At 65.8% G+C, this 225276-nt stretch carries 217 protein-coding genes, 2 pseudogenes and 1 riboswitch (1 of these 220 cut by a window edge); of the genes and pseudogenes, 101 read left to right on the top strand and 118 right to left on the bottom strand.

Translation table 11 applies throughout. From position 1 onward, the window contains the following. Window positions 1-80: 80 nt before the first annotated feature. Together ACFO0G_RS03895 and ACFO0G_RS03900 are read right to left on the bottom strand one after the other, a co-directional pair. Window positions 81-236 carry a hypothetical protein gene (locus tag ACFO0G_RS03895; RefSeq protein WP_376976497.1) on the bottom strand — a complete coding sequence of 52 codons (156 nt, stop codon included), beginning with the start codon at window positions 234-236 and terminating at the stop codon, window positions 81-83. A gap of 44 nt (window positions 237-280) precedes the next feature. Continuing rightward, window positions 281-2458, bottom strand: a complete 2178-nt coding sequence (locus ACFO0G_RS03900; protein ID WP_376976498.1) for an acyltransferase family protein — start codon at window positions 2456-2458, stop codon at window positions 281-283. A 675-nt stretch (window positions 2459-3133) separates the two neighbouring features. On the opposite strand from ACFO0G_RS03900, the gene ACFO0G_RS03905 reads away from it, so the two are divergent. Together ACFO0G_RS03905 and ACFO0G_RS03910 are read left to right on the top strand one after the other, a co-directional pair. After that, on the top strand, window positions 3134-4315 hold the full coding sequence (locus ACFO0G_RS03905) for an acyltransferase family protein (protein WP_376976499.1): 1182 nt from the start codon (window positions 3134-3136) through the stop codon (window positions 4313-4315). Between the two features lie 218 nt (window positions 4316-4533). Next, a complete protein-coding gene (locus ACFO0G_RS03910) occupies window positions 4534-6006 on the top strand; it encodes an O-antigen ligase family protein (protein WP_376976500.1) in 1473 nt (490 codons plus the stop codon). 356 nt (window positions 6007-6362) lie between these two features. Here the strand turns inward: ACFO0G_RS03910 and ACFO0G_RS03915 are convergent, their stop codons facing one another. The 4 genes from ACFO0G_RS03915 to ACFO0G_RS03930 all read right to left on the bottom strand — a co-directional run bounded on the left by ACFO0G_RS03915 (window position 6363) and on the right by ACFO0G_RS03930 (window position 12303). Next, window positions 6363-7565, bottom strand: coding sequence for an acyltransferase family protein (locus ACFO0G_RS03915; RefSeq protein ID WP_376976661.1), 1203 nt, complete (start codon window positions 7563-7565; stop codon window positions 6363-6365). Between the two features lie 32 nt (window positions 7566-7597). Next, on the bottom strand, window positions 7598-8857 hold the full coding sequence (locus tag ACFO0G_RS03920) for a MinD/ParA family ATP-binding protein (RefSeq protein WP_376976501.1): 1260 nt from the start codon (window positions 8855-8857) through the stop codon (window positions 7598-7600). 884 nt (window positions 8858-9741) lie between these two features. Beyond that, window positions 9742-10569, bottom strand: a complete 828-nt coding sequence (locus tag ACFO0G_RS03925; RefSeq protein ID WP_376976502.1) for an MBL fold metallo-hydrolase — start codon at window positions 10567-10569, stop codon at window positions 9742-9744. A gap of 231 nt (window positions 10570-10800) precedes the next feature. Beyond that, entirely contained in the window at window positions 10801-12303 is a 1503-nt protein-coding gene (locus ACFO0G_RS03930; protein ID WP_376976503.1) for a tyrosine-protein kinase domain-containing protein, read from the bottom strand. Window positions 12304-13070: 767 nt separating this feature from the next. Here ACFO0G_RS03930 and ACFO0G_RS03935 point away from each other — a divergent pair. The 11 genes from ACFO0G_RS03935 (at window position 13071) to rfbA (ending at window position 25340) form a co-directional block, all read left to right on the top strand. Further along, window positions 13071-13958 carry an MATE family efflux transporter gene (locus ACFO0G_RS03935; RefSeq protein ID WP_376976504.1) on the top strand — a complete coding sequence of 296 codons (888 nt, stop codon included), beginning with the start codon at window positions 13071-13073 and terminating at the stop codon, window positions 13956-13958. A 27-nt stretch (window positions 13959-13985) separates the two neighbouring features. Then, a complete protein-coding gene (locus ACFO0G_RS03940; protein WP_376976505.1) occupies window positions 13986-15107 on the top strand; it encodes a glycosyltransferase in 1122 nt (373 codons plus the stop codon). After that, the gene (locus tag ACFO0G_RS03945; protein ID WP_376976506.1) at window positions 15104-16069 is read left to right on the top strand and encodes a glycosyltransferase family protein; all 966 of its coding nucleotides are present in this window, start codon (window positions 15104-15106) and stop codon (window positions 16067-16069) included. Before ACFO0G_RS03940 ends, ACFO0G_RS03945 begins: the two co-directional genes overlap by 4 nt. Beyond that, window positions 16059-16928 (top strand): glycosyltransferase family 2 protein, encoded by an 870-nt coding sequence (locus tag ACFO0G_RS03950; protein ID WP_376976507.1) that lies wholly within the window; start codon window positions 16059-16061, stop codon window positions 16926-16928. Before ACFO0G_RS03945 ends, ACFO0G_RS03950 begins: the two co-directional genes overlap by 11 nt. Next, a complete protein-coding gene (locus ACFO0G_RS03955) occupies window positions 16925-18055 on the top strand; it encodes a glycosyltransferase family 4 protein (RefSeq protein ID WP_376976508.1) in 1131 nt (376 codons plus the stop codon). Before ACFO0G_RS03950 ends, ACFO0G_RS03955 begins: the two co-directional genes overlap by 4 nt. A gap of 130 nt (window positions 18056-18185) precedes the next feature. Beyond that, window positions 18186-19637: a sugar transferase gene (locus tag ACFO0G_RS03960; protein ID WP_376976509.1), complete on the top strand. Its 1452-nt coding sequence runs from the start codon at window positions 18186-18188 to the stop codon at window positions 19635-19637. Window positions 19638-19699: 62 nt separating this feature from the next. Beyond that, entirely contained in the window at window positions 19700-21013 is a 1314-nt protein-coding gene (locus tag ACFO0G_RS03965) for a UDP-glucose dehydrogenase family protein (RefSeq protein ID WP_376976510.1), read from the top strand. A 131-nt stretch (window positions 21014-21144) separates the two neighbouring features. Then, entirely contained in the window at window positions 21145-22890 is a 1746-nt protein-coding gene (locus tag ACFO0G_RS03970; RefSeq protein ID WP_376976662.1) for a DUF4012 domain-containing protein, read from the top strand. Window positions 22891-23072: 182 nt separating this feature from the next. Next, on the top strand, window positions 23073-23684 hold the full coding sequence (locus tag ACFO0G_RS03975) for an LPXTG cell wall anchor domain-containing protein (RefSeq protein WP_376976511.1): 612 nt from the start codon (window positions 23073-23075) through the stop codon (window positions 23682-23684). A gap of 293 nt (window positions 23685-23977) precedes the next feature. Further along, complete coding sequence (locus tag ACFO0G_RS03980; protein ID WP_376976512.1) at window positions 23978-24385, top strand: VanZ family protein; 408 nt, start codon at window positions 23978-23980, stop codon at window positions 24383-24385. A 46-nt stretch (window positions 24386-24431) separates the two neighbouring features. After that, window positions 24432-25340 carry a glucose-1-phosphate thymidylyltransferase RfbA gene (gene rfbA / locus ACFO0G_RS03985; protein ID WP_376976513.1) on the top strand — a complete coding sequence of 303 codons (909 nt, stop codon included), beginning with the start codon at window positions 24432-24434 and terminating at the stop codon, window positions 25338-25340. Window positions 25341-25410: 70 nt separating this feature from the next. On the opposite strand, the gene galU is transcribed toward rfbA, so the two are convergent. The 14 genes from galU to ACFO0G_RS04055 form a co-directional block, all read right to left on the bottom strand. Next, window positions 25411-26301 carry a UTP--glucose-1-phosphate uridylyltransferase GalU gene (gene galU, locus ACFO0G_RS03990; protein WP_376976514.1) on the bottom strand — a complete coding sequence of 297 codons (891 nt, stop codon included), beginning with the start codon at window positions 26299-26301 and terminating at the stop codon, window positions 25411-25413. A gap of 83 nt (window positions 26302-26384) precedes the next feature. After that, on the bottom strand, window positions 26385-27275 hold the full coding sequence (locus tag ACFO0G_RS03995) for a nucleotidyltransferase family protein (protein ID WP_376976515.1): 891 nt from the start codon (window positions 27273-27275) through the stop codon (window positions 26385-26387). Window positions 27276-27291: 16 nt separating this feature from the next. Beyond that, window positions 27292-28854: a tyrosine-protein kinase domain-containing protein gene (locus ACFO0G_RS04000; RefSeq protein WP_376976516.1), complete on the bottom strand. Its 1563-nt coding sequence runs from the start codon at window positions 28852-28854 to the stop codon at window positions 27292-27294. Window positions 28855-28942: 88 nt separating this feature from the next. After that, the gene (locus ACFO0G_RS04005) at window positions 28943-29941 is read right to left on the bottom strand and encodes a hypothetical protein (RefSeq protein WP_376976517.1); all 999 of its coding nucleotides are present in this window, start codon (window positions 29939-29941) and stop codon (window positions 28943-28945) included. Between the two features lie 214 nt (window positions 29942-30155). Beyond that, the gene (locus ACFO0G_RS04010) at window positions 30156-30437 is read right to left on the bottom strand and encodes a PqqD family protein (protein WP_376976518.1); all 282 of its coding nucleotides are present in this window, start codon (window positions 30435-30437) and stop codon (window positions 30156-30158) included. A gap of 9 nt (window positions 30438-30446) precedes the next feature. After that, window positions 30447-31013 carry a jacalin family lectin gene (locus tag ACFO0G_RS04015; protein WP_376976519.1) on the bottom strand — a complete coding sequence of 189 codons (567 nt, stop codon included), beginning with the start codon at window positions 31011-31013 and terminating at the stop codon, window positions 30447-30449. 176 nt (window positions 31014-31189) lie between these two features. Next, window positions 31190-31981 (bottom strand): enoyl-CoA hydratase/isomerase family protein, encoded by a 792-nt coding sequence (locus tag ACFO0G_RS04020; protein WP_376976520.1) that lies wholly within the window; start codon window positions 31979-31981, stop codon window positions 31190-31192. A 25-nt stretch (window positions 31982-32006) separates the two neighbouring features. Then, window positions 32007-33233 carry a 1,2-phenylacetyl-CoA epoxidase subunit PaaE gene (gene paaE, locus ACFO0G_RS04025; RefSeq protein WP_376976521.1) on the bottom strand — a complete coding sequence of 409 codons (1227 nt, stop codon included), beginning with the start codon at window positions 33231-33233 and terminating at the stop codon, window positions 32007-32009. 9 nt (window positions 33234-33242) lie between these two features. After that, window positions 33243-33782, bottom strand: a complete 540-nt coding sequence (paaD, locus tag ACFO0G_RS04030) for a 1,2-phenylacetyl-CoA epoxidase subunit PaaD (protein ID WP_376976663.1) — start codon at window positions 33780-33782, stop codon at window positions 33243-33245. An 11-nt stretch (window positions 33783-33793) separates the two neighbouring features. Beyond that, window positions 33794-34720 carry a 1,2-phenylacetyl-CoA epoxidase subunit PaaC gene (paaC, locus tag ACFO0G_RS04035; RefSeq protein WP_376976522.1) on the bottom strand — a complete coding sequence of 309 codons (927 nt, stop codon included), beginning with the start codon at window positions 34718-34720 and terminating at the stop codon, window positions 33794-33796. After that, the gene (paaB, locus tag ACFO0G_RS04040; protein WP_286398637.1) at window positions 34717-35142 is read right to left on the bottom strand and encodes a 1,2-phenylacetyl-CoA epoxidase subunit PaaB; all 426 of its coding nucleotides are present in this window, start codon (window positions 35140-35142) and stop codon (window positions 34717-34719) included. The genes paaC and paaB overlap by 4 nt, the downstream gene beginning before the upstream one ends. Further along, entirely contained in the window at window positions 35139-36134 is a 996-nt protein-coding gene (gene paaA / locus ACFO0G_RS04045) for a 1,2-phenylacetyl-CoA epoxidase subunit PaaA (RefSeq protein ID WP_376976523.1), read from the bottom strand. The genes paaB and paaA overlap by 4 nt, the downstream gene beginning before the upstream one ends. A gap of 564 nt (window positions 36135-36698) precedes the next feature. After that, on the bottom strand, window positions 36699-37004 hold the full coding sequence (locus ACFO0G_RS04050; protein ID WP_376976524.1) for a hypothetical protein: 306 nt from the start codon (window positions 37002-37004) through the stop codon (window positions 36699-36701). A 284-nt stretch (window positions 37005-37288) separates the two neighbouring features. Further along, on the bottom strand, window positions 37289-37525 hold the full coding sequence (locus tag ACFO0G_RS04055) for a hypothetical protein (protein WP_286398642.1): 237 nt from the start codon (window positions 37523-37525) through the stop codon (window positions 37289-37291). Window positions 37526-37914: 389 nt separating this feature from the next. Between ACFO0G_RS04055 and ACFO0G_RS04060 the strand changes: the two genes are divergently transcribed. The 5 genes and pseudogenes from ACFO0G_RS04060 to ACFO0G_RS04080 all read left to right on the top strand — a co-directional run bounded on the left by ACFO0G_RS04060 (window position 37915) and on the right by ACFO0G_RS04080 (window position 41075). Then, window positions 37915-38676 carry a phosphatase PAP2 family protein gene (locus tag ACFO0G_RS04060; RefSeq protein WP_376976525.1) on the top strand — a complete coding sequence of 254 codons (762 nt, stop codon included), beginning with the start codon at window positions 37915-37917 and terminating at the stop codon, window positions 38674-38676. 8 nt (window positions 38677-38684) lie between these two features. Next, window positions 38685-39377 (top strand): DedA family protein, encoded by a 693-nt coding sequence (locus ACFO0G_RS04065; RefSeq protein WP_376976526.1) that lies wholly within the window; start codon window positions 38685-38687, stop codon window positions 39375-39377. A 5-nt stretch (window positions 39378-39382) separates the two neighbouring features. Beyond that, a complete protein-coding gene (locus ACFO0G_RS04070) occupies window positions 39383-40066 on the top strand; it encodes a response regulator transcription factor (RefSeq protein ID WP_376976527.1) in 684 nt (227 codons plus the stop codon). A gap of 236 nt (window positions 40067-40302) precedes the next feature. Next, window positions 40303-40788 (top strand): annotated as a pseudogene (locus ACFO0G_RS04075) (sensor histidine kinase); the annotation flags it as partial. A gap of 74 nt (window positions 40789-40862) precedes the next feature. Further along, entirely contained in the window at window positions 40863-41075 is a 213-nt protein-coding gene (locus ACFO0G_RS04080; protein WP_376976664.1) for an ATP-binding protein, read from the top strand. 192 nt (window positions 41076-41267) lie between these two features. On the opposite strand, the gene ACFO0G_RS04085 is transcribed toward ACFO0G_RS04080, so the two are convergent. Then, window positions 41268-42275: an MIP/aquaporin family protein gene (locus tag ACFO0G_RS04085; protein ID WP_376976528.1), complete on the bottom strand. Its 1008-nt coding sequence runs from the start codon at window positions 42273-42275 to the stop codon at window positions 41268-41270. A 257-nt stretch (window positions 42276-42532) separates the two neighbouring features. Here ACFO0G_RS04085 and ACFO0G_RS04090 point away from each other — a divergent pair, with 257 nt between their 5' ends. Both ACFO0G_RS04090 and ACFO0G_RS04095 read left to right on the top strand, forming a co-directional pair. Further along, window positions 42533-42916 (top strand): hypothetical protein, encoded by a 384-nt coding sequence (locus ACFO0G_RS04090; RefSeq protein WP_376976529.1) that lies wholly within the window; start codon window positions 42533-42535, stop codon window positions 42914-42916. Between the two features lie 307 nt (window positions 42917-43223). Continuing rightward, on the top strand, window positions 43224-44198 hold the full coding sequence (locus tag ACFO0G_RS04095; RefSeq protein WP_376976530.1) for a hypothetical protein: 975 nt from the start codon (window positions 43224-43226) through the stop codon (window positions 44196-44198). Window positions 44199-44237: 39 nt separating this feature from the next. On the opposite strand, the gene ACFO0G_RS04100 is transcribed toward ACFO0G_RS04095, so the two are convergent. Next, window positions 44238-44513 carry a hypothetical protein gene (locus tag ACFO0G_RS04100; RefSeq protein WP_376976531.1) on the bottom strand — a complete coding sequence of 92 codons (276 nt, stop codon included), beginning with the start codon at window positions 44511-44513 and terminating at the stop codon, window positions 44238-44240. A gap of 265 nt (window positions 44514-44778) precedes the next feature. Here ACFO0G_RS04100 and ACFO0G_RS04105 point away from each other — a divergent pair, with 265 nt between their 5' ends. The 3 genes from ACFO0G_RS04105 (at window position 44779) to ACFO0G_RS04115 (ending at window position 47451) form a co-directional block, all read left to right on the top strand. Beyond that, window positions 44779-45990, top strand: coding sequence for an alcohol dehydrogenase catalytic domain-containing protein (locus ACFO0G_RS04105; protein WP_376976532.1), 1212 nt, complete (start codon window positions 44779-44781; stop codon window positions 45988-45990). 181 nt (window positions 45991-46171) lie between these two features. After that, complete coding sequence (locus tag ACFO0G_RS04110; protein ID WP_376976533.1) at window positions 46172-46792, top strand: metalloregulator ArsR/SmtB family transcription factor; 621 nt, start codon at window positions 46172-46174, stop codon at window positions 46790-46792. Between the two features lie 293 nt (window positions 46793-47085). After that, window positions 47086-47451 carry a DUF7793 family protein gene (locus ACFO0G_RS04115; RefSeq protein WP_376976534.1) on the top strand — a complete coding sequence of 122 codons (366 nt, stop codon included), beginning with the start codon at window positions 47086-47088 and terminating at the stop codon, window positions 47449-47451. Between the two features lie 150 nt (window positions 47452-47601). Here the strand turns inward: ACFO0G_RS04115 and ACFO0G_RS04120 are convergent, their stop codons facing one another. Continuing rightward, on the bottom strand, window positions 47602-48483 hold the full coding sequence (locus ACFO0G_RS04120; protein WP_376976535.1) for a helix-turn-helix transcriptional regulator: 882 nt from the start codon (window positions 48481-48483) through the stop codon (window positions 47602-47604). A gap of 85 nt (window positions 48484-48568) precedes the next feature. Here ACFO0G_RS04120 and ACFO0G_RS04125 point away from each other — a divergent pair, with 85 nt between their 5' ends. From ACFO0G_RS04125 to ACFO0G_RS04135, 3 genes are read left to right on the top strand one after another with little or no spacing between them, the layout of a single operon-like run. Further along, window positions 48569-49450: an aldo/keto reductase gene (locus ACFO0G_RS04125; protein ID WP_376976536.1), complete on the top strand. Its 882-nt coding sequence runs from the start codon at window positions 48569-48571 to the stop codon at window positions 49448-49450. Window positions 49451-49459: 9 nt separating this feature from the next. Beyond that, window positions 49460-50488, top strand: coding sequence for an aldo/keto reductase (locus ACFO0G_RS04130; RefSeq protein ID WP_376976537.1), 1029 nt, complete (start codon window positions 49460-49462; stop codon window positions 50486-50488). 34 nt (window positions 50489-50522) lie between these two features. Continuing rightward, window positions 50523-51353, top strand: a complete 831-nt coding sequence (locus ACFO0G_RS04135; protein ID WP_376976538.1) for an oxidoreductase — start codon at window positions 50523-50525, stop codon at window positions 51351-51353. Window positions 51354-51449: 96 nt separating this feature from the next. Here ACFO0G_RS04135 and ACFO0G_RS04140 read toward each other — a convergent pair whose 3' ends face one another. Then, window positions 51450-54350 (bottom strand): alkaline phosphatase family protein, encoded by a 2901-nt coding sequence (locus tag ACFO0G_RS04140; protein ID WP_376976539.1) that lies wholly within the window; start codon window positions 54348-54350, stop codon window positions 51450-51452. Between the two features lie 187 nt (window positions 54351-54537). Between ACFO0G_RS04140 and ACFO0G_RS04145 the strand changes: the two genes are divergently transcribed. Both ACFO0G_RS04145 and ACFO0G_RS04150 read left to right on the top strand, forming a co-directional pair. Continuing rightward, entirely contained in the window at window positions 54538-56208 is a 1671-nt protein-coding gene (locus tag ACFO0G_RS04145; protein WP_376976540.1) for a phosphodiester glycosidase family protein, read from the top strand. A 161-nt stretch (window positions 56209-56369) separates the two neighbouring features. Next, window positions 56370-56546 carry a hypothetical protein gene (locus ACFO0G_RS04150; protein ID WP_286398671.1) on the top strand — a complete coding sequence of 59 codons (177 nt, stop codon included), beginning with the start codon at window positions 56370-56372 and terminating at the stop codon, window positions 56544-56546. Between the two features lie 21 nt (window positions 56547-56567). On the opposite strand, the gene ACFO0G_RS04155 is transcribed toward ACFO0G_RS04150, so the two are convergent. Continuing rightward, entirely contained in the window at window positions 56568-56966 is a 399-nt protein-coding gene (locus ACFO0G_RS04155; RefSeq protein ID WP_376976541.1) for a DUF4259 domain-containing protein, read from the bottom strand. A gap of 203 nt (window positions 56967-57169) precedes the next feature. Between ACFO0G_RS04155 and ACFO0G_RS04160 the strand changes: the two genes are divergently transcribed. Further along, on the top strand, window positions 57170-57589 hold the full coding sequence (locus ACFO0G_RS04160; protein ID WP_376976542.1) for a hypothetical protein: 420 nt from the start codon (window positions 57170-57172) through the stop codon (window positions 57587-57589). Between the two features lie 111 nt (window positions 57590-57700). Here ACFO0G_RS04160 and ACFO0G_RS04165 read toward each other — a convergent pair whose 3' ends face one another. The 4 genes from ACFO0G_RS04165 to ACFO0G_RS04180 are packed head-to-tail and all read right to left on the bottom strand — an operon-like array spanning window position 57701 to window position 60537. Continuing rightward, window positions 57701-59068 (bottom strand): FAD-dependent oxidoreductase, encoded by a 1368-nt coding sequence (locus ACFO0G_RS04165; protein ID WP_376976543.1) that lies wholly within the window; start codon window positions 59066-59068, stop codon window positions 57701-57703. A 13-nt stretch (window positions 59069-59081) separates the two neighbouring features. Then, entirely contained in the window at window positions 59082-59492 is a 411-nt protein-coding gene (locus tag ACFO0G_RS04170) for an arsenate reductase ArsC (RefSeq protein ID WP_376976544.1), read from the bottom strand. Continuing rightward, window positions 59489-60190 (bottom strand): aquaporin, encoded by a 702-nt coding sequence (locus tag ACFO0G_RS04175; RefSeq protein ID WP_376976545.1) that lies wholly within the window; start codon window positions 60188-60190, stop codon window positions 59489-59491. Before ACFO0G_RS04175 ends, ACFO0G_RS04170 begins: the two co-directional genes overlap by 4 nt. Then, window positions 60187-60537 carry an ArsR/SmtB family transcription factor gene (locus ACFO0G_RS04180; protein ID WP_142135147.1) on the bottom strand — a complete coding sequence of 117 codons (351 nt, stop codon included), beginning with the start codon at window positions 60535-60537 and terminating at the stop codon, window positions 60187-60189. Before ACFO0G_RS04180 ends, ACFO0G_RS04175 begins: the two co-directional genes overlap by 4 nt. Window positions 60538-60681: 144 nt before the next feature. Here ACFO0G_RS04180 and map point away from each other — a divergent pair, with 144 nt between their 5' ends. Then, a complete protein-coding gene (gene map, locus ACFO0G_RS04185; protein WP_376976546.1) occupies window positions 60682-61455 on the top strand; it encodes a type I methionyl aminopeptidase in 774 nt (257 codons plus the stop codon). 45 nt (window positions 61456-61500) lie between these two features. Here the strand turns inward: map and ACFO0G_RS04190 are convergent, their stop codons facing one another. Beyond that, window positions 61501-61869 (bottom strand): hypothetical protein, encoded by a 369-nt coding sequence (locus tag ACFO0G_RS04190; protein ID WP_376976547.1) that lies wholly within the window; start codon window positions 61867-61869, stop codon window positions 61501-61503. An 82-nt stretch (window positions 61870-61951) separates the two neighbouring features. Next, a complete protein-coding gene (locus tag ACFO0G_RS04195; protein ID WP_376976548.1) occupies window positions 61952-62470 on the bottom strand; it encodes a GNAT family N-acetyltransferase in 519 nt (172 codons plus the stop codon). Window positions 62471-62618: 148 nt separating this feature from the next. On the opposite strand from ACFO0G_RS04195, the gene ACFO0G_RS04200 reads away from it, so the two are divergent. Beyond that, on the top strand, window positions 62619-63002 hold the full coding sequence (locus tag ACFO0G_RS04200; RefSeq protein WP_376976549.1) for a hypothetical protein: 384 nt from the start codon (window positions 62619-62621) through the stop codon (window positions 63000-63002). On the opposite strand, the gene ACFO0G_RS04205 is transcribed toward ACFO0G_RS04200, so the two are convergent. Next, on the bottom strand, window positions 62971-64947 hold the full coding sequence (locus ACFO0G_RS04205; RefSeq protein WP_376976550.1) for an APC family permease: 1977 nt from the start codon (window positions 64945-64947) through the stop codon (window positions 62971-62973). The two genes, ACFO0G_RS04200 and ACFO0G_RS04205, sit on opposite strands and share 32 nt — an antisense overlap. 208 nt (window positions 64948-65155) lie before the next feature. Between ACFO0G_RS04205 and ACFO0G_RS04210 the strand changes: the two genes are divergently transcribed. Both ACFO0G_RS04210 and ACFO0G_RS04215 read left to right on the top strand, forming a co-directional pair. Beyond that, window positions 65156-65902: an ABC transporter permease gene (locus ACFO0G_RS04210; protein ID WP_376976551.1), complete on the top strand. Its 747-nt coding sequence runs from the start codon at window positions 65156-65158 to the stop codon at window positions 65900-65902. 81 nt (window positions 65903-65983) lie between these two features. Next, on the top strand, window positions 65984-67195 hold the full coding sequence (locus tag ACFO0G_RS04215) for a sensor histidine kinase (protein ID WP_286404570.1): 1212 nt from the start codon (window positions 65984-65986) through the stop codon (window positions 67193-67195). 54 nt (window positions 67196-67249) lie between these two features. Here ACFO0G_RS04215 and ACFO0G_RS04220 read toward each other — a convergent pair whose 3' ends face one another. Together ACFO0G_RS04220 and ACFO0G_RS04225 are read right to left on the bottom strand one after the other, a co-directional pair. Continuing rightward, window positions 67250-68863 (bottom strand): alkaline phosphatase family protein, encoded by a 1614-nt coding sequence (locus ACFO0G_RS04220; protein ID WP_376976552.1) that lies wholly within the window; start codon window positions 68861-68863, stop codon window positions 67250-67252. A 407-nt stretch (window positions 68864-69270) separates the two neighbouring features. Then, on the bottom strand, window positions 69271-69816 hold the full coding sequence (locus ACFO0G_RS04225; RefSeq protein WP_286398699.1) for a YceI family protein: 546 nt from the start codon (window positions 69814-69816) through the stop codon (window positions 69271-69273). Window positions 69817-69959: 143 nt separating this feature from the next. Here ACFO0G_RS04225 and ACFO0G_RS04230 point away from each other — a divergent pair, with 143 nt between their 5' ends. Further along, entirely contained in the window at window positions 69960-70388 is a 429-nt protein-coding gene (locus ACFO0G_RS04230) for a hypothetical protein (protein ID WP_376976553.1), read from the top strand. A 41-nt stretch (window positions 70389-70429) separates the two neighbouring features. Further along, window positions 70430-71155, top strand: coding sequence for a CDP-alcohol phosphatidyltransferase family protein (locus ACFO0G_RS04235; protein ID WP_376976554.1), 726 nt, complete (start codon window positions 70430-70432; stop codon window positions 71153-71155). A 27-nt stretch (window positions 71156-71182) separates the two neighbouring features. Here ACFO0G_RS04235 and ACFO0G_RS04240 read toward each other — a convergent pair whose 3' ends face one another. The 8 genes from ACFO0G_RS04240 to ACFO0G_RS04275 all read right to left on the bottom strand — a co-directional run bounded on the left by ACFO0G_RS04240 (window position 71183) and on the right by ACFO0G_RS04275 (window position 76084). Beyond that, window positions 71183-71551, bottom strand: coding sequence for a fluoride efflux transporter FluC (locus tag ACFO0G_RS04240; protein WP_376976665.1), 369 nt, complete (start codon window positions 71549-71551; stop codon window positions 71183-71185). Between the two features lie 5 nt (window positions 71552-71556). After that, window positions 71557-72159 (bottom strand): fluoride efflux transporter FluC, encoded by a 603-nt coding sequence (locus ACFO0G_RS04245; protein WP_376976555.1) that lies wholly within the window; start codon window positions 72157-72159, stop codon window positions 71557-71559. After that, window positions 72156-72644, bottom strand: coding sequence for a universal stress protein (locus ACFO0G_RS04250; RefSeq protein WP_376976556.1), 489 nt, complete (start codon window positions 72642-72644; stop codon window positions 72156-72158). The genes ACFO0G_RS04245 and ACFO0G_RS04250 overlap by 4 nt, the downstream gene beginning before the upstream one ends. Before the next feature lie 124 nt (window positions 72645-72768). Continuing rightward, window positions 72769-72859: riboswitch (Fluoride riboswitch) on the bottom strand. Window positions 72860-72931: 72 nt separating this feature from the next. After that, complete coding sequence (locus tag ACFO0G_RS04255; protein ID WP_376976557.1) at window positions 72932-73756, bottom strand: alpha/beta fold hydrolase; 825 nt, start codon at window positions 73754-73756, stop codon at window positions 72932-72934. 52 nt (window positions 73757-73808) lie between these two features. After that, window positions 73809-74480, bottom strand: a complete 672-nt coding sequence (locus tag ACFO0G_RS04260; RefSeq protein ID WP_376976558.1) for a haloacid dehalogenase type II — start codon at window positions 74478-74480, stop codon at window positions 73809-73811. Between the two features lie 49 nt (window positions 74481-74529). Further along, complete coding sequence (locus tag ACFO0G_RS04265) at window positions 74530-75138, bottom strand: flavodoxin family protein (RefSeq protein ID WP_376976666.1); 609 nt, start codon at window positions 75136-75138, stop codon at window positions 74530-74532. A gap of 227 nt (window positions 75139-75365) precedes the next feature. Further along, window positions 75366-75782 (bottom strand): DUF302 domain-containing protein, encoded by a 417-nt coding sequence (locus ACFO0G_RS04270; RefSeq protein ID WP_286398716.1) that lies wholly within the window; start codon window positions 75780-75782, stop codon window positions 75366-75368. A gap of 44 nt (window positions 75783-75826) precedes the next feature. Continuing rightward, complete coding sequence (locus ACFO0G_RS04275; protein WP_043452296.1) at window positions 75827-76084, bottom strand: metal-sensitive transcriptional regulator; 258 nt, start codon at window positions 76082-76084, stop codon at window positions 75827-75829. A 124-nt stretch (window positions 76085-76208) separates the two neighbouring features. On the opposite strand from ACFO0G_RS04275, the gene ACFO0G_RS04280 reads away from it, so the two are divergent. The 8 genes from ACFO0G_RS04280 to ACFO0G_RS04315 all read left to right on the top strand — a co-directional run bounded on the left by ACFO0G_RS04280 (window position 76209) and on the right by ACFO0G_RS04315 (window position 82036). Next, complete coding sequence (locus ACFO0G_RS04280) at window positions 76209-76826, top strand: rhodanese-like domain-containing protein (protein ID WP_376976559.1); 618 nt, start codon at window positions 76209-76211, stop codon at window positions 76824-76826. Then, entirely contained in the window at window positions 76823-77581 is a 759-nt protein-coding gene (locus ACFO0G_RS04285; protein ID WP_376976560.1) for a sulfite exporter TauE/SafE family protein, read from the top strand. The genes ACFO0G_RS04280 and ACFO0G_RS04285 overlap by 4 nt, the downstream gene beginning before the upstream one ends. Window positions 77582-77603: 22 nt before the next feature. After that, window positions 77604-77945 carry a rhodanese-like domain-containing protein gene (locus tag ACFO0G_RS04290; RefSeq protein WP_286398726.1) on the top strand — a complete coding sequence of 114 codons (342 nt, stop codon included), beginning with the start codon at window positions 77604-77606 and terminating at the stop codon, window positions 77943-77945. A gap of 47 nt (window positions 77946-77992) precedes the next feature. Continuing rightward, entirely contained in the window at window positions 77993-78289 is a 297-nt protein-coding gene (locus ACFO0G_RS04295; protein ID WP_286398729.1) for a rhodanese-like domain-containing protein, read from the top strand. 51 nt (window positions 78290-78340) lie between these two features. Beyond that, window positions 78341-78703 carry a thioredoxin gene (gene trxA, locus ACFO0G_RS04300; protein WP_286398732.1) on the top strand — a complete coding sequence of 121 codons (363 nt, stop codon included), beginning with the start codon at window positions 78341-78343 and terminating at the stop codon, window positions 78701-78703. A gap of 4 nt (window positions 78704-78707) precedes the next feature. Continuing rightward, window positions 78708-79112, top strand: coding sequence for a rhodanese-like domain-containing protein (locus tag ACFO0G_RS04305; protein WP_376976561.1), 405 nt, complete (start codon window positions 78708-78710; stop codon window positions 79110-79112). Window positions 79113-79211: 99 nt separating this feature from the next. Next, the gene (locus ACFO0G_RS04310; RefSeq protein WP_376976562.1) at window positions 79212-80612 is read left to right on the top strand and encodes an MBL fold metallo-hydrolase; all 1401 of its coding nucleotides are present in this window, start codon (window positions 79212-79214) and stop codon (window positions 80610-80612) included. A 146-nt stretch (window positions 80613-80758) separates the two neighbouring features. Next, window positions 80759-82036, top strand: a complete 1278-nt coding sequence (locus tag ACFO0G_RS04315) for an MFS transporter (RefSeq protein WP_376976563.1) — start codon at window positions 80759-80761, stop codon at window positions 82034-82036. Window positions 82037-82044: 8 nt separating this feature from the next. On the opposite strand, the gene ACFO0G_RS04320 is transcribed toward ACFO0G_RS04315, so the two are convergent. From ACFO0G_RS04320 to ACFO0G_RS04370, 11 genes are all read right to left on the bottom strand, one after another. Then, the gene (locus tag ACFO0G_RS04320; protein ID WP_376976564.1) at window positions 82045-82773 is read right to left on the bottom strand and encodes a GAF and ANTAR domain-containing protein; all 729 of its coding nucleotides are present in this window, start codon (window positions 82771-82773) and stop codon (window positions 82045-82047) included. A 71-nt stretch (window positions 82774-82844) separates the two neighbouring features. Continuing rightward, window positions 82845-83897, bottom strand: a complete 1053-nt coding sequence (locus ACFO0G_RS04325) for an alpha/beta fold hydrolase (RefSeq protein ID WP_376976565.1) — start codon at window positions 83895-83897, stop codon at window positions 82845-82847. Next, a complete protein-coding gene (locus ACFO0G_RS04330; RefSeq protein ID WP_376976566.1) occupies window positions 83863-84105 on the bottom strand; it encodes an acyl carrier protein in 243 nt (80 codons plus the stop codon). The genes ACFO0G_RS04325 and ACFO0G_RS04330 overlap by 35 nt, the downstream gene beginning before the upstream one ends. 22 nt (window positions 84106-84127) lie before the next feature. Further along, window positions 84128-85612, bottom strand: a complete 1485-nt coding sequence (locus ACFO0G_RS04335) for a 2-oxo acid dehydrogenase subunit E2 (protein ID WP_376976567.1) — start codon at window positions 85610-85612, stop codon at window positions 84128-84130. After that, window positions 85605-86597: an alpha-ketoacid dehydrogenase subunit beta gene (locus ACFO0G_RS04340; RefSeq protein ID WP_286398752.1), complete on the bottom strand. Its 993-nt coding sequence runs from the start codon at window positions 86595-86597 to the stop codon at window positions 85605-85607. The genes ACFO0G_RS04335 and ACFO0G_RS04340 overlap by 8 nt, the downstream gene beginning before the upstream one ends. Then, window positions 86594-87649, bottom strand: coding sequence for a pyruvate dehydrogenase (acetyl-transferring) E1 component subunit alpha (gene pdhA / locus ACFO0G_RS04345; protein ID WP_286398754.1), 1056 nt, complete (start codon window positions 87647-87649; stop codon window positions 86594-86596). The genes ACFO0G_RS04340 and pdhA overlap by 4 nt, the downstream gene beginning before the upstream one ends. Further along, on the bottom strand, window positions 87646-89481 hold the full coding sequence (gene acsA / locus ACFO0G_RS04350) for an acetate--CoA ligase (protein WP_286398757.1): 1836 nt from the start codon (window positions 89479-89481) through the stop codon (window positions 87646-87648). Before acsA ends, pdhA begins: the two co-directional genes overlap by 4 nt. A 15-nt stretch (window positions 89482-89496) precedes the next feature. Then, complete coding sequence (locus ACFO0G_RS04355) at window positions 89497-90828, bottom strand: erythromycin esterase family protein (protein WP_286398760.1); 1332 nt, start codon at window positions 90826-90828, stop codon at window positions 89497-89499. Further along, the gene (locus ACFO0G_RS04360) at window positions 90818-92164 is read right to left on the bottom strand and encodes a phosphoribosyltransferase (protein WP_286398762.1); all 1347 of its coding nucleotides are present in this window, start codon (window positions 92162-92164) and stop codon (window positions 90818-90820) included. Before ACFO0G_RS04360 ends, ACFO0G_RS04355 begins: the two co-directional genes overlap by 11 nt. A 5-nt stretch (window positions 92165-92169) precedes the next feature. Beyond that, window positions 92170-92517: a CU044_2847 family protein gene (locus tag ACFO0G_RS04365; protein ID WP_286398764.1), complete on the bottom strand. Its 348-nt coding sequence runs from the start codon at window positions 92515-92517 to the stop codon at window positions 92170-92172. A gap of 15 nt (window positions 92518-92532) precedes the next feature. Continuing rightward, window positions 92533-92889, bottom strand: coding sequence for an SPW repeat domain-containing protein (locus ACFO0G_RS04370; RefSeq protein WP_142132795.1), 357 nt, complete (start codon window positions 92887-92889; stop codon window positions 92533-92535). A 254-nt stretch (window positions 92890-93143) separates the two neighbouring features. On the opposite strand from ACFO0G_RS04370, the gene ACFO0G_RS04375 reads away from it, so the two are divergent. Together ACFO0G_RS04375 and ACFO0G_RS04380 are read left to right on the top strand one after the other, a co-directional pair. Then, complete coding sequence (locus tag ACFO0G_RS04375; protein WP_286398771.1) at window positions 93144-94361, top strand: alkaline phosphatase family protein; 1218 nt, start codon at window positions 93144-93146, stop codon at window positions 94359-94361. A gap of 1 nt (window position 94362) precedes the next feature. Next, entirely contained in the window at window positions 94363-96066 is a 1704-nt protein-coding gene (locus ACFO0G_RS04380) for an alkaline phosphatase family protein (RefSeq protein WP_376976568.1), read from the top strand. An 18-nt stretch (window positions 96067-96084) separates the two neighbouring features. Here the strand turns inward: ACFO0G_RS04380 and ACFO0G_RS04385 are convergent, their stop codons facing one another. Beyond that, entirely contained in the window at window positions 96085-97230 is a 1146-nt protein-coding gene (locus ACFO0G_RS04385) for a carboxylate-amine ligase (protein WP_376976569.1), read from the bottom strand. Next, on the bottom strand, window positions 97211-98737 hold the full coding sequence (locus ACFO0G_RS04390) for a M20/M25/M40 family metallo-hydrolase (RefSeq protein WP_376976570.1): 1527 nt from the start codon (window positions 98735-98737) through the stop codon (window positions 97211-97213). Before ACFO0G_RS04390 ends, ACFO0G_RS04385 begins: the two co-directional genes overlap by 20 nt. 379 nt (window positions 98738-99116) lie before the next feature. Between ACFO0G_RS04390 and ACFO0G_RS04395 the strand changes: the two genes are divergently transcribed. From ACFO0G_RS04395 to ACFO0G_RS04410, 4 genes are all read left to right on the top strand, one after another. Beyond that, window positions 99117-99374 (top strand): hypothetical protein, encoded by a 258-nt coding sequence (locus ACFO0G_RS04395; protein ID WP_376976571.1) that lies wholly within the window; start codon window positions 99117-99119, stop codon window positions 99372-99374. Then, window positions 99374-99604: a hypothetical protein gene (locus ACFO0G_RS04400; RefSeq protein ID WP_286398786.1), complete on the top strand. Its 231-nt coding sequence runs from the start codon at window positions 99374-99376 to the stop codon at window positions 99602-99604. The genes ACFO0G_RS04395 and ACFO0G_RS04400 overlap by 1 nt, the downstream gene beginning before the upstream one ends. Before the next feature lie 176 nt (window positions 99605-99780). Beyond that, window positions 99781-100500, top strand: a complete 720-nt coding sequence (locus ACFO0G_RS04405; RefSeq protein WP_286398787.1) for a VIT1/CCC1 transporter family protein — start codon at window positions 99781-99783, stop codon at window positions 100498-100500. Beyond that, a complete protein-coding gene (locus ACFO0G_RS04410; RefSeq protein WP_376976572.1) occupies window positions 100500-100985 on the top strand; it encodes a hypothetical protein in 486 nt (161 codons plus the stop codon). Before ACFO0G_RS04405 ends, ACFO0G_RS04410 begins: the two co-directional genes overlap by 1 nt. Window positions 100986-101031: 46 nt before the next feature. Here the strand turns inward: ACFO0G_RS04410 and ACFO0G_RS04415 are convergent, their stop codons facing one another. Continuing rightward, window positions 101032-101190 carry a hypothetical protein gene (locus ACFO0G_RS04415; protein ID WP_376976573.1) on the bottom strand — a complete coding sequence of 53 codons (159 nt, stop codon included), beginning with the start codon at window positions 101188-101190 and terminating at the stop codon, window positions 101032-101034. Window positions 101191-101294: 104 nt separating this feature from the next. On the opposite strand from ACFO0G_RS04415, the gene ctaC reads away from it, so the two are divergent. The 6 genes from ctaC to ACFO0G_RS04445 all read left to right on the top strand — a co-directional run bounded on the left by ctaC (window position 101295) and on the right by ACFO0G_RS04445 (window position 108706). Further along, the gene (ctaC, locus tag ACFO0G_RS04420) at window positions 101295-102182 is read left to right on the top strand and encodes an aa3-type cytochrome oxidase subunit II (protein WP_376976574.1); all 888 of its coding nucleotides are present in this window, start codon (window positions 101295-101297) and stop codon (window positions 102180-102182) included. Window positions 102183-102196: 14 nt separating this feature from the next. Continuing rightward, window positions 102197-103951: an aa3-type cytochrome oxidase subunit I gene (gene ctaD, locus ACFO0G_RS04425; protein WP_376976575.1), complete on the top strand. Its 1755-nt coding sequence runs from the start codon at window positions 102197-102199 to the stop codon at window positions 103949-103951. A 581-nt stretch (window positions 103952-104532) separates the two neighbouring features. Next, window positions 104533-105585 carry an iron ABC transporter substrate-binding protein gene (locus ACFO0G_RS04430; protein WP_376976576.1) on the top strand — a complete coding sequence of 351 codons (1053 nt, stop codon included), beginning with the start codon at window positions 104533-104535 and terminating at the stop codon, window positions 105583-105585. A 4-nt stretch (window positions 105586-105589) separates the two neighbouring features. Beyond that, window positions 105590-107179 carry an ABC transporter permease gene (locus ACFO0G_RS04435; RefSeq protein ID WP_286398795.1) on the top strand — a complete coding sequence of 530 codons (1590 nt, stop codon included), beginning with the start codon at window positions 105590-105592 and terminating at the stop codon, window positions 107177-107179. Beyond that, window positions 107176-108333, top strand: a complete 1158-nt coding sequence (locus ACFO0G_RS04440) for an ABC transporter ATP-binding protein (RefSeq protein WP_376976577.1) — start codon at window positions 107176-107178, stop codon at window positions 108331-108333. Before ACFO0G_RS04435 ends, ACFO0G_RS04440 begins: the two co-directional genes overlap by 4 nt. A 109-nt stretch (window positions 108334-108442) precedes the next feature. Next, window positions 108443-108706, top strand: a complete 264-nt coding sequence (locus tag ACFO0G_RS04445) for a hypothetical protein (RefSeq protein WP_376976578.1) — start codon at window positions 108443-108445, stop codon at window positions 108704-108706. A 16-nt stretch (window positions 108707-108722) separates the two neighbouring features. Here ACFO0G_RS04445 and nhaA read toward each other — a convergent pair whose 3' ends face one another. Continuing rightward, on the bottom strand, window positions 108723-110075 hold the full coding sequence (gene nhaA / locus ACFO0G_RS04450; RefSeq protein WP_286398799.1) for a Na+/H+ antiporter NhaA: 1353 nt from the start codon (window positions 110073-110075) through the stop codon (window positions 108723-108725). A gap of 232 nt (window positions 110076-110307) precedes the next feature. On the opposite strand from nhaA, the gene ACFO0G_RS04455 reads away from it, so the two are divergent. The 3 genes from ACFO0G_RS04455 to ACFO0G_RS04465 are packed head-to-tail and all read left to right on the top strand — an operon-like array spanning window position 110308 to window position 112478. Beyond that, window positions 110308-111081, top strand: a complete 774-nt coding sequence (locus tag ACFO0G_RS04455; protein ID WP_286398802.1) for a CHRD domain-containing protein — start codon at window positions 110308-110310, stop codon at window positions 111079-111081. A 17-nt stretch (window positions 111082-111098) separates the two neighbouring features. Beyond that, window positions 111099-111803 (top strand): sortase domain-containing protein, encoded by a 705-nt coding sequence (locus tag ACFO0G_RS04460; RefSeq protein WP_286398805.1) that lies wholly within the window; start codon window positions 111099-111101, stop codon window positions 111801-111803. Between the two features lie 51 nt (window positions 111804-111854). Beyond that, on the top strand, window positions 111855-112478 hold the full coding sequence (locus ACFO0G_RS04465; protein WP_286398807.1) for a hypothetical protein: 624 nt from the start codon (window positions 111855-111857) through the stop codon (window positions 112476-112478). On the opposite strand, the gene ACFO0G_RS04470 is transcribed toward ACFO0G_RS04465, so the two are convergent. Further along, window positions 112475-113155 carry a PAS and ANTAR domain-containing protein gene (locus ACFO0G_RS04470; RefSeq protein WP_286398809.1) on the bottom strand — a complete coding sequence of 227 codons (681 nt, stop codon included), beginning with the start codon at window positions 113153-113155 and terminating at the stop codon, window positions 112475-112477. The genes ACFO0G_RS04465 and ACFO0G_RS04470 overlap by 4 nt on opposite strands. A 269-nt stretch (window positions 113156-113424) precedes the next feature. Here ACFO0G_RS04470 and ACFO0G_RS04475 point away from each other — a divergent pair, with 269 nt between their 5' ends. The 9 genes from ACFO0G_RS04475 (at window position 113425) to ACFO0G_RS04515 (ending at window position 123184) form a co-directional block, all read left to right on the top strand. Further along, entirely contained in the window at window positions 113425-113772 is a 348-nt protein-coding gene (locus tag ACFO0G_RS04475; RefSeq protein WP_286398812.1) for a heavy-metal-associated domain-containing protein, read from the top strand. A 101-nt stretch (window positions 113773-113873) separates the two neighbouring features. Continuing rightward, complete coding sequence (locus tag ACFO0G_RS04480) at window positions 113874-116033, top strand: heavy metal translocating P-type ATPase (protein ID WP_286404578.1); 2160 nt, start codon at window positions 113874-113876, stop codon at window positions 116031-116033. Window positions 116034-116080: 47 nt separating this feature from the next. Next, window positions 116081-116542, top strand: a complete 462-nt coding sequence (locus ACFO0G_RS04485; protein WP_286398814.1) for a hypothetical protein — start codon at window positions 116081-116083, stop codon at window positions 116540-116542. A gap of 56 nt (window positions 116543-116598) precedes the next feature. Further along, a complete protein-coding gene (locus ACFO0G_RS04490; RefSeq protein ID WP_376976579.1) occupies window positions 116599-117231 on the top strand; it encodes a DUF305 domain-containing protein in 633 nt (210 codons plus the stop codon). A gap of 148 nt (window positions 117232-117379) precedes the next feature. Next, on the top strand, window positions 117380-118048 hold the full coding sequence (locus ACFO0G_RS04495; RefSeq protein ID WP_286398820.1) for an arsenate reductase/protein-tyrosine-phosphatase family protein: 669 nt from the start codon (window positions 117380-117382) through the stop codon (window positions 118046-118048). Between the two features lie 141 nt (window positions 118049-118189). Then, window positions 118190-119338 (top strand): LCP family protein, encoded by a 1149-nt coding sequence (locus ACFO0G_RS04500; protein WP_286398822.1) that lies wholly within the window; start codon window positions 118190-118192, stop codon window positions 119336-119338. 188 nt (window positions 119339-119526) lie between these two features. Next, window positions 119527-121218, top strand: coding sequence for an alkaline phosphatase D family protein (locus ACFO0G_RS04505; protein ID WP_286398824.1), 1692 nt, complete (start codon window positions 119527-119529; stop codon window positions 121216-121218). Between the two features lie 240 nt (window positions 121219-121458). After that, window positions 121459-122265: a histidine phosphatase family protein gene (locus ACFO0G_RS04510; protein WP_376976580.1), complete on the top strand. Its 807-nt coding sequence runs from the start codon at window positions 121459-121461 to the stop codon at window positions 122263-122265. Further along, window positions 122249-123184, top strand: coding sequence for an NAD(P)H-hydrate dehydratase (locus ACFO0G_RS04515; RefSeq protein ID WP_376976581.1), 936 nt, complete (start codon window positions 122249-122251; stop codon window positions 123182-123184). Before ACFO0G_RS04510 ends, ACFO0G_RS04515 begins: the two co-directional genes overlap by 17 nt. Window positions 123185-123402: 218 nt before the next feature. Here ACFO0G_RS04515 and ACFO0G_RS04520 read toward each other — a convergent pair whose 3' ends face one another. The 4 genes from ACFO0G_RS04520 to ACFO0G_RS04535 all read right to left on the bottom strand — a co-directional run bounded on the left by ACFO0G_RS04520 (window position 123403) and on the right by ACFO0G_RS04535 (window position 126643). Next, window positions 123403-123825 carry an Hsp20/alpha crystallin family protein gene (locus ACFO0G_RS04520; protein WP_376976582.1) on the bottom strand — a complete coding sequence of 141 codons (423 nt, stop codon included), beginning with the start codon at window positions 123823-123825 and terminating at the stop codon, window positions 123403-123405. Between the two features lie 248 nt (window positions 123826-124073). Then, entirely contained in the window at window positions 124074-124265 is a 192-nt protein-coding gene (locus tag ACFO0G_RS04525) for a hypothetical protein (RefSeq protein WP_286398834.1), read from the bottom strand. Between the two features lie 184 nt (window positions 124266-124449). After that, window positions 124450-126069: an FAD-dependent monooxygenase gene (locus ACFO0G_RS04530; protein ID WP_376976583.1), complete on the bottom strand. Its 1620-nt coding sequence runs from the start codon at window positions 126067-126069 to the stop codon at window positions 124450-124452. A 13-nt stretch (window positions 126070-126082) separates the two neighbouring features. Further along, window positions 126083-126643: a hypothetical protein gene (locus tag ACFO0G_RS04535; RefSeq protein WP_376976584.1), complete on the bottom strand. Its 561-nt coding sequence runs from the start codon at window positions 126641-126643 to the stop codon at window positions 126083-126085. Window positions 126644-126800: 157 nt separating this feature from the next. Here ACFO0G_RS04535 and ACFO0G_RS04540 point away from each other — a divergent pair, with 157 nt between their 5' ends. From ACFO0G_RS04540 to ACFO0G_RS04550, 3 genes are all read left to right on the top strand, one after another. Next, window positions 126801-129017 carry a S9 family peptidase gene (locus ACFO0G_RS04540; protein WP_376976585.1) on the top strand — a complete coding sequence of 739 codons (2217 nt, stop codon included), beginning with the start codon at window positions 126801-126803 and terminating at the stop codon, window positions 129015-129017. An 87-nt stretch (window positions 129018-129104) separates the two neighbouring features. Further along, on the top strand, window positions 129105-129311 hold the full coding sequence (locus ACFO0G_RS04545) for a hypervirulence associated TUDOR domain-containing protein (protein ID WP_286398846.1): 207 nt from the start codon (window positions 129105-129107) through the stop codon (window positions 129309-129311). Between the two features lie 4 nt (window positions 129312-129315). Then, window positions 129316-130512 (top strand): NAD(P)/FAD-dependent oxidoreductase, encoded by a 1197-nt coding sequence (locus tag ACFO0G_RS04550; protein WP_376976586.1) that lies wholly within the window; start codon window positions 129316-129318, stop codon window positions 130510-130512. Window positions 130513-130514: 2 nt separating this feature from the next. Here the strand turns inward: ACFO0G_RS04550 and ACFO0G_RS04555 are convergent, their stop codons facing one another. From ACFO0G_RS04555 to ACFO0G_RS04565, 3 genes are read right to left on the bottom strand one after another with little or no spacing between them, the layout of a single operon-like run. Further along, the gene (locus ACFO0G_RS04555) at window positions 130515-131075 is read right to left on the bottom strand and encodes a GNAT family N-acetyltransferase (protein WP_376976587.1); all 561 of its coding nucleotides are present in this window, start codon (window positions 131073-131075) and stop codon (window positions 130515-130517) included. 20 nt (window positions 131076-131095) lie between these two features. After that, window positions 131096-132256, bottom strand: a complete 1161-nt coding sequence (locus ACFO0G_RS04560) for an acetate kinase (RefSeq protein ID WP_376976588.1) — start codon at window positions 132254-132256, stop codon at window positions 131096-131098. 54 nt (window positions 132257-132310) lie between these two features. Further along, window positions 132311-132667, bottom strand: coding sequence for a VOC family protein (locus tag ACFO0G_RS04565; RefSeq protein WP_376976589.1), 357 nt, complete (start codon window positions 132665-132667; stop codon window positions 132311-132313). A gap of 342 nt (window positions 132668-133009) precedes the next feature. Here ACFO0G_RS04565 and ACFO0G_RS04570 point away from each other — a divergent pair, with 342 nt between their 5' ends. After that, window positions 133010-133300 (top strand): hypothetical protein, encoded by a 291-nt coding sequence (locus tag ACFO0G_RS04570; RefSeq protein WP_376976590.1) that lies wholly within the window; start codon window positions 133010-133012, stop codon window positions 133298-133300. 70 nt (window positions 133301-133370) lie between these two features. On the opposite strand, the gene pta is transcribed toward ACFO0G_RS04570, so the two are convergent. Beyond that, a complete protein-coding gene (gene pta / locus ACFO0G_RS04575) occupies window positions 133371-135497 on the bottom strand; it encodes a phosphate acetyltransferase (protein WP_376976591.1) in 2127 nt (708 codons plus the stop codon). A gap of 267 nt (window positions 135498-135764) precedes the next feature. Between pta and ACFO0G_RS04580 the strand changes: the two genes are divergently transcribed. The 4 genes from ACFO0G_RS04580 to ACFO0G_RS04595 all read left to right on the top strand — a co-directional run bounded on the left by ACFO0G_RS04580 (window position 135765) and on the right by ACFO0G_RS04595 (window position 138750). Beyond that, window positions 135765-136235: a hotdog fold thioesterase gene (locus ACFO0G_RS04580; protein WP_286398865.1), complete on the top strand. Its 471-nt coding sequence runs from the start codon at window positions 135765-135767 to the stop codon at window positions 136233-136235. A 7-nt stretch (window positions 136236-136242) separates the two neighbouring features. Continuing rightward, the gene (gene paaK / locus ACFO0G_RS04585; protein ID WP_286398868.1) at window positions 136243-137622 is read left to right on the top strand and encodes a phenylacetate--CoA ligase PaaK; all 1380 of its coding nucleotides are present in this window, start codon (window positions 136243-136245) and stop codon (window positions 137620-137622) included. 61 nt (window positions 137623-137683) lie between these two features. Beyond that, window positions 137684-138340, top strand: coding sequence for a TetR/AcrR family transcriptional regulator (locus tag ACFO0G_RS04590; RefSeq protein ID WP_286398870.1), 657 nt, complete (start codon window positions 137684-137686; stop codon window positions 138338-138340). Between the two features lie 104 nt (window positions 138341-138444). Then, window positions 138445-138750: a hypothetical protein gene (locus ACFO0G_RS04595; protein ID WP_286398873.1), complete on the top strand. Its 306-nt coding sequence runs from the start codon at window positions 138445-138447 to the stop codon at window positions 138748-138750. Window positions 138751-138832: 82 nt separating this feature from the next. On the opposite strand, the gene ACFO0G_RS04600 is transcribed toward ACFO0G_RS04595, so the two are convergent. Beyond that, window positions 138833-139228 (bottom strand): VOC family protein, encoded by a 396-nt coding sequence (locus tag ACFO0G_RS04600; protein ID WP_376976592.1) that lies wholly within the window; start codon window positions 139226-139228, stop codon window positions 138833-138835. 185 nt (window positions 139229-139413) lie between these two features. Continuing rightward, a complete protein-coding gene (gene paaZ, locus ACFO0G_RS04605; RefSeq protein WP_376976593.1) occupies window positions 139414-141525 on the bottom strand; it encodes a phenylacetic acid degradation bifunctional protein PaaZ in 2112 nt (703 codons plus the stop codon). A gap of 143 nt (window positions 141526-141668) precedes the next feature. Here paaZ and ACFO0G_RS04610 point away from each other — a divergent pair, with 143 nt between their 5' ends. Both ACFO0G_RS04610 and ACFO0G_RS04615 read left to right on the top strand, forming a co-directional pair. Then, entirely contained in the window at window positions 141669-142112 is a 444-nt protein-coding gene (locus tag ACFO0G_RS04610) for a PaaI family thioesterase (protein ID WP_286398879.1), read from the top strand. Window positions 142113-142214: 102 nt separating this feature from the next. Then, window positions 142215-142925, top strand: a complete 711-nt coding sequence (locus ACFO0G_RS04615; RefSeq protein ID WP_376976594.1) for a DUF4397 domain-containing protein — start codon at window positions 142215-142217, stop codon at window positions 142923-142925. A gap of 60 nt (window positions 142926-142985) precedes the next feature. Here ACFO0G_RS04615 and ACFO0G_RS04620 read toward each other — a convergent pair whose 3' ends face one another. After that, the gene (locus ACFO0G_RS04620) at window positions 142986-145187 is read right to left on the bottom strand and encodes a S1 family peptidase (RefSeq protein WP_376976595.1); all 2202 of its coding nucleotides are present in this window, start codon (window positions 145185-145187) and stop codon (window positions 142986-142988) included. Continuing rightward, window positions 145184-145882: a tyrosine-protein phosphatase gene (locus tag ACFO0G_RS04625; RefSeq protein ID WP_376976596.1), complete on the bottom strand. Its 699-nt coding sequence runs from the start codon at window positions 145880-145882 to the stop codon at window positions 145184-145186. Before ACFO0G_RS04625 ends, ACFO0G_RS04620 begins: the two co-directional genes overlap by 4 nt. 181 nt (window positions 145883-146063) lie before the next feature. Between ACFO0G_RS04625 and ACFO0G_RS04630 the strand changes: the two genes are divergently transcribed. Further along, window positions 146064-146900 carry an SGNH/GDSL hydrolase family protein gene (locus ACFO0G_RS04630; RefSeq protein ID WP_376976597.1) on the top strand — a complete coding sequence of 279 codons (837 nt, stop codon included), beginning with the start codon at window positions 146064-146066 and terminating at the stop codon, window positions 146898-146900. Here ACFO0G_RS04630 and ACFO0G_RS04635 read toward each other — a convergent pair. Further along, window positions 146897-147517, bottom strand: a complete 621-nt coding sequence (locus tag ACFO0G_RS04635) for a GNAT family N-acetyltransferase (protein ID WP_376976598.1) — start codon at window positions 147515-147517, stop codon at window positions 146897-146899. The two genes, ACFO0G_RS04630 and ACFO0G_RS04635, sit on opposite strands and share 4 nt — an antisense overlap. A gap of 73 nt (window positions 147518-147590) precedes the next feature. Between ACFO0G_RS04635 and ACFO0G_RS04640 the strand changes: the two genes are divergently transcribed. After that, complete coding sequence (locus ACFO0G_RS04640) at window positions 147591-147824, top strand: DUF6480 family protein (RefSeq protein ID WP_286398893.1); 234 nt, start codon at window positions 147591-147593, stop codon at window positions 147822-147824. 19 nt (window positions 147825-147843) lie between these two features. On the opposite strand, the gene ACFO0G_RS04645 is transcribed toward ACFO0G_RS04640, so the two are convergent. The 4 genes from ACFO0G_RS04645 to ACFO0G_RS04660 form a co-directional block, all read right to left on the bottom strand. Beyond that, window positions 147844-148719 carry a 3-hydroxyacyl-CoA dehydrogenase family protein gene (locus tag ACFO0G_RS04645; protein WP_376976667.1) on the bottom strand — a complete coding sequence of 292 codons (876 nt, stop codon included), beginning with the start codon at window positions 148717-148719 and terminating at the stop codon, window positions 147844-147846. Between the two features lie 19 nt (window positions 148720-148738). Further along, window positions 148739-149542, bottom strand: a complete 804-nt coding sequence (locus ACFO0G_RS04650; RefSeq protein WP_286398896.1) for an enoyl-CoA hydratase/isomerase family protein — start codon at window positions 149540-149542, stop codon at window positions 148739-148741. Then, complete coding sequence (locus ACFO0G_RS04655) at window positions 149542-150768, bottom strand: thiolase family protein (RefSeq protein ID WP_376976599.1); 1227 nt, start codon at window positions 150766-150768, stop codon at window positions 149542-149544. Before ACFO0G_RS04655 ends, ACFO0G_RS04650 begins: the two co-directional genes overlap by 1 nt. A gap of 118 nt (window positions 150769-150886) precedes the next feature. Further along, complete coding sequence (locus tag ACFO0G_RS04660) at window positions 150887-151561, bottom strand: pentapeptide repeat-containing protein (protein ID WP_286398902.1); 675 nt, start codon at window positions 151559-151561, stop codon at window positions 150887-150889. Between the two features lie 128 nt (window positions 151562-151689). Between ACFO0G_RS04660 and ACFO0G_RS04665 the strand changes: the two genes are divergently transcribed. Continuing rightward, a complete protein-coding gene (locus ACFO0G_RS04665) occupies window positions 151690-151866 on the top strand; it encodes a CsbD family protein (protein WP_142132746.1) in 177 nt (58 codons plus the stop codon). Window positions 151867-151956: 90 nt separating this feature from the next. Here ACFO0G_RS04665 and ACFO0G_RS04670 read toward each other — a convergent pair whose 3' ends face one another. After that, entirely contained in the window at window positions 151957-153027 is a 1071-nt protein-coding gene (locus tag ACFO0G_RS04670) for a DNA polymerase IV (protein WP_465251107.1), read from the bottom strand. Window positions 153028-153074: 47 nt separating this feature from the next. Here ACFO0G_RS04670 and ACFO0G_RS04675 point away from each other — a divergent pair, with 47 nt between their 5' ends. Beyond that, window positions 153075-153815, top strand: a complete 741-nt coding sequence (locus ACFO0G_RS04675; protein WP_376976600.1) for a dienelactone hydrolase family protein — start codon at window positions 153075-153077, stop codon at window positions 153813-153815. Window positions 153816-153938: 123 nt separating this feature from the next. On the opposite strand, the gene ACFO0G_RS04680 is transcribed toward ACFO0G_RS04675, so the two are convergent. Next, window positions 153939-155399, bottom strand: a complete 1461-nt coding sequence (locus tag ACFO0G_RS04680; protein WP_376976601.1) for an amino acid permease — start codon at window positions 155397-155399, stop codon at window positions 153939-153941. 207 nt (window positions 155400-155606) lie between these two features. Between ACFO0G_RS04680 and ACFO0G_RS04685 the strand changes: the two genes are divergently transcribed. The 5 genes from ACFO0G_RS04685 (at window position 155607) to ACFO0G_RS04705 (ending at window position 160034) form a co-directional block, all read left to right on the top strand. Then, complete coding sequence (locus tag ACFO0G_RS04685; RefSeq protein ID WP_376976602.1) at window positions 155607-156368, top strand: CPBP family intramembrane glutamic endopeptidase; 762 nt, start codon at window positions 155607-155609, stop codon at window positions 156366-156368. 52 nt (window positions 156369-156420) lie between these two features. Next, window positions 156421-156861, top strand: a complete 441-nt coding sequence (locus ACFO0G_RS04690) for a VOC family protein (RefSeq protein ID WP_376976603.1) — start codon at window positions 156421-156423, stop codon at window positions 156859-156861. A 22-nt stretch (window positions 156862-156883) separates the two neighbouring features. Continuing rightward, on the top strand, window positions 156884-157837 hold the full coding sequence (locus ACFO0G_RS04695) for a 1,4-dihydroxy-2-naphthoyl-CoA synthase (RefSeq protein WP_286398913.1): 954 nt from the start codon (window positions 156884-156886) through the stop codon (window positions 157835-157837). A 12-nt stretch (window positions 157838-157849) separates the two neighbouring features. Continuing rightward, window positions 157850-159076, top strand: a complete 1227-nt coding sequence (locus ACFO0G_RS04700) for an AMP-binding protein (protein WP_376976604.1) — start codon at window positions 157850-157852, stop codon at window positions 159074-159076. Window positions 159077-159152: 76 nt separating this feature from the next. Continuing rightward, on the top strand, window positions 159153-160034 hold the full coding sequence (locus tag ACFO0G_RS04705; RefSeq protein ID WP_236799501.1) for a 1,4-dihydroxy-2-naphthoate polyprenyltransferase: 882 nt from the start codon (window positions 159153-159155) through the stop codon (window positions 160032-160034). Here the strand turns inward: ACFO0G_RS04705 and ACFO0G_RS04710 are convergent. Beyond that, window positions 160031-160339 (bottom strand): DUF4229 domain-containing protein, encoded by a 309-nt coding sequence (locus tag ACFO0G_RS04710; RefSeq protein ID WP_376976605.1) that lies wholly within the window; start codon window positions 160337-160339, stop codon window positions 160031-160033. The genes ACFO0G_RS04705 and ACFO0G_RS04710 overlap by 4 nt on opposite strands. Window positions 160340-160401: 62 nt before the next feature. Here ACFO0G_RS04710 and ACFO0G_RS04715 point away from each other — a divergent pair, with 62 nt between their 5' ends. Then, on the top strand, window positions 160402-160791 hold the full coding sequence (locus ACFO0G_RS04715) for a PLD nuclease N-terminal domain-containing protein (RefSeq protein ID WP_286398920.1): 390 nt from the start codon (window positions 160402-160404) through the stop codon (window positions 160789-160791). A 50-nt stretch (window positions 160792-160841) separates the two neighbouring features. Next, window positions 160842-161372 carry a hypothetical protein gene (locus ACFO0G_RS04720; RefSeq protein ID WP_286398921.1) on the top strand — a complete coding sequence of 177 codons (531 nt, stop codon included), beginning with the start codon at window positions 160842-160844 and terminating at the stop codon, window positions 161370-161372. 14 nt (window positions 161373-161386) lie between these two features. Here ACFO0G_RS04720 and ACFO0G_RS04725 read toward each other — a convergent pair whose 3' ends face one another. From ACFO0G_RS04725 to ACFO0G_RS04770, 10 genes are all read right to left on the bottom strand, one after another. Next, complete coding sequence (locus ACFO0G_RS04725) at window positions 161387-162880, bottom strand: dynamin family protein (protein WP_286398923.1); 1494 nt, start codon at window positions 162878-162880, stop codon at window positions 161387-161389. Next, on the bottom strand, window positions 162877-164793 hold the full coding sequence (locus ACFO0G_RS04730; RefSeq protein ID WP_286398925.1) for a dynamin family protein: 1917 nt from the start codon (window positions 164791-164793) through the stop codon (window positions 162877-162879). Before ACFO0G_RS04730 ends, ACFO0G_RS04725 begins: the two co-directional genes overlap by 4 nt. A gap of 122 nt (window positions 164794-164915) precedes the next feature. Further along, window positions 164916-166052 carry an IniB N-terminal domain-containing protein gene (locus tag ACFO0G_RS04735; protein WP_286398927.1) on the bottom strand — a complete coding sequence of 379 codons (1137 nt, stop codon included), beginning with the start codon at window positions 166050-166052 and terminating at the stop codon, window positions 164916-164918. A 164-nt stretch (window positions 166053-166216) separates the two neighbouring features. Next, window positions 166217-168298 carry a LuxR C-terminal-related transcriptional regulator gene (locus ACFO0G_RS04740; RefSeq protein ID WP_376976606.1) on the bottom strand — a complete coding sequence of 694 codons (2082 nt, stop codon included), beginning with the start codon at window positions 168296-168298 and terminating at the stop codon, window positions 166217-166219. Between the two features lies 1 nt (window position 168299). Further along, complete coding sequence (locus tag ACFO0G_RS04745) at window positions 168300-170480, bottom strand: Hsp70 family protein (RefSeq protein ID WP_376976669.1); 2181 nt, start codon at window positions 170478-170480, stop codon at window positions 168300-168302. Window positions 170481-170667: 187 nt separating this feature from the next. Then, window positions 170668-171753 (bottom strand): c-type cytochrome biogenesis protein CcsB, encoded by a 1086-nt coding sequence (gene ccsB / locus ACFO0G_RS04750; RefSeq protein ID WP_286398931.1) that lies wholly within the window; start codon window positions 171751-171753, stop codon window positions 170668-170670. After that, window positions 171753-173540 (bottom strand): cytochrome c biogenesis protein ResB, encoded by a 1788-nt coding sequence (gene resB / locus ACFO0G_RS04755; protein WP_376976607.1) that lies wholly within the window; start codon window positions 173538-173540, stop codon window positions 171753-171755. Before resB ends, ccsB begins: the two co-directional genes overlap by 1 nt. Next, window positions 173540-174295 (bottom strand): cytochrome c biogenesis CcdA family protein, encoded by a 756-nt coding sequence (locus ACFO0G_RS04760; RefSeq protein WP_142132727.1) that lies wholly within the window; start codon window positions 174293-174295, stop codon window positions 173540-173542. Before ACFO0G_RS04760 ends, resB begins: the two co-directional genes overlap by 1 nt. 17 nt (window positions 174296-174312) lie before the next feature. Continuing rightward, window positions 174313-174873 carry a TlpA family protein disulfide reductase gene (locus ACFO0G_RS04765; RefSeq protein ID WP_376976670.1) on the bottom strand — a complete coding sequence of 187 codons (561 nt, stop codon included), beginning with the start codon at window positions 174871-174873 and terminating at the stop codon, window positions 174313-174315. Window positions 174874-174926: 53 nt separating this feature from the next. Continuing rightward, window positions 174927-175607 carry a histidine phosphatase family protein gene (locus tag ACFO0G_RS04770; protein ID WP_286398937.1) on the bottom strand — a complete coding sequence of 227 codons (681 nt, stop codon included), beginning with the start codon at window positions 175605-175607 and terminating at the stop codon, window positions 174927-174929. A gap of 203 nt (window positions 175608-175810) precedes the next feature. On the opposite strand from ACFO0G_RS04770, the gene ACFO0G_RS04775 reads away from it, so the two are divergent. Both ACFO0G_RS04775 and ACFO0G_RS04780 read left to right on the top strand, forming a co-directional pair. After that, window positions 175811-176359: a YceI family protein gene (locus tag ACFO0G_RS04775; protein ID WP_376976608.1), complete on the top strand. Its 549-nt coding sequence runs from the start codon at window positions 175811-175813 to the stop codon at window positions 176357-176359. A gap of 205 nt (window positions 176360-176564) precedes the next feature. Beyond that, on the top strand, window positions 176565-177416 hold the full coding sequence (locus ACFO0G_RS04780; RefSeq protein WP_376976609.1) for an ABC transporter permease family protein: 852 nt from the start codon (window positions 176565-176567) through the stop codon (window positions 177414-177416). 74 nt (window positions 177417-177490) lie between these two features. Here the strand turns inward: ACFO0G_RS04780 and ACFO0G_RS04785 are convergent, their stop codons facing one another. Beyond that, the gene (locus tag ACFO0G_RS04785; RefSeq protein ID WP_286398945.1) at window positions 177491-178195 is read right to left on the bottom strand and encodes a redox-sensing transcriptional repressor Rex; all 705 of its coding nucleotides are present in this window, start codon (window positions 178193-178195) and stop codon (window positions 177491-177493) included. Window positions 178196-178205: 10 nt separating this feature from the next. Further along, window positions 178206-178460 (bottom strand): glutaredoxin family protein, encoded by a 255-nt coding sequence (locus ACFO0G_RS04790; protein WP_286398947.1) that lies wholly within the window; start codon window positions 178458-178460, stop codon window positions 178206-178208. 78 nt (window positions 178461-178538) lie between these two features. Between ACFO0G_RS04790 and ACFO0G_RS04795 the strand changes: the two genes are divergently transcribed. Further along, complete coding sequence (locus tag ACFO0G_RS04795) at window positions 178539-179357, top strand: HAD family hydrolase (protein WP_286398949.1); 819 nt, start codon at window positions 178539-178541, stop codon at window positions 179355-179357. A gap of 78 nt (window positions 179358-179435) precedes the next feature. On the opposite strand, the gene ACFO0G_RS04800 is transcribed toward ACFO0G_RS04795, so the two are convergent. The 9 genes from ACFO0G_RS04800 to ACFO0G_RS04840 form a co-directional block, all read right to left on the bottom strand. Next, window positions 179436-179534 carry a 30S ribosomal protein bS22 gene (locus tag ACFO0G_RS04800; protein WP_003792170.1) on the bottom strand — a complete coding sequence of 33 codons (99 nt, stop codon included), beginning with the start codon at window positions 179532-179534 and terminating at the stop codon, window positions 179436-179438. Between the two features lie 151 nt (window positions 179535-179685). Next, the gene (locus tag ACFO0G_RS04805; protein ID WP_043452394.1) at window positions 179686-179898 is read right to left on the bottom strand and encodes a helix-turn-helix domain-containing protein; all 213 of its coding nucleotides are present in this window, start codon (window positions 179896-179898) and stop codon (window positions 179686-179688) included. Window positions 179899-180052: 154 nt separating this feature from the next. Further along, on the bottom strand, window positions 180053-181174 hold the full coding sequence (locus ACFO0G_RS04810; protein ID WP_286398955.1) for a 3-deoxy-7-phosphoheptulonate synthase: 1122 nt from the start codon (window positions 181172-181174) through the stop codon (window positions 180053-180055). A gap of 236 nt (window positions 181175-181410) precedes the next feature. Beyond that, the gene (locus tag ACFO0G_RS04815; protein WP_286398957.1) at window positions 181411-182736 is read right to left on the bottom strand and encodes a glycoside-pentoside-hexuronide (GPH):cation symporter; all 1326 of its coding nucleotides are present in this window, start codon (window positions 182734-182736) and stop codon (window positions 181411-181413) included. 49 nt (window positions 182737-182785) lie between these two features. Next, a complete protein-coding gene (locus ACFO0G_RS04820) occupies window positions 182786-183805 on the bottom strand; it encodes an acetylxylan esterase (RefSeq protein ID WP_376976610.1) in 1020 nt (339 codons plus the stop codon). A gap of 72 nt (window positions 183806-183877) precedes the next feature. Beyond that, complete coding sequence (locus ACFO0G_RS04825) at window positions 183878-185374, bottom strand: rhamnulokinase (protein ID WP_286398962.1); 1497 nt, start codon at window positions 185372-185374, stop codon at window positions 183878-183880. Further along, the gene (locus ACFO0G_RS04830; RefSeq protein WP_286398963.1) at window positions 185371-187407 is read right to left on the bottom strand and encodes a bifunctional aldolase/short-chain dehydrogenase; all 2037 of its coding nucleotides are present in this window, start codon (window positions 187405-187407) and stop codon (window positions 185371-185373) included. The genes ACFO0G_RS04825 and ACFO0G_RS04830 overlap by 4 nt, the downstream gene beginning before the upstream one ends. 8 nt (window positions 187408-187415) lie before the next feature. Then, entirely contained in the window at window positions 187416-188582 is a 1167-nt protein-coding gene (rhaI, locus tag ACFO0G_RS04835; protein WP_376976611.1) for an L-rhamnose isomerase, read from the bottom strand. 85 nt (window positions 188583-188667) lie between these two features. Further along, entirely contained in the window at window positions 188668-189012 is a 345-nt protein-coding gene (locus ACFO0G_RS04840) for an L-rhamnose mutarotase (protein WP_286398967.1), read from the bottom strand. A 152-nt stretch (window positions 189013-189164) separates the two neighbouring features. On the opposite strand from ACFO0G_RS04840, the gene ACFO0G_RS04845 reads away from it, so the two are divergent. Next, complete coding sequence (locus tag ACFO0G_RS04845) at window positions 189165-190202, top strand: LacI family DNA-binding transcriptional regulator (protein ID WP_286398969.1); 1038 nt, start codon at window positions 189165-189167, stop codon at window positions 190200-190202. 27 nt (window positions 190203-190229) lie between these two features. Here ACFO0G_RS04845 and ACFO0G_RS04850 read toward each other — a convergent pair whose 3' ends face one another. After that, window positions 190230-190607 carry a DUF7793 family protein gene (locus ACFO0G_RS04850; RefSeq protein WP_286398970.1) on the bottom strand — a complete coding sequence of 126 codons (378 nt, stop codon included), beginning with the start codon at window positions 190605-190607 and terminating at the stop codon, window positions 190230-190232. Between the two features lie 301 nt (window positions 190608-190908). Between ACFO0G_RS04850 and ACFO0G_RS04855 the strand changes: the two genes are divergently transcribed. Further along, window positions 190909-191475, top strand: a complete 567-nt coding sequence (locus ACFO0G_RS04855; RefSeq protein WP_286398973.1) for an ABC transporter substrate-binding protein — start codon at window positions 190909-190911, stop codon at window positions 191473-191475. Between the two features lie 86 nt (window positions 191476-191561). On the opposite strand, the gene ACFO0G_RS04860 is transcribed toward ACFO0G_RS04855, so the two are convergent. From ACFO0G_RS04860 to ACFO0G_RS04885, 6 genes are all read right to left on the bottom strand, one after another. Further along, on the bottom strand, window positions 191562-192233 hold the full coding sequence (locus ACFO0G_RS04860) for a DUF1961 family protein (protein ID WP_286398975.1): 672 nt from the start codon (window positions 192231-192233) through the stop codon (window positions 191562-191564). After that, window positions 192234-192947, bottom strand: coding sequence for a rhamnogalacturonan acetylesterase (locus ACFO0G_RS04865; protein ID WP_286398978.1), 714 nt, complete (start codon window positions 192945-192947; stop codon window positions 192234-192236). 23 nt (window positions 192948-192970) lie between these two features. Next, on the bottom strand, window positions 192971-193843 hold the full coding sequence (locus ACFO0G_RS04870) for a carbohydrate ABC transporter permease (protein ID WP_142132709.1): 873 nt from the start codon (window positions 193841-193843) through the stop codon (window positions 192971-192973). Continuing rightward, window positions 193843-194817, bottom strand: a complete 975-nt coding sequence (locus ACFO0G_RS04875; protein ID WP_286398982.1) for an ABC transporter permease — start codon at window positions 194815-194817, stop codon at window positions 193843-193845. The genes ACFO0G_RS04870 and ACFO0G_RS04875 overlap by 1 nt, the downstream gene beginning before the upstream one ends. Further along, the gene (locus ACFO0G_RS04880) at window positions 194818-196350 is read right to left on the bottom strand and encodes an extracellular solute-binding protein (protein WP_286398985.1); all 1533 of its coding nucleotides are present in this window, start codon (window positions 196348-196350) and stop codon (window positions 194818-194820) included. A gap of 122 nt (window positions 196351-196472) precedes the next feature. Next, complete coding sequence (locus ACFO0G_RS04885; RefSeq protein WP_286398987.1) at window positions 196473-197138, bottom strand: YesL family protein; 666 nt, start codon at window positions 197136-197138, stop codon at window positions 196473-196475. Between the two features lie 254 nt (window positions 197139-197392). Here ACFO0G_RS04885 and ACFO0G_RS04890 point away from each other — a divergent pair, with 254 nt between their 5' ends. Together ACFO0G_RS04890 and ACFO0G_RS04895 are read left to right on the top strand one after the other, a co-directional pair. Beyond that, on the top strand, window positions 197393-198592 hold the full coding sequence (locus tag ACFO0G_RS04890; RefSeq protein ID WP_376976612.1) for a Gfo/Idh/MocA family protein: 1200 nt from the start codon (window positions 197393-197395) through the stop codon (window positions 198590-198592). Next, window positions 198592-201909, top strand: coding sequence for a family 78 glycoside hydrolase catalytic domain (locus ACFO0G_RS04895; RefSeq protein WP_376976613.1), 3318 nt, complete (start codon window positions 198592-198594; stop codon window positions 201907-201909). The genes ACFO0G_RS04890 and ACFO0G_RS04895 overlap by 1 nt, the downstream gene beginning before the upstream one ends. Here ACFO0G_RS04895 and ACFO0G_RS04900 read toward each other — a convergent pair. The 5 genes from ACFO0G_RS04900 to ACFO0G_RS04920 are packed head-to-tail and all read right to left on the bottom strand — an operon-like array spanning window position 201896 to window position 207042. Next, window positions 201896-203170 (bottom strand): MFS transporter, encoded by a 1275-nt coding sequence (locus ACFO0G_RS04900; RefSeq protein WP_376976614.1) that lies wholly within the window; start codon window positions 203168-203170, stop codon window positions 201896-201898. The two genes, ACFO0G_RS04895 and ACFO0G_RS04900, sit on opposite strands and share 14 nt — an antisense overlap. A 2-nt stretch (window positions 203171-203172) precedes the next feature. Continuing rightward, entirely contained in the window at window positions 203173-203817 is a 645-nt protein-coding gene (locus tag ACFO0G_RS04905; protein WP_376976615.1) for a Poxvirus protein I5, read from the bottom strand. A gap of 19 nt (window positions 203818-203836) precedes the next feature. Further along, the gene (locus ACFO0G_RS04910; protein ID WP_376976616.1) at window positions 203837-204751 is read right to left on the bottom strand and encodes a carbohydrate ABC transporter permease; all 915 of its coding nucleotides are present in this window, start codon (window positions 204749-204751) and stop codon (window positions 203837-203839) included. Beyond that, window positions 204748-205701: a carbohydrate ABC transporter permease gene (locus ACFO0G_RS04915; RefSeq protein ID WP_236799547.1), complete on the bottom strand. Its 954-nt coding sequence runs from the start codon at window positions 205699-205701 to the stop codon at window positions 204748-204750. The genes ACFO0G_RS04910 and ACFO0G_RS04915 overlap by 4 nt, the downstream gene beginning before the upstream one ends. 51 nt (window positions 205702-205752) lie before the next feature. Beyond that, the gene (locus ACFO0G_RS04920) at window positions 205753-207042 is read right to left on the bottom strand and encodes an ABC transporter substrate-binding protein (protein ID WP_376976617.1); all 1290 of its coding nucleotides are present in this window, start codon (window positions 207040-207042) and stop codon (window positions 205753-205755) included. Window positions 207043-207216: 174 nt separating this feature from the next. Here ACFO0G_RS04920 and ACFO0G_RS04925 point away from each other — a divergent pair, with 174 nt between their 5' ends. Further along, window positions 207217-209232, top strand: coding sequence for a beta-galactosidase (locus ACFO0G_RS04925; protein ID WP_376976618.1), 2016 nt, complete (start codon window positions 207217-207219; stop codon window positions 209230-209232). A gap of 237 nt (window positions 209233-209469) precedes the next feature. Next, window positions 209470-210978 (top strand): annotated as a pseudogene (locus tag ACFO0G_RS04930) (HNH endonuclease). A 532-nt stretch (window positions 210979-211510) separates the two neighbouring features. Here the strand turns inward: ACFO0G_RS04930 and ACFO0G_RS04935 are convergent. The 3 genes from ACFO0G_RS04935 to ACFO0G_RS04945 form a co-directional block, all read right to left on the bottom strand. Next, window positions 211511-212884 (bottom strand): ABC transporter substrate-binding protein, encoded by a 1374-nt coding sequence (locus ACFO0G_RS04935; protein ID WP_376976619.1) that lies wholly within the window; start codon window positions 212882-212884, stop codon window positions 211511-211513. 239 nt (window positions 212885-213123) lie between these two features. Continuing rightward, complete coding sequence (locus ACFO0G_RS04940; RefSeq protein ID WP_286399010.1) at window positions 213124-214068, bottom strand: carbohydrate ABC transporter permease; 945 nt, start codon at window positions 214066-214068, stop codon at window positions 213124-213126. Then, window positions 214058-215002, bottom strand: a complete 945-nt coding sequence (locus ACFO0G_RS04945) for a carbohydrate ABC transporter permease (RefSeq protein ID WP_286399013.1) — start codon at window positions 215000-215002, stop codon at window positions 214058-214060. Before ACFO0G_RS04945 ends, ACFO0G_RS04940 begins: the two co-directional genes overlap by 11 nt. A 294-nt stretch (window positions 215003-215296) precedes the next feature. Here ACFO0G_RS04945 and ACFO0G_RS04950 point away from each other — a divergent pair, with 294 nt between their 5' ends. From ACFO0G_RS04950 to ACFO0G_RS04965, 4 genes are read left to right on the top strand one after another with little or no spacing between them, the layout of a single operon-like run. Next, window positions 215297-216592, top strand: a complete 1296-nt coding sequence (locus tag ACFO0G_RS04950) for an ABC transporter substrate-binding protein (protein WP_286399016.1) — start codon at window positions 215297-215299, stop codon at window positions 216590-216592. A gap of 45 nt (window positions 216593-216637) precedes the next feature. Next, a complete protein-coding gene (locus ACFO0G_RS04955) occupies window positions 216638-217759 on the top strand; it encodes an acetylesterase (protein WP_376976620.1) in 1122 nt (373 codons plus the stop codon). Between the two features lie 29 nt (window positions 217760-217788). Beyond that, a complete protein-coding gene (locus ACFO0G_RS04960) occupies window positions 217789-219828 on the top strand; it encodes a DUF6807 family protein (protein WP_376976621.1) in 2040 nt (679 codons plus the stop codon). Continuing rightward, window positions 219825-220943, top strand: coding sequence for a M24 family metallopeptidase (locus ACFO0G_RS04965; RefSeq protein WP_286399024.1), 1119 nt, complete (start codon window positions 219825-219827; stop codon window positions 220941-220943). Before ACFO0G_RS04960 ends, ACFO0G_RS04965 begins: the two co-directional genes overlap by 4 nt. Window positions 220944-221007: 64 nt before the next feature. Here the strand turns inward: ACFO0G_RS04965 and ACFO0G_RS04970 are convergent, their stop codons facing one another. The 4 genes in view from ACFO0G_RS04970 to ACFO0G_RS04985 are tightly spaced (at most 41 nt apart) and all read right to left on the bottom strand, a layout consistent with a single transcriptional unit that may run on beyond the window. Then, entirely contained in the window at window positions 221008-222459 is a 1452-nt protein-coding gene (locus ACFO0G_RS04970) for an aldehyde dehydrogenase (NADP(+)) (protein WP_286399027.1), read from the bottom strand. Window positions 222460-222500: 41 nt separating this feature from the next. Continuing rightward, window positions 222501-223607: a mandelate racemase/muconate lactonizing enzyme family protein gene (locus ACFO0G_RS04975; RefSeq protein WP_286399030.1), complete on the bottom strand. Its 1107-nt coding sequence runs from the start codon at window positions 223605-223607 to the stop codon at window positions 222501-222503. Beyond that, window positions 223607-224512 carry a 5-dehydro-4-deoxyglucarate dehydratase gene (locus tag ACFO0G_RS04980; protein ID WP_286399033.1) on the bottom strand — a complete coding sequence of 302 codons (906 nt, stop codon included), beginning with the start codon at window positions 224510-224512 and terminating at the stop codon, window positions 223607-223609. The genes ACFO0G_RS04975 and ACFO0G_RS04980 overlap by 1 nt, the downstream gene beginning before the upstream one ends. Beyond that, on the bottom strand, window positions 224509-225276 hold the 3' portion of the coding sequence (locus tag ACFO0G_RS04985; RefSeq protein ID WP_376976622.1) for an NAD-dependent epimerase/dehydratase family protein. The gene runs 192 nt beyond the window's last position; only the last 768 of its 960 coding nucleotides appear in the window; the start codon falls outside the window, past its right edge; its stop codon occupies window positions 224509-224511. Before ACFO0G_RS04985 ends, ACFO0G_RS04980 begins: the two co-directional genes overlap by 4 nt.

Consider the following 225276-nt stretch of genomic DNA (forward strand, 5'->3'; position numbering starts at 1 on the left):
GTGAAGCAGTTCCGGCACCGACCACGGCAAACTTCGTCGCGGTGCGGATAAGGCGCGCAACCAAAAAGAAGTCCCATAGCCTAGGCAGTGCGCTCGGCATACTCTGAGCCGGACTCGTCGGGCAGAGCAGGGTGCGCGGTGAAAGCCTGCTGCAGATCCGGTGGGTTCAACAAGGCAATCAGGTGGATAGTCGGCGCCGGTTGAAGTTCCAGTGCGAGGATGGTTTCCGTCTCCACAATGCGCCTTGGCGCAAGAATTGCAAAGCGTCAACGGGCGCGTATTACTCAAGTTTCAGCGCGGTTACAATCACTGGACCGAGCGATGCAGAGTATGCCGAAGTTAGATGAAGTCCATCCGCGTAAACGGGAGTCTGTCCGACGAACGAAGGGCACTCGTCGGATTGGGTACAGAACCAATTTTTTGTGTCGATGAACTGCATGGTGTCGTTTCCAAATTCCCGGAGCTTATTGCGACCCACTGACTGCAAGTTCTTGTAGTTATTCGTGACGTTCGTCTTACAGTCTTTAGGTTTGCTAATACGGGTAGCGCAGTCTTTGAGCGAGACACCACCCGGCGGCGGATCGAGAACTACGGTCCTCTTGGCTGCGCCAGACAACGCTTTGAAAGTTTCCCCGTATCCTGTCCCCCACTCACTAAGGAAGGCTGGTCCGTCTGCGCCACTGGCCAGCGTTGGGCTTTGAGAGCTAGTAAGGAAGAGGAGGTCAGGTTTCAGCTCTGCGATCTTGCCCCACGACCACTGCCGAAAAGCAGCGCATTGAGGATGGGGCGACTTGTCTAGCTTCAAAACTGCGACGTTGGCCGCGGGACATTGCTGCATCGTGTAGATCAGAATCTTGTATCCCTTAGGCTCAAGCGCTGCGCGGATGCCAGGGGCATAGCTGATTGCAACTGAGTCACCAAGAATGACGGCAGTCTTTGGCGCATCAGGCGCACCGTAGATGCACCGTTGGGCATTGGCTTGGGGGTCAGGAAGAGCTTTCTGCTCCAGACCTAAACACCCATCCTGCGACCATTCGGGAGCAAGGGTAGTCCGCCCCAACTCGTCCACAGAGGGATGCAAATCAGGCCACTCCGGAGCCCTTGTCGCTGTTCCGATATGGGCAGCCAGGGCGTCCGTCGCAGAAAGGGCCTCTTTTGCGGAGGCGGAAGCCGGAGACGATGGATTGGCGTACGCAAGGGTCTGGAGCTCAGCCTCTCCGGATCTGTTCTTGCTGAGTGCAAGCACGGATGTTCCAGCCGCCGCAAGCGCCAGGACGCAAAGACCGGCGATTTGGGCCTTTACTGGGAACGCTGTCTTGCTCTTTGTTTTGTTCCCTTGCCGGCCCGGCTCTAACCATGTCGACTTACGAATTGGGTCCTCAACAAAGTGGTAAGAAGCAATCGATAGAACAGCCATCATAACGGTGGCCGTGGCCAGGTACACCCAGTCCACCTTGGCAAAGAAGACACGGGCCAGAACGATAACTGGAAAGTGCCAGAGGTATAAGGAATATGAAATGTTCCCGATGTACTGTGCGACAGGGTTTGTTAGGGGCCCAAGATACTTCTGCTGTCCCCCTGTGCCGGCGCCGATCACGAGTGCAGTTGCCAGTACTGGCAAGCCTGCCCAAGGTGCAGGAAACGCTGACTCCGGAGCAATATAGAACACGCTCCACGCGATACCTGCCAGTCCCGCGTATGCGATAAGAGGCCTTAGCCAGGCCGGCATCTTCATGAGCAAGGGCGCCCATAGGGCAAATACCGCGCCGATCCCAAGTTCCCAGGCTCGTGAGAAGGTTGAGAAGTAGGCTACGGTCGGCGCTGAGGCGGTCTCCCACATGGCGAAAACGAAGGATGCCGCGACTACGGCTACCATGCTCGAACCAAGCACGCGCCGAGTCATCGCCGTCATCCATCCTAAACGGCTACCGAGAGCCGCGACAGCAAGTATCAACCATGGCCAAACGATGTAGAACTGCTCTTCGACTGCCAGCGACCAAAAGTGCTGGAGCGGCGACGGGGACGCCGTGGCGTCCATGTAGTCCGTTCCGATCCAGGCGAGGTGCCAGTTCGCGCCGAAGACCAGCGCCCACAGGCCATCAATGGTGATGCTCTGCGACCGCCCAACCGAGTAGACAGCCCAGGACGCCCCAACCGTGGCAGCCAGGACAATGACGGCCACGGGCATGATGCGTCTGACACGACGCCGGTAGAAGTTCGCGAATGAGATGCGCCCCTTTGTCTCCTGCTCGCGGAGCAGCAGCCCAGTGATCAGGAACCCGGAAATTACGAAGAAGATGTCCACTCCGACAAATCCGCCCACGGGATAGCCCAGCAGATGGTCTGTGATCACCGCAAGGACGGCCACGGCGCGGAGGCCCTGCACGTCTGGCCGAAACGCTGACGGCTTCTTCACAGGTTTTTCGGCAGGCCGAACGTCGAGCCAGGTATGAGACATTGATTCCCCCAGTATTGAGACCTGCCCCCGATTGTACCGGGGGAATAAACCCAGTTAATTACCGCCTGAAGTCGCTTGCGTTGTAACGACCTGGCCATCCAAGGCATCGTGGACGCGGAGAGCGCAGCCGTGCCGTAGACGACGGCGCGGACCAGACAGTCTCCAACCTCGGGGCCGGCCGTGACCCCCCGACCGCAAACAAAGATGTCCTGCCGTCAATCGTTGAAGCCCTGGGCGGCCCACCTAGTTTTAACTCGCCACCAGGATCGGAGGAGGCCACGACGTCACAAGCCAGTCACACTCGGCCAAGGCATCCTTCGGCGGCCGCCCGTTCGATTCCGTGCTCACCCCCCGCGGCGAGCTTGCGGTTGACCGGGCCTTCGGGATCCTCCAAGAAGAATTCCAGGCGGGCGCCATGGACTTCTTGGGTTAGCGCCGGTGGCAGGTCTGGACAGCAGCATCTGTGCCGGGCATGCCCAGTTCTGAGCTCCGGCGAGCCTGCTCGTTGGAAGCACGACGGCGGCCAGCGCCGCCACTTTCGCGCGAGGTTCTCGAAGCTGTCCTTACTCGGGCTTTTTGAATTGAGATTATCTCAGGTGGGGATGGAAAATACCCGCCCTTCACCTGCGCTCAACCTAGAGTGGAGATCCAGTCCGCTCGGATAGAATCCCGACCATGGGGAACACTTCGTCCACGCCAGTCCGTCTTCATTCACTCGATGGTCTCAGAGGCGTCGCAGCACTTGTTGTACTCGTGAGCCACATCGCTCTAACGCTTCCAACCTTCGCAGCTGCTATCTATAATTCCGATGTGCGGCTCGAGGCCGGAACATGGGGATGGCTCGCCACATACACGCCGCTTCACCTGCTATGGGCCGGCCATGAAGCAGTCTTCGTGTTCTTCGTGCTCAGTGGATTGGTCCTAACCATTCCAGTCATTAGGCGCGGCGGGTACAGCTGGCGAGAATATTATCCCAAGCGGCTCGTGCGTATCTACGCGCCAGTTGCGGTGGCCGTGTTATTCGGCATTCTGATGGTATTGCTGGTACCGAGGAACGACTCCACCGGCATGGGCGAGTGGCTGCAAGATAGACCTACGAATGTCAGCGTAAGCGGGGTGGTAAAAGACCTCATTCTCGTCACTGGGCCGTCACGTCTAATCAGCCCCCTCTGGTCGCTTCAGTGGGAGATGCTGTTCTCGCTCCTCCTACCGGCGTACGTTCTTTTCGTATCCACGCGGCGAGGAACGGTTTGGGTAAAGGCAGCGTTGATCTTGCTGACGCTTAGCGCTGGCGTTTTGTTGGACAACCAATCCCTTGCGTACATGCCGATGTTCGCTGCGGGTAGCCTGATGGCCACAAAGCTCGACGACCTAAGGGATGCCTGCACGAGAATGAACACCGCGCACTGGTGGCTTGTCGGTGGGATAGCGTCCGTCCTCGCTACTGCCCGGTGGACTCTACCGCTTGTGGTTCCTGGCGATTTTGCCGCGAATATCTCCACCATCCCGGCATTTATCGGTTGTGTGCTCATTGTCGGCATAGCCGCGTTTTGCCCGGATATCCAGGGCTTCTTGCGTTCGCGTGTCGTTCAGTGGCTGGGCCAGATTTCATTCAGTCTGTACCTGACACACGAGCCCATCGTTATCGCCTCGGCGTTCTTCCTTGGACCGAAAAATGCTTTGATGGTCCCCATCGTAGCCATTCCCATTGCCTTCGCTGTGGCCTGGGCCTTCTTTCACCTCATAGAGGCTCGGAGTCATACGTTGTCAAAGAAAGTCGGGCGGATCTTTCGTGGAAAGACTCCTAATCACCGTAGTGCGCATAGCGGGCGAGTAAGTTTGAACCGGGACCACTAGTTATGGCCCGATTATTCTTGGGCTAAGCGCTTCTGTTGTCTCAACAATGCCGCGACAGTTCCGCGGACGTGCCGGCGTCCGGAGGTCTACTTGCACTCCGGAACCTGAGACGAATCTGCGAAGGGCTTCTCCGTTGGCCTTAGGCCCAATATAAGGGCGGCGCTCCTGTATCGTTTACCGAGACCGTGTTGGGGGACGATTACGCGAGGAAACGCCGCATGAAACTAACTACACGAGATGTCGGCGGCGTTAAGAAAACTGGAACAGCCGGCGTTGTATTGCTCATCACCGCGGCCGCCGCGGTGGCAATGGCCTTCATCGACATCCGGTACTCGTTCGGAGCGTTCGCCGCCCTAGCTGTCCTTCTGTTAGTTCGGTGGATTGGACTGCACAGGTTCCTTCCTCAAGGTCCGGTTGGCTGGCTCTACGCTGTCATCATCTTTGTGACCTGCTGGGCGCCAGCACTTGGCATCGTCGGAACCATAGCCAGGTTCGCGCTGGCCGGAGTCGCCGTCCTCGCTCTGGTCCACAGCTTCAGTACACCAGCGCCACGATTACGTGGGCCGGTGAAGCTCGGGATTGCACTACTCCTATTGACGCTCGCGATGAGCACCATCGGCGCAGCATCGACAGGCTATGGATTCGCCCGCCTACTCAATTGGGTGATGTTCATTCCTCTGCTCTGGCTCGCGTTCCGAAAGCCGGACGTAAGGGGTGCCGGATTCGGGCTCGTCGGGACCAGTATCTTCCAGATGATCGGTGTAGGCCTTCAGCTAGCTGGCCTCATGAAGGGAACTTGGGGCGGCCTCCTCACTTCAGGAGCGACCTACAACCCGGAAACCAGCGCTTGGCTCAAGCGCTACACAGGCTTCATCATGAACCCCAACAACCTCGCGCTTGTGCTCACCTGCGCAGTGATCGTCTTGGCAGCCTGCCTATTGGCGCAACTGCCGGGGAAAACAAAAGTCGGGCTGCTGGGGCTTATGGGACTCTTCACTGTAGGCATCGTTCTGACTGGCTCGCGTGGTGGCCTCGTTGCCGTAGCTCTTGGCGTAATCATCCTCTTCCTGGCCGCGGGAAAGCGTGGAATAGCCATTGGAATGAGCGTGGTAAGCCTCGCCGTGATCGCCTACGTGATTACCGGCTCTCGAGAGCTTGACCGCCTCCTGGAGTCGTTCGTTGAGATCGTTTCCGGAACTGATGCCAGCGCGGTGCAGCGAAGCGGAGTCTGGGTGAGTCGACTCCAAACAACCGAGAACGGCAACGTAATCATCGGGTCAGGGTTCGGCGGCTACGCACCCGAGCTTTTCGCGGGCCAGCATGGCTTGGACGTAGACCCCGCCAACGCCCGCCAAGCCACCGTCGACAACAGTTGGATCAAGATCCTGCTCGAATCAGGCGTACTCGGCGTGCTCGGCATGGCCGTGACAATGCTCCCACCGATGTGCAGTGCTCTCTGGAAATCCAAGAGTGACCGACGCCTGTGGGGAATCGCTTCGGGCGCAGTGATCGCTGCCCTGCTTTGGCGGTCATTGTCCGTGGACATGCTGGACCAAAACCCGTGGAATGCCTTTGTTTTCCTCGCCGTCGGCTTCGCCGCAGCCTCCGCGGCCAAGTGTTCCCAGGATGAACTGCACCGCGCCGAACAGCCAGGAATACGGCTTTCTCACTATGTAAAACCCGGCGGCTGATGTCGGCTACTAGGTTCGTGATGGGCAGCAGGTGCCGGACGGTGCGGTCTGCATACGACGAAAGCACGGGACCTTTTCTGGCACCATGAGCAAGCCCTCTGCCGGATTGCCGCCCAGCGGGTTTTGGGCGAAACCCGTCTACCCTAGCTCGTCAGCAGTAGCATAACGAGAACTCCACTGATCTACCCTTACCCAGACGCGAGGCGCCGTATCTAAGGACGTCCCCATGGGAAGGAGAACCAGCAACTTCCACCATCCTGTAGCAAGTACGGCAGCCGCGACTGCAACGACCATGCATATCAGCCGTCGTGATACACCGGGGACCTCGCGTGCAATATCATCCTGTACACGGTCGGCTATTCGGCATGCAGTGGTTTGGGCTTGGCCCCCATCAGACCAAGGAGGCGATCGCGGACACGGCCAGTGTGTCGTTCCGTGACCGACCACAATGGTACGCAACACACGGCGACGAGCGCAGCAACTGCATAGACAGAAACTATGTTGCCTAACGCTCCAAATCCTCCAGTACCGCTAAGCAGCCCAACGATGAACTTCACTAGCGGGAGATGAAAGACGTAAAGCGAGAAGGAGATAAGTCCAAGGCTTGCAATCCGTTTAGCAACAAGACTCCCCCCGCCCCAAGGAGCAACTGCCGTAAGTAAAATCAATGGTGCGCAGGCGACTCCCACTATTAGAAAGCGGAGCCATTCTGGTGGGCTGATCAGGTTGGAAAGGAGCATTCCCGCCACGGTCACGGCCGTGAAGAGGTACAACATGCGGATCCTAGATAACAGGAACCATGCCGGTATGCGCTTTGCCTTCCACCGGGCATGAAGCACGGCGAGGCAAGTACCCAGCAGCCAAGCGGGCATCAACGAGAGTAGCCCTATACCAAATAAGCCAACGGCTCCTGCGGCCACGAGAAGCCCCAGCGCAAGCGCAGCCCACTGCCTGCGGACAATGCCCCACGCAAAGGCTGCGACGGCAGCGAACAGGATATAGAACCAGAACTCGTAAGCCAACGACCACAAGGAATCATTACTACCGTACGGCGAGCAACGGGTCCGTTGGAGGAAAACGACATTGCATGCTGCTGTAACCGCATCTACCGGACCTCCCGCAACTTTGCTCCAAACAGAGGGGAATAGTCGGACGCTCAGAGAATCGACAGCAAACGTCACGAGTATACCGGGAATGAGTACTGTCCACAGCCGCGAGAGTCGCTTAGATAGGTAGATTCGCCAGAGGAACCGGCCCTCACGTAACTCTCGTAACACTTGCCCACCGACAAGGTAGCCACTCAAAACGAAAAAAAGGGCAACCGACTCCTGAGCAAATGACGTGGGTAATAGCAGCAGCTTCTGCCATATGCTCGCGGTCAGGTCAGCCCGTAGGCCTTCCCCGACAAAGTTTCTCGTGTGCCCCAATACAACCAAGAATGCAGCCAAGCCGCGAACGACATCGAGTCCGACGTTTTCTTTGTGCACGGACGCGTTTCCCCCAAATCCGAGCGACCCCCAATGGCTCGCAATGCCCTCGATTCTACCCGGCTCACACATCCTTTTCGACACAGGAAGCGACCATCGAAGACCTACCTGTACCCGTCCACGATCGCAGCAGCGATCTCCTTGTACGCCCGCCGCGTCTCCGGCTTTAAAACGTCCAGAGTCACCAGGTCGCCGTCGGCCACACCGCGGTCATGTGGCACCGCAATTAGTTCACGGCAGATCCCGGCAAGGTGCTCCTCGATGGCGTCCTTATCCACACGAGAGGAGACCTCGTCCTTGTCCGTGATCACCACAATGGCGTTTCGTGCCAGGTCCTCGTACCCGTGGCCGGCCAGCCAGTGCAGGGTGCTGCGGGCACGCTTGGCGCCGGACACGGCGTATCCGGCAGCGATCACCAGGTTGTCGGCTGATTGCAGGATCCCGCTCATGGCGTTGTGTGTCACGCCCGTGCCACAGTCGGTCAACACCACTGAGTAGTAGCTTGAGATGAGCCTGCGGATCCGGCGGTACTCCTCCGCCGTCAGCGAGTCAGAGACCTCCGGGTCCTGCTCCCCCGCAATCAGGTGCAGCCGGCCGGCGTGGTGCATGTATCGGGACAGCGAGGTCAGGGAGTCGATGGAGTCGATATTCTCCAACAGGTCAGAAATGGTCCGCGGCGTGGACTGCTGGTAAATGCCCTCGCCCAGCGCGCGTTCCACGAGGTCGCCGGAGTCCGGATTGGCGTCGATGGCGCACGGTGCGTCCCCGCGGTATTCGGCCAGGGTCAGGCCTACCCCCACCGTAGTAGAGGTCTTGCCAATACCGCCTTTCAGGCTCAGGATCGCGGTGTTGTAGCTCCCCTGGAGCTGCCGGGAAATGCGGCGGGCCAGTTCGTCTTCCTGGCGCTGCTTGGGTCCGGGGCCAAGATTCCATGCACCGCCGGTCAGGTTGTACAGGGCGCCGCGGAAACCGCCGACTGGCCTGGGCTTCTGTTCCTTGACGAACAGCCCCGGCGAGCTGATGAAGTCGGGCATGGGTGCCTCCGCGATCGTGTCGGCCATGGTGGGTCGGCTGCGGCGGAAGGACGGCGTTTCAGCAGGAGCGGCCGGCGGCGGCACGGCAGCTTCAGCAGCCACCTCACCTGAGCTGGAAGCGGCAGAGGGCACTGCGGCGATCGGCGCAGCAGCAGGCCCCGCCGGAGCAGTGGTTGCAGAAGAGGAAGGAGATACCGGCGCAGCGGCAGCCGAAGGTGCGCGTGACGGCTTGGTGGCGTCCGCTGCCGCGGCTGCCTCCGCCCAGGAGCTGCGGCGCATGGCCGGCTTTCCGGCGTCGTTCGGGTTGGAAGGGGGCGTTACGTCGGGCATGGTTCCTGTCCAGGCATCGTGAACTGAGCCGTCGGCACGACGAAGGTCGCGGCGTCGGCGCAGCTGCGGCTGCCCTGCATCTTCTGCTGGGGCGCCTGCAGTCTGATCAGCCGGATCTGGCATGTCTGTCCCCCCGGACGTTTCGGCAAACGGTTCTGCGGCACTGGTTCAATCTGTAAGTCTAGGGGGTCCGGCAGGAGCAGCCGCCCAATCTGCGCTGGTCAGCGGTGAAGGAGTGCGGCGGATACCACGGCCGCAGTGAGCACCAGGAGAACGGCTAGGACGATGTAGCCCATCCACTTGGGACGGCCTTTGTGAGGATTGATATCGACATACGGCATGGTCAGCGGCGGTTACCTCTAGGCCCGGGAGAGGGCGTCGAATGGAGGGGGATTCGTACTGCACGGCGCTTAAGCCGCAGCATCTGGTACGAAACGGCGAAGGGAATCAGCAGGGTGCCCAGCAGCGCACTAAGCGCAAGGGCGTAGTCAGTCAAGGCCACAGCAATCTCCGTTGTTATAAGCATCCTTACTGCTTATGACCTAAGCATGTGACAGAACGATTGACAAGTCACGTCAATAAGCTTGAAAGCTAAAGCTTCAATCCGTGGAGGGTGGACGGGAGCATAGGGGCAGCTTCGGTTTGCTCACAATGTCGTCCGCGTTAAATAACAACGGCCCGGAAAATCGGTTCAGCCCCCGCTAGCCATCAGTACTACGGCAGCGGTGGCTGCGGCGAACACCGCCAGCGCGGTACAAAACAGAACCCGCACCCCCTTAAGCGGCCGTCCCGCCGTCGTACCGAAAGTCGTGAGTTCCCCCCGTAGTTGCCCATGCTCCAAAGGCTGGGCAAATGGCCTCAAGTTTGCTCAAAGCGGACATTTGTTACCGCGCATTCAGGCTGCCGCGCCAGTTCTCCTGTAGTCGCTTGATGAACCAGCGGGACTGCTCCGGCCCGTAAGGCAGGACCGGAATGGCCTTGGTGGCGTCGTTAGGCGTGTCACGGATGGACTGGCGGGCCTGCCGGACAGCCGTGGTCATGGTGTTGGCCATGGTTTTGACAAACTTGTCGCTGCATGGCTCCCCGTGACCTGGAATCAGGAACTCGTAGCGGTGACGCAGCGCCGAGATATGCCGAAGCACGTCCGCCCACTCCTCGGGGTAGGAGTCCTCGAAGGACGGGTGGTTGCCCTGCTCTACCAAATCGCCAACATATAGAGTGGTTGGCGTTCCCACCAGGAGATCGCCGTCGGTATGACCGCGGCCAAGATAAAAAAGGGTTACCGTCAAGTCGCCGAGGTCGACGAGAACCGGTTGGTCCTTGACGATAACGTTGGGCGCGACGAGTTCAACGTCCTTCCCCTCACCCGCCGACATCTCGGGCTCCAGCGTTGCAACGTAACGCCGCTGCAGGTCGCCGCGTTGAGTAATTTCTTTGGCGCAGTTCTGATGTGCCCAGAATTCGGTGACGTCGGCCGCGGCGAACACCGCGTTACCGAAAAAGTGGTCGTAGTGGGCGTGAGTATTGACGATGACGAGTGGCAGGTTTGTCTTCTGCCGGACAGCCTCCAGGATCTCGCGCCCCTGGCGCGGCCCACCCCCGGTGTCGATGACCATGGCGCGTTCGGAGCCGACGACCAGACCGGTGTTTAGAAGCGATCCTTCAGTAACCAGTACGTAGTTGTCCTTGCCGACTTCGCGCCATCTCGACATGTTCTCTTGTACCTCCGGAATGCATTTGAGCGTTCGTGCTTGGTGACTGATTCTACCTGCGGGAGCCATGAAGGAGCGGGGAGACGCAAACGGCTCGCTGGGGAACAGTCTGGAACAGTTCGTTCTCCGCCTGGCAACGGGTAGTCAGACAACTAGGAGACCACAACTACGTTTCGGCTACGTGCCCTAACAAGACGACTTGCGGCCCAAACAAATGTGCCGACCAGATGCTTAAGAACGACCTCGAGGGCCAAAGTAGTGTGGGGACGCCGCCGAATCTTCCTCTCCGAACACGATCTGATTGAAGTCCTTACTCCGCTCGTCTTTTCGAGAAGCGGTACTCGGCGCCAGCCGCTCACTGGCGTGGTCCGCCATACGGTTCGTATTCGAGCTGGAGTAGTAAGAGTAGGTGTAGGAGTCGGGGTCCTTTGCCGGCAGACGGTTCATCACCACGCCCAGGACATCGGCTTCAACCATCTCCAGAGACGTCAAAGACTTTTGGAGATCAGTTGTTTTCACAATTTGACTTCCTACCACGAGCACGACACCTCCAACCCTCTGAGCGAGCACAGCGGCATCGGTCACCGGAAGAAGGGGTGGCGCGTCTATCACGACCGCGTCGTAGTGGTGCTCCAGGGCTTCTATGAGGCTAGTCATTGATGCGGAGCCCAGAAGTTCACTCGGGTTAGGAGGAATTTGCCCGGAAGTGAGGACATGAAGTGTATCCGTCCCCCAGGGCTGCATCATGTCCTCAAGGTTGCCCTGACCAACCAGAAACGTTGTAAGTCCGACGCTGCGGTCTAGCCCCAGGTACTCTCCGACCATGGGACGGCGGAGGTCCGCGTCAACCAGAGCCACCCGCTGCCCCGTCTGAGCGAGTGAAATGGCCAGATTAACTGCGGTGGTGCTTTTTCCTTCACCCGGGAGGGAGGATGTGACTACAAGCGACTTGGAACTGTGGCTCACATGTGCAAACTGGAGATTGGTACGAATTTGTCGGAATGACTCTGCACGGGGGCTTTGCGTCGGCGCTTGTGTCAGGAGAGGCTTCTTCGTGGCATCCGCATCGTATGCAATCCCTCCTAGAACGCTGGCCCCTGTAACCTTGCGGAGGTCCAATTCGCCCCGGATACGGGTATCAACAGCGGAGCGGAGTAAGGCGAACCCCAACCCAATAGCGGCTCCAAGGAGTAGACCCGCAGCAAGGTAGAGAGCCGTATTAGGCGAAGCCGGCGAGGTGGGGGCGGAGGCTGGAGTAACGATCGATAGCCTGACAGGGGACGTCCCGTCCTTGGTGGGACTTTCAAGTCGGTCAACCGCAGAAATAAGACTATTGGCGACCGCTTCAGCTATAGCTGCTGACCGCACTGGAGATGAGTCTGTGACTGAGATGTTCAAAAGAACGGTCGAGCCCTCGACGTTGGCACTAATCTTGTTCGCCAGCGCTGACGGGCCCAAATCCAAGCCCAGTGAGTCTATGACTGGCTGAAGAACGACGGGAGTTTTGGCAGTCTCCACGTAGGAAGCGACTCTAGCTTGGCTGAAAGTATTTCCCTGCTGAAGCTCAAGGACGCTGCCAGAGTTCTGTGTGGCCACGAATAGCTGAGTGCGTGCAGTGTAGGTGGGCGTCGTAAACATAGCAGCAAGCCCGGCCAACAGCAGCCCGACCAGGGTGGCTGTGGCAATTACAAGCCAGTTGCGTCGTAAAAGTCTCAAGTAGTCAACAATTTCCAAAGTTTGAACCTCTCCGATTCATGCCCATGCAACAAAACAACGCCTCGGAGGTAGGCTCCGTGTTCAGCGCAAACCTTGGCCCCCCTTCTAAGGATATCCGCCCCCGGCTCCGCCCCTCGCCAGCGAACCCTTCCTCCCGCGCTATCGACCCCGCTCCACTGCGCAGCTATACGACGGTCTGCTCCGCAGGCGATACCCTGTGACTAGAACTACACAGGTTCGTTTTGCCGCCTAACATGCGTGTGGGGATAATTACCCTGTTATTCCTGAGTTCCTCGCCTTCCCCGCTACTTCTGAATGTGCAAGCGCTGCAGTGGGTAGCCTGAGGATCTCCTAGACGTTGAACCGGGCGTGGTTGGGCAGCATGACGGATTGCAAGACACAGGCGAAAAAAGCCATAGAAGTACTAGCCGCCAGGTTGTAGTTGAAAGGGAGTAGTGCAGCGAACTCGACTGCTTCAGATCCTCGGCTTTGTGATCGTCCCAATGTTGAGCATCGCGAGTCCCTTGCTTGCCATCCCGGCAATAACTTCCCGGTATGGGGCAGCCGGTTGGTCGGCCGTAGCCATCGGGCAATCGGTGGGAGCGTCTCTCGCCGTCATCGTGGAACTTGGGTGGGGACTCACCGGACCACAAAGAGTAGCCAGGCAGAGCAGGAAAGCACGACAACAAACACTCGCAATATCGCTAGGCACCAAGCTTTTGGTCCTAGTACCGTTGGTGGTAATTGCAGCCTGCTCCAGCTTCTTCCTTTCCCCTAGCTTCCGAATGGAAGCGGCCGCAGTTGCAGTAGGAGCAACGGCCTACGGCCTGAACAGCACGTGGTACTTCATCGGCACCGGTTCGTCCATCAAACTTCTTTTTTGTGACGCAGTCCCGAGGCTTCTTTGTGTGGCCGCCTCGGCTTTTCTGATTTTCGCCGGCGGCGCTCTGTTGGTCTACCCGGCTGTGGGAGTCATACTGCCGATAGTCATAAGCACGGTCGTAGTGATTTACATAGAACGCGTTAGCACTCGGCAACTACACGGGTTGAATATGGGACGGCTTGTCAAAACCGTAGCCGCTCAAGGCACGGCTCTGGGAGGGCGTGCCTTAAGTGCTGTATACATGTCGCTTCCTATTACCTTGGTCAGCTTGGTCGCACCTCCCGCCGTGCCGATATTCTCCGCCATAGAACGCCTCCAGAGGATTTACCTCCAAGTACTGGCCGCGGCCCCGAACGTCATGCAGAAGTGGGTGGGCCAATCCAAAGGGTTGCGTAGAAAGTACCGACGCGCAGCCAAGACAGTGACATACAACGCTGTGCTGGGCCTTCTTGCGGGGGCAGGTTTCACTCTCGTTGCCCCAGTCATGTCCACCATCGTTTTTGCGGCTTCGATTCAAATTCCGATGGAATACGCAGCGATATCGGGGGTTTTGATCTTCGTCGTTTGCACGTCTCGCGCCTCAGGCTCTATCGCCCTAGTTGCCGTGGGACAGGTCAGGACAATTCTAATCAGTGCAGCTGTCGGTGCGCTTGTTGGAGTCCCGAGCATCCTCGTGGGAGCTCGTACGTTTGGTGTACCAGGAGCGCTCATAGGAGAAGTATTGGCGGAGGTCATCGTCTTGCTTATCCAACTCAGGGCACTACGGAAACATAGCGCGCCACCGCGTTGAGCGGAATGTGCTGGTAAGTCCAAATCTATGAAAGCAGGTATCACATTGGGCGGTTTGATTGTCCATGAATGGATTGCCCGTTCCGGTGGATCCGAAAACGTACTACAAGCGATGTCTGAAACATTTCCAGCATCAGACATCTACTGTTTGTGGAATGATGCACCGCAACGATTTTCAGGGCGACCCGTAAGAGAATCACTTCTTGCTAAGACACCGCTCCGGAAAAGCAAGGCGACAGCATTGCCCTTCATGCCCGCCGTCTGGCGCAGTGTGTCGCTCGAGTCATACGACTGGACTCTTGTTAGTTCTCACTTGTTTGCGCATCACGTGGGAAAAGCCAAAAACCGTGGTCATGCAAAGATTTTTGCCTATGTCCACACGCCGGCCAGATACATATGGGTACCAGAGCTGGATAAGCGAGGTGAGTCGGCGGCTACGCGTCTTATCTCACCCTTGTTTCAGAAGTTGGACCGAAAGCGCGCTTCAGAAGGCACGGTCTTCGCCGCAAACAGCAATTTCATCAGGCAACGTATTCAAGACACATGGCAACAGGACGCGATCGTCATCTACCCGCCCGTCGCTGTTACAAGACTGCAATCACATCATGACTGGAGTACAGTCCTGAGCGATTCGGAGTCAACCATTCTGTCCGCCCTTCCTGAAGAGTACATTCTGGGCGCCTCACGTTTTGTTGAGTACAAACAGTTGGAAAGCGTGATTACCGCCGGCGAATCGGCGAACTTGCCGGTTGTCCTGGCAGGCGCAGGTCCTGCTGAAGACTTCCTTCGAAAGATGGCGCAGGAAGCCTCCGTGCCAGTGCATTTTGTCATTTCGCCCTCCGATGCGCTCCTATATGCGCTCATACAGCAAGCGCAGGTGTTCGTCTTCCCTCCAGTGGAGGACTTCGGAATCCTGCCAGTTGAGTCGATGGCGCTGGGGACCCCGGTAGTGGTGAACGCTGTAGGCGGCGCCGTTGAGAGCGTCAGCGCCCTCGAAGGTGGAGCCGCGGTGGCGAGGTTCCACGGCAGGGAAATTGCGGAAGCTATACATGCAGCAAGCGGTAAGGATATGAACAAAGCAAAGTCAAGGGCTCAAATTTTTTCCGAGGAGTCATTTAGCAGAAACTTGCAAAATTGGATGAAGGTATGAGCAGGCAACTCGCCAACCTGGCCTGGACTTCGGAGTCCGACTCGGAAGCCCCGCTCTTAGGAATCTCCATCGTCAACTATTTTTCGAGTGAAAGTGTAAGTCGACTTCTCGATTCTCTTCGCTTGTTTGCTGGCGCTAACAAAGTGCTCGTTGTTATTGTTGATAACAGCAATGACAACAATAACTGCGAACCCGATCTCTTGAAGAAATCTGCTAAGGCGGCCACAACGGCGACCTTTCGGGTAGAGGTTCTTCCGGCCGCGAGCAACCTTGGGTATGGTGCCGGCAATAATATGGGCATGCGCTGCTTGATAGATCGAGGTGTGAAGCTCCTCTGGGTACTCAATCCAGATACCGTCGTAAGCGGCTCCGCTTCCCTTTTCCTTGAAGAAATAGCCAGCAGTACCGCGAGTCTGTGGTCCACGTGCACTGTCGAGGATGGTAAAACATCACATGGGTTTGGCTTTATAAATACTTTGACAGGCAAATCTACCAAGCGCGATTGCGAAGTGGCTGCTGTTGGTAAATTTAATATGTCCTACCCTTCTGGCCACTCCATAGTTTTTACTCGTGAGGCATGGGAATCATTGGGCGGTTTCGATGAGGACTACTTTCTCTTCATGGAGGAGGCCGACCTGACACTTAGGTCACTGCATCAGGGCCTGAAGATCGGTAGCCTTCAATGTGTTTCTGTCCATCATAATCAAGGCCTGACTACCGGGAGCACAACCAATCTTGAAACGAAGTCTTTGATTGCCTTTACCGAAGCCACCAAGAGTCGAGTTATTTTTTTCCGAAAGTTTTTTCCTTTGCGGATTCCGCTGCTTCTATTAAGCCGTTATGTATACGCTTTGAAGGTTTATTGTAAGGGCAATGCTGCTGGAGCGAAAGGCATAGTCTCAGGAATCACGAGCGGACTTTTCCGCCAACTCAAGGACAAGGACCGAAGTGTTGGAAAATAGAAACCTGTGTATCTTGATCCTTAACTGGAACTCCCACGACGACGCTATCCGGGCTGCCAAGTTGCTGTCCGGCTCCCCATGGGATGTCTGCATTGTCGACAACGGCTCTGACGATTCATCCGCGGTAACTTCGCTTCGAGACGGTTCCCGCCGTTTGCACGTGCTGGAAACCGGGCAGAACCTGGGGTACGCCGGCGGTATGAATTTTGGCATGCGCTGGGCGCGGGGAGAGGGCTTCAGCCACGTGCTTCTGCTAAACCCGGATACAACGCCATCGGTAGATGTGATCGAGGGCATGCTTCGGGCTGCTGAGGGCTGCGCCGTCGTGGGCACGGCACAAGTAACCGAAGATCACACGCCTTATCTGTCCGCCGCAACCCTACGCGGAAAAAAGGTAGTTCCGTTTCAGTGCCCGACTTCCTGCGGTCGTGGCCACGACGTGGATATTGTTTCCGGCGCGGGCATCATGGTGGAACTGGATGTCGCACATTCCCTTGGCTACATCGATGAGCAATTCTTCCATTACAAGGAAGAGTTTGACTTTTGCTATCGCGTAAGCTCGGCCGGTCATCGGGTCCGGTATCACTGTGGAACACCGCTTATCCATCGCCGAGGTGGGTCCCTCTCGGGCTCTTCGCCTTCTGCTTCGTACTACTCGTACCGGAACGAAATGCTTTTCCTGCAGAAGCACTACGGGCCCTTCGTCGTCTTTTCGTGCCTCGGACTATATAAAAACGCTGTGCTTTCGATGACCCAGCATCCTCGCAATGCCAAGGCAATCCTCCGAGGAATTGCGCATGGAATCAGAGGAGTAACAGGCCCCCTGTTCAACTTGAATGCGAAAGGTCGGGGTAGGTGAAGATACTATTTGCCTCACACAGCGCAGCGCTCGCTGGAGCAGAGCAGAGCCTACTTCACCTCGTTAGGGAAGCAACGGAACGGGGGCATACCGGTACTGTTGTTCTACCCGAACCAGGCCCCCTTGCGGATAGACTAAGGGAAGTTTCGGAGTCTTTTAACGTTCTGATCCTCCCGAATCGACTCTGGATTGGAAGACGGTTCAATGTTGTTGTTGGGGCCGTTCGTTTAATGCAGGCCATCAGTGACGTTCCCCGTTATCTGGCCCATCTGCGTTCCGGTAACTATGCCGCCGTAGTGGTCAATAGCAGTGTGTCGCCAGTCCCTCTCATCGCCGCCCGGCTTGCAAAGGTTCCAGTCCTCCAGATCGTGCGGGAGAGCCTGTTGACCAACCCGATGTTAAAATCGGCTTTGCCTAAATCGATCGTTAAGCGACTTATCCATACTTACTCGTCTTCTGTGATTTGCATATCTCAGTACGTTGCCGCCCAATATTCGTATCCATGTCAAATCGTATACCCGCAGGTCGACAGGCGGTTTTTTGGCACCAATAGCAAGAGACCGCCAATTCAGGATCTTCCACCGTTTCGGGCGGTCATTTGTGGCACCCTCAGCCCGGAGAAAGGACAAGCGGACGCGGTGCGGGCTATTAGCATCGCCCGTAGCCTCGGCACTGATGTAGAACTTGATATCTACGGGGATGGTAGGGCCCAAGACATTCACCAGCTGGAATCTCTCATTGACCATCTCAAGGTTAGGGATTTTGTGAAGCTGAGGGGCTCTACATCCGACATGCTGTCCGTGTACCAAGGAGCAGACGTCGCCGTTGTGTGCTCCCGCAATGAAGGGTTCGGCAAAGTTACCGCCGAAGCAGTTCTGACGGGTCGACCGGTCATCGCCTACGGATTGGGTGGTACGTCAGAAATACTTGAATACGGCGGCGGAATTCTTACCGCGCCGTCACCAAATGACATGGGCGCTGCACTACATCGTGTATTCGCACAACCTGGTCTTCTGGCGAGACTGCAGGACGAGGCGCACGCCAGCCCAATTCGGACCCGGCTATCGAGAAGTGCCCAACTCGTCATTGACTCTGTGGAAGAACTACGTCCCCGTCAAACCCATTGACGGGAAGCAACTCCCTTCGGGCCGTCAGCACCAATGCCTGTACTGATTGCAAGCAGCCTTCCCGGTTTCAAAGCAAAGGGCCCGGACACAGTATGATCCTCAAAGCACGACAATAAAAGGTGGGGGAAAGTTGGGACAGCCCAAGGTTATAAAGGCGTCCTGGCGTCGTAAGTATGCCAGTCGTCTCAAATTCATCGATGCTGGCATCATCGTTTGGGCCGTGACTGGGGCCTACGCTGTCCGGTTCGGGCTCACGGATGATGGCGTGGCCGGCGCCCGCGATGTGGACTACACAACCCTGTCCGTAATTTTGGTCGTTGCTTGGTGGCTGATGCTGGACTTTTGGGGCTCACGGGAGCCTCGGGTGCTTGGCTCAGGCTCTGAGGAATACAAACGCGTCCTGTCGAGCACGCTTTGGCTATTCGGTCTTGTTGCTATCGTGTCGTACGCGCTGCGTATAGACACCGCCCGTGGGTTCGTCGGTCTTGCATTCCCGGCTGGAGTCCTGGGCCTGTTGGCTGGAAGATGGCTGGTCCGGCAGCACTTGAGTATCGAGAGGCGGCACGGAAAGAGCAGTTCCCGCGTCCTGATCATCGGTGGACCGTATTCCGCAGCGCATTTGGTAACTTCTTTGCGTAGCGCCCCCAACGCCGGATATGTGCCCGTTGCGGCTCACTTGCCGGGAGCCACCCAACCTGTCTCTTCCCTGGAACGCCTCGGAGTGCCGATTGCGGGAGTGAGCAAAGACTTCAACTCGATACTGGATACCATCCTGAGAGCTAATGTTGACGCCGTAGCCATCTCGGCTGGAGTTAACCTGCATCCGCAGGATCTTCGGCGGCTGGGGTGGGAACTAGCTGCACGGGATATCGGGATGATTCTCGCTCCAGCCTTGACGGATGTCGCTGGACCGCGCATACACACACAACCAGTTGCTGGGTTGCCGCTCATCCACGTTTCTACCCCAAAGCTAACAGGCGGTAAGAAGGTGGCGAAGCGAGCTTTTGACGTTGCCGTTGCGGGTCTACTCGTTGCTTTGCTTTCTCCGGTGTTCCTGATTCTCGCTCTACTGGTTCGTGTGACGGATCCAGGACCCGTCTTTTATAGACAGGAGCGAATCGGCTTGCGCGGAACAACTTTCTCCATGCTGAAGTTCCGGTCGATGAAGGTGAACGCAGACGCGGAGCTCCAGGCACTTTTGGCTGCCCAAGGATCAAGTGATACTCCTCTATTCAAAATTGAGAACGATCCGCGTATCACCCCTCTTGGTCGGGTTCTACGAAAGTACTCGCTTGATGAGCTTCCTCAACTGCTAAACGTGTTGGGCGGCAGTATGAGCCTTGTCGGTCCCCGTCCTCAGCGTGAAGGAGAAGTAGCGCTTTATGATGATGCAGCTCATCGTCGGTTGTACGTAAGTCCCGGCATGAGCGGTTTGTGGCAAGTGAGTGGACGATCGAATCTCACGTGGGAAGAAAGCATCCGTCTAGATCTGTACTACGTAGAGAACTGGTCGCTGATGGGTGACATCATAATTCTCTTCAAGACGTTCAAGGCAGTTTTTAAGAGCACGGGCGCGGTCTAAGTCGTTCGGTAGGAACGATCGCGCTCAAATTCGCCATTTTTGGCATCGGGGAAGGGCAGTAAATGCGCATTTCGGTCATCGGCTGTGGCTACTTGGGAGCAGTCCATGCTGCTTGCATGGCAAAGCTCGGGCATGAAGTAGTTGGAATTGACTTGGACCATCGGAAGATTTCGGAGCTATCCGCTGCTCGTGCTCCGTTCTTTGAGCCCGGCTTGGAGGAACTCCTGACTGAAGTCCAGGCAACAGGCAGGCTGTCTTTCACCTCAGACATGTCTGCCATCCAAGGGTGCGTAGTTCACTTCATATGCGTTGGAACACCGCAAAAGAAGGGGGAAAACGGCGCAGACCTCACCTATGTTGACTCGGCCCTATCCAGCGCTATGGAGTTCCTTTCTGCAGGAGATGTCGTCGTAGGTAAATCGACTGTTCCAGTAGGAACAGCAGCGCGCCTGTCCCAGCTCCTCGAAGAGGTACAACCCGAGGCCCATCTGATGTGGAATCCGGAGTTCCTTCGTGAAGGACACGCCGTTTCCGACACTCTTCAGCCAGATAGATTCGTGTACGGCGTCAACACAGGATCCGAGGAGCATTATGGCGTGGAAGTCCTCGATGAGGTCTACGCCGTCCCTCTGGGAGCAGGAACACCCCGGCTTGTAACGGACTTGCCCACAGCCGAATTGGTGAAAACTGCTGCCAATTCGTTTCTAGCCACCAAGATTTCGTTCATCAACGCCATGGCTGAATTATGTGATGCTGCAGGTGCCGACGTGACTTTGTTGGCAGACGCCATCGGCATGGACGACAGAATCGGGCGGAAATTCCTTAATGCCGGGATTGGTTTTGGAGGTGGTTGCCTGCCGAAAGACATTCGCGCCTTTATGGCACGAGCGGGCGAACTAGGTGCTGATCAGGCCCTGACTTTTCTTCGGGAAGTCGACGCGATCAACATGCGTCGACGTAGCCGCGTTGTCGAGCTAACCCGGGAACTACTCGACGGCTCGCTGCTAGGCAAGAGGGTGACAGTCCTGGGCGCCGCCTTCAAACCGAACAGTGACGATGTAAGAGACTCGCCAGCTCTGAGCGTCGCTGCTCAACTGCAGTTGCAAGGTGCTGTGGTGACGGTGACTGACCCGGAGGCACTCGACAACGCTTCACGCCGGTTCCCCGAGCTGCATTATGAGAAAGCGACCGACGTGGCGGTTAGGCGAGCCGATGTCCTCCTCCTGCTGACCGAATGGTCGGAGTACCGAGACTTGGAGCCGTACCAAGTAGCGCGGCTGGTTGCGTCTCCTCGAATCTTAGATGGCAGAAATGTCTTGGACGCCAGTAAGTGGCGCGCCGCCGGCTGGACATATCGCGGACTCGGCCGCCCCTGACGATGGGTAATTCATCTCCACAACAAGTCGGTTCGACTGATTCCCGGGAAGTGCGATACCCGAAGCGAAAACAAAGAAATGCGCGGTCGCTTCTGAAAATTGCGTTTCCAATCGTATTTTTTGTGGTTGTCATGATCGCGGCCGTTGTGTGGGTAGGCGTGAAGGCAAACACCATCAAGAGCGCACTTGACTCTGCGGCTGGCCTCGTCCCTCAGCTGAAGCAAGAGATCGTGGCCTCAGACGCGCAGTCGGCGTCGAGTACGGTTATGCAGCTCAGGGAATACACCTCTTCAGCCCGACAGGCTACGGAAGATCCCGTATGGACGCTGGCGTCCGTGGTGCCTTGGATTGGCCCCAACATGAGTGCTGTGTCGGAGGTATCAAGATCAGCGGACGACGTGGCTAGTCTCGGACTCATCCCGCTGGTGAAAGTATACGAATCCCTAAACTGGGATGCTCTTGTCCCTAGCCCGTCAGGGGCGGACATTGAACCGCTGAAGATTGCGGCGCCCAGCGTGGCCTCCTCTGCGTACGCTGTCCGTGCTTCCTCGGACAGACTTGAAAGAATAGACACCACACTCCTGTTGCCGCAGGTAGCGGGCCCGCTCAACCAGGCCATAGATGAGTTGAAACAAGCCAGCTCAGCACTTAGTTCCGCAGCAGACGCGGCGAGCATTGCGCCTGCAATGCTCGGCGCCGAGGGTCCCAAGAACTACCTACTCGTGATTCAGAACAACGCTGAAGCGCGGGCGTCTGGCGGCATCCCCGGAGCCCTGGCAGTTTTGACCCTCGAAGACGGCCGGCTCAGCCTCGGCGCTCAGAGCAGTGCAAGCGATGTTGGCACCTTTACCCCCAGCTTTCCTGTGGACCTCCAACAGCAGCAGATTTATTCCACACGGCTCGGCAAATACATGCAGGACGTGAACCTAACACCTGATTTCCCGACGGCTGCTGGTACCGCCCAAGCGATGTGGGAGAAGAAGACGGGTCAGCGCGTGGACGGAGTCATATCAATCGATCCCGTGGCCCTCAGTTACATACTTCAGGCCACAGGACCCGTCGCCATTAACGGCCCGGAGCTGGCTGTAGTCAAATCTGCAGGCCTCCCCAATGAGCTAACCGGCAGCAACGTTGTGCAGACGTTACTTTCCGACGTTTACGCCAAAATCCAGCAGCCAAAACTGCAGGACGCGTACTTCTCAGGGGTAGCGAAGGAAATCTTTTCCGCCCTTTCGAAAGGAAAAGGAGAAGGCAAAGCTCTAGTTGCTGGTATCACCAGGGGAGCCGAGGAAGGACGAATCCTACTGTGGTCCGCAACTGCCGACCAACAGTCGGTGCTGAGCAAATACAGCATCAGCGGTTCCGTCTCCGGGCCAAGCGTTTCCCCAGCCCAATTCGGCGTGTATTTCAACGACGGTACTGGTGCGAAGATGGATTACTACGTCAAACGGACAGTCCAACTGATTAAGGAATGTCCCGCCGATGGCTATGAGCAAACTACCGTCCGTGTGACTAGTACCAACACAGCACCGCGTGACGCAGCAACATCATTGCCAGCGTATGTGACCGGCGGAGGCGCCTTCGGAGTACCTCCAGGGACCGTGCAAACCAATATCGTGGTGTACGGCCCGGTGCAGGCAACCGTAGAGTCAGCGAAAGTCGATGGACAGCGGACGCCTTTCGCTCCCTATATACATGCAAGCAGGCCCGTAGGCGTTGTCAGCCAACAACTCACCCCCGGAGAAAGCAGATCCGTTGACTTGACCTTCGGAAAAATTGTTCAACACACGGAACCTAACCTTGTTGTCACACCAACCGTCCAGCCTGTGAAGGATGTTATTTTGCCGAACGAAAACGCCACCTGCGGCGACCGGTGACTTGATAAGTGTCCGCTGCGTTAATACTTTGTAAACCGTCTCGATTGAAGTTGGTAGCAACGCGCTTCAGGTGATACCTTCTTTCTTGGGATAACACTATCCGTAGTTCTGCACATGGTCTCGTGCGGAGGGGACATTTCCCCAAATCGGGTATCAAAACACAAACGTCTCCGGGGGGACACATGAAGAAGACTTTCGCTGCACTCGCGCTTGCAGGCTCCATTGCACTTATCGGTTCCGCGCCCGCTATGGCCGCAACGTACCCGGCACTCCCGCCGCAGGCAGCCGTTTCTGACGGCACCGTTGGCCCGGGCGAGACCTTTGTCTTCCGCGGCCAGGGCTTCCTCGCCGGCGAGTCGCTGACCATCACCGTTACGCCCGGCCAGGCTCCGGCTTCGAACGGCGCGGCCCTTGGTACCCGCGCAGTTCCAGCCCGTATCGCCGTGGTTTCCGAGGCCCAGACCCTGAAGACCACTGCTGATGCTCAGGGCGCATTCTCGCTGCCCGTTGCCATCAACGAAGCGGGTACCTACAGCTTGACCGCAAAGGGCGACACGTCCGGCGTCGTGGTTGGCCCTGTCACCGTCACCGTCGCAGCTTCGCTTGCCAACACCGGCGGCAACGTTGCGGGCACCACGGGTGGCGCTCCCCTGGCCAACACCGGGGGCCTGGCCAACACCGGTGCAGACTCCGGACTGGTCCTCTGGACCCTGGTCGGCGCAGGCGCACTGGCTGCGGGCGCGACCTCTGTAGTCGTGGTTCGCCGCCGCGCAAAGGCAGAGACTGCCGCATAGGCTTACCGCTTACTAGCACAACCAAGGTGGGTGCTTCTCCGGAAACGGAGGAGCATCCACCTTTTCGCTTTATGTGGTATCTATATGATCTATGGGGAGACATTGGCGGAAAGAACCACGGGTGTACGAATTTTCCATCCCTCTCCCCCAGCCCCACGTCGTGCGTGTCGCGATTCTTATGCTCCTGGCCGTCGCGGCATTGGGGACTGCCGCGTTCGCGCTTCTACGGACGTCCTGAGGCCCGTTTGAGGCTCTTTGACAATTACCGGCTTTGGCAGCTAGTTCTTGCGGCCATGGCCATACCTCTGGCCTTGATTGCGTTTTGGCCGTCGCCCGTGGACAAGCCAGTGTCAAGACAAATCTCGTGGGTCCTGACTTTCCTTCACCATCATGGCATTCCCAACTGGTTCGACTACGGAACGGTCGAATCGTCCGCCAACGTGGTCATGTTTGTCCCAGTGGGTTTTGCAGCAGCACTCGCGTTTCCATCGAAACACTGGCTGCAAATTGGCGCCTTTGGTCTGCTTGTTTCCGGTTGCATCGAGCTGGGGCAGCTTCTGTTTCTTCACGATCGCTTTGCAGCACTGTCAGACATGGCCACGAATACAACGGGAGCAATGTTGGGTGCCGCTATCGCAAGTTTGCTTAGGGGCAAGTCGATTGCCCGCAGTAAACGGCACGGTCGCTCCACCTTTCCCTGAAATGACCAATTTGGTTCCATTTCCCGTTGTCGAGGAAGATACAAGAATGCGCGGAATTATCCTCGCCGGGGGAACCGGTTCACGTCTTCATCCAATCACCCTGGGCATCAGCAAGCAGCTGGTCCCGGTGTACGACAAACCCATGATTTACTACCCGCTGTCTACCCTGATGCTGGCCGGCATCCGGGACATCCTGATTATCACCACTCCACACGACGCTGATCAGTTTCAGCGGCTTTTGGGCGACGGCAGCCGCTTCGGAGTGAACATCAGCTACACCCAGCAGCCTTCGCCAGACGGCCTCGCCCAGGCCTTTGTCCTCGGTGCCGAGCATATTGGCAACGGCCCAGTGGCCCTTGTCCTTGGCGACAACATTTTCTATGGCCAGGGCATGGGGACCAAGCTCCGGCGCTTCGAGAACATCACCGGCGGAGCTGTTTTCGGATACCGCGTGGCAGACCCCTCCGCCTACGGTGTAGTGGAGTTCAACGAAGATGGAACAGCCATTTCCCTCGAGGAGAAACCTGCCAATCCTAAGAGCCACTATGCGGTGCCCGGCCTGTATTTTTATGACAAGCATGTTGTTGACATAGCGCGCAACCTAAAGCCATCGGCGCGAGGCGAGCTGGAAATTACAGACGTCAACCGCGTCTACCTAGAGCGAGGACAGCTGCATGTCGAGATCCTTCCCCGCGGCACGGCGTGGTTGGATACGGGGACCTTTAATGACCTCAACGACGCATCCGAATTCGTGCGAACTGTGCAGCACCGGCAAGGGCTCTCCATAGGCTGCCCCGAGGAGATAGCCTGGCGCCTGGGCTTCCTTACTGACGACGAACTGCGGGAGCGCGCTGAGCCGCTTGCGAAGAGCGGTTACGGCAAATATCTGCTTGAGCTTTTGGCTGAAGTAGGTACGGTGACCTCCACCGAGCAGATGAAACTCCTAACCCGCTAAGCTCTTACGACCTCCTTAACGAACTTCAGGCCCACCACTAAGTGGTGGGCCTGAAGTGTCGTCGGCTGAGTTAGCCTACAAAGCTCTTCATCCAGGTCTTTAGGTCCTCACCGAACTCCACGCGCTCGGACGCGAGGGTGATGACGGCCTTGAGGTAGCTCAGCTTGTCACCGGTGTCGTAGCGGCGGCCCTTGAAGACAACACCGTACACGCCGGAGCCTTCGCCTTCGCCGGCGGCAAGCGTCTGCAGGGCGTCGGTCAACTGGATCTCGTTGCCGCGGCCCGGCTCGGTGTTCTCCAGGACGCTGAACACGTTGTGGTGCAGCACGTAGCGGCCGATAACCGCGAGGTTGGACGGTGCATCAGCGGCAGCGGGCTTCTCCACCAGACTGTTGACCCGCACGTAGTCCTCGCCGTCCACAGCTGTGACATCAGCACAGCCATATGCGCTGATCTGTGACGGATCAACCTCGATTAGTGCGATCACGGAACCGCCAGTCTTCTGCTGCACTTTCATCATGGTGCCCAGCAGATCCTCTGCCTCGTCGATGAGGTCATCACCCAGTAGCACCGCGAAGGGCTCGTCGCCCACGTGCTGCTGGGCACAGAGCACCGCGTGGCCCAGTCCCTTGGCCTCGCCCTGACGGACATAGTGGATGGGTCCCAAGTTGGAGGCATACTCCACCAGACCCAGCTTGTCTTTGTCCCCCTTGGCTTCAAGGGCGGCTTCCAGTCCAGGCTCGCGGTCGAAGTGGTCCTCCAGCGCGCGCTTGTTGCGGCCGGTAATCATCAGCAGGTCCGAAAGGCCCGCGTCGATCGCTTCCTCTACGACATACTGGATGGCCGGGCGGTCGACCACCGGCAGCATTTCCTTCGGCATTGCCTTGGTGGCGGGCAGGAAGCGTGTTCCCAATCCGGCAGCAGGAATGACGGCTTTGGTAATAGCTTTCCCCTTAGTCATAGCTGAACCTTAACAAATTTGACCGGCGAAACGGCAATCGTAAAAGAAATTCTCGGGCTCCTCAGCCCCGTCGCAGGACCGTATCAGCGCCGGCGGATGTCGCTGACGACGCGCGGGAGCGCCTGCAGAAACCGCGCCCATCTGGCCCGATGCTGCGCAACTCGTCCCAAAAAAGTCATGTCAGCATAGATGTCCTTGCTTAGGAGAACTTCCCTCCGTGGGAAGACGGCTCTCCACACCAGCAGCGGCTTCTCCCCTAGGGGTGCCTGAAGAATAGCCAGAAGACGGGCACTACCGGGTTCCCTTGCAGCAACGCGGTTGCGCCACTCCTTGGAGGGCTCAGGCCATTCCTGAATTGTTCCCTTCGGCAGGGTGTCCGCCAAAAATGGGCGTAGAGCGGCGAGTGAGCCCGTCTCCTCGGCGACGTCAAGGAGGGAAGTAGCGGCCGACCGCTGGCGTATGAGTCCGCTTAGAAACTCAAGCTCCTGCCGACAGGAGGGCGATTCCGGAGACCGAAGGGAGTGCAACGCGAGGATCAGGATTCCGAGCGCTTTTGATGGGACTCGCACCTTCTGTCCCGCCAGGTCAAGACTGTTCGTGTTCACCCACATTGCCTCGAAACAATCGAGGGCCGGCTTCTCCATGCCCGGAAACCGGAAATGGATATCAATGCAGCAGGGCCACATGGCATGGTCAACGGTTACTGAGTGCCTAGGAAACGTCCTGGTGTCGGGGTCTACGGGGCGTTCCCGCCAGCCCCGGTCCTGAAGAGCTTGCAGCAAGGGCCCAAGACCGGAGGGAGGAACGAAGACATCTACGTCTGCGGAGATCCTTGGCTCGCGCAGGCCCTGAAGGACACTGCCGGGCCCTTTTATGAAGAAGGCGCGAATACCAAGGCCCTCGGCAAGCCTGTGAACCATGGCGTGGCCTAGGAGAACCCCTTCGGCCATCTCCAACTGCGCTTTATCGTCCATGTCTGGCACAGGGCGTCTAGACTCTAGCCCGGCGCCCGAAAGGTGCGGCTTCAAGGGCTGTCTCTAGATTTCGGAGATTATCAGCGTTGAGAAATTTCTGCTCGGCCGCAGGCGTGGTGTCGGAGGCGTATGTGCCGTAGTACGAATAGGCGTCTGTCCCGCGGGTGGGCACGTAGTTGAGGACCGCCCCCAGGATTCGACCTTTGACCTTCTCCAGGTTGCCCAGAGACTGTGTCAACTGGTCTTGCGTGGTTCTGCCCGTTCGGATGACCACAATGGCACCGTCCGCAGCCCTTGAGAGCACGGCAGCGTCCGTCACAGGGAGGAGTGGTGGTGCGTCGATCAGGACAATGGCGTCCTTAGCCAAAGTCTCCAGCATGTTCTTCATGGCCCGCGAACCCAGCAGCTCGCTGGGATTTGGTGGTATGCGACCTGATCCAAGGACCGAGAGGTTGGGCAGCGCGCCCCAGGGCTGGAGAACGTCTCCGAGCTCGGCGTTGCCGGTGAGGACGTCTGTGACTCCCGCCCCTGGAACAAGGTTGAAAACGTCCACCAGCGTGGGCCTGCGGAGGTCCCCGTCGACGACAATAACGTTCTCACCAGCGGCGGCCATGGTTACGGCCAAATTCGCGGTGACGGTCGATTTGCCTTCTGCCTGTATCGAGCTTGTGACCACCATGATCCGCGGTGGTTGATCCACATCCAGGAAACTCAGGTTCGTACGCAGCTCGCGCAGAGCCTCGGCCATCGCTCCGCCAGCGTCATGAACTTCCGCTGCGGTTCCCGCATCCAGAACCGTGCTCCTCCCATCCAGACGATGATCGAGTGGAAGGGTGCCGATCGCCGGGACTCCGAAGTGTCGCTCAATCTCACTGGCCTTCCGGATGCGCCGGTCGAGGTGCCTGCGGATCAGTGCGTAAGCGATTCCTAATGCGAGTCCCACGAGGACACCCGATGCCAGATTGAGCTTGACGTTGGGTGAGGTAGGGCTAGTAGGAAGAACGGCCTTGCCCAGCGGAAGCACTCGAACAGCAGTTGCAGTGGGATTTGAAGAAGATGTTTCGCTTGGTGTTGCGGCGCTAGCGGTGCCGACAGCTGGAGCAGTCTCGATCGCTTCCACCTGCGCTGCAAGCCCGTTGACCCAAGCATCAGCCACGCGTTGGGCCGTGGCTGGGTCGGCCGACAGGGCCGTCACTCGGATCTCTGCGGTATCAGTCGGAACCTTTACGCTGATGCTTCCGAGTAGAGCATCCGCACTGGTTTGCAGCCCCAAGGACGCTATGACGCGGTCTGCCACTAGTCTGGACTTTGCCACAGACTCATAGTTCTTCACTTTAGCCTTCGCAAGGCTGTCGCCCGCGAGGGACAGGCTGACGTTGTCCGAGCCGGGCGTCACCACAATGCCACTGGAGTCAGAGGAGTAAATCTTGGGCTGCAAGATGGTCCATCCGGCAGCCGCCAGCGTTGCCAAAAGGGTGAAAGCGACGATGGCCTTCCAATAGGCCCGCACCACGGCCAGGTAGTCGGCTAGGTCCAGGCTGGAGGGCGCCTCCGTAGTGGGCGGGATTATTGCACTCATGACTGATCCTTTACTCACGTTCTCTGCGGGCCTGTCTAGGCCGTCCCTGCAGCCGAGGTATGTATTGATGAAGTTTTCTTTGCGGGCGCTACTCTGGGCCGCATTCCAGAACTGACTTGGCGACGAGCTGCCCTACGGCTCCGGCGACGGCCTCCCGATAACCCTTGGGTTTGCCATGCACGCTGCCGACGTATGTCGCTATTCCGTCCAACCTGGCGGGATTGGCGCAGGCGTCCCAAACTGCGGGTCCTATGCCACTGAGGCGCACTACCTGGTTGTCCAGCATGACCAGAAGGTCGCCGGCGATCGAAACCGCATCCTGTGGAGTGGTGCGTCGGATGCAGCCGGCCGGGATCCGTGCCTGTTGGACGGTTGTTGCTGCTGCCGGCGCCCACTGTGTCTGGGCAGCCGGCTGCAGACGGAACAGAGATCCCAGCGCGGACGGGAGGTCTGCGGATTCGGAATACGTCACCTGCCACGCTCCCCCGACACTTTCGATGAGGCGGCAGAGAGACTGCAGCGGATCCACGACTTCTGCCTGCGAGGAAGACTCCGGGACCAGCGCCAGCACGGCATCTGCCAGCGGTACCCTCTCGAGGACCGGGGCTACAGGCCAGTCACCTTGCACCCGATTCAGGAGCACGATCGACTGGATGTAGGGCAGCGCCGGTGCCGGCTGCAGTCCAAATTCGTCTGGGGATGCCTGACGCTTCGGGCCACCGGCCCCCTGCTTCACGGACAGCGGCTTGGGATATGGAACCACAGAACCGTCCCAGGCGATGGCCACCGTCTCGTCCGTGACATAGCCATAGGTCCTGGCAAGCACGGAGGCTGCGGTGGTTTTTCCCGTTCCCGATTTGGCCACCAGCGCAACCACCGCTCCGGTAGTTGGATGCGCGACCCCGCAGGCGTGGAGCATGGTCAGCTCACCGGCGTTGGCCATAATGGCGGCAATCGTGAGCCGGGATGTGAGGTTCTCAGCCAGTTCCTCGAAGGAGGCAGCCGCGAGCTGGAATGTGCCGTCGCCGTTTCTCGTGGACGTGCAGGCGACCGAGGCCGTGAACGGCTTGCCAGCCTGCGCTTCCACGGGTACAGGCGGCAGCAGAGGCTCGAGGCTGCTGGCGCAGCGAGCCCACGCCGAGCTCATGCTAATCCTCTGCTGCCGCGTGACCGCACTACCCCAACGGACCACAAACTGCTGCCCTAAGACATCGAGGCACAGTAGATCGCTGCCCCTTGCCAACTCCTCGAGTAGGCGCTGCTTCCAGGCCAGCCCTGCGCTTTCCGCTACCGTCATGCCGTTAGTGGGAGACGCCGCGGGCAGACTCGATCAGGCGCTGCGCTTCGAGGCCTGCCAGGAAGCCTTCCACCTGGGCCTGCATTTGTCCTGACTGATCCTCGAAGGTGGACTCAAGCTCAGCGAAGATGTCCTGCTCGCTGCGCTGTCCATCGATCAGGTCCCAGATCACGGCAGCAGTACCCTCAAGGACCACAGGCTGGGTTGCGTCGAGGTGCAACAGTGCGACGCGCGCCCGGGGTTTGGTGCACACTTCTGCGACAAGGCCGCCACGTTTCCAGACCATGGCGCAGTCCTAGTTCAGGGTCAGTTCTGTGGCCAGATCCAAGAGTCCGGTCGGCGACGAAAAGGAAACAGTTAGATTGAACTTCTTGCCGGCACCGGCAGTTTTGCTGCTACCCGTGTAGTAAAAGCCGAGGGAAAACTGTGCAGTTGCCCCATTCGCAACTCCTGCCTGGAGTTCGAAGTTTGCCGTGTATTTTCCTGGCGCCGTAGACGTCGCCGTGAGGGTTCCTCCGGAAAATGAATAGATCCCAACAGAAGGGTCGGCCGTGTTCGCGGAGGAGATGGAAATGGAGCCCTTAATGGCGCCTGAAGCCACGCCGCTTGAGTTCTTCAGATGGAAGCCCGTGGGACCAAGGCCTGAGCGGTATTGGCCAGAGTTGGTGGGCTTATCGAATTGCACGAAGTTCGCTGCTTGGAGGTTTGCGTAGTCAAGCAAAGCCTCATACTTGCCCGGCGAAGCCGAGGCAGGCGGGGCTGCCTCCGTGGTCAAAATGACAGGTACTGACCACGCGACACCCGCGGCGACCCGGCGCCGGCTTATGCCGCCCTTTTCTTCCTTACCGACTTCCTCGTTCAAAACCTCAGACAATTGTGCCCCCAGAGTAGGTTCCGGATGCGGCTGCCTATTTGAGACCGGCAGCGCGCATCGGCCGGTGCGCCCGGCTTCGCCTACTCTTACGAACGCAAATAAAGATTTCTGAAACGGCCTTGCAAGGTTGAATCAAGAATTCTGCAAGGCTTCATAAAGGCGAATTACACCAGCGGAATTCCCTTAAATTTCGGCTCGCGCTTCTCCTGGAATGCCCGGAACCCCTCAGCGTAGTCCTCGGTCTTGCAGAGGCGTGCCTGCTCCTCGTTCTCCGCCTGCATGGCCTGCCACAGGCCCAAACGCTGGTCGCGGATTTGCGCCACCAGCTCCTTCGACGCTACAAACGCACCGGTGGCACCGGCAGCAACCCGCGAGACAATCTCTCGAGTCGACTCCAGCAAAGAATCAGCAGGCATGGCACGGCTGAACATCCCCTGCGCCACGGCCTCGGCGCCCGAGATCAGGTCCGCCGTGTAGATCAGGTCCAGCGTCCGGTGCATGCCCAGCCGCTCGGTGAAGTACCAGTGCCCGCCCGAATCCAGCGTGGCCCCCAGCTTGGCGAACGGTGAACCGAACTTCGCGTTCTCCGCCACGTACACCACGTCCGTGGCCAGCAGCAGCCCCAGCCCCACACCCAGGCACGCGCCTTGGGCCGCAGCAAACGTCGGCGCCGGGAAAGCGGCCATCTTCTTCAGCAGCGGCTCCACCAGCCCGCCCAGGTACGCGGCGGCGTCATCGTTCTCCGGGGTGACCCCGGCGATGTCGCGGCCGGCGCAGAAGGCCCGGCCCTCTCCCCGCAGCAGCAGCGCCCGCACCTCACCGCGTGAGGCGGCGGCAGCAGCGTCGTCGTACGCCTGTGCCAAATCCCGCAGCGCCTGCTCATCCAGCGAGTTCAGCTTGTGCGGCGCGTCCAGCACGACCTCGGCGATGCCGTTGCTGATGGAAAGGGAAATCATTCAGGCTCCTTATTGAAGAAAAGACTTAGACGTCGAAGTCGACCGTGACTTCCTTGCTGGTGGGGTGGCTCTGGCAGGTCAGGACGTAGCCCTTGTCCAGCTCATCCTGCTCCAGCGCATAGTTCTCGTCCATGGCCACGCTGCCGGTCACCACCTTGGCCCGGCACGTGCCGCACACTCCCCCGGCGCACGCGAACGGCACGTCCGGGCGCACCCGCAGCGCCGCGTTCAGGATCGACTCGCGGGCGTGCGTGGGGCTGGCCACCTCGCCCTGCAGGCCGTCCAGCTTGAACGTGATCTTGTACGTCTCCTTGGACTCGTCCACGATCACGGGACGGCCGGCCTGCCCCTCCGGACGGTCCGGCTTGCCGGAGGTGAACAGCTCGAACCGGACGTGCTCCGGCTTCACCCCGCGCTCGGCCAGGGTGTCCCGGCACAGCTGCACCAGCTCGAACGGCCCGCACAGGAACCACTCGTCCACGTCGTCCGCGTGCAGGGCGGTGCCCAGCAGCTGCTGCAGCTTCTCGGCGTCGATCCGGCCGGACAGCAGCGGCGCGATCCGCTGCTCGCGGCTCAGCACGTGGTGGATGGCCAGCCGCTGCGGGTACTTGTCCTTCAGGTCCGCCAGCTCCTCCAGGAACATCACGTCCATGGCGGCCTTGTTGGCGTAGATCAGGTCAAACCGGGTGTCCGGGTTGGCGGCCAGCAGCGTCCGGGCGATGGCGATCACCGGGGTAATGCCGGACCCCGCCGCGATGGCCACGAAGTTCCCCGGCTCCCCCGCGAGCTCTTCAGGGTGGTTCATCGAATTCATGACGTTCTGCTCCACGGCCTGCCCGTCCCGGCCGTGCTTGGACACGAACGCGCCCATGGGGCTCATCACGTCAAGGGTGTCCCCCGCCTTCAGCTCGGCGTTGGCCCACGTGGAGAACAGGCCGCCCAGGTCCTTCTTGATGGCCACGCGGATCTCGCTGGTGCCGTCCGCGAAGCTGCGCGGCTCGGCGCAGATGGAGTAGCTGCGGCGGATTTCCTTCGGCTCGCCGGTCTCGTCCGGCAGCGTGGTGCGCAGGGCCACGTACTGGCCGGGCAGGTAGTCGAACTTGCCGGCGAGCTCTGCCGGCACGTGGAAGCTGACCTCGATGGCATCGTCGGTAAGCCGGCGCACCTCCTTCACCTCAAGGGTGTGGAAGGACGGACGACGGCGGCCGGTCGCCTCAGCCTCTTCGGCGGCGGTCTGGCGGACAACAGTCATGGTGGTTCCTTACAGGACTTTGAAGTAGTCGAACGGTTCCTTGCAGTCCTGGCAGACGTACAGCGCCTTGCAGGACGTGGAACCAAAGCGGGTGAGTTCCCTGGTGTTGAGGCTGTTGCACTGCGGGCACTTGACGGCCAGGCTCAGCCGGATGGGGCCGGAGTGGCCGCCGGCCCGGGAGTTGCCGCTGGGCGGGGCGATGCCGTACTCCTGCAGCTTGGCCTTGCCGGCCTCGGTCATCCAGTCCGTGGTCCACGCCGGGGCCAGGACCAGGTCCACCTGCACGTCCCTATAGCCTTCTTTTTCGAAGGCCTTGTAGAGGTCGTCGCGGATGGCGTCCATGGCCGGGCAGCCCGAGTACGTGGGGGTGATGGTCACCTTCACTTGTCCGGTCTCCGTCACCTGCACGTCCCGCAGGATCCCCAGGTCCGCGATGGTGAGGACGGGAATCTCCGGGTCCACCACGGTGGCCGCGATGTCCCAGGCGCGCTGGCCGCCCGACTGGTGTGCCGGCGTCGTACGCTTTGCCTCAAAGTCGCTGACGTAGATGTCCACGACGGTCACCAGCTTGCCCCGGGATGCTCGCGGGCCAGCACCTGCATCTCCGCGAGGATGTAGCCCAGGTATTCTGAGTGCCGGCCGTACCGTCCGCCGCCCGGGGCTGCGGGCACGTCCGGGACCTCCAGTTCAGCTTCGGTGAGGGCCTCGGCGATGAGGCGGTCAAAGTCTTCCCGCAGGCTGGAAGGCGCGACGGCGGCACCTGACTGGGCGAGCCTTTCGGTCAGGTCGTCGTCCTGGAACAGTTCGTTGACGTACGGCCACATGGTGCGGAGGCCGTGGATCATCCTGGTGCGCGATTCGTCCGTGCCGCCGGCCAGGCGCAGGATCCACTGCGCGCTGTGGTCCCGGTGGTAGTCCACTTCCTTCACGGCCTTGGCGGCGATGGCGGCCAGGGTGGCGTCCGTGGATTCGGTGAGGCGGCGGTACAGCTCGTACTGGTAGTAACTCACCACGAACTGGCGGGCGATGGTGGCCGCGAAGTCGCCGTTGGGCTGCTCGAACAGCTGGACGCTGCGGAACTCGTGTTCGCGGCGGAAGTAGGCCAGGTCATCCTCGGTCTTGGCCGTGCCGTCCTCACTGGGCATCCCGGCGCCGGCGTAGGTGAGGAAGCTGCGGGCGTGGCCCAGCTGGTCCAGGGCGATGTTGCCCAGGGCGATGTCCTCCTCCAGCTCCGGTGCGCGGGAGATCCAGTGGCCCAGGCGCTGGGCGAGGATGAGGGCGTCGTCGCCGAGCCTCAGTGCGTACTCCGCGACATCCTCGGTGGGCTTGGCGAGGCCGGTCTTGACCTCGAGGGCGATGTCCTCCGGGCGGAGGGCGTTGCCGGGCGTGATCCGGGTGGCAGAGGCGTTGGAGTCGCCGCCGGCCACACCCGTGGAGATGTCGCCGTGGCCAGTGGTCTCTGTTGCTTCGGGTGCTTGGGGGCTCACAGGTGCTTCACTCCCTCGCTCTTGGTGTAGTACGTGGCGTGCCGGTAGTCCTTGCCCTGCGGGGACTCGAAGAAGGAGCCCTTGGAGTCGGGGTCGCTGGCGGCGATGGCGTCTGCCGGGACAACCCAGATGGAGACGCCCTCGTTGCGGCGGGTGTAGAGGTCGCGGGCGTTGCGGAGGGCCATGGCGGCGTCCGGGGCGTGCAGGCTGCCGGCGTGGACGTGGCTCAGGCCGCGGCTGGAGCGGACGAAGACCTCCCAGAGGCCCCAGGTGGAGCGGTCGTGGTGATTGACTGCCGGAGCTGCCTGAACGGTAGGGGCCTTGGCTTCGGTGGGCTCAACCACCGGGCTTGCCTTGGGGGCCTCGCGGTTGATCTCGGTGGCCGAGCTGGCCGGGGTTTCGGGGTTGCCGTGCGGGCTCATGCTGCGTGTTCCTTCTGCATCTTTGCTGACTGTTTTGCTGCGTAAGCCGCGGCTGCTTCCCTGACCCAGGCGCCGTCGTCGTGCGCTGCCCTCCGGCGCTCAAGGCGCTGGGCGTTGCAGGGGCCGCGGCCGGCCAGGACTTCCTGGAACTCGTGCCAGTCCAGGGGGCCGTGCTCCCACTTCTTGGTGTCCTCGTTGAAGCGGACCTGGTCATCGGGGAGGGTGAGGCCCAGGACCCGGACCTGCTCCACCATCATTCCGACGAACCGGCTGCGGAGCTCGTCATTGCTGAACCGCTTGATGTTCCAGGCCATGGACTGCTTGGAGTTGGGGGAATCGTCATCCGGCGGGCCGAACATCATCAGGGCCGGCGCGTACCAGCGGTTCACGGCGTCCTGCGCCATCTGCTTCTGCGCTTCGGTTCCGTTGGAGAGCTCGAGGAGGATCTCGAAGCCCTGGCGCTGGTGGAAGGACTCTTCCTTGCAGATGCGGACCATGGCGCGGCCGTAGGGACCGTAGCTCGCCCGGCACAGCGGGACCTGGTTGCAGATGGCTGCGCCGTCCACCAGCCAGCCGATGGCGCCCATGTCCGCCCAGGTGAGGGCCGGGTAGTTGAAGATGCTGGAGTAGCGGGCCTTGCCGGCGATGAGGTCGTCCATCATCTTGTCCCTGGACTGGCCCAGGGTTTCGGCGGCGCTGTAGAGGTAGAGCCCGTGGCCGGCCTCGTCCTGGACCTTGGCCATGAGGATGGCCTTGCGCTTCAGGCTGGGGGCGCGGGTGATCCAGTTTGCCTCCGGCTGCATGCCGATGATTTCCGAGTGTGCGTGCTGGCTGACCTGGCGCAGCAGGGTCTTGCGGTAGGCGGCGGGCATCCAGTCGCGGGGCTCGATCCGCGAGTCCTCGGCGATGATCCGGTCGAAGTGGGCCTGCCCTGCCGCATCTTCTTCCGGGGTTAGCTCAGCCGGCACTGACTGCAAGTTCTGCGCTGCCATGGTTGCTCCTATGCAAAGACCTGATGGGCGGCTCGGAATTATTTACCGACCGTTCGTTCAGGATAAGTTGGCGCGCCGGAACTCGTCAAGCGTGCCGCCCCTTTCAACGCCCGCTCACGTTTGGCAACCTTTCCGCCAACGCGAGCTCACGTCTGGCAACCTTTCCGCCAACGCGAGCTCACGTCTGGCAACCTTTCCCCCAACGCCCGCTCACGTCCTGCGAAACGTGCCATCCGCCGACGTACGTTTCCTGACCCAGCTACAGCCCCTGCACTTTCGACGCGCATATCCATCTCCGCGGCGGATACTCTCCTGCGCACCCCAGATACGCGGTGCGAAAAGGAATCTCCGCAGCGCAAACGCGTGTGCGCGTCGCCAGCACGCCGGGGGCGGAAGGCGCGGGCCGCCGTCGGACGTTTGCTGATCCAACTGCAGCCCCTGCACTTTCGACGCGCATATCCATCTCCGCGGCGGATGCTCCCCTGCGCGTCCCAAATATGGGCTGCGAAAAGGAATCTGCGCAGCGAAAACGGGAGATGCCGTTTTGTCGTGCCGCTACAGGGGTTAGTTGGGCTCTTGGTTACCTGCCGCCGCCGGGCCCTCCCGTCCGCTGGCTGCAGGGCGCTTCCGGAGGTAGTCCCGCAGCAGGGGAAACTCGGTGTGGACGTGTGCATCGAGGTCGGCCGTGAACCGGGGCGTGAAATACAGCCGCAGGAGCGGGTCCAGAACCCTCCCGATCCGCTGCCAGCCAGCAGTGATGGCGTGCCGGATCATCACCCCGTCCGGCGTCGGGGACAGTACCAGGGACAGCCGCGCCGGGAGTGGAATGATTTTGCGGAGCCGCCAAACGATCCGTCGGCCGGGGTCCACCGCTTCCACGGTCCCCCGCAGGCGCAGGCGCCGCGGCCGATGAACTCGTCCATAAGAACCGTGTCCCCCACAGTCCCCGCGGACTGCCCCACCGGGTGCAACTGCAGGTGGGTGCCCGGCCACCACTCCTGGTACCGCTCATCGTTGCAGGACAACATGAAGTCAGTAACCTGCCGCCCCGTCAGCCCCGGCACCTCAACCTCCGATGCGATCACCAGCATCAGTCCACGCCTTGGGACGGTCCGTCAGTCGGGCGGGTTCCGGAAACTAGCCACGGCCAATACTCATTTCTTCCAGGCCCGCCCCGGGGTCTTGGACAATGTGGCGGCCACAGCCAGGGCACCGGCCACCTGCGCCACGCCAAGGATCCGTGTAAGGCCCGGGCGTTGCTTGAACCAGGCCATGAGCGGAGCCCAGGGCCCGAACTCCCACCGTGCGCAATGCTCCACCGGATACAGGGCGGTAAGCACGCCGTCCCCAATCTCCGCCATGACCAGCGACTCCACGACCCGAACGTCCATCAGAATTCCTCCCGCGCCTGGCCCGATCCCTGCTGATCGGACCCCCTGGAAACAGTGTGCGGCGCGCAGCCACGGCAGCTTAGGGCTGAAAGCCCCCAATCGGATCAGCTCCCAATGCACTCAGGACGCGGATAGTCGTGGCCGCGGCGGATGCTCCCCTGCGCGGCCCAAATATGGCGCGCGAAAAGGAATCTGCGCAGCGGAAACGGGCTTGCGCGTCGCCGGCACCCCGCCACCCCGGCACCCCGCGCGCGAAAGGCGCGGACCGCCGTCGTACGCCCTTGCCCCAGCCAGGAACCAGCACTTCTTAAGCCTTTCTTAAAGCCCCTGGAGGAGAGTGGAAGGACGGGCCGAACAGCGGCCTCACGCCACCCCACCCCAAGGAAGAAATGCACGGATCAGCCCACGACGACCGCCTAAACCAGCACACCACGCCCACGGCACCCCCGGCCGTCGGCACCCAGTTCCGGGCACTCCCCCAGCCCCGACACTGGCTGCCGGTGGGCATCGTGCTGTGCGCCGCCGTCGTGGTGCTGGGCCTTACCGTGCAACTGGTCCCCGGCGACACAACCGCAGAACTGGGTGTTGACCAAAACCTCAGCCTGCACCACGTTGCCGTGCTGACCGCGGTGGCAATGGGGATCAACCTGCTGTTCGGCCCGGTGGTGGGCCTGGCGCTCATCGTGGTGGCCGCCCTGGGCATCTGGCTGTTCCGGCGTGACCTGGTGACCGCCGTGGCGTTCGGGCTAACCGCATGCTCGGGCTGGGTGGCGAGCGAAGCCTTCAAGCTCCTATTCGCCCGGCAGCGGCCCAACGCCGCACTGCTGTTCGACCCCCTGGCACCTGAAACCGGATCCAACAGCTTCCCCAGCGGACACGTCAGCTTCGCCGTGGCCCTGGCCTTCGCGCTGTATTTCCTGGCCCGCCGGACCCGCTGGGCCAAGCCGGTTGCCGTGGCCGGCGCCGCCGTGGCACTGATCGTGGCCTGGTCCCGGCTGTACGTGGGGGTCCACTATCCCACCGACGTCGCGGCCTCCTTCTTTGCCGCCAGCGCCGCCGCCGTCCTGCTCGCCGGGCTCTGGAACCGCTTTGCCCCGGCCCTGGTGGAACGCGTTCCGGCCACGGTCCTCCGCCCCTTCAACCGGGCATAAGGAGCAACATGCACAGCGTCCTGATACCTCTGGCAGCGGCCGCGGGTTCTCCCTCCCTGCTGGATCCCGCCGGGCTGCTTGAGGGCTTTGGCCCGGCCGCACTGGGCGTCATCGCCGCGATGGTGTTCATCGAGTCCGGCGTGCTATTCCCCTTCCTGCCCGGCGATTCCCTCCTCTTCACCGCCGGGCTCCTGCACCAGCAGCTGAACCTGGCACTGCCCCTGTTGATCGGCGTGATCACCGCGGCCGCGATCGGCGGCGACCAGGTGGGGTACCTGCTGGGGCGCAAATTCGGCCGCCGCTGGTTCAAGGACGATGCCCGCATCCTCAAAACGGCGCACCTGACCGTTACGGAAGAGTTCTTCCGCCGCCATGGAGGCGCCGCCGTCGTACTGGCCCGTTTTGTGCCCATGGTGCGCACCTTCGCGCCGGTCACCGCCGGAATTGCCCGCTACGAATACAAGGCGTTCACCCTCTGGAACATGGCGGGTGCCCTGGCGTGGGCGACGTCGGTGACCCTCCTGGGCACGTGGCTGGGACACTACGCGATCATCGCCAACAACATCGACGTCATTGCCGTGGTGATGGTCCTGGTCTCCGTGGTGCCGTGGATCGCGGAGTACGTGAAGCGCCGGCGGAAGGCGAAGCTGGCGGCTGCGGACCCTGTTGACGACGGCGTTGAGGCGGCTGCGGAAGAATAGGCGGCATGACGACAGGTGAGGGTCCGGCCCTGCTGCTGGTGGAGGACGATCCCGTCCTGGGTCCGCTGATTGCCGAGCTGCTGGAGCCGGACTTCACGGTGCGGCTCGCGGCGAACGGGCAGGAGGGCCTGCACCTTGGGCTGACGCAGCCGTGGGACGCGATGGTGATAGACCGCGGCCTGCCCGTCATGGACGGCATCAGCGTCATCACGGCCCTGCGGGCCAAGGGCATCGGCACGCCCATCCTGATCCTCACCGCGCTGGGCGACACGGATGAAAAGGTCCGCGGCCTGGACGCGGGTGCCAACGATTACCTGACAAAACCGTTCGACGGCGGCGAGCTGGCTGCTCGCCTGCGCGCACTGACGCGCACGTACGGTCCGCCGGTGGGTCCGGCCGCTGGGCCGGTGAGCATTGGCAGCTGGGAATTCCATCCGGCGTCGCGCGCTGTCCGTTCCCTGTACGGCGATGTGGTGACCTTGACCGCGAAGGAGGCCGAGGTGCTGGCCGCGCTGGCGGCGGAACCGGATCGGGTGTTCACCAGGGATGAGCTGCTCGCCGCGCACTTCCAGGAGACGGACCAGCCCGGCGTCATCGACACCTATGTCCACCACCTGCGCCGCAAGATCGACAGGACCGTGATCCGCACCGTCCACGGCGTGGGCTACCAGATCGGTGAGCCGTCATGACTTCACCCCGTCCGCGCACCTCTGCTGCCGCTTCCGGCGACCCGGACCGGGAGGTCCTGCGCCGCGCGTCCCTGAAGGTAGCACTGCGGATCAGCGCCGGGGTTGCCGCGCTGGTGCTGATCCTCCTGGCCGCCGCCACCGCCTTCCTGATGTACAAGCTGGCGCATCCGGTCCAGCCTGCTTCCGAACCTGGAAGGCCGTACACGTACCTCGACTCCGGGGACCTGATCGAGGGGATGATCCTGGCCGGCCTGGCGGGCATCGTGCTGGCCGGGGTGGTGGGATGGTTGAGCGCGCGCAGCGCCATCCGGCCGCTGGGCGAGGCGCTGGCCCGGCAGCGGCGGTTCGTCCAGGATGCCAGCCACGAACTGCGCACCCCCCTGGCCATCCTGGACACCCGCATCCAGCTGGCGCAGCGGAAAGCCGAACCCGGGTCCGAGCCTGCGCTCGCTCTGGCGAAAATCCGGGAGGACACGTCCACGCTGACCGGGATCGTGAACGAGCTGCTCCTGGCCGCGACCGGTTCCGCTTCCGGGCCGGAGCTTGCGCCTGTGGACGTTGCTTTGGCGGCCGAGTCCGTTGCGGGGAGCCTTCAGGACCTCGCCCGGCAACAGGGCGTCAAGTTAACGTTCGACGGCGGCGGGCCGGCTTTGGTGCGGATCGATCCCAGTTCATTCCGGCGCGCTGTGCTGGCCCTGGCCGACAACGCGCTGGCGCATACCCCGGCCGGCGGGAGCATCAGCATCTCCGCCTTTGTTGAGGGTTCCCGGGCGCTGGTCCGTGTGGCCGACTCGGGATCCGGGATCAGCGGTGTGGACCCGGACCGGATTTTCGACCGCTTTGTCCGCGCCTCCGCGCCTCCGCGCCTGGGGCTTCTACGGGGCGGCGGAGCTTCGGGATCGGGCTGGCCCTGGTCCGCGAGATTGCCTCCGCGGCCGGCGGCACCGTGAAGGTGGCCCGCACCGGCCCGGACGGGACCACGATGGAACTGGCCCTGCCTTTGGCCTGATCCCTGTTGGCATGGCCCGCGCTTTTCCGTTCTCGACGCGGACATGCGCTTTCGACGCGGGTGTTCCCTTTCGCGGCCCATATACGGGTCGCGAAAGGGAATATGCGCATCGGTGGGGAACATGCGTGTCGCCAGCGCGGGCACTCAGGAGGCGCCGCCGTCGTGCTTTCCCTGCCTGTGGCTGGCTGCGCTTCAGGCGGCCCTTCGCTTCGGGGTGGTCCGGGTCTCCGGCACGGAAGTGGCAGCCTCGGTGGCGGGAGGCGTTTCGCCGCCGGCGCGGCCCGGAGGCGTGGATTCCTGCGTCCGTGCGCGGGCGTCGAGGACGTCGCCGATGAACCAGTCGTAGATCAGCACGCCGATCACGCCGCCGACCACCGGGCCGACGATGGGCACCCAGAAGTACCAACTGAACGCCCCGTCCACTGTGCCAGGCAGCGCCGTTTGGCCCCATCCGGCCATCCATGCGAAGAGGCGCGGGCCGAAATCACGGGCGGGGTTGATGGCGTAGCCGGCGTTGGCGCCGAGGGAGATGCCGATGGCGGCCACCGCGAGCCCGATCATGAACGGGCCCAGGTTGGCCTGGACGGCCGTGTTGCGCATGTCGATGATGGCCACGACGAACATCACCAGGAACGCCGTGCCCACGATCTGGTCAACCAGTGGTCCGACGGCGTTTCCGTTGAAGTAGGGCGCCGGGAACGTGGCGAAGATGGAGTAGGTGGCCAGGCCCTTCGCATCGCCCCGGCCCGTGCCCACGGCTTTGTTATAGGCGTCGATGGCGTTGTAGTACAGCAGGTACACCAGCGCCGCGCCGGCGAAAGCCCCCACCACCTGGGCCACGATGTACGGGCCCACTTTGCGCCAAGGGAACTTGCGGCGGACCGCAAAGGCAATCGTCACGGCCGGGTTGATGTGGGCGCCGCTGACGCCGCCGGCCACGTACACGGCCAGCGCCACGGCCAGGGCCCATCCCCAGGCAATGAGCAACCAGTCGCCCGCGGCCATGAAGATGGTGGTGGATGTTTGGGCACGGCCCGATCCGGGCAACGCGGCGACCGCCATGGCCACCACGCCGTCGCCGAACGCGATCAGCACGAACGTGCCCAGGAACTCCGCAAGCAGCTCGCCCCAGGTTCCACCCAATCGCTTGAGCCCGCTGCCATTGCGGACCGCATTTCTCAGTGGAGTGACATCACTCATCGCAGTACCTTCTTTGCGATTTTCTTGGTTTATTGGCCTCACCTCAGGACCAATTGACAACGCGAGTACTTTTATGCTACGCCGAAAGTGTCCCTGGGCAACAGACCGACGGCCCACTCCGCCGGGCGGCACTTCTGACGCCAGCCATGCCGCCCTCCTTCGAGCAGTGGCGGGCTGGATTCCGCCAGGGAAGAGACACCCGGACAGGACCAGGTTGCCGTCACAGGGACGTGGAGTTCGTTCGGAAAGGCAAGACCATGAACGACAACAGCAGCATCGAAAACACCCCCACTCCGGACGAGACGCCCGAGGAACGGGAGCTGCGCGGACGGTACGTCAAGGGCGACTTTGGCAAGGCCGGTGCGCAGCGCGGCCGCCATGCGGAGGATGAAGAAGGCCAGTACGTCGAAGGGGACTACGGCGGGGCGGGCGCTGAAGGCGGACTCCCCGAACCCCTGGGCGACAGGACAGTGGGGGCCGGCCGCTACGTGAAGGCCGACTACGGCGAGGCCGGGCCGGTCCCCGGACGGTCCGCGGCATCCGAAACCGGCCGGTACCCCAAAGGGGACTACGGGAAGGGCGGCAGCGTGGACCCCACGCGCAAGCCGGGTGATGAACCGGACGCACGTGCGGAGCGGTAGCCCCCGACCTGGCCAAAGCGGCCTGCCCGCCTCCACAAGGCGGCAGGCCGGTTTGGTGCGTACCGGCGTCGTACTTTTCTGCCTGAAGCTGGCGCTGCGGGCTGCGTTTCTCGACGCGCGTGTGCTTTTTCGACGCGGAGGCTACTTAACGCGGCCCACATATGGGGTGCGAAGAGGAACGTGCGCAGCGGAAACAGGGATGCGCGTCGCCACGTGGCGGAGGCTCTTGGCACCCGCGCGCCGGCGCTTTTCCACATAGCCGCAGACTTCGCTTCCGGGCAGGGTTCCCACCGGGCACTTTAGATGCATGACCGACCTCCCGCCGTTCCTGCTGTCCCGGGACCGCATCCTCCACGGGCTCAGCGCCAACGATCTGGCCAAGCGCGTCCGGTCCGGTGCCCTGGTGCGGGTCCGGCACGGCGTGTATGTCGACGGGCCCACGTGGCGGGCCATGAAGCCCTGGCAGCAGTACCGCGTCCGGGTGCAGGCCGCCGGTGAAACCTTTGAGAAGCCCACAATTTTCGCCCGGCACTCCTCGGCGAGCGTATGGGACATCCCGATCATCGGGCAGAACCACCCCGTGCAGGCCCTCACGTTGAAGAACGACGGCGGGAGGTCACGTGCCGGAGTCAGCCGCCACTTCGCTGCCCGGGCAGGCCTGAGGGTGGTCAAGCTGGAGGGGCTCCTGGTCACCGACCGCGTCCGGACCGTCCTGGACCTGGCGGCCTTCAACCCCTTCGCCGAAGCCATCGCACCGCTGGATCATGTGCTGCGGCCGGACCCGGCCCGTCAATTGCCTGCCCTGACCAAGGCCGAACTGGAGGCGGGCATCAGTCAGATCTATTCCAGGGCAGCGGCGCGCAGGATCCGCGCCGCTATCGCCTTTGCCGATCCCGCATCTGCTTCAGCGGGCGAGTCCTGGAGCCGCGCCCTGATCCACGTGGCCGGCTTCGAACCCCCGGTCCTCCAGCAGCGCTTCACGGACGCCGCCGGACTGGTGGGGTACTCGGATTTCTTCTGGAAGGACTCGGGGATCGTCGGTGAGTTCGACGGCGAGGAGAAGTACGTCAAACCCGAGTTCCTCAAAGGCAGGACCACATCCGAGGCGGTCCTGGCTGAGAAGAATCGCGAAAACCGGCTCCGGTCTTTGGGATTCCGCGTCGAGCGGTGGGATTGGGCGGACCTCGCTGCGGCCGGAACGCTGGAACGGAAGCTTGCGGCGGCAGGTGTGGCCCGGCGTCGTACGCGTTCCGCTGTTTTCGACGCGCAAAACCTCCCGTGACACGCCCCCTCCACGGCGCGGCACTTATTTGGGTAGCGCTTAGGAATTTGCGCGCCGGGCCGGAACCTGGGCAGCGGTGCGCCGGAGCCGGACCAGCCGCACCGCGTGAAAGGTGATCAACCCGGCACCTACGATCACAGAGACGACGTCATACCACTGCACCGGGCCGTTGAAGAGCCGGTACACCGAGGGCGCCATGACCAGGAGGGCCGCAACGGCACTTGCCAACGACCCGAACACCTTGTCAACGCGTTCGTCCCGTGCCACCCACGCGGCAACCCGTTCGCCGCGGTCATCCTCTGGCTCAACTCCCATGCGTCTGCCCCCTCAGGCGTTGGTCCAACCGAGCCTACTCGGAGATCCGAAATCCACGCCGACATATTCCTTTTCGCGGCCTAAATGCTGGGCGCGAGAAGGAACATGCGCAGCGGAAAAAGGGATGCGCGATCGCTCGGCTGGACGGGCGGCCTCGCCCAACGGAAAAATAGGCAGTAGGCTTACTATCTTGCAGCTTGAGGTATGCAGTGCCCGGTGACCAGAACCCTATTCGGCGGTTTGAACGCGTAAAAGGAGTCCCATCATGAAAGCTCTTGTATGGCACGGCGAAGGCGACATCCGCCTGGACAACGTGGACGATCCCACCATTCTCGACCCTAACGATGCCATTGTGCGCATCACCCGCAGCGCAATTTGCGGCACGGACCTGCACTTCATCCGCGGCACCATGTCCGGCATGAAGGAAGGCACCATCCTGGGGCACGAGGCTGTGGGTGAGGTGACGGCCGTGGGCAAGGCGGTGCGGCGGTTCGCGCCCGGGGACCGCGTTATTGTGTCCTCCACGATGTCCTGCGGCGTGTGCTGGCAGTGCCGCGCCGGGCATACGGCGCAGTGCGACGTTGCCAACCCGAACGGCCCGCAGGCGGGGACCTGCTTCTTCGGCGGCCCCGAGACCACTGGACCAATTAACGGGCTGCAGGCGGAGTACGCGCGGATTCCGTGGGCCTCGAACACCTTGACCCGGCTGCCGGACAACGTCAGCGACGAGCAGGCCATCCTGCTCTCGGACATCTTCCCCACGGCCTGGTTCGGCGCGCAGCTGGCCGGCATCCAGCGCGGCGACACGGTGGCCGTGTACGGCGCGGGCGTTGTGGGGCAGCTGGCGATTGCGTCAGCTTTCCGGCAGGGTGCGTCGCGGGTGTTCGCGGTGGATGGGATCGAGACCCGGCTGGTCCAGGCGCTCGACCAGAACGCAGATGTCATCAACTTCAACAGCGAGGACCCCGTGGAGGCCCTGCAGGAGGCGACGCAGGGCATCGGCGTGGACGCGGTGATCGATGCCGTTGGCGTGGATGCGCAGCGGCCCTGGGCCGGGCCCGCGGCGGCCAAGGGCGAGGAGCAGGCGGAACAGTTCGCGCAGGAAGTGGCCGAGGTTGCCCCTGCCACCAATGTGCAGGGCGATAACTGGGTGCCGGGGAACGCGCCGTCGCAGGTTTCGCAGTGGAGCATCGAGACGGTGCGGAAGTACGGCCGGATCGGGATCATCGGCGTGTACAGCCCGGCGATGATGACGTATCCCATCGGCCAGGCGATGAACAAGAACCTGACCATCCGGATGGGCAACTGCGACCACCGCTCGGTCACGCCGCCGCTGGTGGACCTGGTGGCCTCCGGCGTCTTCGACCCCACCACGTTCATCACCCAGCACGAACCGATCAGCGATGTGGTGGATGCCTACCTGAACTTCGACCGGCGCGAGGAAGGCTGGCTGAAGACGGTGCTGACCACCGCATAGCCTCCCCCTGCATGACCGGCGGCCCGCTCCTTTTGGTGCGGGCCGCCGTCGTACATTCTTGGCTGTCATTTTGGCCGCCCGAACCCGTTGCACTGACGCCCGGTTGCGGGGGACGATCTTAGGCGTCAACACATTGGCGTGTCTCCCTGGCGGGGCCCGGACAAGGCAAGGGTGGGAAACCGTGACGAAACAAGTGCCTGATGCAGACGGGGCACGGCCGTCGATGCTGGCTCTCGCAGAGGTCTTCAAGGCTGTTGCCCATCCGGTAAGGGCGCAGGTTTTGGACCTGCTGTCCCATGGCGAGTCGTCCATCCCGGAACTGTGCGAGGGTACCGGGGAGAAGGCCTCGCACCTGTCGCGCCACCTGGCCCAAATGCGGAGCCAGCGGCTGATCGAATGCCAGCGTTCCGAGGGGAGGCTGATGTACCGGCTGGCCTGCCCCGAGGTGGCGAACCTTCTGGCCGCCGCGCGATCCGTGCTGCAGGCACAGGTGGCGGCCGCCGTGGTCCGGACGCGTTACACGCCGCGTCGGACGTTTGGAACAGTCGCGCCGCAAGCTGCCCCGCGCGCTGCCGCCGCTACGGGCCCGGCAACCTTCTCCGACGAGCAGTTTGCGGAGCTGGAACACACCCTGGCCTCACGCGCAGTGATTGCCGACGCGTGCGAAGCAATAGCTGCGCGATGCGGCTGCACCCTGGACGAGGCTGCAAAGCTGCTCATCATGACGGCACACAAGTCCAACCTCACCCTTCGGGCCGCTGCCGCACGCGAGCTGCAGGACCAGCACGGGCCGCGAGCCTGATTCAGTCAAGGCAACCTGGCCCACCCGGTACTAAGGTCCCTTGACCTCTCCCCGGAGCACGGGCCACACTTCTAGCAGAATTGACGAAAACGTCTATCCGTCAATACACCGTCCGACCACCATGCCGGGGGAAGGCACCAGGAAGCCCGGAGCAATGCTCCCCGATATTGGGGGGTTCCTGGTGCGGAGTGGATGGGGAGGGGCCAAGGCCGTCCCCTTCCCCATCCGCTTCCGGGGCCTGGTTTGCGCTGCCGTGTTGCTGTACGCCGTGAATGAGCAGCAAAGTAGTAGGCATGGAAGACATCACCGGGACCATCGAGCTTTCCGGGGACCTGCTGCACCTGAAGTGGGGGCACGGGGATGTGGTCACGGAGCGCGACGCTGTGGCGCTGATGGAGCGCGCCAGGGCCCTTAGCGGCGGCCGCGCCCTGCCGATGCTGGTGGAAATAACCGGTGTGGAGTGGATTGAGCAGGGAGCCCTGAAGGCCTTCGCCGGTAGGTGGCCCCTGACACGCGCAGCCGTGGTGGGCACCTCCCCCGTGGACCATACCCTCGCCAGCTTCTACACCGGCCGGCACAAACCGGTGCACCCCACCCGGTACTTCACGTCGATGGACGAGGCGATGGCGTGGCTGACGGAGGACCCGGCGCAGCCGTAGGGCGTGCGGGCAGTTTCGACGCGCAAAGCCGCCCGTGACGCGCAGATTCCTATTCGCGGCCCGGATTTAGGCTGCGCAAAGGAATCTGCGGAGCGAAACGGAAGATCCGCCTCGAAAACCGCTCTTCCGCGGCGCAGCGCCGGACGCGGCTCAAGTGCCCTCCTGCACCGGGACCTCGGCAACGGTCCGCTGCGTGGCGGCCCAGCTCGCCAGGACCTTCAGGGCATCCTCGGACGGCGTGCCCGGTTCGGCGGTGTAGATGTTGATCCGCAGTCCAGGATCGGCAGGAAGTTCAAGGGCTTCATAGGTCAGGTCCAGGTCCCCCACCACCGGGTGATGCAGCCGTTTCCGCCCGGTGCGGTGGTACTTCACGTCGTGCCGGGCCCAGCGGACACGGAACTCCTCACTGCGGGTGGAAAGCTCGCCGATCAGGTCCGAGAGGTCCTTGTCGTACGGGTTCCTGCCGGCAGTGGACCGCAGCACCGCAACGATGTCGTCCGCGCTCCGCTCCCAGTCCCGGAAGAACTCCCGCGCCATCGGATTAAGGAACGTGAACCGCGCACTGTTCGGCGGCGTCACCGGCTCCGCCATCATCTCCTGATACAGGGCCCGGCCCAGCTCATTGGAAGCCAGCACATCGCCGCGGTCGTTCCTAACCCAGGCGGGCGCCGTCGTAATCGCGTCGATGACCCGCTGCACGCTGGGACGCACCGTCAAAGGGCTCCGCTTGCGCCGCACCCGCGGCACCGACGTGGCCGCGCGGGCAAGGTCGAAAAGGTGGGCCGTCTCGGCGTCGTCCAGCTGCAAAGCCCGCGCCAACGCCTCCAGCACGCTGTCCGACGCACCCGACAGGTTCCCGCGCTCCAGCCGGATGTAGTAGTCGACGCTCAACCCGGCCAGCATGGCCACTTCCTCGCGGCGGAGCCCCGCCACGCGACGGGTCCCGCCGTACGCGGGCAGCCCGGCCTCCTCCGGAGTGATCCGGGCGCGGCGGGAGGTCAGGAATTTCCGCACGTCATCGCTGTTGGTCATGCCTCCACGGTACGCGTGCCCCAACCCTCGAAGGAGGGACTGACAAGCCCTCCCACAATCGCGGCCACCCACATAGCGTGAAGGCATGGAACTCAAACTCAACAACGGCGTCACCATGCCAGCGCTCGGCCTGGGCGTTTTCCAAAGTCCCCCGGAAGAGACGACGGCGGCCGTCCAGACAGCGCTCGAGGTGGGCTACCGGCACATCGACACCGCCGCCGCGTACGGCAACGAGCGGGAGGTGGGCGAAGGCATCCGGCGCTCCGCCCTGCCGCGCGGAGACGTCTTCATCGAAACGAAGGTGTGGGTCAGCGACTACGGCTACGAGCAGGCACTGCACGCCTGGGACAAGGCCGTGGGCAAGCTGGGCGTGGACCAGCTGGACCTGCTCATCCTGCACCAGCCCGCGCCGGACCGGTTCGAGAAGACCATCGCCGCCTACAAGGCCCTGGAAACCCTGCTCAAGGACGGACGCGTGCGGGCCATCGGCGTCAGCAACTTCATGCCGCACCACCTGCAGCAGCTGCTGGCGGAAACCGACGTGGTCCCGGCCGTCAACCAGATCGAGCTCCACCCGTACTTCCAGCAGCCGGCTGTCCAGACCATTGATGAGGACCACCGCATCCTCACCCAGGCATGGTCGCCCATCGGCGGCATCACCTTCTACCCCGGCTGGGGCGAGAACCGGAAGAACGTCATGCGGGACCCGGTGATTGCCGGCGTCGCGCAGTCCCACGGCAAGACCCCCGCCCAGGTGATGCTGCGCTGGCACCTGCAGCAGGGCCGCTCGGCCATCCCCAAGTCCACCAACCCGAGCCGAATTGCCGAGAACTTCGACGTGTTCGACTTCGAGCTGACCGCCGCCGAGCTCGCTGCCATCGACGCCCTGGAGACCGGCGTCCGCAGCGGCCCGGACCCGGATGTGGCCCGCCCGGAGCGGTTCGCCATGGTCATCCCGGAAGCGTAAGGAGAAGCAATGGAATACCGCCCGCTCGGCCGCACCGGAGTGCAGGTCAGCCCCCTCTGCCTCGGCGCCATGATGTTCGGCCCCTGGGGCAACGACGACCGTGCAGATGCCACCCGCATCATCCACCGCGCCCTGGACGCCGGCATCAACTTCATCGACACCGCGGACGTGTACTCCGGCGGAGCCTCCGAGGAAATTGTTGGTGAGGCAATCGCAGGAAGGCGTGACGACGTCTTCCTGGCCACCAAGTTCTTCATGCCCATGGACCAGAAGGACCCCAACCAGCGCGGCGGCTCCCGGCGCTGGATCATGCGCGAGGTGGAGAACTCGCTGCGCCGGCTGAACACCGACTACATCGATCTCTACCAGGTGCACCGGCCCAGCTCGGACACGGACGTGGAGGAGACCCTGGGCGCGCTCACCGACCTGGTCCGCCAGGGCAAGATCCGCTACATCGGTTCCTCGTCCTACTCCGGCTCCCAGATCGTGGAGGCGCAGTGGGCGTCCCGCGAGCGCAGCCTGGAGCGGTTCGTCACCGAGCAGCCGCCCTACTCCATCCTGGTCCGCGGCATCGAGGAGGACGTCCTTCCCACGGTGCAGCGGCACGGGATGGGCACGCTCACGTACAGCCCGCTGGCCGGCGGCTGGCTTTCGGGCCGGTGGCGGAAGGACTCGGCGTCCCGGCCCACCTCCTCCGCGCGGCCGAGTGCGCGTTTCGACATGTCCCAGCCGGAAAACCAGCGCAAGCTGGACATCGTGGAGGAGCTGGCGCAGGTGGCCGAATGGGCAGGGGTCACGCTCATCGAGATGGCCATCGCGTTCGTGATCAACCACCCCGGCGTCACCTCGGCCATCGTGGGTCCGCGGACCATGGAGCAGTTGGAGTCCTACCTCCCGGCCGCGGACACCGTCCTGGCCCCCGAGGTCCTGGACCGCATCGACCAGCTCGTTGGCCCCGGCGTCACCGTCAACCCCGACGACAACAGCTACGGCGCCCACGAACTGACAGCTAACGCACGACGGCGGCACCGGGCTTAAGCGCAAGGACGTCACCCTACGAAAGGAAATACCAATGGCAACATGGCTCATCACAGGCTGCTCCACCGGACTTGGCCGCGCACTCGCCGAAGCCGTGCTCGCGTCCGGGCACAACGCCGTCGTCACCGCCCGGAACGTCGACGCGGTGCAGGACATCACCGCCGGCTTCCCGGACACCGCGCTCCCCCTGGCCCTCGACGTCACGGACAAGGCTCAAATCGCCGCCGCGGTGAAGCAGGCGGAGGAGAAGTTCGGCAGCATCGACGTGCTGGTAAACAACGCCGGCTACGGCTACCGGGCCGCCGTGGAGGAAGCGGACGACGGCGACATCCGGCGTTTGTTCGACACGAACTTTTTCGGCGCGGTGGACATGGTCAAGGCGGTTTTGCCGGGCATGCGCACCAACAAGGCCGGCTCCATCCTGAACATCTCCTCCATCGGCGCCCGAATCACGCCGCCCGGCTCCGGCTACTACGCAGCCACCAAGGCCGCACTGGAGGGCATGTCCGGATCGCTGCGCCAGGAGTTGAAGCCGCTGGGCATCAACGTCACCGCCATCGAGCCCGGCGGCTTCCGCACCGACTTCGCCGGCCGCTCACTCACGCAGTCCGCTTCGGCGATCGATGACTACGCTGACACCGCCGGCAAGCGCCGCAAGGAACACGACACGGCGCACGGCACCCAGCCCGGCGACCCGGACAAGGCAGCCAGGGCGATCATCGCCGTCGTCGAATCCCCCAACCCGCCGGGACTGCTGGTCCTGGGCACCGACGCGTTCGGCGCTTTCGGCAAGGTGGCGGAGGCCCAGCGGGCGGAACTGGACCAGTGGCAGGAGCTGAGTACCGGCACCGACATCACGGACTGACCGTTTGTGCGACACAAGAGCGGGCTGGGCGATTTCCGCCCAGCCCGCTCTTGTGGATGTCAGCGGCTGGCGCCCGACGTCCCGGTCAACGCCTTATCAGTCGTCCTCGTGGTTGGTTGAACCGGCGGGGATACCGGGCACCTCGTCAGGACCGTAGATCTTCTCGTCGCCCGGGTAGGGGCTCTCCCATTTGTGGGTTTGGTACCAGGTCCAGCGGTTGAACAGGTTGGGGTCCGCGTAGTCTTCCTTCGCGCCGTTGCCTGTCAGGTGCTGCTTTTCGGACCAGTCGTCCCACTTTTCCGCGGTTTCCTTCATCGGGGCAGGGACAGCGGTGGCTTTGGCTGCTGCGTCATTGACTGCTGCGGCCGCAGCTCCGGTCTGGCCCAGGGTGTCCGGGCCGCAGGCGGGGGCGGTCTTGACGCCCTCGGTGAGCGGCACCTGGTTCGAGACCGCGCTGTACGGGGTGAACTCAGCCTTGTTGGTGAATGCGTCGAACATCGGGGTGGCCGCCGCCACCTTCTGGTTCAGCGGCTGTGCACCGAGGATCTGCTCGATGGTACGGACCATGTTGATCTGGGAGTAGAACGTGCTGACCGTCTTACCGTGCACCGCGTACGGGCTGATGACCTGGACGGGGGCGCGGTGGCCGTCGATGTGGTCGGTGCCGTTCTGGCTGTCGTCCTCGGCAATGAAGATTGCGGAGTCCTTCCAGTATTCGGAGTGCGAGATCTCATCGACGATCTTGCCCACGGCCAGGTCGTTGTCGGCAACCTGGGCCTCGGGGTCGGCGGTGCCGCCGGTGTGGTCACTGGAGAGCCACGTCATTTGGAAGTTCTTCGGGCCGTTCTTCTCAAAGTCCTGCTTCCAGGTCTCGTAGCGGTAGATGTCAGGTACCGCGGTGTCGAACGGGGCCGCGTTCGGGTCCGTAATCTCATTGAGGGACGGGATGGCGGAGCTGGCGTGCATCTGCAGTGCCGGGGTGAAGAGCTGGGCCGGGTCACCCCCGGCCATGGTGCCCGTGGCCGCGCAGTAGTACTGCTGCCAGGTGGCCCCTGCAGGCTTGCCTTCCTCGGAGTCGAACTCGCCATAGTTCCTGGCGGTGTTGCCCGCGTCCTTGATCGCGGTCCACAGGAAGCCGGAACGCTGGTGGCCCAGGACATCGTCCTCGGTATCGTAGGAGCGCTTGTACTCCCCGGCGCTGGTCTCGGTGTAGGCCGGGTTATCGCCCTGCATCATCCAGTTGTGGCCCTCGGCCGAGTTGGTGCCAATGTCGTACGTGTTGTCATAAAGGCCGAACTGGCTTGCCAGCGCGTGCTGGTTGGGCGTGACCTTCGCGCCGAACTGGGCAAGCGATGCGTCGCCGTTGCCCTGCTTCATGTCGCCGTACACCTGGTCGTAGGTGCGGTTTTCCTTCACGATCAGGAACACGTGCTTGATGCTCGACGGCTCCCCAATCCGTTTGGGCACGGCGACCGCCGGGATCTTGGCGGCCTCGGCAGCCGTCGCTTCCTTGACCGAGCTGCCATCCCAGCCGTTCTGCTCGAACACAGTCTCGGTGTACTGCTGGATTTGCTCATCGCTGGGGAGGGTGAATTTGGTGAGCGAGGCCGTGGTGGAGTGCGTGCCGTGACCGGTCGCAGCCGTAGTGTTCGGACCCTCGTTGATGGTCACTTCCGGGCCCCGCGCATCGATGCCGCGGATATTGGTGACCACAATCTGGCCGTTCACCGCGGTGACGTTGCCAGGGTAGTAGTCCGTCGGTAGCAGGCCAATGTAGCTGGCAGGGTCCTTCGGGTCCTGCTTGTTGACCTTGTAGACCGCGATCGCGTTGGCGCGGCCGAGCGAGACCAGGAGATGGTCGCCCTGCATGCTGATGCCGGTGGGTTCGTAGCCCACCTGAGACGAGGCCCAGGGCTGGGTGGCGATGATTTGGAGGACCTTGTTGCTGGCAGTGTCCACGACGGAGACGGTGTCGCTGTTGGTGTTCGCCACATACAGGGTGGCCCCGTCCAGGAACATCGCGGTCGGGTGCAGCTGGACGTCGAGGGAGGAAACCGGCGCAGCGGCGTTGGCGGTGTCGATGATGCTAAGGGTGCCGGTCGTGGAGGTGCCGAGGTTGGTATCGGCCGGGACGTCGGTGCCGTAGGAGTTCATGGTCGGCTCACCCGGGAGTGCCTGGCGGCCCCCTTCGTTTGAGACGTAAAGGCGGGTGCCGACGAACTTCAGCTGGCGCGGGGCAATACCGGTGCCGAAGGTCTGCTTGATGGTTCCGGCGGCCGGGTCGATCGCGACGACCGCGTTCTGGCCGTTCACGGCCGCGTACAGGGTCGAGCCGTCGGGGGAGAACGCCATGCCGGCCGTCAGGGCCTGCTTGTCGCCCGCGGTCGGAATGCTGATCTTCGTCCCGGCACCGAGGGAGCCGTCCGGATTGAAGGGGTAGCGGACAATGCCGGTTGCGACGGGCTCAAAGAGGAACTTGCCGTCGGGCGAGAAGACCGGGCCGTCCTGGCCCACCGATCCGTCCGTGATGTGCTGGTATGCCATGTTCGCGTAGCCTGCATTGCCTGCCGCGGCTGCAAAAACTGTGGCCGCCTGGGTGCCGGCCGCGGCGACGGGCTTGTAGGTGGTGAGGTCAAAGACCTGGAGGTCAACCGAGCGGTCCGTGCTGGTGCCAACCAGGTATCGGCCATCGGGGCTGACGGTCGACCCCATGATTTTGCCGAAAGGGGTCATCAGGCGGTCCCCGATGGGTTTGATCACCTGGTTCGAGGCGACCTGCTCCCCCTTGTCGGTCTGGGAACCGACCTGCTGCTGGCCGAAAGGAAGCGTTGAGGCGGTCGCGATGCCAGCGCCGCCGAGAACGGCGAGAGTGCAGCTCGCGGCCACAATTGCCAGCGGCTTGTGGCCGCGCACGAAGGCGGACACATTTCCCAGCCGCGAGGTGCTTTCCTGGTTTTCGGCGACTGATTTACGGACGGTTTTTGAGGGTGTTTTCACACCAGAAAACTTAGGGACCCGAGCTTAAATGCACGTGACGAAATTGGTTATTTCGGGCAACCATTTGGTTATCCCGGGCAACCATTGACCGCCACATGCAACGTGGGATGAACAGTTCCCGAAGGCGGGCTGAACAACGGCGTGTGGGTGCCCCCGCCGGCTCCGCACCGCCCTAGCGTGGGTAACCATGATCAACCCCAATCATCGTCACCATCGCGCGGTTATCACCGCGCTGGCGGTATCCCTCCCTTTTGCCTTCCTGGCCCCGGCCGGCGCCTCCACGGCGGCACCCACCGCTCCTGTCGCGGACCAGCAGGCTGCCGCACCATCGCAGTCCGCCCATCTCGACCTCGGCGCAGCAGACCAGCCCGAGACCCGCACCGTGACCACCCTGGCCCCTGGCCTGACCCGGACCGCCATCAGCCGGGGCACTCCCAACCAGGACTTCTTCTGGACCGCCGAAGTGGCCGTCCCGTCCACATCGCCGGACCCGGATGCTCCTGCGTCCGCCCTCTCCAGCCAGGCGCAGGCCCAACTGGTTGCCGACAAGCTCACCGCGGCCGGCGTTCCTGCACGGGTGGAGCACGTCCAGTCACCCCAGCTGGCCGACGCCGGCGGCGACCTCGGCTACCGGGTACGGGCCGGGAACTTCTCCACCAAGGCCGACGGAACCACCACTGTGGACCGGATCAAGGCGGCGGGCTACAAGTCCTCCGTGATCTACACCGGCTGGGACGGTGACGCCGGCTCCAGCGAGGATGACCGCGGCCCCTGGAACCTGCAGGTGCTCACCATCGATCCGAAGGAATTCCGGGGCAACCTGACCTCCTCGTTCGGCCCGAACCTCGAGGACCGCGAAACCACCAGCTCACTCGCTGCCGCCGCAGGTGCCCTGGCCGCGACGAACGGCGGCTACTTTGTCATGGACCCCGCCGCCGGCGCGCCGGGCGACCCTGCCGGCGCCGCAGTCCACGACGGCAAGGTCCTCAGCGAACCCGTGGGCGACCGGCCCTCCCTGGTCATCGATAAAAACAAGACGTCCGTCCAGCGCCTGCACTGGCACGGCACGGTCACCGGCGCGGGCCAGGCGGGAGAGCTTCCCCTGGACGGAATCAACCGGGTCCCCGGGCTCATCCGCAACTGCGGCGGCACCGACGACACCCCCACCAACCTGCCGCTGCACGACTTCACCTGCACGGACGCGGACGAAATCATCGCCTTCACCCCCGAATACGGCCCCACCACGCCGTCCGGGCCGGGACTCGAAGTCCTCCTGGACGCCCAGGGCACTGTCACCGCGGTCAACCATACCCGCGGCGCCACCGTCCCGGCCGGCGGCCAAACCCTCCAGGCGATTGGAGCGGATGCGGATAAGCTCGCCGCCCTGGCTGCCCCGGGTGCCAAGCTGAAGGTCAACACGGACCTGCTCGACGGGAGCGGCAAGACCCTGCAGCCGCATGCCGGCACGGACGTGGTTAACGGCGGACCGACGCTGGTTGAAAACGGCCAGCTGAACGTCACCGCGAAGCGCGACGGCATGGCCCGCACCAACGACAGCAACAGCTTCTTTTACGGCTGGGTCCACAAGCGCAACCCCCGCACGATCGCCGGTGTGGACGCGCAGGGCCGGACCCTGATCGTCACTGCAGACGGCCGCCAGACCACGTCGCTGGGCCTGAGCATCAAGGAAGCCGCCGACGTTGCCCGTTCCCTGGGAATGGTCAACGCCATCAATCTCGACGGCGGCGGGTCAACCACCATGGCCCAGGGCGGCCAGGTTGTGAACTCGCCGTCCGACGCCACCGGAGAGCGCCCCGTCGGCGACGCCCTCCTCGTTCTCCCTGGCCGCAAGCCCTGAGCGGGCACAGACTTTAGCCAACAAAGCCGCATCCAAGTACTGACAGGCACTACGAGAAGGGCGCGCCCAGCGAACAGGGGCGCGCCTTTTTCGCGTTTCCGCGTCCGGGCGTTGCGGAGTTGCGCCCGGAACTTCCAACGGCACGGTCGTAGGCTTTCGCCATGCACCCCTTGGCTGCGATCGTCCTGGTGATCCTCACCGGGCTTGCCTGGCTGGGCACCACCATCACTTTGCTGGTGTCCCTGGCGAAGGCCCGACGGCAACCGGCTGTCGCCGACGACAGAGTCCAGGGTCCGCAGGGCGGCCCCCAGGATGAGGCAGCGCGGATCCCGCTGTGACCTGCCAGCATCTGGCCGGGCCTACCGCAGGGCGCTTCGCAGCCGCTCCATGAGGTCCTCGAGCGATTCGCGCCATTTGGGTTCCTCGGCGTCCTCCCACAGCTCTGCCAGTTCGGACCTCTCCCCCGCGACCCGTTCGACAGCCTCGAGAGCCATCTCCACGTCCTCGGCGGTGATTGCGGCCGCGTGGGCGGTCACCCAGTCAGTGACGTTCTCCGGCAGTTCCCCCAACGGGTTGCCCTGGCTGGCCGAAGTGACCTCGGCGGCCGCCAGCGCCACCGCCCCGTCCGGCGCTTCGACGTACCTGTCACCCGCCCTCGACAGCGCCTGGCGTACCACCTCCGCTCCGCCGCCGTCGAGCTCGTCGAGCCAGTCCAGCGCGTCGTCGTTTTCAAACGGCAAGTAGCCCCATGCGCCCATCAATCGCCCCTCCCGGTATTCCGGTCATGCACCGGCACTGATATGCCTGACCGTAGTCATCGATCATTCCTGAAGGGACACCTCAGCGGTCAAATGCCCGGGGCCGTTCAGGCCCAAATTCGAGTAGTAAATACTCATGACACGGCGCATGCCCGGTGCGAAAGTGGTTTTTACAGCTTCATCGCGTCGCAAGAGGAAACACCATGGCAGCAAAGAGGCGTCGCTCCGGCACCATCGGGTGTGCACCCTTCCTGGTGCTGATCGTCATAGCCCTCATCATCAAATTCTGGTGGGTCATTCTCATCAGCCTTGGCGTGGTCGCAGTGACGGCGGTGCTGGTCCGCACGGCGAAGGCCCCGGCGCGTCCCGCCCCGATACCCACTCCCAAGCCTCAGCCCGTCAGGGCCCCGCCCCGCCCGGTTGTCAGCGGCGACGACCTCACAGCCCACATGCGGAGCCAAAAACGGGCCGGCCGCGAACGGGACCTGCAGGAATGGGACTACGAGTGGATCCGCCTGGCCCATCCGGGGAAGAGCCTCCGCGAAGTCAATGAGATCGCGAACGCCCATTTTGCCCGCGGCCGTTCCATTGGCATCAACTGGGGCGACCCTTCGGTTTCATAAGTGGACGGCCACTTATCCCCGTTTCCCGGACAAATCCCCGCTCCACGCGTGGGGGAATAGTCCGCGAGGCGGGGATTTTCCGTTTGAACTGCCTCAGGACACAGGCCGCACCTACCCCGAGATGGTTTCGCTGCTCCGGCCGTGCTGGAGGCCCGTGGGGAACCCGAGGGTCACGGAGACCGGTGCCGGGGCGGCGCAGCAGGAGTCGCCAACAGAGTCACCGGAGTCGTCGGGAACGGACGTCGAACAGACGCCGGTTTCCGGCAATTCAAGTTCGACGGCGTCCGCGGCCTCTGTGTCTCCGGCGAGGGCTGCGGCGATGGAGCGGACCTGCTCGTAGCCGGTGGCCATCAGGAAGGTGGGCGCACGCCCGTAGGACTTCATCCCCGCCAGGTAGAAATCCTTCTCCGGCTGCTCAAGGATCCGGGCACCGTGGGCCGGAACCGTACCGCAGCTGTGGAAGTCCGGATCGATCAGCGGGCCGAGGGCTTTGGGGGCGTCCACCGCGGGGTCCAGGTCCAGGCGCAGTTCCGAGAGCATGCCCAGGTCCGGCCGGAAACCGGTGGCAGGAATGACCCGGTCCGCCTCAACGCTACGGCCGTCGGCGGCGTGCACGGTGACGGCGTCACCATACACTTCGAGGGACGCCGTGTGGAAGTTGGTCAGAAGCTGGACTGACCCGCTTTCGACGGCGGTGCGGAGCCTGGCCCCGAGCTGGCCGCGGGCGGGCAGCTGATCGGCGTCGCCGCCGCCGTAGGCACGCGCAGGCGTGGCGGCGCGGATGGCCCACAGGACTTCCGTCCCGGGGTTGGCGCGCGACACCCGGGCCAGGTCGAGGACCATGTTGGCGGCCGAGTGTCCGGAACCGATGACCAGAGTACGGCCGCCGGCGAAACCACCAGCGGCAACGTCCGGCAGCGGCCCGGTGACCAGCCCGGCGGCACGCGCCTCGGCCTCACCCGGAACAGCCAGGCCGGAGGATCCCAGCGGCGCCGGGCTGCTCCAGGTACCGGACGTATCGATCACGGCGCGGGCCAGCACCTCGGTGACCTGGCCGCCGTCGTGCTCTATGCGCAGGAGGAACGGCGCCTGGTCTCGGCCCTGGCTGCGGCCCTTGTCCATGCCCTGCCGGGTGACGGCGACAACGCGGGAGCCGGTCCTGATCCGGTCCTTCAGTTCCGGCGTTGCAGCCAGCGGCTCAAGGTACTCGGACACAATCTGGGAGCCGTACGGCAGCGCGGTGGGCCGGGGCGCTTCCCAGCCGTTGCGTTCCAGCAGCCGGACCGAGGCGGGGTCGAGGTTGTATTTCCAGGTGGAGAACACGCGGACGTGGCCCCATTGCCGGATGGCAGCCCCCACGGCAGGACCGGCCTCGAGGACCAGCGGCTGCAGCCCGCGTTCCAGCAGGTGCGCGGCCGCGGCCAGGCCCACGGGTCCGGCGCCGATCACGGCAACGGGGAGGGACTCCTTGGATGTCATGGCGTCAAACCTTTCAGCTCTGCGCGGGGATCAGGGAGGCGATCAGGGCTTCGACGCGGGTCCTGATCTGGTCGCGGATGGGCCGCACGGACTCCATGCCCTTGCCGGCGGGGTCCTCCAGGACCCAGTCCTCGTAGCGCTTGCCCGGGAAGTAGGGGCACTCGTCACCGCAGCCCATGGTGATCACCACGTCGGAGTCCTGCACGGCCTCGGTGGTGAGGATCTTGGGGATCTCGGCGGACATGTCGATGCCTACCTCGGCCATTGCCTCGACGGCGGCGGGGTTGACGTTCTCCGCCGGCTGCGAGCCGGCGGAGCGGACCTCGATGGCGCCGTCCGAGAGCGACGTGAGGAACGCGGCGGCCATCTGGGAGCGGCCCGCGTTGTGGACACAGACGAACAGGACGGAGGGCTTGCGGCTCATGAGAACACCTTTCGGTCAGCCGTGGCGACGGCAGAAGAAGCGATGGAGGGGTAGAGGAAGCGGACCAGGAAGTACCCCAGCGCACCGCCGAGCAGTTGGGCCAGAATGAAGGCAGGGGCCGACGGCGGCGCGATGCCGGCGAAGGTGTCCGTGACGGTCCGGGCGATGGTCACCGCGGGGTTGGCGAAGCTGGTGGAGCTGGTAAACCAGTACGCGGCGGTGATGTACCCGCCCACGGCGAACGCCACCCGGTCCGCCCGGCCGGACCGGACTGTGCCGAAGATGACCAGCAGCAGCCCCACCGTGGCGATGACTTCGGCCAGCCAGAGCGAGGGGCCGGTGCGTTGGTGCGTGGACCAGGACACCGCGTCCAGGCCGAACATCAGGTTCGCGGCCACGGTGCCGGCCAGTCCGCCCAGGACCTGCCCAACGATCAGGGTCGCGGCCGTCCCGGTATCGATCATGACCAGCGCGCGTTCCACCAGGGTCACCACCGGATTGAACGACGCCGATACCGGCTGCAGTGCCACGATCAGCGCCACCAGCGCGGCACCCGTGGCGAGGCTGTTCTGCAAAAGCTGCAGGCCGGCGTCGTCCGGTGACAGCCTGGACGCCATCACGCCCGAGCCCACCACAGCCATGACCAGGAACGCGGTGCCGATGAATTCTGCGGCGGCGCGGCGGGCCAGGACCGTCACTTGGCCTGCCCGCCGATCAGTGCGGCCAGGTTCTGCAACGCCTCCGTCCGGGCGCGGTAGTAAACCCACACCCCGCGCTTTTCCCGGTCCAGCAAACCCACCTCGTGAAGGATCTTCAGATGGTGGCTGATGGTGGGCTGGGACAACTCGAAGGCGTCGTTCAGGTCGCAGACGCACGCTTCGCCGCCCTCATGCGAGGCAACCATGGACATCAGCCGCAGCCGGACCGGATCGGCCAGCGCCTTCAACAGCGGGGCGATTCCCTCGGCTTCCTGCTCGGACAACGGCTCCCTTGCCAGGGGCGCGCAGCAGGCGACGGCCTGGACGGGGGTCAGTTCCAAAGACATAGACACAGGTAAATATTTACATTCATCTATGTCTTTGGCAATCCACACAAATCCCGCCGCCTTCCTCCCCTCCCTTGCAACGCCCGGAGGAAGGGCAAATAGGATGGCCCCTAGAGCTTTTGGCCGCAGACGAAGGGCGCCGCAATGATCGAGATCCTGAACCCCGCTGAAGTGGCCCGCGCACGGGAGACCGGTGCGCTGGTGGCTGACATCCTGCAGGCCATGAAGAACCGCGCCACCGTGGGCACCAACCTGCTGGACATCGACCAGTGGACCAAGGAGATGATCACCGAGGCCGGGGCCGAGTCCTGTTACGTGGACTACGCGCCGTCGTTCGGCCGCGGGCCCTTCGGCCACTACATCTGCACGGGCGTCAACGATGCCGTGCTGCATGGGCTGCCCCACAACTACGAACTGGCCGACGGCGACCTCCTCACCCTTGACCTCGCCGTCGTCAAGAACGGGGTTGCCGCCGACGCCGCCGTAAGTTTCCTGGTGGGGGACGCGCAGCCGGCAGAGAGCGTGGCGATGATCGAAACCACCGAGCGCGCCCTGGCCGCCGGGATAGCCGCCGCCGGGCCGAATGCCAAGATCGGCGACATCTCCTACGCAATCGGCCGCGTCCTTACCGACGCGGGGTACCCCATCAACACGCAGTTCGGCGGGCACGGCATCGGATCCACCATGCACCAGGACCCGCACGTGCCCAACATGGGCCGGCCCGGCCGCGGTTTCAAGCTCCGGCCCGGGCTGCTGCTGGCGCTGGAGCCGTGGATCATGGCGGACACGGCGGAGCTGGTGACGGACGACGACGGCTGGACGCTCCGCAGCGCCACAGGCTGCCGGACGGCCCACACGGAGCACACCATCGCCATCACGGACGACGGCGCGGAGATCCTGACGCTTCCCTCACGGTAGGTGCGGGGCGGGTTTCCCCGCTGCCGCGGCTGCGTTGGCGGCCCTTCAGTAGAGGTAGACGTCCACCAGCAGGGCGGCCAGCGCGGTAAGGGCCGCCGTCCCTGCCACACTCCGGGCCGCATCGCGCCTGCAGGGCCCCGACATCAGGGCGATGGCTGCGCCGGCGAGGGTGAACACTCCGGTTCCCGTGTCCTGCCAGCTGATAGGGAACGGCGGGAACGGCAGATCATGCGAGAACAGGCCGACCGCTCCGGTCCAATTCAGGATGGAATTCCAGGCCATCGGCATCAGGAGGGCAGCCGCTGCTGCCGTGGCCACAACGCCCGTGCGCCGTTCCCGCCGCACCAGCAGGAGCAGGACCAGCGCCACGAGGGCGGACAGCAGGGCACCCACGAACATCGCCTGCAGGTTCATCCTGGGCCTCTGGGGTTCACTACCCGCATATGTCCAGTCTAGGCACCGGCCGCACGCGCGGACCCGGCGCCGGGAGGTTCTTCTACTCGGTCCCGGCCACGTGGCTGCGGCGTTCCAGGAGCAGCGTGTCCTGCCAGTGGCCCGCCTTGGGGCCGTGGCTGATCCGGGCAATCCGCTCTCGGGTTCCCACCACCCGGAAGCCCAGCTTCCGGTGCAGGGCAAGGCTCGCAATGTTCTCGGGGAAGATGCTCGACTGGATGGTCCAGATGCCTGCGGCTTCCGTCGACTGCACCAGGGCGTTCAGGAGCAGCCGGCCCACGCCGCGGCCCTGTGCATGCGGCGCGACATAAATGGAGTGCTCCACCAGGCCCCGGTACACCTCGCGCGACGAGACCCGGGAAACCGCGGCCCAGCCCAAAACACTCCCCGCATGTTCGGCGACGATCCGGTGCCCGGGCAACCGCACGCCGTCGAACGCTTCCCAGGTGGGCGGCTCGCTCTCAAAGGTCACCTCCCCTGTGGCGATGCCGGCGGCGTAGATCGCGTGGACCGCGTCCCAGTCGTCGGGGCACATGGGGCGGATGGTGACGGGAGTGTCCATGCGTCCCATTATGGTGCCGGGCCGAGCCCCTCCCGACCGCATCGGACGGGCGTCAAGGTTTCGTTAATAAAACGGCCTGCCCGTCCCGGTTGCGGCTTCCGGGTTCTTTGATGGAGTCATAGGCGTTTGGTGAAGGCAGGGAGCGCAGATGCGATGGGATGAAAGCCCTGAGGACCGCCGCAGGGTCAAGTTTGCTGCGACGGCCGGGTCCGTGGAGGGCTACGGCGGCCGCGGGGTGAACGGCCGCGCCCTCCACCCCGCCGGCTACCTGTTCCCCGACCAGAACGGCGAACCGTGGTGGATCATCTTCCAGCCCCTGCCCTCATCCGGCACGCCGGGACACAAAGTTCCCGGCGACATCCTGGCCTGCAACGATTCCTACGGCGACATGGTGCACGTGGTGGTGCTCGCCACCGGCGTGTGGGAGGACGACGCCGAGGCAGCCTTCCGTGCGAATGTCCCGTCCACGTTGGCCGACGCCGTCCGGGTTGCGGCCGCGGTCAGCCGACGTGCACCCACGGGCGCTGGGTAACGTCCGGGACGGCCTCGCGCAGGACTTCCCTGGTCACCGGCGCAATCTCACCCTCGCCGAGGAACAGGAACCGCACCAGGTTGGTGATCGGGTTGCCCTCGGTCCAGCGGAAGTAGATATGCGGCATGAGCCCGGTGACGTCCCGGATGTGCAGCAGGACGGAGGCGATGGTGTTGGGGACCACCGGCCCGTGGACTTCGAGGATGTGGTAGCCGTGCCGGTTCACCCCGCGGACGTGCAGCTCGGTTTCGAAGTCCGACGAATCATCCACCACAACCTCGAGGAACAAGGCGTCGCCGGCCAGTGGGAGGTGGCTGACCTCGATGGCCGACTCGAGTTTGTCCCGGTAGGCCTCTGCGGTCATCCGCAGCGGCTCGTGCGCAATGATCGCGATGGGTCCGTCCAGGGTGCTGGACATGAACTCGAGCGCCTGCTGGTCCAGGTGCACCCGGGTGGCGTGGAGTTCAAAGGAGCGGCGGACCCTGGACAGCAGTGAGATGACAATGATGCCCAGGATGAAGATGGCGGCGATCCGGATGCCCTCGGGCCGTTCGAAGATGTTGGCCACGGTGGTATACGCGAACACCACGGAAATGGCGCCGAAGCCCACGGTGAGGTTCCGCTGCCTGCGCCGGCGCGCGGACAGCGTGACGGCCACGGCGGCGGAGGTCATCAGCACCAGCACACCGGTGGCGTAGGCACCACCCTGGGCATCGACGTCGGCCTTGAAGATGAAGGTGATCAGGAAGCCGACCAGGGTGAAGACGAGCACCAAAGGCCGGACGGCCTTGGCCCAGGCCGGAGCCATGCCGTACCGCGGCAGGTAGCGGGGCACGAGGTTCAGCAGGCCGGCCATCGCCGACGCACCGGCAAACCAGAGGATGGCGATGGTGCTGATGTCATAAACGCTGCCGAACCCCACGCCGAGGTATTCGTGCGCCAGGTAGGCCAGGGCCCGGCCGTTCGCCTGGCCGCCGGGCTGGAATTCCTGTTCCGGAATCAGGACCACCGTGATGAAGCTGGTGGTCAGCAGGAAGGCGCTCATGATCACTGCCGCGGTGGTGAGCATGCGGCGGGTGCCCCGGATGCGGCCGGCCGGGTTCTCCTCGGTGTCGTCCGCTTTGCCCCTTACCTGCGGCATCACGGCGACGCCGGTTTCGAAGCCGGACAGCCCCAGGGCAAGTTTGGGGAACACGAGCAGGGCGATGGCCACGGCCATCACCGGATTTCCGTGCGACACCCAAAGGTTGGTCCACCAGTCCCCCGCGGCTGCCGGATGCGAGAGTACCTGCGCGAACGTAACAGCCACCACAATGGCGTTCAGGCCCAGGTAGAACACCACCAGGACGACGGCGATGCCGATGGCTTCCTTGAACCCGCGCAGGAACACTGCCGCCAGCAAGGCCAGCAGGAAGAGCGTGACGGGAACGTTCTGACCCTGGAGCCACCCGGGAGCCACCGGGTTGCCCAGCAGGTGCGCGGTGGCATCGGCTGCCGAAAGGGTCATGGTGATCATGAAGTCAGTGGCCGCGAACCCGAGGAGCACCAACACCAGGAGCTTGCCGCCCCATCGCGGCAGCAGCCGTTCGAGCATGGCGATGGAGCCTTCACCGCGGGGGCTTTCACCGGCGACCCTGCGGTACACGGGCAGGGCGCCCAGCAGGGTCACCGCCACCAGTACCAGGGTGGCCAGCGGGGAAATGACCCCGGCGGCGAGGGCGGCGATGGCCGGCTGGTAGCCCAGGGTGGAGAAGTAGTCCACACCCGTCAGGCACATGACCTGCCACCAGCTGTGCTTTTTCTCGTGTTGTGTGGGCACGCCGCCCGGTCCGGGGTGGGCTCCCTTGCTGTCCTGGAGCCCGAACAGCAGCCAGCCCTGGAATGCCTTCCTGCCGCGCACGTGGGGCGCGGAAGGATCCGCCGGGGGCCTGCTTAACGTGGTCATGTCTGCCTTTCCGCGCTGCCCTTTGCACCGCGACCACCTGCGAAGCTAGCACCGGCTAAAACGCCCGGAGTGCCAAAACGGCATTTCTTAATGATTCCTTGACGCCGGGTTCACGGCGGCAGCTCCGAAATCCCGAGCAGCGACTCCTAGGGCGCTCCCCGGGGGCCGGCCTCCCGTGGCCGGCCCCGTGCTTCGCTAAGCTGGCGGCATGCCCACCCTCGCCGCGCTGCTGCCCACCCTGGCGGCCATTGCCGTCCTGGCGGCACTCACGGTGGGCATCCTGTGGGGCGCGCGGACGCCGTCGTACCTCTCCCCTGCCCTGGCCATCCTCCGTGGCGCGGCCCAGCTGGCGGTGATCAGCCTGGTGCTGGGCGGCGTCATCACCAACCCGCTGTGGGTGGGGGCGGCCCTGTTGGTCATGTTCAGCGTGGCGTCCGTGACGGCGGCGCGGCGGCTCACCTGGTCTTGGCGGCGCTTTGCCCTGGTGGCTGCCACGATGGCCGCGGGCATCCTGGTGACGGTGACCATCGTGTTTGGAACGGGCGCCATCGAGTTCTCGCCGCGGTATGCGCTGGCGGTGGGCGGAATCGTGATCGGCAACTCCATGACCATCGCCACCCTTGCGGGGCGCCGGTTCTTCGAGGCCGTCCTGGAGCAGTGGGACCAGGTGGAGGGCTGGCTGGCGCTGGGCGCAACGCCCCGGCAGGCCACCCTGATCCAGGCCCGGCAGGCCGTGCACTCGGCCTTGATCCCCTCCACGGACCAGACCAAGACCACAGGGCTTGTCACACTGCCCGGCGCGTTCGTGGGCGCCATCTTCGGCGGCGCCTCGCCCCTGGAGGCGGGCCGGTTCCAGGTGGTGGTGCTGGCGTCCATCATGGCGGCCGGGTCCATCACCGCCGTGGCGCTGATCCGTTCGCTGGGCAACGTGAAGGTGCGGCCCGAGCCGCTGTAAACGGACGCGGTTGCAGGGTGGACGCACGGGTACCGCGATCTGCCATGATGGTGCGATGTGTGCGCAAGGTTCCCGCCTGTGATGGTAAGCGAGCTGGCCAGGGACGCGATCCTGGCCAGGACAGGACTCCCCGTGCCGGGGCCGGACCTGGACATCGCGGTCCCCCTCCCCTCCGAACGCCTGCAGAACCTGGTGGAACTGGCCAGGACGGTCTGCGGGCAGCCGGTGACGGCCATCAACATCATCACCCAGGACCTGCAGTACCAGGTGGCCACTGCCGGCATGGAGCCGTACCTGTGCTCGCGGGAAGATTCGATGTGCGCCGTCGGTTTCCTCAGCGGGACTCCCACCGTGCTGGAGGACGCCTCACTTGATCCCCGCTACAACACCAACCCGTTCGTGGACGGCAGGCGGGGCGAAATCAGGTTCTACGCGTCCATCCCCCTGGTGGCCGAGGACGGCTTTGTCCTGGGCACGCTCTGCGCGGGCGCCCGGGAGACCGGACAGCTGAGCGACCGGCAGCTCAAAGGCCTGGAAATCCTCGCCGCCGAGGTGGTGGACGCCCTGCAGCTGGAACACCGTGCCCGGCAGCTCGCCGACGCCCTGGCCGAGGCCCACCGCAGCAATGCCCTCCTGGCTGAGTTCGCGGGCCGGATCAGCCACGACCTGCGCAACCCCCTGACCTCGGTCCTGGGATTCGTGGAACTGGCCAGGGACGAAGCAGGGGAACTTGATGACCCGGCCATCGCCGGGTACCTGGACACCGTGGCCAGCTCCGGCCAGCGCATGTTGTCCATGGTGAAGGACGTCCTGTCCTACGCCACGATCGGCGGGGACGTCCGGCCAGCCGAGGTGTCCCTGGCGGACCTGGTGCGGGATGTGGTCCAGGACCTGGCCGCCAGCATCGAAGCATATGGCGCCTCGGTGGAGTGCGATGACCTGGCCTTCACCGCGGACGCCGTCCAGATGCGCGTGCTGCTGCAGAACCTGGTCCACAACGCCATCACCTACAGCCGGCCGGGAATCCCGCCGGTCATCCGCGTGACCGGCGGCCGCTCCGAGGACGGGGCAACCCTGCGGGTGGTCGACAACGGCAAGGGCATCAGCGAGGCCGACCGCAAACGCGTCCTCGATCCGCTGGTCCGCCTGTACCGGGAGGATGACCCGCCGGGCACCGGACTGGGCCTGGCCACCGCTGCCCGCATCGCCACCGCGAACGGCGGGCGGCTTGAGATCGGCCCGGTTCCCGGCGCGGGCACCATGGTCACAGTCCACCTGGGCGGGAACAGCTAAGGCACGGCGGGAGCTGGAACGCCTCCCGGCACCGGTTCCTGTACCCATGCGGCGCTAGTACGTGGTGGCGTTGGCCAGGATGTGTGGCGGCAGGGGCGCCTGGTTGAAATCGAAGGCCTTGGTCAGGTCGCCCAGCAGCGGGCTGTTCTCCCGCACGTCTGGCCGCGGGTCGGGACGGCCATCGGTGGCCGGGTCCAGCCGCTGGCCGTGGAGGAAGTCGTCCTCGATGAATTTGAGGTAGGCGTCCTGGCTCAGTGTCTGGTGGTCGATGTAGCCCTGTTTGGCGTACGGACTGATGATCAGGCTTGGCACTCGGAACCCGTAGCCGTTGGCATCCGCCGCCGGTGGTGCCACATGATCGTAGAACCCGCCCCAGTCATCCCAGTTGAGGAAGATGGCGGTGCTGTCCCAGTCGGGACCGCTCATGATGGCGTTGATCAGCCCCGTCACGTAGGCCTGGCCGGCGCTGATCTTTGCCGGTGCATGTTCACTGACCTTGTCCGTGGGAGCGATCCACGTGACGGCGGGCAGCGTACCCTGCCGCGCAGCGTCATAGAAGTTCGTGAGGGGCTGGATATTGCCCAGTTCACCGTCCTGTTTGACGGTGTCGAAGTACAGCAGCGGATTCCACAGGCCGGGGGTCTTCGCGTCCTGTTTGATGGGGGCGCAGGTGGCGGCGTCATTGCGGCAGTCCGGTTCGGTGCCGTTGAATACGTAGTAGGCCCATGGGACGTGCTGCTGGTGAAGCAGGTAGGTCAGGTCCGTCCACGCGTAGTCGGGTTGTTGGAGGTGCTTGGCGGCTTGGGACAGCTGCTGCTTCAGCGCGTCCGGAACATTGGCGGCGTCGACGGCGGCCTGGCAGGCAGGGTAGGTGTCCGTAGGTTTGCAGCTGGTGCTGATGAGCTGGTCCAGTTCTGCGGCCAGCCCGGCACTGACCCCCGCACTTGCCAGGGCTTGCCTGCAGGGGGCAAGGTCCGCGGCTGCCTGGCATTTGCCGATCAGGGTGTTGTTGATGATTTCCGGGTCCGGGCCGGAGTCGGGGTTCTGGAGGGCGTTAGAGCACGACGCCGGGTCCCCGGCTTTGGTGCACTTGGCGGACCATTCGGAAACCAGGTAGAGGTGGGCCGGCAGGCTCCAGGCGGACGCGGCGGCGAACATGTGGTCCTGGAGGGTGAAGTTCCTGGCGTAGTCCCAGTAGTTGGGCAGGTCCCGCTGGTCGTGGTAGCCCATCACGTCGGTTGCGGCGGTCTTGTAGCGGCAGTTGGCCTGCGTGGCCGTGCACCCGGCGAGGCCCTTTTCCGCCTGGGCCACGAACCCGTCCGTGGCCCCGTTGTTGAGGTCGGCCACTTCATCGTTGTGGCTGTGCGGGGCACCGGCGTTGCTGTCATTTGGGTTGTAGAAGGGCTTGACGCAGCCGCCGTGGGCCGGGTCCGGAAGGCATACCGCCGGTTTCCCGTTTTGCATGGGGATGCCGTCCGCGCCGGGGAAGGTGCCAAAGTAGGTGTCGAAGGAGCGGTTCTCCTGGGTGATGATCACTACATGCTTGATTTTGCTGATTCCGGCGGCAGCGCGTTCCTCCGGACCGGCCGTGGACCCGCCTCCCGCCAGGACGTAGGTCAGCAGCATCCCGACCACCAGCCAGGCGGCCGCGGCCGGGAGTCCCCCCACGCCAACCAGCATTGCGGCCAGCGGCCGCCACTTGGAGCCGGTAAGCCTAATCACTGCAGCACGGCCCGCCCGGGATCCTGTTTTCCCTGCTGGTGCGCATGGCGCCCTCCTGTCGTTCCGGCGTTCCGGACGGCGCGCACGCGGCAGATCCGCAGCCGGAAGGGCCTTCAGCGCCGATGGGTGGCTACACCCTCCCACATCGCCGCTTGGCAGTGATGGAAAGCCGGCTGGGAATTTGCCCACAATCAGGGCGGCCGGAGCCACCATCGCCGTGGCCTCGGCGCTGCGCAGGTTCATTACCGCTCCGCGCAAACGATGCCGCTACCGATATTCCGGTAGCGGCATCGTTTGTGCGCATCGAAAGTACTTCAGCGCGTCGAAAATGTATTTGGGGGTCGGGGGTGCTGCTAGCCCTGCTTGACCAGCGCTGCTTCGAGGTTGATCTTCACCTTGTCACTGACCAGCACGCCGCCGGCCTCCAGGGCGGCATTCCAGGTCAGCCCGAACTCCTTGCGGCTGATCTCGGTTTCGGCGGAGAAGCCGGCGCGGGTGGCGCCGAAGGGATCCACGGCGACGCCGGTGAACTCCACCTCAAGTTCGACGGGCCGGGTGACGCCCTTGATGGTGAGGTCCCCGGTCAGGGTGTAGTCCTCGCCGTCGCCTTCGATGGAGGTGCCGCGGAATGTCATTTCCGGGTACTGCTCCACGTCGAAGAAGTCGGCCCCGCGCACATGTCCGTCACGGTTGGCGTCGCCGGAGTCGAAGCTGGCGGTGGAGACCGTGGCGTGCACGGACGAGTCTGCCAGGGATTCACCCACGCGAGCCTCCGCCGACGCCTCGGTGAAGCGGCCCCGGACCTTGCTGATCCCGGCATGGCGGACGCTGAAGCCGATCTCGCTGTGGGCCATGTCCAGGGTCCACGTTCCCGGCGTTAGTTCCTTGGGAAGGGTCATCGCTGTTCTCCTTACTCGTAGGCGCAGGCGCAGGTGCCCGCTAAAGGCGCAATATTCCAGACGCCCTTAAATATTCCCCACAAAACCTGCAGGCATAACAGGGCCGGATGAACCTGACGCGAATTTCCGGCGTATACATAAGCGTGGCTCTACGACTATTGACCGCACTGGCGCTGTTCATCGATGCCGGCGTCCATTTCTTCCTTGCCCCGGGCTACCCGTACGCCCAGCCCGGGACCGTCAGCCAAGGCACCCTTTTCCTGCTCGAAGCGGCAGCTGCGCTGGTGGTGGGCCTGTATGTCCTGGTCCGGGGCAGCAGGGCCGCCTACACCCTGGCCCTGGTGGTGGCACTCAGCGCGTTCGCCGCCGTCGTACTCTACAGGTATGTGGACATCCCGGCGATCGGGCCCATCCCCGCCATGTACGACCCCGTCTGGTTCTTCTCCAAAACCCTCAGCGCCGTGGCCGAAGGTGCCGGGGCCCTGCTGGCAGTCGCCGGCCTGGTCCGGACCCGACGCAAGGCAAGGTACGACGACGGCACCAGGGTACCGGCCGGGCGTCGCCGGCGGTGAGGATCACCGCAGCCATTGTTAGCATGCGAGGGGAGGTGCCGATGAGCGCAGCTGAACGGGCAGTGCCGGACGCGCTGGCCACCCTCACCGCGTACGGGCTGGCGGCACTGTGGCTGCTCGCTTTGACCCCGTCCGGGCTGGTGGCCCAGCTGGCCGGGTTGTGCGCCGGCGCCGTGGTGGCCGGGGCCGCCGTCGGCTCCATCCTGCGGCGCCTCCCGCGCTTCTCAACCCCGGCGGACCGCGTTACCCTGTTGCGCGCCGTCCTCGTTGCCCTCTGCGCCGTGCTGGCGGCGGCGCAGCTCTTTTCCGAGCCCCGCACCGATCTGCTCCTGCCCATGCTGGGTGGCGCCGCGTTCCTCCTGGATGGGGTCGATGGTGCGGTGGCCCGGCGCACCGGCACCTCGTCGGCGGAAGGGGCCCGTTTTGACGGCGCCACGGATGCCGCCCTGGTCCTGGTCCTGTCCGTCGCTGCTGCCGCCGCCGTTGGTCCGTGGACGCTGGCCATCGGAGCCATGTACTACGCGTTCACTGCCGCGGGCTTCTTCCGGCCGCACCTCCGCGCCACGCTGCCGCCGAGCTTGACCCGCAAGGCGATCGGGGCGTGCCAGCCGTTTGCATTGCTGGTGGCGCTGCTCCCCGGGATGCCCCCGGCCGCCGCAGTTGCGGCGCCCGCACTGGCCTTGGGCCTGCTCGCATTCTCCTTCACGCGGGACGTGGTCCAGCTGGAAAACCGCCACCGGGCGGTGCTGTTGGACGCCGCCCGGTAAAGCTGCCGGGTGACCTGCCGCCGTTGCCTACAACAGAGTGGCCAGGGCGAGGCCGGCCGCAGCGGCGCCCACAGCCGCTGCCGCAGTCCCGATTCCGTTGAGCAGGGCCAGGCCGGTGCGGCCGGACTGGATGAGCCGGACGGTTTCGAAACTGGCGGTGCTGAAGGTGGTGTAACCGCCCAGGAACCCGGTCCCGGCAATGGCCTGCAGCTCCACGGGTGCGGCATGGAAAATGACTGCCCCCGCAACCAGGCCCAGGAGGAAGGACCCGGTGATGTTGATGGCGATGGTTCCGACCGGCAGTGCGGTGCGCAGTTTGGAACGGACCAGGCCGTCCACGACGAAGCGGGTCCCGGCGCCCAAGCCGCCGGCCAAACCCAGCAGGACAATAACCAGCGGATTCACCGGCCCGCCTCCTGCCGGGCGGTCTGCCGGGTGGTTGCCCGCGAATGGCGGCTGGCAGCCAACCAGATCCCCGCCACTGTTGCCCCGGCACCACCAGTCAGGGTGGCGGCGAGGTAGAGCAGCCCGTCGGTGAGGCGTCCGGCGTCCAGGAGGGTGTTGGTCTCCAGTGCGAGCGTGCTGTAGGTGGTGAACGCGCCCATGAATCCGGTCCCGGCGAGCAGGCGGATGATCCTGCGCATTCCGGTGTCCGGCCCGCGGCGCACCAGCGCTTCGAGCAGGGCACCGAGCAGGAGGGCCCCGGCCAGATTGATGACGAGGGTGGGCAGCGGCCATCCGCCCGGTGCGGGCAACAGCATGCTGAGCCCGTAGCGGGCCAGGGCGCCAAACACGCCCCCGGCGATCACCACCAGCACATATCCGGGATGCAGGTGGACCGGGCGATGGGCACGGACTTCCCCGAGGGCCCCCGCATCGGGGTCGATATCCGCGGCGGATTGCTCCCCCGTGCCACTGCCTGCCGGAAGTAGATCCTCCTCCCCTGCCGGTGCCTCCGGGGTACGGGACGATGCTGCGGTCCCCGGAATGGGCGGTTCCGTCATCGGCCCTCCTTCGGGTGGTGCTTGGTGTGGGGGGCGAGCGGGACCACCAGGACGGGCCGGTGCTGGCGGTGCGTGAGGTGGACGGCGACGGAGCCGACCAGGAGTTCCTCGAAGCGGGCGCCAAACCCGCGTTCGCGGGTACCGACGACGATGACCGACGCGTCCGTGGATTCCGCCAGCCGTCCCAGCGCCCTGGCGGGGTCCCCGGCCAGGGTCACGAAGGACCAGTCGATCCCCGCCCCGCGAAGGGCGTCCGTGAGGTGCCCGGAGAGGCCGGCGCTGATGCCTTCGATGTCATCGTCAATACCGTCGGGGTCGATCGGCAGCGCCTCGACCCGCCCGTCGGGTTCCTCGGCGAGGTAGGTGGTGACGTCAACGTAGGCGCAGATCAGTTTCACGCCCAGGCTGTACGCCAGTTCAGCGGCACGGTGTGCCACGGCCAGCGGCTGCCCCGGGACCACCCCCATCAGCACCGGCCCGCTCATTTTCGCTGGCTGGAAAGCATGGCTTTTGCTCAATGGCTTCTCCGGGTAACTCATATGCGCTCCTGTCGCGTAGGGCAGGAAAACCGGGCCGGGATGCGGGCATGGCTCACCTACCTTCGTATCAGCAAAGGCAGGAACCATCAGCCACGAGGCGGTTCGAACACCGCGCACCGTGCGTGCGAAGCGTTCCGGCGGGATCCATCACCGTGAACAGAGACTACAGGCACTCCCGCAGGGACCGCCAGCCATCGCGCAGCCTGGCTCGCGGAGCCCAGGCGCGGCGTTACCTACTGTCCCGTTGCCAGATGCTCCACCATCGCCTTGGCAACGGCGTCCGGTGAATCCTCGGTGGGGATGTGCTTACCGTCCACCTCCACCAGGTCCGCATTGGGGATCCCTTCCACGTACCTGCGGGCAAACCCGATCTTCTGGAAGTCGTCGTCCCGGCCCCACACCAGGCGGGTGGGGATGGCGGCTTCCTTGAGGGCCGGCACCAGGTCCAGCGTGTAGCGCGGATCGGCGGCCGCTGCCATGGCCATCCAGGAACGCCCCCGGGCCGGAGACTGCCAGGGCGACAGGTAGTCCGCCAGTTCCTCCTCGCTCAAGGTCCGGATGGCGCAGCCCTGGGTGGACTTGCGGCGGGCGGCCAGGAGGTCCTCTTCGGTGGTGTTTGCCCGGACGTCGGGGTCCCGGAAGCGCTCGACGGCGGGAACCGGCCAGGAGTCGAACATGACCGCGTTCATCAGCACCATCTTCCGCACCCTCCCGCTGGTGGCGGCGAGCTGCTGGGCCACGCCGCCGCCGATGTCGTGGGCCGCAACGTCGAACTCGCCTATGCCCAGGGCATCCGCGGCCTTCAGCACGGTTTGCGCCAGGGCCGGGACGGTGGCCTGCTCTGCGTCCAGTTCTCCCCCGCTCCGGCCGAAGCCCGGAAAGTCCAGCGCGTAGCAGCGGCTGTGTTCGCCGAGCGCCGGCAGGACTGGCTGCCACACACGGCTCCAGAATGTGCCGTGCAGCAGGATCAGCGGCGGGGCGGACTCATTCCCCGCGGCGAGGTAGGACAGCGGGACGCCGTCCACGTCAACGGTGCGGCGTTCAACGGGCTGGGCCATGGGTGGTCTCCGTTTCGAGGTTGGGGATGCGCGTAACGGCGGGGCCCTGCCGTTACGCGGCGAGCACCGCGGGCAGCCCGGTGAGGGCCGGGATGGTGATGTCCGGGGACTGGAAATAGGAGGGGTAGCGGGCACCGGTCCGGTTGATCCACGCGGTCCGCATACCGGCTTTGGCTGCCCCGTGGATGTCCCAGGGGTGCACGGCGACCAGCAGCATTCCCGAAGGTGCCGCTCCGGCCGCTGTTGCCGCGTAATCGTATGCAGCCCTGGCCGGCTTCCAGGCAGGGGCGTCCTCCACGGAGAGAAGCTGCTCGAATTTGTCCCTGACGCCGCCGGCAACCAACAGTTTGTCTGTGTTGGCGGCGGCGCCGTTGGTCAGGGTGACCAGCCGGTGCCCGGCTGCGGCGAGGGCGCGGATGCCGTCCGGGACGTCCGGGTGAAGGGAGAGGTTCTGCAGGGCAGCCATGACGCGTTCGACGGCGGTGTCCAGGTTCCCGGAGACTCCTTCGGCTCCTAGCAGGGTGCGGAGGGCATCGGCGCCGATGGTGGCGAAGGATTCCTTGCCCCCACTGGCGGTGAGGGCGAAGCCGTCGCGCAGGAGCGTGGCGAACCAGAGCTTGGCCAACGCGCGTGGTGCCCCAACCTGGGCGAAGGCCTCGCCGAGCGGGGCCATGTCGGAGAGGGTCTCGTTAACGTCAAAAACGATGACCAATGGTTCGGACATGATGTTCCTTTCCTGTTCCGACAGGCAGCCCCAGCGCTGGGGCTGCCTGTTACTTGGCCGGGTACTGGTTGGACCGCAGGAACCTGGCCAGGTGGACGGCGTTGCGGGCAAGCCCTGCGTTGGTGGAAGCCACCGGGTCCGGCACCTGCTCGAGGTCCTTGAAGTCCACGGTCTGCATGGCCTCCCCCACCCAGTAGGTGCCGCCCTGGGCTGGAAGGCTGAAGCCGACGTCGTTCAGTCCCTGCATCAGGTCGGCGATGGTCTTGTGGGCCCCGTCCTCGTTTCCCACCACGGCAACCGTGGCAACCTTGCCGTACATGACCGGCCGGCCGTCGTCGTCCGTTTCTGCCAGGTCGGCGTCCAGCCGCTCCATGACCTGCTGGGCAACGCTGCAGGGATGGCCCATCCAGATGGGGGTGGAGAGGACCAGGATGTCCGCGGCCAGGATCTTTTCGTGGATTGCGGGCCATTCGTCGCCATTGCCCATGTCCACCTGCACGCCGCGCTTCACGTCATGGTCCACGATGCGCAGCGACTCGGTGGCGACCCCATGGCCTTCCAATTCGTCAAGGATGTGCTGGGCCATCAGTTCACTGCTGGACGGTTCCGGGGAGGGTGTGAGGGTGCAGACGAGGGCAAGAGCGGACAGGGTGGACATCAGCGGGGCTCCCTTGATTTTCGCGACCAAAATAGTCAGTCTACTTAGCAATAGATCACATGGGTACTGCCGGGACTACGGCTGGCCGCCGCTGCGAGCAGGCCTGCGCCGACCTCCCCGCGTCATTGGGCTGAGGGCTGGGAGACAGCCCACGGCTTTTAAAGCAAGAAACGCTGGGCCCCGCCGTTACGGCGGGGCCCAGCGTTGTGGCTTCAGGTGCGGAGCGCCTACTCCGTTGCGCCACTCAAACTGGCAAGGGCCTTGCGCAGGCGGGTGCCGGCGTCATCCGCCACTTCTTTGACGGAAGGTGCGCTGCTGAGCTGCACCATGGTCTGAGGATCGATCGCCTCCACGATGGTCGCGTCCGCCGAGCTGTTGCGTCGCACCACGACGTTGCAGGGCAGCAGGGCACCCATTTCCGGTTCGGCGGCCAGGGCCCGGCTGGCAAGGGCCGGGTTGCAGGCACCAAGGATGACGTAATCCCCGACGGCGTCCGCGGCTTCAGCGCCAAGCTTGGCTTCGAAGGTGGACCGGACGTTGATTTCCGTCAGGATTCCGAACCCCTGCGCGGCAAGGGCTTCGCGGGTGCGTTCCACGGCTTCGGCCCAGGGAAGGGAGACGGTGGTGGCCAGGGTGTAGGTCATGATGCTCCTTGAGGTTGCTGCCGGTCCGCTGATGGGGCGTTGACTTATGCCAGGGAGAGGAAAAGCTTCTCCAGGTCCTTCCGGTCCATGGTTTCGTCCTTCTGGACGATGCACTGCTCCAGCCCGGTGGCAATGATGGCGAAGCCTGCGCGGTCGAGGGCCTTGGATACGGCAGCCAGCTGGGTGACGACGTCCTTGCAGTCGCGGCCTTCCTCGAGCATCCGGGTGACGGCGGCGAGCTGGCCCTGGGCACGCTTGAGGCGGTTGATCACGGGCGTGAGTTCGGTGGGGTTCAGTTCCATTAGGGGTCTCCATTGATGAGGGGCTTGGCCTTAACTGTATACCCCAGAGGGTGTTTTGACTACCCCCGGGGGTATCTGCAATACTCGGTGGGGTATCCACCCGACCCCTTCCGAGAGGCCACTTATGACTTCCCCTTCCAAAGCAACCGCCGTCACCGCACTCGCCCCCGAAGCACTCCAGTCCTGGATCAAGGAGCACCAGGACCTCGTGGTGATCGACGTTCGCTCTGCCGCAGAGTTCGAGTCCATGCACATCCGCGGCTCCTACAACGTTCCGCTGCCCCTGCTCTCCGAGCACACCGATGAACTCGCTGCCCGGCTGGGCAGCCGCGTTGTCCTGGTCTGCCAGTCCGGCGTCCGCGCCGAGCAGGCCCGCCAGCGCATGGCCACCGTTGGCCTGGACACCGCCTACGTCCTCACCGGCGGAGTTCCCGGCTTCGCTGCCGCCGGCGGCGACGTAGTCAAGGGCAAGGACCGCTGGGACCTGGAACGGCAGGTCCGCCTGGCCGCCGGCTCCCTGGTGATGCTTGGCCTGGCCGGCGGCAAGTTCGTCTCCCCCAAGGTCCGCATGCTGGCAGGTGCCATCGGCACCGGGCTGACCTTCTCGGCCGCGACCAACACCTGCGCCATGGGCAAGGCCCTGTCCGCCATGCCGTGGAACAAGGCCGCCAAGGAACCCACCCGCGAAAGCGCCATCCTGCAGCTTCCCGTGCAGGCGGCTGAAAAGGGCGCTGCGGCATGATCGCGGCCCTGGGACTGGGGCTCGTCGTCGGCGTCGTACTGGGCGTAGTGGGCGGCGGCGGGTCAATCATCGCCGTTCCAGCGCTGGTGTACGGCGTGGGCATGAGCCCCGCCCAGGCCGTCCCCACCTCACTGCTGGTGGTGGGCATCTCCTCACTGGCGGCCCTGCTCCCCCGCCTCCGGGAGGGCCTGAACTGGCCCGTGATCGCCCTGGTGGGTGCCGCCGGCATCCCGGCTGCCTGGGCCGGGGCGGCCGTGGGCAAGCTGCTGGATCCCAACATCCTGATGCTCGCATTCGCCGTGATCATGGTGGTGGCGGGCATCCGGATGCTCAAAAAGCCCCGGGAAACCGAGGGATCCTGCAGCGTTGGACCAAACCGGGCCTTCCGGTCCTGCGCCCCGAAGGCCGTAGGCGTCGGACTGCTGGTCGGGTTCCTCACCGGACTGCTCGGCGTGGGCGGCGGCTTCCTGATCACCCCCGCGCTCACCATCTTCCTGGGCCTGCGGATGAAGCAGGCCGTGGGAACCTCCCTGGCGATCATCGTCATCAACTCGGCCGCCGGGTTCAGCGCGCACGCGGCCGGCTACACCATCGACTGGGCTACCACCCTGGCATTCGCGGTACCGGCCATCCTGGGTTCCGTATTCGCCGCCCGGCTGGCCCGCCGCCTGCACGACAAGCACATCCGCATCTCATTCGCGGTACTCATCTTCGCCGTCGCGGCGTGGGTCACCGCCGGCACGGTCACCGCCTGACCCTTACCAACAGGAGAACACCATGGGACTTCTCGACTCATTCAAGAAGGCCTTCAGCAAGCCCTACAAGACGATCTCCGTGGCGCAGGCCAAGGAACTCCTGGGCTCCGGCGCCACGCTGATCGATGTGAGGTCCGCCCAGGAGTGGCGCACCGGCCGCGCACCCCAGGCCAAACACGTTCCCCTGGATCGGCTGCAGACCAGCACTGCCGGCATCCAAAAGGCCCGCCCGGTGATTGCCGTCTGCGCCTCCGGCGTCCGCTCCGCCTCGGCAGCCAGGCTCCTGGCCGCCAAGGGATATGACGCCTACTCGGTGCGCGGCGGCATGGCCGCCTGGCGCCAGGCCGGCGAAGCCGTCCGCTAGTCCAACCCCACCCCACCAGCCGCAACCCATTTCAAAGGAGAACCCCCATGGCTGAAATCACCATCACCGAGACCGACCAGCGCCGCTCCACGGCGCGCATCCTGGACGTCCGCGAGGACTTTGAAGTCGCCGAGGGCATGATCCCCGGCGCCCTGCACATCCCGATGGGCCAACTGCAGGCCCGCCTGGGCGAGCTTGACCCGGCCGTCCCCGTGATCGCCGTCTGCCGCAGCGGCAACCGCAGCGCCGCCGTCGCCGATGCCCTCAACGGCGTTGGCTACAAGGCAGACACCATGGCCGGCGGCATGACCGCCTGGACCCGCGCCGGACTCCCCACCACCTAGGCCCCCACAGGGACACCCACCAAACTTCCGCCCGAAAGGACACGACAGACCATGGCAACCATCGACATCACCCAGCAATCCTTCGCCCAGACCCTGGAAGACAACAGCATTGTCTTCGTCGACTTCTGGGCAGCCTGGTGCGGCCCCTGCCGCATGTTCGCCCCCACCTACGGCGCCGCCGCAGAACGGCACCCGGAAATCACCTTCGCCAAGGTGGACACCGAAGCCGAACAGGCACTGGCCGCCGCGGCAAACATCACCTCGATCCCCACACTGATGGCCTTCAAGGACAAGACCCTGGTCTTCTCCCAGCCCGGAGCCCTCAACGCCACCGGCCTCGAGGAGGTCATCCAGGCTGTGAAGAACCTGGACATGGACAAGCTTCGGGCTGAAGCCGGACACCAGCACGCCTAAGTCCATGCCGGACCAGCGAACGTTCCGCAGCATCACGGCGGACGAACTCGCCGCGGTGTGGCCCCGGGCCACGCTGGTGGACGTCCGGAGCCGGGAGGAGCACGCCACCGCGCACGTCCCGGGAAGCCTGAACATTCCCCTGGACGAGCTGGCCTCCCGGCTTAGCGACCTGCCAAACAGCACGATCCACCTGATGTGCGGGTCAGGAAAGCGCAGCAGCCAGGCCGCACGGATCCTCACCGACCGCGGATACACCGCGGTCAACGTGGCCGGCGGCATCACCGAGTGGTACCGGGCAAGCCACCCAGTCACCTACCAACAAGTACCCGAAGAGCCACCCGGCCAACGCCCCGGGTCCATACCGGGACGCCTCCGCACGTTCTTGACACGGCTGTTCCACCGGACATAGCACCCGGGCCGCAGTCCACTTGCAGGATACCCCCGGGGGTATCTATACTGGATGCAGAACAAACCCCCAATCCCCTTTCAAACCGAAGGAGAGCACCAGATGCTTATCGAGCGCATTTACGACGAAGACCTCGCCCAGGCCAGCTACCTGATCGGCTGCCAGGCCAAGGGTGAAGCGATCGTGGTGGACGGCCGCCGCGACATCGCCGTCTACCAGGACCTGGCCGCGAAGAACGGCATGAAGATCGTGGCCGTCACCGAGACCCACATCCACGCCGACTACCTCTCCGGCACCCGCGAACTGGCCGCCGCCACCGGCGCCAAGATCTACGTCTCCGGCGAAGGCGGCCCGGACTGGCAGTACGAGTTCGATGGCGAGAGGCTCTACGACGGCGACACCATCTCCCTGGGCAACATCAGCATCAAGGCAGTGCACACCCCGGGCCACACCCCCGAGCACCTGTCCTTCCTGGTCACCGACGGCGCGTTCAGCGACAAGCCCGGCTACCTGCTCTCCGGAGACTTCGTCTTCTCCGGCGACCTGGGCCGCCCGGACCTGCTGGACGAAGCAGCCGGCGGCGTCGACACCCGCTTCGAGGGCGCCAAGCAGCTGTTCGCCAGCCTGCGCGACAAGTTCCTCACCCTGCCGGACTACGTCCAGGTCCACCCCGCCCACGGCGCCGGCAGCGCCTGCGGCAAGGCCCTGGGTGCCATCCCCTCCTCCACCGTCGGCTACGAACGCCTCTACGCCTGGTGGGGTCCCTACCTCGCCGCCAACGACGAGCAGGGCTTCATCAACGAACTCCTCGACGGCCAGCCCGACGCCCACGCCTACTTCGGCCGCATGAAGCGCGAAAACCGCGTAGGCCCCGACGTCATGGGCGAACGTGCCCCGCTGAAGGAACTGGAAACCGCCGGCGTCGCTGAAGGCCTGGCGGAAGACACCCTGACCTTCATCGACACCCGCTCCAACAGCGAAGTCCACCAGGGCACCGTGGTCCGGTCCCTGAACATTCCGGCCGGCAAGTCCGTGGCCAGCTACGGCGCCTGGGTGGTGAACCCGGAGACGGACAAGAACCCACTGGTGCTGCTGGCCAAGGACCAGGAGCAGGCGCAGGACATGTGGGACCACCTGGTCCGCGTGGGCATCGACAACGTGGCAGGCTACCTGACCAGCATCGAGGGGCTCCCCACCTTCACCCCCAAACTGATCCAGCCCGAGGACCTCGAGGGCTTCGACGCAGCCATGGTCCTGGACGTCCGCAACAAGACCGAGCACAAGGCCGGGCACGTCCCGGGCTCGTACCAGCTCAGCGGCGGCCGCGTCATGTGGCACCTCGATGAGCTGCCGGTCGGCGGCACCATCGTGTCCTACTGCCAGTCCGGCGTACGGAACTCCGTAGCGGCCAGCGCCCTGCGCCGTGCCGGGTACGACGTCGTGGAACTCGACGGCAGCTACGCCGCCTGGAACGCCAAGCAGAACAGCGTTCCCGCCGTCTAGCCAACCCACCGAAGACCACCCGGGCAGGACCCCCCTCCTGCCCGGGTTCCGGTCTGGTTGCGTCCCCAGCGCATCCGGACCCGGCCCGGGCGTGCCCCCACACGCCCGGGCCACTTTTTTGCCATCAACCGAACGGAGCACCCGCAATGCGCGGCAGAACACCCGCCCTCCACATCCCCGGTTTGCCCGCCGCGGCGCTGGGCCTGCGGCAGAACCTGGCGCAGTTCATGCTGCTGGTGGCCGTCAACGCGCTGGTAGGCGGCACCCTGGGCCAGGAGCGCACGGTCCTGCCCCTGCTGGCCTCGCAGGAATTCCACCTCGACCTCTACACCGGCGCGCTGACCTACATCCTGGCCTTCGGCCTGTCCAAGGCCGCGATGAACTACTTCGCCGGCACACTCTCCGACCGGTACGGCCGCAAACCGGTCCTCATCGCCGGCTGGCTGGCAGCGGTACCGGTGCCGCTCATGCTCATCTTCGGCCCGTCGTGGGGCTGGATCGTAGCGGCCAATGTGCTGCTCGGGATCAGCCAGGGCCTCACCTGGTCCACGGCAGTAATCATGAAAATGGACCTGGTGGGGCCAAAGCAGCGCGGCCTGGCCATGGGCTTCAACGAGGCCGCGGGCTACCTTGGCGTGGCCGTCACGGCATTGGCCAGCGGCTACCTGGCCACCGCTTTCGGCCTGCGCCCCGCCCCCTTCCTGCTGGGCGCCGCGTACATTGCCCTCGGCCTGGGACTGACGGTCCTGGCCGTCAAGGAAACCCACCACCACGCCAGGACCGAGGCCTCCCAGCACGTCAGCAGCCAGGGCAATACCCATGCCGGCCTCACCACCGGCCAGGTCTTCACCCTCACCAGCTTCAAGGACCGTTCCCTCTCGGCAGCCAGCCAGGCCGGCCTGGTGAACAACCTCAACGACGGCCTGGCCTGGGGCCTCTTCCCTGTCCTGTTCGCCGGTGCCGGGCTGAGCCTTGGCCAGATCGGCATCCTGGCCGCCGCGTACCCGGCGGCCTGGGGCGCCGCCCAACTCGTCACCGGCGCCGCGTCCGACCGGTGGGGGCGCAAGTGGTTCATCGCCGCCGGGATGCTGGTCCAGGCCGCCGCCCTGGGGATCATCGCCTCAGCGCACGGCTTTGGACCCTGGCTCGCCGCCGCCGTCGTCCTTGGCCTTGGTACCGCGTTGGTCTATCCCACCCTGCTCGCCGCGATCGGCGACGTGGCCCACCCGGCCTGGCGGGCCCGCTCCGTGGGTGTGTACCGGCTATGGCGCGACGGCGGATTCGCCGTGGGTGCCCTGCTGTCCGGTGTCCTCGCCGACCTCTACGGCATCCCCGCAGCCATTGCCGCAGTCGCGGTTCTCACCGCAGCGTCCGGCGTCGTGGTTGCCGTCCGGATGCGCGGCAACGACCACGCACTGCGGTAGGGGCAGGCTCAGGACTCGAAGAAGGTGCTTGTGGCAGAGCCGTCGATGCCGGCAACGACCGAGCGGGCGACGTCGTACAGCTTTTCGTTGCGCCTGCTTGAGACGTCGCGGAGCAAATTGAAGGCCTCCTCTCCGGAGCAGCGGCTCTGGGCCATGATGATGCCCCGCGCCATGTCTATGGCAGTCCGGTGGCTCATTGCTGCCTCAAGGTCAACTGCCTTCAGCTCCGCCCCGGCAATCCTCAGCCCCAGCCGAAGCGCACGGGCGGCTACCTGGGCGAACTCCCCCGCATCCTTGGAGACTTCCCCGGTGAACACTCCGGCACCCGCCGCAAAGAAGTTCAAGGCAGCCGACGCTTCGCTGCCTAAATCGAGTGGGACGCCAAGGACGCTGTCAAAGCTCGTGGCTTCCAGTTCCTTCCGGAACGCCGGCCACCTCGCATCGGACGGGGCATCCAGCAGGGACGGTTCCCCGCTCTGCAGCGCATCAGTACATGGTCCGTCTGCCAGGCGTTGCTCATGGCCGTCCAGCAGGATTGCCTCATCATCGCTGCCCGCGATGGTGGGGGGCCGCCTTCTCCGGTAAAGGGTGACGGCACATTCGACCTGCGTGCCCGCGGTCCTGGTCATTGCCGCCGCAGCGATACCGGTGATGCCCTCCAGGAGTCCCCTGATGTCGTCCATGTCGGCAACAAGATCGTGCAACTGCTCGAAATTACTCGCATCGTCACGTTCCATGGAGGCATTTTAAGCCACTCCTGCCCGTCGAATCAGCCCGCCGTCCGCGGTGCAGGCGCAGTGGGCGTAAATCAGCCCGCCGGCGCAACGAACCGCCGGATCTCCTCTGCCATCCGCTGAGCCTGCGTCCAGTGCAGGTAGTGCCCGCCTTCCAGGGGCAGGACCTGGTGCCGGGTGACATTCTTCAGCAGGTTCTCCGCGGCGGCGGTCTTGGTGGCAGTCCTGTCATTCTTTTCGTCGGCAACAAAGGCCAGGACTGGCAGGTCGTCGGGATAGGTGACGCCCCTAAGGGCGGCGGCGTTGTTCGCGATGCGGGCAGTTTCATCAGCCACGGCAGGATTGCCGATGTTCCACAGCATCATGGTGCGCATCCGCTGCAGCTCCTCATCCGAATAGGCGGCGCTGTCCGGGTCCACGAGGCCCGGTGCCAACGCTGCAACCACGCGGACCAGCCCGGTGGCTGCCACCAGCCTTATCCAGTTGATGCCGGGCTGCGCCTCCTCCACCGGGTGGTCCCCCGGCTTGGGAATGGTGGCGTCGATGCCCACCACCGCTGAAACTTCCGGGCGGTACCGGTTGGCGTAGTCCAGCAGGTAGAACCCGGCGATGGAGTGGCCTGCCAGGATGTACGGCTGCCGGACCTGGAGCTTGGCCAGCACCTCGTGCAGTTCGTTGCTGATGTGCTCGTTGGTCCGGGCACTGGCCTCCATGTCGCTGTAGCCGTACCCGAACCCTTCCACCACAATGACGTCGAAGCCCTTGAGCTCGCGGATCAAGGGCGCGAAGTCCAAGCCGGGGGCCGCGGTTCCCAGCCCACTGAGGAGGATGATGGGCTGGCCCTGGGCCGTCCCGCCGTCGTTCCCGCCCCTGACCACATTCAAGGATCCGCCGGCCACCGCCACCCGCTCGCCGTAGGGCGCCAACGTTGCCTTTTCCCGCTGCTCCAGGAGCAGGTTGGCAACGGTGGAAACGAGGACCAGCCCAAGGACAACCAGCGCCGCGATACCCAGGCGGAGCGGCCAGCGCCGTCGCCGCCGTGGCTTCACCGGGTCCTGCCCGCGGTCTTTCACCGGGGTTCCCACCGCAGCGTCACCCGTGCGCAGCGACGTAGGTGACCAGCCCATCCACGGTTGCCACGGCCGGGTAGTCGGCCTCCGGGATGTCCACGCCGGTGGTCTCCGCGATGACCTGCACCAGGCGGAGGAAGTCCAGCGAGTCCAGTTCCAGGTCCTGGCGCAGCCTGGCGCCGCCTTCCAGGTCTTCGGGTTCGACGTCGGGCGCTACTTTCCCGATCGCCGCCTCCACCGCCTGGCGCGCATCCTGCTGGTTCATGGTTCCTCCTCGCTTGCAGGTTTCACAGGTGTTCCGGTGCCTGCAGCAGTTCGTCGATGCGGGCCAGGAACCGGCCGCCGCGCAGCCCGTCGCTCACCCGGTGGTCCGCGGACAGGGTGGCGATGGCGGTGTGCCGGATGCCGAGCATCCCGTTGTGCGCCCAAGGCTGCTCCAGGACCTTCCCGAATCCCACCATGGCCACCTGCGGCGGGTAGATCACGCCATACACGCTTTCGACGCCGAGGTCGCCCAAATTGGTCACCGTGATGGTGGGGTCGGCCATCTCCGCGCGCTGCAGCCGGCCCGCCCGGGCCCGGCCCACCAGGTCGCGCAGCTGGTCCATGAGTTCGTCCAGGCTGAGGGTGTCGGCTTCGTGCAGGGCCGGGGCCACCAGCCCGCCATGCCGCAGTGCCACGGCGACGCCCAGGTGCACCTCGTTGCTGGGGTGGAACGTGCCTTTGGTGAAGAAGCCGTTCATGTCCGGCACCTCCTTGGCCGCGAGCGCGGTGGCCTTCAGCAGCAGGGCGGACGGCACCAGCCGCGACGTCACCGGCCGCTGCTGGTTCGCCGCCTGCATCCAGGCCATCGCAGCCGCCAGGTCCAGCGTGGTGGACAGATAGTAGTGCGGGATCTCCTTCTTGGACCGGGACATCAGTGCGCCGACCGCCTGCCGCAGGCTCTCCGCCTTGCCGCCGGCCGCCGTCGGGCGTTTCCGCTGTGGCGCCTCTTCCGCGGCTTCGTGCGTGGGTTCCGGGAGTTGGGCTTCCGACGGCGGTGCTTCCGCCGGCTTTTCCGTCACCTGTTCCCGGGGTGGCCGTCCCCTGGGCGGGACGGCGGAAAGGACATCGTCCTCTGTCACCGCGCCACCCGGGCCTGTTCCGTTGACGTCCTGCAGGTCCACACCCAGTTCGGCCGCCAGCCGCCGCGCCAGCGGCGAGGACCGCACCCGCCTGGCTTCGGCGGGTGCCGGGGCTTCCGGCGCTTCAGGCGTGGGGGCTTCCTGCGGCGCCGCGGGGGTGACGGACGCAGCCGCGGCGCGTTCGACGTCGGCCCGCACAACCTCGCCGCCGGGCCCGCTCCCGGTGATGCGTCCGACGTCGACCCCCAGCGTGTGCGCAAGGTGCCGGACCGGCGGGGAAGCTTTGACAACCGGCTCCTCGTGCCCGGCCCCGGCACCGGGGTGAGCGGGCGTTGGCTCCCGGGCTTCCAAAGGTGAGCGGGCGTCGGGGGAAAGGGGGCCGGAAGTGAGCGGGGGTTGCGGGAGTTCGGCGGGGGTGGCGGTGATCCGGGCGATGGGGGTGCCCACGTCCACGGTGTCGCCGATGTCCACCAGGAATTCGGCCACCACACCTTCCTGGAAGGACTCGATGTCCATCACGGTCTTGTCCGTGTCCACCGCCGCCACCAGGTCGCCCTTGTGGACATAGTCCCCGGGCTTGACCAGCCATTCCACCACCTTGCCGTGCTCCATGTCCGCGCCCAGGGACGGCATCCGGAACTCAGCCACCGGCGCCCACGGCCCTTCGTGCGGCCGCCATGACCCGCTCCACCGACGGCAGCGCCGCCTGCTCCAGGTGCTTGGCGTACGGGACGGGCACCTCCTCGCTGCACACCCGCTCCACCGGCGCGTCCAGGTCGAAGAACGCCTGCTCGCTGATCCGGGCGGCGATCTCCGCAGAGATGCTGCCGCTGCGCCACCCCTCGTCCACCACCACGGCCCGGTGCGTCCTGGCCACACTGTCCAGGAGGGTGTGCGTGTCCAGCGGGCGGAGGGTGCGCAGGTCCACCACGTCAGTCCCGATACCCTCGCCGGCCAGCTGGTCCGCGGCCTCCAGCACCAGGGGCAGCGTGCCGCCGTAGGTGATGAGGGTGACCGTGTCCGCGCTTCCGTCCGCCTGCCGCAGGAGCGCCGCCTTGTCGATGCCGACGGCCCCGGCGTCCTCGTCGAGCTCGCCGGCCACGTTGTACAGCGAGCCGTGCTCGAAAATCAGCACCGGGTCCGGGTCCTGCAGTGCGGTCCACAGCATGCCGCGGGCGTCCGCCAGGGTGGCCGGGGCCAGGATCCGCAGCCCGGGGATGTGCGCGTACCAGCCCTCCAGGCTGTGCGAGTGCTGGGCACCCAGCTGCCGGCCCGCGCCGGTGGTCATCCGGATGACGATGGGAACGTTGAACTGGCCGCCGGACATGTGCAGCAGGGTGGCGGCATTGTTGATGATCTGGTCCAGCGCCAGCAGGCTGAAGTTGACCGTCATGATTTCGACGACGGGCCGCATGCCGCCCAACGCCGCGCCGATGCCTGCACCCACGAACCCGGATTCGGAGAGCGGGGTATCGCGGATCCGCTCCGGTCCGAATTCCTCCAGCAGGCCCAGGCTGACGGCGAAGCTGCCGCCGTACCGGCCCACGTCCTCACCCATCAGGAACACGCGTTCATCGCGCTGCATCGCGTCGCGGAGGGCCGCGCGCATGGCTTCCCGGTACGTGGTTTTCATCCTGCCGCCCCGCCTTTCCTTGACCCTTCTCCGCTTCCTGCCGTGCCGCCGTCGCTTCCGTCATCCGCCCGGTCGCTGTACACGAACCGCGCAAGCTCGGACACCGGTTCCGGCGTCCCGTTTTCGGCGAATCCGACGGCGGTGCTGATCTCCGCGTCCACGTCCGCCTGCAGATCTGCCCACTCATCGTCCGGCAGCTGCCCGGCGGCCTGCATGGCGCCCTGCAGCAGGCTGATGGGGTCCCGTTCCATCCACTGCGCCACCTCGGACTTCTCCCGGTAGAGCTCGGGATCGAACATGGAGTGGGCGCGGAAGCGGTAGGTGCGCAGTTCCAGGAAGTGCGGGCCGCCGCCGGACCGCACCGCGTCCACCGCGCGCCGGGCGGCTTCCTCCACGGCCAGCACGTCCATGCCGTCCACCGCCCACGCCGGTATTTCGTAGGCCGCCGCCTTGAGCGCGATGTCGGTCTGCGATTCGGAGCGCCCCAGCGCGGTTCCCATGGCGTAGAGGTTGTTTTCGCAGCAGAACAGCACCGGCAGCTGCCACAGCGCGGCCAGGTTCATGCTCTCGTGGAACTCCCCTTCTGCAACGGCGCCCTCGCCGAAGAAGCAGACGGTAACCTGCTGGCGCCCGGCCATCCGGTCCGCGAGCGCCAGGCCGACGGCCAGCGGCAGTCCGCCGGCCACGATGGCGTTGCCGCCGTAGAAGCGGGTGGCGGCGTCGAAGAGGTGCATGGAACCGCCGCGCCCACGGCAGCAGCCCTCGGCGTGGCCGTACATCTCGGCAAGGATGGCACCGGCGGAGACACCGCGCAGCAGGGCATGCCCGTGTTCGCGGTACGTGGCCACCACGGCGTCCTCCGGCGCCAGGGTCTCCATCACCCCGGCCGCCACGGCTTCCTCGCCGATGTAGACGTGCAGGAACCCGCGGATCTTGGCCGCGCTGTACAGCTCGATGCATTTCTCCTCGAGGCGGCGCACCCGCAGCATCTGCCGCAGGAGGTGCATCGCGTGCCCCGCATCCGGAACGCCCTGGTTCCTGAGGGTGGTCATGGCAGGTCCTTCAGGGTAGCTGCCGGTCCCGCCGGGGATTCCAGCGTGGACGTGTCGCCTTCCGGCAGCCCCAGTTCCCGTGCTTTCAGGAGCCGGCGCAGAATCTTGCCGCTGCGGGTCTTGGGCAAGGTGGCGGTGAAGTCCAGCAGCCTGGGCGCGACGGCGGCGCCCAGGCGTCTCCGGGCGAAGCCGATGATGTCCAGCTGCAGCTCCTCGCTGGGTTCGTGGCCGGCCCTGAGTTCCACGAAGGCCTTCACCACTTCCCCGGCCACCGGATCCGGCACGCCGATCACCCCTGCTTCTGCCACGGCCGGGTGTTCCATGAGGCAGCTTTCCACCTCGAAGGGGCCGATCAGGTGGCCGGAGGACTTGATCACGTCGTCGCCGCGGCCAACGAACCAGAAGTAGCCGTCGCCGTCGCGCTTTGCCAGGTCCCCGGTGAGGTACCAGCCGCCGGCGAAGCAGCGCCGGTACCGCTCCTCCTCGTTGAGGTAGCCGCGGAACATCGAGGGCCAGCCGGGGCGCAGCGCCAGCTCCCCCATGGTGTCCGGCTCTTCGACGAGGACGGCCTGGCCGTCCTTGATGATGGCTTTGCCGTCGGCGTCGCGGGCCACCAGGGCAGCCTCGATGCCGGGCAACGGCCTGCCCATGGAGCCGGGCCGAATGTCCATGGCCGGATAGTTGGCAATCATGATCCCGCCGGTCTCGGTCTGCCACCAGTTGTCATGCACCGGCAGGCCCAGCACATCCTGGCCCCACACCACCGCCTCCGGGTTCAGCGGCTCCCCCACACTGGCTATGAAGCGCAGTGCGGAGAGGTCATGACCGGCAGCCCGTTCGCCACCGGCCTTCATGAGCATCCGCAGGGCCGTGGGCGCGGTGTACCAGACGGTGACGTGCTGCTCCGCAAGGATCCGGTACCAGCGGTCGGCGTCCAACTCCTCCTGGTCCACGATGGCGGTGACCCCGTGCACCAGCGGCGCGATGATGCCGTAGGACATGCCGGTCACCCAGCCGGGATCCGCGGTGCACCAGTAGATATCGTCCGGGTGCAGGTCCAGCGCGAAGCGGCCGGTGGCGTAGTGGGCGGCGACGGCGTCGTGGACGTGGATGGCTCCCTTCGGCGTGCCCGTGGTGCCGCTGGTGAAGTGCAGCAGGGCCATGTCCGCGGGCTGCGTGTCCGCGATCTCCTCGATGGGGTCAACCTGGGCCAAAAGTGCGGCCAGGTCCAGGGTCCCCGGTTCCGGCCGGCCGTCCGCGTCCACCAGCAGGACGTGGCGGAGTTCGGGCAGGGCGTCCCGCACCGGCGCCACCTTTTTGCGGTACAGCGCCCTGGTGGTCACCAGTGCCCTGCCGGTACCCAAGTGCAGCCGCTGCCGCACCGGCTCGGGGCCAAAGGCGGAAAAGAGCGGGCAAAAGACGCTGCCGTTCTTGAAGGTGCCCAGGACGGCGACATACAGATCCGGACTGCGGCCCAGCAATGAGAAGACCCGCTCGCCGCGCCCCACGCCCAGGCCCTGCAGCACTGCAGCGAACCTTCCGGAGAGCTCCGCAAGGTGCCCGTAGCTTAAGGACCGGGTGCCGCCGTCGGCCTTGACGAAACGCAGCGCCTCCCTGTCGCCGCGGCCTTCTGCCACGTGGCGGTCCACGGCCTCGTACGCGATGTTAAGCCCCCGGCCGCCGGGCAACCCGGACAGCGCCTGGCGCGCCTGGTCCCAGGTGAAATCGTTCCGGGCGGCATCGTAATCCGGCATGTTCGGTGGCACCGGGAAGGCAGCCACGTCCTTGGTGATGGCGGCCCAGCGCGTGGAACCTTCAACTCCGGTGGTCATGCTGCTCCTTTATGGCTAGAACCCCGTGGGCTCGGTTTCGAGTTCGGGTTCACCGGGCTGGTACTCGTGGTGCAGCGGCCGGAGCGCCTCGGTCCGGGGATGCCAGAACAGGGCGTCGTAGCGTTCCCCCATTCGCGTGGGAACGTAATTGCCCCGTTCCCGGTGCGGGTTGTACACCACCCCGATGGCGCGGTGTCCACGCCAGGACGTGAGCCAGGGGCCCGTCCTGTCGGCCCCGAACACCAGGACGGACGGTTCCCCCAGCGCCTCGTTCAGGAGGTCCTCATGGCTCCCGTGCACGGCGGCCGGAACATCCATCACCCACTCCGGCGAGCCCCATGACTCCGCGGCGGTGACGGAGCCGGCGTAGGACGCGAAGCCCGCCAGCACCACTTCCCCGGGGTGCCGCTGGCGGACCAGCTGCCCAATGTTGACCATGCCGTCGTGCGCCATGTCCGTGGCCCGGGCATCACCCACGTGCGTGTTGTGCGCCCACACCAGCCCCTTGGATGCCGGTCCGTGGTGGCGCGCAACCCGGTCGATGGTGTCGCTCATGTGGTGATCCCGGATGTTCCAGGACTGCTGGTCGCCGCGCACCATGGTCCGGTAGTAGCGCTCGGCGTTGGTGGCCACGATGGCGTTTTGGATGGCGTCGAAGGCAGCGGGATCGTCCTGCATCCGGCCCAGCGTCCGCCGCCGGACCTCAGCCAGCAGCGCTACAACGTCCGCCTCGCAGGACTGCGGCACCAGCCGGCTGCTCAAGGCATACCGCTGGGGGTCCTCGCGGTACGGGATGAAGCAGTGCCAGGCCTGCAGTGCCGCCGGGAGGGCTTCCTCGGCGTTGGCCTCCAGCCAGGTGAAGATTTCCCGGAGCGAATCCCACAGGGAGTAGACATCCAGGCCGTAGAAGCCCGTGCGCTGGTGTGCGGGAAGGTCCAGGTTCCAGTCACGCAGCCAGGTGAGGAACCCGGCCACCTCCTGGTTGGCCCACATCCACGTGGGCCAGCGCTCAAAGCCGGACAACAGCCGGCGGGCATCCATGTCCTGGCCGGCCTCTCCCCTGACCCAGCGGTTGATCCGCCAGCAGTCCGGCCAGTCCCCTTCCACGCCGATCCACGTGAAACCGTACTCCTCGATCAGCCGCCGGCTGAGCCGCGCCCGCCAGTGGTAGTACTCCCGGGTGCCGTGCGATGCCTCGCCCAGGCACACGAACCTGGCGGGGGCAGCGAGGCGGACCAGGGGTTCAAGGTCGTCTGCTGTGGCCAGGGGGTGGGCAAGGCGGCGGATCTGGCCGGTTTCAGCCGCCCGTTCCGCCGCCCGCTCCGCCCATCGGCCGTCAGCGTTCATTCCTGGCCTCCGGCATGGACCGCCCCACCGGCGCGGGCAGGAGGTACTGCCGGAACCAGTCCGCGGCAAGGGTGGCGGCCATGGCCAGGGCGCCGGGCTCTTCGAACAAGTGGGTGGCGCCCGGGACGATCTCCAGCCGGGTGGGGGCCTGCATCTGGGCCATGGCCTGGCGGTTGAGGGCCAGCACCTGCGTGTCCGCGCCGCCGACGATCAGGAGGGTAGGTGCCTTCACGGCGGCCAGCCGCGGGCCGGCCAGGTCCGGCCGTCCACCCCGGGAGACCACGGCTTCAACCTGGGCCCCGGGCTCTGCGGCGGCCCACAGCGCGGCACCTGCGCCGGTGCTGGCCCCGAAGTAGCCGATCCGGCCGGCGGAGCCGTCGTGCCGGGCCTCCAGCCAATGGGTTGCGGAGGAAAGGCGGTGCGCCAGCAGGCCGATGTCGAACACGTTGGCCCGGTTGACCTCTTCCTCCGGAGTCAGCAGGTCAAGGAGCAGGGTGCCCAGGCCGGCCCCGTGCAGCACGGAGGCGACGAAGCGGTTGCGAGGGCTGTGCCGGCTGCTGCCGCTGCCGTGCGCGAAGAGAACGGTCCCGTCGCACCTGGCCGGAAGGTACAGGCTGCCGCGCAGCACCACCCGTCCTGCCGGGATTTCCACATCCTGTTCCAGGCTGCCGTCCCCGCCTTCCTCGGTACGGTGGCGGGCCGGGAGGGCGGCGGCGTCCAGCAGCTGCACCACCTCGCCATCCTCCGTGGGCGAGAAGTCGTGGTAGTAGTAGCCCACGGCCTGGAAGTCCTGGGGAGAGAGCAGGCAGACGACGTCGTCCGGTTCCTTCAGCTCCACGATGGCGCGGGCGGGTGCCACCGGAACGGCAAGGATCACTTTCGCCGCGCCTAGGTGCCGGGCCACCTGGCAGGCTGCCCTGGCGGTGGACCCGGTGGCGATGCCGTCATCCACGATGATCACCGTGCGGCCGGCGAGGTTGATGCGCGGGCGTCCCTGCCGGAACCGCGCCACCCTGCTTTCCAGCAGTGCGCGTTCCTGCCGTTCCACCTGCTGCAGGTCCTCCTGGGAAACCCGTGCCATGGAAATGGTGCGTGGATCCAGGACGCGGACCCCGCCCTCCCCGATGGCCCCCATGGCCACCTCGGGCTGGAACGGAACCCCCAGCTTCCGCACCACAATGACGTCCAGCGGAGCTTCGAGGGCCTTGGCTACCTCGAACGCCACCGGGACACCGCCGCGGGGCAGGCCCAGCACCACCACGTCCCGTCCGCGCAGGCCTGCAAGCCGTTTGCCCAGCCGCCGCCCGGCGTCGGGCCTGTCATGAAACGCAACCATAGCTGTCACCCGCCATGCATGATTTCTTCCCCGGGCGCCGCTGCCGCGGCAGGGGCCCAGGACATGCGGAGGACAAAGTGGGCGTCGGAACTGCTCTTGGCGATCACCGCCCCTGCGTCCCCCGCGAGTTTCACGCCGAATTCGATTTCGATCTGTTCGGGGGTAAGTTCCGCCATGGCCTCCAGTGCTGCGCGGGCGGCCGGGCGGACGCTGGCGAGTGCATCTTCCAGGCGCCTGCCCGTATCCAGGATTCCCTGCTCGTTCCGTGCCGGCCGGTCCACGCCGTAGCTGTCGTCGGCCGCTTCAACGAGCACCGTCCCGGATCCCACTTCGTACCGCAGCACCTCAGTCATGGCGGATTCCTTTTACTAATGCGAGACGCGGTAGGTCCGGCGGACGTCGGTGCTGGGCTTAATGGCCACCGCTGTTACCACCAGTGCCACTGCCCCTGCGATCCATGACGTCCAGGCAGCCCCCGTCGCTCCCGTGTACGTTCCGAGCCATGGCGAGAGGACCAGTCCTGCTGCGAGGATGGCCTGCACGTATTCCATGGCCGGAGTTCCCGGCATGGCCAGGTTGATGATGCCGCTGACCACCAGGAGCCCGCCAAAGACGAGCATGAGGGTGGTGGACATGCTTTGCTGCCGCGTGAACAGGACCGCCACCGCGGTAAAGAGTCCGGCGGCAACCGTTACGTAGTCCTGCCACCGATACCACTTCTTCACTGACTTTTCCTTTCTGTGTGGGGCGGCTGCGCCCTGTGCGCTTCCACCCCGCGGGCCTTTGTTTCCCGCGATTTAAGTCAACGCCTGCCACTGTTCCGGGTGTAGGGCAGAAAGACCTAGGGCAGGGCAGGCAGGGTCTTCACCTCCGATTCACTGCCAACTCACAGCAATTGCCCCTGCAAAACGCGGTTCCGGTGTGCAAGAGTGGCCGCAACGCTGGGGCGCAAGTGAATAACAGACTGCGGAGGCCGCCCGTGAACAGAAGATCAGTCCGTTCCTCCGCTGCCGTGCGGCGTCGTTTCCCCACCTTGCTGCCCCTGCTGGCCCTGCTCCTGTCCGCGCTGGTGGCCTGCCAGGCGCCTACGCCGGCCCCGGCTCCGCAAACCGCCACGCCGTCCGGCACTGCCACCCCCTCCGGCGCTGCCTCGCCTTCCCCAAGCGCATCGGCAACTCCCACGCTGCCCCCAAGCTCCGCTGCAAACGCCGCAAAGCCCGCCGGCACACCCCAGCACATCTTCGTGATCAACCTGGAAAACAAGGGGTATGACAGCGTCTGGGGTGACAACTCCCCCGCGCCGTACCTCTCCGGGACACTGCGGAAGAAGGGCGTGCTGCTGAAGAACTACTACGGCATAGCGCACAACTCATTGCCCAACTACCTGGCCCAGATCTCCGGCCAGCGGCCCAACGACAGCACGGTGCTGGACTGCCATACCTACACCGAGTTCAACGCCACGGGCACCGACCCGGACGGCACGCTGCAGGGCGACGGCTGCGTCTACCCGGAGGACACCCAGACCGTGGCCGGGCAGCTGGCCGCGCAGGGCAAAACCTGGAAGGGCTACATGGAGGACATGCAGCAGCCGTGCGAGCATCCGGTCCTGGGCGAGGGCGACAACCACATCAAGGCCACCCCGGAAGAGCAATACTCCACGCACCACAACCCCTTCATGTACTTCCGTTCCATCACCTCCTCCCCGGACTGCGCCCGGAACGTGGTCAACTTCTCCGCCCTCAAGGACGACCTGAAATCCATCGACACCACCCCGAACCTTGCCTACATCACGCCCAACCTGTGCCATGACGGGCACGACGGCACCTGCGCCGACGGCTCCGAGGGCGGCCTGGGGACGGCGGACGCCTGGCTCAAGGAGCAGGTGCCGGCCATCCTGTCGTCCCCGGCGTACAAGCAGGACGGCATGATGGTGATCACCTTCGATGAGGCGGAGGGCGACTCGACCGGACCGTCCGAACCGGCCAGCGCTGTTCCGGCCGGCGGCACGGCGGGCGGCAAGGTGGGTGCGCTGGTCCTGTCCCCGTTCGGCAAGGCTGGGGCCTCATCGGACCGGGCCTACAACCACTACAGCCTGCTGGCCAGCATCGAGGACTTCTTCCACCTCCCCCGCCTCGGCCTTGCCGGCGACCCCGGCGTCAGGACCTTCGGCGACGACGTCTACCGGAAGGAATCCTGACGTGCGGCTTTTGCAGAACGGACGACGCCGGGCCCTGCTGGCAGGTGCCGCAGTGCTGGCTTTGGTGATCCTCGCCGTCGTCCTTCCCACCGCGTTCCGAGGCATGGCGCCGGCGCAGGAGCCGGCCGCAAACGCGCCCGCGGCACCGCCGGCGGACCAGGCACCTGTTGGCACTCCAGCCACCGGCGCCCCCGCAGGGATCTCGAAAATCAAGCACGTGGTGATCATCACCCAGGAAAACAGGTCCTTCGATAGCTACTTCGGCACCTATCCCGGAGCCGACGGGATCCCCATGAAGGACGGCAAACCCACGGTGTGCGTCCCGGACCCCGCGGACGGCAGCTGCGCCAGGCCCTTCTACAACTCGGCGGACAGCAACGCCGGCGGCCCGCACAGCCACGCCGACGCCACCGCTGACATCAACGGCGGAGCCATGGACGGGTTCGTGGCCCAGGCGGAGAAGGGCCTGTCCGGCTGCGGCGCCACCAGCACCAAATGCCAGTACAGCAACACCATGCCCACCGACGTCATGGGCTACCACGACGGGCGGGACCTGCCCAACTACTGGGCCTATGCGCAGAATTTCACGCTCCAGGACCATCTGTTCGCCTCCGCCGCCTCCTGGAGCCTGCCGGCGCACCTGTACCTGGTCTCCGAATGGTCAGCCAAGTGCAGCAAGGCCGGGGACCCGTCGTCATGCGTAGATGCGCTGCAGGACCCGGACCCCGAACCCGAGCCGCAGATCATCAAGGACACCCTGATCGGCAAGTGCCAGGCCGGGATGGACCTGGACCCGTGCCGGGAGGCGCTGGAAGCCGCCGGCATCGACCCGGGCCTCGCCGCCCAAATTGACCAGATCATCGGCACCAGCTGCAAGCCCACCGATTCCTACGCCGTCTGCCAGGCTGCGGTGGATGCGGCCCCCGTGTCCGATGGCCTGAAGAAGAAGCTCACCGAGGCCGCCAAGAAGCTGGAACTGCCGGACTACGCCTGGACGGACCTGACATTCCTGCTGCACAAGCACCAGGTGCCCTGGGCCTACTACGTGTTCAACGGCACCGAACCCGACTGCCGCAACGACGCCGCCACCTGCGACCCCGTGAAGCAGGACGCAAAAACCCCCGGCCTGTGGAACCCGCTGCTGTACTTCGACACTGTGAAAGAGGACGGCGAGCAGGGCAACATCAAGCCGCTGAGCGGTTTCTACGACGCCGCCAGGAAGGGCACGCTGCCCGCCGTCACGTGGGTGGCGCCGACGGACAAGGTCAGCGAGCACGCCCCGGCCAAGATCAGCACCGGGCAGGCCTACGTGGCCGGGCTGATCAATGCGGTGATGAGCGGCCCGGACTGGGACAGCACCGCCATCTTCCTCAGCTGGGACGACTGGGGCGGGTTCTACGACCACGTCCAGCCGCCCGTGGTGGACAACAACGGCTACGGGCTGCGCGTCCCCGGCCTGGTGATCAGCCCCTATGCGAAGAAGGGGTTCATCGACCACCAGGTGCTCAGCCACGACGCCTACTTCAAGTTCATCGAGGACGACTTCCTGGGCGGCGAGCGCATCGACCCCGCCACCGACGGTCGGCCGGATGCCAGGCCCGATGTCCGGGAGAACAACCCGCAACTGGGCGACCTTGCCAAGGCCTTCGACTTCAACCAGGCACCGCTGCCGCCGCTGATCCTGCCCAACGCGACGACGTACTGACTGCTTCTCCGGCCTTGGCTAGGACGTGGAAACGGTGCAGTTGGCAGCGTCCTCCACCACGCGTTCCAGGTCCCCGGTGCGGTGCAACACCTCCTTCTGGCGGACCGCGCCGGTGCCCTCGGCAAGCAGCCGGTCCACCAGGTCCTCCACCCGGTGCAGGTCCCCCATGTCCTTCAGCGCCCCATGAATGTGGTGCAGCAGGGAATTCACGACGCCGAGTGCGGGCGCCGGGCGGTGCGTGTGCGGATCCAGCAGCTCACCCCGGAGGCCCCACCGGCTGGCTTTCCAGGCCGCCAGCCGGAGCAGCGCCGACGGGACGGCCACGGGCTCGATCCCCTCCCGCCATTCCCGTGCGGCGGTTTCCACCAGCGCCCTGGCCAGGCCGGCGAGGAGGACGGTGTTCCCCGGCCGGAGGCACACATCGGCCAGGCGGATCTCCACCGTGGGATAGTGCCGCGAGAGGCGGGCGTCGAAGTAGATCATGCCCTCGTCCAGGGCCACGCCGGTGCTCACCATGTCATGCACCAGCTGGTGGTAAGCGTCCGGGCTGCCCAGGATTTCCAGCGGCCCAGCGGACGGCCAGCGGTTCCACACCTGCGAGCGGTAGCTGGCGTAACCGGTGTCTACCCCATGCCAGAACGGGGAGTTGGCGCTGAGCGCGATGAGTACCGGCAGCCAGTTGCGCATCCGGTCCAGCACGGCCACGGCTTCCTCGGGTGACTCCACCGAGACGTGGATGTGGCATCCGCAGGTGAGCTGTTCCCTGGCCGTCAGCCCGTACTCCTCGGCCATGGCCCGGAATCTCCGGAGCTGCACCGGATGCGGGTCGGCGGGCAGCGGCGAGGTGCCCAGCGCAGCCACCCTGACACCGACGTCCTCGGCGGCCTGGCGGGCGATGCCGCGGCCGGTGATGATGTCCCGCTCGAGGCTTGCCAACGTGGCATGCGGCGGCGTGACCACCTCGATCATTTCCTGCTGGAATTCGGCTGTCAGGACGGGCCCGGACGCAACCTCCAGCGGACGCACGTACAAGTCCAGGAGGGCGCCCGCCAGCGGTACGGCTTCCCCGGTGCCGGGGTCTACCAGCAGCAGCTCTTCTTCGATCCCGAACGTCCGCCTGCCCGCGCCCGCACCGCCGCTGCCGTCATTGCCGTAAGTGTCCATCGTCGTCGTCCCCTATCCCTTGCTTCGCTGCAAGTTCCTCCCAGAAGCAGGCCAGCGTGACTGCCCCGTTCATCAGGACGTCAAGGCCGGCGCTCTCGTCGCTGTCGTGCCAGTGATCCTCCACCAGGCCGGTGCCAAAGAACAGCACCGGTGCGGCCAGGGTCCGGCTGAGCAGTTCGGCGGGGCCGCCGCCGGCGTTGCCCATGCGGCCGGTCCGGTCGGCTCGGAAGCCCGCCGCCATGGCCTTTTCAAGCGCGGCGACGGCGGGGTGGTCCGGCGTGCGGTAGGGTTCCTGGGCTGTTTCCAGGTCCGGGATCAGGCTGAAGCTGTAAGCGTCGCCGATGGTGGCGGCCACCCACTCCTGCAGCTGCCCGGCGATTTTCTCCGCCCGCTGGCCGGGAACCGTGCGGAAACTGAGGTCCGCGGAGGCAACGGCCGGGACGGCGGCACGGGATACGCCCAGCGGGTCCCCGGCAATGATGGAGGTGACCTCGACGGCGGGCCGCAGCCACAGCCGCTCCAGCACCGTATACCCCTTCTCACCGGTGATGGCACCGGTTTCGGAGCGGGCCAGCCAGTCCTCCTCGCTGAAGGGCAGGTCCTTGAGGGCGTTGCGGAGGTCGGCGGGAAGGGGCGCCACGTCGTCATAGAATCCGGGGACGGCAACCCTGCCGTCCTGGTCGTGCATGAGTCCCAGCAGCCGGCCGAGCTCGAAAGCGGGGTTGGGTGCATTCCCGGACACGGCGCCACTGTGCACGTCGCGCTCCGGCCCGTACACCTCCAGGTGTGCGCTCAACATGCCGCGCAGGCTCACGCAGACGGCGGGATGCGCGGCGTCCCAGAGGAGAGTGTCGGAGAACAGGACCAGGTCCGCGGCGAACCGGTCCACGTGGTCCTCCAGCAGTTTGGCCAGGTTCGGCGAGCCGCCTTCCTCCTCCCCCTCCACCAGGAACTTCAGGTTGACCTTGGGGGCAGGGTCCGGGCCGGCGACCGTGTCTGGACTGGTATCGGTCCCGCCGGCGCCGGTCTCGCTGGCGGCCAGATGGGCGCGGACAGCTTCGAGATGCGCCAGGATCTGGCCCTTGGCGTCCGAACTGCCCCTGCCGTACAGCCGGCCCTCGCGGAGTACGGGTTCGAACGGTGCCGTGAGCGCCCAGTTCTCCGGCCGGACAGCCCGGACATCGTGGTGGCTGTAGACCAGCACGGTGGGTGCTCCCGGAGCCTGGCACCACTCCGCGTACACCGCGTGGGATTCTCCCGTGGGCAGTACCTCCACCACGGGGAAGCCCACTTCGCGGAATTCGCCGGCCAGCCAGTTGGCCGACCGGAGCAGGTCCTGGCTGTGTTCGGGGGCGCCCAGGATGCCCGGGATCCGCACCCACTCAGCCAGCCGCCGCTCCAGCTCCGCCTCCCTGGAACGGACAAAGGCACGAAGGTCCGGGGCGCCGTCGTGACTGCCGCCGGTGCCCTGGGTGTCCTGCATGTCCCTGCCCGTTCCGCCGGTCATTTGCGGGGTTGTGCCGGGTTGGTGGGATCGCCCTGGGACGGTGGGTTCACCGGCGGTCCGGGGACGGAGGACGGCTGCCGGGTCCCCGCCCCATGGTCGGGAAGCGGCAGTTCCCTGTGCAGGGGTGAACCATTCATCGCGTTGTCCTCCTTGTCTGCCGTCGAAGGAAACAATATGATAAGCAGCCTTATCAATCCGTGGGAAGGGGTGCAGTTGCGTTGCCGCAATTGCTCCAGCTGTACTTCTGCCCTACCCGCGCGTAGATTAGGAACTGTGACGGGGATCATGGCCCATCCTCCCGGGATCTTCTGCAAAACCCGGTAAGAGCAGCTGCTGTAGTCCACCGGTGGCATTTATGCAGAAGCGGAAAAGAAACGCAATGGCGTCCTCGCAGTTCCAGCAATTCCTCCACGAAGCAACCACCTCCGAACCCTCCAGTGACCGCCCCTTGGGTCCCGACTGCCTCTATGGCCTGTACGTTAGCTGGGCAGCGCTGCACGGCCTGACGCCGAAGCCGGACCAGGCTTTCCGCGCCGGAATGCTGCGCTGCGGCGTGGATGTCCGGAACTCCCGGTTGCGGATGACCGGCCCCGCGGCGGCCGATTACATCCTCAGCAGCTACCCCGCCGTCGCCTGATGGGCGTCCATTCCGGGCGCCGGCGCGCCCCCGACGTCCTGGTCCGCGGCGGCCACTACATCCATTGCGGCCAGGTCATGGCTGCCAGCGGCGCCGAAATGCGCACCATCCACGGCACCTCTGGCCAACTGCCGGAAGCCCTTGGCGTGTACCTGGCCACCAGGGTGCTGCGATGCGCCTGCGGGTTCCAGATCGAGGTACCGGACCAGGACGCTCCTGAACCGGCCTGAGCCGGCGCCGCTGAAAGCACCGCGGTCCCGGGCCGCGGTTTAGTGCAGGAAAACGGGTACCTCATCCCCGGCTGGCAGCTGGTGCTGCTGCTGACCAGCGCCCTGCTGGCACGCCACGCGGTTAGGGGATGCAAACCTTCGTGGCGTGGGCTTCCGTGCAGTGCTTTACTGCCAGCATGTCTGAAACTCTCAAGCTGAGCCGCGAACCCCACGACAGCAGCGTGGCAGCACGCCTCAACTGGCTGCGCGCCGGTGTCCTCGGTGCCAATGACGGCATCGTCTCCGTCGCCGCAACAGTGGTGGGCGTCGCGGGCGTCACCAACGACCTTGCGCCCATCCTGGTGGCAGGCACTGCCGCGGTGGTGGGCGGTGCGGTGTCCATGGCCCTGGGCGAATACGTTTCCGTGAGCAGCCAGAGTGACAGCCAGCGGGCGCTGATTGAAAAGGAACGCCAGGAGCTGCGGGACGATCCCGAAGGCGAGCTGGAAGAACTTGCCGGGATCTACCAGGCCAAGGGACTCAGCGAGGCCACGGCCCGCACGGTTGCCGAGGAGCTGACGGCAAAGGACCCGCTGAAGGCCCACCTGGCCGCCGAGCTGAACATTGACGAAGAGGAAGTGGTGAGCCCCTGGCACGCCGCCTTCGCCTCCGCAATCGCCTTCACCGTCGGCGCGATCCTGCCGATGCTGGCCATCATCTTCCCGCCTGAACAGGCGCGCATCCCGGTCACCTTCGTTGCCGTGATCCTGGCACTGGCCCTGACCGGCACCATCAGCGCCAAGATCGGCGGAAGCTCCAAGCGCAAGGCCACTATCCGTCTGGTGGTGGGCGGCGCGCTCGCCATGGCCTTCACGTTTGCCGTGGGCAGCCTGCTGGGCACCACCGGGATCGCCTGATGGAGATCGCAGGCCTTCCCGCCCACATCCTGCTGATCCACGGCGTGGTGGTCCTGGCGCCGCTGGCCGGGCTCGCGGCCGTAGTCTTCGCGCTGCTCCGGCGCTCCAGGCGCTACCTGGCCTTGCCGCTGGGGATCCTGGCCCTGGTCCTGGTCCCGCTCTCCGTCCTTACGGCGGAAGCCGGGGAACAGCTGGAGAAGGCACGGCCGGTCTCAAAACTGATCCAGGAGCACGCCGAACAGGGAAGCTTCCTGCGCTTCGTCGCCGCGTTTTTCCTGGTGGTGGTGGCTGCACAAATCGTGGCAGCCTTCCCAGGGATCCTGACCCGCCGCCCCGCCTTCCATGGCCTCCGCGGCCTCCTGGAAGCGCGGTGGCTGCTTCCCGCCACCTCGGTGCTGGGCGTCCTGGCGGGACTCTTCCTGGTGTATCAAAGCATCGCAACAGGCCACTCCGGGGCGGCATCGGTCTGGGCGGGCAGCCGGTAACTTTCACCGGCAGCCGCGCGTCCGCCTCGCTCAGCGCCCGGTTCGCTCAGCGCTTTGCGTCAGGGAGAGGTACGACGGCGTAGCGGCGGTTTTCGAGCACCGGCACCTGCGCGCGCACCCGGGCCAGCCGGACCCGGCTGAGGCGTGCCACGATCAGTCCCGGCTCCTCGCCCGCGTTGGCCGACGCAGTCCGAACCCTTCCCATCAGCATCCTCCCCGCGTAGGGTTGGGCACACAACCCACCGGGCTTTTTGCTGGTGCGGTGGGCTCATGCAGTTGGGCTTCTGGAACGTGCCGGAGGGACCACAAGTGGGTAAAAAAACGTTCACGAACCAGAGAGCGCGGCGCTTCGCAGGACTGGCCGCGGGCCTCTTGACCCTGCCGGCACTGGCCTCCTGCTCCGCCGAAGTCACCCGCGGCTTCCTTCCAGGCCCCCGGGACACCACAGACAAAACGCCGCTCATCACTGACCTGTGGGTCAACTCCTGGATCGCCGCGCTGATCGTGGGCATCATTACCTGGGGCCTGATGATCTGGGTCATCGTGGCGTACCGGCGCAGGAAGAACACAGTGGGCTTCCCGGCCCAGCTGAGCTACAACCTTCCGCTCGAGGTGTTCTACCTCGCGGTCCCGCTGATTGTCATCGGCGTCCTGTTCGTGTTCACGGACCGGGACCAGCGCGCCATCGATGCACGCTACCCCGACCCGGATGTGGTGATCGACGTCTTCGGCAAGCAGTGGTCGTGGGATTTCAACTACGTCAAGGAACAGGTCCACGAGGACGCCGGACAGCAGGCCCACCTGAACGGCGACTACGGCGCCCCGGACCGGCTGCCCACGCTGTACCTGCCCGTCGGCAAGAAGGTGGAGCTGCACCTCCAGTCACGTGATGTGCAGCATTCCTTCTGGGTGGTGGACTTCCTGCAGAAGCGCGACCTTTACCCGGGCCACGAACAGTACAACCCCTATATCAGCATCACCCCCACCCGCACGGGCGAATACATGGGCAAGTGCGCGGAGCTGTGCGGTGAATACCACTCCGAGATGCTCTTCAAGGTCCGGGTGGTGAGCCAGCAGGAGTATGACACCCACATGGCCGACCTGAAGGCCAAGGGCAACACCGGAAGCCTGGGCAACGATTTTGACCGGCAGCCACAATCGGCACCGGCACCGCAGGCTTTGGAACCAGCAGAGTAAAGGACGGCACCGTAATGACCACCACAGGCCAGAGAATGGGTGGAACGGCCGCCACGGCGGCGCCGGCTGTGGTCCGGCGCCCCAAAGGCACCATTGTGGTCAACTGGATCACCTCCACTGACCACAAGACCATCGGCTACATGTACCTGATCTCGTCCTTCGTGTTCTTCTGTGCGGGCGGCGTGATGGCACTGCTGATCCGCGCCGAACTGTTCGAGCCCGGCATGCAGATCCTGCAGACCAAAGAGCAGTACAACCAGCTGTTCACCATGCACGGCACCATCATGCTGCTGATGTTCGCCACCCCGCTGTTCGCCGGATTCGCCAACGTCATCATGCCGCTGCAGATCGGCGCCCCTGACGTTGCCTTCCCGCGCCTGAACGCCCTGGCGTTCTGGTTCTTCCTGTTCGGCTCCACCATTGCCGTTTCCGGCTTCATCACACCGCAGGGCGCGGCGTCCTTCGGCTGGTTCGCCTACGCGCCGCTGTCCAACACCACGTTCACCCCCGGCATCGGCGGTGACCTGTGGGTCTTCGGCCTGGCGCTGTCCGGCTTCGGCACCATCCTGGGCTCGGTCAACTTCATCACCACCATCATCTGCATGCGGGCGCCGGGCCTGACCATGTGGCGGATGCCCATCTTCACGTGGAACACGCTGGTCACGGCCATCCTGGTGCTCATGGCCTTCCCGCCGCTGGCCGCCGCACTGTTCGCCCTGGGCGCGGACCGCAAGTTCGGCGCGCACATTTTCGATCCCGCCAACGGCGGCGCCATCCTGTGGCAGCACCTGTTCTGGTTCTTCGGCCACCCCGAGGTGTACATCATCGCGCTGCCGTTCTTTGGGATCGTCTCGGAAATCTTCCCGGTCTTCAGCCGCAAACCGCTGTTCGGCTACAAGGGCATCGTGTACGCCACGATCGCCATTGCCGCCCTCTCGGTGACGGTGTGGGCCCACCACATGTACGTCACCGGTGCCATCTTCCTGCCGTTCTTCGCCTTCATGACCATGCTCATCGCGGTGCCCACCGGCGTGAAGTTTTTCAACTGGATCGGCACCATGTGGGGCGGATCGCTGACCTTTGAGACGCCCATGCTGTGGAGCATGGGGTTCCTGGCCACCTTCCTCTTCGGCGGCCTGACCGGCATCATCCTGGCGTCCCCGCCGCTGGACTTCCACGTCTCGGACACCTACTTCGTGGTGGCGCATTTCCACTACGTGGTGTTCGGCACGGTGGTGTTCGCCATGTTCGCCGGGTTCTACTTCTGGTGGCCCAAGTTCACCGGCACCATGCTCAACGAACGCCTGGGCAAGATCCACTTCTGGATGCTCTTCCTTGGCTTCCACGCCACGTTCCTGATCCAGCACTGGCTGGGCGTCCTGGGCATGCCCCGGCGGTACGCGGACTACATGCCGGAGGACAACTTCACCTTCATGAACCAGTTCTCCACCATCGGTTCCTACCTGCTGGGCGCCTCCCTGATCCCGTTCTTCTGGAATGTGTTCATCACCTGGCGTGCGGGAAAGAAGGTCACGGTGGACGACCCCTGGGGCTTCGGCGCTTCGCTGGAGTGGGCCACGTCCTGCCCGCCGCCGCGCCACAACTTCACCTCGCTCCCCCGGATCCGTTCGGAGCGCCCCGCCCTGGACCTGCACCACCCCGAGCTGAGCGTCCGGCTGCATCCGACAGAGAACGCCCCGGCGGAAGGCCTCCTGGGCGCCGCCGATATCGGCGAGCACGACCTCCACGACCCCAACCCGAACAAGTAGGCCCCTGGCCACCCATCAAAGAACGGCGCCGGCACCCGACAGGGAGTTGGCGCCGTTCTTTGTCGTCGCGGCAATTTCTTTTCGACGCGCCAATTACTTCCCGAGGCACATAGGCATCGGCGCTGTCCAAATCCGGGCAGCGGAGATGTTTCTGCGCAGCGCAGGCCAGCTTCCGTGTCACGGATCAAGGGCAAGGGTGGGAGGTCCAGCCTTGCGACAGGGTTCCGTTCCTCCAGGCCCGGATAGCCAGGACCGGCGCCGCAGCCATCAGCAGCCATATGCCGCCATGGAACACGCCATCGGCCAGGGTGTTCAGTTCCAGCCCGACAACGGTCCTGGCGCTCCCGGCCTTAGTATCCTTGGGGCGGCGGCAGTGATGCGGGCCCTGCGCGGCCGGCGTTGATCGGGGCAATTACGTCACGCCACAGTTTCGTAATTGATGTGAACCTCGTCACTTAATGCGCTTTTCGGCTTGGAGCTTAGGTTTGCCTACCCTACAGTTTTCAGACATAGGCAACATTCATGTTTCCTAATAGGACTTTAGGTTCAAGCAGACTTTTTCCCCACCGAAAGCAGCCTCAATGAAGATCCGCAACAGCGCGCTGGCAGGAATCGCACTCGCCGCCACCGCAGCTCTTGGCCTGACCGCCTGCGGCGGCGGCACCCCCGCAGGCAACGGCTCCTCCGCCTCCGGCGGCGCACCCTCCGGCGAGATCACTGTCTACAACGCCCAGCACGAAAGCCTCACCAAGGAATGGGTGGACGCCTTCACCGCCGAAACCGGCATCAAGGTGACCCTCCGCCAGGGCGATGACACGGAAATGTCCAACCAGATCATCCAGGAAGGCCAGGCCTCCCCCGCGGATGTGTTCCTGACCGAGAACTCCCCCGCGATGACGCAGGTGGAGAACGCCGGCCTGTTCGCCGATGTCAACAAGGACACCCTGGACCAGGTCCCTGCCGAGTTCTCCCCGTCCACCGGGAAGTGGACGGGCATCGCGGCCCGCTCCACCGTGCTGGTCTACAACAAGTCCAAGGTCACCGAGGACAAGCTGCCCAAGTCCATGCTTGACCTGGCCAGCCCGGAGTGGAAGGGCCGCTGGGCTGCCTCGCCCACCGGCGCCGACTTCCAGGCCATCGTCTCGGCCCTGCTGGAACTCAAGGGCGAAGCCGCCACGGAGGATTGGCTGAAGGCCATGAAAGACAACTCCAAGGCCTATAAAGGCAACAGCACGGCCATGAAGGCCGTCAACGCCGGTGAAGTGGATGCCGCCCTGATCTACCACTACTACTACTACGGAGACCAGGCCAAGACCGGCGAGAACTCCAACAACGTCACGCCGTACTACTTCAAGAATCAGGACCCGGGCGCGTTCCTGTCAGTCTCCGGCGGCGGCGTGCTCAAGTCCTCCAAGAATGCTGCCGCTGCGCAGGCGTTCCTGAAGTTCATCACGGGCAAGAAGGGCCAGGAAGTCCTGAAGAACGGTACGTCCTTCGAGTACGCCATCGGCTCCGACGTGCCCGCCAACGACAAGCTGGTTCCCATCAAGGACCTGCAGGCCCCCAAGGTGGACGCCGCAAAGCTCAACTCCCAGAAGGTCAGCGATCTGATGACCCAGGCCGGACTACTCTAATTCCGTGACCTCCGATCTATCGGCTCCCCCCAGGCGGAGCACGACGACGGCGGGCCGGGGCAACAGCCCCCGCCCGCCTTTCGGCGTTTCCGCAGTGTCCGTCCTGGCGGTGCTGATCGCCCTCTTCTCCCTCGTCCCGCTGGGGTACGTGGCCTACATGACGGTGGCAACCGGGTGGGACACCGCGGTCGGCCTCATCCTGCGGCCCCGCGTGGGCGAACTGCTCATGAACACTCTGCTCCTCATGGCCGCCACCATCCCGCTGTGCCTGCTGCTTGGCGTGGCGGGGGCGTGGCTGGTGGAACGGACCAACCTCCGCGGGCGCCGGATCTGGGCGGTCCTGCTGGCCGCGCCACTGGCCGTCCCGGCGTTCGTGAACAGCTACGCGTGGGTGTCTGCCATCCCGTCGCTGGGCGGCCTGGGCTCGGGGATCCTGATCTCCACCCTGTCCTACTTCCCGCTGGTGTACATTCCGGCGGCCGCGACCCTCAGCCGGCTGGACCCGGCCATCGAACAGTCCGCAGCCGCATTGGGGCTGGGCGCCTGGCGCGCCTTCTTCCGGGTGGTGCTCCCCCAGTTGCGGATCGCCCTCACGGGCGGCGCGCTGCTGGTGGGGCTGCACCTGCTCGCCGAATACGGCGCGTTCGCCATGATCCGCTTCGATACCTTCACCACGGCGATCATGACCCAGTACCGGTCCACGTTCAACGGCGCCGCCGGGAACATGCTGGCCAGCGTGCTGGTGTTCTTCTGCCTGCTCCTGCTGCTGGCGGAGGTCCGCAGCCGCGGCACCGCCCGGTACGCCAGGATCGGCTCCGGCGTGCAGGCCAGGGCGCTGCGCCTCCCCCTGCACGCCTACCAGGTCCCGGGCCAGGTCTTCCTGCTGGCACTCACGGCGCTGGCGTTCGGCCTCCCCCTGTACTACGTGCTCAAGTGGATCGTGGCCGGCGGCGCCGACGTATGGACCGCCGCCGAGTTCCTTCCCGCGCTTTTTGCCACCTTCGGGTACGGGCTGGCCGGCGCCGCGGCCACCATCGTGGTTGCCTTCCCCATGGCCTACCTGGCGGTCCGGAAGCCCGGCTGGTTCAGCAAGTCCCTGGAACTGTCCAACTACGTCACCAGTTCCATGCCCGGCATCGTGGTGGCCCTGGCCTTCGTGACCGTCAGCATCCGCCTGGTGCCCGGGATCTACCAGACGGCCGGCGTGCTGGTGGCAGCCTACGTGCTCCTGTTCCTCCCGCGCGCCTTGGTGAACCTGCGGGCGGGACTGGCGCAGGCTCCCAAGGAACTCGATGAGGCAGCCCAGGCGCTGGGCAAGCCGCCGCTTCTGGCGTTCATCCGCGTCACCCTGCGGCTCACCGCGCCGGCCGCCGCCGGCGGGGCTGCCCTGGTGTTCCTTGCCATTGCCAACGAACTCACCGCCACCTTGCTCCTCTCCCCTAACGGGACAAAGACGCTTGCCACGGAGTTTTGGAGCAAGAGCAGCGAAATCGACTACGCCGGCGCCGCGCCTTACGCGCTGTTGATGATCCTGCTTTCCGCCCCCATGACCTATCTCCTCTTCCAACAGTCCAAGAAAGTAGCCGGACAGTGACAGCACCATCAACCCGCAGGCTGCCAGAGCCTCGGGTGGCCCCTTCGGTGGCAGCCACCACCAACAGCCACCTGCAGATCACGGACGTCACCAAGAACTTCGGATCCCAGGCGGTCCTCAGGGGCGTCAACCTGTCCGTGGCCAAGGGCGGGACCACCGCGATCGTGGGTCCGTCCGGTTCCGGCAAGACCACCCTCCTGCGCCTGATCGCAGGGTTCGAGCACCCGGACACGGGCACCATCTCGCTCAACGGCACCACCGTGGCCGGCGACGGCGCGTGGCTTCCGGCGCATAAGCGGCAGATCGGCTACGTGGCGCAGGACGGCGCCCTGTTCCCGCACCTGAACGTCGGCCAGAACATAGCCTTCGGCCTGAATCCGGCCAGGCTCGACGGCGGACGCCGCGCCGTGAACGCCCGGGTGGCGGAGCTGCTGGCAATGGTGTCGCTGGATCCCTCCATGGCCAAGCGCCGGCCGCACCAGCTCTCCGGTGGACAGCAACAGCGCGTTGCCCTGGCCCGGGCCCTTGCCCGCGAACCCGAACTGATGCTCCTGGACGAGCCGTTCTCCGCCCTGGACGCGGGCCTGCGCGTGGCCACCCGCCGCGCCGTGGCCAAGGTCCTGGCCGAGGCCGGCGTCACCACCATCCTGGTCACCCATGACCAGGCCGAGGCTTTGTCCTTCGCGGACCAGGTGGCCGTGATGCGCGGCGGCAAGCTGGCGCAGATCGGCAATCCATTCGTGGTGTACACCCGCCCCGCGGACCGGGCCACCGCAGAGTTCCTGGGCGACGCCGTCATCCTGGACGCCTGGCTGGAGGGCTCCCTGGCCACCTGTTCGTTGGGCGGCATCCCCGTGCGCCGGCCACCGGCCCAGGGCCGGGTGCAGCTGATGCTGCGGCCGGAACAAATCCGCATAGCCGAGGACGGCCCCATCCGCGGCGTGGTGGTGGACACGGATTACTTCGGCCCCGAAACCACCGTGCGGCTGAAGCTGAACGTGCCCAAGGAAGTGGCGGAGCACGCCGACCACCGCTACCCCGGCGGCGGCGAAGTAATCACCATCCGGCACTGGAACGCCTCGATCGCCCGGCCCGGCATGGAGCTGTGCCTGCGGGTGGTGGGCGAAGCCGTCGCCTTCCCAATGGACGACTGAACACCATCCGTCACAGGCGACACAGAAAAATCACCCTGCGGAAACACTCCGGCAATGTCTCCCCGGCAAGCTGTGCTTACGGGGATACAACAGCAGGAGGCAGCCCATTATGGAGGCACAAGGAGTACGTACGGCCCAGCTTCGCGTTGGCGACCAGATCGAGGCGTGGCACCGGGGCAGGCTCTTCCACAAGGGTAAGGTGACCGGCGTCGTCACGGCCCTGGAACTCTTCTGGATCCTGGATGCCCGGACCGGCACCCGGAAGCTGCTGGACCCCGAGGCACTGGAGATCCGCCACGTGGATCCGGCTCCGGTCCAGCTGGAAGTCCCAGCCAAACCGCAGCCTCCGGCCGCGCCGCTCGCCACCGCCTGAGCAGCCGCGGGAGGGCTCAGGCGCGGTCCTGGTAGACGTCAGGGACGCCGTCGTGGTCCGTATCGACTTTCTCAAGCTCTTCGGCGAGCCGGTACTGGCGGTTGCGCGTGCGCAGCACGGCCGTTGCCAGCAGTGCGGCGATCAGTGACGCGGCCAGGATGCCCACCTTGGCGTGGTCGTCGTGCACGCTGCCGTTGCCGAAGCTGAGTTCTGCCACCAACAGGGACACGGTAAAGCCGATGCCTGCCAGCAGCGCAACGCCGAAGACGTCGATCCATTTGAAGGAGCTGTCCAGGGTGGCCCTGGTGGCTTTGGTCAGGATCCACGTGGTGGCCAGGATGCCGATCGGCTTGCCCAGGACCAGGCCAAGGATGATGCCCAGCGCTACGGGATCCGTCAGGGCGGAGCCAAGGCCCGCCCAGCCGCCCACGGCCACACCTGCGGAGAAGAACGCGAAGACGGGTACTGCCACGCCGGCTGAAATGGGCCGGAACCGGTGCTCGAAGATCTCGGCCAGCCCGGGGCCGGCTTCGGGTCCGCCGGATGCTTGAGACCGGATCACCGGAATGGCGAAGCCCAGCAAAACACCGGCCACCGTGGCGTGGATGCCGGACGCATGCACCAGCGCCCACGTCACGGCGCCCAGGGGAAGCAGGAGCAGCCAGGCGGCCGCCGCGTGGAGGCCGAAGAACCGGCGGAACTTCTGCGCCAGGAAAGCGTAAAGGGCCAGCGGGATGAGCGCCAGGAGCAGCGGCACCACCTGGATGTCGCTGGAGTAGAAGAACGCGATGATGGTGATGGCGATCAGGTCGTCCACAACAGCCAGCGTGAGCAGGAAGATCCGCAGGGCGCTGGGCAGGTGGGAGCCGATGATGGCCAGGACGGCCACGGCAAACGCGATGTCGGTTGCGGTGGGGATGGCCCACCCGCGCAGCGTCTCCGGGCTGGCAAGGTTGACGACGGCGTAGATCACCGCCGGGACCGCGACGCCGCCCACGGCGGCCGCCACGGGAACGATCGATTTGCTGATCTGGCGCAGGTCACCGGCCACGAACTCGCGCTTGAGTTCCAGGCCGACCAGGAAGAAGAAGATGGCCAGCAGGCCGTCCGCCGCCCACGCCCCCAGGCTCAGTTCCAGGTGCCACGGCTCATAGCCCACCTTGAAGTCCCGGAGCGCAAAGTAGCTGTCCGACGCCGGGGAGTTGGCCCAGATGAGGGCGATGACGGCGGCGATGACCAGGAGGGCGCCGCCTACCGTTTCCTTGCGAAGGATCTCCCCGATGCGCAGCGCTTCCGCATAGCTGCCGCGTGAGAAGACCGTGGAGCCGAAGAACGAGTTTTTCTTGGGGGCGGGCGTGCTGGAATTCATGCAGGCGTCCTTAAATCCGGGTTCGACAATGTCATGCCGACCAGACTTCCCGGCGCACCTTCGTCTATTTTACGGGCGGCGCCGCCCCCTCCCAAACGCGTCTCCCCGGGGGCCTTTACAAATTTTGTGGGGCAATTCACAAAAATACCCATCCGGCTGTATTGGTGGCACCGAATCATTGATGTCCCTCATCTGGGACATTACGTCACTCGCATGAGGAGAATGCTTTCCGATGAACAAGACACTTCGTTTCCTCGCGGTTCCCACCCTGGCCCTGGGCGCCCTGGCCCTCTCAGGCGGTCCCGCCTCCGCAGCCGACCACACCTACCAGTCCACCCTTTCCCAGATCAACGGCAGCTCGGCCTCGGGCACTGTCACAGTGGATGTCACCGGCAACCAGGCGCACGCCGTCCTGAAGGTCTCCGGCTTGGCTCCCACCTTCAACAACGCCCCCTACCCGCACGTCCAGCACATCCACGGCGGCGCCCAGGGCGTCTGCCCCGCACCGTCGGCGGACAAGGACGGTGACGGAGTGGTTTCCACCACCGAGGGCGCGCCCAGTTATGGCGGGATCGTGACCACCCTCTCCACCAGCGGTGACACCAGTCCTGCTGCCGGCCTGGACCTCAAGCTGGCCGGCCAGGGAGCCAGCTACACCGTTGACCGCACCTTCGAGCTCAACGCCGACACCAAGGCCGCCCTGGAAGCCGGTACCGCCGTCGTGGTTGTCCACGGGCTGGATCCCGCCACCCTCAGCCCGGCCGCCCAGGCCGCCAAATCCGACCTGGTCCCGAGCCTCCCGCTCGCTGCCACCTCCCCTGCATTGTGCGGGACGCTGAAGGCTGGCCAAATGAAGATGCCTGCCGGTGGCGCTGACACCGGCGTTGCCCAGCAGGCCGGCGGAACCGACTCCGGCGTCCTCGCTTTGGGCGGTGGCTTGGTCCTGGCAGCAGCCGCGGGCGGTGCCTACCTGGTTCGTCGCCGCAGTTCCGGTTCTGCAGCCTGAGTCCGGCTGACCCTGTCATGTCCTTCCTGAACTCCGGCAGCCGCAGGAGCCTTCGGGCCCCTGCGGCTGCCGGGCTTCTGCTCCTGCTCACCCTGGCGGGGTGCGGCACCACGCCAGGAACGTCCGACGCCGGCCCTGCGGCTGCCACTGCCACCGCCTCCTCCAGCGCCCCAACGCCGTCCGCTGCGGCGGCCCACCCGCAGACACCCTCGCCTTCCAGCCCGGCTGCGGCAACCGCCCCAACCGCGGCCGAACCGCCGGTCTTGCCCCGATCCGAACCGGCCGTCCTGGACATTGCCGTGATTGGCCTCCGCACGGAACTGCTGAGCCTTGGCCTGCGTGCCAACGGATCGTTGGAGGTTCCGGAGGATACCGGCAACGGTGCCCCCGCCAGCTGGTACAACGGCTCGCCCACTCCTGGGGAGCGCGGTCCCGCCGTGCTGCTGGGCCATGTGAACGCCCTCGGCGGCCACAAGGGGGTCTTCGCCGACCTCCGCACCCTCACACCCGGAGCCGAGGTCAAGGTGACACGGGCGGACGGCAGTACGGCCACCTTCGTTGTTGAACGGGGCGCCGTTTACGGCAAGGACAACTTCCCCACCGTGGAGGTCTACGGAAACACGCCCGGTTCGGAATTGAGGCTGATTACTTGCGACGGCTACGACGCCGCCACCGGCCTCTTCGATGACAACTACGTTGTCTTCGCCAAGCTCAAAGCCTAATTGGACAGTACACAACGGTCGCCTCAACCGGGGCGGCCAGGACGGATGGCCATGAAGAACCGCGTTTCCCTGCTGGCGCCCCTGGCGCTGTCCCTGGCGCTCTCCGGTTGTGCGGCGGCGGCAGGATCCACCGGCGATGCCCCTCCGGCCGCGTCCCCTGCCGCCAGCGTGGAAACCCCGAATGCCGGGCATGCCGGGCACCACGGCACCGACCCGGCCGCCCCGCAGGCCGGTCCGGCAGCCCCGAGCGAAGCGGCGAAAATGGTGTGCGGGGACGAGCCAATGGACCGGTTGACCACCATCCTGTCCCTCAAGCAGAAACCGCACACCGTCAGCAACTGGGCCAACAGCACTTTCACCTGCACCTACCACCTGCCGGAGGGCGCACTGACAATTTCCGTGCAGGAAGCTCCTGACCAGGCCAAGGCGCGGACCTACTTTGATGCCATGCAGGCCCTCGCCACGGGTGTCACGCCTATTGAGGGTCTGGCCAACCTGGGCTTCCCCGCCTACGAAACCGCAGCCGGCTCTGCCGTGTTCCAAAAGGACAACTTTGTGCTGAAGGTGGACGCGTCAGCGCTTCCGGCCGCGGTCGGTCCCGACGCCCTGAGCCGCAACGCCCTGGCCTACCAACTCTCCACCACCATCCTTGCGTGCTGGGTGGAGCACCACTAGCCGGCGCGGCGGCCTCCCGCGTGGTCCGCCGCGCCGTGCACTTGGATGGCCCGCACCGCGCGGTCCAGGTAGATCCGGGCCTCCGGGGAGTTGGCCAGCTGCACCAGTTCCGCCGCCACCACCACCAGCTTGACGTTCCGGTGGCTGCTGGTGCTCACCAGCATCTGGAACGCGTCATCGGAGCCGAGTTTCAGCTGGCCCATGAGGATCCCGCGGGCCTGATCGATCACGGTCCGGGTTGCCGTAGCGCCCGCGACGGCGTCCCGCGCCGTCTGTTCGGTTTCGCGCTGCAGCGTGCGGCTGAGGTCCACCGTCACGCCCTCGAGCGCCACCACTGATCCGTCGTCACCAAGGACCGCCTCGCCGGCAGTCAGCACGCGCCGCGTCTTCCCATGGGCGTCCACAATCCGGTGATACATGCAGAAGAAGCCGCCGGTGGTGGAAACGTGCCCCACAATTTCCTCACACTGTTCCCTGTCGTCGGGATGCTTGTGGGCGAAGATCAGCTCCAGCGTGGGCACAACCTCGCCGCGCTGGTAACCGTGCAGCCGGAACATCCCGTCCGACCACTGGAAGGTTGGACCGGCAGGCTCCAAGTCCACCCTGAAGATCCCGGCATCGCTTTCGCTGTCTCCGAGGGCACTCGAATACGTGTACAGATCGCTGAGCTCCGTCACAGGGCACCTCCCGCAATGGCCAGCCCCCAGCGGGCCGGCTCTGTCCTCGCTCCTTCAAGTATGGTCTCCTTGCGCAACAGAAGGTAGTGCGGGAGGTCCCATGGTAGTCCCGGTGGAGATGCGTTAGAGTGCTTGACCTTGATACCCCTAGGGGGTATATTGGCGGTGTTGTCAGTGAAGTGGTATGTCCCGGCCGGCGCACCCGCACCAGCCTTTCACAGCCGTTCAACCCCAGCACCCCTTGATTCCCTCAACGGATTGGAACTGACATGAACAGCGGGAACCGCCCCCAACTCCCCCTCGCATCTTCCGGCTGCAGCTGCTGCGCCCCAGCCGAGCCGGCCAGCACCCTCCGTGCAGCCGACCCGCAGGAGTCTCCCGCCGCCGTCGGAATTGCCGACGCCGATGCCTCCACCCACCGCGACTTTGCGGTGGAGGGCATGACCTGCGGGCACTGCGTCCGGTCTGTCGAAACTGCTGTATCCGCTCTCCCGGGCGTGACCGCAGCCTCGGTTGACCTGGTGCCTGGCGGCCGCTCCCGGCTTGCCGTCACAGGCCCGGTACCCGAAGCCGACGTCCGCCGCGCTGTGGCTGACGCCGGTTACGTCCTGGCCTGAGATGGACCGCGCCCCGCGCGCGGCCTGAACATTTTCCGCAGCCCCGGGTCGAGCCGGGCAGCGATTGCCTCCAAGGAGGAACCATGCAGGATCAACACGATATGCAGGACCACCCCGACGTACACCACCAGGGCGGCGGGCATGACCACCACCAGCCGCCCAGCCGGACGCTGACGGAGCCCCCGGCACACAGCGCGGGGCATACCGAACACACCGGGCACCCGCAGCACGGCGGCCACGGCCAGCACGACGACGACCACACGGTCCACACCCACGGCCAGCACGCGGGGCACAGCACGGCCATGTTCAAGAACAGGTTTTGGCTGACGCTGGCCCTGTCCATTCCCGTGGTCTACTTCAGCCCCATGATGGCCCACCTCCTGGGCTACATGCCGCCCGAGTTCCCCGGGTCCGCCTGGATCCCCCCGGTCCTGGGCACCGTAATTTTCCTGTACGGCGGACAGCCGTTCCTCAAGGGCGGCCTGCAGGAGCTCAAGGACCGTACGCCCGGAATGATGCTGCTGATCGCCATGGCCATCACGGTGGCCTTCGCCGCGTCATGGGTCACCAGCCTGGGAATCGGTGGCTTCGACCTGGACTTCTGGTGGGAGCTGGCCCTGCTGGTGGCCATCATGCTGCTGGGGCACTGGATCGAAATGCGCGCCCTTGGTTCCGCGCAGGGCGCCCTTGATGCCCTCGCCGCGCTGCTGCCGGACGAAGCCGAGCGCATCAATGACAGCGGCACCGAGACCGTCCCCGTCTCCGAGCTCAACCCCGGGGACCTGGTCCTGGTCCGTCCGGGCGCCCGCATGCCTGCTGACGGCAACGTAGTGGACGGGCAGGCCGAGTTCGACGAGTCCATGATCACCGGTGAATCCAAGACCGTGGCTCGCGGCGCGGGCGATCCCGTGGTGGCCGGAACCGTGGCCACGGACAGCAGCGTCCGCGTCCGGGTCACGGCCGTGGGCGACCAGACCGCCCTGGCCGGGATCCAGCGGCTGGTGGAGGAAGCACAGGCTTCATCGTCCCGCGCACAGGCCCTGGCGGACCGTGCAGCAGCCTTCCTCTTCTACTTTGCCGCCGGCGCCGGCGTCCTGACCTTCATCGCCTGGACGCTGATGGGAAGCGTTCCCGACGCCGTCACCCGGACCGTCACCGTACTGGTCATCGCCTGCCCGCACGCGCTTGGCCTCGCCATCCCGCTGGTGATCGCCATCTCCACGGAGCAGGCGGCGCGGGCCGGCGTCCTGATCAAGAACCGGATGGCGCTGGAGCGGATGCGCACCATCGACGTGGTCCTGTTCGACAAAACCGGCACCCTGACCACGGGCGAGCCGGAGCTGAAGGACGTCGCCGTGGCTGAAGGAGCGGATGCCGACACGGTGCTGGCCCTCGCCGCCGCCGTGGAGTCCGACAGTGAGCACCCCGTGGCGCGGGCCATCGTGCGCGCTGCCAAGGCACGGAACCTGGTGCTGCCTCAGGCCACCGGCTTCACCTCCCTGACGGGCCGCGGCGTCCGGGCCGGCGTCGACGGCCGTACGGTGCACGTGGGCGGGCCGGCACTGCTGCGCGAGCTCGGCGTCGTCGAACCTGCTTCTCTGGCGGGGAGCACCAAAGCGTGGATGGACCGCGGAGCCGCCGTGCTCCACGTTGTCGACGACGGCAACGTCCTGGGTGCCGTCAGCATGGAGGATGCGGTGCGGCCGGAGTCGCGGCAGGCCGTGTCAGCCCTGCAGCGGCGGGGCGTCAAGGTGGCCATGGTAACCGGCGACGCGCACCAGGTGGCGCAGGCCGTGGCCGCGGACCTGGACATCGACGAAGTGTTCGCCGAGGTCCTGCCCGCGGACAAGGACAAGAAAGTGGCCGAGCTGCAGGGCCGCGGGTTGAAGGTGGCCATGGTGGGCGACGGCGTCAACGACTCCCCCGCGCTGGCCCGCGCCGAGGTGGGGATCGCCATCGGCGCCGGCACCGACGTGGCAGTGGAATCCGCCGGCGTGGTGTTGGCGGGAAACGACCCACGGGCCGTGCTGTCCATGGTGGACCTGTCCCGGGCCAGCTACCGGAAGATGTGGCAGAACCTGGTGTGGGCCACCGGTTACAACGTCCTGTCCGTGCCGCTGGCCGCCGGTGTCCTGGCGTTCGCCGGTGTGGTGCTGTCGCCCGCGGCGGGTGCTGTGCTGATGTCTGCGTCCACCGTTGTGGTGGCACTGAACGCCCAGCTCCTTCGGCGGCTGAAACTGAACCCGTCCGAGGTCCGTTGATTATTCCAGGCCGAGTGACAGCCAGGCCCAGTGAAAGGAGGGACGCCGTGACCACCCGCGCCGTGGCGTCCCTCCTTCGCCGCGCCTGTCTGCTGGCAGCTACTCTGGCCGTCATCGCGGGGCTGCTGGGCATGCACGTGCTCACCTCCGGGCATTCCTCCCACGCATCAATGTCCGGAGGGGCAATCGCCGGGCACACCGCCGTCGCGCATTCTGCCGGTGATGTCCATGCCGTCCACGCAGGCCACCATGCCACAGCCCGGGCCCCGGACCCTGCCCTGGACGAACCGGTCCTTGGGTCCGCCGGCTGCGGCGGTTCCTGCCCGGCCGCCCAGGAACCGGGGGCGCCCTGCGTCCCCACGGCGCCCAGCGGCCCGGTCACCATTTCCCCACCCCACGCATCCCTGGCCAACCTGCCTGTACCGGCCGCCGCCGGCAAGCGCGGCGCCGGCTACAGCTATCTGCCGCCCAGCCCCACCCCCTGCGACCTGTCGATCAGCCGGACGTAAACCGGACCGAGCCACCCCATTACGGCCCCGTCCATTTACTTCCCTGAAAGACAACCATGAACACCACCATCAAGACCCTGTCCATTGCTGCTGCCCTGGCTGCCTCGCTCGGCCTCGCAGGATGCGCAGCCAATGCCGGATCCGGCAACAGCATGCCCATGGACCACGGCAGCGCCAGCCCGATGTCCAGCACCATGCCCGGCGCCGGCATGAGCCCCGCCGCGGATGCCAACCATAACCAGGCCGACATCATGTTTGCCCAGATGATGATCCCGCACCACGCACAGGCGGTGGAGATGAGCGGCATCATCCTGGACAAGCAGGACATTCCAGCAGAGGCGACCGCCCTGGCAACCAAAATCAAGGCGGCCCAGGCCCCCGAGATCGAGCAGATGACAGGCTGGCTCCAAGGCTGGAACGTGCCCGCCGCGATGAGCGACCACACCGGCCACGGCATGACCGGCATGGTGGACGACGCCGGCATCGACAAGCTCAAGTCCGCCACCGGCGCCGAGGCTGCGCGGCTGTTCCTGCAGCAGATGATCGGCCATCACGAGGGCGCCATCGACATGGCCCAGCAGGAGATCAGCGCCGGCAAGTCACCTGAAGCCGTGAAGCTGGGCCACGAGATCGTGGACGCGCAGCAGGCGGAGATCACGCAGATGAAGCAGCTGCTGGCCTCGCTCTAGCCATGGGACAGCCCGCCGGCCCGGCGGGAAACGTGAACGGTGCGGCGGCGGCACCCGGTCCGGGAGCCGCCGCCGCACCGTCGCGTGTTAAGTTGAAAGGCACGGGCCCGAACGGATCCGCCGCCAGCTGGGAAAAGAGAACATCTCCTTGGACACTTCCGCACCAGTACGAATCCTGACCGTCTGCACCGGCAACATCTGCCGGTCGCCCGTGGCCGAACGGCTGCTGCAGGCGGGGCTTGACCAAGTAGTGCCCGGCGGTTTCGAAGTCTCCAGTGCCGGCACCCGCGCCCTGGTGGGCCAGCCCATGCAGCCCATCTCGGCGGACATCGTGCGGACCTTCGGCGGGAATCCCGAAGGCTTCGCTGCCCGGCAGCTCACCCCCAAGATCCTGCGCGGTGTGGATCTGGTGCTCACCATGACCTCCGGGCACCGCGGCGAGGTCCTGCAGCTGGACGCCTCCCTGCTCAAGCGGACCTTCACCATCCGCGAGTTCGCCCGGATGCTCAACGTCCTGGACCAGCGGGCCGCCGAAGCTGACACCCAGCCAGCCGGGCCTCCCCAGGAAGCAGCGCCCGACGACGAGTCCCGGCTTGCTGCCAACGCCGCCTTTTGGCGGGGGTTGCCCGCCCGGGCCGCCGGGGTGCGGCACCTCTCGCTTCCGGCCGACCCCGCAGAAAATGACATCGTGGACCCATACCGCCGCTCGCCCGAGGTCTACCGTGAGATGGAGGACCAGCTGGCCCCCGCGATCGTCTCCATCCTGCGCCACGCCCGCCTGAACGCACCAGTGAGCCCCGACGCCGCCCAGCTGTAGGACACAAGGAACGGCGGACCCCGGATCCCACTGCCGCAAGCCGGCGACGCGCCGGCAGGTGACAGTTTGGACAACTATGTAGCCAATGAGGCCCTGCCGGACGGACACTGATCCCACCAGTCACAGTGAGGTGGAGGCGTCATGAGCATCCCAGGCGGTTCTGATCCATCCGGCCCCGGCGGTCCCGGCAACTCCGGTTCGCAGCCCGCCGGCCAATCCGCCCACCGGCCCGCCTGGCTGGTTGCCCTGGGCCGCCGCCGCTGGATCGCGGTGTTGGTGGCGGTGGCGTTGGTTGTAGCGGCCGGAATCGCGATCTTCAGCCTGAACCGCGCCGGCCAGGAAGCGCAGCCGGCGGCCACCCAGACACAGTCGCCCAGCGAAACGCCTACACCGACTCCCTCTGAAACGCCCCCGCCCGCTCCTGCTCCTGCTCCCCCACCCTCGCCTGCCCCTATCCCGGACCTGCCTGCAGCCCCGATGAACATCCTGGTCATCGGCAGTGACATCCGCGGCGGCACCCCGGCACGCGACGCCGCCGCCCATACGGCAGCCACCGGCGAAGCCCAGGACCAGCGGGCGGACTCCCTCATGGTGGTCCACGTCCCCGCCGACCGGCGGAACCTCTACCTCATCTCCATCAACCGTGACAACTGGGTGGACATCCCCGGCTACGGGGCCGCCAAGATCAACGCCGCCCTGCAGTATGGCGGCATCGACATGGAGACTGCCACCGTGCAGCAGCTGCTGGGGATCACCATCGACCACACCCTGATGCTGGACTTCGGCGGGTTCAAGATCCTGGTGGACGGCCTGGGCGGCATCGACGTCAACGTGCCCATCCCGTTCCAGTCCAGCATTGAGACCCAGCACGTCTTCCCCGCCGGTATGAACCACCTTGACGGGCAGGCGGCGCTGGAGTTTTCCCGCGAGCGCTACGCCTTCGCCGACGGCGACTTCCAGCGCGTCCGCGACCAGCAGATCATGCTCCGCGCCATCCTGGCCCGCCTCACCGCAGGCGGTGCCCTCAACGACGTGAACGCGGTGCGGTCCCTGGTCGATTTCGCCTCCTGCTGCCTCACCGTGGACAAGGCCTTCGACCCCGTCCAGGCCGCCATCCTGGCCTACAGCCTGCGGAACCTTGACGTGAACGCCATCGGCACCATGACGCTGCCGACGGCGGGCTCCGGTTTCGTGGCCGGGCAGTCCGTGCTGTTTCCCGACTACGGGGGCATCGCAGCCGTAGGCGCGGCACTGCGGGAGGGCCGGATCGGCGACTTCGCGAAGCCATAGGGCGGGGTGCCCCGGGCCTCGGGGAGAGGTGCGCTGCGCCAAGTCGGTGGTGACGCGCAGATTCCCTGGCGCGGCGATATTCGGGGTGCGGCCGCGGCTTGGCGCATCGCGGGGGAATTTGCGCGTCGTATACCGCCCGTTCACCGAGGCGTCGGAGTCTGTGTGCCGGCCGGGGAAAACCTGAGGTCATGAGCGAATCTTCCCAGGCCGGGGTTTCCCGCCGCACCGTCGTCAAGAGTTCCGTCCTCGCCGCCGCGCTGGCCTCCGTTCCCGCCGCCAACGCTTCGGCAGCCACCCAGTCTCCCGCCGGCGTCGCGCTGGTCCGCAACCGGCTCACCCTACCCAGCGGCATCGCCACCGGCGACGTCACCTCCGATTCCGCCGTGCTCTGGTCCCGTGCCTCGGGCGCCGGCCGGATGACGGCCGTCCTGCGGGCAGTGGACGACGGCGGCCAGGTCCTGCGCGGGCGGGGCGCCTTTGAGCGGGTCCTCCGCGGGCCCCGCGCCACCCAAGCGTCCGACTTCACGGCCAAGATCCACGCCGGAAACCTGCCGTCCAACACCCGCTTCGCCCTGGAGATCAGCTTCGAGGACGACGGCGGCGCGGCCGGTGAGACGGTTCGCGGCAGCTTCCGCACGGCGCCGGACACCGGGACGGTCAACGGCAAGGGCCGCACTGGTGACACCAGCAACGGCGGTGACGTCCCGGCGTCGTCCGCCCAAAGCTTTGTGTGGACCGGCGACACCGCAGGCCAGGGCTGGGGCATCAACGAGGAGATCGGCGGGATGCGGGGCTACCGGGCCATGCACCAGGCCCGCCCGGACTTTTTCATCCACTCCGGCGACACTATCTACGCCGACGGGCCCATCGCCGAAACCGTGGTGGAAAAAGACGGCCAGGTCTGGCGGAACCTGGTCACGGAGGAGGTGTCCAAGGTGGCCGAGACGCTCACCGAATTCCGAGGCCGGCACCGCTACAACTCCATGGACGTCAATATGCGGGCCATGTTCGCGGACGTGCCGGTGATCGCGCAGTGGGACGACCACGAGACGCACAACAACTGGTACCCGGGCCAGATCCTGGACGACTCCCGCTACACCGTGCGGGACGTCAACACCCTGGCCGCCCGCGGCCGGCAGGCGTGGCAGGAAAACATGCCCATCGCAGACAGCTCGGCCATCTGGCGCCCCGGAACGTTCGACGACGCCGGCCAGTACCAGCCGGCCAGGATCTACCGGAAGATCTCCAGGGGCCCGCAGCTGGACATCTTTTGCCTGGACATGCGCACCTACAAGTCCCCCAACACGGACGGCAAGGAACCCTACGCCACGAACATTCTTGGCCAGGAGCAGGTGGACTGGCTCATCCGCGAGGTGTCCAAGTCCAAGGCGACATGGAAGGTGATCGCGAACGACCTGCCGCTGGGCATCGTGGTGCCGGACGGCCCGGTCAACCAGGAGAGCCTGTCCAACCGCGACAACGGTGCTCCCCTGGGCCGCGAACTCGAGATCGCCGGCGTGCTGAGTGCCTTCAAGCGCAACGGTGTGAAGAACACGGTGTGGCTTACCGCGGACGTGCATTACTGCGCCGCCCACCACTACTCCCCCGAGCGTGCCGCCTTCACCGACTTCGACCCCTTCTGGGAGTTCGTTGCCGGACCCATCGCCGCAGGTTCCTTCGGCCCCAACAGCATGGACGGCACGTTCGGTCCCGAGGTGGTCTTCTCTAAGTCAGGGCGCTTCGCCGGGGAGTCACCGCGCGACGGCGAGAACCAGTTCTTCGGGCACGTGGAGCTGGGCGGGGACAACAGCTTCACCGCCAGCCTCCGGAACGCGAACGGCGCCACGGTGTTCTCCAAGGTCCTGACGCCCGAACGGTAGCTCCCGTTCCGCGACGCAGATAGCCACTGGCGACGCGCAGATTCCCTGACGCGCCAATATTTGGGGCGCGACGATGACTGTGCGCGTCGCGGAGCAATATGCGCGTCGAGCCGCGTGGTGCTGCAGCGGCGGCGGCGCACCCAGGTGCTGCCGCCGCCGTCGTCGGTTATTTTGCGCCACCCCCTGGGTACGCCGTTAGTAGTGTTCACGCATTCGGAACAGTGAGGACGGGGTGATTTTTTGAAGGGCACTTCAGCGGACAGCACTTCAGCGGACGACGGCGGCCTGACGGAGGCGGTCCAGCAGGCCGGGGCGGTGGAGCTGCTGCTGATCCGGCATGGTGAGAGCGAAGGCAACGTTGCGGCCACCGAGGCCCGTGAAGCCGGCGTGGAGGTCATCGAGGTTCCCGCCCGCGATGCGGATGTGAACCTATCCGGTACCGGCAGGGACCAGGCCAAGGCGCTGGGTACGGCACTGGGACGGATCGCGGAGCAGTTCCGTCCCGACACGGTGGTGTCCTCCCCCTATGCCCGGGCGCGGCAAACGGCTGAGATTGCGGTGGAAACCGCCGGCTGGCCGCTGCAGGTGCGCACCGATGAAAGGCTTCGTGACCGCGAACTAGGCATCCTGGACCGGCTCACCCGGCTGGGAGTGGAGAACCGCTACCCCGGGGAATCCGAGCGCCGGGACTGGCTGGGCAAGCTGTACTACCGGCCGCCCGGAGGGGAATCGTGGGCGGACGTGGCGCTGCGCCTGCGGGCCGTCCTGGCGGAGCTGAACAGCACAGGCATGGGCCAGCGGGTCATGCTGGTGTGCCATGACGCCGTGATCATGCTGTTCCGGTATGTCCTGGAAGGCCTCAGCGAAAAGGAACTGCTGGACCTGGCGGCCAGGGAGGCCATCCTCAACGCGTCACTGACCAAGTTCGTCCGGCCCTCGGGCGTGGGGCCGTGGACGCTGGAAAGCTTCAACGTGGCCGACCATCTGGCGGAGCAGGGCGTCGAGGTCACCCAGCACGCGGGAGACACCAGTGTCCGCCCGCGCTGAAGCATCCGGCCCCACCCTGGTGACGCCGTCGCTCCTGCGGGAGTGGCCGCTGCCGGCGCCGGGCGCTGATAAGTATTCCCGCGGGTCGGTGCTGGTGGTGGGCGGGGCCCGGGCCACCCCCGGGGCAGCCCTCCTGGCCGGCACCGCATCCCTGCGCGCCGGGGCCGGGAAGCTCACACTGGCGGTGGCCGAATCGGTGTCAGTGCAGCTGGGAGTGGCCGTGCCCGAGTGCGGCTCGATCGGACTCCCGGAAACCGCCGCTGGCTCTGTTAAGCCGGAACTGGACCGGATTTCCTCCTACCTGGATAAAGCCAACGCCATCCTGGTGGGCCCGGGCCTGGACGATCCCGACCTTGCCAATGAACTTCTGGAAGCGTTGCTCAGCCGCGAGGGCGGCGCGGGTAGCGGCGCCCAAGGCGACGCCGGCGCGGGGGAAGGTCCCGCCGTCGTCCTCGATGCCTACGCGCTGGGTGCCCTGGTGCCGCTGGAGGACCAACTTGGCCCGTGGCACGGAAGGCTGATCCTCACCCCAAACCCGACGGAAGCGGAGGTCCTGCTGGGGCGGGACGTGAATGATCTCGAAAAGGACCTGGCCGAGATTTCCGCCAGGTTCGGCGCCGTGGTCAGCTGCCAGGGGCTGATAACCCAGCCGCCCGGCCTGAACCCGGACGAGCCGGAGCTGTGGAAGATCACCACGGGGTATGGCGGGCTGGGCACGTCCGGCAGCGGCGACGTCCTTGCGGGAGCCATCGCCGGGTTCCGTGCCCGCGGAACTACCGGCGCCCAGGCAGCATGCTGGGGAACCCACCTGCATGCAGCCGCGGGGGACCGCTTGGCCAGCAGGATGGGACCGCTCGGCTTCCTGGCCCGCGAACTGGCTGACGAACTGCCCGCCCTGATGCTGGAATTCAGCGTCTGACGCGGGCCTGCAGTATGCGCTGTCACGCGGATGGCCCCCGGCTAAACCCGGGGGCCACCGTGTCGGAAGGTTAAGGCCTACGCTGCCGATGCGCTGTCTGGCGCTGTGGCGTTGCACAGATGGCGATTCGCCCCAAAAAGGCAGTCAACAGATGTGCCCGCCTCCCGAGCCTTTTGTTGGACCCCTTCGGATTCTGCACCGGGCGGGATCCCTGCCGGCTATGCGGAGATCTCCTGCTTTGCCCCCTTCGTTTCAATCTCGATCTTGCGCGGCTTGGCCTTTTCGGCCACCGGGATCCGCAGCGTCAGGACGCCGGCGTCATAGCTGGCCTTGACCTTGTCCGCGTCCAGGGTGTCGCCGAGGATCAACTGGCGGCTGAAGACGCCGCGCGGCCGTTCGGCGGCGATCAGTTCGGTGTCCTTGCCCACGGGATCGGGCCGTTCCGCCCGCACCGTCAGGACGTTCCGTTCCACATCCAGGTCCACCGAATCCACCGCGACGCCGGGCAAGTCGAAGGCCACGACGAATTCCTGGTCCTCACGCCACGCGTCCATCGGCATCGCTGCCGGGCGTGCGGTGGTACCGAGGACCTGCTGGGCCAGCCTGTCCAGCTCGCGGAACGGATCGGTTCGCATCAACATGGCTTCCCTCCTCGTAAGAGATGGTCCAACACTTTTTCCACATCAGCCTTATCTGTAGTGGCTGATATAGATTTTTTAGCACTGCAGCAGGAGGTCTTCAAGGGGGTTCAGCCGCGGATTTCCTGCCTATTTTTGGGTCCGAAGCGGGCCTGATTTTCGCGACGTCCGCAGCATGAAGAGGGGCCTTCTCCGCAGCTGCTGCTGCGCAGAAGGCCCCTCTTCGGAGTCACTGCTTTACCGGTTTGCCGTCAGTCCCTGGTGGGATCCGGGCGAAGCGGCGCGGGCCCTGGATCCGGCACCGGCAGCGGGCCGGGCGCCGGCGGTGCCGGGAACGGGTTGGGGGACGGCGGACCGGGCGGCTGGGTGGGATCCGGAGAGGTGGGCTCCGGACCGGGTTCGGGCGGAAACGGCTCAGGTTCGTGCACTGGCGGGATGGTCATGGAACTTCCCCTCTCATGCTGGACTGATCTGTCTTGAACTGACCAGACTACGCCCGCAATCCCTCCGCAACTACCCTCCCCACCCCGGTTGCTCTATCAGTTTTGGTCCCTAAAAGGCCGCTTTAGGAGCCATAAGTGATGGAGCATCACGACGGCGGAGGGTCGCCTTGGACCCGGAGCGCACCTAGTCCCGGACGGCACCGACCAGGCGGAGCCAGTCGAGCAGCTGGGCCGGGTCCGCCCCGCCGCAGCGGAAGCCCACGTAGCCGTCCGGGCGGACGGCAACAATGCCGGCGCCGGGGTGGCTGGTGAGGCGGTGGACGTGCAGCAACCCGGGCTGGCTGTCCACCGCTGGAAAGCTGCGGCCGGCACCCAAGGCCACCTGGCCGGCGTCGCGCCCCAGCAAAAGGTGAATGCCCGGCACGGCGGTCAGCTCGTGCAGGCGGATCACCTGTCCGTCAACCGACACCACGGCATCGGGCAGCCGCTCGCCCGGCCGCGTCCACCCGCTGGCCCCGGGTGTAACGTCGCGCGAGATGGCGCTGTTCCGGTAGTTCACGAAGGGCTGCGCCAGCAGCCTGACTCCCCTCGCGATGAGCCACCGCCGGCGAAGCAGGATCGGCATGACTGGAGCGAACGCCGGCAGGATGGTGCGGACCAGGCGGGCTGCCGGATGCGGCGAAGCTTCGCCGAAGAAGATCAGGTGCGTCAGCGCCAGCACCCGCCGGGCTGCGGTCAGCCGCTCCCGCCCGTAGCTTTCCAGCAGTTCCGGCAGCGGTCTGCCGGCGGTCGAGGCGAACCCCAGCTTCCAACCGAGGTTGAGGGCGTCCAGGATGCCGTTGTTCATGCCCTGTCCTCCCGCCGGTGAGTGGGCGTGGGCGGCGTCGCCGGCCAGGAAGACGGGGCTGCTCCCGAACGTGCTGGCAATCCGATGCTGCAGCGGGACCTGGGCGGACCATCCCACCTCACGCACGGTGGCTCCCAGGCCCGACTCATTCACCAGCCGCGCCACCTCCGCCGGCGGCACGGGCGGACCAAGCTGGCCGAAGCGGGCGCTGGAGCCCGGGACCGCCGGGCGGGTGGCCAGCATCCGCCACGTGGCACCCTCGCCCAGCGCGAAGAGGAAAGCCAGCCCGGCACGCCCCACCGCCACGTGCAGCAGTCCGGGGTCCAGGGGGCCAGCAAGTTCGAGGTCGGCCAGGACGGCCTCCACCCGGTACGGGCCTCCGCGCCACTGGGCGCCGGTGATGCCGCGGACGGTGCTGGACTGTCCGTCGCAGCCGGCCAGGAAATGGGAGAGGTGCTGTTCAGGCCCGCCGGCTCCACGGAGCTCCGCGTGGACCTGGCCGCGGCTTTGCCAGGCCGGTCCCCCGCCGTTGTTCCGGTGCAGTCCAACGAATTCCACGCCCCAGTCCACCGCCACACCCCTGTCCTGCAGCGCCTGCCACAGCACCTCCTCGACGTCGGCCTGCCGGACCAGCGTCAGGTGCGGGAAGGCAGTGTCCGGAAGGTCTGCGTGCCCCAGCCGGGCTTCAACCACCCGCTGGCCCAGGTGGATCTGTGCTTCGGGTGTGGTGTCCGCGCGGTCCAGCAGGTCAGCGGTTACGCCCAGCGGGCGTAGTCCTTCCAGGGCCCGGGCATGCAGCATCATCGCCCTTGACGGGCGGGCCCGGCGCTCCCGCCGGTCCACCACCCGCACGGTGGCACCGTGGGCGAGGGCCTGGAGGGCGGTGGTGAGCCCGGCGGGACCGGCGCCGACCACTAAAACGTCCGTGTCCGCCGTCGTGCTTTGCCCCCTAGGCATGCGCGCCCGGCCGTCACTCTTGCGTGCGGAGCCGCCACCAGGCGTGGTCGGTTCCGGCGGCCGCAATCCTGGCCGGGTCCGCCAGCACCTCATCGCGGCGGAGCCCGGGAAGCACTTTGTAGCTGATGGAGCCGGGAACGCTGACCAGTTCCAGGACCCGCCAGAGGGCTGAAGCATACTTCCGGGCGCGCTCCGCGCCGTCCCACTCGTACAGCCCGCGGTAGGCGCCAAAGGTGTCGTGGGCGCACCAGAGCTTGTTCACAAAGCCGGGGAAGCCCACGAAGAGAGGGGTGTTCAGGATGCTTTCCGCCTCGAACAGGCGGTGTGCACGGCCCCGGACCAGGCGCAGCGTGAACGCCACCACCAGGACGCAGGGCTCGGCGGGCTGGCGGCGGACGGCGGTCTCCCGGTAGACGCGCGATGTGCTTCCATCGGCGAAGCGCAGCACCCGGCCCACGTTGTCTTTGGGTTGACGCACCTGCCCGCGGGCCAGCATGATGCAGGACGTTCCGACGCAGCGGGCCACCGCCAACCATGCCTTGGGCCGGGGAGCCGGTCCGGATTCGGGGATCATGGCGTTCTCCTTTCCCTGCGCGTCCCTGCAGCGCCCTTCCAGCCTGCCGGGGGGGCGCACCCAAGTCCCAGAGTCTTTCGCCCTTTTCAGGCCGGGGCGTCTCCCCCATCAGCGAACGCCCTGCCGACTTGTTGGGGGCGGTCTATATATTGAATCCATGACCTCCACTTCCCTGCAGGATTCCACCGGCACTGCGATCCCGGCGCCCCCGGTTGCCAAGAAAATCCCCACCGAACGCACCCATCACGGTGAGACGTTCGTGGACAACTACGAATGGCTGCGGGACAAGGAATCGCAGGAGGTGGTAGAGCACCTGCGGGCCGAGAACGCGTACCAGGAAGCCGTCACCGCGCACCAGGAGCCGCTCCGCGAAGCCATCTTCCAGGAGATCAAGGGCCGCACCCAGGAAACCGATCTGTCCGTCCCGCACCGCAAGGACGGCTGGTGGTACTTCAGCCGCTCGGCCGAGGGCAAGGAGTACGGCATCCACTGCCGCGTGAAGGCGCAGGACACCGGCGACAAGGTGGCCGACTGGACTCCCCCGCACGTGGAGGCCGGGGTGGGGATTCCCGGCGAGGAGATCCTGCTGGACGGCAACGTCGAGGCCGAAGGCAAGCCGTTCTTCTCGGTGGGTGGCACCGCCGTCACCGTTGACGGAAACCTGTACGCCTATGCCGTGGACAACTCCGGGGACGAACGGTTTACGCTGCGGATCAAGGACCTGCGCACCGGTGAACTGCTCCCGGACGTCATCGAAAACATCTTTTACGGGGTTTCCTTCTCACCGGACGGCTCCCGCCTGTTCTACACGGTGGTGGATGAGTCCTGGCGTCCCTACCAGGTGAAGTCCCACGTCCTGGGCACGCCTGTTGCCGAGGACGCGGTGGTGTACCAGGAGGACGATCCCGCCATGTGGCTGGACTTCGAGCTTTCCGCCGACCGGCGCTACCTGGTGCTGGGCATCGGGTGCTCCGAGTACAGCGAAACCAGGCTGCTCCGGTTTCACGACCCCGCCGGAACAGTCAACACGGTGATTTCCCGGGATGAGAGGATCCTCTACGAGGCCGAACCCTTCCTGCTCGACGGGCAGGAAAAAATCCTGCTCACGCACAACCGCGGCGCCATCAACTCCATGGTTTCCCTGGCGGACCCGGCCGAGCTGCAAAAGCCGCTGTCCGAACAGGCCTGGCAGACCGTCGTCGAACATTCCGACGACGTGCGGGTCAACGGCGCCGGCGTCACCGCTACCCACCTCATCGTGTCCATCCGGAAGGACACCATCGAGCGGGTGCAAGTGATGGGGTTGGCCGGGCTGGGCACGCCCGCGCAGCAGGAGCCTGTGGAGCCGGCCTTCGACGAGGAGCTCTACACCGCCGGGGTGGGCGGCTCGGATTACGAGGCCCCCGTGATCCGTCTCGGCTACACGTCCTACTTCACGCCGTCGCGGATCTACGACTTCGTCCTGCCCACCCCAGAACGGCCGGGCGGCGAGCTGCTGTTGCGCAAGGAAAGCCCGGTGCTGGGCGGCTACGACGGCAGCGACTACATCGCCACCCGTGAATGGGCGACGGCGGCGGACGGCACGCGCATCCCGCTGTCCGTTTTGCGGCACAAGGGCATCAAACAGGATTCGACGGCGGCCGGCCTGGTCTACGGCTACGGCTCCTATGAGATGAGCATGGACCCGGGCTTCGGCATTGCCCGGTTGTCGCTGCTGGACCGCGGCGTGGTGTTCGTGATTGCGCACATCCGCGGCGGCGGTGAGCTGGGCCGGCACTGGTATGAGGACGGCAAGAAGCTCACGAAGAAGAACACCTTCACCGACTTCGTAGACGCCACGGACTGGCTGGCAAACTCCGGCTGGGTGGATCCCTCCCGCATCGCTGCCCTGGGCGGCTCGGCGGGCGGACTCCTCATGGGTGCCGTGGCCAACATGGCGCCGGAAAAGTATGCGGCCATCGTGGCCCAGGTGCCGTTCGTGGATCCGCTCACCAGCATCCTGGACCCGGACCTGCCGCTGTCAGCCCTGGAGTGGGAGGAATGGGGCAACCCCATCACCGATCCCCAGGCTTACGCCTACATGAAGTCCTACTCCCCCTATGAGAACGTGCGGGAGGTGGCCTACCCCAAGATCGCAGCCGTGACGTCCTTCAATGACACCCGTGTCCTCTACGTGGAGCCGGCCAAGTGGGTACAGGAACTGCGGAACAAGACCGCAGGGTCCGAGCCGATTGTTATGAAGATCGAGATGGACGGCGGCCACGGCGGCGCGTCCGGCCGGTACGTGCAGTGGCGCGAACGGGCCTGGGACTACGCGTTCATCGCCGACGCCCTGGGCGCGGTGGACCTGCTTCCGGGGGCGGGGCTCAAGTAGCTCCTGCATCCGCATACCTGAAAAAGCTAACCATGCTTACTATTGGGGAGCACGTGTTTTCCGGTTGCCAACACCAGAGGAGCAGGCATGTCATTGAGCAAGGGAACCCGCGTGGAGTGGAACACCTCGCAGGGCAAGACGCACGGCAGGATCGTGGAAAAGAAAACCAGCGACTTCGAGCTCGACGGCAACACCCACCGCGCCAGCGAGGATGAACCGCAGTACGTGGTGGAATCGGACAAGACAGGCGCCCGGGCAGCGCACAAGGCGTCCGCGCTGACCGAGAAGAAGTAGCGGCGTGGCTGCCCAGCACGAGGTAGTGATCATCGGCGGCGGCAATGCCGGGATCTCCCTGGCGGCCCGGCTGCAGCGCTACGGCGTCAAGGACGTGGCGGTGGTCGAGCCCCGGGACCACCACCTCTTCCAGCCCCTGTTCTCGCATATCGCCGGCGGCCGGGCACAGGCCCAGGAAGCAGTCCGGAGCCAGGAGTCGGTCATCCCCCAGGGCGTCACCTGGATCCGGGATGCGGCCGTGGGGGTGGCTGCGAAAGCCAATACGGTCAGTCTCGAGTCAGGGTCTTCGGTAGCTTACGGGCAGCTGGTGGTGTGCCCGGGGCTCCAGTATGACTGGGATCGGGTGCCGGGCCTGCTCGATGCCGTGCACTCCCCGTACGGCGCCTCCCATTACGAGTTCGAACTGGCCCCCAAAGCCTGGTCACTGCTCAGCGCCATGCGCTCCGGCACGGCCGTCTTCACCATGCCGGCCGGGCCGATCAAATGCGGGGGCGCCGCGCAGAAACCCATGTACCTCGCGTGTGACTACTGGCGCGGGCAGGGGGTGCTGGACAAGATCCGCGTGGTCATGGTGCAGCCATACCCCACCGTGTTCGGGGTGCCGGAGGTGGATCGGGAACTGGACCGCAAGATCGCCGAGTACGGGATCGAGCTGCGCACCAACAGCGAACTTGTGGCCGTGAGCCCGGCCGGCCGCAGGGCCACCATCCGGAACAACGCCGCCAACACCACCGAGGACCTGACCTACGACGTCCTCAACGCAGTTCCGCCGCAGTCGGCCCCGGACTGGCTCAAGGCCACCGACCTGCCGGCCGCGGGGGATGCGGGCGGCTTCGTGGAGGTGGACCGGCAGACGCTCAGGCACCTCCGGTACCCCAACGTGTGGTCCCTGGGCGACGCCGCGGGCACCACCAACTCCAAGTCCGGCGGGTCCCTGCGCAAGCAGGTCAAGGTGGTGGCAAAGAACCTGGTGGCAGCCCGGAAGGGAAAGCCGCTGCGGGCCAAGTACAACGGCTACTCCGTGTGCCCGTTCACCGTGTCACGGGACACCGTGGTGTTCGCCGAATTCGACGACCGGTACCGGCCCATGCCCACCATCCCGCGGCTGCCCACGTGGAATGAAAGCAAGCTGTCCTGGGTGCTGGACCGCGACATCTTCCCGAAAATCTACTGGAACCTGATCCTCAAGGGACGGGCGTAACGCTAGCCGCGGGAGCCAATACGCCACTCATCGGCAAGGATCGAGTAGATGAGCTCGGTGGCCCACTGGCCTTTGTAGTGCCATTTATCGATGTGCCGCGCTTCCAGCCGCATTCCCAGCCTGCTGCACAGTGCCGCCGACGCTCCGTTGAGTTCGTCCAGGCGCGCCTCAATCCGGTGCATGCCCAGCTCCTCGAAGCCAAGGCGCAAGACGGCCTGGGCGGCTTCCGTGCCATAGCCCTTGCCGCGGGCTCCCGGCGCCAGGGTCCAGCCGACCTCGCCCTGCCCGCGTCCCGGCAGCCATTTGAGCACCACTTCGCCCTGCAGCCCGGGTTCACCCGCCGCTTCGATGGCAAGGGCCACCCAGTCCCCCTCCTTCTCGAAGGAAAAGTTGGCGTACCGGCCCACCCGCTCCATTGACTGCGTGTAGGTCTTGGCGGGACCGGGAAGGTAGCGGGCGGTCTCCGGCAGCGAGTGGTAGGCGTGGAAGGCGTCCAGGTCGCCGCCGTCGAACCGGCGCAGGACCAGCCGATCGGTGCGGATGGGGAGGGAAATCGCGGGCATGACTCTAAGCGGCCGGACTCTTAGCGGCCGGCACTGACGACGGCGGCCGTCGCCTCGGCGATGGCGCGCTCCTCATCCGTGGGTACCACCAGGACGGGAATCGCGGAGGACGGGGTGGAAATCACGCGCGGCTCCTTTGACCGCTCAGCGTTCAGGCCGCCGTCGAGCTCTATGCCCAGGGCGCCCAGGCGGTCCGCTACCTGGGCCCGGAACTCCTTCGAGTTTTCCCCGATCCCGGCCGTGAACACCAACGCCTTGGCCCCGCCCACCGCAACGTGGTAGCCGCCGATGTACTTGGCAAGGCGGTGGGAGGCCACGGCGAGGGCCATGGCTGCGCGCTCGTCGCCGGCCTCGGAGGCCTCCACCACGGAGCGCATGTCATTGTGGCCGGCCAGGCCTTTGAGGCCCGACTCGCGGTTCAGCATGGTGTCCAGGTCCTCGGGCGTCCAGCCGGCGCGGCCCAGGAACACCAGGATGGAGGGGTCCAGGTCGCCGGAGCGGGTTCCCATCACCAGGCCCTCAAGCGGGGTGAAGCCCATGGAAGTGTCCACGGAGCGTCCACCGCGGATCGCCGTCACGGAGGCGCCGTTGCCCAGGTGGGCGATGACGGCGTCGAACTCCTCGACGGGAAGGTCCAGCAGCGCGGCCGACCGGCGCGCAACATACTCGTTGGAGGTGCCGTGGAAGCCGTAGCGGCGGATGCCATGGTTGGTGTAGAGCTCGTCCGGGACCGCATACCGCCAGGCATATTCGGGCAGGGTGCGGTGGAAGGCGGTGTCGAAGACTGCAACCTGCGGCATTTTGGGCCACTTCCTGGTGATGGCGCGGATACCCAGAACGTTGGCGGGGTTGTGCAGCGGGGCCAGCGGGTTGAGTCGTTCGATGGCGCGCGTGATTTCGTTGTCCACCAGCACGGGTTCCGCAAACCGCTCGCCGCCGTGGACCACCCGGTGCCCCACCGCCCCCAGTTCGAGGTCGCCCAGTTCCTGGTGGATGGCCGCGTCCACCTGCTCCAACGCCTCCGCGTGGTCCCGCGGGCCCACCATTTCGCCATCCCCGCCGCCGCCGTTGCCCACGCCGATCTTCTCAATCAGCCCCTCGGTGAGGACGGTCCCGGCGGCCACGTCCCGGACCTGGTACTTCAGCGACGACGAACCGGAATTGATGACGAGCACGAGCATGCGGGGCCTCCTCAGCCTGGCGTCTGCAGTTCAACCCCACTATAGGTTGTGCGGCTAACGGTCGGTCAGCAGCAGCGTGTTGCCGTCCGGGTCCTTGGCGGTGAAGAAGAGGCAGACGTCCGGGGCGCCTGCGATGGCGCCGACCGCAACCCCGTTTTCCGCGAGCCTGGTGCGCGTTTCCTCGAGGTCGTCAACCAGGAAGTTGCAGGTTGCCCAGGCAAGGCCAGGCTGGGCTCTGATGCCGCTGTCCGGGCCCATGAGGGTCACCGATGCCGTTCCTCCCCCGCTGAGCACGGCGGAAAAGGTGTTGGCTTCCGCGATGGTGAGGCCAAGCGTGCGGCTGTACCACTCGGCTGCGGCCTGCGGATTCCGGACGGGGATGAAGGCGGTGGTGATGGCTGTACCGGGCATGACTGCGATGGTAGTCCACCCCTCCGACAGGAAGGGACCCGTCGCCGTCGTTGGCCCAATTCTGGTCCTGACCTGCGGCGCTGATAAAGCCTTCGCTGCAGCGTCCTGGCAGGCTTGCAAAAAAGATCATCAGCATGCTTACTATAGATGTAGTCGATCGGAAACGGCTGCGAACGGAATAGCGAAAAAGGTGCGCTCAGCGAACGGGGCGCACCCTTTCCGTGCCGCTTGTGGCGGCGGGCTTTCCAGAAGCGGGCATCCCAGCGTGGGTTCCTTGCGGATCAGCGAAGCCTGTGCCTAGAGTCGGCGGACAAGGCTGGACCACGCCGAGAGGACAATTCCATGACGAACGAGCCCAATTCGATCGACGAGAACGACCCCACCAATACGGGATCCAGCAGCACCGCCCCGCTCAACGCGCAGCCGGACTCCGGCAGCAAGGACGATCCCACGGGCGTGGAGGGCGCCAACCGGGCCCTGGACGATACCGGCCACCTCAAGGCCGCCGAAACCGGGGAATCGCCGGAGGCCCCCGAGGACCGGGAAGACTTGGACCTCACCCCGCAGGGCCTCTCCGATGAGCCGGCCAAGCAGGAGGACCCGGAGAGCGTGGCCAAACCGGACAACAGCTGACCGTTCCCAACCAAAAGTATGGCGCCGGCACTCAAGCGAGTGTCGGCGTCGTACTTTTCCGGGTGGTCCCCTAGGACGCCGGCGCCTCCGCGGAAACCGGCGCCGGGACCGACGCCTGGGCTGGGCTCTGGGCTTGCGCCTGGATGGCCGTGATGGCCACCGTGTTCACGATGTCCTCCACCGTGCAGCCGCGGGAGAGGTCGTTGACGGGCTTCCGCAGGCCCTGCAGGACGGGCCCCACCGCCACGGCGCCGGAGCTCTGCTGCACCGCCTTGTAGGTGTTGTTGCCCGTATTCAGGTCCGGGAAGATGAACACGGTAGCCTGCCCGGCCACGGAGGAACCAGGCATCTTGGACGCTGCGATCGAGGCGTCCACGGCGGCGTCGTACTGGATTGGACCCTCCACTGCGAGGTCCGGCCGGCGCTGGCGCACCAGTTCGGTGGCCTGCCGCACCTCGTCCACAGCCTCGCCAAAGCCCGAGCCGCCGGTCGAATAGGAAAGCATCGCCACCCGCGGCTCCACCCCGAACTGCGCGGCAGTCTCGGCCGAGGCCAGCGCAATGTCCGCCAGCTGTTCCACGTTCGGATCCGGGTTCACGGCACAGTCGCCGTAGACCAGCACCCGGTCCGGCATGAGCATCAGGAACACCGAGGACACGATCTTCACGCCCTCCCGGGTCTTCACGAACTCAAGCGCCGGCCGGATGGTGTGCGCAGTGGTGTGCGCGGCGCCGGAGACCATGCCGTCCACCACGCCCAGCTGGACCATCATGGTGCCGAAGTAGCTTCCGTCCTGCATGATCTCCAGGGCTTTGGGCAGGTCCACGCCCTTGTGCGCCCTGAGCTCGGCGTACTTCTCGGCAAACGCCTGCCGGAGCTCGGACGTCGCCGGATCAATGACATTTATGCCGGACAGGTCGATGCCGTTTGCCGCCGCCAGTTCCCGGACGGCGGATTCGGGGCCCAGCAGGGTCAGGTCGCACACGTCGCGGCGGTGCAGGATCTCGGCCGCACGCAGGATCCGGACGTCAGTTCCTTCGGGCAGGACCACATGCCGCCGCTGCGCCCGGGCCCGCTCGACGAGGTCATGCAGGAACCGCAGCGGTGTCATCCGCTCCGCCCGCGGCAGGTGCAGGCGCTCCACCAGCTCCGCCTCGTCAACCCGGCGGGACCATAGCCCCAGGGCGGAAGCCACCTTGCGCCGGTGCCCCGACCAGATCTCGCTGCGCACCTCGGACACCCGGCGGGCCGTTTGATACGTGTCCTCGTCGGCGGCGAACACCGGGAACGGCGCCTGGGCCAGAAGCGGGTAGATGTTGGCATCCGGGGCCAAGCCACCGGTGAGGATGAGCGCAGACGCTACGGGGAACTCGGGCGAGAAGGACGACGCCAGGCACGCCACCATCACATCTGCCCGGTCCCCCGGCACGATCACCAGCGCGCCCTCGTCCAGCACGTTCAGGAAGTTGCCCACGTTCATGGCGGCCACCTTGATGTCCTTGACGTCGCGTTCCATGTCCGGCGTCCCCGCGATCTGCCGCACGCCCAGGGCCATGGCCACCTCGCCGGTGGTGGGCCGGGCGATCTCCTCCAGCTCCGGCAAGATGTAGACCGGCCGGCCGGAGGCACCCGGCTTCAGGGCGGCGGCGATGGCATCGAGGTCGTCAGCGTCCGCCCGGTTGACCATGATGGCCAGCAGCGCGCACTTTTCCGCGGCGAGCTCCTTGCGCGCAACCTCGACGGCGGCGGCGGTCTCAGTGACCGTGCGGCCCTTGGCCCCCACCACGGCCACGACGGGGGTCGCGAGGTTGTTGGCAAGGCGGGCGTTGAGGTCGAATTCGACGGCGGCGTCCTGGCCCACCAGGTCGGTCCCCTCGACGATCACTACGTCGCAGTGGCGGGCGATGTCCGCGAAGATCTCGACACACCTCCCGTCGATTTCCGCGCGGTTCCCTTCGGCCAGCAGCGTGCGGACCTCGTCGTAGGTCAGGCCGCCGCGGCACCGTTCGTCCTCCAGTGCGAACCGGGACTTCATGAGCGCCACCATGGGGTCATCTGCCGCCGAGGGCCCGTGGACCACCGGCTTGAAGAAGCCGATCCTGTCCGCGTGCCGGTGCAGGGTATCCGCCAGCCCCAGGGCGATCAAGGACTTGCCCGATCCAGGAGTGGTTGCGCTGACGTAGATGCCTTTGGCCATGGTCCGCCCTTTGCTGTCCTTGCTGGTGCCGGTACCCCCATCCTTGCACTTCGATCCGTGCGCGGGGCACCTCACCCAGCATCGACTGCTCCGTAAACGTCGTTTTGAGCGCTGAAAACGGCAGTTACGGAGCAATCGATGAATGGGTGGCCCAGCCGCGCAAGGTGTGTCCCGGCGTCGTGCAGTATCCCTCCTCCCCTTGACACCGGACCCCCTCATGGGATTACCTAATGAACATTCGGTAAATAAAGCTGGAGGCAATGACGCATGGCTGAGACCACCCTTTCCGGGGCCACCCACCCCATCCTGGAAAACGACTATGCCTCCGAATGGATGGGCATCGAGGTCCTCGCCATCAGCGACGGCCACGCCACCATCCGGATGACCCTCCGGCAGGAAATGCTCAACGGCTTCGGCATGGCCCACGGCGGAATGATCTTCGCTTTCGGCGACACTGCCTTCGCCCTCGCGTGCAACCCCATCCACCCTGCACCGGGCGAGGAAGGCACCATCACCGTAGCCTCCGGCGTCGATATCAATTTCCTCAAGCCGGCGTTCCGCGGGCAGGTGCTCACCGCCGTCGCGGACCGCCGCTCCAGCGCCGGGCGCAGCGGGCTCTACGACATCCAGATTTTCGCCGCCGATGCCGCCAGGCCGCCTACCGAAACCCAGCCCAGTTCCCCGGGCGAGCTCATCGCCGAGTTCCGCGGACGCAGCCGCACCATCCCCAAGAAGTAGGAAAACCATGACCCTGCATGCCCCCGAAACCCCCGCCGCTGCCGTTTCCACCCCGGCGGACACCGCAGCCGGCACGGACGCCGTCCTGGACCGCGAGGAGACCATCTCCCGCGACGAACTCGAGGCACTGCAGCTCCAGCGGCTGCAGCACACCGTGGCCTACGCCTATGACCGGGTCGCGCTGTACAAGCGCAAGTTCGACGAAGCAGGCATCCACCCCACCGACCTGCGCGAACTCGAGGACCTCGGCAACTTCCCCTTCACCACGAAGGAGGACCTGCGCCAGGAGTACCCGTTCGGCATGTTCGCGGTGCCGCAGAACGAGGTGGCCCGTATCCACGCCAGTTCCGGCACCACCGGCCGGCCCACGGTGGTCGGGTACACGAAGCAGGACCTGGCTGACTGGGCGAAACTCGTTGCCCGCAGCTTCCGCGCCTCCGGCATCCGCCCCGGCATGAAGGTCCACAACGCCTACGGCTACGGCCTGTTCACCGGCGGCCTGGGCGCGCACGCCGGCGCCGAGGCGCTGGGCTGCACCGTCATTCCAATGTCCGGCGGCCAAACCGAACGCCAGATCCAGCTGATCCAGGACTTCAAGCCGGACGCCATCCTGGCCACCCCCACCTACCTGCTCACCATCGCCGACGCCATGGCGCACATGGGGATCGACCCCGCCTCCACCTCGCTGAAGTTCGCCGTCCTCGGCGCAGAGCCGTGGACCCAGGAAATGCGGCATGAGCTGGAGGTCATGATGAACATCAAGGCCTGCGACATCTACGGCCTGTCCGAGGTCATGGGCCCGGGCGTTGCCGGCGAAGCCGTGGAGACCCAGGACGGCAGCCACATCTGGGAGGACCACTTCCGCCCCGAAATCATCGACCCCTTCAACCCTGTAGCGGGCAAGGAAAACGTCCTGCGCGACGGCGAGCACGGCGAACTGGTGTTCACCTCGCTCACCAAGGAAGCGCTTCCGATCATCCGCTACCGCACCAAGGACCTCACCCGGCTCCTGCCCGGCACGGCCCGCCCCGCGCACCGCCGTATGGGCCGCATCACCGGCCGCAGCGATGACATGATCATCCTGCGCGGCGTGAACCTGTTCCCGTCCCAGATCGAGGAAATCGCCCTCCGCATCCCGGAGCTCAGCCCGCACTTCCAGCTCGAACTCACCCGCCCCGAGGGCCATCGGATGGACCAGCTGACCGTGCGCATCGAGCGCCGGGACGCCGTCACCATCGAGCAGAGCACGACGGCGGCACGCACCTTGAAGGAACAGATCAAGATCCACGTGGGTTCTTCGTGCACCGTGGACGTGGTGGAGCCGGGTTCGCTGGAGCGGTCCAACGGCAAGCTGCGCCGCATCTACGACCTGCGCCCGAAGGCCTGAGTGTTTCGGTGGTGCTGCGCCGTCCCCGGACTTACCGACCGTTCGTGAGAAACTAGCGATTATGCCCAGCGCCAGCAGAACTGCCAGCACCACCGAAACCTCAAGCACCAACGGAAACTCCGTGAATGGCACAGCCAAGCGCGGCCGCCCCGGCTACGACCAGCAGTCCGTGCTCCGCATCGCCGTGGACGTGTTCAACCGGCACGGCTACGACGCCACCTCCATGGGCATCCTGGCCGAGAACCTGGGCATCTCCAAGTCCGCCATCTATCACCACGTGCCCTCCAAGGGCGACCTCCTCAAGCTCGCCCTTGACCACGCCCTGGGCGGGCTCGAAGCCATCCTGGAGCAGCCGGAAGCGACCTCCGGAGCCGCGGATTCCCGGCTCGAGTTTGTGCTGCGCGAGACCGTGGCTGTCCTGGTGGACCGCCTGCCCTTCGTCACCCTGCTGCTCCGCCTGCGCGGCAACACTGAGATCGAGCGGGACGCCCTGGAACGCCGCCGCGCTTTCGACCACAAGGTGGCCGGCCTGATTTCGGCCGCCCGCGACGAGGGGTCCCTCCGCGCGGACATCGATCCCCGGACCGTTTCGCGGTTGCTGTTCGGCATGATCAACTCCATCGTGGAGTGGTACAAACCGGGCGGTGCACTCTCACCGAAACGGCTGGCCGACGACGTCATCACCATGGCGTTTGACGGCCTTCACGCCAATACCTAGGAAGCGCGAGCCCTCCGGGCACCGAATAATAAGGGTGCTTGGTATATTCCCCGCTCCCCCGCTACGGTGGTACTAAGCCACCATCCGCAGGAAGGAAAAGACACATGAGCCACCCCAAGGAAGAACCCGACGCAGGCTTCATCGTTCCGGATCCCTCAAAGATCCGCGAGGACATTCCGGGCGATGCCGGCGACGAAGCCAACGTGATCCGCTTCAGCGAGGAGCAGGCACTGATCGAGGAACAGTCGCACGGCGTCCGTCCGGAGACCTACAGCGTCCCCTCCGGCGGCCCCACCATGGATGAGGCCCGCGGCAACATGGACCTTTCCGACCGCAGCGAAGACGGCCGCGGCACCGGCCCCGAGGACGACAGCAGCGACGACGGCCTGCACGGCGGCGCCGAAAGCTAGCCGCCGCCGTCGGTAAACAAGCAGCAGGGGTGCCCCGATCCGACCGGGGCACCCCTGCTGCCGTTTTATCAGCTTGCTGGGCCTAGACCTGGTACTCCAGCTTGTCACCCAGGTTTTCGTGGATGCACAGGATGTTGTGCTCGGTGTCCATGAACCAGGCGCACTTCTCGGACGCCGTCGTGCAAATATGGTTTTCCGTCTTCAGGGTGGGCAGGTCGTAGTCCTGGAACCGGATACCGCGGGCTTCCATGTCCCGGACAGTGTCCTCGATGTTGGCCACCTCGAAGCTCAGCGCGGTGTGCTCGGAATGCTTTCCGTCGGACACCGGCATCAGCTCCAGCAACGGGCCGCCGTCGATGCCGAGCAGTTGGTGTCCATCTTCAGTCGTTCCGCGGTGCGGGAGGCCCAGCTTCTCCGTGTAGAAGCTGCGGGCGCGGGCTGCATCGTCCACCGGCAGGATGGTTGTTACTGAACTCATTGTCAGGTGCATGGGGCCACCTCCTTGTGGGCAGAATTTTACGCTCGGAGATCCGAAAAAAGACCCCCCAAAAAAGCCCATCCCTCCTGCATTAATCCCCCGATGCTCTATCACTTTTGGTCCCTAAAACCGCAGTTTAGGAACCAAAAGTGATAGAGCAACGAGGATTTGAAGGGCGTTAGAGGTTACTTTTCGACGAGGGTGAGGACGTCGTAGGTGGCCACGATTTCGTCGTTCTGGTTGGTGAGCACGGCGTCCCAGGCAACCTCGCCGTATTCGTCGGTTTCACGCGGGGTGATCTTCTTGGCAGTGAGGGTCACCCGGATCGAGTCGCCGGCAGCCACGGGGCTGATGAAGCGCAGGTTCTCCAGGCCGTAGTTGGCCAGCACGGGGCCCGGTGCGGGCTCCACAAACAGCCCTGCGCCCCAGCTCAACAGCAGGTAGCCGTGCGCCACGATGCCCGGGAAGAACGGGTTGGCTTCCGCCGCTTCCTGGTTGGTGTGCGCATAGAAGGTGTCGCCGGTGGAGTTGGCGAACGCGGTGATGTCCTCCAGGGTGACCTGCCGCAGATCGGAGCGGACGGCGTCGCCGATCCGGAGGGTGGACAGGTGCTTGCGGAACGGGTGCGTCCCCTCGGTCTCCACCGTGAAGTTGCGGTCGGCCCCGGTGTGCCACACACCGGTGACGGCGGTCAGCATGTTCGGTGAGCCCTGGATGGCGGTGCGCTGCATGTGGTGCAGCACGGACCGGATGCCGCCCAGTTCCTCGCCGCCACCGGCGCGTCCCGGTCCGCCGTGGACCAAATGCGGAACCGGCGAACCGTGGCCGGTGGAGGTGCGGGCGTCCTCGCGGTTGAGCATGAGGACGCGGCCGTGGTGTGCCGCGATGCCGGTGACAAGCTGGCGCGCCACCTCGGGATCGTTGGTGCAGACCGACGCCACCAGGGACCCACCGCCGCGGGCTGCGAGGCGCACGGCGTCTGCCAGGTCCTCGTAGCCGATCACGGACGATACCGGCCCGAACGCCTCGAGCGAGTGGATGGCTTCCGCTTCCGGGTTGTCCCAGTTCAGGACCACGGGGGCCATGAATGCGCCGCCGTCCACCACCCCTGTGGTTCCGTCGGCGGAGGTGACCGACGGCGAATCAAGCGTTCCGTACGCAAGCTCACCGCCGGCGTCGAGCATTGACTGCACGGCGGCGCGGACATCCTCCAGCTGTTCCACCGACGCCAGCGCCCCCATGGTGACGCCCTCGCCGCGCGGGTCGCCCAGGACGACGCGCTCGGTGATGCGCTTGCCGATGGCGGCGGAGACCGCGGGCACCAGCTCCTGCGGCACGATGGCGCGCCGGATGGCCGTGCACTTCTGGCCGGCCTTGACGGTCATTTCGGTGACCACGGACTTGACGAAGGCGTCGAATTCCGGGGTGCCCTCCACGGCATCGGGGCCAAGGATTGCGGCGTTCAGGGAGTCGGTCTCGGAGGTGAACCGGACACCGCCCTCAACCACGTTCGGGTGGGCCTTCAGCGACTTGGCCGTGGAGGCAGAACCGGTGAAGGCCACCAGGTCGCGGTAGTCCAGCACGTCCAGCAGCCCGCGGACGGAGCCGGAAACCAGCTGGAGCGAGCCCTTGGGCAGGATGTTGGACTCGACGATGGCCTTGACCACGGCCGCGGCAACGTAGCCGGTGGGAGTGGCGGGCTTGACGATCGTGGGGACGCCGGCAATGAACGCGGGCGCGAACTTCTCCAGCATGCCCCAGACCGGGAAGTTGAAGGCGTTGATCTGCACCGCGACCCCGGGAATCCGGGTGTAGATGTGCTCGCCAGCGAAGGAACCGTCCTTGGAGAGCGCCTCCATGGGTCCGTCCACCACCACCTGGGAGTTGGGCAGCTCGCGCCGGCCCTTGGACCCAAAAGTGAAGAGGACGCCGATGCCGCCGTCAATGTCCACCATGGAGTCGATCTTGGTGGCGCCGGTCTGGAAGGAGAAGTTGTAGAAGTGCTCGCGGCGGGCATTCAGGTACTGGGCCAGTTCCTTGAGTTTGAGGGCACGCTGATGGAAGGTCAGCTTGCCCAGTTCATCCTGGCCGGTGGTGCGTCCGTACTCCACCACCCCTGCGAGGTCCAGGCCCTCGGTGCTGACCTTGGCCAGGATCTCCCCTGTGCTCGCGTCCCGGACGGGGACGGCGGAAGCCGACGAGCCGGCGTCGGGCGTCCACCAGGCGTCCATGACGAAGCTGGGCACTGTCTCCACGGTGTCGACCGTGGCCTGGGGAGCTGTGGCTGTGGTGGTCATCGTTGACGGTCCTTCCAACAAGGGGGCAGGCAAACCGGCCGGTCATTACTGACCGTCCGTTCGGTAATATATTCACCATACATGACGTGCCGTACTGCAGACTAGAAGGCCAGCACTGAATTGGCCGCCTCAAAGGAGAACCCATGAACGCCCCTGCCCCGAAAGATGACGCCGGAAGCCAGCCCTCCGAGCACGAACTTTGGAAAATCACCCTCGGGGAGCTGGACGAGAAGATGGGCGTAAAGATCCTGGAAGAGTCCGTGGAGCGCGTGGTGGCCACCATGCCCGTGGAAGGGAACAGGCAGTCGTTCGGGCTGCTGCACGGCGGCGCTTCCCTGGCCGTGGGAGAGGCAGTGGGATCCTGGGCCGCTGTGATCCATGCCAGCACCATGGGCAAGACGGCGGTGGGCGTGGATGTTTCCGCCACCCACCACCGCTCCGCGCGTGAAGGCCAGGTGACCATCACGGCCACCCCTATCCACCTGGGCGGCACCCTCACCACGCACGAGGTGCTGATCACAAACGAGGCCGGCCAGCGGCTCTGCACCCTGCGCATCACCAATCTGCTGATGAAGCGCAAAAACTGACCCAAAAAGTTCTCCGGGACCGCATCCAAGGACGGCGTTCCGCAGGTATTAAGCGCGTAAGTACAAACAGCCCGCTACCGGGCATCCTGCAAGGAGTTTGACATGCGCAAAATGACCTACGCCGCCGGAGCACTCTCGCTCGCCGCTTCGCTGGCCTTCGCCGCTCCCGCCCAGGCCGGCGGATGGCACCACCATGATGATGACCCCGCCCAGCTTTCCGTCCTGCACGCAGTTCCCGGCCTGACCGTGGACGTGTGGGTCAATGGCAACCTCACCCTCGACGACTTCACCCCCGGCACCCTGGCCGGGCCCCTGGAACTGGCCGCCGGAGACTACCAAATCGCCATCACCGCTGCTGACGCCACCAGCGCCGACAACCCGGTGATAGGCCCGGTGAACGTGGAACTCGACGAGGGCCGGAACTACACCGCGGTGGCCCACCTCGATGCCGACGGCACCCCCACCGCGTCACTTTTCACCAATGACACCAAAGCGCCCCGCAATGACCAGAAGGGCAAGCTCACGGTCAGACACGTAGCCGCGGCCCCCGCCGTCGACGTTCTGGCAGGTGGAGTTCCGGTGATTGAGGGACTCAGCAACCCGGACGAAGCCAAACTCAAGCTGAAGGCCGGCACCATCTCGGCCACGGTTGCCGCGGCAGGAACCACCGATCCCGCGATCGGCCCGGCGGACATCACGGTGCAAGGCGGGAAGAACACCATCGTTTACGCCTGGGGAAGCCTCGCAGACGGCACCTTGGCCGTGGCCACTCAGGTGGTTGACGGCAAGGAGCAGGGCCGCGGCCGGCACTGAGTCGGCAGACCGCAGCTGACGCTAAGGGGGCGGAGCTCCGCGGCCCCGCCTCCTTATCGGCTAGCTGGTGGAGCGTCCCTTCCGGCGTCGGACCAGCAGCATCAGCAGGATCCCGACGGCGAGCGCAGCCACAGCGGCGATCGCTGCGGTAATCAGCCCGTCGGCTCCGGTGTAGGCAAGGTCGGCCGGGTTGTTCCGGCTTCCGCCCGTGTTGGCAAGGTCAGCCGGCGCACTTGGCGCGGGGGCGCTTGACGGCGGAACCACGACGGCGGGGATTTCCGTCGGTGGGGCAGGCGACGGGCTCGCCGGGGCCGGGCTGGTCGGCGCCGGGCTGCTTGGGGCAGGACCCGTCGGTGTGGGGCTTGCCGGCGGCGTCGTGGGAACCGGGTCAGTGGGCGCCGGCGGGGCCGGCGGTTCCGCTGCTGCTGGAGCAAACTCAAAGCTGTTGGCTCCCGACCTGCTGAACCCGTTTACTGTCTCAGCCGTGAAGCGGAGCGTACCCGTGCCCTGTGGGGCCGCGAAGCTCCACGTGCCGTCGTCATGGACCGGCACCTCGAACGGGTCTTTGCCCTGGATGGTGACCCGGACTTTGCTGTCCTTCGCCACGGCCGATGCCGGAGCCGCAGGAACCTGGCCGCTGATGACCTGTCCCGGCTGGTAGGTTTCGCCGGGCGCCGGCGCGGTAACGGTTGGTTTGTTGAGGAAGAGTTCCAATTGGTAGCCCGGCAGCACCGCCATGCTGTCCCGCAGGGTGGCCCCCACGGCAAAGTTCTGGATGACGTTCCCGTTCGCGTCGGGAGTGTCCCCGGCTGAGTGGGTTCCCACAGCATAATTGCCGCTCAGGTAAGGGCCGCCGGAGTCACCGCCGCTGGACTGCACGCCATAGGACAGGAAGCCGTTGAAGGCGCGGAGGTCCGTGGGGTCCGTGGCGTAGGCCGGCCCGGGCACTATGAAGATCCCCACCGCGTCCACAGTTCCGCACGACCACGCCGAGGTCCGTCCCGACCGGCAGATGGGCATTCCCACCACGGGATCAGCGCGTCCAATAATCTTCACGTCCGGCCCGGGCTGGGACGGGTCCCCCCACGTGCTGGCAGCCGGAAGCAGGTTGATGTCCTGCCGCAGAGACTGGATGACGGCTATGTCCGTTCCTACGTTTCCGGGGTCAGTGACTGCCCTCTGGTCCGGAGCGATGGGAGTGCTCGGGTCCACGACCCGGGAGTTGCCCGGGCCGCCAAACTGGCTGAAACCGAACTTGCCCAGGAGTCCCAGCTTGTTGAACTGGAATTCCAGGGTGGCGGTTTTCGCTGCCCCATCGGACGCGCAGTGCCCGGCGGTGAGGACGGCGGGCACACCTGCCGGATCGAATGCGGAAAAGCCGGTGGAGCAGACGTATCCGATGTCCGTCTGGTAGCCCACGCCGCCCGGAACGTCGGCCTCGGGCTTAATCGGCGCGCCGCCGTCGAGCTCCACGTTGGCGTAACGGGAGACGAACTGCGCGGGAGAAATTTTTCCGCTTGCGGGGGGTGCCGAGCTCCAACCAGCACCGGAGGAGGCGGACAGCGACTCCGCCGTGTTGATCCCGCCGGTCCTGATCACGAACTTGCCGCCTGCCGCCGCCATGACTGCCTGCAGCCCCTGCGGGCCCACATCGCGCACATACGCCTGGAACAGCTGTTCGGTGTTTTGCGCCAGTTCCGAGCGGGTGCCTTCTGTGGAGGCGGGGGCGGTTGGCGACACAGGTGTTGATGGAGACGGAGCAGCGGACGACGGCGGCGCAACCGGAGGTGCCGCCGGCTGGGGAGCCGGGGCTTCAAGGGTGAGGCCGTGAATCCTGCCGGCGAGCGCAGCAGCAGCAGCCTGCAATTCAGGACCGGAGCCGGTCACGACGATGGAAGTGCCCTCGAGCCGGATACCCACGTAACCGGGCAGCTGGCGCAGCTGCACCGCGGCGGCTGCGGCCTGGGCGCCGAGTTCCGCCGCGGCTTGGAACTGTTGGGGCGTCAGCTTGAGATCGCGCTGCACTGCGTCGGCGAGTGCTGCTTCGGAAAGACCTGTCGAGGTGCCTGTGCCGGATGAATCACCGGTTGACGGAAACGGGCTGGCGCTCGCCGGCGCGGCAGTGCTGCTCCCGGTCCCGGCTACCTGCCCGGAGTCCGGTTCGCCGGCACCGAAGGCGGGGCCGGCCACGTACGCCGATGAGGCCAGCATTCCGGTGGCAGCGGCAAGGGTGAGGACCCGTCGCAGTGTGTCCGCATTCATCGGGCAACCCCCGCTCCGGAAAGAGCCAGGACGGCCTCAAGTTCAGTGGAGGTGAGCCCGTTTGCCAGGAGGTAGCTGCGCGTGTCCAGGCCACGGACAAACGCCACCACCGCGAGACCCCGCTGTTCCAGCAGGGCCGTCAGCTCCGGCTCGTCCAGGTACCGTTCCCTGTTGTGGGGCGGCCCGTGGGTGCGGTAACGCTCGTTGATGCCGCGGGCAGCCCGGCGGTAGCCTTCGGCGATCGCCTCGTCGGAGTCGCCTGCAAGGTCCTGAACCATGGCGGCCACCAGTCCGCTGCGGTCGCGGCCCGCGGCGCAGTGCAGCAGGACGTCCCCCTTGGACGCGGCCCCGGCGATGGCACGGAAAACACCCACCAGCTTTTCGGGGAAAAGCCGGGCGTTCTCCGCATAGTGGGCGGGATCGTTCAGGTAGGGGCCGGTGACGGCGGTGAACCGCGGGTCACCGGGCTCCTCCGTGGGTGCGTGGACCACATCCATGCCGGCCCAGGCAGCGGCAGGCACCACCGGGTCATTGTCCCGGCGCCGCCCTTCATCAGCGTTACGGAGGTCCACCACGGTGCGGACGCCGTCGTCGAAAGCCTGTTTCCACCCTGCTTCCGTCAGCCACTCGCGCCGTCCCATGCGGTAGATGCCGCCGGAAACGTGCCACGCGTTGACAGCGCCATCCCAGTCCATGGACCTGCCCCTTGTGTTCATCCGGACAGCTAACCACACGCCGCTGGGAGCCGCATGTCACATAAGGGGAAGTTGTGGTGAAGCACGAGTGTCCAACGGCCCGTGACAGCTGTGACAGGCGGGAGTACTGTGACCAAAACTTGGCCCCGCCGGAGGGGCACTGAGCAACTGAGGGGAACACATGGGAACAGTTTCAGCACGACGTCGGCCGCGGGCTTTCGCTGCCGCCCTTGCCACGCTGGCGATTACCGCAGGCTTTGCGGCCGCTCCGGCGCAGGCCGTGGACAAAGAGAAGTACATCGCACTGGGAGATTCCTACGCCGCAGGACAAGGTGCCGGGCCGTACCTGGACGCCTGCTATCGCAGCAACAACGCCTATTCCGAACTCGCGGATGAAGCCAAGTCAATCCAGCTGGTGGTGAATGCTGCCTGCAGCGGCAAGACCACCTGGGACGTCGTGAACAGCCAGCTCCGCCAGCTGAACAAGAGCACGGAATTGGTGACCATCACTGCTGGTGGCAACAACATCGGTTTCGGCGACATCATCACCTCCTGCGGGGCTGCCCTGGCCAACCCCGCCGCAGGACCCTCATGTGACGCGGCTACTGCCTCTGCGGCCGCGATGATTCAAAGCGGACAGCTCACCCAGGATGTCATCTCGATGATCCAGAGCGTGAAGGCCGCTGCACCCAACGCAAGGATCGTTGTGACGGGCTATCCGTACCTTTACGACCCGGTCACCCCCAATCCTGCCGATCCACTGTCGCTGTTTATCCAGCAGGCCACCGTGTTGGCCAACGGACTGGATGCCTCCACCGCGGCGGCCGCCAGTGCCACAGGGGTTCAATACGTAGACGTCAGGGGCGCGTTCGCAGGGCACGGCGTCAACTCCGGGGATCCCTGGATCAACCTGGACCTGGCCAACCCCGCAAGCCCGGACAACTTCCATCCGAACGCCGCAGGCTACGAGGCCTACTTCGCTGCGCTCAGCGCTTCCGGCGCCTACTCCGTCCCCTAGCCTCGCCCTTCTCCGCGCCGGTCCAGGCGGTACTCGAGCCCGGCGCGGACGGCCGGCCACTCATGCTCCAGGATGGAGAACACCACGGTGTCCCGCAGGTTTCCGTCACTGGTCCGTGAGTGGCTGCGGAGCACGCCGTCCTGCTTTGCGCCCAGCCGGGCAATGGCCTCGCGCGACTGGTGGTTCAGCCAGTGGGTGCGGAACTCGACGGCGGGGCAGCCAATCGTTTCGAAGGCGTGCCGCAGCAGCAGGAGCTTGGAATCCGGGTTGGTGCCCGTCCCCTGGGCGGACGCTGCGTTCCAGGTGGAGCCTATCTCCACACGCGGGGTGGCGGCATCGATGTTCATGTAGGTGGTCATGCCGATGATGCGCCCCGGGCCGCCGGTCGCGGAATCGATCAGCCGGGTGGTGAACGGCAGCATGGTCCCCTGGTCCTGGAGCGCGAGCCGGCGGCGGATTTCCGCCGCCATTTTGTCGGGCGCGGGTACCGATGTGTACCAGAGCTTCCACAGCTCACCGTCCCTGGCGGCCGCCACCAGGCCGTCGTGGTGTTCCGCGGCGAGCGGCTCGAGGATTACGTAGCGGCCGGTAAGGGTAAGGGGTTCAAGGAAAGTCACTGCACCAGCCTAGGCCCGCGGGAGCGCGGGTTACGCTGGGAAAAGCACCACGACGTCGAGCGAGGGAGTCACCATGTCAGGCCAGAATCCGGACCCGGAAGAGGACAAGCTCACCGGTTTGGAGCCCGGAGGCGGAGTTCCGCCCGGAGAAACGCCGCCCGGCGAAGCGTCCACCAGCATGACGCAGGGCCACGAGGAGAAGGGCCCCAGAAAGGGCACGCAGTTCCTGTGGATCGGCATCATCGGCGTGGTGGTCCTGCTGTGCCTCCTCTACTTCATCGGTTACATCGTGGGCTTCTTCGACTAAGCCCCGTCCGTTTAGGCGGTCATTCCTGGGTGGGCCACTCGAAAAAGCCCTTGCCGGTTTTGCGTCCCAGCTCGCCGCGGGCCACCTTGTCCCTGAGGATCTGCGGGGGCGCAAACCGGTCGCCGAGGGTGGACTGCAGGTATTCGGCGATGCCCAGGCGGACGTCGAGGCCCACGATGTCCGTGGTTTTCAGCGGTCCGGTGGGGTGTTTGTAGCCCAGGACCATGGCGTTGTCGATGTCCTCGGCCGAGGCCACACCTTCCTCCACCATCCGCATGGCCTCCAGCGCGATGGCCACACCCAGGCGTGAGGACGCGAAACCGGGGGCATCGTTGACGACGACGGCGGTCTTGCCAAGTGCCTCCACCCACGTTTTTGCCGCGGCGGCAAGTTCGGGAGAGGTGCGCTCCCCCAGCACCACCTCGATGAGCGTGGATGCCGGGACGGGGTTGAAGAAGTGCAGGCCCAGGAAGTTTTCGGGCCGCTTCAGTTCACGGGCCAGCCCGTTAACCGACAGCGATGAGGTGTTGGACGCGATGAACCCGTCCTCCCCCAGCCGCTCTTCAATGCCCCTTAGCGCCGTTACCTTGAGGTCCCAGTCTTCAGGGACCGCTTCCACCACCAGTTGCCGACCGGTGAAGGCGTCGTAGTCGGTGCTGACTGTCAGCCTGGATGCCAGTTCGTCGAAGTTGGCGTCCACTGCTCCGCGCTCGATGCTTTTCAGTGCCGCCGACTCCACGCGTTCCCGCGCGCCCTCGGCGGAGACGTCGTCGCGCTCCACCACCAGGACGTCGGCGCCCTTGATCAGGAAGGCGTGGGCGATTCCCGCGCCCATACGGCCACCGCCCAGCACCCCCACCAGGTGGGGAAGGCCAGTGGGCAGGTCCGGCTTCATTGATGAATCAGTCACGGGTCTACTTTCCGTCGGCAGGATTGGCGGCGTTTGCCTTCTTGGCCGCGTTTCGGTCCAGGAACGCCTGCATGCGGTCGAACTTGGCCTGGGACTCGAAGAGGATGCCCTGGGCCAGCTGGTCAATGAGAGGGTGGGCTTCCGCAGGCGCGTGGAACACGGACTTGGTGATGCGGACGGCCAGGGGATCCTGGCGCCCGATCCTGTTGGCCAGGCTGTGGGCGGCGTCCAGGAGGTCGGCGGGGTCGTGGATTTCGGTGATGAGATTGATGGCCTTGGCTTCACCGGCGCCAAGGACCAGCCCGGCCAGCAGGATTTGCTTGGCCATCGGCTCACCCACCAGTTCCTTGAGCCGCCAGCTGGCACCAGCGGCGGCGAGGATGCCCAGCCCGGTCTCCGGGTTGCCGATCTTTATGTTGGGGGTTCCGATCCGGAAGTCGGCGGCGTAGGCGAGCTCTGCGCCGCCACCCAGGCAGTAGCCATCCAGTGCAGCGATGACGGGCATGGGCAGCTTGGCGATCCGGACGAAGATTGTGGAGTTGATCCCCTGCAGGGCATCGTCGCGCCGCCGTTCACGCAGCTGGGCGATGTCGGCTCCGGAGGCGAACACGCCATCCACCCCGGCAATGATCAGCACCTTGGGGTTCTGTTCCAGCGCGGCGCAGACCGTGTGCAGTTCGTCCACCATCTGCTGGTCTATCGCATTCTTCACCCCGGGCCGGTTGAGCAGCACCACTACCCGGTCGTCCCGCTCCTCCACCAGGAGGGCGGAGAACTTTTCCTCGGCGAGGTTCACCGGTGCGGCCATCAGACCTTCTCCAGCAGCATCGCCGTGCCCTGGCCGACACCCACGCACATGGTGGCGAGGCCGATCTTGGCGTCTTCACGTTCCATCCGCCCCAGCAGGGTGATGGCGATCCGCGACCCGCTGGAACCGAGGGGGTGTCCCAGGGCGATGGCGCCGCCGTCACGGTTTACGATTTCCGGTTCCAGCCCCAGCCGGCGGATGCAGGCCAGTGACTGCGTGGCAAAGGCTTCATTAAGTTCGACGGCGGACAGGTCACCAACGCTCAGGCCGCTCCGCTTGAGCACTTTCTGGGTGGCCGGGACCGGGCCAATGCCCATGATCTCCGGTTCGCAGCCTGCAGAGGCACCGTCGATGATGCGTGCCCGCGGCGTCAAGCCCAGACGCTCGATGGCGGCTTCGGAGGCGACGATAATTGCCGAGGCCCCATCGTTGAGGGACGACGAGTTGCCTGCCGTGACCACCGATCCGCCGTGTGCCACCGGCTTCAGCTTGGCCAGGACGTCCAGGCTGGTGCCGGGGCGTGGGCCCTCGTCGGTGTCCACCACGGTTTCAGACTTGCGGGTCTTGACGGTTACGGGGACGATTTCGTCCTTGAACCGGCCGGCCTCGATGGCGTCCAGGGCCAACTGGTGGGAGCGGACGGCGAAGGCATCGGCATCTTCCCGGGAAATGTTGTCCACCCGGGCCACTTCCTCCGCCGTTTCCGGCATGGAGTAGGTCATCTTGCCGTCCCGGGACAGGCCGCCGTGCTGGAAGTGGGGGTTGGTGAAGCGCCAGCCGATGGAGGTGTCGAAGATCTGGCCGGGCTTGGCGAAGGCGGTGGTGGGCTTTTCCTGCACCCAGGGCGCGCGGCTCATGGACTCCACGCCGCCGGCGATCACGATGTCGGCGGCGCCGGCCTTGATCATGTGGCTGGCCTGAATGATGGCGCTGAGGCCCGAGGCGCAGAGCCGGTTGACGGTGATCCCCGGAATGTGGAGGGGCAGTCCCGCCAGCAGGGTGGCCATCCGGGCCACGTTCCGGTTCTCCTCGCCGGCACCGTTCGCGTTGCCGAGGATCACTTCCTCAATGCTCTCCGGATCCAGGCCGGCGCGCTGCACCGCTTCCCGGACAACCAGGGCTGCAAGATCGTCCGGCCGCACGGAGGACAAAGCCCCTCCATACCTGCCCACCGGCGTTCGGACCCCGCCAACAAGGAAAGCCTGCGGACCTGCGGTTGCAGCCATGGAAACACCCTTCACGCGATAAACAGCACTGTCATCGGCGGCCGGTACAGCGGAATCCTCCACTTACCGACCGTTCGTTCTGTAAATGGTACACGGCAGGCCGTGGGTGCGCATCCGGTTACAGCACCGTGACCCCCAGATGCACCGCGATCAGCGGTGCCAGCAGGTTCAGTTGGTACTCATCGATGACGAGCCCGGACAGGCTGCCGAGGCCGCTGACCTTGCGGAACTCCGTGCCCCTGAGGTCGAAGTCCTTCAATTTTGCTCCGCTCACGTCCAGCGATCCCACGGTGCAGTCCTCCAGCTTCACCCTTGTGGCGGTGGCGGCTCCGAGGTCCAGTTCATTGATGATGCAGCCGCTGACAAGGACGTCGGTGAGCTTGGCGCCGCGGAGGTTGAGGAAGTCGATCTTGCCGCCGTCGATCCGGACGGACTGCCAGCCGCTCTCATACAGTTCGGCCGAGCCCAGGCGGGGATTCCGCAGTTCGGATTCGCGCCAGGTACTGCGGGCACCGCGGAAGACGGGCGCGTACACCTCGGCCAGGAGGCAGTCGCGGAAGGACGCGCCACGGAGCTGGGTTTCGTTGAAGGACGCGGCGTCGAACCGACATTCCGCAAAGACGGCATCCCCCAGATCGAGGCCGTCCATGGAGGCCCGGTTGAACCGCACATTCTCATGCCGCCCGCCGCCGCGGAACACTGGATCCGGCAGCTCTTCAAGGTCACGCAGGTCCACGGGGGTCAACCGGGGCGGGGCCACCTTGAGCGCTGCTTTGCCACGTGCTTTATTCATGGTCCCGAGCCTAGCGGTGGGGCCTGACAGCGGGCAGCAGCTGCTGCGCGGGGCTTGAAATAATAAGCAAGCTTTGTTTATCGTGAAAGTGCACGGTTGATCGACGGAAACGAAAGGAGGCCGGAACCATGGGCCTCGGAGACAAGATCAGTAACGCGGCAGAGAACCTTGGCGGCAAGGCCAAGGAAGCTGCAGGCAACGCGACCGACAACGACCGCCTCAAGGCAGAAGGCCAGGCCGACCAGGTTAAGGCAGACGCCAAGAAGGTGGGCGAAAGTGTCAAGGACGAGTTCAAGCGTCATTAGTCCTTGCTGATGCAGCCGCAGCGAACGGCGTGCTGCAACAGCCCAAACGGCGGCGGATCCAGTGGATTTGCCGCCGTTTCGCTGTCCACCTCACCAGCCGCTGCGGGTCGGGGTGTGGCCCTGCCGCGAGTCTTCCGGCATGGTCATCTCGACCCGGAGGCCAAGCAGACGGATGGGCTGTCCCGGTTCGATCTTCGCGGCGAGGTCAAGGGCCCGTGCCAATACTTCTGCGGAATCTGAGGTCTCGGGAATCTTCCGCGCGTAGGTCCTGGTGGTGAACGGCGCGTACCGCACCTTCAGCGTCAGGCCAACCACGGGCCTTCCCTCGGCAGCAACATCCTCCAGCACCCGCGCGGCCAATTCCCTGACGGCGTCGCCAATTTGTTCGGGGTCTGTCAGGTCACGCTGGAAGGTGGTCTCGCGGCTGTGCCCCCGCGGCACCCAGGGTGTATCGTCCACCACCCGGGAGCCGTCACCCCGCCCCAGTTGGGCGTACCAGGGACCCATTTTCGGGCCAAACTCAGGCACCAGGTGTTCGGGGTCCACCGCTGCGAGCTCGGCAACAGTCTTGATCCCGAGGGTGGTCAGACGGCGTGAAATCCTGGTTCCCACGCCCCACAGCTCGACCGTAGGCCGGCTCCCCATGACGTCGAGCCAGTTCTCTTCCGTGAGCCGAAAGACGCCTGCGGGCTTGCCGAATGAGGTGGCCACCTTGGCGCGGAGCAGGGTGTCGCCGATGCCGACGCTGCAGTGCAGGCGGGTTTCCACCAGGACGGCCTCCTGCAGTTGCCGGGCGAACGCCTCCGGATCGGGGGTCTTGACGCCAACGAATGCCTCGTCCCAGCCGAGCACCTGGACGGTGGTTCCCGGCTGCGAGCGCAGCACCGCCATGACCTTCTCGGACGCTTCCAGGTAGGCCTCGTGGTCCACCGGCAGGATGACGGCGTCCGGCACTTTCCGCGCGGCGATGCGCAGCGGCATTCCCGACCCGACCCCGAACGCCCTGGCCTCATAGGATGCGGTGGACACGACGGCACGTTCCGTGGGGTCCCCACGGCCGCCGACAATCAGGGGCTTTCCCGCCAGCTCAGGGCGCCGGAGCACTTCAACGGCAGCGATGAACTGGTCCAGGTCCACATGCAGCACCCACTGTTCGCTCACAAGCCCCAGTCTGCCCCGGCGGGGCTACAACGGGCTAGCCTTGGGCCATGACGAACGTAGACCTGAGCACGGCCGCCGGCGGATCCACCTTCCTGCACGGCTACCTTGCCGTGCCCGAAGGACAGGGCCCCTTCCCCGGCGTCGTCATGATCCATGAAGTGTTCGGCCTCGATGACCAGACCCGCCGGCATGCGGACCGGTTGGCCCGGGCCGGCTACCTCACTCTGGCGCTGGACCTGTTCAGCGACGGGGGCCCGCGACGCTGCCTGGTGGGAACCATGCGTGCCATGGCAGCCAGGACAGGCAGGCCCTTCATCGATATCGCCACCGCCCGCACCTGGCTGGCGGAGTCGGAACTCAGCAACGGCAAAACGGGGGTGATCGGGTTCTGCATGGGCGGCGGGTTTGCCCTGCTCACCGCCCGGGATGGGTTTGACGCCGCCTCCGTCAACTACGGACGGCTGCCGGGCAAGGAGCAACAGGACCTGGTGGACGCACTCCGCGGCGCCTGCCCCATCGTGGGCAGCTACGGCGGCGCGGACAAGTCACTGAAGGGAGCTGCGGCCCGGCTCGAATCAGCCCTGGACCAGCTGGGCATCGAGCACAGCGTGAAGGAATTCCCCGGCGCCGGCCACGCCTTCCTCAACGATGAAGAGCTGGGGCCGGTACTCCTCCGCCCGCTGATGCGGGTCATGGGCGTAGGTCCGGACCCGGAGTCCTCCCCCGAGGCCTGGCAGAGGATCGAGGACTTCTTCGCGCGGCACCTCAAGGATGGTGCAGCACCTTAAGGACCAAGCGCTGTACGGCATCCGGATACAACAAGGACCAAGCGCTGTACGGCATCCGGATACAACGACGACGGCGGGCCGCCCTCCCCAGGGGCAACCCGCCGTCGAACGTTGTTCAGGAAGTCAGCTGTAGAGCTCGCTCTTGGGCTGGTTGTTCTTGACCTTCTGCCAGCCCAGCCACAGGACCACCGCGAAGAACGGGATGGTGGCCAGGGTCCACAGGCCCAGGTAGAACACCTCGCCGTCCTTGCTGGTCATGGTGTCGAAGCCGATGAGCACGGTGATGGCGAGCAGGGCGATGAGGCCGGCCCAGCTGGTCCACGGCGAGCCCGGCATGGGCAGGCTGGAGACGTTGCCCTTCTTCTTCCGCAGCGCGATCTGGCTGGCGAAGATGGAGCCCCAGGTGAAGATGACTCCGATGGAGGCCGTGTTCAGGGCGAGATCGAAGGCGTGCGAGCCGCCCAACCAGATGTTCAGCAGGATGCCCACCAGGTAGACGGCGCCGATTGCCAGGATCGCGGCGTAGGGGACGTGGCGGGTGGACATGCGGGTAAGCCACTGTGGGGCGTGGCCATTGTTGGCCATGGTCCGGAAGATCCGGCCGATGGAGTACAGGCCCGAGTTGCAGGAGGACAGCGCTGCGGTGATGACGATCATGTTCATGACGTCACCCATCCAGCCCAGGCCCATCTGGCCGAAGACGGTGACGAACGGGGAGGTGCCGGCCTTGTATTGGTCCGAGGGCAGGAGCATGGCCAGCAGGGTTACGGAACCGACGTAGAACACCACGATGCGGACCACGACGGCGCGGATCGCCTTGGGCACTTCGCGTTCGGGGTTCTGCATCTCACCGGCCGTGATGCCCACCAGTTCGATGGCGTTGTAGGCGAAGATCACGGCGTTCAGCACCAGGATCATCACCAGGGCACCCTTGGGGAACATGCCGCCGTCGGCCGCGAAGAGGTTGTTGACGGATGCGTGGCCGGCGCCCACCTTGGCATTGGTGACCACCATGAAGGTGCCCACGGCCAGGAAGATGACGATTGCGGCAACCTTCAGGACGGAAGCCCAGAATTCGAACTCGCCGAACGCCTTGACGCTGAACAGGTTCACGGCCACCAGCAGCACCAGCGCGGCGATGGCGGACAGTTCCACGGGGACGTTGGGGAAGAAGAACTGGAAGTACAGGCCGATCGCGATGAGCTCGGCGATGCCGGTCATGGCCCAGTTGATGAAGTACATCCAGCCGGAGAGGAAGGCGCCCTTCCTGCCGAACATCTCGCCGGCGTAGCTGACGAACGAGCCGGAGGTCTGCCGGTACATGATGAGTTCGCCCAGGGCCCGCATGAGCAGGTAGGCGATGACGCCGGCGATGGCGTAGGAGAAGATCAGGGCGGGGCCGGTGGAGGCGAGGCGTCCGCCGGCTCCCATGAAGAGGCCGACGCCGATGGCGCCGCCCATGGCGATCATGGTGACGTGGCGGCGGCCCAGGGTCTTTTTGTAGCCCTCGGCGCTGAGGGTGGGGTCGACGGCGGAGGATGGCGCCGTGCTGTTCTTTAGGTCTGTGGGGGTACTTTGAGGCACAACTGTTCCTTGTGGGTTGGGGGTTGGCCGCATCCGGTCTCCGTATGATCGAGCTCACATAATTCGGTTTAGCGGCCATATAGCCAGCGAATGTGAGGGCGAACCATCGAACTGCCGAAGCTTCACGCGACCTGACCATCTTACAACCTGGCGTGGAGTGGTACGTGACCCGCACTACACGCCCCGGCCCGGCGATAGGCTGGGAGCATGGCAACAGCCCACCGCTTACCGCCCGCCCCGCAGCCCCAGCTGTACCGTTTCTCCCCCATGGACGTGGCCACGCTGTGCCTCTACGTTGCCATCGCAGGATTCTTCGCCGCCGCCGGGGATTTGGTGGCCCCGTTTCTGCGCCAGATAGCACCATCCCCTGCAGCGGCCTCCTACGCAGTGAACCTGCTGTTCTATGCCTCAGTAGGAATACTGGCGCTCCTGGCGGCCCGCAAGGTGGTGGTACGCGACCTCAAGGTCCTGGCAACCCGGCCCTGGTTCACGCTGCTTATGGTGCCGGCGTCCGTCATCGCCATGATGATCCTCACGGCGGTGGTGGTGGCGGCGAACGGGCAGGTGGAAACCTCGCAGAACCAGGCCGGCCTGCAGGCACTGATGCAGCAGGTCCCCGCCTGGCTCATGGTGCCGCTGCTGGTGGTGGTGGGTCCGTTCGTGGAGGAGTACATCTTCCGGCATCTGCTGATCGGAAAGCTGGGCAGGCGGGTCAACATCTGGATCTGCTGCATCCTGTCCGTGGTGCTGTTCGCGGCACTGCACATCGTGGGGCAGGAGGCGATCACCCTCACCGCCCTCCTCCCCTACCTGGCCATGGGCGCCACGCTCGTGTTCGTCTACATGTGGACCGGGAAGAACGTCATGTTCTCCTACTTCGTGCACGCCGCCAAGAACCTGTTGGCCGTGATTCTGGTCTATGCCATCCCGCCGGAACTGTTCAACCAGATGCAGAACGTCCAGGCGTAAAGCTGCTCCACCGGACCTTCCGCAACGCCCCACCCACCTCTACCGTGGACGCATGGGACTGAATATCCAGATAGTTGTCGATTCCGCCAGCCCGCATGAGCTCGCGGACTGGTGGGCAGAAACGCTTCAGTGGACCGTGGAACCGCAGGACGCATCCTTCATCCGCTCCATGATCGAGCAGGGCTACGCCACCGGTGACCAGACCATGACCCACCGGGGAAACCTGGTGTGGAAGGACGGCGCCGCCATCAGGCCGCCGGAAGAGATCGAGTCCAAGGCCCCGGAGCGGCGCATCCTGTTCCAGACCGCGCCGGAGGGAAAGACGGTCAAGAACCGGGTGCACTGGGACGTCCGGCTGGACGGCCGGGACAAGGACGAGGTGCGGCGCGAACTCGAGGCACGGGGTGCAACTTTCCTCTGGTCCGCCCGGCAGGGCCCGCACTCCTGGCACACCATGGCGGACCCTGAGGGCAACGAGTTCTGCATCAGCTAAGCACGATTACTAGACTTGGACGGTGAGCAACCAGATCCCAGCCCCGGTGTCCGATGTCTTCGATCCCACGCGCTGGCGGGTGGTCTCCGGTTTCGAGGACTTCCAGGACATGACCTACCACCGGCAGGTGGAGCGGGATGCCGACGGCGGCTGGGTACGTGACCTGCCCACGGTCCGGATTGCGTTCAACCGGCCCGAGGTGCGCAATGCGTTCCGGCCGGGCACCGTGGATGAGCTGTACCGGGCCATGGACCACGCCCGGATGACGCCCGACGTCGCCACGGTCCTGCTCACCGGCAACGGCCCCTCCCCCAAGGACGGCGGCCACTCCTTCTGCTCAGGAGGGGATCAGCGGATCCGCGGCCGGGACGGCTACCGGTATGCCGACGGCGAGACCCAGGAAACCATCGACCCCGCCCGCGCCGGCCGGCTGCACATCCTGGAAGTCCAGCGGCTGATGCGCACCATGCCCAAGGTGGTCATCGCCGTCGTCAACGGCTGGGCAGCCGGCGGCGGTCACTCGCTGCACGTGGTGTCCGACCTCACCATCGCCTCCCGGCAGCACGGCAAGTTCAAGCAGACGGATGCCACCGTGGGAAGCTTCGACGCCGGCTACGGTTCCGCGCTCCTGGCCCGGCAGGTGGGGCAAAAGACTGCCCGCGAGATTTTCTTCCTCGCCCGCGAATATTCCGCTGAAGACATGGTCCGCATGGGCGCCGTGAACGAGGCCGTGGACCACGAGCGGCTGGAAGAGGTGGCACTGGAATACGCCGCGGACATCGCCAGGCAGTCCCCCCAGGCCATCCGCATGCTGAAGTTCGCCTTCAACCTGGCGGACGACGGCCTGGCCGGCCAGCAGGTGTTCGCCGGCGAGGCCACCCGCCTGGCCTACATGACGGACGAGGCTGTGGAGGGCAAGGAGGCCTTCCTGCAAAAACGCGACCCCGACTGGTCACGCTTCCCGCACTACTTCTAAGGCAGGACGGCAATGAACAGCGAAGCATCCCCCACTCCGGCCCCAAGCGGTCCGCTCAACATCGGACCCGCCCTGAAGGCCCTCGCGGCTGCCCTCCACGGCGAGGGCCCCGCCGTCGAACTGTCCGTGGGCCCGGATGGCGAACTCGTCGTGGGGCACGTCGAAACCCCCGGCTGCGACGACGCCGTGGCCGTGGTCCGCACCTCCGGCTCCACCGGCGTCCCCAAGGCCACCCTGCTGACCGTGGAGTCCCTGGCAGCCTCTTCCATGGCCACGGCGCTGCGGCTCAAGGGCGAGGGCCAGTGGCTGCTGGCACTGCCGGTGCAGTTCGTGGCCGGCATCCAGGTGCTGGTCCGTTCCCTGTTCGCCGGCACCCGGCCGTGGGTAATGGACATGTCCGGCGGCTTCACCCCGGAGGCCTTCACCGCAGCGGCATTGGAACTGACGGACAAGATCCGCTTCACCTCCCTGGTTCCCACGCAGCTCCAGCGCCTCCTCGATGATCCGTCGCCGGACACGCTGGCCGTGCTGCGCCGCTTCAACGCCGTCCTGCTGGGCGGAGCTCCCACGCCGCCGGCACTGCTGGCCGCTGCCCGCGAGGCCGGCGTCCGTGTGGTCACCACCTACGGTTCCGCGGAGACCTCCGGCGGCTGCATCTACGACGGCTATCCGTTGGAAGGCGTCTCGGTCCGCGTGGACACCGACGGCCGGATCCTGCTGGGCGGGGACACCGTCGCCGCCGGCTACATCGAGGCACCCGATGAGGAAACCGGGACCTTCTTCGAGGAGGACGGGGTGCGCTGGTACCGCACCAGCGACCTGGGCTCCATTGACGACGACGGCCGGCTCACCGTGCTGGGCCGCGCCGACGATGTGATCATCACCGGCGGCGTGAAGGTTTCCGCCGGCCACGTGCAGGAACAGCTGGAGAAGTCCGACGCCGTCGCCGCGGCTTACGTGGCAGGCGTCCCGTCCGCGGAGTGGGGGCAGGCCGTGGCCGCCTACGTGGCCCTTGCCCCTGCGGGTACGGACGGCAGGGAAGGCACCGCCGGAGAAGGTGCCGCCGGGCAGGAACCCGGGGATCCCGCCGTCGTACTTCAACAGCATTGGCAGCGGCAGCTGGGGGTTCTGGCGCCCAAGACCGTCCTCACGGCGCCGGCGCTGCGGATGCTGCCCAACGGCAAACCCGACCGGCTCGCCATGACCGCCGAACTCAGCGCCCTCCACCGGGGAAAGTAGAGTTGGACCTGCACCACCGCGGCGGGTGCACCTGTTCCATCCTGCCGTCTTACCGAAACAACACGAGGTACTAACCGTGGCCACAGCCGCCCAATGGATCCAAGGCGCCCGACTCCGGACGCTGCCGGCAGCGATCGCGCCGGTGCTGATCGGCACCGCCGCCGCCTACGAGATGGACTCGTTCCTGCTGCCCAACGCCATCCTCGCGGCGCTGGTGGCGCTCCTGCTCCAGGTTGGCGTGAACTTCGCGAACGACTACTCGGACGGCATCCGCGGCACGGACGACGACCGGGTGGGGCCGCTGCGGCTGGTGGGATCGGGCGCTGCCAAGCCCGAACACGTCAAGTGGGCGGCGTTCGGCACGTTCGCCCTGGCGATGGTGTTCGGCCTGGTCCTGGTGTTCCTCACCCAGGCCTGGTGGCTGATCCTGGTGGGCCTGGGCTGCGTCATGGCCGCCTGGGGCTACACCGGCGGCAAGAACCCGTACGGCTACATGGGCCTGGGCGATCTTTTCGTGTTCGTCTTCTTCGGCCTGGTGGCCACCCTGGGTACCACCTACACCCAGGCCGGGCACATAAACCTGTCCTCGGTCATCGGCGCCATCGGCACCGGCCTGATCGCCACCGCACTGCTCATGGCCAACAACGTCCGGGACATTCCCACGGACATGCAGGCCGGCAAGAAGACCCTCGCCGTGCGGCTGGGGGACAAGCATGCGCGGGAAAGCTACGTCCTGATGCTCGCCGTCGCCATCCTGCTGGTAGTAATCCTGGCGCCGGCCCGGCCATGGATCCTGATCGTGCTGCTGCTCATCCCAGCCTGCCTGATGCCGGCCTGGCTGATGATCAACGGCCGCAAGCGCAAGAGCCTCATCCCGGTCCTGAAGCAGACCGGCCTGATCAACCTCGGCTACAGCGTGCTGTTCTCACTGGGACTGATCCTCAGCCACGGATTCTAGCTGTTCTTGGTGCCCTTGGCGTTGTTGATGGTAATGTCCGGGTTGGCGTCCAGCAGCGCGTCCTCGGCGTTGGCGTCCTGGACTTCACCGGCCGAGCGCAGCGGCTTGGCCTTCCCCGAGAAACGGTGCTGCAGGGCCGCCGCGGCAGCATCGCGCTGCTTCTGGAAAAACAGGTAGCTGATGGCAAAGGCAATGAGCGCGGCGCAGATCACGGCCATCAGCACGCCTACCTGCAGAAGCATAAACACGACAAACAGGGGAACGAAGATCGCCAAACGGATAAGGGAATATTTCAAAAAGGCCACTATTCAAGTTTAGCCGCCTCCGCCCGGCGGCCCCTGCCCGTCCTGACGATAGACTTAACGGCATGCTGTTCCGTGTGGCTTTGGCCGTCGCAGTCCTCGTCATCTTCGTGTATGGCCTGGTGGACGTGATCCGCACTGAAGGCCGCCTTACCCGGGGCATCTCGAAACCGGCCTGGATCATCGTGCAGATCGTCCTGCCGGTCCTGGGCGCCATTCTGTGGCTGCTGATCGGGCGCCCGCGCGGCACAGCGCAGCCGCGGCCCAGCTACCCCCACCCCACGGCCCCGGACGATGACCCGGACTTCCTCCGCAACCTCGAGGCCCGCCGCCGCAACCAGGCCGAGGCCGAGCGGCTGAAGAAACTCCGGGACGAACTGGAGGCAAAGACCAAGGAGGACGGCGGAAAAGGCCAGCGCGGCACCGATGAACACGATACCGACGGACTGAAATAGGACCCATGGCGCCGGCCTCCCCGCCTGGCGGAGAAGAGCGCAACTGGTCCGTGCCCCCACCGAGGCCCGGCCTGTCCTACTCCACCCCGCCGCCCATCCCGGTCATCCCCCCGCTGCCCCGGGTGGTCCGCACTTCCCGCTCGCTCTGGCTCTTCAGTTTCGCCGCGGGACTGGCCGTCCTGCTGGGATCCTTCGTGGCCCGCGAATCCAACCTTCAGCGGTTGCGCGGCCTGGTGGCGGATATGGCAGCAGGCCGGGACGCAGCGTCCGTGAGCACGACGGCGGAAGTCGTCTTCTGGGGAAGTGTCGGAGCACTGCTCGCGGTAACCCTGCTTGAGGCGGTGGCGCTTGCCGCCGTGCTGGGCCGCCGAAACTGGGCCCGCTGGATCCTGCTTCCCCTGCTGGCCAGCCATGTCCTCATCCTTGTCCTGGCATCGGCCTTCCTGGTCCCCGCCGGTGCCGCCGGCAGCTACGTGGTGATGCTGTGGGGCGCCGGGCTGCTCCTGGCGCTGGCCGGGTTGTCGCTGCTCTTCCTGCCATCCGCCGGGGCATGGCTGAAGCCGGAGCGCGGGAGCAGCTGAGGTGACCTGGGACCCTACGCCGACTGCGGCTGCCGGTCCCCGCGCGCACATTCTGCCAGCATCCCCTCGCAACTGCGGATCACCACCCGGCAGGCTTCGCCGGCGGACCGTGCCGTCAGCGGACTTTCAGCGACTGCACGCCAGCGGGCCAGGCAGCGCCTGGCCTCAGCCGCCAGCATTTCGGGTCCGGCATCTGCTGCCGCGGCCAGCCGGCGGTAGGCAGCTGCGCCCTGGCCGCCGACCAGCCGTTCGGCTTCCGCAGCCAGCTCAGGGGCCAGCTCCACCCCCGAGGTCCGCAGCGCCGCCAGCAGCCGGAGCTCGCGGAACTCGTGTGCGTTCGCCTGGAGCCGCTCCAGGGATGCCGCCAGGTGTTCCGTCCCCTGCCGCGGCCGGCTGGCCAGGAGGTTTTCCACCGCCGCCAGGGCAGTCCTGGCCTTGAGCTCTTCCGCCCTGGCCTGGAACTGCCGGTCCAGCACGTCCAGCAGGGGGTCCAGGCCGCTCCGCCGCGCCAGCTCGTGGGCCAGCGGCGTGGGTTCGGCAAAACCGTTGCGGATCAGGACCACGGCCAGGCGGATGCCGAAAAGCCCGTAGCGCTCCAGAAGGGACGCCCGTGCCTCCTCCGTCAGGCCCGCCGGCGCGGCGGACCGGCGGAACCTGTCGGCGGAGAGCATCATCCGTTCTCGCTCGGTTCGGTCCAGGGTGGCCAGCAGCTGGAGTGCTTCGAAGTCCGGCTGGCGCAGGGTGCGGGCGCTTTGGGCCAGTAGCCCGGCCACCGGGACCACGCCGAGGGCAAGCTTCCGCAGGTTGGGATCGCGGCTGTACCTTTCCGCGATGTTCCCCGCGGACAGAAGGGAGTCGATGCGGCCGGCTCCCACCTCGTCGGCCCGGGACAGCACCCCGATGGCGTTGACGGTGCCCGAGCGGCCAGACTCTGTGTCGCGGAAGGCTTCCAGGAACCTCAGGTCGGATGCGTGCATATGGCGCATCAGGTAGATAACAGCGTCAGCTTCCGACGGCGAATCCTCCGGGGTCAGGAACGCCAGGGACCTCGCGGACACGTCCTGGGAGACGGAGGCGATGCCGGGGGTGTCGATCAGGGTCATGGCCTGCAGTGCCGGCGCCGGCCATTCGACATCGAGCCGTTCCACTTCTTCCGCGCGTACGCCGTCAAGGACGAAGACCAGGCGCCCGTCCACACGCTTCAGCGGCAGGGTCATGGGCTCCCCCGCAGCGGGGTGGAGCGTGATGCGGGGCGTGTGGCCGTGACGGTACCAGGTGACGATCCGGGTGCACTCGCCGGTGTCCGTGGGGGCGATCTCTTCACCGATGATGGCGTTCAGGAGTGTGGATTTGCCGGCTTTCACCATGCCGGCAACGGCAATCCGCAGCGGCTCCGCCAGCCGCCGCGCATAGCCCTGCAGTTCCTGGGTGGCCTGCAGGTCGTCGGCGTACACCTCCAGGGCTTCCCGAATCAGCGCCGCCGCCCCGGCCGTGGTGGACGCCGTCATCCCACCCCCGCCGCTGTTTGGGTCCTGGCTGCGGCTGCCTCGGCGGCCACGGCTTCTGCAGCCCGGTGCAGCGCATCCACCTTCTTCAGCTCAGCCCTGATGTCCCGGATGCGCCCTTCCTTCTCCTGCGCGTACGAGTTCGCAGCCTTCTGCGCCGCGGCCACCGAGTCCGACAGCGACCTGTGGTATTCATCCGCGATCTCGGTGAAGTGGTCGCGGATGGTCCGCTGGACCAGGCGCAGCCTGTCCTTCAACTGCTTCCCCACCTGGAACGTCACATCGTCCAACTGCCGCCGCACCAGCGCTTTCGCCTCGCCCTGGCGCCGCTTCAGCCGGGTCTCCTTGTCCTCCCGGTAGGCCTTGCGCCCCAGCAGCAGCCCGGCGCCCACCGACAGCGGATTGATGAGGGCCATTCCGAAGATCCCGGTCAGGAGGCCGAACATCAGGACGCCGCCGTAGGATCCGCGCATGCCGATCAGGACCTTCTGGATCGGATTTACCCGGCCGGGATCCAGTTCCGGCATCTGCTCCACCGGATCCAGGGCGTCGCCGGAATCGGAGACATGCAGGACCGGCAGCGCTACCTCGTCCGCCGCGAAATGCCCAGCCACCTGGGCGGCCAGCCATTGCGACCGCTCGCTGGTCCAAACGAACGTGTCCGAAACCGCTGCGGCAACACATTCTTCGAGCCACTGCGAGAACTGCGGCCACACGGGACCGGGATCGCCTTGGTCGATAGCGTTCTCGGCTTCCCGTTGGATCGCGCGAAGGCGGTCCCGCAGGTCATACTCCATGTCGGCGATGAGGTCATTGATGCCGTCGCTAAGGGTGAGCTGCCAGCGGGCGGACCGCTTCCGCAGGTGGTCCGCCTCCGTCCTGGCCTGTTCCAGCTCTGCGAGCATCTGCGGCGTGCCACCCGGGTTTTCCAAGGCATCCAACTCGGACTGCAGGGACAGCCTCAGGTTCTCGGTGACGGACAGCAGGTCCTGGCTGACGGAACGGCGCTGGATCCGTTCTGCCTTGCCCACCACGTCATTGCGGAGGTGGGCCACCAGTGCCGGGAAGCCGGATTCGTCGTTGAGTTCACTGTCCTGGAGCCGCGCAGCTTCCAGGCGAAGGTCCGCGGACAGAGGCAGCAGCGGGATATCAGACGCCACCTGGCCCAGGTGCGCCCTGTCCAGCTCCGCCACCCGCCGCCAGTCCGGATACAGGTCTGTCTTGGAGAGGACGGCCGCAACGTTGGGGGTTATCCGCATGGCCTGGCGGAGGAACCGCAGTTCGGGTTCCGTGTATTCCTGCGACGCGTCCGAGACCAGCAGCATGGCGTCTGCGGTGGGCAGGGCCGTGAGGGTGGTCAAAGTGTGCGTTGAGCCCATGCCGCCCACGCCAGGGGAATCGATGATGCTGAGCCCGCCCGTGAGGAGCCGGCGGGGCAGGCAGACCTCCGCGGCTGCTATCTTCCTGCTGTTTCCGGGGTTTCCCTGCTCGGAAACAAGGGCCGGCAGGTCGGCAAGCTCGACAGGCCGACGCTCAATTCCGCCGCCGGCAGCATCCCCGGCCGGGTTTTCCACCGGGGAGTTGTCCGGGGCGGCATTTCCCGGGACCAGGACGGCTGCCGACGCCGGCTCCCCATAACGGACCACTGTGGGGACCGACGTGGCGATGTCGTCATCCACCGGGCATACCGGCGCGTTCACCAGGGCGTTGATGAGTTTGCTCTTTCCCTGCTTGAACTCCCCCACCACAATGACCCTGATGCTCGGGTCCTGCAGCCTGGCCATGGCCTGCTCCAGCCTCCGGCGCAGGTCTGTGCGGTCCCCGCTGCCCACCAGCTGCAGGCCCTGTTCCACGAGCTTCCCCAACTGACCGGCAGTAACCGGCCCCGGTGGCCTTGCCGGTGCTGCTTCTGCCACAGCGTGTCCCCCTGTCGATGCCGAAAATTCCCAACGTCGGTAATACCGGAAGAGCCCGGCAGGAGGTGGATGCCTCCTGCCGGGCGGTTTGCCTCCCGCGAACAGCGTGTTCGAATAGCGTGTTACAGCGCGGTGGAGTCGTCAACCACCGCATGGTCGATGGCGGGGGTGTGGTCGTCCAGGTCCACATCTGTATGGGTCGGGTTGTCCTCCGTGAACTCGAATTGGTTGTCTGCAACCACCAGGTTGTCCGCCAGGATGTTCGTGGCCGATTTGTCCTGGAAGGAGTCGTCCCCGTGGACGTCCACCGCGGTAGTGGTGGAGTTGTCCGGGTTGAAGGAGTCCGCCACCTCCACGGAGTTGTGGGTGGAGTTGTCGGAGTTGTGGGTGGAGTTGTCGGAGTTGTCGTTGAACGAGTCGTGGACGTCCACGGCCGTGTCCGTGCTGACGGAGTGGTCCGAATGGTCGGAGTAGTCCGCGTGGTCCGAGTTGTCGTTGAATGAGTCGTCCACATCCAGGCCGATGTCCGTGTTGAAGGAGTCATCGGTGTTGAAGGAGCCGGAGATGGCGGTCAGCTCATTGCCGATGCCGACGTCTCCGCCCGCGTGGATGGAGTTGTCCGTGGAGTTATCGGTCGAATGGTCCGCGTTGTAGGAATCCCTGATGTTGTTGGAGTCCCTGACACTGGCGTCGTCACCGCCGGCCACTGCGTGGTCCCCGGCGGCCACCACGGCGTCATGGTCGAACCACTGCTCCACGTCACCATGCGCCCAAATATTTTGGTTGACGGACTGGTCCGTAATGGTGTCCCGGTCGTCGAGCATGGTGGTGTTGCTGGTGTAGGAGAAGTGGTTCACCACGTGGTGCAGCTGCTGGACCGCGTGGGCATGGTCGTCATTGTCGTAGTCCGCCCCGCCCTGCCCTGGGCTGTACACCCCACCGTGGACGGCCGCGGCGCTGCCGGCGTGCGCCGCCGTCGTGCCTGCCGGCCCGGGCCCTATGTAGCCAGACCCCACGTGTCCGGACCAGGCACTGTTTCCGCCGGTGTTGTGCAGGCGGTCGAAGGATGAGGCGTTGACGGTGATGGGAGCGTAGTCAAGGACAACTGGCATTGCGGCGTCCACGTCAGCCGAGCACACGTTGCCCAGGCCGTGTTCCGCCAATGCCCGCTCGGGGTCGTCCAGGAACTCCTGGACCGCCTCCCGGTTGCCAAAAAGCTGCATCAGGAACTGAACAAGGTCGTTTGCGAGTGTTGGCATATGCGTGGTCCTCACATCTTCTTTGAGTTGCGGATCATCCGGCGAACGTGTCCGGTTGTCTCAAACCTAGGTTCGCTGCCGGGGAAGGGCATCGGGCGGTTTCCCCCTAACAGTGGCCGCCGTGCCGGGGCAACGGACGTGGCACGCCTAGGGGTGTTAGGGGGTCATTCCTGCTGCGGATTCAGCTGCTGGGAACTGTCCACGCCGAGGGCCAGGCGCAGGCGGGCCAGCAGGTCTGAACGGTTCTCCGCGCCGAGCCGGCGCCTGATCCTGGCGATGTGGTGTTCCGCCGTCCTGGGCGAAATGTAGATCGCCTCGCCGATTTCCCGGTAGGTCTTGCCCTCAAGCACCAGCCTGGCAACTTCCTTTTCGCGCTCGCTCAAGCCGGATGCGTCCGGCTGGGCTCCCTTGCCCCCACCATCGGCACCGCTGCCTGCCTGCACGTCGGCCGCTCCAGATGCTCCCGGGCTGCCCTGCGGGTGCAGGTCCCGGGCGCAGGAGAGCAGGCGCATCATGTCCCGGCGTTCCTCGGCGCGGGCGGCAGCATGTCCTGCCAGCCTGGCGCCCTCCCACGGCATTCCCACTGCACCCAGCAGCCGGGCCGCACCCTCCACTTCAGGAGTACGGAAACGGCCGGCCAGCACCGATACCCAGGCTTTGCCCGCCGTCGCCAGGACGGCGGCCAGCTGGCTGTGGGCAGAGGCCCTTGCCAGGGCGGTGGCATGGGGGGCAAGATCGGCGGGGCTCTCATTGAGCAGCGCAGCCTGGACGGCAGCCCAGTGCAGGGGAACGGCCCACAGTGCAGGTCCGCCCAGGCGCCCCAGCAGTTTCCATGCGTCTTCCAGGTACTGCGCTACGCGGCGCGTCTCGCGCAGGCGGGCAGCGGCGATCAGCAGCTCCCCCCACGGCAGGAGGTTGTAGAGGTCCACCGACGTGTGCAGCATTGCCTCCCGCGCCCGCTCCCACGCCCTGAGGAGCTCCGGCACGTCGCCGTTGCGGCGGGCAAGTCCCACCTCCAGCGCGGCGGACATGAACTCGTCGCGCGGGACCAGCGGCCAGTGGTTGGCTTTGGCGGCTTCCACGGCGGCGAACCGCGCGTCCTCGAGTTTGTCCTGCATCATGGCCGCCCAGGCCTGGAGCAGCAAAAGCCTGGGCTGCGCGGCATTGCCGCCCTGCCCGGCCACCACGGCGGCCCGGCAGACCGTTTCCGCCAAGTGCGGCTCACCGCTGTGCAGGGCAAGGAGGGCTGCCAGTGCGGCAGGTGTTTCCGGCAGCGGAAGGGCCATGCCCGCCGAGTTCAACATGTCCGAAGCATGGATCAGGATGGAGATGCCCTGCTGCGGCTTCTCGCCCAGTGACGCGAGAACCCCCTGGCCGGTCTGCACCAGGGCAGCCGCAAGAAGCGTTGGGGACGACGCCGGCGCGTCCGGCTGGAAGAAGGCCTCGGCAGCTGCCCGGTCTCCCGCGCCGATCATAGCGACGGCGGCAAGGGGAGCCGAGGCGCCTACGCGGCCCGGCCCCAACCAGCTGTAGACGTCGGCCGCGCGGGCCAGCATTCCCCGCTGCGCCCATACGGAGGCAGCCACGTCCGCGCCCCGGCGCACGTCCGGCGGCTCCGCACTGACCAAGAGGGCGTCGATGATGCGGGCGGCGGCGTCCAGTTCCCCGTCACCGGCTGCGGCCTGGGCGCGGCGGGCCGCGGTGGCCAGCGGGTCGGCGCCGGCAAGGAGCGCTTCCTCGTAGAGCTGGGAGGCGAGCCCCGGATCGCTTTCCAGCGCAGCGTTGGCCGCTTGCGAAAGTTCCGCCGCAACCCTGGAATCGGCGAGTCCGCCCCTGGCGAGCTCGCGCGCAAGGTTGCCAAGTGGTTGCCCGGTGGACGCGAAGACAGTCACGAGCTCCCGCTGGAGCGAGTGCACCTTGGCGGTTGGCGTGGCGGTCAGCAGGGCGTGCTGGGCAGTCCCCACCACTGTGCCGTCCGGCCTCAGCAGGCCCGCGGCCTCCGCCCGGTCCACCAGGGAGTCCAGGTCCTCCACGGTCCCGTTGATGAATTTGCGCTGGAGGTCGGCCGGAAGCGGACCGGGCAGGGCGAACCCCACCGAGAGTGCCAGCAGCAGCTCACGTACGGCTGCGTTGGCACCTTTCAACTGCTTGGCCATCAGCTCCGCTGCATGGGGCGGGTGGCCCTGATGGTCCGGAGACGTGTGCAGTGGTACGGGGCGTTCCGCCCGCTGCAGGTGCGCATCCATCTCAGGCCGCCGGAGCTGTGGTCGTGGCCGTGGCGACGGCAGTGTCAGTGGAGGCACTGGTGGACTCCTCAGGCGTGGGTGAAGGCGCAACGGCGGGTGTGGGCGTCAATTCCGTTGCCGTTGGCGTGACGAGCGGATCAGCGGTGGGGCCGGAAGCCGCCATCGTTGTAGGCGTAATGGTTGGAGACGCGCTCCCGCTGGTCGGTGCAACGGTGCCCGTGTCCGTGGGAGCCGGGGCGGAATTAGGGGTGGGACTGATCGGCACCCCGGGCGAGGAGGTGCCGGGCGGTGCAGTGCCGGACGATGCAGTGCCCGACGGTGACGGGGCAGGCGATGTGGTCGGGGGCGTGGTGGCGGTCGGCGCGGGGCTGGTGGGTGCCGGACTCGTTGGGAGGGGCTGGGGGGTGTCGGTGGGGCTTGCAGTAGCACCGCTCAGGGAATCCGGAATGATCCCGGTGCCGGCACCGGACGGCGGATTCGCCGGAGCGCCCGCGGCAGGTCCACCCGCCGTCGCACCGCCGGCCGCGTCTCCGCCTGTGGCCTGCTTGCCGGCGGGCGGGGCGGAGGCAGTGGGTGCGGGCTCCCCGGTGAACGGCTTCCTGGCGCTGGCTTCGATGCCCGCAAGCGGCTGCGGAACGGCTGCCGCCGCTGCCGCGCCTGGACCGGGCGCTTCCGTCCCCCCTCCCCCGCTGGATCCGCCCGTGGTGCTGGCACCGGCCTGGGGCACGAACATCGCCGTCAGGTTCCCGAAGCCGTCAGGACTTTGGGCGGCAGTGGCGGTGAGGACCGTAAGGACAGCCGCGGCCGCGGCCACAGCCGTGACCCGGACTGTGGGTTTCGGGGCGTGCGCGCCCCCTTTCCCGTGCAGCGCACTGCGGGAGGGCCCGGCGATGGCTCCTCCCGCCGTCGAATATTTACGCGACCAGCTGGGCCGGCTGGAACTGTCCGGTCCGGGTGGCGCGTCGGAGGACGCGACGGCGGCTTCCACCGCATCAGCCGCGAGTGCGGCTGGTGCCGCTCCGGTTGATGCGGCTTCGATTGGTGCCGGTTCAGCTTTGGCCGCCCCAGCTTCCGCCAGCGCCGCAGCCTCTGCGGCAGCGGTGTGGGCCAGGAGCGCCGCGACTGCCGCACCCAGGCAAATGGACGACTTGGGGTCGGCGTCCACCGCAATGGGCCGGCCCAGCTGCTCGGACACCAGTTGTGCCACCAGGGGGATGCGGGACGAGCCCCCAATCAGCAGCACCGTGGACAGGTCTTCCGGCTCAAGGTGGAGCTGGGCCAGGGAATGTTCCAGTGCCTCTACGGTTTCCCGCACGGGCTCTTCAATCAGCGCTTCGAACTCGGCACGCACCAGGCGGACCTGTTGCTGGACGCCGGGCAGGAGCACCGGGATGCTTGCCTCGCTGTCAGCGGAGAGGGCTTCCTTGGCCTCTACGCATTCGCGGCGGAGCCGGGTCAGGGCGCCGAGGACCGAGGGGTCAACGGGGTCGAGGTGGTCCAGCGCGTTCCCGCTATGGGCAGCCACGTAGCTGAAGACTGCAGCATCAAAATCGGCACCGCCCAGGTCTTCGATGCCCTCCGGGCGTCCCACGAGCTCAAAGCGGCTGCTGCCGGACTTCCGCAGGACAGCGGTATCGAACGTGCCGCCGCCGAGGTCGTAGACGGCGATTGTGCTGCCTTCCTCCACCCGTACCTGCGATGCGTAGTGCAGGGCGGCGGCCTCCGGCTCGGAAAGGAGTGTCACGTTTTCCAGGCCGCGGGCAGCAAGGGCATCCCGGACCACGGACAGGCGGTGGCTGCCCCAGGCGGCGGGGTGGGTCAGGAAGAGGGCCGACGCCGGGCCCCCCTCGCGCTCGGCTGCCCGGTCGGCCACCCACCGGGCCATAGTGGCGAAGACGTCCTCAGGCTGCAGCGCCAGGGTGCCCAGGATGATCGGGACGTCGTCGCCAATCCGGCGTTTGAATTCGCGGACCACACGCTCGGGTGTGTCCAGCCCGCGGCGTTCGGCGGCCTCGCCCACCAGGACAGTGCCCTCTTCCGGGTAGTACACCACGGAAGGCACAGAGGCTCCGCGGGCGCCCAGGGGCAGACATTCGGGCACAGGGGAAGCACCCTGGTGAAAGCGAACAACGGCGGCTGCCGTGAAACTCGTCCCGACGTCTACGGCGAGGGCGTAGCTCATGGTTACCTCGGAAGGCTGGTGGTCCACATGCAAGCTTCATCACAGTGAACAGTCACCAAATTAGCATTCCGCGGGACCCGGGAACACCCCTGTTGCTACACCGAATGGCGATATGGCGCGCAATTGCCTCGTGGCGGCCAAATTCAGGTCTTAAGGCCCGAAAAACCTGCGGGCAAGAGGGCGCAGCCTAGAGGCCGGAGTAGGAGTGGAGCCCGTTGAACAACGTGTTGACGATGGTGAAGTTGAAGATCACGCAGAGGTAGCCCACGATCGACAGCCATGCGGCGCGGGTTCCGGTCCAGCCGCGGGTGGCACGGGCGTGCAGGTAGCCGGCGTAGACAACCCAGATAACAAACGTCCACACTTCCTTCGTGTCCCAGCCCCAGAACCGGCCCCAGGCCTTCTCGGCCCAGATGGCACCGAACATCAGCGTGAAGGTCCAGCCAATGAAGGCGATGGCGTTGATGCGGTAGGACAAGTTTTCCAGGCTCAGGGCGGAGGGCACCAGGCGCATGAAACCGAGCTTGTCGGTGCCGTCGGCGGCCACGGTCTTCTGCCGGTGGGACTGCACCAGCTGCAGGGCGGACATGGCGAAGGTCAGGGTGAACAGGGCCGAGGAAAGCACCGCGATGGAAACGTGGATGACCAGCCAGTAGCTCTGCAGGGCGGGAACCAAGTGGCCGACGGGGGTCCAGAAGGCCACCGAAGCCGCCACCATCATGATGATGACCAGGCCCACCACGAAGGTGCCCAGGAAGCGCAGGTCGCGGCGGATCAGCGAGAGCAGGAACACTGCCGCCACCAGGAACGCGCCCGTGGTGAGGAATTCGTACATGTTGCCCCACGGCACGCGGCCCGCGCCCAATGCCCTGGTGACCACGCCGGCGCCGTGGATAACGGCGGCGAGGATGGTCAGGGCTACGGCGACCCGCGCCGGAACCCGGCGCTCCGCGGCGTACTTCATGTCGCCGTCGGCCGTTACCACGCCGCCGGTTCCTGCACCGCCGGCCTTGGCGGACGACGACGGGCGTTCGGCGCGGTCGGCGGGGCCGTCCAGGCGGGCCCCGGCAGAGCCTGCACCCACTCCTGCGGCTACGGGAACCTTGGCTGCGGTCCCGGCCTGCGCGGCCTTGACGTCAACCGCGCGCAACGCCTTGCTGCTCTTGGCGAGGTCCCAGGCGAAGGCGATGAAGGCCACCGTGTAGGTACCCGCCGCCAACAGCATGAAGAGTTCGCTGTACTGGCCCATGGTTTCGTTGATTCCAAATGGCATTACTGGTCCTTTTCGGGCCCGGTGGGGCCTGCTGGGGTGGTGACGGAGCCGGCGGCAGTTTCAGTGGAGCCTGCTGCGGTATCGACGGAGCCTGCGACATTATCGCCTGTGCGGCTGGGAGTTTGCTGGGACGGAGCGGTCCCTTCTTCGGAGTCAGCGTCTTCAGGCAGCTGCCACTCCGTGGTGAACAGCTTACGGAGCGCCGCTGCCTCGCCGGCCAGGCGGTGGTCCTCGCCGCGGGCCAGGAGCCCGTACTCCACCATGGTGCGGCCGTCAGCGGCGGTACCGGTGCGGACCCAGACGCGGCGGCGGTTGACGTAGAGCGAGAGGATCAGCCCGGCCACGGCCAGCAGGGCGAACACCAGGGCGGAGGCCTGTCCGGGGTTGTGGTGGATGTCCACGCCGATGTAGCGCTTCACGCCGTCGAAGCTGATGCTGCCCTTGCCGTCGGGCAGGGTGTAGGTGGAGCCGGGGGCCAGCGTGATACCGCCTGCCGCCAGGTTCCTGGCGTTGAGCGGGGTGAGGTTTTTGACGTCCAGTTCGAAGACGTTCTGCGGCGCACCCTTGTTCAGGCCCAGGTCGCCGTAATAGGAGTTCAGGGTCAGTTGCGGGTTGAACAGTTCGGGGTCGGCACTGAAGGACACGTTCTTGTCATTGACGAACGCGGTGGGGAGGAAGAAGCCCACGAACCCCAGCTGGTCCGGCTGGGCGTCCGGAACCTTGATCACCACGGAGGAGTAGTAGTTCTGGCCCTGCAGCTTGGCCACCACCGGCCCCTGCATGGCCACGTTCCCGGCACCGTCCCGGATGGTCACCACCGGCGCGTAGCCGTTGCCGGTGAGGTAGATGCTGGTGCCACCCAGGCTCACGGGATCGTTGACCTTTAGGATCTCCTGCTTGGGCGGGGCGTCCGGGTTTTCCTTTGTGGTGACGGTGGCGGCGAAGTCGATGGGCTGGCCGAACTTGCCTTGGGATTCTCGGTCAAAGGTGATGTTGAACTTGTCCAGCTGGAGGGAGTAGGGCTGCAGTTGGCTGGACTGGAAGTTGGTGCCCGGGTTGAACTGGTCGTAGCCCACCAGGGTGTTCACGAAGGTGTCGCCTTCCACCAGGATGCGCTGGCCGCTGTAGCCGAACAGGCCGCCGGCAGCCACGGATACCAGCACGCCGATGAGCGAGGTGTGGAACACCAGGTTGCCCACCTCCTTGAGGAAGCCGCGCTCGGCACCCAGGGACGGCAGGGCGCCGTCGGCGTCCCGGACCTCCACCCGGTAGCCGCGCTTGCGCAGCAGCCCTGCGGCACCGTTGATGGCGTCCGACGCCGGGATGCCGGCACCGGAGGGAATCACCATGGTGCCGTATTCCGGCAGCCGGGACAGGCGCTGCGGAGTACGCGGCGGCTGGGAGCGCATGGCCTTGTAATGGGCGATGGCGCGCGGCACCACGCAGCCGATCAGCGAGATGAACAGCAGCAGGTAGATCGCCGAGAACCACACGGAGGAGTAGACGTCGTACAGCTGGAGGGAGTCCAGCAGCTTGCCGTACTCCGGGTGGTCCTTGATGTACTGGGTCACCGTGGCCGGGTTGGCCGGGCGCTGCGGGAACAGCGACCCGGGGACAGCGGCGACAGCGAGGAGCAGCAGGAGGAACAGCGCGGTGCGCATGCTGGTCAGCTGGGTCCAGGCCCACCGGAGCATGCCCTTGAGTCCCAGCGCCGGGAGGGCGGCCTGGGCCTTCGCCTCGGCGACAGGGGCGGATTGCTTCTTTTTTACCTTCACACGCTCGCTCATCAGATCGGCAACTTCACGTCGGTTTGGAACCAGTACTGCAGCCCGGTCACCCAGGCACCCCACACGCCGGTGGCCATCAGCAGCCCCAGGACCACCAGGATTCCGCCGCCGGTCCGCTGGATGGCAAGCCGGTGCTTGCGGAAGAACGCCATCACTCCCATTCCCCGGCGCAGGGCCAGGGCGATCAGCAGGAACGGAATGCCCAGCCCCAGGCTGTACACGAATGCCAGGAACGCGCCCTTGGCGGCGGAGGATCCGCCGGAGAGGCTCAGCAACTGCACTGCTGAGTAGGTGGGGCCGATGCACGGCGCCCATCCCAGCCCGAAGGTCAGGCCCAGCAGCGGTGCGCCCCAGAGACCGGCCGGCGGCTTGGCGTGGATTTTCGCATCCCGCTGGAGCCAGCTGAAGCCGCCCATGAACACGATGCCCATGATGACCACCAGGATGCCCAGGAGCTGGGTGATCCAGGCGTTCTGGCTGCCGGTGATGAGGGTGCCCAGCTGGCCGAACGCGCCGCCCAGCAGGACGAAGATCACGGAGAAGCCCAGGACGAACAATCCGATGCCGGCCAGCATCCGGCCGCGCTTTTGCTTTTGCAGGTCCACGCCGCTCAGGCCCGTGACGTATCCCAGGTAGCCGGGGACCAGCGGAAGGACGCAGGGCGAAAGGAAGGAGACCAGTCCGGCGAGCAGTGCCACCGGGATGGCCAGCAGGAGGGAGCCGCTGAGGATGGCTTCGGCGAAGGGGCTGTTCACGGGGTCCCGGCCTGTCCCTATTCCGCCACGGCGGCGGTGATGAGGGCCTTCAGGGTGCCCTTCTCGATCTCGCCGAGGACGCGGGAGGCCACCCGTCCCTGCTTGTCCAGGACCAGCGTGGTGGGCACGGCTCCGGGCGGCACCAGGCCGGACACGGACAACAGGACCCCGCCGTCCTTGTCGTTAAAGCTGGGGTAGGTCAGGTTGAAGGTCTTCTCGAACGCCTCGGCCGTGGGCTTCTCGTCGCGGAGGTTGACGCCGAAGAACTGGACGCCCCGGTCCTTGAACTCCTGGTGCAGCGCCTCCAGGAGCGGCGCTTCCACCCGGCAGGGGGCGCAGGCTGCGAACCAGAAGTTCAAGACGCTCACCTTTCCCTGGAAGTCGGCCGGGGTGACGGCGGTGCCGTTGAAGAGGGCACCCTGGATCTGCACGGCTTCCTTGCGGTCCGCGGCGGCGAACTCGGTCACGGATCCGTCGCCGGCAACGTAGTTCTTGTTGTCCCCCGCTTTGGCCTGCTTGGCCAGGGCGTCCTCTTGCGCGCAGCCGGACAGGCCAAGGGTCAGCGCGGTCAGGGCCATGCCGCCGGCGGCGAGCAGGCCGCGGCGCGAGGGAAGGTTGTTGTTGCTCACTACTAGGCTCCAGGGGTGCTGGCGGCACCGGGAAGAAGGGATGCTGCGGGTTCGCTGTACTCCACCCGCAACAGCGAGCCGGCATCGTCGAACACCAGGGACGTAACGGAGGTGAGGGTGCACTCGCGCTTGCGGGGATCGTGCCACAGCGGCCGCCCTTCCGCGCTCAGCCGGGTGGCCCAGATGGGCAGTTGGTGGCTGACCAGGATGGCCTCGGGGCCTTCGGCGCCGAAGTCGCCCGCCGCGAGTTCAATGGCCTTCCGGCGCGCGTCCTGCGCGGCGGCTGCCACCCTTGCCGCCTGCTGCTTGTACGGCTCACCCCAGGACGGGCGCAGCGGGTTGACCAGGTGCGGCCAGTGCCTGGGCCTGCGCAGTTCGCCCTTGGTGACCTTCATGCCCTCGAAGTAGTTTTCGGCTTCGATGATCCGCGCGTCTGTGTGGATGTGCAACTGCAGGGCTTCCGACGTCGGCCGTGCAGTTTCCTGCGCACGCTCAAGCGGTGAGGCGGCCAGGTAGGTGATGCGGGCCCCCTGCTCAGCGCGCTGCCGGAAGTGCTCCGCAAGCATCCGGGCCATCTCCTGGCCAAGCTCGGAAAGGTGGAAATCCGGGAGCCGTCCATAGAGAACGCCGTCGGGATTATGGACCTCGCCGTGGCGGAGCAGATGGACAGTGGCTTGGGGCATGTGTACCAGTTTCTCAAAGATGGCGCGCGATCCGAAATCTTCTACATCCAGTAGAACTGAAGTTTTTGAAGAAATGTTCCGAACGCGGGAACAAAAGATGCAAATGCATGTTTATACTGGATGCAGCAAGTTAGTTGAGACTTCAACTTATGAAGCTTCAACATCAGGACCACAACAGGTACAGCTATAAAAGGAGCAACATCATGGCACTTCCCGCAGACGTCACCACCGGCACCTGGACCCTGGACAACTCGCACAGCGAGATCGGCTTCACCGTCCGCCACGCCGGCATCAGCAAGGTGCGCGGCCAGTTCACCGACGCCGCCGCCACCCTGGACCTGGCCGAGGACGTGGCTGATTCCAAGATCAACGCCACCATCAAGACCGCCAGCTTCGACTCCGGCGACGCCAACCGCGATGGCCACGTCAAGGGCGGGGACTTCTTCGACGTGGAGAAGTTCCCGGAAATCTCCTTCGTCTCCAACGGCCTCGTGGCCAAGGGCAACAGCTACGAACTCACCGGCGACCTGACCATCAAGGGCGTTACCCGTCCCGTCACCCTGGAAACCGAGTTCAACGGCGTGGCCGTGGACCCGTTCGGCAACACCCGTGCCGGCGTCTCCGCCGAGACCACCATCAGCCGCAAGGACTTCGGCCTGACCTGGAACGCCGTCCTGGAGACCGGCGGAGTGCTGGTCAGCGACAAGGTGGCCATCAACCTGGAACTCGCCTTCATCGCTCCCGCAGCCTAAATCCCCCAACACGGCACCCCGGCCCCGCCTACGCGGCGTGGCCGGGGTGCCGTGTTTAACGGGCAAACGCGGTGCATCGACACCTCCCGAATCATCCACAACGCCGCCCGCCGGGGGTACGGTGGACTTAAGCCATGCTGGGGGGAAGGCTGAGGACCGATTCCCGGCAGCCTAACTGGATCCCGACCCTGCAGAAGGAACGCCCATGAGTACTCCTCCCGTCCCGCCTCCCGGGTCCGAAGACCCCCGCAACAGCAACGGACAATCCGGCAACGACCAGCCCGGAGCCCAGCCGCCGCGCTACGGCCAGAACGCACCGCAGTATGGCCAGAACGCCCCGCAGTACGGGCAGAACCAGCCCCAGTACGGCTCGCAGCCGCCGGCAGCACCGCAATATGGACAGAATGCCCCGCAGTACGGCCAGAACGCACCGCAGTACGGGTCCCAGGGATCCCAGTATGGGCAGAACGCCTCCCAGGCTCCCGGTTACGGGCAGCCCCAAAACGGCCAGTCCCAGTACGGCCAGGCGCCGTATGGACAGTCCCCTTACGGCCAGTACCCCTCCGAGCAGCCGCAGCCGGCCGGAAGCAACGGCGTTCCCCAGCTGGTGAACATCTCCTTCTGGCTGCTCATTGCGTCGGCGGCGATTTTCGTCATCGGCATGATCCTCGGGCTCACCCAGCTGGACAGCCCCGAACTCCGGCAGCTTTTTGAACAGCAGATGCGCTCCAGCGGAACAGACATCAGCTACGACAGCATGAAGAGCTTCATCGCCGGTACGCTGGTGGTGTTCGCCATCATCGGCGTCGCGCTGTACCTGTTGGTGGCCTTCTTCGTTCGCAAGGGCAGGAATTGGGCCCGCATCCTGGGAACAGTTTTCGCGGCCCTGTCCATTTTCGGCCTGTTTGGGGTCCCCTCCATCGGAACGCTCGGAACCGTCCTGGGCATCGTAGCCATCGTGCTGCTTTACCTGCCCGCAGCTGCCCCGTACTTCCGGAAGCAGCAGCCTTTCGCCAACCCGTACTCCGGTGGGTTCGGCAACCCTTACGGTCGGTAACCAGCACGGCAGCTGGGAAACAGGCGGCCCGGGAAGCAGCAATGCTTCCCGGGCCGCCCGCGTTAAGCCAGCGCCTAGGCTGTCTGGCCGGGTGACTGCGCCCGCTGGGCGTGATAAGCCAGGATCTGGAGTTCGGTGGCCATGTCCACCTTGCGCAGGTTGACGCCGTCGGGAACCTGCAGCATCACCGGTGCGAAACTCAGGACGCTGTGCACGCCTGCAGCCACCACCCGGTCGCAGACGCCCTGGGCCACAGCGGCCGGAAGCGCCAGCACCACCATGTTGGCCCCGGTCCGGCGCAGGACTGTTTCGAGGTCTGCCACGTCGCTGACACGCAGCCATCCCACTTCGCTGCCCACCACCATCTGGTCGGCGTCGAAAATAGCCACGACGTCGAACCCGCGGGACTCGAAGCCGCCGTACCGCGCCAGCGCCTTGCCGAGGTTGCCGGCCCCGACGATGGCCACTTTCCAGTCGTGCGTCAGTCCAAGTGCGGCGGCGATATGGCGGCTGAGGTACTGCACCTCGTAGCCCACGCCCCTGGTTCCGTACGACCCCACATAGGAGAGGTCCTTGCGTAGGGTTGAGGAACTCACCCCGGAGGCCTCCGCCAGCGATTCGGAGGAGACGCGCTCCACGCCCTCCGCCAGCAGGGTGTTCAGGGCGCGAAGGTAGAGCGTCAGCCGGGCTACGGCGGCGGGCGGTATCTGCTTTGGCGCGGTGCCCGTGGCGTCCGGAAGGTCCGGGAGGGGCTGCGGCGTTGGATCCAGGGAGGTCACCGGCACTCCCCTACTGGGCCATGGCGCGCTGCAGCACGCGTTCCAGCCGGATTTCATCGATCTTCCAGAAGTCGCGCTGCACGCCGTCCACCAGCACCACCGGGATCTCCTCGGCGTAGCGCTCACGCAGCTCGGGCTGGTTGTCCACCAGCTCTTCGCTCCAGGTGAGGCCCAATGAGGCAGTGACCCGGCTGACGGCGTCGCGCGCGTCTTCGCAAAGGTGGCAGTCAGCTTTGGTGACCAGGACGACGCGGGGTGTAGCCATGGCTTAACGGTAGCGCCGTTCGCGTGCTGCCGGTGACGCCGACGGCGGCAGGCCACTGGATTGACTAGACTCAAGTCCATGCCCGAGGAGAAATACGTCGCCGTAGTCACGCGCCCGGTTGCCGAGCCGCAGCCAGGCGAAGCGGCGTTCTTCGACGTGGACAACACCTTGATGCGCGGAGCCAGCCTCTTCCATGTGGCGCGGAAGATGCACCAGCGCGGAGCGTTCACCCTGGCCCAGGCCGCCGGCTTCGCATGGAAGCAGTTCAAGTTCGTGGCACGCGGGGAAAACATCGACGATGTCCACGCCGTGCGCGATTCTGCCCTGACGCTGGCCGCCGGGATCACCGTTGACGACATCAAGGCCCTCGGCGAAGAGGTCTATGACGAGATGATTGCGTCCCGGATCTGGCCTGGGGCCAAAGCACTGGCGGAACAGCACCTCAGGGTGGGCCGTCGCGTCTGGCTGGTGACGGCCACGCCCATCGAGGTGGCCACCGTGATCTCCACCCGCCTGGGACTGACCGGAGCGCTGGGGACGGTGGGCGAAGTGTCGGACGGCATGTACACCGGCCGGCTGGTGGGCGACATCCTGCACGGCTCAGCAAAGGCCGTGGCCGTCCAGGCCATCGCCGACGAGGAAGGCCTGGACCTCAAGCGCTGCTGGGCCTACAGCGACTCCTATAACGACGTCCCGCTGCTGTCGCTGGTGGGGCACCCCGTTGCCATCAACCCGGATGCCAAGCTGCGCCGCCACGCCCGTGACCGCAACTGGCCGGTCTACGACTTCCGCGCCGGCCGCCGGGCTGCCACCCTGGGCCTCAAGGCAGCCACTTTTGGCGGTGCCATTTACGGCCTCTGGAAGGGCTTCGCCCGAATGCGCGGCCCGCGGGCGTAGCCGGGGAAGTAGCCCGATTAAAGAAAATGCCCGCCGCCTCGGGAGGCGACGGGCATTTCCACGCTGTTCGAAGTATTGCTACTTCTTGTTGCGGCGCTGGTGACGGGTCTTGCGAAGCAGCTTGCGGTGCTTCTTCTTGGCCATACGCTTGCGACGCTTCTTAATAACTGAACCCACGAAAGTTCCTTACAAACTAGATGCAGTACCTGTCTGATGGAGAATGTCCGTGGACAAAGCTACGAACTGAACAACTGACAGATTCTTACAATGACGTAAAACGTTCCTTAACAGGGTACCGCCTATCAGGAGCGGCTCAGGACAGGCCGCCTCAGGCCGTCTCGGTGTGGCCGTCCACGACAGCACCCTTGAGGTACTGTTCGACGGCGTTCTCGGGGACCCGGTAGGAGCGGCCGAAGCGCACTGCCGGCATTTCGCCCGAGTGCACCAGCCGGTAGACAGTCATTTTGGAGACGCGCATGACCTCGGCTACTTCAGCCACGGTCAGGAACTTCGCGTTGGAGAAGTTCTGTTCTGCCGACATTTCCCTATTTTCCTTTGCTGACGGATGGACAACAGTGACCCCAGGTACGTGCCAATGCGGTGTTCCGATGCTGAGCCATCCACCAACCACCTAAATAGATACTCTAGATGTTCCTGTGGCAGATGTGAAAGTAGCGGGTCCCCTATTTCGTCCCCTAATTCGACTCCCGGCGCTTCCGTGCCGATGCCGCCAGCTGCTCCAGGACGGACGCGGAAACATCCCAGTCCATGCAGGCATCCGTGACGCTTTGGCCGTAGACCAGTTCAGAGCGCCCTGCTGCGTGTTCCGCGACGTCCAGGTTCTGGGCCCCGCCCACCAGGAAGCTCTCCAGCATGACGCCTGCCACGGCGCGCGCCGCGGTCCCGCCGTCCTCGAGCTGCGCGCCGATCTCCAGCGCCACCTCGGCCTGCCGGTGGTGGCTCTTGCCGCTGTTGGCATGGCTGGCGTCGACGATGAGGCGCGGGTTCAGTCCCTTGCCCGCCAGCTCGTTGGAGGCACGTTCGACGTCGGCCGCTGAGTAGTTGGGCCCCTTGCGGCCGCCGCGGAGGATGACGTGGGTGTCCGGGTTGCCGGCGGTTGCCACCAGCGCGGCCCGGCCCTCGCCGTCGATCCCCAGGAACGCCTGGGCCGCCGCCGCGGCCCCGCAGGCGTCAATGGCCACCTGCAGGCCGCCGTCGGTCCCGTTCTTGAAGCCGATGGGCATGGACAGTCCGGAGGCAAGCTGCCGGTGGATCTGGCTTTCCGTGGTGCGGGCACCGATGGCGCCCCACGAGATGAGGTCGGCCATGTACTGGGGGCTGATCGGCTCCAGGAATTCGGTGGCGGTGGGCAGGCCCAGCGCGGTGACCTGCTGCAGGAACTGCCGGGCCGTGCGGAGGCCGGTGACCATGTCGTGGCTGCCGTCCAGGCGGGGATCGTTGATCAGGCCCTTCCAGCCCACCGTGGTGCGCGGCTTTTCGAAGTAGGTCCGCATGACGATCAGCAGGTCTTCCTTGTGCTTTTCGGCCTGGCTGACCAGCCGGCGGGCGTACTCCAGCCCTGCCTTGGGGTCATGGATGGAACAGGGACCTACGATGACCAGCAGGCGGTCGTCCACGCCGTCCATGATGGCGCGGACCTCATCGCGTCCGCGTTCGACGACGGCAGCAGCCCGGGCGTCAAGGGGCAGTTTGGAGAGGAGCGCCGATGGGGCGGGCAATGGGGTGAACTCGCTGACCCGCAGGTTCGACGTGGACTTGGTCTTGATAGCGGGGGCTGCTGCTGTTGCGGTGCTCATGTTCGGGGTCCTGTTCCAGATGGGAAGCGGGCCCGGATTTCAGAACCCGCCGGAGAAACGGCGAAGGGCAGAGAATGATCTCTGCCCTGCTGGCTCTGAAGGAATGCTGGATGCGTGTCAGTTAGACGCGGGCCCCTCCAGAGCCAACGAAAAATACGCATACCAACGGTTAGTCATGGAAGAGACCATAAACCCGGGTGCGCGTGGCCGCAAAATCAGGGTCCGTCACAATTGCTTCATCGCGACTCCTGGAGGCCGGCCACCAGTTCGGCGTGCTTTTGGTCCGTGAGCCGGTACCAGGACATGATGACGACGGCGGCCAGCACCAGTGCGGCCGGCAGCAGTCCGGCGGCGGCGCGGATCGCCGTGAGCGCCGGTGCCGCCTGCTCCTGGACCGACGAGGAGTAGCCGCCCCACGCCAGCGCGAAGGCGACCAATCCGCCACCGAAGCCCATGCCAAGCTTCCGGGTGGCCGCCAGAAGGGCGTAGTTGATGCCCTGGACCCGGACGCCGGTTTTCCACTCCCCGTATTCCACGGTGTCCGCGATGAGTGCCCAGGTGAGGATACTTACCGTCGCCGCCGAGAGCTGGGCCAGGACCATCCCGGCCACCGCCAGCCAGGGGGCTTCTGCCGGCGCCAGGAAAACCACCAGTCCACCCGCGGCGCCGAGCATGCAGCCGGCGGCGAACACTGCCTTCTTGCCCCATCTGTTGACCGGGCGCGGCATCAGCACGGCAAGCGCCAGGGTAATGACCACCTGCGTTGCCGCCATCAGGGGAAAGAGGTCCAGGCGGGACAGGACATCGCGCAGGTAGTAAAACTGCGCCGCCACGGTGGCGGAATTGCCGGTCACCAGCAGTACGGAACTGAGGCACAGGACCACCAGCGGCGAATTGACCCTGAGCGCGTCAGTGGTTTGGCGCCAGGTGATTTTGGGAACGCTGCCGGCAACTTGTTCCCGGCAGGCGGTCCCGGTGAACACGTACAGGCCGGAGCCCAGCACCGCGAAGACCAGCGTCATCACGGTGAAGATCTGCTGGACGTCCCCGCCCCTGCCCAGGAGCGGTGCCACGAAGAACCCAAGCGTCGCCCCTACCGACAGGCCGCCGATGGTCCGCGCTCCGGCCAGCCTGGCCCGGTCACGGGGGTCCTGGGTCATGGCGCCCACCAGGCAGCCGTAGGGGACATTCACCAGGCTGTAGGCAAGACAGACCAGGAAGTAGGTGCAGTAGGCGTAGAGCAGCTTCAGGCCTGGCTCGACGTCGGGCACATGGAATACAGCCACGCCCAGCACCAGCGGAACAAAGCCGAAGAGCAGGAAGGGCCGGAACTTTCCCCACCGATCGCTGTGAAAACGGTCGACGATCCGGCCGGCAGCGATGTCCGTGAAGGCGTTGAACACCCGCGCAACCACCAGCAGGGTACCGGCAGCTGCCGCTCCGATCCCGGCCACGTCGGTGTAGTAGACCAGCAGGAACATGTTGGCAGTACTGATGATCATGCTGTTGGCTGCGTCGCCGGCGCCGTAGCCTAGGATCGCGGCCCTGTTCAATGGCTTCATTTTTTCCTGTCCCCAGGGCGAGAAACCGCTTTCTCGCCCGAACAGGAATCTACCCCAGAATCTTGCGCAGAAACACCAGTTGCCGGATCCACTGGTGCTCCTGGCCACCTTCGTGGTTGTTGAACCGGTACACCTCGATCTCCTTGGCAGCTCCCGTGGCTGAGGCGGCGGATGTCCCGGAGCCGTAGGCGTTGAAGCTGGCGAAGACGGTGGACGGCGGGCAGATATCGTCCATCTGGGCAGCCGAATACAGCGCCGGCGCCGTGGCATACCGGGCAAGGTTGACGCCGTCGAAATAGTTGAGGACGGCGAGGGCGTCGTCGTAGCGCTCCCGGTGCCGGGCCAGGAACTGGGCAATCTCCGGGTACGGCCCGCGCGGGGTGATGTCGATGGCGCGGGGGAAGTCCTGCAGGAACGGAACGTCGGGCAGCGCGGCGATGACGCCGTCGAGCCTTCCGGCGGTGAGCCCCGCCGTGGCCACCACCAGGCCTCCGCCCTGGCTCACCCCGGCCAGCACCACCTTGGCGGCGTCGACTGCGGGGTGGGCCTGGGCGGCTTCCACGGCGCGGAACGCGTCCACATAGACCCTGCGGTAGTAGTAGTCCTCGCGGCTGGCGATGCCCCTGGTCATGAGGCCGGCATGCGCCACGTCCCCGGCTGACGGGTGCGGATCCGCGGTGTGCCCCAGCGTGCCGCCGTACCCCTGGCCGCGGGTGTCCATGATGAAGTGAGCGTACCCGGCCTGCGCCCAGCGCGTGTCCTGGTTCACCAGGCCGCGGCCGCCCGAGTAGCCGATGTAGTTGACCACCACCGGAAGCCGGGCACCTGCCTCCCGGTTGGCGGGCAGGTGCAGCCAGCCTTTGACCGGTGCGCCGCCGAAGCCGGAGAAGGTCACGTCGAAGGTGTCAATGACCGTCAGGTAGTTTTCCACCGGCTCGAAGGTTGCATTGAGCGGAAAGGCGCGGGCTTCGTCGAGGGTGGCATCCCAGAACGCGTCCAGGTCTTCCGGCGGCGTGACCTCGGAGGTGTAGGTGCGCAGCTGTGCCAGGGGAAGGTCGAAGAGGGGCATCGTTGTCCTGTTCTGTTTCTGTTGTTCAGCGGCTGGCGGTGGGTTCTTCTATTTCTACTGCACAGGTTCTTTCTACGGCACGTACCCCTCGTGAACGCTGACAAGCGGTTCATAGCGGCGCAGGGTGGTTCCGGCCGCCACGATTTCGCGCAGGTGCGGCAGTCCCCCAGTGGCTGCGCCGGCGGCGCGGGCCTGGACGAGTACGTTGCCCAGGGCGGTGGCTTCCACCGGCCCGGCGATGACAGGCTTACCGGTCGCGTTGGCGGTCAGCTGGCAGAGCAGGGCGTTCTGCGAGCCGCCGCCCACCACGTGCACCACCTCCACGGGCCTGTCGGCCAGGCGCTCCGCGGCCGTGATGGTCCGGGCATAACCTGCCGCGAGGCTGTCCATGATGCAGCGCGTGATGGCCGCAGGGTCATCACCCAGGTCCGCACCGGCACGCCGCACAGCGGCACGGATGCGCCCGGGCATGTTGTCCGGGGCGATAAAGCCCGGGTCATCGGCATTGATCTGCGGCCCGTCGGCGGGAAGTGCCGCGGCGGCAGCCAGGAGGGCGGAAAGCTCCGGCTGGAAACCCTCGCCGGCCCATGCCCGTTGGCATTCGCTCAGCAGCCACAGCCCGCCCACGTTCCGCAGGTAGCGGATGGTGCCGTCCACGCCGCGTTCATTGGTGAAGTTCGCTTCCCGGCTGGCCTCGGTGAGGACGGGGTGCTTCAGTTCCAGGCCAACCAGCGACCAGGTACCGGAGGAGATGTAGGCGAAGGCCTCATTCCCGGCGGGAACTGCGGCGACGGCGGAGGCGGTGTCGTGGGAGCCGACTGCCACCACCGTGGTTTCGGCAGGAAGGCCAACGGCCGCGGCCACGTCCGGCAGGAGGTCCCCGTACGCTTCGCCGGGCTGGATCAGCGGCGGGAACAGGTCCTTCCGCAGGCCCAGTGCAGTGAAGAACTCGGTGGCCCACTCCCCCGCCACGGCGTCGAACAGTCCGGTGGTGGAGGCGTTGGTCGCTTCGGTCCCTCGTACGCCGGTGAGCAGGAACGCGATCAGGTCCGGGATGAGCAGCGCATGCAGCCCGTCCAGGTCCTGCTCAGTGGCCAGCTGGTAGATGGTGTTGAACTGCAGGAACTGCAGGCCAGTGGTCTGGTACAGGCGCGCCGGGTCCAGTGTGCCGTGGACGTGCGCGACGGCGGTGCGGCTGCGGTCGTCGCGGTAGCTGAACGGCTGCGCCACCAGTTTCCCGGCGTCGTCCACCAGGCCGTAGTCCACGGCCCAGGTGTCGATGCCTATGCTGGCAATCCTTTCGCCCTGCACTGCCGCCACCGTAGCGGCAGCGCGCAGGCCCTCAAGCACCTCCGCGTACAGGGCGTCGAAGTCCCAGCGGAGGCCGCCGTCGCGCTCCACCACGCCGTTGGGGAAGCGGTGGACGGTTTCCAGCTCCACCCCTTCACCGGAAACCCGTCCCAGCATCACACGCCCGGAGGAGGCGCCGATGTCGACGGCGGCGAACACACCCGGGGTGCGCACACCGCCGCCGGCACCGCGCTGTGGCGGGGAAGCGAAGGCACTCACCGCAGGAAGGCTGCGGCCACCCCGGCGTCCACGGGGATGTGCAGGCCGGTGGTGTGGGACAGTTCGTTGCTGGTGAGGACGGCGGCGGCGTTGGCCACGTGCTCGGGCAGGACTTCGCGCTTGAGCAGGGTCCGCTGGGCGTAGTACTCGCCCAGCTTCTCCTCCTCCACGCCGTAGACCGCGGCGCGCTTGGCGCCCCAGCCGCCGGCGAAGATTCCTGAACCACGCACCACGCCGTCGGGGTTGATGCCGTTGACGCGAATGCCGTGCTCGCCCAGTTCGGCGGCAAGCAGGCGGACCTGGTGGGCTTGGTCTGCCTTGGTGGCGGAGTAGGCAATGTTGTTGGGGCCGGCGAATACCGAGTTCTTGGAGGAGATGTAGATGATGTCCCCGCCCATGCCCTGGGCGATCATCACCTTCGCAGCGGCCTTGGCCACCAGGAACGAGCCCTTGGCCATCACATTGTGCTGCAGGTCCCAGTCCTTTTCGGTGGTTTCCAGCAGCGGCTTGGAAATCGACAGGCCGGCGTTGTTGACCACCAGGTCGACGCCGCCGAAGGCCAGGACAGCGGCGTCGATCGCGGCAGCAACCTGGGCCTCGTCCGTGACATCGGCCTGGACGCCGATGGCGACGTCGGCACCGCCCAGTTCCTCGGCGACCTTTTGTGCGTTCCCAAGGTTCAGGTCGGCAATGACGACGCACGCGCCGTCGGACGCCAAACGCGTGGCGATGGCCTTGCCGATGCCGGACGCCGCACCCGTCACCAGCGCGATGCGGGTGGCATGGGACTTGGGCTTGGGCATCCGGGCCAGCTTGGCTTCCTCCAGCGCCCAGTACTCGATCCGGAACTTCTCGGATTCCTCGATCGGGGCGTAGGTGGAGATTGCCTCCGCGCCGCGCATGACGTTGATCGCGTTGATATAGAACTCGCCGGCAACCCGGGCGGTCTGCTTGTCCTTGCCGTAGGAGAACATGCCCACGCCCGGGACCAGCACGATGGCAGGATCCGCCCCACGCAGCGCCGGGGAATCGGGATCGGCGTGCCGGTCGTAGTAGGCCTGGTAGTCCTCGCGGTAGTCCGCGTGCAGTTCGTGCAGCCGGGCAACCGAGTCCTCCACGCTGGCGTCGGCTGGCAGGTCCAGAATCAGCGGCTTGACCTTGGTGCGCAGGAAGTGGTCCGGGCAGGAGGTGCCCAGGGCACCCAGGCGCGGGTGTTCGGCGGCTTCGAGGAAGTCCAGGACGACGGCGTCATCGCTGAAGTGCCCCAGTTGCGGTTTGTCGGTGGAGGCCAGGCCGCGGATCACCGGTGCCAGGGCGGCGGCCTTGGCCCGCCGCTCAGCCTCCGGCAGTGCACCGTATCCGGGGAGCTTGGGCCCGAAGGGCTGGGCCTTGCCGTTGTCGCGGATGTACTTTTCGGCCTGCTCGATGATCCACAGGGAGTTGGTTTCCGCTTCTTCGCTGGTGGCGCCCCACGCGGTGATGCCGTGCCCGCCCAGGATGGTGCCGACGGCCTGCGGGTTGGCGTCCTTGATCGCGGCGATGTCCAGGCCCAGCTGGAACCCGGGACGGCGCCAGGGCACCCAGACCACCTTGTTGCCGAAGATCTTGGCGGTCAGCGTCTCGCCCTCGGCCGCCGTCGCGATCGCGATGCCGGAATCCGGGTGCAGGTGGTCCACGTGCGCGGCATCCACCAGCCCGTGCATCGCCGTGTCGATCGAGGGGGCCGCGCCGCCCTTGCCATGAAGGCAGTAATCGAACGCGGCCACCATCTCGTCCTCGCGCTCGACGCCGGGGTAGACGTTCTTGAGCGCGTTCAACCGGTCCAGGCGCAGCACGGCAAGGTTCTGCTCCTTCAGCGTGCCCAGGTCACCGCCGGAACCCTTAACCCACAGGAGTTCGACGTCCTCACCGGTGACCGGATCCGTTTCGGTGCCCTTGGCGGAGGTGTTGCCGCCGGCGAAGTTGGTGTTCCGCTTGTCCGCGCCCAGGCGGTTGGAACGGGCAATCAGGTCTTCAACAGTCTTGTTGCTCATAACTTTCCTCAGGCACCCCATCCGGCTTGCTGGCCGCCCACGCGGTCCTCGTTGATCTTCTTCTGGTAACCGCTGGCCTTGAAGGCGGCCATCGGATCCGCGGGCAGGCCGCGGGATTCGCGCCACTGGGCCAGGATGGGCCGGACGTCGGTGTAGAAGGCGTCGTTGAAGATGCCGTTGGCGGCCAGGACATCCCCGGCACGCTGCGCCTCATCCAAAGCGGCCCTGTCCACCAGCAGCGCGCGCAGCGTCATTTCCTGGACATTGAGCACCGAGCGGATCTGGCCCGGGATCTTTTCCTCCAGGTTGTGGCACTGGTCCAGCATCAGGGCCACGCCCGAATCCTTGCCGAACCCACCACCACGGATCACCTCATGCATGATGCGGAAGAGCTGGAACGGGTCCGCGGCACCCACGATCAAGTCGTCGTCAGCATAGAAGCGCGAGTTGAAATCGAAGGACCCCAGCTTGCCCAGGCGCAGCAGCTGCATCACGATGAACTCGATGTTCGTGCCCGGGGCGTGGTGGCCGGTGTCGAGGCAGACAAAAGCCTTCTCCCCCAGGGCCAGCGTCTGGGCATAGGAGGTGCCCCAGTCCGGAACATCCGTGTGGTAAAAAGCCGGCTCGAAGAACTTGTACTCCAGCACCAGCCGCTGCTCGTCGCCCAGGGCCGCGTAGATTTCCTGCAGGGACTCGGCCAGCCGGTCCTGCCGGCCACGCAGGTCATCCTGGCCCGGGTAGTTGGTACCGTCCGCCAGCCAGATCTTCAGGTCGCGGGATCCGGTGGCGTGCATGATCTGGATGCAGTCGAGGTGGTGGTCGACCGCCCGGCGGCGGACCGCCTCATTTGAGGAAGTCAATGAGCCGAACTTGTACTCATCATCCTGGAAGGTGTTCGAGTTGATCGTGCCCAGGCCAACACCCAGTCCCGCGGCGTAGTCCTTCAACGCGGCGTAGTCGTCCACCTTGTCCCATGGAATGTGCAGGGCCACGGTGGGGGCCAAGCCGGTCAACTCATGGACTTTGGCGGCGTCCGCCAGCTTTTCCTGCACGGTCCGCGGCGTACCGGGTGTGCCGAACACCTTGAACCGCGTGCCTGAATTCCCATAGGCCCACGAAGGGACCTCAATGGCAAGCTCCCCGAGCCTGCCCAGCGCCGTTGCTACGTCATTCATGATGGTTCTTTCCGGTGTTTGAGCGTCATTCTGATGCATTGTGGTTGGTGCCCCGCTACTGGAGCCGTGCTGGTTTTTGCCCCGATCAGCCCACGGAGGGGAGGGCCGCCAACTGGCTGTCGAGGTTGAAGACTTCCTCAAGGACCTGGAACCCCTCATCGGGCGCCTGGCCGGAATCTTCAAAAAGAGTTGCCATTTCCGCCTGCCAGCGGGCGTTGACCTCCGTCAGGGCCATGCGGGCACGGACGGCGTCAAAATCGTCGCACTCCACGTAGCCCACCAGGAGCCCGTCTTCTCCCAGGAAGAGGGAATAGTTGTGCCAGCCCGCCTCCTCGAGGGCGTGCAGCATCTCCGGCCACACCTCTGCGTGGCGCCGACGGTATTCATCAATCAGCGCCGGCTGGACCGAGGAACGGAAGCACACCCTCATTGGAACCCCTCTTCAAACTTCGCGATTTTTTGAATCGTTTCATTGGTACGATTCAAAGTACTCTTGGATTTGAGCAGGTGTCAAGCAATGGCAAGAACTTTTGATTTCCCGCGCGGAACCGACTGCCGCGGGCATATCAGCACGGAGAATCGATGAACCGCACAGCCAGCATCAAGGACGTTGCCACCCACGCGGGCGTGGCCGTGGGCACGGTTTCCAACGTCCTGAACTATCCGGACCGGGTGTCAGAGCGGACCCGGGAGCGGGTGCTCCGATCCATTGACGAGCTCGGCTTTATCCGGAACGATGCCGCCCGCCAGCTCCGCGTGGGCCACAGCCGCACCATCGGACTGATTGTCCTGGACGTGGGCAACCCCTTCTTCACCTCCGTGGTTCGGGCGGCCGAGGACGCCGCAGCACTCCAGGGAAGCGCAGTCCTGCTCGGCGACAGCGGCCACAACGCCGGCCGGGAGGCGAACTACATCGACCTCTTCCAGGAGCAGCGCGTGCAGGGCCTGCTGATTTCCCCCGTGGGCGATATCGCGGAGAGGCTGGACCTCCTCCGTGAGCGCGGAGTGCCCACGGTACTGGTGGACCGCCTGGCTGACGAATCCAAGTTCAGTTCGGTTGCAGTGGACGACGACGCCGGCGGGTACCTTGCCGCCCGACACCTCCTGGACACGGGCCGCCGCCGGCTCGCCTTCGTGGGTGGCCCCACCTCCATCCGCCAGGTGGCGGACCGCCTCCAGGGGGCCCAGCGGGCCGTGAAGGAGGAGCCGGACGCCACCCTCGAGGTGCTGGAAGCCGAAGGTCAGACCGTCCTGGCCGGCCGCAGCGTGGGCGACGTGCTGGTGGAACGGGGCAGGGCCAAGTTGCCGGAGGGAATTTTCTGCGCCAACGACCTCCTGGCCCTGGGCGTCATGCAATCGCTCACCATGACCCACACCTTCCGCATCCCGGAGGACGTTGCCTTGATCGGCTACGACGACATTGACTTTGCCGCTTCGGCGGTGGTGCCGCTTTCCTCTATCCGCCAGCCGACGGAACTCCTGGGCCGGACAGCCATCGAGTTGCTGTCCGAGGAAGTGGAATCGCAGAATCCCGTCCACCGGTCCGTGGTGTTCACTCCCGAGCTGGTGGTCCGGCAAAGCACCGACACAGCCGCGGACGGAAAAACCAGCGCTGGCTGACGCAGCGGCGGCAGAGGCCCGGAAGGGCTATTTGCCGGACTGCTGCAGCCACTTCATGGAGTCGCTCCGGGAAGTGAAGAAGCGCGTGGGGCACGGCGGGACGTGGACTCCCAGGAAGAAGTTGGCGATGATTCGGTCCACGGGGCTTGCCCCCAGCAGGGCGATGCGGTTGGCCGCGCAGGGGATGGAGAAGACCGAGCGCGCCTGGATGCTGACATTCTCGGTGGTGGCCATGTCCACCAGCATGGGATAGGTGGCGTCGCCGGCTATGCGGTTCACCGCAGCCATGGCTGCCTGCGCATCCTCAACTTCTATGCGGACGCTGGGCTCCCAGATGAGGTGGATGATGCCGTCGGCGCGCAATTCCACGGTGCCCTTGCCGCCGTCGACCATTACGGGTTCCATCTCCCGCCTCCCTCCAGTGGGCAGTTCCTGACTCCACTATCTTGCCTTAGCGCGGGGAGTCAGGAAGACCGACCCACGCCCGGCAGCCTGCTGCCGGCTTGACTAATCAGCATGCTTACTAATAGGTTGGTCGACGTGCCCGTGGCCTGGATCACCATCCGGAGCTGCGTGTCGCGGCCCGCGAGGGCTGCATCTGAAACAAGTGCATTTGAAATAGCCAGTTCCGCCGGGGTTCTCCATGGGGGCGGAGCCTCGGGGGGTTCATTGCGCCGCAACCCGGCGCTGAAAGGATTTACCGAAAATGCGAACAAGGGTCTCAGCTTCAGTCACCGCCATTGCCCTCTCCGGCGCCATGCTCTTTGGCATGGCGGGTCCGGCCACGGCAGCGGCACCAGCGGCTCCTTCTGCCGCTTCCCAGTCATCACAGGTTGCCAACGTAACGGGAACCATCAACCAGACCATTGACGGCGTTGGCACCTTCGTTGGCTCGTTCACGCCGTCCAGCTTCAGCGCCCAGAACGGCCAGCTGAACGTCACCGGCCTGGTGCTGGGTACCTTCACGGACCTCAACGGCGTGGCCACCCCGGTCACCCAGACGGTAACCACCACCGCTGCGGCCGCACCCTCCACCGCGGCCGCCTTGGCCACCGGCGGCAGCTGCGACGTCCTTAACCTGGTCCTCGGCCCGCTGCACCTGGATCTCCTGGGACTCAACGTGGACCTCAACCAGGTGGTCCTGGACATCACATCCCAGACCGGAGCGGGCAACCTGGTGGGCAACCTCCTTTGCGCCGTCACCGGGCTCCTGGACGGCGGGACCGGCCTGAACGGCCTGGCCAACCTGCTCAACCGCATCCTGGGCCTCTAGTTCCCGGCGCGTCAATAACCTGCAACGCCAGCAAAGCGGGCGGCCCCGAAAAGGGCCGCCCGCTTTGCTGTGCATATGCGCACCGCTTAGAGCTTCTCCACCACCAGGTTTCGGTAGGCAGCCCGGAGCGGCGCCATCTGCCGAAAGCCGATCCGGCCCCCGCCAAGCACTGTGTCCGACGAATCACGCCACTCAAAGAGCGGCAGCCCGTTGATGGAAAAGGCCGCCAGCGGGCCGTCCTTGAGTACCTCCAGCCGATAGAAGTCCACGGCATCTTCCGCGGGCGGCAGCGGGTCCGCACCTTGGGCCACCAGTTCGAACCCTGCGCTCTTGCGCAGGTTGCAGGTCCGGAAAGCCCGCTCGGACTGGTACTTGTGCCGGAAATAGGAAACGTGCAGGGCGTCGATGTCGCCCGAGTGGTACTGCGGGTAGTAGCCGGTCCTGGGCGCGAGGGCCTGGCTGAACAGGTCCAGCCCCCGGTGGCCGGCAGCGGCAAAGAACAGCATGGCCAGGCCGGGTTCCGCGAGCGGCAGGAACTCCCAGCTGATGCGGATACCGTCCGGAAATTCCTCCGGGCACCAGAACGTCCAGTGCGCATGGTCGCCGAACTCCTGGTCGTCCAGGCTCCCCGACAGTTCCAGCGCACCGTCGTGGCTGCCAAGGCTTAGCGGCCCCTCCGCCACCCACTCCGCAACGTCGTCCGGCCCGGCCAGCGGATTGCGGTAAAGGACCCCCGTCTCCAGGCCTGCCGTGCCCACCTAGCTGCGTCCCGCCGTCGGGCTTAACTCCCTGGCATTGGCCGGCTCGCCTGTGCCGGCCACCCCGTACCCCAGCCCGCCAAGCTGCCCGGCCACCTCCCCCGCCACCAGCGCTGCTCCCTGCTGCGAAAAGTGGGTATCGTCAGCCAGGCCGTCCGGCCAGTGCGCGTGCTCACCGGGCCCGAAATGGCAAAACAACCCGCGCGACCCGTCGCGTCCCAGCCGCCGATACAGGTCCCGGGTCCAGGCGTTCAGGTCCATGACGGGGACGCCCAGCTCCAGGCCGAGCTCGCGGACCACCTCCGGATAGTCCTCCAGGCTTTCCTCAAGGGCAGCGTCCGACGACGGCGCGTCCAGGAAGTGCCGGCGCTCCACCGGTGTGCAGAGCACCGGAGCGGCGCCCAGGGCACGCACCTCGGCCACCATGGTGCGCAAGTTTGCCGCGTACCCGGTGCGGGCCGCCAGATGCTGCTTCTTCTGGTCGTTGTGGCCGAACTGGATGAGCACCAGGTCGCCGGCGCCTGCCTCGGCGAGCAGGTCCGTCCACAGCCCCTCGGCGCGGAAGGATTCGGTGCTCGCCCCACCCTTGGCGAAGTTATACACCGCGCCCCATGCATAGGTAAGCGGGGCCAGCCGGGCACCCCAGCCACTCATGGGGAACTCGTGCGTGGGACAGTTGGCCACGGTGGAGTCGCCGGCCAGCAGGATCTTCATGGTGTCCTTTCTTCTGCCTGGGCTCAGCCCTTGACGGAGCCGATGAGCATGCCCTTGGCGAAGTGCTTCTGCAGGAACGGATAGAAAATGAGGATGGGCAGGGTGGCCACCACGATCACGGCGAACTTAATGCCCTGTTCCGGCGGGATGTAGTTGGGATCCACGTTGCCGGTGCCCAGCAGGTCTGACGCGGCTGTGACCTGGCGCAGGTACATCTGCAGGGTCCACTTGGAGTTGTCGCTCAGGTACAGCAGGGGCGACATGAAGTCATTCCAGATGCCCACCGCATAGAACAGGGCGAAGGTTGCCAGGACCGGCTTGGACAGCGGCAGCAGGATCCGCCAGAGGATCCCGATTTCGGTGGCGCCGTCCATCTTGGCCGACTCCTCAAGCTCAGCCGGGAGTTCCTGGAAGAAGTTCTTGATGATGATCAGGCTGAACGGGTTGATCGCCGCCGGCAGGATCAGGGCCCAGTAGGAGTTGAGCAGGCCCAAGTCCTTGACCAGCAGGAACGTGGGGATCATGCCGCCGGAGAAGACCATGGCGAAGACCACCAGGGACAGGATCACGTTCCTGCCGCGCAGTGTTTTCTTGGCCAAGGGGTACGCCATGGTCACGGTGAAGGCCAGCTGGACCAGGGTGCCCACTGCCGTCACCAGGATGGTGGTCACCAGGGCGCGGACAAACGCCGGGGTGGCGAAGATGTACTCGTAGGAACCCAGGGTGAACTGCTCGGGCCAGACGAAGAACGCCCGGCGGGTGATCTCCGCTTCGGTGGCGAAGGAGCCGGCGAAGACATAGACGAACGGCAGCAGGGTGATGATGCCGATCAGGGACAGGAAAACGTAGTTGGCGGCGTCAAAGATCCGGCCGCCGCGGGTGTTGTGGATCTTCATTAGAACAGTCCGCTCTGGTTGAATCGCTTGGCCAGCCAGTTGGTGCCGAAGATCAGCACGATGCCCACCAGGGATTTGAACAGGCCCACCGCGGTGGAGTAGCTGTAGGCGCCCTGGGTGATGCCCACGAAGTAGACGTAGGTGTCAAAGACGTCCGCCACTTCGCGGTTGAGGGCGTTGGTCATCAGGTAGATCTGTTCGAAGCCGGTGTTGAGCATCTGCCCGATGGCCAGGATCAGCATCACGATGATGGTGGAGCGGATCGCGGGCAGGGTGATGTGCCAGACCCGGCGGAAGCGGCCGGCGCCGTCAATGATGGCTGCCTCGTACTGGTCCTGGTCCACGGTGGCGAGGGCGGCCAGGAAGATAATGGTGCCCCAGCCGGTGTTCTTCCAGATTTCCTGAAGCACGATCAGGGGCCGGAACCAGGCCGGGTCGCTCAGGAAGTCGATGTTGGTGCCCATGGCGTTGTTCATGAACTGGAACAGCGGCCCGATGTCCAGGGCGAACAGCAGGAAGCTCAGCGAGGCCACGATGGTCCACGACAGGAAGTGCGGGATGTACACCAGGGTCTGGACCGTGCGCTTGAGGATGGACAGCCGGACCTCGTTCAGCAGCAGCGCCAGGATGATGGTCAGCGGGAAGGCCACCCCCAAGTTCAGGAAGGCCAGGATCAGGGTGTTGCCCAGCAGCCGGGGAAAGTCCGGGTTGGCGAAAAAGTCCTCGAAGTTCCGGAACCCCACCCAGGGGCTGCCGTTAACGCCCAGGAAGGGGACGTAGTCCTTGAAGGCGATGGATACCCCGTACATGGGGGCGTAGCGGAACACCGCGAAGTACACCACGCCGGGCAGCAGCAGCAGGTACAGCCACTTGTAGTGCGCGAAATGGACGGAGAACCTGCCCCCTTTCCGGGGAGCGGGCGCGGTCTTGCCCGCCCGCTCCCCGGCGAGGGTGTCAATGACAGGGGCTGCCATTTACTTGTTGTCCTGCCAGAGCTTGTTGATCTCTTCCTTGACCTTGTTGCCGCCGCTGGTGTCCCACAGCTTGATGGCGTCCTTGAGGCCCTGCTCATCGATCTGTCCGGCAAGGTACTTGATCCGCGCGTCGGCCACGATGTTGTCCAACTGGGCGCCCTTGGCCACGTAGGTTGCGGAAACGTAAGGCGCGGCCGGGTTGTAGACGGCGCTCTTGAGGTCCTCAGCCATGACATCGGTGCGCTTGTCGAAGACCTGCTGTTCGTAGTCGGTAGGCTGCTTGACCGGGTAGAAGGTGTTTCCCGCAACGTTCATGCCCAGCTGGGCATAGCTCTTGATGTCAGTGGTGACGGCCTTGCCCTCCGGGGTTTCCGGCTTGATCGTTGCCGCCTTCCCGTCCTCCACCTTGAAGTTCACGCCCTCGATGCCGTTGTTCAGCAGGACGGCCACGTCCTTGCCGTTCATGGTGTTCAGGAACTGCAGGACCTTGTCCAGTTCGGCCTCGGTCTTGACGCTGGCCTTGGGCACGGCAAGGAAACCGGAGTAGCCGTCGGTGGGATGGGCGTGCAGCTTGCCGTCGGGCCCTTCGAGGTTGCCCACGAAGCCCACCTTGTTCTGGAAGTTGTTGGGGTCTGCCTGCTTGAAGAGGTTGATCAGCACGCTCACCCGGGAATCGACGTCAACGATGATGCCGCCCTTGCCGTTGAAGAACGGCTCGTTCCATTTGGTGCTGTCAAAGGTGGCGAAGTCAGGGTTGATGAGCTTTTCGTCCACCATTTTCTTGATGAACCGGTCGGCTTCGAGGAATTCGTCGGTCTCGAAGCTGGGCACGAGTTTCCCGTCCCGCTCCGTCCAGCGGTTCCCTGCGCCGTACCACTCCTCGATCACGTCGTACGGGCTGTTGGTGCCCAGCGCACCCCACTTGGGGATGGTGATGCCATAGGTGTCATTTTGGCCGTTGCCGTCCGGATCCTGCTCAGTGAAGGCCTTGGCCACTTTGTACAGGTCCTCAACGGTCTTGGGCGGCTGCAGGCCCAGCTTGTCCAGCCAGTCCTGCCGGAACATGACGGCTGTGCGCATGGGGGCGCGGCCGCGGAACACGCCGTAGACCTTGCCGTTGACGCTGGCGTTCTTCTGGATGTCAGGGAAGGTGGTCTTGAGGTTCGGATACTTATCCAGCTTGTCAGTGAGGTCCCAGAACGCACCGGCTTGGGCGTTCTTGACGAAGCCCGGAGTCTTTCCCTGGATCACCATTACCTGCGGGATGTCCGATCCCGCCAGCGTGATGTTGGTCTTGTCCTCGTAGGAGGCGTTGGGTGCCCAGTTGATCTTGACCTGCTTGCCGGTGAGCTCCTCGAGCTTCTTCTGGACTGCGCCGTCCGCGGCGGGCGGCTGCGCTTCGAGGAACGGGGCCATGATGGAGACCGAGGTGAGGTCGGCGGCCGGGGCGTCACCGCCGCCGCTGCATGCCGTGAGGGTCAGGGCGGTCGCGGTGACGACGGCGGCGGCGAGGGATAGTTTCCTACGGATCATTATTTTCCTTTTCCACTTCTTTGGGGTTGATTCGGGCACTCGGGCCCACCTTTTGATACGTTTCATTTGAACGCCCTGGCAGACCCGGAGACGATGGGCGGGCTATCAGGTGAAAACCACCGTCAGGCGGTGGAGGCGCCCTGCAGGACGGCATGCCCGGCAGGTTCCACCGCAGCTACGGCCTGGTCGTTGGCGGTGAAGAAACGGTCGCACAGCCACCCGGTCAGGTACAGCCAGGCTCCGATGCTGAAAAACGGGATCAGCCCCGGAATCACGCTGCTGGCATACACGACGGCCGCGGAGACGAACAGCAGGATGACGGTGCCCGCAAGGTGCCGCACGGCGAACCGGGACGACATCAGCAGATACTGCGGCAACGGCAGCTCATACCTGGCATACATGGGGAACACAAAGCAGATGGCCCCGGCCAGGAAGACCGCCGCGACAACCAGGCCCACCGCCATGAACTGCGGAAAGAGCCCGCGGCCGCCTGAGAAGTAGTTCCAGTTCAGGACCAGCGCAGCCACCACGGCCATGATCGGAAGCGAGAGCGCGTTCGCCCGGCCAAAATTCCGGAAGTATCCGGAGGCAAAGCTTCGGAGCAGCGGCACAGCGTCGCCACCGGCCCGCCTCCGCACCACAATCTGGGCTGCCGCGGTGGCGGGACCTGCGCCGAGAACACCGAGGCCCAGCAGGGTGAAAGCGATCCAGAGCAGGTTCAGGCAGGCAATCCATACGAGCGTGTCAAAAAACGAGTAGGCACGCGCGCTGAAGGTTCCGGACAGCATGGCACGGCTCCCTTCTGTTTCTCCATCGTCGCAGAGGCGAAAGCGGAACGTGTCCCGCATCACGCTGTTAATCGGTTTCTCGAAAATGTAAACCCGCTGCCACTCCACGGTCAAGCAATAAATTGAATCGTTACATAGCTGGACTCGAAGAGCCTGCATGCCGCACACTGAAAGGCGGAAAGCGCTTGCTGCGCTAATGCGGGCGCCTCACATGCTGGCGCCCTTGATGGCGCCGCAGGCCAGAACGGAGAACCATGGAAACGGCAACGGAGGCCGCCGCCGCCGGAACATCGTTTACGACGGCGGGGCGGGTTGCGTTGGTGGGGGTGCACGGCTTTGGCACCCACCACCTCCGGAACCTGGACCGCCTGCAGACGGCGGGCAAGGTGGACCTCGTTGCTGTTGCCGATCCGCAGCCCCCGGCACCAGGCGCACTGCCGCCGTCGGCCGCTGTTTACGCGGGGCTCGATGACCTCCTCAAGGCGACCCCGGACCTGGACCTGGTCATCGTTGCCACGCCCATCCAAACCCACGCCCCGCTGGCCCTGGCCGCCCTGGCCACGGACGCGGAACTGTACCTGGAGAAGCCGCCCGTCGCCTCCCTGGCGGACTTCAAGCGGCTGCGCGAAGCCGCTGCCGCGTCGGGCCGAGGAGTCCAGATCGGCTTCCAGAGCCTCGGATCACACGCCCTAAAGGCCATCGAGGACTTGCTGGCCGCCGGAACCATTGGCACCCTTGAGGGCATTTCCGCCACCGGCCGCTGGGTTCGGGACAGGGCCTACTACAAGCGCTCCCGCTGGGCAGGGAAACGCAGCATCAACGGTATGGACGTGGTGGACGGCGTGGCCACCAATCCCCTGGCCCACGCGGTGGCAACCGCCCTCCGGATTGCCGGGGCGCGCACCACTGCCGACGTCGCTTCCGTGGAAACCGAGCTGTACCGCGCCAACGACATCGAATCGGACGACACCTCCGTGATCCGGATCCAAACAGCGGCAGGCCTGCCCATCACCTGCGCCCTGACCATCTGCGCCTCGGAGTCCGTTGAGCCATACGTGACCCTCCAGGGATCTGCTGGAACGGCGGTTTTCCACTACACCGAGGACCGACTCACTGTTCAAACAGCGGCGGCCCGCAACGAGGAAGAGTATGGCCGGGATGACCTGACGGAGAACCTCCTGGCCCACCGCGCCCAGGGTGTCCCGCTCATCAGCAGCCTTGAGGACAGCGGCGCCTTCATGCTGGTGCTGGAAGCAGTCCGGACAGCGCCGCTCCCCGCCCCCATCGATCCCGCTTACGTCCGTTGGGAGGGTGAGGGGGACGCGGCGCACGCGGTGGTGGCAGGCATCGAGGAAGCCCTGGAGCAAGCAGGCCGGGAGCATGCCACCTTCAGCGAACTGGGCCTGCCCTGGGCTGCAGCCGCTCCCGCCGTGTTTGACCTCCAGGCCTGCTGATGGTGGACCAGGCGGGACTGCAGGAGGCGGCGATCGGGAATCCAACCCCGCCGCGGAACCCGGGGCAGCTCTACGCCGTCAACCTCGTGACGGACGGTCTTGCCTACTGCCTGACGGCCGCCCCTTCCCCCTTGTTCGGCTGGCAGCTGGGGCAGGACGAGGACTCCGATCCCGCCCTGGCGCGGCAGACGGGCCATGAGCTTGAGGTCCGCGCCGTCTACGGCGGCGTTTTGTGGGGCTCCGGACAGGTGGCCGGCGCTTTTCAGCGGCATGTTCCCTACGGCGGACCCAAACTCGAGGACGACACGGACTACGCGTGGCGCGTGCGCATTCTGGACGCATCCGGAATGCCGGGGCCCTGGTCAGCGCTGCAGCCGTTCAGTACCGGGCTTGGTGACGACTCCTGGAAGGCCGACTGGATGCGCCGCGCCCCGGGTGGACGGGCGCCGCTGGAAATCCTGAACCAGGCGCTCCGCGTGGCTGCGTCGCCATTCCTGCCCCTTCCCTCCCCTGCACTTCGCAGCGTCCGGCTTGAAGCGAGGCTCCGCCCCGTGATGGGCCGGGCCGGGCTGCTCCTGCGCAGCATCGGCGCCGGAACCGGCCTGCTGCTGGAAATAGACACCACCGGTGAAGTGGTGCTCCGCCGCGCGCCGGGATGGGAAATCCCTTCCCCCGCGGTGCCGGAAACCGAAATACTGGCGAGTGCAGCACCGGCACGCGTCCAGGACCCGGAGCAGGCCCCCGCGTCATGGCGGAACCTCACGGTCACAGATGACGGCCGGACCATCAAGGTTGCCCTGGACGGGTTCGAACTGCTGGCGGTTGACGAGCCCGCCGCTGTGGATGAGGCCGGGGTCCTTGCTTTGCACCAGGGCCCGCGGAGCCAGGCTGAGTACGCAGAACTGCGGCTTACCGACACCACTCCCGGGCGGCCCGAAACCCTCGTGTTTGACCACCGCTTCGACACCAACGATGACCATGGTCGTGCCTGCCTGGCGCAGTGGTCCCGAAACACCGTGCACCGGCAGCCCGATGAGTGGACCCTGTTCCGTGCTGCCCTCCAGCTGTCCGGGACGGTGCGGCGGGCGCGGCTCTACGTCGCGGCACACCACCACGCCCAGCTCTCCGTGGCTGGAACGCCCTGCTTGAACACCACCTCGTTCGGCTACCCGGGCGAGGGCTATTACGATGCCGCCGACGTCACGGAGATCCTCGCGGGACAGCCGGCCGGCTCAGCAGTGCCGGTCACGGCCCTGCTCCACTGGTACGGCCCGGGCCAGGGCCGGGCAGCGGGCATCCCGGGCCTGCTGGTCCGGCTCACCGTGGACTACGACGACGGGCGCCGCGACGTTCTCACCTCCGGCCCAGGCTGGTCCGCCGGCGAGGCGCCGTACCGCCAGTCCGGATACCGCAACGATGAGGGTGATCCGGTCGAGCACCTGGATGGGCAGGCCGCATCGTCGCTGGACGTGGCCGATGACCTGCCTGCCGCTGTGGTCACCGGCCGCCACCCCTCGTCGGACTTTCCCCGGGTGCACCCCCGCCGGACGTTCCTTGCCGGCGAGTTCGTGGCACCGCGGCAGTTCTTGACCGCCGACGACGGCACGATGGTGGCGGACTTCGGCCAGGTTCTTCCCGGCCGCCCGGAGGTGGATTTCCTGGACGGCGTCCCCGGCCGCACAGTGATGCTCCGCGCCGGCTACGCCCTCCGGCCCGGCGGCAGGGTGGACGCCGGGAAGACGGTCAGCCAGAACACGGACATGTCCTTCCCCTACACGCAGGCGGCCGGGCCGCAGCAGTACCGCGCCTCGGTGCACCTGGGTTTCCGCTACCTGGAACTGCCCGGCATCGAAGCCGCGGATGTGTCCCGGGTGGGCGCCCTCACCGTCCATGGCTCCCATCCGGGCGAGGGCAGCTTCAGCAGCTCGGATCCGGTTCTGGACGCGGTCTTCGGGCTGCTCCGCGACTCCGCCCTGTACGGGGTGCAGGAGCAATTCGTGGACACCCCCACCCGGGAAAAGGGCCAGTTCCTGGCCGATGCCGCCAACATCTCCTATGCCACCATGGCGCTCTTCGGTGAGCACGCCTTCACGGCGCAGGCGCTGCGCGAGTTCGCGTGGTCAGCAAGCCGGTACTGGACTTCCAACAGCGAAAAGGGGCGTTACAACGCCGTCTATCCCAACGGCGACGGCAAGCGCGACATCCCCGACTTTTCCCTGATGCTGCCGGAATGGGCCGAGGAGTACCACCTGCGTACCGGGGACCTGGCCATGGTGCGGGAACTGCTGCCGCACCTGCGGGACACGGCTGACTACGCCCTGCGCCACATTCCCACAGAAGGTCCGACGGCGGGACTGGTCACCACGCTGGGCGGCGGCTCCGGTCCCTACCTGCACGGCATCGTGGACTGGCCGGCGCCCGGCCGGTTCGGCTACGACATGGAGTGCGCCGCCAAGACCACCGTCAACGCCCAGGCCTACTCCGCCCTGGTTTCCACCGCCCGACTCTGCGGCGCGGCGGGCGACGAGCCTGCGGCCGTCCACTATCTCACCGCTGCCCGTACCTTGGCGGAGGCCATCCGGACGCATTTCCGCGTGGACGGGGTGATGGTGGACGGGCTCCATGCAGACGGTACGGCAAGCTCCCACGCCTCGCAGCATGCCACCTCCTTCCCGTTGTCCCTCGGCATCACCGGCCCGGAGTACGCAGCCGCTGATGCCGCCCGGCTCGCAGGAATGGGCATGCGGCAGGGACCCATGACCGTGCACCGGCTGGTCCGGGCGCTGCTGGCCCGCGGCCGGACGGACGCCGTACTGGATCTCCTCACCAGCAAGGACCAGCCCGGCTGGGCGCGGCTCCTGGACCGCGGCGCCACCTTCACCTGGGAAGCATGGGACCTTGAGGACGGCACCGACTACAGCCAGTCCCACGCCTGGTCCGCCTCCGTCGTCAAGGAAATCCTCGAGCACCTGCTGGGCATCCGCTATAGCACGCCGGGCGGCAACGAGGTGCTGATCGAACCGCCACTGTGCCGGCTGGAGCACGCTCGCGGCAGCGTGTCGGTGGGCACTGGGTACGTGCATGCGAACTGGCGGCGGGCTGGCGGGCGGATGGAGCTGGAATGCACCATTCCGCCGGGGGCCACCGCCACTGTCCGGCTGCCCGCCGGCACCTACGGGTTGAACGGGCCCGGGACCTTTCGCAACCAGGGTACGGATGCCGCCGTCGTGGTTTCCGCTGGGGAGGACGGCCACCAAGCGGGCACCACCCGGGACTTCCGGGTGCACACCGGAACCTGGACTTTCAGTCCGGCGTAGGAGCCTGCCGGTGGCGCCGGCCGTGCCGCCACAGCAGCAGTCCCACGACGGCCGCGGAGAGCATGCCCAGGGCGCCGGTGGCCACCAGCCCGGTCCGGACACCAAACTGCTCGGTCAGCCAGCCGGCCAGGAGTCCGCCGCACGCGTGGCCGCCCAGCAGGAGCGGCAGGTACAGGGCCATGACCCGGCCGCGGATGGCTGGACCGGCTTCGAGCTGGACCGCGGTGGCCGCGCTGGTGAGGAACAGCAGCGTCATCATGCCCACCACCACCAGCATGGCCACGAACAGCACCAGGCTGGGCATCAGCGCGGCCACCAGCTGGGACAGCCCGAAGAGGCCGGCCGCTGCCACGATGCCTTTGCGGCCCATGTTTCCCAGCCGGGCCGCCAGGAGTGCACCCGCCAAGGCACCAACCGCGCTGACGGTGTTGAACAGGCCGAAGCCCTCAACGCCGTTGTGCCACACTTGCTGGGCGAACGCGGCAAGGACCACCGGCCCGTTCATGCCGAACGCGCCCAGCAGGCCCGCCAACAGGATGAGCAGCAACAGCCGTGGCCGTTCGCGGACGTACCGGAATCCGGCGAGCACCTGGCCGCGTCCCCTCTCTGCCGGCACACTGGGGTGCAGCTCGTGGAGTCGGACGGCGGCAATCAGGCCCAGCACCACCAGGCCAATCACCGCGTTCGAGGCGAAGGCCGCTGCCGGTCCCGCCTGTGCGATGAGCACACCGCTGAGCGCCGGTCCGGCCATGGCGCCGAGCTGGGACAGCGCGTTGTTGAGGCCGATGGCGGGACGCAGTGCGGCGTCGCCCACCACCTCGTTGACGAAGACCTGCCGCGTGGGCTGGTCCACCGCGGCGGTGACGCCCAGGGCCACGCAACTGGCATAGACAACCCAGACAGTGAGAGTGCCGCTGGCAGCCCAGGCGGCAAGCCCCATGCCCAGCAGCACGATGACGGCCTGGCACACCATCATGATCCGGCGCTTGGGAAAGAGGTCCACCACCAGTCCGGCAAGCGGACCCACCACCAGCATGGGCAGGAACTGGAGGGCGACGGCGGCCCCCACCGCTGCAGGGCTGCCAGTCAGCTGCAGCACCAGCCAGTCCTGGGCCAGGCGCTGCATCCACACGCCAAGGCTGCCGGCCAGCTGCATGGCCAGGAAGAGCCGGTAGTTGTGGTGTTTTAGGGGATGGTACCAGCGGGGCCGGCTGATTCGTTCGGGTGCTGCCTGTGCGGGACGGGTGCGTCGGGACGGCACGGTCAGCGTCGGGGACGGCTGGAGCGCAGCTTCACTGCGGCGGCGGCCAGGATGAGGGTTCCGGGGACGACGACGAAGAGGGCTGCGAGCATCCAGACGAACACCACGGCGCAGAACAGGGCAGCGGCGAGCAGCAGCGAGCCGGTCCAGTCACGGAGGGCGGCTGCCTGGCCGGCTTCGAGGGCCTGACGCCAGGTGCCTTTGCCGGTTGCGGATCCTGCGGAGTCGGATCCTGCGAAGTCTGACCACGCGGAGGTTGTGCGGAGCAGGACGATGGCGGCGCCGGCGGCGAGGATGAGCGTGGCAGGAAGGACCAAGCCGCGGCCCGGGAGCTGCCCCACCCATGCGAGCAAAAGGTTGAGGACAATCACGACGGCGGCTGCCGCCGTCGTGATTCCAAGTTTCCAGCTGCCGGGCAGGGCAGCCTTGAACAGCCCCCACAGGCCGCGGACGGAATCATCCCGGCCGTTCAGGTGCCGTTCGAGGTGGGCGGTCCCGGCCGCATAGGCGGCCGGGATGGTGACGAGCGGGAGGGACAGCACCAGCACCAGTACCCCTGCCAGGAGGGTTTCGGAGAACAGGGCGAACCGGTTCACCGGAATGGGTTCTTGGCCGGATGCGGGTGTGGTGCTGTCCATGACACTCATTTTCTGTCTCGCTTCTTCTCTAGCCCTTGAGGCCCTGGGTGGAGACGCCTTCGACGATGTACCGCTGGAAGATCAGGAAGAAGATCAGCACGGGGAGCAGGGCCAGGACAGACATGGCGATCATGGCGCCGTAGTCCGAGGACTGGGTCTGGTCCACAAAGAGCCGCAGGGCCAGCGGCAGCGGGTACTTGTCCGGGGTGTTCAGGTACAGCAGGGGGCCCAGGAAATCGTTCCAGCTCCAGATGAAGGAAAAGATCGAGGTGGAGATCAGGGCCGGCTTCATCAGCGGCAGCATGATGGAGAAGAAGATCCGGGCGTGCCCGGCGCCGTCGATCCGGGCCGCCTCATCCAGCTCCGTGGGCAGGCCGCGCATGAACTGGACCATGAGGAAGACGAAGAACGCGTCCGCGGCCAGGAATTTGCCGATCAGCAGCGGCACGTACGTATCCACCAGGCCCAGCTGCTGGAACACGATGTACTGCGGAATGATCACCACGTGGAAGGGCAACAGCAGGGTGGCGATCATCATCCCGAAGAACAGGCTGCGGCCGGGGAAGTTGATCCTGGCGAACGCGTACGCCGACACGGACGCGGACAGGATGGTTCCCACCACCGCGCCCAGGGCCAGGATCAGGGAGTTGGTGAAGAACTGCAGGGTGGATACGCCGCCGATGCCGTCCATGGCCGTGACGAAGTTGTCGAAGCTGAAGTTGTTCGACCACAGTGACGTGTTCTGCCCGCCGATTTCGGAGTTGGGCTTGAACGACGAGGCGATCATCCACAGGCCGGGGTACAGCGCGATAGCCGTGAGGACCAGCGCCGCGGCATGGAAGACCACGCTCTTGGCCCGCTTGGCCCCGGCGGACTCGGACTTGGGGTTGTAGGCAGGGGCAGTGTCCGGGGTGGACTGGGTGGGGGTTGCCATGGTTGTCATCGTGAATCACCGCTGTAGTGGACCCAGGACTTGGACGTGCGGAAGAAGATCAGCGTGATGATGCCGACCACGACCACCAGCAGCCAGGCCATGGCCGAGGCGTAGCCCATCCGGAAGTCGCTGAAGCCGCGCAGGTACAGGTAGAGGGTGTAGAAGAGGGTGGATCCGGCGGGGCCGCCGTCGCCGTTGGAGATGATGTAGGCCGACGCGAAAACCTGGAACGCGTGGATGGTTTCCATCAGCAGGTTGAAGAAGATCACCGGGGAGAGCATGGGCCAGGTGATGTTGAAGAACTTCCGCACCGGGCCGGCGCCGTCCATGGACGCTGCTTCGTAGAGCTCGCCGGGGATCTGCTTGAGCCCGGCCAGGAAGATCACCATCGGGGCGCCGAACTGCCACACCGTCAGCAGGATGAACATCGGCATGGTCATGGCGGGGTTGCCCACCCAGCCGCCCAGGTTGATCCCGAAGAAGGACAGGCCCTGGTCCACCGGACCGGAATCGCCGAACATCGCCTTCCAGACGATCGCGATGGACACGGACGCACCAATCAGCGACGGAGCATAGAACGCCGACCGGTAGAAGCCCTGGCCGCGGCGCTTGCTGTTCAGCAGCATGGCCACCGCCAGCGCGGCGGCGAGCTTCAGCGGGGTGCCGAAGACCACGTAGGACAATGTCACGCCCACGGACTGCAGGAACCGTTCGTCCTGGAAGAGGGTGGTGTAGTTGTCCAGGCCGATCCACTTGGGCGCCTCAAACAGGTTGTAGTTGGTGAAGGACAGGTACAGCGAGGAGATCATCGGCCCCACCGTCAGGGCAATGAATCCCAGCAGCCAGGGCAGCAGGAACGTGTAGCCGGCACGGGCGTCCACCCCGTTGCGCTTCGACTTGCGAAGCTGCACGGGAGCGGACGACGCCGAACGCCTGCTCAGGGTTGGGCTTGAAGTCACGAGATCATTCCGTAAGTCGTGGAACCAGGGCGGGAGGGCATGGCAGCCGGATCAGGCGTTCTGCTTGATGACGTCTTCGGCTTCCTTGAACCACGCGTCGACGGCACCGTCAACGGTGACCTTGCCGTAGTTAAGGTCGGAGGCGATCCGGCCGAACGAAGCTTCCAGCGTTCCGAAGCCGACGATGGGCGGCTCCGGGGCATCCTTGAGGTACTGCTCGATGGACTTCTCATAATCCACCACGAGCTTGTCGGCGCCGTCGAAGGTGGTACCGTCGCGCTGGGTCTTGGAGGCGGGGACGCCGCGGGAGGTCTTGAAGATCTGGCCCACCTCGGGGTCGTTGACCATGAAATCGATGAAGCGCGCGGCAGCATCCTTGAACTTGGTCTTGGCGCTTGCCACCATCAGCATGGAAGGCTTGAGGAACAAGCCCAGGTTGTTGGGGTCATCCGACGGCACGGGCACCAGCTTGAGTTCCTTTGCGCCGCTGTCCCCGAGGTAGCCGGCCATGAAGTTGTCCCAGGTAACCTCGGCAGCACTGACGTTCGAACCGAACGGCGACTTGGGCTTGAGCTGGGTCACCCTCTCTTCCGGAACGATGGCCTGGGTCCCGCGAAGCTTCGAGTTGAGGTTCCACCAGGTCTTCAGGTCGTCCTTGCTGAAACCCAGCTTCCCGTCGCTGTTGAAGGCCTGCATGTTCTTCTGCCGGAGCCAGATGTTGAACTGCCACCACACGCCGGTGAAGTCCGTGGACCCATAGAGGGTGCCGTTGCCCTTGTCGCCAACTTCCTTCAGGAATGACTGGAATTCGGACCAGGTCCACTTGCCGGTGGGCTCGGCAATGCCCAGGGAGGCAAGCTTGGCGGGGTCGTAGTAGACGGCGAAGGCGTTGGTGCTGGTGGGGATGCCATAGGTCTTGCCCTTGATCTGGCCTGAAGGCAGGAGGGACTTCTCAAAGGCGTCCGTGTTGATCTTGACCGTGCCCAGGTCCAGGAGCTGGTTGCGCTGGCCGTAGTCGCGCAGGTAGGACAGGTCCCACTGCATGACGTCCGGCAGGCCACCGCCGGCGGCCTCGGTGGCACGCTTCTGCCAGTAGCCGGCGAAGTCGGTGAAGTTGCCGTTGACCTTGATATCGGGGTTCTTCGACTCGAACAAGGCGATGGCCTTGCGGGTACGCTCGGCGCGGTCGTCGTTGCCCCACCAGGTGTAGTTGATGGTGACGGGCTTGTCCGCGGAGCCGGTCTGGCCGGACGAGCCGGATCCGTTTCCACAGGCCGACAGTGCTGCTGCCGATGCGGTACCAATGGCGACGGTTGTGAGGAAATGCCTTCTGTTGATCACGGGAGCCTCCTTGCTCAATGGGTGTTTGCCAAATCTCGGTCTACAACACGGGTAGTGAGCTGGCTTACACGGCTTCTGAAACGATACAATAGCGACATTCCCAGGATTGGGCAAGCGTTTTCCAAACGTCTGACATCAGCCCTGTTCCATCTTCCCAGCAGACAAAGGAGTCCCATGACACGGCAGGCACCCCCCGGACGGCCGGGCGTTTGGAACAACGTCCAGGGCATCGCCTTCGGCGGTGACTACAACCCCGAGCAGTGGCCCGCCAGTGTCCGACTGGAGGACCTGGACCTGATGCGGGAAGCGGGAGTGAACTTCCTGAGCGTGGGGATTTTCTCCTGGGCACTGCTCGAACCGGCCGAGGGCCAGTACGACTTCGGGTGGCTGGACGAGGTCATGGACAACCTTGCCGGGATCGGGGTGAAGGTGGCCCTGGCCACGGCCACCGCCGCTCCCCCGGCCTGGCTGGTCCGCAAGCATCCGGAAATCCTGCCGGTCACGGCCGACGGGACCGTGCTGGGACCGGGCTCACGGCGGCACTACACGCCGTCGTCGGCCGTTTACCGCCGCTACGCCACCGGCATCACCCGCGCCCTCGCCGAACGGTACAAGGACCACCCGGCCCTGGCGCTGTGGCACGTGGACAACGAACTGGGCTGCCACGTCTCAGAGTTCTACGGCGAGGAGGACGCCGCAGCCTTCCGCGCCTGGCTGCAACGCCGCTATGGCAGCATCGGGGCGCTCAACGCATCCTGGGGCACTGCGTTTTGGTCACAAAACTACGGTTCCTTTGAAGAAATCCTGCCGCCCGCCGTCGCGCCGTCCACGCTGAACCCGGGCCAGCAGTTGGACTTCCAGCGATTCAACTCCTGGGCGCTCATGGACTACTACCGGGAACTGGTGGCCGTCCTGCGCGAGGTAACCCCGGAGATCCCGTGCACCACCAACCTGATGGCCTCCAGCGCCACCAAGTCCATGGACTACTTTGACTGGGCCAAGGATTTGGACGTCATCGCCAACGACCACTACCTGGTGGCGGCCGATCCTGAACAGCACGTCGAACTGGCCTTCAGCGCGGACCTCACCCGGGGCATCGCGGGCGGTGACCCATGGATCCTGATGGAACATTCGACGTCGGCTGTGAACTGGCAGCCGCGCAACCAGCCCAAGATGCCCGGCGAGATGTTGCGCAATTCCCTGGCCCACGTGGCCCGCGGAGCCGACGCGGTCATGTTCTTCCAGTGGCGGCAGAGCTTTGCAGGCTCGGAGAAGTTCCACTCGGCCATGGTGCCGCACGGCGGACGGGACACGCGCGTGTGGCGGGAAGTGGTGGAACTGGGCGCCGCGCTGAAGCGGCTTGAGCCCGTGCGCGGCACCCGGGTCCAGTCCCGTGCCGCCATTGTCTTTGACTATGAAGCCTGGTGGGCCAGTGAGATCGATTCGAAGCCCAGCGTGGACGTGAAGTACCTGGACCTGCTGCGGGCCTTCCACCGTTCATTGGTGCTCCGCGGTGTCACGGTGGATATGGTGCATCCCTCCGCGTCGCTGGACGGGTACGACCTGGTGCTGGTGTGCACGCTGTACGCGGTCTCCGATGAGCATGCCGCCAACATCGCTGCCGCGGCAGCGGCCGGCGCAACTGTCCTGGTCAGCTACTTCAGCGGAATCGTGGATATGCAGGACCACGTCCGCCTGGGCGGCTACCCTGGCGCTTTCCGCGACCTCCTGGGCGTGCGGGTGGAGGAGTTCCACCCCCTGCTGACCGGGTCGCAGCTGAAGCTGAGCGACGGTACCGTGTCCTCGGTCTGGAGCGAACATGTCCACCTGGCCGGCGCGGAAGCGGTGAAAACCTTTACCGAGTACCCGCTGGAGGGTGTCGCCGCCCTGACCCGCCGGGCCGTGGGTTCCGGAGCCGCCTGGTACCTGGCCACCTTCCCGGACCGCGACGGCATCGATGCCCTCCTGGACAAGCTGCTGGCGGAATCCGGGGTTTCTCCCGCCGCCGCAGCCGATCCCGGGGTGGAGCTAGTGCGCCGGCGTTCGGCCGACGGGCAGAGCTTCCTGTTCGCCATCAACCACGCGCGGGAGGACGCCTCCGTCTCCGCCGCCGGCACGGATCTGTTGACGGGTGAGCCGTTTGCCGGCACTGTTCCCGCTGGCGGCGTGGCGGTGGTTGCCGAAGGCTGAGGACTTCGGCTTCAGGTAAGTACTAAGGCTCTATGAGGTACGACGGCGGCGCCCTCCGGGTGCCGCCGTTTTGCTAATGCGGGGGTCAGCCCTAAAACAGACGGTGCCGAGTAGGGACTGAACGTTCTTCCTCTGCCGCCCTTCCTGCTAAGAAGGCTTCCGCCTCTCCTTCGGCAGCTTTCCACATAGGAGATACCAGCCGTCGGAAATGTCAGAGGGTGCTGGAAGACTTTGGTTATGGAAGCGGTGTTGGGGACAGCGGCAGGACCGGAGGTGGGGGCTCCGGGGCTGTCTGCTGCCGATGTGGTCCAGTCTCCGCCCGCTGTTCCGGAAGTTGCTGCCCCTTCCATTGCTGATGTCGTGGACCTGTTGGCTCGTGTTGCGGCGCCGGCTGATGGTGCCGGAATGATTGACCAGATCCGGGGCCTTGAGGATTTGAAGTCCCTTGCCGGTGCCCGCCAGGCCGAGCTTGCTGTGGCCTTTGATCTGTCGCAGCGGCGGGAGCAGGCCGCCGCCGGTGTCGCGTCCGGGGAGCAGGGCGCCGGGGTAGCTGCGCAGATCGCGCTGGCGCGGCGGGAGTCCCCGGCCCGGGGCTCCCGGCTGCTGGGCCTGGCCAAAACCCTGACCGGGATGCCCCGCACCTTCGCCGCGTTCCGGGCCGGCTTGCTAAATGAGTGGCGGGTGACACTGGTGGTCAAGGAAACCATCTGCCTGACTCGAGAGGACCGGGCGGGGGTGGATGAAGAACTCGCCGCGGACGCCGGCGCCCTGGACGGTATGGGAGACAAGGCCATCATCGCCGCAGCCCGTGCCGCGGCGTACCGGCGCAACCCTGCTTCGGTGGCGAAGCGGGCTGCCCGGGCTGTGGGTGAGCGGTGCGTGAGTTTGCGGCCCGCTCCGGACACGATGGCCTACCTGACCGCCCTGCTCCCGGTATCCCAGGGTGTCGCCGCCTACGCCGCCCTGGCCAAGGACGCGGGCAGTGCCCGGTCGGGCGGCGATGAGAGGTCGCGGGGGCAGGTCATGGCCGACACCCTCGTCGAACGCGTCACCGGCACCCCCGGAGGAATCAGCGGGGTGGAGATCCAGCTCGTCATGACCGACCGAACCCTCCTGCAGACCGACGCCGAACCCGCACGGCTCCCCGGCTACGGCACCATCCCCGCAGCCTGGGCCAGGGAACTCACCCTCACAACTGAATCCTCGACAGGCCTGAATCTTTGGATCCGGCGGCTCTACACCGCCCCCCTATACCGGGGAGCTGGTGGCGATGGACTCCAAAGCCAGGCTTTTCCCGGCAGGCCTGAAACGCTTCCTTCACACCCGGGATGACACCTGCCGGGCCCCGTACTGCGACGCCCCGATCAGGCACCACGACCACATCCTCGCCTGGCACCAGGGCGGACCCACCAGCAGGAGCAACGGCCAGGGCCTGTGCGAAGCCTGCAACCACACCAAGAAAGCCCGGGATGGACAGCGAAACCAGTCCCCGGTCCGCGGCATACGGTGGCCACCACCACCCCAACCGCTCACACCTACCACTCCACCGCACCACCCCTCCCCGGAAGTGCACTACCGCGAGCGCACATCAGGGCCGACAACATCACGTCGAGGAATGTTGGCAGGCAAGTCCGCCGCGCTCCCTCGCCGGGAAGGCCAGCCGGCGCTTCCCCACCGCCACCGGGTGTGCCACGGCGGCCAATCGTCCAGGTGTTGGGTCGTGTCATCCAGCCCACCATGACCTGACGGCCAACAGATGATGGGATCAGCCAACCAGCGTGCCTGTGGACGCCAGGGCAGGGTGGCAGATACTGGACGAGTGATTCGACCGGCAGCGACAGCAGACCTAAGGTGCATCCAGGAGATTGAGACAGCCGCAGGGGAACTTTTCCGGGCACTCGGCATGGATGCGGTCGCCGATGACCCGCCGCCCACTGTGGAACAACTGAGCGCGTATGTGGCCGCCGGGACGGCGTGGGTTGCGGCCGACCCGGCAGGCGACGCGATCGGGTACATCCTTATCGACGCCCAAGCCAATGGGGCCCACATCGAACAGGTCACGGTCCATCCCCGGCATGTTGGCTTCGTGGCCGAGGACAGTGATGTCGCGCAGGGTCCCCGCCGGGCCTTCCGTTTAAGCAGCCCTGTCCCGGTTAAACAGCCCTGCCCGGAAGGAACCATTGGGTACCTTCCGGGCAGATCTGCCACCCGCCGTCGAACGTCTGGATTGGGAGGCGTCCCTCCAGACTGTCCGGAGCCGTGTTGGCGGTGTGAAGACTTACTTGCTGATGGCCGACTTCATCTCATCGGTTGCTTTTTTGCCGGCATCTTCCGGGGACAAGCGTTCAAAGAGGACCTCGGAGGTGTAGCGCTTAATGATCTCCTGGATGGCACCGGCGCCCTTCGGCGGCGGCGCGGGGGCCTCACCGAGCTCATTCTTGATCTGGTCGATGAAGTTGACCACCTTGACGTCGGCGGGGGTGAGTTTGGACTGGATGGCTGCCCGGACATCCGAGTTCGGGTAGACTCCACGGTCGGCCAGGAGCGCCTCGCCCGCCTTGACGTTGTTGGTCAGGAAGTTGATGAACTTGGCGGTTTCCTGCGGGTGCTTGGTGCGCGAGGAGGCCGACCAGAACTGCGATGCCTTGTACCAGAGCTCCGCATCGGCGGCGGAGCCCGTCTTGGTGGGGAAGCGCAGGATCTTCAGGTCCCCGCCACTGGCCTTCTCCAAGGCAGGGGCCTGGTTGGACCACCAGAAGGCCATGCCGTTCTTGCCTGTCGCCAGTCCGCTCTGGTCAAGCGGAGCAGCCTCGGCCTCCACCACCTCGGATGCGGAAGGCACCGCTTTGTCCTGGCTGAGCTTTTTCAGGAAGGCCCACCACTCGGCAATGTCGCCGGGCTCAAAACCCAGCTTGCCGTCGGATGTGTACAGCGACTTGCCGTTCTGCCGGAGCCACACGCCCAGGGAGGCCTCGTCGGTTCCGTAGGCGGCCGCGCCGTAGGTTCCCTTGGGGGACTTGGCGGTGATTTCGGCGGCGATGCGGCCGAAGTCCTCCCAGGTCCACTTCGAGTCGTTGGGAAGCGGGACCCCGGCGGCTTCGAAGACCTTCGGGTTGGCAAGGATGGTGGCAGCGTTGATGCCGGCGGCGATGCCCGTCAGGCCCTTCTCACCCTTGCCCGCATTGAGTGCAGCCTCATCCAGCTTGGAGGTGTCGATGTCGTACTTGGAGAGGTCCAGGAGCGCGCCGCGGCTGGAGTACTCCGTGATGTACTTTTCGTCCATCTGGATGATGTCAGGGGCATCATTTGCCGCAACCTGGGTTGCCAGTTTGTCCCAGTATCCGCTCCAGTCGCCGAACTCCGGCTTAATCTTGATCTTCGGGTTCTCGGCTTCGAACTGTTTGATGGCTTCCTGGGTGAGCTGGGCCCGCTTGTCGCCGCCCCACCAGGAGAAGCGGAGTTCGACGGTGCCGTCCGCGTTCTGCGGGGCTGCTCCCCCGCCGCAGGCGCTGAGGGCCATGACGGCGGCGACTGCGGCCGCAACGGCGCCGGCTTTACGGGTTCGGCCGTGGCGGCCGGGGCGCGGTGCGCCTGAAGTGGGTGCCCCTGCGCGCTGCTTTGCAGCAGCTGCAGGACGGGGAAAAAGCGGCACGGTGTACTCCGATCTTCTTTGATCCAGGTGCGGGTGGTGTTCCAAGTGGGGACTTGGTGCCCGGCAGCAGCAGGGCTGGCGGGGAAGAGCGCGAAAGCGATTTCTACTTCTGATATTACAAGTCGAAAACTTGTAATACAAGATCCAGAGTAACAGTTCTGAAAGATTTCGGACGGCGCAGACAAACGAACGGCCCGCCGCAAGGACGGGCCGTTCGGGATGTGAAGTTGCAGCGCGGGTTACTTGATGCCGGTGGTGGCGATGCCCTTGATGAGGAATCGCTGGCCGAAGAGGAAGACCAGGAATACCGGCAGCAGGGACACGATGGACATGGCGAACAGGGAGCCCCAGCTCGTTGCCGACTGCGAGTCCACAAAGGCGCGCAGCGCCACCGGAACGGTGAACATATCGGGATCCGTGAGGTAGATCAGGGCACCGAAGAAGTCGTTCCAGGTCCAGATGAATGTGAAAATGGTGGTGGTGGCCAGCGCCGGGACCATCAGCGGCAGGATGACCCGCAGGAAGATGCGCGGATGGCCGGCGCCGTCAATACGTGCCGCCTCATCGAGTTCGCGCGGGATGCCGCGGATGAACTGCACCATCAGGAACACGAAGAACGCGTCCGTGGCCAGCAGCTTGGGGACCAGCAGCGGCCAGAAGGTGTTCACCCAGCCGATCTGCGAAAACAGGATGTACTGCGGGACGATCACCACGTGGAACGGCAGCATGATGGTCAACAGCATGATGCCGAAGAACAGCCGCTTGCCCGTGAACTGGAGCCGGGCGAAGGCATAGGCAGCCATGGAGCACGACACCAGGTTTCCCAGGATGGAGCCGATCACCACGATTGCCGAGTTCAGCATGTAGTGGCCGAACGGGTGCGTCAGGGCCGACCATCCGGAGGTGTAGTTGCTCATTTCGAGGCTGTTCAGCCACAGTCCGGGCTCCCGGAAGATCATCTCGTTGGGGCGCAGCGAGGACACCACCATCCACAGGAGCGGGTAGATCATCAGGGCGCCGGCAAGGATGAGGATGCCGTGCTTCATCAGCGACTTGCCTCGCTGTGCCCGGCTGAAGGCCAGGGTTCCCCGGGACTCGCGGACCCTGGGCTTGCGGTTGTTTGGCTTGCCGGCGCCGGTGGACTTCCTCTCCGGGGTGGGCAGCGTCTCAAGCTTAGTCGTCATAGAAAACCCAATACTTAGAAGCGATGAAGTTGATGGCGGTGAAGACACCGATGATGAGCAGCAGGACCCACGCCATGGCTGAGGCGTAGCCCATGTCGAACTGGCCGAAGCCCTTTTGGTACAGGTACAGCGTGAAGAACATGGTGGAGTCCGAAGGCCCGCCGTTGCCGCCGGAGACGATGAACGCCTGGGTGAACGACTGGAAGGAACCGATGATCTGCAGCACCAGGTTGAAGAAAATGATCGGGCTCAGCATCGGCAGGGTGATCCGCCAGAACTGCTGGAGCGTGGTGGCGCCATCAACCTTGGCGGCCTCGTAGTACATGTTGGGGATCTGCCGCAGGCCCGCCAGGAAGATGATCATGGGGGCGCCGAAGGTCCAGACGTGCAGCAGGATGATCGATCCCAGGGCTGTGCTCGGGTCCGAGATCCAGCCCGGGCCCTGGATACCGAACATCGCCAGGACCTGGTTGACCAGGCCGGTGGTGCCGAAGATCTGCTTCCACAGGATGGCGACGGCCACGGACCCGCCCAGCAGCGACGGCAAGTAGAACACCGAGCGGTAGAACGGAAGGCCACGAAGTCCCTTGTCCAGGACGAGCGCGATCAACAGCGCCACGGCCAGCTGCAGCGGAACACCCACGAAGACGTAGGTGAACGTGACGCGGAGGGAGTTGTGGAGCCGGGCGTCGCTGAGCATGCGGGTGAAGTTGTCCAGACCCGTCCATTCCGGCGGCTGGAGCAGGTTGTAGTCCGTAAAGGACAGGTAGAGGGACATCAGCATGGGGCCGATGGTGATGGCCACCAGGCCCACCAGCCACGGCAGCAGGAAGATGTAGGCGGCCTTGTTGTCCCGCCTGTTGGCCTTCTTCTCGGCGGCGGTGACTTTGCCCTTCCGCCGGGTAATGGAGCTGAGTTCGCTGATGGCGCTCACGGAAGCTGCTCCGTCCTGGGGATGTGTTTTGCGGCCATGTGGTCTCCTTTGGTCATCGTGGCCTCCACGTTGGTTCATCGCCGGGCGATGGGGGTAACCGGCACCCCGGTGCCGGCGCTGCTCCTGCCCGTGAAAGCTGAAGCGGTTCCGGTGCCGCGGGGTCCGTTCGAATTGCGGCTCCGTACCAAAGTAAACGCTTTCTTGACTCCTGTATAGCCCTTTGTTAGTTTTTGAGAAAACGCTTTCTGTTACCGGCGTCACTCGCGTTCAACCTACCTGCCAAGGGGCACAACAATGAAGTTTGGTCTCAAGAAATCCGTCATGGGCATCACCGGCGCCTTCGCCGCAGCCGCTCTGGTCCTCACCGGCTGCGGCAGCAGCCCGCAAGCAGGAAAAGTGGGGACGGCAGAAGATCCCGTCACCATCCGGTTTGCCTGGTGGGGCAACGACTCCAGGGCCAAAACCACCATGGAGGTGATCAAGGCTTTCGAAGCCGCGAACCCCACCATCAAGGTCCAGGGCGAGAACACCGAATACAGTTCCTACTGGGACAAGATGGCCACCCAAATCGCGGGTGGAACAATGCCGGATGTCATCGCTATGAGCGGCGCCTACCCCAGCGAGTACGCCAGCCGGGGCGTGCTGTTGAACCTGGACAAGGTCAAGGACCAGATCGACACCTCGAAGTTTGCCGAGGGGACCGTGGACCTGGGCAAGATCGACGGCAAGCAGTACACCATTACTGCCGGCGTTAACTCGATGTCCATGGTCCTTGACCCCAAGGTCTTCGAGGCGGCCGGAGTGCCGCTTCCAAACGATGAGACCTGGACCTGGGACGACTACGCCAGGATCGCGGCCGAGATCACTGAAAAGTCACCGGCCGGAACCTTCGGCACCACGCCCATGGCCAACGATTCCTTCCTCGCAGTCTGGGCCCGCCAAAACGGTGAGGCCCTCTACACTGACGATGGAAAGAAGATGGGCATCAGCGAGGACACCCTGACCCGCTGGTTCGAACTCAACAAGAAGCTGACAGAGACCGGTGGCGCACCCTCCGCCTCCCAGACCGTCGAGGACGGCTCGGCGCAGCCCGAAATGACCCTGATGGGCCAAGGAAAGCAGGGAATGAAAATTTCCTGGAGCAACCAGATGACGTCCTACTCCGGCGCGCCCCTGGTCATGGTGAAGCTGCCCGGCGAAAGCGCCCGGCCCGGTTCCTGGCTGCGTTCCTCTATGGAATACGCCATCTCTTCGAAGTCGCCACAGTCCAAGGAAGCGGCCCTCTTCATCAACTACCTGGTCAACAACATGGACGCAGCGTCAAAGATCAAGAGCGACCGGGGCATGCCGGCCAACACGGAACTGAAGGCGGGCATCACTCCCTTGCTGAAGGAAACCCAGCAGAAGGAGGCGGCCTACCTTGACCGCATTGCCGAGATGAAGATTCAGGCACCCAAGCCGTTCCCGGCAGGCTCATCGGCCACCATGGAAGTCCTGAACCGCTACAACACGGATGTACTCTTCGGAAAGATCTCCCCTCGCGATGCTGCCAAAGGCATGATCTCCGAGGTCAACCAGAACCTCGCCTGATCCACCCACGGCGCCCGGATCCATCAGAGTAAGGAGGCCAGCCACATGACTGCAACAGCAAGGCCCAGCGCCATCGCCGGCTATGCGGACTGGCCCGCCTACGTCCGGGAACATCCGCGCCACCAGGCGTCCGGCGCTGCGGCGCAGGAACTGTCGGACGTGCTGGGCGTCCCGGACCGCGACGCACTTCCCGAGGTGACGGTGCACTGGGAGGAAACGTACGACGGCGCCACCACCTCCCAGCTCAGCTGGCAGTTGGGCTTCGGGCCACGGACTACGGGCTGGCTGGTGAGGCCGGCCGGGAGTTCCGGCCCCCTGCCGGGCGTCCTGGCACTGCACTGCCACGGCGGGAACAAGTTCGGCGGGGCCGATCGGCTGGTGGAACTGCCGGACAGCCACCCCTCCGCAGCCGCTGCCCGCGCAGGCCACTATGACGGTCACGCCCTGGCCACGGACATCGCGCGGCGTGGCTTCGCCGTCCTGGCCCACGACACATTCTCCTGGGGCAGCCGCAGGTTTGACCTCGCAACTCCCCCGTGGCGGACGGCCTCGGCAGCAGCGGCGAGGCAGGCACAGTGGCGGGAGGACGGCGTCGTGCCAACCGAAGCGGAGGAATACAACGCCGCTGCCGGCTTCCACGAAGACACCGTTGCCAAAGCGGCCGGCCTGCTGGGCACCAGCCTGGCAGGCATGGTGGCGCACGACGACCTTGCCGCCCTGGACATCCTGGCGTTGCTGCCGGGGGTGGACCAGGACAACCTGGGCTGCATCGGCTTCTCCGGCGGCGGCGGCCGTTCCCTTGCCCTCGCGGCCCTCAGCCCCCGCATCGGGGCCGCCGTGGTGACCTGCATGATGACCACCTTCGAATCGCTCTTCCCCGCCTACCTGGACGCGCACTCCTGGTTGCTGCAGACCCCCGGCCTGTGGAAACTGGGCGACTGGCCGGAGCTCACCTGCCGGGCTGAAACGGCCCGTTTCCTGGTGCAGTACGCCCTGGCGGATGAGCTGTTCCCGGAAGACGGGATGCGCCAGGCGGACCGGCTGCTGGAATCAATGCACACCGGCACGGACACCTACACCGGCAGCTTCTGGCCGGGCGGGCACGTGTTCACGGCGGCCATGCAGGACGAGGCCCTGGACTTCCTGGCCAAAACGCTGGCCCCTTGACCCCCTTTCCAACAGCACCAAGGACTTACGTGACCACACAGCATTCAACCGAATCCAGCCACCAGCGACCCGGATCCACAGCCACTCCCCGGATTGCGCTGGTGGGCGTACACGGCTTCGGCGAGCGCCACCTCGCCAATCTGGCCCGGCTTGAGGCCGCCGGCGCCCTGGAACTGGTGGCCGTGGCCGATCCCCTCCCGCCGCAGGCCGGCACGCTGGCCGAGTCGGTCGCCGTGTTCCCCGACCTGGAGGCGCTGCTGGCCGCCCAGCCGGGTGCCGACGTCGTCATTCTTGCCACCCCCATCCAGACCCACGCCCCACTGGCCCTTGCCGCCTTGGATGCCGGGATGGACGTCTACGTGGAAAAGCCGCCGGTCGCCTCCCTGGCCCAGTTTGAGCAGGTTCTTGCCGCCGCGCGTGCGAACGGACGCCTGGTCCAGGTAGGCTTCCAAAGCCTGGGGTCACACGCCCTGCCCGCCATCCGCGCCAAAGTGGCCGCCGGGGAGATCGGCACCGTCCTGGGCATCAGCGCCACGGGCCAGTGGCTGCGGACCAAGGCCTACTTCAAGCGCTCACGCTGGGCAGGGAAGCGCAGCCTGGACGGCACCGACGTGGTGGATGGCGTGGCCACCAATGCGCTGGCCCACGCCGTTGCCACCGGCCTGTCCCTGGCCGGCGCCCACACGCTCGCTGACGTAGCCTCCGTGGAAACCGACCTGTACCGGGCCAATGACACCGAGAGCGACGACACCTCGGTGCTCCGGGTCCGCACGGCCGGCGGAGACACCCTGCTGTGCGCCCTCACGCTGTGCGCCTCCGAACAGCAGGATCCCACCGTCACGGTGCACGGAACCCGGGGCGACATCACCCTCTTCTACACGCGGGATGAGGTAGTCATCAGCACCCCCGACGGCGAGCGCAGGGAAACGTACGGCCGCACCGACCTGCTGGAAAACCTGCTGGACGCCCGTGCCACCGGAGCTCCGCTGCTTGGCGCCCTGCCGCACACCGGCGCCTTCACCGCAGTGCTGGAAGCCATCCGCACCTCCCCCGCGCCGGCCCCGATCGATCCTGCATCAATCTCGTGGGAGGGCGACGGCGACGACGCCCACCCCGTGGTTCAGGGCATCAGCGACATGATGGGCCGCGCCATCAAGGCGCAGGCAACCTTCGCCGAGCTCGGCGCCCCCTGGGCCCGGGCCCTTCCGCCGGTACGGACGCTGGCCGTGGACGGCCGGCCGGTGGCCGACTACCAGGACGGCAGCCATATCCGCGCCGTCTCCTCCCCGCGCCCCTACCTGCACCCTGTCCGGACCCTCGGCGGCACTGTGGTCACGGACCACATGCCGCTGGACCACGTGTGGCACCTGGGAGTGGGGGTGGCCCTCCAGGACGTGGACGGCGTCAACTTCTGGGGCGGCCGCACGTATACGCGGGAGGCGGGGCAGTACATCTGGCGCCCCGACCACGGCAGCATCAGCGTATCCACGTCACACCTGAGCGACGCCGGCAGCGGACACGAGGGCCGGCTGCAGGAGACGCTTACCTGGAACGGCCCCGACGGTTCCCCCGTCCTGGGGGAGGAACGCACCTGGACGTGGTCCGCCGTCGCGCCTTCCATCTGGCGGCTATCCCTGGACTTTGCGCTGTCCCCCGCAGGGGACACGCCGGTCAGCCTGGGCAGCCCTGGCTCCAACGGCCGCTTCGAGGGTGGCTACGGGGGTTTCTTCTGGCGCCTGCCCGGGTGCGGAGACGCGGCCGTGTGGACGCCGGCCGGCAGCGGCGAGGCGGCGACCCACGGCAGCGTCACGCGCTGGCTCGCCTGGTCAGGAAAGTTCGACGGCGGCCCGGCCACCTTGGTGTTCGTCGCCCCGGAAGGCTGCACCGACCCGTGGTTTGTCCGAATGGACGGCTACCCCGGCGTGGGACAGTCGCTCGCCTGGGACCGCCGCGTCATGGCCGAGCCGGGAAACCCGGCGCGGCGGCACATCACCGTCCTGGTGGCCGACGGAATCCTGGCCACCACCGACATCGAGGCTTTGATCAACCAACAGGGGGACCCGTCATGACGCAAACAACAACCGCAGCCGTTCCGCCCCGGGAGGCACGGGTGGCTCCCGGGGCACGGACGGACCGCACCATCAAGCGCCGCCGTGTCCTGGACATCCTTGACGCCGCCGGGCGGGACTCGCTGCTCCTGACCTCCAACACGGCCCTGACCTGGTACCTGGATGGCAGCCGGGTGCACATCAGCCTGGCCGGGGACCCCATCGCGGCCCTCCTGGTGGACCGCGACGGCGACCACCTGGTGACATTCAACAACGAGGCCGGGCGGATCGCGGCCGAAGAGCTTCCGGCCGAGGTCAACCTCCACACCGTCCCCTGGTACGGGAACCTCCACCAGGCCGCCGCAGCCGTTGGCAACGGCAGCTCCCAGCCCCCGCTGGCGGAAACCGACGTCACCGCGGAACTGCGCGCCGCCCGCCAGCAGCTCCTCCCCGCCGAAAGTGCACGGTACTCCCTGCTCAGCGCCGAACTGGCGGCCATGATGACGGACGTCCTTTCCGCCGCGAGCCCGGACACCACCGAGTTCGAACTCGTTTCGGCGCTGGCCGCCCGGGTGGTGGCGGCCGGAGCGGAGCCGCTGGTGCTCCTGTGCAACGGCAGCTCCCGCAGCACCTTCCGGCACCCGTTGGCCACCCACTCCCCCTTGGGCCGCCGCGCCATGGCCGTGGTGTGTGCCCGCCGGGACGGCTTGGTTGCCAACATCACCCGCTGGATCAGGTTCGACGCCGGCACCCCGGAAGAGCGCGACGCCGAGGCCCGCATCGCGGCCGTGGAGGCGGACATCTTCGATGCCACCGTTCCCGGGGCGCGCCTGGACAGGATCTTCACCGAAATCCAGGCGGCTTACGCCCGGCACGGCTTTGGGGCGGACCAGTGGGAGCAGCACCACCAGGGCGGTCCGGCCGGTTACGCGGGCCGTGATCCCAGGGTGACGGCGTCGGCGACCGACACTGTGGTGCTGGACCAGGCCTTCACCTGGAACCCGTCAGGGCCCGGCGTCAAGATCGAAGACACAGTCCAGCTCACCGAATCCGGGTTGCGGGTCCTCACGGCGGACCCGCGCTGGCCCACGGCCACTGTCAACGGGCTGGAACGGCCGCTGACGCTGCAGCTGTAGGTGCTTCGCCAGGCACGCAGAAAACCCCGGGACCGCTTGGTCCCGGGGTTTTCTGCGTAACCGCTCAGGGAAGCTGCAGTTCCCCGTCCACCCTGCGCGGGATGCCCAGCGGGTTGTCCTCGCGCAGCGCCGGGTGCAGCACGGTTTCCGGGGCGTCCTGGTAGGCCACGGGACGCTGGAACCTGCGGACCGCCGTCGCGCCTACCGAGGTGAACAGCGAGGTGGTGGCCGGGTAAGGACCGCCGTGCTGCTGGGCCCAGTTCACGGCCACGCCCGTGGGCCAGCCCTCGAACAGGACGCGTCCGGCGAGCCCGGAGAGCTGCTCCACCAGAGCCTCGATGTCCTCGCCCTGCTCGCTGTGGAGCGTTGCCGTGAGGCTGCCCGGGACCTTGGCCAGGACGGCCGACAGCTCTTCCTGGTCCGCGTACTCGATCAGGATGGTGGTGGGTCCGAAGCATTCCTCCAGCAGCTGCTCCGGGTTTTCGAGGACCTTGGCAGCGCTGGTGGAAAAGACCACCGGAGCGGCGCCGTTGGCGGCAGCGTCCTGGTCCACGCTGCCGCCCACCACGTCCACTCCGTCAACGGAGGCGAAACTGCGCAGACCATCCGGGTAGGCCTCGGCGATGCGGGTGGTGAGCATGCCCAAGGCCGGCTTGTCCTTGCTGGCCGCGGCCACCTCGGAGGAAAACCCGGTTCCTGCCGGGATGAACACCAGGCCCGGCTTGGTGCAGAACTGTCCGGCGCCCAGGGTGAAGGAACCGGCCAGGCCTGCCGCCAGCTCCCCGGAGCGGGCCTGCAGTGCCGCGGCGGTGATGACCACGGGGTTGAGGCTGCCCAGTTCGCCGTAGAAGGGGATGGGGTCGGGGCGGGAGGTGGCGAGGTCGAACAGGGCACGGCCGCCGGGGATGGACCCGGTGAAACCCACTGCCTTGATGGCAGGGTCCTGGACCAGGGCTGTTCCCACTTCGCGGCCGTGGACCAGGGCAAAAAGGCCGTCCGGTGCGCCCGCGCGACGGAGGGCCTCCGCCACGATCTCCGCGGTCCGCTCGGAGAGCCGCAGGTGGCCCGAGTGGGCCTTGACGATCACGGAGCAGCCAACGGCCAGGGCCGAAGCCGTGTCGCCGCCGGCCACGGAGAAGGCGAACGGAAAGTTGGAGGCCGAGAAGACAGCTACCGGGCCGATGGGCTTGAGGATCCGGCGGAGGTCAGGCCTGGGCGGGGTGGCGTTCGGGTCTGCGTGGTCGATGATGGCTTCGAGGTAGGAACCCTCGGTAATCACGCGGGCGAACAACCGCAGCTGCCCGGTGGTGCGGGCCACCTCGCCCGTCAGGCGCGGGGCCCCCAGGCTGGTTTCGGCGTCCGCAATCTCCACCAGTTCGGCGGCGTTGGCGTCCAGGGCATCCGCCACGGCGTTCAGCCAGCCCGCGCGTTCGGCGTCGGAGGCAGCCGCGGAAATTTTCGCTGCCGCCGTAGCGGCAGCAGTGAGCTCGGTCAGGGAAAGCGTTGCAGTTGTCACGTCAGGAACCTGTTCATCGATAGAGGTCGTCTGGAAATTCATCATTGCAGCCTGTCCTTGAAGCGGAAACCGAGCCCGGCGTGGTCCGCGAGGGTCACCCGGCTGTTGCTGAACCGCACCGGCGATGGCCCGTCCAGGATGCCCAGCTGCTCGAAGGACGCCTCTTCAACGTCCTCCACCATGGTGGGCTCCGCCAGGGTCAGTGCCAGCTGTCCGGACAGTTCCGGCAACAGGTGCGGCATCACCTTGATGCTGTGGGTCCGGGCCAGCTCCACGATCCGCCGGAACGGGGTGATCCCGCCAACCCGGATGACGTTCGGCTGGATGATGTCCACCGCTTCCGCCTCAATGAAATCGCGGAACCGGTAGATGGTGTGCAGGTTTTCGCCCAGGGCGATGGGCACCGGCGAATGCTTCCGCAGCCGCCGGTAGGCCCAGAGGTCGTCCGCGCGGATGGGCTCCTCCAGCCACTCCAGTCCGAATTCGGCCAGCACATCCAGGGCGCGGAAGGTGGTGGGCAGGTCCCAGCGCTGGTTGGCATCGATCATGAGCCTGCGGCCCGGGCCCAGGACAGAGCGCACCGCGGCGACGCGTTCGGCATCTTCGCGGATGTCCGGTTTGCCCACCTTGATCTTGACCGCCTGGTGGCCTGCTTCAACCCAGCGTTCCACCTGGGCCACCAGCTCGTCCAGCGTGTAGTGCAGGTTGACGCCGGACCCGTAAACCTCTGCTGAGTCCTGGCGCTGCCCCAGCAAGCCGGTGACCGATGTTCCGGCACGGCGTGCCTGCAGGTCCCACAGAGCGAGGTCCACTCCCGCCATGGCGATGGTGGTGAGCCCGCCGCCCCCGGCTTCGTGCAGCCGTTTCCACACCACGTCCCACACCGCTTCGGGAGCGGCCGGAAGTCCGGTGACGAAAGGGGCGATGTCGTAGTCAAGCAGCGCCTTGACTGCCTGGGGACCAATGGTCGGCGTCCAGGAGAAGCCAAAGCCCGTGCCGCCGTCGTCCGTGGAAAGCTCGGTGGCAATCACGTGGTTCTCCGGCGCCTCCGCTCCCCAGTGCCGGCGCAGCGGAACGGTGAGGAGCCGCGTGGCCAGCCCGGTGATGCGGGGAACGGTGCGGACGGATTGGGCCGCAGGGGCACTCATCAGCTGCCGGCCAGCTCGTGGCCCCTGGCCAGGATGGCCTTGAGCTCCACCAGCTGTTCCTCGGTGGGGTCCACCAGCGGCGGACGCACCGGACCGACCGGCAGGCCAGCCAACCGCAGCCCAGCCTTGATCAGCGAAACCCCGAAACCGGGGGTCTGGTCGCGCAGCCGGACCAGGGGTGCATAGAAACCTTCGAGCAGGGCATTGCGCCGGTCCTCGTCGCCTGAAACGTAGGCGTCGTAGTAGGCCTTGGCGATCTCCGGAGCCATGGCGAACGCTGCGGAAGAGTAGAGCGGGATGCCCAGGCCGCGGTAGGCACCCTGGGTCAGTTCGGCGGTGAGCAGGCCATTGAAGAAGGCAAAGTCTTCACGGCCGGTGGCCCGGACGGCGCTTACGATCTCCTGGGCCAGGCCCACATCGCCCAGGCCGTCCTTGAAGCCGATGACCTTGGGATTGGCGGCAAGCTTGGCCATGGACGTGGCGGTGAACTTCGCGTTGCCGCGGTGGTACACGATGACCGGCAGGCTGCTGGCGTTGGCCACGGCCTCGATGTAAGCCACCAGGCCGTCGGTGGGGCCCGTGACCAGGTACGGCGGGAGGACCAGGAGGGCATCGGCGCCGGCTTCCTCAGCGGCGCGGGCGGCGGCAAGAGCGTGGCCCAGCGGTCCGCCGGCACCGGCCACCACGGGAACCTTGCCCGCGACAACCTCGACGGCGGCCGCCACCACGGTGCGGACCTCGTCGATGCTGAGCGCGTGGAACTCGCCGGTCCCGCAGGCGGGGAACACGCCGCCGGGCCGATAAGGCAGCCGGGAAGCGATGTGCTCCTTAAGCAGCTCCACGTCAACGGCGCCTTCGGCCGTGAACGGGGTGACGGGGAAGAAGAGAACGCCGTCGAATTTCATGATGTCTCCTTGGCTCCGCCGCCGGCAGTAACCAGCGTGGAGGCCTCGTCGTTGAGGGTGGGTTTTAGTTCGGTGCGCCAGGTGCGCTTGGGCTGCCATCCCAGGAGTTCCCGGGCTTTGGCGATGGAGAACGCGGGGCTGGTGCCGGTGAGGCCGGAGCTGAGTGCTTCGCTTCCGGGCAGGAATTTCGGCATCAGCTCCGCAAGGGGTGCGGTGGCAAGGGCGTCCGCCGCGCCCACGAAAAAGGTTTCCCCGTTGGGAATGTCATCCATCTTCTGCAGCAGCAGGTCCAGGAAGTCCGCCACGTCCCGCGCGTCCACATAGTTGAACAGGGCCGGGGCCGAGAGTGCGGGATCTGCCAGGCGTTCGGCGAGGGTGTGGCCCTGCTGCGTGGGGGCGCCTTCCCATTCCTCGGGCGAGATCACGAAGCACGGCCGGAATGCCGCATACCGGATCTTCTCCCCCTGCGCGGTCGCGAACATCTGGACGGTCTGTTCGGCGATGTGCTTGGACAGGGCGTAGGCATTCCAGGGCTTGGCAGGCGTGCGCTCGTCAAGCGGGAACGACGGCGGCAGCCACCCCTCCGGACAGCCGTAACCGAGCACGGTGGGGCTGCTTGCCGTGACGATCCTGCGGACCCCCACCTCCGTCGCGGCGCTGATCACCGCGAAGGCGAGCCTGGTGTTCGTGCCGAAGATGACGTCCTCCGGCGCACTGAAAGGGACCGCGATCGCAGCAAGGTGGATGACGGCGTCGGGCTTTGC

This window comes from Arthrobacter sedimenti (assembly GCF_042652025.1).
GTDB classification, from domain to species: Bacteria; Actinomycetota; Actinomycetes; order Actinomycetales; family Micrococcaceae; genus Arthrobacter; species Arthrobacter sedimenti.

Excerpts from the sequence above, each read along its gene's own strand:
- ACFO0G_RS03900 (WP_376976498.1), bottom strand. The coding sequence starts at position 2,458 with ATGTCTCATACCTGGCTCGACGTTCGGCCTGCCGAAAAACCTGTGAAG.
- ACFO0G_RS03905 (WP_376976499.1), top strand. The coding sequence starts at position 3,134 with ATGGGGAACACTTCGTCCACGCCAGTCCGTCTTCATTCACTCGATGGT.
- ACFO0G_RS03910 (WP_376976500.1), top strand. The coding sequence starts at position 4,534 with ATGAAACTAACTACACGAGATGTCGGCGGCGTTAAGAAAACTGGAACA.
- ACFO0G_RS03915 (WP_376976661.1), bottom strand. The coding sequence starts at position 7,565 with ATGTGTGAGCCGGGTAGAATCGAGGGCATTGCGAGCCATTGGGGGTCG.
- ACFO0G_RS03920 (WP_376976501.1), bottom strand. The coding sequence starts at position 8,857 with ATGCCCGACGTAACGCCCCCTTCCAACCCGAACGACGCCGGAAAGCCG.
- ACFO0G_RS03925 (WP_376976502.1), bottom strand. The coding sequence starts at position 10,569 with ATGTCGAGATGGCGCGAAGTCGGCAAGGACAACTACGTACTGGTTACT.
- ACFO0G_RS03935 (WP_376976504.1), top strand. The coding sequence starts at position 13,071 with ATGGAAGCGGCCGCAGTTGCAGTAGGAGCAACGGCCTACGGCCTGAAC.
- ACFO0G_RS03940 (WP_376976505.1), top strand. The coding sequence starts at position 13,986 with ATGAAAGCAGGTATCACATTGGGCGGTTTGATTGTCCATGAATGGATT.
- ACFO0G_RS03945 (WP_376976506.1), top strand. The coding sequence starts at position 15,104 with ATGAGCAGGCAACTCGCCAACCTGGCCTGGACTTCGGAGTCCGACTCG.
- ACFO0G_RS03965 (WP_376976510.1), top strand. The coding sequence starts at position 19,700 with ATGCGCATTTCGGTCATCGGCTGTGGCTACTTGGGAGCAGTCCATGCT.
- ACFO0G_RS03970 (WP_376976662.1), top strand. The coding sequence starts at position 21,145 with ATGATCGCGGCCGTTGTGTGGGTAGGCGTGAAGGCAAACACCATCAAG.
- ACFO0G_RS03975 (WP_376976511.1), top strand. The coding sequence starts at position 23,073 with ATGAAGAAGACTTTCGCTGCACTCGCGCTTGCAGGCTCCATTGCACTT.
- ACFO0G_RS03980 (WP_376976512.1), top strand. The coding sequence starts at position 23,978 with ATGGCCATACCTCTGGCCTTGATTGCGTTTTGGCCGTCGCCCGTGGAC.
- rfbA (WP_376976513.1), top strand. The coding sequence starts at position 24,432 with ATGCGCGGAATTATCCTCGCCGGGGGAACCGGTTCACGTCTTCATCCA.
- galU (WP_376976514.1), bottom strand. The coding sequence starts at position 26,301 with ATGACTAAGGGGAAAGCTATTACCAAAGCCGTCATTCCTGCTGCCGGA.
- ACFO0G_RS03995 (WP_376976515.1), bottom strand. The coding sequence starts at position 27,275 with ATGGACGATAAAGCGCAGTTGGAGATGGCCGAAGGGGTTCTCCTAGGC.
- ACFO0G_RS04000 (WP_376976516.1), bottom strand. The coding sequence starts at position 28,854 with ATGAGTGCAATAATCCCGCCCACTACGGAGGCGCCCTCCAGCCTGGAC.
- ACFO0G_RS04010 (WP_376976518.1), bottom strand. The coding sequence starts at position 30,437 with ATGGTCTGGAAACGTGGCGGCCTTGTCGCAGAAGTGTGCACCAAACCC.
- ACFO0G_RS04020 (WP_376976520.1), bottom strand. The coding sequence starts at position 31,981 with ATGATTTCCCTTTCCATCAGCAACGGCATCGCCGAGGTCGTGCTGGAC.
- paaE (WP_376976521.1), bottom strand. The coding sequence starts at position 33,233 with ATGACTGTTGTCCGCCAGACCGCCGCCGAAGAGGCTGAGGCGACCGGC.
- paaB (WP_286398637.1), bottom strand. The coding sequence starts at position 35,142 with ATGAGCCCGCACGGCAACCCCGAAACCCCGGCCAGCTCGGCCACCGAG.
- paaA (WP_376976523.1), bottom strand. The coding sequence starts at position 36,134 with ATGGCAGCGCAGAACTTGCAGTCAGTGCCGGCTGAGCTAACCCCGGAA.
- ACFO0G_RS04055 (WP_286398642.1), bottom strand. The coding sequence starts at position 37,525 with ATGGACGTTCGGGTCGTGGAGTCGCTGGTCATGGCGGAGATTGGGGAC.
- ACFO0G_RS04060 (WP_376976525.1), top strand. The coding sequence starts at position 37,915 with ATGCACGGATCAGCCCACGACGACCGCCTAAACCAGCACACCACGCCC.
- ACFO0G_RS04065 (WP_376976526.1), top strand. The coding sequence starts at position 38,685 with ATGCACAGCGTCCTGATACCTCTGGCAGCGGCCGCGGGTTCTCCCTCC.
- ACFO0G_RS04070 (WP_376976527.1), top strand. The coding sequence starts at position 39,383 with ATGACGACAGGTGAGGGTCCGGCCCTGCTGCTGGTGGAGGACGATCCC.
- ACFO0G_RS04085 (WP_376976528.1), bottom strand. The coding sequence starts at position 42,275 with ATGAGTGATGTCACTCCACTGAGAAATGCGGTCCGCAATGGCAGCGGG.
- ACFO0G_RS04090 (WP_376976529.1), top strand. The coding sequence starts at position 42,533 with ATGAACGACAACAGCAGCATCGAAAACACCCCCACTCCGGACGAGACG.
- ACFO0G_RS04095 (WP_376976530.1), top strand. The coding sequence starts at position 43,224 with ATGACCGACCTCCCGCCGTTCCTGCTGTCCCGGGACCGCATCCTCCAC.
- ACFO0G_RS04100 (WP_376976531.1), bottom strand. The coding sequence starts at position 44,513 with ATGGGAGTTGAGCCAGAGGATGACCGCGGCGAACGGGTTGCCGCGTGG.
- ACFO0G_RS04105 (WP_376976532.1), top strand. The coding sequence starts at position 44,779 with ATGAAAGCTCTTGTATGGCACGGCGAAGGCGACATCCGCCTGGACAAC.
- ACFO0G_RS04115 (WP_376976534.1), top strand. The coding sequence starts at position 47,086 with ATGGAAGACATCACCGGGACCATCGAGCTTTCCGGGGACCTGCTGCAC.
- ACFO0G_RS04120 (WP_376976535.1), bottom strand. The coding sequence starts at position 48,483 with ATGACCAACAGCGATGACGTGCGGAAATTCCTGACCTCCCGCCGCGCC.
- ACFO0G_RS04125 (WP_376976536.1), top strand. The coding sequence starts at position 48,569 with ATGGAACTCAAACTCAACAACGGCGTCACCATGCCAGCGCTCGGCCTG.
- ACFO0G_RS04130 (WP_376976537.1), top strand. The coding sequence starts at position 49,460 with ATGGAATACCGCCCGCTCGGCCGCACCGGAGTGCAGGTCAGCCCCCTC.
- ACFO0G_RS04135 (WP_376976538.1), top strand. The coding sequence starts at position 50,523 with ATGGCAACATGGCTCATCACAGGCTGCTCCACCGGACTTGGCCGCGCA.
- ACFO0G_RS04145 (WP_376976540.1), top strand. The coding sequence starts at position 54,538 with ATGATCAACCCCAATCATCGTCACCATCGCGCGGTTATCACCGCGCTG.
- ACFO0G_RS04150 (WP_286398671.1), top strand. The coding sequence starts at position 56,370 with ATGCACCCCTTGGCTGCGATCGTCCTGGTGATCCTCACCGGGCTTGCC.
- ACFO0G_RS04155 (WP_376976541.1), bottom strand. The coding sequence starts at position 56,966 with ATGGGCGCATGGGGCTACTTGCCGTTTGAAAACGACGACGCGCTGGAC.
- ACFO0G_RS04160 (WP_376976542.1), top strand. The coding sequence starts at position 57,170 with ATGGCAGCAAAGAGGCGTCGCTCCGGCACCATCGGGTGTGCACCCTTC.
- ACFO0G_RS04165 (WP_376976543.1), bottom strand. The coding sequence starts at position 59,068 with ATGACATCCAAGGAGTCCCTCCCCGTTGCCGTGATCGGCGCCGGACCC.
- ACFO0G_RS04170 (WP_376976544.1), bottom strand. The coding sequence starts at position 59,492 with ATGAGCCGCAAGCCCTCCGTCCTGTTCGTCTGTGTCCACAACGCGGGC.
- ACFO0G_RS04180 (WP_142135147.1), bottom strand. The coding sequence starts at position 60,537 with ATGTCTTTGGAACTGACCCCCGTCCAGGCCGTCGCCTGCTGCGCGCCC.
- map (WP_376976546.1), top strand. The coding sequence starts at position 60,682 with ATGATCGAGATCCTGAACCCCGCTGAAGTGGCCCGCGCACGGGAGACC.
- ACFO0G_RS04190 (WP_376976547.1), bottom strand. The coding sequence starts at position 61,869 with ATGAACCTGCAGGCGATGTTCGTGGGTGCCCTGCTGTCCGCCCTCGTG.
- ACFO0G_RS04195 (WP_376976548.1), bottom strand. The coding sequence starts at position 62,470 with ATGGACACTCCCGTCACCATCCGCCCCATGTGCCCCGACGACTGGGAC.
- ACFO0G_RS04200 (WP_376976549.1), top strand. The coding sequence starts at position 62,619 with ATGCGATGGGATGAAAGCCCTGAGGACCGCCGCAGGGTCAAGTTTGCT.
- ACFO0G_RS04205 (WP_376976550.1), bottom strand. The coding sequence starts at position 64,947 with ATGACCACGTTAAGCAGGCCCCCGGCGGATCCTTCCGCGCCCCACGTG.
- ACFO0G_RS04210 (WP_376976551.1), top strand. The coding sequence starts at position 65,156 with ATGCCCACCCTCGCCGCGCTGCTGCCCACCCTGGCGGCCATTGCCGTC.
- ACFO0G_RS04215 (WP_286404570.1), top strand. The coding sequence starts at position 65,984 with ATGGTAAGCGAGCTGGCCAGGGACGCGATCCTGGCCAGGACAGGACTC.
- ACFO0G_RS04225 (WP_286398699.1), bottom strand. The coding sequence starts at position 69,816 with ATGACCCTTCCCAAGGAACTAACGCCGGGAACGTGGACCCTGGACATG.
- ACFO0G_RS04235 (WP_376976554.1), top strand. The coding sequence starts at position 70,430 with ATGAGCGCAGCTGAACGGGCAGTGCCGGACGCGCTGGCCACCCTCACC.
- ACFO0G_RS04245 (WP_376976555.1), bottom strand. The coding sequence starts at position 72,159 with ATGACGGAACCGCCCATTCCGGGGACCGCAGCATCGTCCCGTACCCCG.
- ACFO0G_RS04250 (WP_376976556.1), bottom strand. The coding sequence starts at position 72,644 with ATGAGCGGGCCGGTGCTGATGGGGGTGGTCCCGGGGCAGCCGCTGGCC.
- ACFO0G_RS04255 (WP_376976557.1), bottom strand. The coding sequence starts at position 73,756 with ATGGCCCAGCCCGTTGAACGCCGCACCGTTGACGTGGACGGCGTCCCG.
- ACFO0G_RS04260 (WP_376976558.1), bottom strand. The coding sequence starts at position 74,480 with ATGTCCGAACCATTGGTCATCGTTTTTGACGTTAACGAGACCCTCTCC.
- ACFO0G_RS04265 (WP_376976666.1), bottom strand. The coding sequence starts at position 75,138 with ATGTCCACCCTGTCCGCTCTTGCCCTCGTCTGCACCCTCACACCCTCC.
- ACFO0G_RS04270 (WP_286398716.1), bottom strand. The coding sequence starts at position 75,782 with ATGACCTACACCCTGGCCACCACCGTCTCCCTTCCCTGGGCCGAAGCC.
- ACFO0G_RS04275 (WP_043452296.1), bottom strand. The coding sequence starts at position 76,084 with ATGGAACTGAACCCCACCGAACTCACGCCCGTGATCAACCGCCTCAAG.
- ACFO0G_RS04280 (WP_376976559.1), top strand. The coding sequence starts at position 76,209 with ATGACTTCCCCTTCCAAAGCAACCGCCGTCACCGCACTCGCCCCCGAA.
- ACFO0G_RS04285 (WP_376976560.1), top strand. The coding sequence starts at position 76,823 with ATGATCGCGGCCCTGGGACTGGGGCTCGTCGTCGGCGTCGTACTGGGC.
- ACFO0G_RS04290 (WP_286398726.1), top strand. The coding sequence starts at position 77,604 with ATGGGACTTCTCGACTCATTCAAGAAGGCCTTCAGCAAGCCCTACAAG.
- ACFO0G_RS04295 (WP_286398729.1), top strand. The coding sequence starts at position 77,993 with ATGGCTGAAATCACCATCACCGAGACCGACCAGCGCCGCTCCACGGCG.
- trxA (WP_286398732.1), top strand. The coding sequence starts at position 78,341 with ATGGCAACCATCGACATCACCCAGCAATCCTTCGCCCAGACCCTGGAA.
- ACFO0G_RS04305 (WP_376976561.1), top strand. The coding sequence starts at position 78,708 with ATGCCGGACCAGCGAACGTTCCGCAGCATCACGGCGGACGAACTCGCC.
- ACFO0G_RS04310 (WP_376976562.1), top strand. The coding sequence starts at position 79,212 with ATGCTTATCGAGCGCATTTACGACGAAGACCTCGCCCAGGCCAGCTAC.
- ACFO0G_RS04315 (WP_376976563.1), top strand. The coding sequence starts at position 80,759 with ATGCGCGGCAGAACACCCGCCCTCCACATCCCCGGTTTGCCCGCCGCG.
- ACFO0G_RS04320 (WP_376976564.1), bottom strand. The coding sequence starts at position 82,773 with ATGGAACGTGACGATGCGAGTAATTTCGAGCAGTTGCACGATCTTGTT.
- ACFO0G_RS04325 (WP_376976565.1), bottom strand. The coding sequence starts at position 83,897 with ATGGGCTGGTCACCTACGTCGCTGCGCACGGGTGACGCTGCGGTGGGA.
- ACFO0G_RS04330 (WP_376976566.1), bottom strand. The coding sequence starts at position 84,105 with ATGAACCAGCAGGATGCGCGCCAGGCGGTGGAGGCGGCGATCGGGAAA.
- ACFO0G_RS04340 (WP_286398752.1), bottom strand. The coding sequence starts at position 86,597 with ATGAAAACCACGTACCGGGAAGCCATGCGCGCGGCCCTCCGCGACGCG.
- pdhA (WP_286398754.1), bottom strand. The coding sequence starts at position 87,649 with ATGACCACCCTCAGGAACCAGGGCGTTCCGGATGCGGGGCACGCGATG.
- acsA (WP_286398757.1), bottom strand. The coding sequence starts at position 89,481 with ATGACCACCGGAGTTGAAGGTTCCACGCGCTGGGCCGCCATCACCAAG.
- ACFO0G_RS04355 (WP_286398760.1), bottom strand. The coding sequence starts at position 90,828 with ATGAACGCTGACGGCCGATGGGCGGAGCGGGCGGCGGAACGGGCGGCT.
- ACFO0G_RS04360 (WP_286398762.1), bottom strand. The coding sequence starts at position 92,164 with ATGGTTGCGTTTCATGACAGGCCCGACGCCGGGCGGCGGCTGGGCAAA.
- ACFO0G_RS04365 (WP_286398764.1), bottom strand. The coding sequence starts at position 92,517 with ATGACTGAGGTGCTGCGGTACGAAGTGGGATCCGGGACGGTGCTCGTT.
- ACFO0G_RS04385 (WP_376976569.1), bottom strand. The coding sequence starts at position 97,230 with ATGGACACTTACGGCAATGACGGCAGCGGCGGTGCGGGCGCGGGCAGG.
- ACFO0G_RS04390 (WP_376976570.1), bottom strand. The coding sequence starts at position 98,737 with ATGACCGGCGGAACGGGCAGGGACATGCAGGACACCCAGGGCACCGGC.
- ACFO0G_RS04395 (WP_376976571.1), top strand. The coding sequence starts at position 99,117 with ATGGCGTCCTCGCAGTTCCAGCAATTCCTCCACGAAGCAACCACCTCC.
- ACFO0G_RS04400 (WP_286398786.1), top strand. The coding sequence starts at position 99,374 with ATGGGCGTCCATTCCGGGCGCCGGCGCGCCCCCGACGTCCTGGTCCGC.
- ACFO0G_RS04405 (WP_286398787.1), top strand. The coding sequence starts at position 99,781 with ATGTCTGAAACTCTCAAGCTGAGCCGCGAACCCCACGACAGCAGCGTG.
- ACFO0G_RS04410 (WP_376976572.1), top strand. The coding sequence starts at position 100,500 with ATGGAGATCGCAGGCCTTCCCGCCCACATCCTGCTGATCCACGGCGTG.
- ACFO0G_RS04415 (WP_376976573.1), bottom strand. The coding sequence starts at position 101,190 with ATGGGAAGGGTTCGGACTGCGTCGGCCAACGCGGGCGAGGAGCCGGGA.
- ctaD (WP_376976575.1), top strand. The coding sequence starts at position 102,197 with ATGACCACCACAGGCCAGAGAATGGGTGGAACGGCCGCCACGGCGGCG.
- ACFO0G_RS04430 (WP_376976576.1), top strand. The coding sequence starts at position 104,533 with ATGAAGATCCGCAACAGCGCGCTGGCAGGAATCGCACTCGCCGCCACC.
- ACFO0G_RS04445 (WP_376976578.1), top strand. The coding sequence starts at position 108,443 with ATGGAGGCACAAGGAGTACGTACGGCCCAGCTTCGCGTTGGCGACCAG.
- nhaA (WP_286398799.1), bottom strand. The coding sequence starts at position 110,075 with ATGAATTCCAGCACGCCCGCCCCCAAGAAAAACTCGTTCTTCGGCTCC.
- ACFO0G_RS04455 (WP_286398802.1), top strand. The coding sequence starts at position 110,308 with ATGAACAAGACACTTCGTTTCCTCGCGGTTCCCACCCTGGCCCTGGGC.
- ACFO0G_RS04460 (WP_286398805.1), top strand. The coding sequence starts at position 111,099 with ATGTCCTTCCTGAACTCCGGCAGCCGCAGGAGCCTTCGGGCCCCTGCG.
- ACFO0G_RS04465 (WP_286398807.1), top strand. The coding sequence starts at position 111,855 with ATGAAGAACCGCGTTTCCCTGCTGGCGCCCCTGGCGCTGTCCCTGGCG.
- ACFO0G_RS04475 (WP_286398812.1), top strand. The coding sequence starts at position 113,425 with ATGAACAGCGGGAACCGCCCCCAACTCCCCCTCGCATCTTCCGGCTGC.
- ACFO0G_RS04480 (WP_286404578.1), top strand. The coding sequence starts at position 113,874 with ATGCAGGACCACCCCGACGTACACCACCAGGGCGGCGGGCATGACCAC.
- ACFO0G_RS04490 (WP_376976579.1), top strand. The coding sequence starts at position 116,599 with ATGAACACCACCATCAAGACCCTGTCCATTGCTGCTGCCCTGGCTGCC.
- ACFO0G_RS04500 (WP_286398822.1), top strand. The coding sequence starts at position 118,190 with ATGAGCATCCCAGGCGGTTCTGATCCATCCGGCCCCGGCGGTCCCGGC.
- ACFO0G_RS04505 (WP_286398824.1), top strand. The coding sequence starts at position 119,527 with ATGAGCGAATCTTCCCAGGCCGGGGTTTCCCGCCGCACCGTCGTCAAG.
- ACFO0G_RS04520 (WP_376976582.1), bottom strand. The coding sequence starts at position 123,825 with ATGTTGATGCGAACCGATCCGTTCCGCGAGCTGGACAGGCTGGCCCAG.
- ACFO0G_RS04525 (WP_286398834.1), bottom strand. The coding sequence starts at position 124,265 with ATGACCATCCCGCCAGTGCACGAACCTGAGCCGTTTCCGCCCGAACCC.
- ACFO0G_RS04530 (WP_376976583.1), bottom strand. The coding sequence starts at position 126,069 with ATGCCTAGGGGGCAAAGCACGACGGCGGACACGGACGTTTTAGTGGTC.
- ACFO0G_RS04535 (WP_376976584.1), bottom strand. The coding sequence starts at position 126,643 with ATGATCCCCGAATCCGGACCGGCTCCCCGGCCCAAGGCATGGTTGGCG.
- ACFO0G_RS04540 (WP_376976585.1), top strand. The coding sequence starts at position 126,801 with ATGACCTCCACTTCCCTGCAGGATTCCACCGGCACTGCGATCCCGGCG.
- ACFO0G_RS04545 (WP_286398846.1), top strand. The coding sequence starts at position 129,105 with ATGTCATTGAGCAAGGGAACCCGCGTGGAGTGGAACACCTCGCAGGGC.
- ACFO0G_RS04555 (WP_376976587.1), bottom strand. The coding sequence starts at position 131,075 with ATGCCCGCGATTTCCCTCCCCATCCGCACCGATCGGCTGGTCCTGCGC.
- ACFO0G_RS04560 (WP_376976588.1), bottom strand. The coding sequence starts at position 132,256 with ATGCTCGTGCTCGTCATCAATTCCGGTTCGTCGTCGCTGAAGTACCAG.
- ACFO0G_RS04565 (WP_376976589.1), bottom strand. The coding sequence starts at position 132,667 with ATGCCCGGTACAGCCATCACCACCGCCTTCATCCCCGTCCGGAATCCG.
- ACFO0G_RS04570 (WP_376976590.1), top strand. The coding sequence starts at position 133,010 with ATGACGAACGAGCCCAATTCGATCGACGAGAACGACCCCACCAATACG.
- pta (WP_376976591.1), bottom strand. The coding sequence starts at position 135,497 with ATGGCCAAAGGCATCTACGTCAGCGCAACCACTCCTGGATCGGGCAAG.
- ACFO0G_RS04580 (WP_286398865.1), top strand. The coding sequence starts at position 135,765 with ATGGCTGAGACCACCCTTTCCGGGGCCACCCACCCCATCCTGGAAAAC.
- paaK (WP_286398868.1), top strand. The coding sequence starts at position 136,243 with ATGACCCTGCATGCCCCCGAAACCCCCGCCGCTGCCGTTTCCACCCCG.
- ACFO0G_RS04590 (WP_286398870.1), top strand. The coding sequence starts at position 137,684 with ATGCCCAGCGCCAGCAGAACTGCCAGCACCACCGAAACCTCAAGCACC.
- ACFO0G_RS04595 (WP_286398873.1), top strand. The coding sequence starts at position 138,445 with ATGAGCCACCCCAAGGAAGAACCCGACGCAGGCTTCATCGTTCCGGAT.
- ACFO0G_RS04600 (WP_376976592.1), bottom strand. The coding sequence starts at position 139,228 with ATGAGTTCAGTAACAACCATCCTGCCGGTGGACGATGCAGCCCGCGCC.
- paaZ (WP_376976593.1), bottom strand. The coding sequence starts at position 141,525 with ATGACCACCACAGCCACAGCTCCCCAGGCCACGGTCGACACCGTGGAG.
- ACFO0G_RS04610 (WP_286398879.1), top strand. The coding sequence starts at position 141,669 with ATGAACGCCCCTGCCCCGAAAGATGACGCCGGAAGCCAGCCCTCCGAG.
- ACFO0G_RS04615 (WP_376976594.1), top strand. The coding sequence starts at position 142,215 with ATGCGCAAAATGACCTACGCCGCCGGAGCACTCTCGCTCGCCGCTTCG.
- ACFO0G_RS04620 (WP_376976595.1), bottom strand. The coding sequence starts at position 145,187 with ATGAATGCGGACACACTGCGACGGGTCCTCACCCTTGCCGCTGCCACC.
- ACFO0G_RS04625 (WP_376976596.1), bottom strand. The coding sequence starts at position 145,882 with ATGGACTGGGATGGCGCTGTCAACGCGTGGCACGTTTCCGGCGGCATC.
- ACFO0G_RS04630 (WP_376976597.1), top strand. The coding sequence starts at position 146,064 with ATGGGAACAGTTTCAGCACGACGTCGGCCGCGGGCTTTCGCTGCCGCC.
- ACFO0G_RS04640 (WP_286398893.1), top strand. The coding sequence starts at position 147,591 with ATGTCAGGCCAGAATCCGGACCCGGAAGAGGACAAGCTCACCGGTTTG.
- ACFO0G_RS04645 (WP_376976667.1), bottom strand. The coding sequence starts at position 148,719 with ATGAAGCCGGACCTGCCCACTGGCCTTCCCCACCTGGTGGGGGTGCTG.
- ACFO0G_RS04650 (WP_286398896.1), bottom strand. The coding sequence starts at position 149,542 with ATGGCCGCACCGGTGAACCTCGCCGAGGAAAAGTTCTCCGCCCTCCTG.
- ACFO0G_RS04655 (WP_376976599.1), bottom strand. The coding sequence starts at position 150,768 with ATGGCTGCAACCGCAGGTCCGCAGGCTTTCCTTGTTGGCGGGGTCCGA.
- ACFO0G_RS04660 (WP_286398902.1), bottom strand. The coding sequence starts at position 151,561 with ATGAATAAAGCACGTGGCAAAGCAGCGCTCAAGGTGGCCCCGCCCCGG.
- ACFO0G_RS04665 (WP_142132746.1), top strand. The coding sequence starts at position 151,690 with ATGGGCCTCGGAGACAAGATCAGTAACGCGGCAGAGAACCTTGGCGGC.
- ACFO0G_RS04675 (WP_376976600.1), top strand. The coding sequence starts at position 153,075 with ATGACGAACGTAGACCTGAGCACGGCCGCCGGCGGATCCACCTTCCTG.
- ACFO0G_RS04685 (WP_376976602.1), top strand. The coding sequence starts at position 155,607 with ATGGCAACAGCCCACCGCTTACCGCCCGCCCCGCAGCCCCAGCTGTAC.
- ACFO0G_RS04690 (WP_376976603.1), top strand. The coding sequence starts at position 156,421 with ATGGGACTGAATATCCAGATAGTTGTCGATTCCGCCAGCCCGCATGAG.
- ACFO0G_RS04700 (WP_376976604.1), top strand. The coding sequence starts at position 157,850 with ATGAACAGCGAAGCATCCCCCACTCCGGCCCCAAGCGGTCCGCTCAAC.
- ACFO0G_RS04715 (WP_286398920.1), top strand. The coding sequence starts at position 160,402 with ATGCTGTTCCGTGTGGCTTTGGCCGTCGCAGTCCTCGTCATCTTCGTG.
- ACFO0G_RS04725 (WP_286398923.1), bottom strand. The coding sequence starts at position 162,880 with ATGACGGCGTCCACCACGGCCGGGGCGGCGGCGCTGATTCGGGAAGCC.
- ACFO0G_RS04735 (WP_286398927.1), bottom strand. The coding sequence starts at position 166,052 with ATGCCAACACTCGCAAACGACCTTGTTCAGTTCCTGATGCAGCTTTTT.
- ACFO0G_RS04740 (WP_376976606.1), bottom strand. The coding sequence starts at position 168,298 with ATGGATGCGCACCTGCAGCGGGCGGAACGCCCCGTACCACTGCACACG.
- ACFO0G_RS04745 (WP_376976669.1), bottom strand. The coding sequence starts at position 170,480 with ATGAGCTACGCCCTCGCCGTAGACGTCGGGACGAGTTTCACGGCAGCC.
- ccsB (WP_286398931.1), bottom strand. The coding sequence starts at position 171,753 with ATGCCATTTGGAATCAACGAAACCATGGGCCAGTACAGCGAACTCTTC.
- resB (WP_376976607.1), bottom strand. The coding sequence starts at position 173,540 with ATGAGCGAGCGTGTGAAGGTAAAAAAGAAGCAATCCGCCCCTGTCGCC.
- ACFO0G_RS04765 (WP_376976670.1), bottom strand. The coding sequence starts at position 174,873 with ATGGCCCTGACCGCGCTGACCCTTGGCCTGTCCGGCTGCGCGCAAGAG.
- ACFO0G_RS04770 (WP_286398937.1), bottom strand. The coding sequence starts at position 175,607 with ATGCCCCAAGCCACTGTCCATCTGCTCCGCCACGGCGAGGTCCATAAT.
- ACFO0G_RS04775 (WP_376976608.1), top strand. The coding sequence starts at position 175,811 with ATGGCACTTCCCGCAGACGTCACCACCGGCACCTGGACCCTGGACAAC.
- ACFO0G_RS04780 (WP_376976609.1), top strand. The coding sequence starts at position 176,565 with ATGAGTACTCCTCCCGTCCCGCCTCCCGGGTCCGAAGACCCCCGCAAC.
- ACFO0G_RS04790 (WP_286398947.1), bottom strand. The coding sequence starts at position 178,460 with ATGGCTACACCCCGCGTCGTCCTGGTCACCAAAGCTGACTGCCACCTT.
- ACFO0G_RS04795 (WP_286398949.1), top strand. The coding sequence starts at position 178,539 with ATGCCCGAGGAGAAATACGTCGCCGTAGTCACGCGCCCGGTTGCCGAG.
- ACFO0G_RS04805 (WP_043452394.1), bottom strand. The coding sequence starts at position 179,898 with ATGTCGGCAGAACAGAACTTCTCCAACGCGAAGTTCCTGACCGTGGCT.
- ACFO0G_RS04810 (WP_286398955.1), bottom strand. The coding sequence starts at position 181,174 with ATGAGCACCGCAACAGCAGCAGCCCCCGCTATCAAGACCAAGTCCACG.
- ACFO0G_RS04815 (WP_286398957.1), bottom strand. The coding sequence starts at position 182,736 with ATGAAGCCATTGAACAGGGCCGCGATCCTAGGCTACGGCGCCGGCGAC.
- ACFO0G_RS04820 (WP_376976610.1), bottom strand. The coding sequence starts at position 183,805 with ATGCCCCTCTTCGACCTTCCCCTGGCACAGCTGCGCACCTACACCTCC.
- ACFO0G_RS04830 (WP_286398963.1), bottom strand. The coding sequence starts at position 187,407 with ATGAGCAACAAGACTGTTGAAGACCTGATTGCCCGTTCCAACCGCCTG.
- rhaI (WP_376976611.1), bottom strand. The coding sequence starts at position 188,582 with ATGAATGACGTAGCAACGGCGCTGGGCAGGCTCGGGGAGCTTGCCATT.
- ACFO0G_RS04840 (WP_286398967.1), bottom strand. The coding sequence starts at position 189,012 with ATGAGGGTGTGCTTCCGTTCCTCGGTCCAGCCGGCGCTGATTGATGAA.
- ACFO0G_RS04845 (WP_286398969.1), top strand. The coding sequence starts at position 189,165 with ATGAACCGCACAGCCAGCATCAAGGACGTTGCCACCCACGCGGGCGTG.
- ACFO0G_RS04850 (WP_286398970.1), bottom strand. The coding sequence starts at position 190,607 with ATGGAACCCGTAATGGTCGACGGCGGCAAGGGCACCGTGGAATTGCGC.
- ACFO0G_RS04855 (WP_286398973.1), top strand. The coding sequence starts at position 190,909 with ATGCGAACAAGGGTCTCAGCTTCAGTCACCGCCATTGCCCTCTCCGGC.
- ACFO0G_RS04865 (WP_286398978.1), bottom strand. The coding sequence starts at position 192,947 with ATGAAGATCCTGCTGGCCGGCGACTCCACCGTGGCCAACTGTCCCACG.
- ACFO0G_RS04870 (WP_142132709.1), bottom strand. The coding sequence starts at position 193,843 with ATGAAGATCCACAACACCCGCGGCGGCCGGATCTTTGACGCCGCCAAC.
- ACFO0G_RS04875 (WP_286398982.1), bottom strand. The coding sequence starts at position 194,817 with ATGGCAGCCCCTGTCATTGACACCCTCGCCGGGGAGCGGGCGGGCAAG.
- ACFO0G_RS04880 (WP_286398985.1), bottom strand. The coding sequence starts at position 196,350 with ATGATCCGTAGGAAACTATCCCTCGCCGCCGCCGTCGTCACCGCGACC.
- ACFO0G_RS04885 (WP_286398987.1), bottom strand. The coding sequence starts at position 197,138 with ATGCTGTCCGGAACCTTCAGCGCGCGTGCCTACTCGTTTTTTGACACG.
- ACFO0G_RS04890 (WP_376976612.1), top strand. The coding sequence starts at position 197,393 with ATGGAAACGGCAACGGAGGCCGCCGCCGCCGGAACATCGTTTACGACG.
- ACFO0G_RS04895 (WP_376976613.1), top strand. The coding sequence starts at position 198,592 with ATGGTGGACCAGGCGGGACTGCAGGAGGCGGCGATCGGGAATCCAACC.
- ACFO0G_RS04905 (WP_376976615.1), bottom strand. The coding sequence starts at position 203,817 with ATGAGTGTCATGGACAGCACCACACCCGCATCCGGCCAAGAACCCATT.
- ACFO0G_RS04910 (WP_376976616.1), bottom strand. The coding sequence starts at position 204,751 with ATGACAACCATGGCAACCCCCACCCAGTCCACCCCGGACACTGCCCCT.
- ACFO0G_RS04925 (WP_376976618.1), top strand. The coding sequence starts at position 207,217 with ATGACACGGCAGGCACCCCCCGGACGGCCGGGCGTTTGGAACAACGTC.
- ACFO0G_RS04940 (WP_286399010.1), bottom strand. The coding sequence starts at position 214,068 with ATGACGACTAAGCTTGAGACGCTGCCCACCCCGGAGAGGAAGTCCACC.
- ACFO0G_RS04950 (WP_286399016.1), top strand. The coding sequence starts at position 215,297 with ATGAAGTTTGGTCTCAAGAAATCCGTCATGGGCATCACCGGCGCCTTC.
- ACFO0G_RS04955 (WP_376976620.1), top strand. The coding sequence starts at position 216,638 with ATGACTGCAACAGCAAGGCCCAGCGCCATCGCCGGCTATGCGGACTGG.
- ACFO0G_RS04965 (WP_286399024.1), top strand. The coding sequence starts at position 219,825 with ATGACGCAAACAACAACCGCAGCCGTTCCGCCCCGGGAGGCACGGGTG.
- ACFO0G_RS04975 (WP_286399030.1), bottom strand. The coding sequence starts at position 223,607 with ATGAGTGCCCCTGCGGCCCAATCCGTCCGCACCGTTCCCCGCATCACC.
- ACFO0G_RS04980 (WP_286399033.1), bottom strand. The coding sequence starts at position 224,512 with ATGAAATTCGACGGCGTTCTCTTCTTCCCCGTCACCCCGTTCACGGCC.